At 34.2% G+C, this 230,686-nt stretch carries 212 protein-coding genes, 9 pseudogenes, 1 riboswitch and 5 other annotated features (1 of these 227 running past the window's edge); of the genes and pseudogenes, 172 read left to right on the forward strand and 49 right to left on the reverse strand.

What is annotated here, in order from left to right:
* Positions 1-556: 556 nt before the first annotated feature.
* Together PSR14_RS11415 and PSR14_RS11420 are read left to right on the forward strand one after the other, a co-directional pair.
* Entirely contained in the window at positions 557-1,474 is a 918-nt protein-coding gene (locus PSR14_RS11415) for an AEC family transporter (RefSeq protein ID WP_098487114.1), read from the forward strand.
* A 297-nt stretch (positions 1,475-1,771) separates the two neighbouring features.
* Complete coding sequence (locus PSR14_RS11420) at positions 1,772-2,194, forward strand: STAS/SEC14 domain-containing protein (protein WP_073535995.1); 423 nt, start codon at positions 1,772-1,774, stop codon at positions 2,192-2,194.
* 190 nt (positions 2,195-2,384) lie between these two features.
* Here PSR14_RS11420 and PSR14_RS11425 read toward each other — a convergent pair whose 3' ends face one another.
* The 6 genes from PSR14_RS11425 to ric form a co-directional block, all read right to left on the reverse strand.
* Positions 2,385-2,858: a precorrin-2 dehydrogenase gene (locus PSR14_RS11425; RefSeq protein ID WP_098487115.1), complete on the reverse strand. Its 474-nt coding sequence runs from the start codon at positions 2,856-2,858 to the stop codon at positions 2,385-2,387.
* Positions 2,851-3,561 carry a sirohydrochlorin chelatase gene (locus tag PSR14_RS11430; protein WP_098487116.1) on the reverse strand — a complete coding sequence of 237 codons (711 nt, stop codon included), beginning with the start codon at positions 3,559-3,561 and terminating at the stop codon, positions 2,851-2,853. The genes PSR14_RS11425 and PSR14_RS11430 overlap by 8 nt, the downstream gene beginning before the upstream one ends.
* A complete protein-coding gene (locus PSR14_RS11435) occupies positions 3,558-4,982 on the reverse strand; it encodes a uroporphyrin-III C-methyltransferase (RefSeq protein WP_074533075.1) in 1,425 nt (474 codons plus the stop codon). The genes PSR14_RS11430 and PSR14_RS11435 overlap by 4 nt, the downstream gene beginning before the upstream one ends.
* Positions 4,983-5,045: 63 nt before the next feature.
* Positions 5,046-5,363, reverse strand: coding sequence for a nitrite reductase small subunit NirD (nirD, locus tag PSR14_RS11440; protein WP_000616691.1), 318 nt, complete (start codon positions 5,361-5,363; stop codon positions 5,046-5,048).
* A gap of 15 nt (positions 5,364-5,378) precedes the next feature.
* Complete coding sequence (gene nirB / locus PSR14_RS11445) at positions 5,379-7,784, reverse strand: NADPH-nitrite reductase large subunit (RefSeq protein WP_074533074.1); 2,406 nt, start codon at positions 7,782-7,784, stop codon at positions 5,379-5,381.
* Positions 7,785-7,992: 208 nt separating this feature from the next.
* Positions 7,993-8,700, reverse strand: a complete 708-nt coding sequence (gene ric / locus PSR14_RS11450; RefSeq protein ID WP_000401354.1) for an iron-sulfur cluster repair di-iron protein — start codon at positions 8,698-8,700, stop codon at positions 7,993-7,995.
* A gap of 256 nt (positions 8,701-8,956) precedes the next feature.
* Between ric and exsG the strand changes: the two genes are divergently transcribed.
* Entirely contained in the window at positions 8,957-9,109 is a 153-nt protein-coding gene (exsG, locus tag PSR14_RS11455; protein WP_000395678.1) for an exosporium protein ExsG, read from the forward strand.
* A 214-nt stretch (positions 9,110-9,323) separates the two neighbouring features.
* Positions 9,324-9,533 (forward strand): hypothetical protein, encoded by a 210-nt coding sequence (locus PSR14_RS11460; RefSeq protein WP_000830253.1) that lies wholly within the window; start codon positions 9,324-9,326, stop codon positions 9,531-9,533.
* A gap of 95 nt (positions 9,534-9,628) precedes the next feature.
* Here PSR14_RS11460 and PSR14_RS11465 read toward each other — a convergent pair whose 3' ends face one another.
* On the reverse strand, positions 9,629-10,468 hold the full coding sequence (locus PSR14_RS11465; RefSeq protein ID WP_000988051.1) for an arylamine N-acetyltransferase: 840 nt from the start codon (positions 10,466-10,468) through the stop codon (positions 9,629-9,631).
* Between the two features lie 549 nt (positions 10,469-11,017).
* On the opposite strand from PSR14_RS11465, the gene PSR14_RS11470 reads away from it, so the two are divergent.
* Complete coding sequence (locus tag PSR14_RS11470) at positions 11,018-12,619, forward strand: hypothetical protein (protein WP_001238724.1); 1,602 nt, start codon at positions 11,018-11,020, stop codon at positions 12,617-12,619.
* 429 nt (positions 12,620-13,048) lie between these two features.
* Complete coding sequence (gene spoVS, locus PSR14_RS11475) at positions 13,049-13,324, forward strand: stage V sporulation protein SpoVS (protein ID WP_000427804.1); 276 nt, start codon at positions 13,049-13,051, stop codon at positions 13,322-13,324.
* Between the two features lie 95 nt (positions 13,325-13,419).
* On the opposite strand, the gene PSR14_RS11480 is transcribed toward spoVS, so the two are convergent.
* Positions 13,420-13,920, reverse strand: a complete 501-nt coding sequence (locus tag PSR14_RS11480) for a hypothetical protein (RefSeq protein ID WP_000069081.1) — start codon at positions 13,918-13,920, stop codon at positions 13,420-13,422.
* A gap of 84 nt (positions 13,921-14,004) precedes the next feature.
* On the opposite strand from PSR14_RS11480, the gene PSR14_RS11485 reads away from it, so the two are divergent.
* On the forward strand, positions 14,005-14,196 hold the full coding sequence (locus tag PSR14_RS11485) for a DUF3954 domain-containing protein (protein ID WP_000512846.1): 192 nt from the start codon (positions 14,005-14,007) through the stop codon (positions 14,194-14,196).
* Positions 14,197-14,295: 99 nt separating this feature from the next.
* Here the strand turns inward: PSR14_RS11485 and PSR14_RS11490 are convergent, their stop codons facing one another.
* The gene (locus PSR14_RS11490) at positions 14,296-15,042 is read right to left on the reverse strand and encodes a hypothetical protein (protein WP_000499681.1); all 747 of its coding nucleotides are present in this window, start codon (positions 15,040-15,042) and stop codon (positions 14,296-14,298) included.
* Between the two features lie 109 nt (positions 15,043-15,151).
* Here PSR14_RS11490 and PSR14_RS11495 point away from each other — a divergent pair, with 109 nt between their 5' ends.
* From PSR14_RS11495 to PSR14_RS11515, 5 genes are all read left to right on the forward strand, one after another.
* Positions 15,152-15,799 carry an HD domain-containing protein gene (locus tag PSR14_RS11495; RefSeq protein ID WP_000165943.1) on the forward strand — a complete coding sequence of 216 codons (648 nt, stop codon included), beginning with the start codon at positions 15,152-15,154 and terminating at the stop codon, positions 15,797-15,799.
* On the forward strand, positions 15,796-17,691 hold the full coding sequence (locus PSR14_RS11500) for an ABC-F family ATP-binding cassette domain-containing protein (protein ID WP_000783206.1): 1,896 nt from the start codon (positions 15,796-15,798) through the stop codon (positions 17,689-17,691). Before PSR14_RS11495 ends, PSR14_RS11500 begins: the two co-directional genes overlap by 4 nt.
* Positions 17,692-17,766: 75 nt before the next feature.
* A complete protein-coding gene (locus PSR14_RS11505) occupies positions 17,767-18,498 on the forward strand; it encodes a Bax inhibitor-1/YccA family protein (protein ID WP_001260642.1) in 732 nt (243 codons plus the stop codon).
* 105 nt (positions 18,499-18,603) lie between these two features.
* The gene (locus PSR14_RS11510; RefSeq protein ID WP_000975123.1) at positions 18,604-18,858 is read left to right on the forward strand and encodes a DUF4318 domain-containing protein; all 255 of its coding nucleotides are present in this window, start codon (positions 18,604-18,606) and stop codon (positions 18,856-18,858) included.
* 158 nt (positions 18,859-19,016) lie between these two features.
* On the forward strand, positions 19,017-19,352 hold the full coding sequence (locus tag PSR14_RS11515; RefSeq protein ID WP_098487119.1) for a single-stranded DNA-binding protein: 336 nt from the start codon (positions 19,017-19,019) through the stop codon (positions 19,350-19,352).
* 28 nt (positions 19,353-19,380) lie between these two features.
* Here the strand turns inward: PSR14_RS11515 and PSR14_RS11520 are convergent, their stop codons facing one another.
* Positions 19,381-19,971 carry a TetR/AcrR family transcriptional regulator gene (locus PSR14_RS11520; protein ID WP_000943173.1) on the reverse strand — a complete coding sequence of 197 codons (591 nt, stop codon included), beginning with the start codon at positions 19,969-19,971 and terminating at the stop codon, positions 19,381-19,383.
* 101 nt (positions 19,972-20,072) lie between these two features.
* Positions 20,073-21,206 (reverse strand): FAD-dependent monooxygenase, encoded by a 1,134-nt coding sequence (locus PSR14_RS11525; protein ID WP_001066845.1) that lies wholly within the window; start codon positions 21,204-21,206, stop codon positions 20,073-20,075.
* A gap of 258 nt (positions 21,207-21,464) precedes the next feature.
* Here PSR14_RS11525 and PSR14_RS11530 point away from each other — a divergent pair, with 258 nt between their 5' ends.
* From PSR14_RS11530 to PSR14_RS11580, 11 genes are all read left to right on the forward strand, one after another.
* Positions 21,465-22,592, forward strand: a complete 1,128-nt coding sequence (locus PSR14_RS11530; RefSeq protein WP_000692572.1) for a conserved virulence factor C family protein — start codon at positions 21,465-21,467, stop codon at positions 22,590-22,592.
* A gap of 3 nt (positions 22,593-22,595) precedes the next feature.
* A complete protein-coding gene (locus tag PSR14_RS11535; protein WP_000634897.1) occupies positions 22,596-22,979 on the forward strand; it encodes a thiol-disulfide oxidoreductase DCC family protein in 384 nt (127 codons plus the stop codon).
* A gap of 83 nt (positions 22,980-23,062) precedes the next feature.
* Complete coding sequence (locus PSR14_RS11540; protein ID WP_000063713.1) at positions 23,063-23,497, forward strand: BrxA/BrxB family bacilliredoxin; 435 nt, start codon at positions 23,063-23,065, stop codon at positions 23,495-23,497.
* 49 nt (positions 23,498-23,546) lie between these two features.
* Positions 23,547-24,323: a class I SAM-dependent methyltransferase gene (locus PSR14_RS11545; RefSeq protein WP_406644211.1), complete on the forward strand. Its 777-nt coding sequence runs from the start codon at positions 23,547-23,549 to the stop codon at positions 24,321-24,323.
* Between the two features lie 40 nt (positions 24,324-24,363).
* Positions 24,364-24,578 (forward strand) — a binding site (T-box leader).
* 45 nt (positions 24,579-24,623) lie between these two features.
* Entirely contained in the window at positions 24,624-26,312 is a 1,689-nt protein-coding gene (argS, locus tag PSR14_RS11550; RefSeq protein ID WP_000384853.1) for an arginine--tRNA ligase, read from the forward strand.
* A gap of 114 nt (positions 26,313-26,426) precedes the next feature.
* The gene (locus tag PSR14_RS11555; protein ID WP_000620803.1) at positions 26,427-26,756 is read left to right on the forward strand and encodes a DUF2085 domain-containing protein; all 330 of its coding nucleotides are present in this window, start codon (positions 26,427-26,429) and stop codon (positions 26,754-26,756) included.
* 29 nt (positions 26,757-26,785) lie between these two features.
* Positions 26,786-27,004: a hypothetical protein gene (locus tag PSR14_RS11560; RefSeq protein ID WP_000498599.1), complete on the forward strand. Its 219-nt coding sequence runs from the start codon at positions 26,786-26,788 to the stop codon at positions 27,002-27,004.
* A gap of 136 nt (positions 27,005-27,140) precedes the next feature.
* Positions 27,141-28,019 carry a class I SAM-dependent methyltransferase gene (locus tag PSR14_RS11565; protein WP_061184805.1) on the forward strand — a complete coding sequence of 293 codons (879 nt, stop codon included), beginning with the start codon at positions 27,141-27,143 and terminating at the stop codon, positions 28,017-28,019.
* A gap of 318 nt (positions 28,020-28,337) precedes the next feature.
* On the forward strand, positions 28,338-32,540 hold the full coding sequence (locus PSR14_RS11570) for a bacteriocin-processing peptidase family protein (protein ID WP_061184804.1): 4,203 nt from the start codon (positions 28,338-28,340) through the stop codon (positions 32,538-32,540).
* Between the two features lie 99 nt (positions 32,541-32,639).
* Positions 32,640-32,879 (forward strand) — a binding site (T-box leader).
* A gap of 54 nt (positions 32,880-32,933) precedes the next feature.
* On the forward strand, positions 32,934-36,035 hold the full coding sequence (ileS, locus tag PSR14_RS11575) for an isoleucine--tRNA ligase (RefSeq protein ID WP_000754931.1): 3,102 nt from the start codon (positions 32,934-32,936) through the stop codon (positions 36,033-36,035).
* A gap of 331 nt (positions 36,036-36,366) precedes the next feature.
* Entirely contained in the window at positions 36,367-37,878 is a 1,512-nt protein-coding gene (locus PSR14_RS11580) for a M36 family metallopeptidase (RefSeq protein WP_000482291.1), read from the forward strand.
* A gap of 107 nt (positions 37,879-37,985) precedes the next feature.
* Here the strand turns inward: PSR14_RS11580 and PSR14_RS11585 are convergent, their stop codons facing one another.
* The gene (locus PSR14_RS11585) at positions 37,986-38,465 is read right to left on the reverse strand and encodes a hypothetical protein (RefSeq protein WP_001167903.1); all 480 of its coding nucleotides are present in this window, start codon (positions 38,463-38,465) and stop codon (positions 37,986-37,988) included.
* Positions 38,466-38,528: 63 nt separating this feature from the next.
* Between PSR14_RS11585 and murF the strand changes: the two genes are divergently transcribed.
* From murF to PSR14_RS11695, 22 genes and pseudogenes are all read left to right on the forward strand, one after another.
* Positions 38,529-39,911, forward strand: coding sequence for a UDP-N-acetylmuramoyl-tripeptide--D-alanyl-D-alanine ligase (gene murF / locus PSR14_RS11590; RefSeq protein ID WP_142328641.1), 1,383 nt, complete (start codon positions 38,529-38,531; stop codon positions 39,909-39,911).
* Positions 39,912-39,977: 66 nt separating this feature from the next.
* Positions 39,978-40,189: a binding site (T-box leader), on the forward strand.
* Positions 40,190-40,294: 105 nt separating this feature from the next.
* Positions 40,295-41,593, forward strand: a complete 1,299-nt coding sequence (gene aspS, locus PSR14_RS11595) for an aspartate--tRNA(Asn) ligase (RefSeq protein ID WP_098487123.1) — start codon at positions 40,295-40,297, stop codon at positions 41,591-41,593.
* Positions 41,594-41,792: 199 nt separating this feature from the next.
* Positions 41,793-42,557, forward strand: coding sequence for a vWA domain-containing protein (locus PSR14_RS11600; RefSeq protein ID WP_000966842.1), 765 nt, complete (start codon positions 41,793-41,795; stop codon positions 42,555-42,557).
* An 11-nt stretch (positions 42,558-42,568) separates the two neighbouring features.
* A complete protein-coding gene (locus PSR14_RS11605) occupies positions 42,569-43,342 on the forward strand; it encodes a protein phosphatase 2C domain-containing protein (protein ID WP_000241759.1) in 774 nt (257 codons plus the stop codon).
* A 29-nt stretch (positions 43,343-43,371) separates the two neighbouring features.
* Entirely contained in the window at positions 43,372-43,734 is a 363-nt protein-coding gene (locus PSR14_RS11610) for an EsaB/YukD family protein (RefSeq protein WP_000391141.1), read from the forward strand.
* 31 nt (positions 43,735-43,765) lie between these two features.
* Positions 43,766-47,743: a type VII secretion protein EssC gene (gene essC, locus PSR14_RS11615; RefSeq protein WP_113732755.1), complete on the forward strand. Its 3,978-nt coding sequence runs from the start codon at positions 43,766-43,768 to the stop codon at positions 47,741-47,743.
* A 127-nt stretch (positions 47,744-47,870) separates the two neighbouring features.
* Complete coding sequence (locus PSR14_RS11620) at positions 47,871-48,143, forward strand: WXG100 family type VII secretion target (RefSeq protein WP_000807831.1); 273 nt, start codon at positions 47,871-47,873, stop codon at positions 48,141-48,143.
* 82 nt (positions 48,144-48,225) lie between these two features.
* A pseudogene (locus PSR14_RS11625) lies at positions 48,226-50,896 on the forward strand (tetratricopeptide repeat protein).
* Between the two features lie 23 nt (positions 50,897-50,919).
* Positions 50,920-53,670: a hypothetical protein gene (locus tag PSR14_RS11630; RefSeq protein ID WP_169509267.1), complete on the forward strand. Its 2,751-nt coding sequence runs from the start codon at positions 50,920-50,922 to the stop codon at positions 53,668-53,670.
* A gap of 70 nt (positions 53,671-53,740) precedes the next feature.
* Positions 53,741-54,178, forward strand: a complete 438-nt coding sequence (locus PSR14_RS11635) for an SseB family protein (protein WP_000054422.1) — start codon at positions 53,741-53,743, stop codon at positions 54,176-54,178.
* Positions 54,179-54,234: 56 nt separating this feature from the next.
* Complete coding sequence (locus PSR14_RS11640; protein ID WP_130777023.1) at positions 54,235-55,563, forward strand: WXG100 family type VII secretion target; 1,329 nt, start codon at positions 54,235-54,237, stop codon at positions 55,561-55,563.
* Between the two features lie 15 nt (positions 55,564-55,578).
* The gene (locus tag PSR14_RS11645; RefSeq protein WP_001030889.1) at positions 55,579-56,028 is read left to right on the forward strand and encodes an SMI1/KNR4 family protein; all 450 of its coding nucleotides are present in this window, start codon (positions 55,579-55,581) and stop codon (positions 56,026-56,028) included.
* A gap of 342 nt (positions 56,029-56,370) precedes the next feature.
* Positions 56,371-56,588: pseudogene (locus PSR14_RS11650) on the forward strand (hypothetical protein).
* 22 nt (positions 56,589-56,610) lie between these two features.
* A pseudogene (locus PSR14_RS11655) lies at positions 56,611-56,934 on the forward strand (hypothetical protein); the annotation flags it as partial.
* 275 nt (positions 56,935-57,209) lie between these two features.
* Positions 57,210-57,329: a GH-E family nuclease gene (locus PSR14_RS11660; RefSeq protein WP_001998786.1), complete on the forward strand. Its 120-nt coding sequence runs from the start codon at positions 57,210-57,212 to the stop codon at positions 57,327-57,329.
* A 16-nt stretch (positions 57,330-57,345) separates the two neighbouring features.
* Complete coding sequence (locus tag PSR14_RS11665) at positions 57,346-57,885, forward strand: ankyrin repeat domain-containing protein (protein ID WP_000698516.1); 540 nt, start codon at positions 57,346-57,348, stop codon at positions 57,883-57,885.
* Positions 57,875-58,219 carry a DUF2185 domain-containing protein gene (locus tag PSR14_RS11670; protein ID WP_113732860.1) on the forward strand — a complete coding sequence of 115 codons (345 nt, stop codon included), beginning with the start codon at positions 57,875-57,877 and terminating at the stop codon, positions 58,217-58,219. Before PSR14_RS11665 ends, PSR14_RS11670 begins: the two co-directional genes overlap by 11 nt.
* Before the next feature lie 814 nt (positions 58,220-59,033).
* Positions 59,034-59,498 (forward strand): hypothetical protein, encoded by a 465-nt coding sequence (locus PSR14_RS11675; protein WP_000708805.1) that lies wholly within the window; start codon positions 59,034-59,036, stop codon positions 59,496-59,498.
* 515 nt (positions 59,499-60,013) lie between these two features.
* A pseudogene (locus tag PSR14_RS11680) lies at positions 60,014-61,092 on the forward strand (DNA/RNA non-specific endonuclease); the annotation flags it as partial.
* Positions 61,093-61,578, forward strand: coding sequence for an immunity protein YezG family protein (locus PSR14_RS11685; RefSeq protein WP_001091052.1), 486 nt, complete (start codon positions 61,093-61,095; stop codon positions 61,576-61,578). It begins immediately after the preceding pseudogene.
* 743 nt (positions 61,579-62,321) lie between these two features.
* Positions 62,322-62,570 (forward strand) — a binding site (T-box leader).
* 116 nt (positions 62,571-62,686) lie between these two features.
* Positions 62,687-64,027 carry a sodium-dependent transporter gene (locus PSR14_RS11690; RefSeq protein ID WP_000814557.1) on the forward strand — a complete coding sequence of 447 codons (1,341 nt, stop codon included), beginning with the start codon at positions 62,687-62,689 and terminating at the stop codon, positions 64,025-64,027.
* 37 nt (positions 64,028-64,064) lie between these two features.
* Complete coding sequence (locus tag PSR14_RS11695; RefSeq protein ID WP_000584222.1) at positions 64,065-64,979, forward strand: alpha/beta fold hydrolase; 915 nt, start codon at positions 64,065-64,067, stop codon at positions 64,977-64,979.
* Positions 64,980-65,015: 36 nt separating this feature from the next.
* On the opposite strand, the gene PSR14_RS11700 is transcribed toward PSR14_RS11695, so the two are convergent.
* Positions 65,016-65,591 (reverse strand): nucleotidyltransferase family protein, encoded by a 576-nt coding sequence (locus PSR14_RS11700; RefSeq protein WP_001025800.1) that lies wholly within the window; start codon positions 65,589-65,591, stop codon positions 65,016-65,018.
* Positions 65,592-65,615: 24 nt separating this feature from the next.
* Positions 65,616-66,413, reverse strand: a complete 798-nt coding sequence (locus PSR14_RS11705; RefSeq protein ID WP_000237160.1) for a lipid II flippase Amj family protein — start codon at positions 66,411-66,413, stop codon at positions 65,616-65,618.
* 197 nt (positions 66,414-66,610) lie between these two features.
* Here PSR14_RS11705 and PSR14_RS11710 point away from each other — a divergent pair, with 197 nt between their 5' ends.
* The 6 genes from PSR14_RS11710 to PSR14_RS11735 all read left to right on the forward strand — a co-directional run bounded on the left by PSR14_RS11710 (position 66,611) and on the right by PSR14_RS11735 (position 72,024).
* Positions 66,611-67,276 carry an HAD family hydrolase gene (locus tag PSR14_RS11710; protein WP_000288833.1) on the forward strand — a complete coding sequence of 222 codons (666 nt, stop codon included), beginning with the start codon at positions 66,611-66,613 and terminating at the stop codon, positions 67,274-67,276.
* A gap of 208 nt (positions 67,277-67,484) precedes the next feature.
* Positions 67,485-68,924 carry a GntP family permease gene (locus tag PSR14_RS11715; RefSeq protein WP_000424306.1) on the forward strand — a complete coding sequence of 480 codons (1,440 nt, stop codon included), beginning with the start codon at positions 67,485-67,487 and terminating at the stop codon, positions 68,922-68,924.
* 52 nt (positions 68,925-68,976) lie between these two features.
* Positions 68,977-70,179 (forward strand): alcohol dehydrogenase EutG, encoded by a 1,203-nt coding sequence (gene eutG / locus PSR14_RS11720; RefSeq protein WP_001158502.1) that lies wholly within the window; start codon positions 68,977-68,979, stop codon positions 70,177-70,179.
* Between the two features lie 148 nt (positions 70,180-70,327).
* The gene (locus PSR14_RS11725; RefSeq protein ID WP_000848548.1) at positions 70,328-71,026 is read left to right on the forward strand and encodes an aspartate/glutamate racemase family protein; all 699 of its coding nucleotides are present in this window, start codon (positions 70,328-70,330) and stop codon (positions 71,024-71,026) included.
* 87 nt (positions 71,027-71,113) lie between these two features.
* On the forward strand, positions 71,114-71,587 hold the full coding sequence (gene tsaA / locus PSR14_RS11730) for a tRNA (N6-threonylcarbamoyladenosine(37)-N6)-methyltransferase TrmO (RefSeq protein WP_000493235.1): 474 nt from the start codon (positions 71,114-71,116) through the stop codon (positions 71,585-71,587).
* Positions 71,584-72,024, forward strand: a complete 441-nt coding sequence (locus tag PSR14_RS11735; protein WP_001223863.1) for a GNAT family N-acetyltransferase — start codon at positions 71,584-71,586, stop codon at positions 72,022-72,024. Before tsaA ends, PSR14_RS11735 begins: the two co-directional genes overlap by 4 nt.
* A gap of 56 nt (positions 72,025-72,080) precedes the next feature.
* Here the strand turns inward: PSR14_RS11735 and PSR14_RS11740 are convergent, their stop codons facing one another.
* Positions 72,081-72,608, reverse strand: a complete 528-nt coding sequence (locus PSR14_RS11740; RefSeq protein WP_000181094.1) for an HAD-IIIA family hydrolase — start codon at positions 72,606-72,608, stop codon at positions 72,081-72,083.
* Between the two features lie 29 nt (positions 72,609-72,637).
* Positions 72,638-73,069, reverse strand: a complete 432-nt coding sequence (locus PSR14_RS11745; RefSeq protein WP_000009783.1) for a GNAT family N-acetyltransferase — start codon at positions 73,067-73,069, stop codon at positions 72,638-72,640.
* Positions 73,070-73,222: 153 nt separating this feature from the next.
* On the opposite strand from PSR14_RS11745, the gene PSR14_RS11750 reads away from it, so the two are divergent.
* The 6 genes from PSR14_RS11750 to PSR14_RS11775 all read left to right on the forward strand — a co-directional run bounded on the left by PSR14_RS11750 (position 73,223) and on the right by PSR14_RS11775 (position 78,070).
* A complete protein-coding gene (locus tag PSR14_RS11750; RefSeq protein ID WP_000895233.1) occupies positions 73,223-73,933 on the forward strand; it encodes an ABC transporter ATP-binding protein in 711 nt (236 codons plus the stop codon).
* Positions 73,926-75,125: an ABC transporter permease gene (locus PSR14_RS11755; RefSeq protein ID WP_000592557.1), complete on the forward strand. Its 1,200-nt coding sequence runs from the start codon at positions 73,926-73,928 to the stop codon at positions 75,123-75,125. The genes PSR14_RS11750 and PSR14_RS11755 overlap by 8 nt, the downstream gene beginning before the upstream one ends.
* A 283-nt stretch (positions 75,126-75,408) precedes the next feature.
* A complete protein-coding gene (locus PSR14_RS11760) occupies positions 75,409-75,996 on the forward strand; it encodes a YpjP family protein (RefSeq protein ID WP_001134413.1) in 588 nt (195 codons plus the stop codon).
* Positions 75,997-76,101: 105 nt separating this feature from the next.
* The gene (locus PSR14_RS11765) at positions 76,102-76,737 is read left to right on the forward strand and encodes an HAD family hydrolase (RefSeq protein WP_001174997.1); all 636 of its coding nucleotides are present in this window, start codon (positions 76,102-76,104) and stop codon (positions 76,735-76,737) included.
* A 1-nt stretch (position 76,738) separates the two neighbouring features.
* A complete protein-coding gene (locus tag PSR14_RS11770; protein ID WP_001094657.1) occupies positions 76,739-77,125 on the forward strand; it encodes a VOC family protein in 387 nt (128 codons plus the stop codon).
* A gap of 12 nt (positions 77,126-77,137) precedes the next feature.
* Entirely contained in the window at positions 77,138-78,070 is a 933-nt protein-coding gene (locus PSR14_RS11775) for an aminoglycoside phosphotransferase family protein (RefSeq protein ID WP_000849688.1), read from the forward strand.
* Positions 78,071-78,120: 50 nt separating this feature from the next.
* Here PSR14_RS11775 and PSR14_RS11780 read toward each other — a convergent pair whose 3' ends face one another.
* Positions 78,121-79,578 carry a serine hydrolase gene (locus tag PSR14_RS11780; RefSeq protein ID WP_000034339.1) on the reverse strand — a complete coding sequence of 486 codons (1,458 nt, stop codon included), beginning with the start codon at positions 79,576-79,578 and terminating at the stop codon, positions 78,121-78,123.
* Positions 79,579-79,762: 184 nt separating this feature from the next.
* Here PSR14_RS11780 and PSR14_RS11785 point away from each other — a divergent pair, with 184 nt between their 5' ends.
* From PSR14_RS11785 to PSR14_RS11810, 6 genes are all read left to right on the forward strand, one after another.
* Positions 79,763-82,342 carry an alpha-L-rhamnosidase gene (locus tag PSR14_RS11785; protein WP_073540585.1) on the forward strand — a complete coding sequence of 860 codons (2,580 nt, stop codon included), beginning with the start codon at positions 79,763-79,765 and terminating at the stop codon, positions 82,340-82,342.
* 115 nt (positions 82,343-82,457) lie between these two features.
* The gene (locus PSR14_RS11790; protein ID WP_000679613.1) at positions 82,458-83,414 is read left to right on the forward strand and encodes a thymidylate synthase; all 957 of its coding nucleotides are present in this window, start codon (positions 82,458-82,460) and stop codon (positions 83,412-83,414) included.
* A 19-nt stretch (positions 83,415-83,433) separates the two neighbouring features.
* Complete coding sequence (locus PSR14_RS11795) at positions 83,434-83,922, forward strand: dihydrofolate reductase (protein WP_000637198.1); 489 nt, start codon at positions 83,434-83,436, stop codon at positions 83,920-83,922.
* Positions 83,923-84,077: 155 nt separating this feature from the next.
* Entirely contained in the window at positions 84,078-86,063 is a 1,986-nt protein-coding gene (pbpC, locus tag PSR14_RS11800; protein WP_001227208.1) for a penicillin-binding protein 3, read from the forward strand.
* A gap of 242 nt (positions 86,064-86,305) precedes the next feature.
* On the forward strand, positions 86,306-86,941 hold the full coding sequence (locus tag PSR14_RS11805; RefSeq protein ID WP_000170021.1) for an FMN-dependent NADH-azoreductase: 636 nt from the start codon (positions 86,306-86,308) through the stop codon (positions 86,939-86,941).
* Between the two features lie 111 nt (positions 86,942-87,052).
* Complete coding sequence (locus tag PSR14_RS11810) at positions 87,053-87,772, forward strand: 1-acyl-sn-glycerol-3-phosphate acyltransferase (RefSeq protein WP_000616583.1); 720 nt, start codon at positions 87,053-87,055, stop codon at positions 87,770-87,772.
* A 41-nt stretch (positions 87,773-87,813) separates the two neighbouring features.
* Here PSR14_RS11810 and PSR14_RS11815 read toward each other — a convergent pair whose 3' ends face one another.
* Positions 87,814-88,470 (reverse strand): hemolysin III family protein, encoded by a 657-nt coding sequence (locus PSR14_RS11815; RefSeq protein ID WP_000136887.1) that lies wholly within the window; start codon positions 88,468-88,470, stop codon positions 87,814-87,816.
* Positions 88,471-88,831: 361 nt separating this feature from the next.
* Between PSR14_RS11815 and PSR14_RS11820 the strand changes: the two genes are divergently transcribed.
* The 4 genes from PSR14_RS11820 to PSR14_RS11835 all read left to right on the forward strand — a co-directional run bounded on the left by PSR14_RS11820 (position 88,832) and on the right by PSR14_RS11835 (position 91,392).
* Positions 88,832-89,017, forward strand: coding sequence for a twin-arginine translocase TatA/TatE family subunit (locus PSR14_RS11820; RefSeq protein WP_000492443.1), 186 nt, complete (start codon positions 88,832-88,834; stop codon positions 89,015-89,017).
* Between the two features lie 42 nt (positions 89,018-89,059).
* Complete coding sequence (tatC, locus tag PSR14_RS11825) at positions 89,060-89,803, forward strand: twin-arginine translocase subunit TatC (protein ID WP_000390137.1); 744 nt, start codon at positions 89,060-89,062, stop codon at positions 89,801-89,803.
* Between the two features lie 342 nt (positions 89,804-90,145).
* Positions 90,146-90,397, forward strand: coding sequence for a DUF2535 family protein (locus tag PSR14_RS11830; protein ID WP_000629015.1), 252 nt, complete (start codon positions 90,146-90,148; stop codon positions 90,395-90,397).
* Between the two features lie 152 nt (positions 90,398-90,549).
* Positions 90,550-91,392, forward strand: coding sequence for a DegV family protein (locus PSR14_RS11835; RefSeq protein WP_073540731.1), 843 nt, complete (start codon positions 90,550-90,552; stop codon positions 91,390-91,392).
* Positions 91,393-91,573: 181 nt separating this feature from the next.
* On the opposite strand, the gene PSR14_RS11840 is transcribed toward PSR14_RS11835, so the two are convergent.
* Entirely contained in the window at positions 91,574-92,548 is a 975-nt protein-coding gene (locus PSR14_RS11840) for an MBL fold metallo-hydrolase (protein ID WP_073540587.1), read from the reverse strand.
* A gap of 334 nt (positions 92,549-92,882) precedes the next feature.
* Between PSR14_RS11840 and PSR14_RS11845 the strand changes: the two genes are divergently transcribed.
* Positions 92,883-93,470, forward strand: coding sequence for an SCO family protein (locus PSR14_RS11845; RefSeq protein WP_000833352.1), 588 nt, complete (start codon positions 92,883-92,885; stop codon positions 93,468-93,470).
* A gap of 39 nt (positions 93,471-93,509) precedes the next feature.
* On the opposite strand, the gene PSR14_RS11850 is transcribed toward PSR14_RS11845, so the two are convergent.
* Positions 93,510-93,971, reverse strand: coding sequence for an Hsp20/alpha crystallin family protein (locus PSR14_RS11850; RefSeq protein WP_073540589.1), 462 nt, complete (start codon positions 93,969-93,971; stop codon positions 93,510-93,512).
* A gap of 217 nt (positions 93,972-94,188) precedes the next feature.
* Between PSR14_RS11850 and asnB the strand changes: the two genes are divergently transcribed.
* The 9 genes from asnB (at position 94,189) to PSR14_RS11895 (ending at position 102,692) form a co-directional block, all read left to right on the forward strand.
* Positions 94,189-96,090 (forward strand): asparagine synthase (glutamine-hydrolyzing), encoded by a 1,902-nt coding sequence (gene asnB / locus PSR14_RS11855; RefSeq protein ID WP_000333816.1) that lies wholly within the window; start codon positions 94,189-94,191, stop codon positions 96,088-96,090.
* A 93-nt stretch (positions 96,091-96,183) separates the two neighbouring features.
* The gene (locus tag PSR14_RS11860) at positions 96,184-96,543 is read left to right on the forward strand and encodes a GNAT family N-acetyltransferase (RefSeq protein WP_000627528.1); all 360 of its coding nucleotides are present in this window, start codon (positions 96,184-96,186) and stop codon (positions 96,541-96,543) included.
* Between the two features lie 48 nt (positions 96,544-96,591).
* Positions 96,592-96,921: a hypothetical protein gene (locus PSR14_RS11865; RefSeq protein ID WP_000200475.1), complete on the forward strand. Its 330-nt coding sequence runs from the start codon at positions 96,592-96,594 to the stop codon at positions 96,919-96,921.
* 351 nt (positions 96,922-97,272) lie between these two features.
* Positions 97,273-98,127, forward strand: coding sequence for a phosphatase PAP2 family protein (locus tag PSR14_RS11870; RefSeq protein ID WP_000481801.1), 855 nt, complete (start codon positions 97,273-97,275; stop codon positions 98,125-98,127).
* Between the two features lie 138 nt (positions 98,128-98,265).
* Positions 98,266-99,228, forward strand: a complete 963-nt coding sequence (locus PSR14_RS11875) for an ABC transporter substrate-binding protein (RefSeq protein ID WP_000198726.1) — start codon at positions 98,266-98,268, stop codon at positions 99,226-99,228.
* Between the two features lie 126 nt (positions 99,229-99,354).
* Positions 99,355-100,230, forward strand: a complete 876-nt coding sequence (gene dat / locus PSR14_RS11880; RefSeq protein ID WP_073540591.1) for a D-amino-acid transaminase — start codon at positions 99,355-99,357, stop codon at positions 100,228-100,230.
* 98 nt (positions 100,231-100,328) lie between these two features.
* Positions 100,329-100,976 (forward strand): nitroreductase family protein, encoded by a 648-nt coding sequence (locus tag PSR14_RS11885; protein WP_001105307.1) that lies wholly within the window; start codon positions 100,329-100,331, stop codon positions 100,974-100,976.
* Between the two features lie 259 nt (positions 100,977-101,235).
* A complete protein-coding gene (locus PSR14_RS11890) occupies positions 101,236-101,724 on the forward strand; it encodes a hypothetical protein (RefSeq protein ID WP_000713485.1) in 489 nt (162 codons plus the stop codon).
* Positions 101,725-102,143: 419 nt separating this feature from the next.
* Entirely contained in the window at positions 102,144-102,692 is a 549-nt protein-coding gene (locus tag PSR14_RS11895; protein ID WP_000816786.1) for a cysteine hydrolase family protein, read from the forward strand.
* 35 nt (positions 102,693-102,727) lie between these two features.
* Here PSR14_RS11895 and PSR14_RS11900 read toward each other — a convergent pair whose 3' ends face one another.
* Positions 102,728-103,177 (reverse strand): NUDIX hydrolase, encoded by a 450-nt coding sequence (locus PSR14_RS11900; RefSeq protein ID WP_098487101.1) that lies wholly within the window; start codon positions 103,175-103,177, stop codon positions 102,728-102,730.
* 226 nt (positions 103,178-103,403) lie between these two features.
* Between PSR14_RS11900 and PSR14_RS11905 the strand changes: the two genes are divergently transcribed.
* From PSR14_RS11905 to adhP, 6 genes and pseudogenes are all read left to right on the forward strand, one after another.
* On the forward strand, positions 103,404-103,841 hold the full coding sequence (locus PSR14_RS11905) for an Hsp20/alpha crystallin family protein (protein WP_001245061.1): 438 nt from the start codon (positions 103,404-103,406) through the stop codon (positions 103,839-103,841).
* 296 nt (positions 103,842-104,137) lie between these two features.
* The gene (locus PSR14_RS11910) at positions 104,138-105,031 is read left to right on the forward strand and encodes a mechanosensitive ion channel family protein (protein ID WP_000055418.1); all 894 of its coding nucleotides are present in this window, start codon (positions 104,138-104,140) and stop codon (positions 105,029-105,031) included.
* A gap of 177 nt (positions 105,032-105,208) precedes the next feature.
* On the forward strand, positions 105,209-106,306 hold the full coding sequence (locus PSR14_RS11915; protein WP_130777026.1) for a sensor histidine kinase: 1,098 nt from the start codon (positions 105,209-105,211) through the stop codon (positions 106,304-106,306).
* A gap of 14 nt (positions 106,307-106,320) precedes the next feature.
* The gene (locus PSR14_RS11920; RefSeq protein WP_000694640.1) at positions 106,321-106,965 is read left to right on the forward strand and encodes a response regulator transcription factor; all 645 of its coding nucleotides are present in this window, start codon (positions 106,321-106,323) and stop codon (positions 106,963-106,965) included.
* Positions 106,966-107,162: 197 nt separating this feature from the next.
* A pseudogene (locus PSR14_RS11925) lies at positions 107,163-108,016 on the forward strand (MurR/RpiR family transcriptional regulator).
* 417 nt (positions 108,017-108,433) lie between these two features.
* On the forward strand, positions 108,434-109,471 hold the full coding sequence (gene adhP, locus PSR14_RS11930) for an alcohol dehydrogenase AdhP (RefSeq protein WP_000649106.1): 1,038 nt from the start codon (positions 108,434-108,436) through the stop codon (positions 109,469-109,471).
* Between the two features lie 150 nt (positions 109,472-109,621).
* On the opposite strand, the gene PSR14_RS11935 is transcribed toward adhP, so the two are convergent.
* A complete protein-coding gene (locus tag PSR14_RS11935) occupies positions 109,622-110,641 on the reverse strand; it encodes an ABC transporter permease (protein WP_000836563.1) in 1,020 nt (339 codons plus the stop codon).
* Positions 110,638-111,540, reverse strand: coding sequence for an ABC transporter permease subunit (locus tag PSR14_RS11940; RefSeq protein ID WP_000902499.1), 903 nt, complete (start codon positions 111,538-111,540; stop codon positions 110,638-110,640). The genes PSR14_RS11935 and PSR14_RS11940 overlap by 4 nt, the downstream gene beginning before the upstream one ends.
* Before the next feature lie 641 nt (positions 111,541-112,181).
* Here PSR14_RS11940 and PSR14_RS11945 point away from each other — a divergent pair.
* The 3 genes and pseudogenes from PSR14_RS11945 to PSR14_RS11955 all read left to right on the forward strand — a co-directional run.
* Positions 112,182-113,339 carry a serine hydrolase gene (locus PSR14_RS11945; protein ID WP_000857777.1) on the forward strand — a complete coding sequence of 386 codons (1,158 nt, stop codon included), beginning with the start codon at positions 112,182-112,184 and terminating at the stop codon, positions 113,337-113,339.
* 153 nt (positions 113,340-113,492) lie between these two features.
* Positions 113,493-114,824: an erythromycin esterase family protein gene (locus PSR14_RS11950; protein ID WP_000728410.1), complete on the forward strand. Its 1,332-nt coding sequence runs from the start codon at positions 113,493-113,495 to the stop codon at positions 114,822-114,824.
* A 414-nt stretch (positions 114,825-115,238) separates the two neighbouring features.
* Positions 115,239-115,508 (forward strand): annotated as a pseudogene (locus PSR14_RS11955) (hypothetical protein); the annotation flags it as partial.
* 70 nt (positions 115,509-115,578) lie between these two features.
* On the opposite strand, the pseudogene PSR14_RS11960 reads toward PSR14_RS11955, so the two are convergent.
* A pseudogene (locus tag PSR14_RS11960) lies at positions 115,579-116,342 on the reverse strand (DUF2711 family protein).
* Positions 116,343-116,481: 139 nt separating this feature from the next.
* Between PSR14_RS11960 and PSR14_RS11965 the strand changes: the two are divergent.
* The 12 genes from PSR14_RS11965 (at position 116,482) to PSR14_RS12020 (ending at position 130,606) form a co-directional block, all read left to right on the forward strand.
* A complete protein-coding gene (locus PSR14_RS11965; RefSeq protein WP_000526212.1) occupies positions 116,482-117,702 on the forward strand; it encodes a glycosyltransferase family 2 protein in 1,221 nt (406 codons plus the stop codon).
* A gap of 34 nt (positions 117,703-117,736) precedes the next feature.
* Entirely contained in the window at positions 117,737-118,891 is a 1,155-nt protein-coding gene (locus PSR14_RS11970; protein WP_000420435.1) for a hypothetical protein, read from the forward strand.
* Positions 118,892-119,035: 144 nt separating this feature from the next.
* Positions 119,036-119,572: an NADPH-dependent FMN reductase gene (locus PSR14_RS11975; protein ID WP_000780354.1), complete on the forward strand. Its 537-nt coding sequence runs from the start codon at positions 119,036-119,038 to the stop codon at positions 119,570-119,572.
* Between the two features lies 1 nt (position 119,573).
* A complete protein-coding gene (locus PSR14_RS11980; protein WP_113732799.1) occupies positions 119,574-120,803 on the forward strand; it encodes an MFS transporter in 1,230 nt (409 codons plus the stop codon).
* Positions 120,804-120,866: 63 nt separating this feature from the next.
* Entirely contained in the window at positions 120,867-121,424 is a 558-nt protein-coding gene (locus tag PSR14_RS11985) for a YdcF family protein (protein ID WP_076856748.1), read from the forward strand.
* A 102-nt stretch (positions 121,425-121,526) separates the two neighbouring features.
* Positions 121,527-122,474 (forward strand): ABC transporter ATP-binding protein, encoded by a 948-nt coding sequence (locus PSR14_RS11990; RefSeq protein ID WP_000614093.1) that lies wholly within the window; start codon positions 121,527-121,529, stop codon positions 122,472-122,474.
* A 3-nt stretch (positions 122,475-122,477) separates the two neighbouring features.
* Positions 122,478-123,989 carry an ABC transporter permease/substrate-binding protein gene (locus PSR14_RS11995; protein WP_000129131.1) on the forward strand — a complete coding sequence of 504 codons (1,512 nt, stop codon included), beginning with the start codon at positions 122,478-122,480 and terminating at the stop codon, positions 123,987-123,989.
* Between the two features lie 213 nt (positions 123,990-124,202).
* The gene (gene arcD / locus PSR14_RS12000; protein ID WP_000129462.1) at positions 124,203-125,630 is read left to right on the forward strand and encodes an arginine-ornithine antiporter; all 1,428 of its coding nucleotides are present in this window, start codon (positions 124,203-124,205) and stop codon (positions 125,628-125,630) included.
* 76 nt (positions 125,631-125,706) lie between these two features.
* Positions 125,707-125,967 (forward strand): hypothetical protein, encoded by a 261-nt coding sequence (locus PSR14_RS12005; protein ID WP_000398576.1) that lies wholly within the window; start codon positions 125,707-125,709, stop codon positions 125,965-125,967.
* A gap of 106 nt (positions 125,968-126,073) precedes the next feature.
* Positions 126,074-127,894, forward strand: a complete 1,821-nt coding sequence (locus tag PSR14_RS12010) for an AAA family ATPase (RefSeq protein ID WP_000766181.1) — start codon at positions 126,074-126,076, stop codon at positions 127,892-127,894.
* On the forward strand, positions 127,884-129,734 hold the full coding sequence (locus tag PSR14_RS12015) for a hypothetical protein (protein ID WP_001178634.1): 1,851 nt from the start codon (positions 127,884-127,886) through the stop codon (positions 129,732-129,734). Before PSR14_RS12010 ends, PSR14_RS12015 begins: the two co-directional genes overlap by 11 nt.
* A 275-nt stretch (positions 129,735-130,009) precedes the next feature.
* Positions 130,010-130,606 (forward strand): hypothetical protein, encoded by a 597-nt coding sequence (locus PSR14_RS12020; RefSeq protein ID WP_000487805.1) that lies wholly within the window; start codon positions 130,010-130,012, stop codon positions 130,604-130,606.
* 95 nt (positions 130,607-130,701) lie between these two features.
* Here the strand turns inward: PSR14_RS12020 and racA are convergent, their stop codons facing one another.
* Positions 130,702-131,244, reverse strand: coding sequence for a chromosome-anchoring protein RacA (racA, locus tag PSR14_RS12025; protein WP_000456007.1), 543 nt, complete (start codon positions 131,242-131,244; stop codon positions 130,702-130,704).
* Between the two features lie 353 nt (positions 131,245-131,597).
* On the opposite strand from racA, the gene PSR14_RS12030 reads away from it, so the two are divergent.
* Together PSR14_RS12030 and PSR14_RS12035 are read left to right on the forward strand one after the other, a co-directional pair.
* The gene (locus tag PSR14_RS12030) at positions 131,598-132,953 is read left to right on the forward strand and encodes a hemolysin family protein (RefSeq protein WP_002163665.1); all 1,356 of its coding nucleotides are present in this window, start codon (positions 131,598-131,600) and stop codon (positions 132,951-132,953) included.
* 133 nt (positions 132,954-133,086) lie between these two features.
* Complete coding sequence (locus PSR14_RS12035) at positions 133,087-134,511, forward strand: aldehyde dehydrogenase family protein (RefSeq protein ID WP_000716452.1); 1,425 nt, start codon at positions 133,087-133,089, stop codon at positions 134,509-134,511.
* Between the two features lie 117 nt (positions 134,512-134,628).
* Here PSR14_RS12035 and PSR14_RS12040 read toward each other — a convergent pair whose 3' ends face one another.
* On the reverse strand, positions 134,629-135,021 hold the full coding sequence (locus tag PSR14_RS12040; protein WP_000247572.1) for a YueI family protein: 393 nt from the start codon (positions 135,019-135,021) through the stop codon (positions 134,629-134,631).
* A gap of 245 nt (positions 135,022-135,266) precedes the next feature.
* Here PSR14_RS12040 and PSR14_RS12045 point away from each other — a divergent pair, with 245 nt between their 5' ends.
* The gene (locus PSR14_RS12045) at positions 135,267-136,385 is read left to right on the forward strand and encodes a BA2291 family sporulation histidine kinase (RefSeq protein ID WP_000451748.1); all 1,119 of its coding nucleotides are present in this window, start codon (positions 135,267-135,269) and stop codon (positions 136,383-136,385) included.
* A gap of 33 nt (positions 136,386-136,418) precedes the next feature.
* Here PSR14_RS12045 and PSR14_RS12050 read toward each other — a convergent pair whose 3' ends face one another.
* Complete coding sequence (locus tag PSR14_RS12050; RefSeq protein ID WP_098487099.1) at positions 136,419-137,168, reverse strand: DUF4397 domain-containing protein; 750 nt, start codon at positions 137,166-137,168, stop codon at positions 136,419-136,421.
* Positions 137,169-138,156: 988 nt separating this feature from the next.
* Here PSR14_RS12050 and PSR14_RS12055 point away from each other — a divergent pair.
* The 10 genes from PSR14_RS12055 to PSR14_RS12100 all read left to right on the forward strand — a co-directional run bounded on the left by PSR14_RS12055 (position 138,157) and on the right by PSR14_RS12100 (position 147,463).
* A complete protein-coding gene (locus PSR14_RS12055) occupies positions 138,157-139,467 on the forward strand; it encodes an aspartate aminotransferase family protein (protein ID WP_001205894.1) in 1,311 nt (436 codons plus the stop codon).
* Positions 139,464-140,162, forward strand: coding sequence for an acetate CoA-transferase subunit alpha (gene atoD / locus PSR14_RS12060; RefSeq protein WP_000208119.1), 699 nt, complete (start codon positions 139,464-139,466; stop codon positions 140,160-140,162). Before PSR14_RS12055 ends, atoD begins: the two co-directional genes overlap by 4 nt.
* Positions 140,147-140,809 carry a CoA transferase subunit B gene (locus tag PSR14_RS12065; RefSeq protein ID WP_000525280.1) on the forward strand — a complete coding sequence of 221 codons (663 nt, stop codon included), beginning with the start codon at positions 140,147-140,149 and terminating at the stop codon, positions 140,807-140,809. Before atoD ends, PSR14_RS12065 begins: the two co-directional genes overlap by 16 nt.
* Before the next feature lie 15 nt (positions 140,810-140,824).
* Complete coding sequence (locus tag PSR14_RS12070) at positions 140,825-142,093, forward strand: peptidase (protein ID WP_048556977.1); 1,269 nt, start codon at positions 140,825-140,827, stop codon at positions 142,091-142,093.
* Positions 142,090-142,935, forward strand: coding sequence for a putative beta-lysine N-acetyltransferase (gene ablB, locus PSR14_RS12075; protein WP_048556978.1), 846 nt, complete (start codon positions 142,090-142,092; stop codon positions 142,933-142,935). Before PSR14_RS12070 ends, ablB begins: the two co-directional genes overlap by 4 nt.
* 99 nt (positions 142,936-143,034) lie before the next feature.
* Positions 143,035-144,420 (forward strand): arginine utilization transcriptional regulator RocR, encoded by a 1,386-nt coding sequence (rocR, locus tag PSR14_RS12080; RefSeq protein WP_001997445.1) that lies wholly within the window; start codon positions 143,035-143,037, stop codon positions 144,418-144,420.
* Between the two features lie 211 nt (positions 144,421-144,631).
* A complete protein-coding gene (gene ablA / locus PSR14_RS12085) occupies positions 144,632-146,053 on the forward strand; it encodes a lysine 2,3-aminomutase (RefSeq protein WP_000902136.1) in 1,422 nt (473 codons plus the stop codon).
* Complete coding sequence (locus PSR14_RS12090; RefSeq protein WP_000995764.1) at positions 146,050-146,322, forward strand: YokU family protein; 273 nt, start codon at positions 146,050-146,052, stop codon at positions 146,320-146,322. The genes ablA and PSR14_RS12090 overlap by 4 nt, the downstream gene beginning before the upstream one ends.
* A gap of 72 nt (positions 146,323-146,394) precedes the next feature.
* Positions 146,395-146,610, forward strand: coding sequence for a YozE family protein (locus tag PSR14_RS12095; RefSeq protein ID WP_000750724.1), 216 nt, complete (start codon positions 146,395-146,397; stop codon positions 146,608-146,610).
* A gap of 190 nt (positions 146,611-146,800) precedes the next feature.
* Positions 146,801-147,463 carry a hypothetical protein gene (locus tag PSR14_RS12100; RefSeq protein WP_000101501.1) on the forward strand — a complete coding sequence of 221 codons (663 nt, stop codon included), beginning with the start codon at positions 146,801-146,803 and terminating at the stop codon, positions 147,461-147,463.
* Positions 147,464-147,467: 4 nt separating this feature from the next.
* On the opposite strand, the gene PSR14_RS12105 is transcribed toward PSR14_RS12100, so the two are convergent.
* Positions 147,468-147,635, reverse strand: coding sequence for a DUF3930 family protein (locus PSR14_RS12105; RefSeq protein ID WP_000456537.1), 168 nt, complete (start codon positions 147,633-147,635; stop codon positions 147,468-147,470).
* Positions 147,636-147,784: 149 nt separating this feature from the next.
* Here PSR14_RS12105 and PSR14_RS12110 point away from each other — a divergent pair, with 149 nt between their 5' ends.
* The 5 genes from PSR14_RS12110 (at position 147,785) to PSR14_RS12130 (ending at position 150,528) form a co-directional block, all read left to right on the forward strand.
* A complete protein-coding gene (locus PSR14_RS12110; RefSeq protein ID WP_000658451.1) occupies positions 147,785-147,964 on the forward strand; it encodes a YozD family protein in 180 nt (59 codons plus the stop codon).
* A gap of 110 nt (positions 147,965-148,074) precedes the next feature.
* Positions 148,075-148,257 carry a hypothetical protein gene (locus tag PSR14_RS12115; RefSeq protein ID WP_000473370.1) on the forward strand — a complete coding sequence of 61 codons (183 nt, stop codon included), beginning with the start codon at positions 148,075-148,077 and terminating at the stop codon, positions 148,255-148,257.
* Entirely contained in the window at positions 148,257-149,078 is an 822-nt protein-coding gene (locus PSR14_RS12120) for a serine/threonine-protein kinase (RefSeq protein WP_000872046.1), read from the forward strand. Before PSR14_RS12115 ends, PSR14_RS12120 begins: the two co-directional genes overlap by 1 nt.
* The gene (locus PSR14_RS12125) at positions 149,060-149,815 is read left to right on the forward strand and encodes a sporulation protein (RefSeq protein ID WP_000486605.1); all 756 of its coding nucleotides are present in this window, start codon (positions 149,060-149,062) and stop codon (positions 149,813-149,815) included. Before PSR14_RS12120 ends, PSR14_RS12125 begins: the two co-directional genes overlap by 19 nt.
* 77 nt (positions 149,816-149,892) lie before the next feature.
* On the forward strand, positions 149,893-150,528 hold the full coding sequence (locus PSR14_RS12130) for a phosphatase PAP2 family protein (protein ID WP_002163663.1): 636 nt from the start codon (positions 149,893-149,895) through the stop codon (positions 150,526-150,528).
* Here PSR14_RS12130 and PSR14_RS12135 read toward each other — a convergent pair.
* From PSR14_RS12135 to PSR14_RS12150, 4 genes and pseudogenes are all read right to left on the reverse strand, one after another.
* On the reverse strand, positions 150,518-151,399 hold the full coding sequence (locus PSR14_RS12135) for a cation diffusion facilitator family transporter (protein ID WP_000380376.1): 882 nt from the start codon (positions 151,397-151,399) through the stop codon (positions 150,518-150,520). The genes PSR14_RS12130 and PSR14_RS12135 overlap by 11 nt on opposite strands.
* 289 nt (positions 151,400-151,688) lie before the next feature.
* Complete coding sequence (locus PSR14_RS12140) at positions 151,689-152,030, reverse strand: thioredoxin family protein (RefSeq protein WP_257147359.1); 342 nt, start codon at positions 152,028-152,030, stop codon at positions 151,689-151,691.
* 12 nt (positions 152,031-152,042) lie between these two features.
* A pseudogene (locus PSR14_RS12145) lies at positions 152,043-152,278 on the reverse strand (hypothetical protein); the annotation flags it as partial.
* A gap of 505 nt (positions 152,279-152,783) precedes the next feature.
* Entirely contained in the window at positions 152,784-153,392 is a 609-nt protein-coding gene (locus tag PSR14_RS12150) for a hypothetical protein (RefSeq protein WP_061536146.1), read from the reverse strand.
* A 75-nt stretch (positions 153,393-153,467) separates the two neighbouring features.
* Between PSR14_RS12150 and PSR14_RS12155 the strand changes: the two genes are divergently transcribed.
* The 3 genes from PSR14_RS12155 to PSR14_RS12165 all read left to right on the forward strand — a co-directional run bounded on the left by PSR14_RS12155 (position 153,468) and on the right by PSR14_RS12165 (position 155,162).
* Entirely contained in the window at positions 153,468-153,698 is a 231-nt protein-coding gene (locus PSR14_RS12155; protein WP_000883188.1) for a terminase small subunit, read from the forward strand.
* A gap of 444 nt (positions 153,699-154,142) precedes the next feature.
* A complete protein-coding gene (locus tag PSR14_RS12160; RefSeq protein WP_033670822.1) occupies positions 154,143-154,496 on the forward strand; it encodes a hypothetical protein in 354 nt (117 codons plus the stop codon).
* A 390-nt stretch (positions 154,497-154,886) separates the two neighbouring features.
* Entirely contained in the window at positions 154,887-155,162 is a 276-nt protein-coding gene (locus PSR14_RS12165) for a hypothetical protein (protein WP_000525900.1), read from the forward strand.
* Positions 155,163-155,285: 123 nt separating this feature from the next.
* Here the strand turns inward: PSR14_RS12165 and PSR14_RS12170 are convergent, their stop codons facing one another.
* A complete protein-coding gene (locus PSR14_RS12170; RefSeq protein ID WP_000443219.1) occupies positions 155,286-155,423 on the reverse strand; it encodes a DUF3956 family protein in 138 nt (45 codons plus the stop codon).
* Positions 155,424-155,793: 370 nt separating this feature from the next.
* Between PSR14_RS12170 and PSR14_RS12175 the strand changes: the two genes are divergently transcribed.
* From PSR14_RS12175 to PSR14_RS12205, 7 genes are all read left to right on the forward strand, one after another.
* Positions 155,794-157,023, forward strand: coding sequence for an IS110 family transposase (locus PSR14_RS12175; protein ID WP_098487274.1), 1,230 nt, complete (start codon positions 155,794-155,796; stop codon positions 157,021-157,023).
* A 337-nt stretch (positions 157,024-157,360) separates the two neighbouring features.
* On the forward strand, positions 157,361-157,759 hold the full coding sequence (locus tag PSR14_RS12180; protein ID WP_000464534.1) for a CHRD domain-containing protein: 399 nt from the start codon (positions 157,361-157,363) through the stop codon (positions 157,757-157,759).
* A 376-nt stretch (positions 157,760-158,135) separates the two neighbouring features.
* The gene (locus tag PSR14_RS12185) at positions 158,136-158,387 is read left to right on the forward strand and encodes a DUF3947 family protein (RefSeq protein WP_000500111.1); all 252 of its coding nucleotides are present in this window, start codon (positions 158,136-158,138) and stop codon (positions 158,385-158,387) included.
* 616 nt (positions 158,388-159,003) lie between these two features.
* Positions 159,004-159,504, forward strand: a complete 501-nt coding sequence (locus tag PSR14_RS12190; protein ID WP_000401919.1) for a sigma-70 family RNA polymerase sigma factor — start codon at positions 159,004-159,006, stop codon at positions 159,502-159,504.
* Positions 159,494-160,516: an anti-sigma factor gene (locus PSR14_RS12195; protein WP_406644216.1), complete on the forward strand. Its 1,023-nt coding sequence runs from the start codon at positions 159,494-159,496 to the stop codon at positions 160,514-160,516. The genes PSR14_RS12190 and PSR14_RS12195 overlap by 11 nt, the downstream gene beginning before the upstream one ends.
* Positions 160,498-160,809: a hypothetical protein gene (locus tag PSR14_RS12200; protein ID WP_000417668.1), complete on the forward strand. Its 312-nt coding sequence runs from the start codon at positions 160,498-160,500 to the stop codon at positions 160,807-160,809. The genes PSR14_RS12195 and PSR14_RS12200 overlap by 19 nt, the downstream gene beginning before the upstream one ends.
* 244 nt (positions 160,810-161,053) lie before the next feature.
* On the forward strand, positions 161,054-161,590 hold the full coding sequence (locus PSR14_RS12205) for a C1q-like domain-containing protein (protein WP_025991667.1): 537 nt from the start codon (positions 161,054-161,056) through the stop codon (positions 161,588-161,590).
* Between the two features lie 927 nt (positions 161,591-162,517).
* Here PSR14_RS12205 and PSR14_RS12210 read toward each other — a convergent pair.
* On the reverse strand, positions 162,518-162,712 hold the full coding sequence (locus tag PSR14_RS12210) for a hypothetical protein (RefSeq protein ID WP_000412567.1): 195 nt from the start codon (positions 162,710-162,712) through the stop codon (positions 162,518-162,520).
* A 393-nt stretch (positions 162,713-163,105) separates the two neighbouring features.
* Here PSR14_RS12210 and PSR14_RS12215 point away from each other — a divergent pair, with 393 nt between their 5' ends.
* The 4 genes from PSR14_RS12215 (at position 163,106) to PSR14_RS12230 (ending at position 166,043) form a co-directional block, all read left to right on the forward strand.
* Positions 163,106-163,957 (forward strand): peptidylprolyl isomerase PrsA, encoded by an 852-nt coding sequence (locus tag PSR14_RS12215; protein ID WP_000727481.1) that lies wholly within the window; start codon positions 163,106-163,108, stop codon positions 163,955-163,957.
* Positions 163,958-164,443: 486 nt separating this feature from the next.
* Positions 164,444-164,662 (forward strand): hypothetical protein, encoded by a 219-nt coding sequence (locus tag PSR14_RS12220; protein WP_000864286.1) that lies wholly within the window; start codon positions 164,444-164,446, stop codon positions 164,660-164,662.
* A gap of 208 nt (positions 164,663-164,870) precedes the next feature.
* Positions 164,871-165,038: a hypothetical protein gene (locus PSR14_RS12225; protein WP_000050509.1), complete on the forward strand. Its 168-nt coding sequence runs from the start codon at positions 164,871-164,873 to the stop codon at positions 165,036-165,038.
* A 669-nt stretch (positions 165,039-165,707) separates the two neighbouring features.
* Complete coding sequence (locus tag PSR14_RS12230) at positions 165,708-166,043, forward strand: YolD-like family protein (RefSeq protein WP_001000611.1); 336 nt, start codon at positions 165,708-165,710, stop codon at positions 166,041-166,043.
* Positions 166,044-166,231: 188 nt separating this feature from the next.
* On the opposite strand, the gene gerPF is transcribed toward PSR14_RS12230, so the two are convergent.
* Complete coding sequence (gene gerPF, locus PSR14_RS12235) at positions 166,232-166,447, reverse strand: spore germination protein GerPF (protein ID WP_001141565.1); 216 nt, start codon at positions 166,445-166,447, stop codon at positions 166,232-166,234.
* A gap of 209 nt (positions 166,448-166,656) precedes the next feature.
* On the opposite strand from gerPF, the gene PSR14_RS12240 reads away from it, so the two are divergent.
* Both PSR14_RS12240 and PSR14_RS12245 read left to right on the forward strand, forming a co-directional pair.
* Positions 166,657-166,992 (forward strand): hypothetical protein, encoded by a 336-nt coding sequence (locus tag PSR14_RS12240; RefSeq protein WP_001066866.1) that lies wholly within the window; start codon positions 166,657-166,659, stop codon positions 166,990-166,992.
* A gap of 226 nt (positions 166,993-167,218) precedes the next feature.
* Positions 167,219-167,431: a YqaE/Pmp3 family membrane protein gene (locus PSR14_RS12245; protein ID WP_000990231.1), complete on the forward strand. Its 213-nt coding sequence runs from the start codon at positions 167,219-167,221 to the stop codon at positions 167,429-167,431.
* A 68-nt stretch (positions 167,432-167,499) separates the two neighbouring features.
* On the opposite strand, the gene PSR14_RS12250 is transcribed toward PSR14_RS12245, so the two are convergent.
* Positions 167,500-167,709, reverse strand: coding sequence for a KTSC domain-containing protein (locus PSR14_RS12250; protein ID WP_002163658.1), 210 nt, complete (start codon positions 167,707-167,709; stop codon positions 167,500-167,502).
* 465 nt (positions 167,710-168,174) lie between these two features.
* On the opposite strand from PSR14_RS12250, the gene PSR14_RS12255 reads away from it, so the two are divergent.
* Positions 168,175-170,685, forward strand: coding sequence for a PBP1A family penicillin-binding protein (locus PSR14_RS12255; RefSeq protein ID WP_074532975.1), 2,511 nt, complete (start codon positions 168,175-168,177; stop codon positions 170,683-170,685).
* Between the two features lie 101 nt (positions 170,686-170,786).
* Here the strand turns inward: PSR14_RS12255 and PSR14_RS12260 are convergent, their stop codons facing one another.
* Positions 170,787-171,068 (reverse strand): hypothetical protein, encoded by a 282-nt coding sequence (locus tag PSR14_RS12260; protein ID WP_000270175.1) that lies wholly within the window; start codon positions 171,066-171,068, stop codon positions 170,787-170,789.
* 238 nt (positions 171,069-171,306) lie between these two features.
* On the opposite strand from PSR14_RS12260, the gene PSR14_RS12265 reads away from it, so the two are divergent.
* The 8 genes from PSR14_RS12265 to PSR14_RS12300 all read left to right on the forward strand — a co-directional run bounded on the left by PSR14_RS12265 (position 171,307) and on the right by PSR14_RS12300 (position 181,007).
* Positions 171,307-172,452: an MFS transporter gene (locus tag PSR14_RS12265; protein ID WP_000440647.1), complete on the forward strand. Its 1,146-nt coding sequence runs from the start codon at positions 171,307-171,309 to the stop codon at positions 172,450-172,452.
* 17 nt (positions 172,453-172,469) lie between these two features.
* On the forward strand, positions 172,470-172,760 hold the full coding sequence (locus tag PSR14_RS12270) for a HesB/YadR/YfhF family protein (RefSeq protein ID WP_001222846.1): 291 nt from the start codon (positions 172,470-172,472) through the stop codon (positions 172,758-172,760).
* Between the two features lie 395 nt (positions 172,761-173,155).
* The gene (gene mmgD / locus PSR14_RS12275) at positions 173,156-174,277 is read left to right on the forward strand and encodes a citrate synthase (RefSeq protein WP_002170253.1); all 1,122 of its coding nucleotides are present in this window, start codon (positions 173,156-173,158) and stop codon (positions 174,275-174,277) included.
* 98 nt (positions 174,278-174,375) lie between these two features.
* Positions 174,376-175,812: a 2-methylcitrate dehydratase gene (gene prpD / locus PSR14_RS12280; protein WP_000598131.1), complete on the forward strand. Its 1,437-nt coding sequence runs from the start codon at positions 174,376-174,378 to the stop codon at positions 175,810-175,812.
* Positions 175,813-175,830: 18 nt separating this feature from the next.
* The gene (prpB, locus tag PSR14_RS12285; RefSeq protein ID WP_000312650.1) at positions 175,831-176,739 is read left to right on the forward strand and encodes a methylisocitrate lyase; all 909 of its coding nucleotides are present in this window, start codon (positions 175,831-175,833) and stop codon (positions 176,737-176,739) included.
* Positions 176,740-176,893: 154 nt separating this feature from the next.
* A complete protein-coding gene (locus PSR14_RS12290; RefSeq protein ID WP_074532976.1) occupies positions 176,894-178,603 on the forward strand; it encodes an acyl-CoA dehydrogenase family protein in 1,710 nt (569 codons plus the stop codon).
* A gap of 16 nt (positions 178,604-178,619) precedes the next feature.
* The gene (locus PSR14_RS12295; RefSeq protein WP_000719437.1) at positions 178,620-179,510 is read left to right on the forward strand and encodes an NAD(P)-dependent oxidoreductase; all 891 of its coding nucleotides are present in this window, start codon (positions 178,620-178,622) and stop codon (positions 179,508-179,510) included.
* A 36-nt stretch (positions 179,511-179,546) separates the two neighbouring features.
* A complete protein-coding gene (locus tag PSR14_RS12300; RefSeq protein ID WP_000633359.1) occupies positions 179,547-181,007 on the forward strand; it encodes a CoA-acylating methylmalonate-semialdehyde dehydrogenase in 1,461 nt (486 codons plus the stop codon).
* A gap of 70 nt (positions 181,008-181,077) precedes the next feature.
* Here PSR14_RS12300 and PSR14_RS12305 read toward each other — a convergent pair whose 3' ends face one another.
* Positions 181,078-181,710 carry a LysE family translocator gene (locus PSR14_RS12305; RefSeq protein WP_000572339.1) on the reverse strand — a complete coding sequence of 211 codons (633 nt, stop codon included), beginning with the start codon at positions 181,708-181,710 and terminating at the stop codon, positions 181,078-181,080.
* Between the two features lie 223 nt (positions 181,711-181,933).
* Entirely contained in the window at positions 181,934-182,989 is a 1,056-nt protein-coding gene (locus tag PSR14_RS12310) for an enoyl-CoA hydratase/isomerase family protein (RefSeq protein ID WP_000134898.1), read from the reverse strand.
* 316 nt (positions 182,990-183,305) lie between these two features.
* Here PSR14_RS12310 and PSR14_RS12315 point away from each other — a divergent pair, with 316 nt between their 5' ends.
* From PSR14_RS12315 to PSR14_RS12330, 4 genes are all read left to right on the forward strand, one after another.
* Positions 183,306-183,563: a hypothetical protein gene (locus PSR14_RS12315; protein WP_001145041.1), complete on the forward strand. Its 258-nt coding sequence runs from the start codon at positions 183,306-183,308 to the stop codon at positions 183,561-183,563.
* A 184-nt stretch (positions 183,564-183,747) separates the two neighbouring features.
* Complete coding sequence (locus tag PSR14_RS12320) at positions 183,748-183,987, forward strand: DUF2584 domain-containing protein (protein ID WP_000667348.1); 240 nt, start codon at positions 183,748-183,750, stop codon at positions 183,985-183,987.
* A gap of 15 nt (positions 183,988-184,002) precedes the next feature.
* The gene (locus PSR14_RS12325; RefSeq protein ID WP_000765138.1) at positions 184,003-185,160 is read left to right on the forward strand and encodes an exonuclease SbcCD subunit D; all 1,158 of its coding nucleotides are present in this window, start codon (positions 184,003-184,005) and stop codon (positions 185,158-185,160) included.
* Positions 185,157-188,246, forward strand: coding sequence for an AAA family ATPase (locus PSR14_RS12330; protein ID WP_001247429.1), 3,090 nt, complete (start codon positions 185,157-185,159; stop codon positions 188,244-188,246). Before PSR14_RS12325 ends, PSR14_RS12330 begins: the two co-directional genes overlap by 4 nt.
* A 222-nt stretch (positions 188,247-188,468) precedes the next feature.
* Here the strand turns inward: PSR14_RS12330 and PSR14_RS12335 are convergent, their stop codons facing one another.
* A complete protein-coding gene (locus tag PSR14_RS12335) occupies positions 188,469-188,642 on the reverse strand; it encodes a hypothetical protein (protein ID WP_001142747.1) in 174 nt (57 codons plus the stop codon).
* A 327-nt stretch (positions 188,643-188,969) separates the two neighbouring features.
* On the opposite strand from PSR14_RS12335, the gene PSR14_RS12340 reads away from it, so the two are divergent.
* Positions 188,970-189,269: a helix-turn-helix transcriptional regulator gene (locus tag PSR14_RS12340; RefSeq protein ID WP_000214794.1), complete on the forward strand. Its 300-nt coding sequence runs from the start codon at positions 188,970-188,972 to the stop codon at positions 189,267-189,269.
* 58 nt (positions 189,270-189,327) lie between these two features.
* Here PSR14_RS12340 and PSR14_RS12345 read toward each other — a convergent pair whose 3' ends face one another.
* Positions 189,328-189,513, reverse strand: a complete 186-nt coding sequence (locus PSR14_RS12345) for a YkvS family protein (protein ID WP_000646792.1) — start codon at positions 189,511-189,513, stop codon at positions 189,328-189,330.
* Positions 189,514-190,059: 546 nt separating this feature from the next.
* On the opposite strand from PSR14_RS12345, the gene PSR14_RS12350 reads away from it, so the two are divergent.
* The 11 genes from PSR14_RS12350 (at position 190,060) to PSR14_RS12400 (ending at position 207,325) form a co-directional block, all read left to right on the forward strand.
* Complete coding sequence (locus tag PSR14_RS12350) at positions 190,060-190,377, forward strand: hypothetical protein (RefSeq protein ID WP_000627294.1); 318 nt, start codon at positions 190,060-190,062, stop codon at positions 190,375-190,377.
* A 347-nt stretch (positions 190,378-190,724) separates the two neighbouring features.
* Positions 190,725-191,927, forward strand: coding sequence for an OFA family MFS transporter (locus tag PSR14_RS12355; protein WP_000748916.1), 1,203 nt, complete (start codon positions 190,725-190,727; stop codon positions 191,925-191,927).
* Positions 191,928-192,549: 622 nt separating this feature from the next.
* On the forward strand, positions 192,550-193,320 hold the full coding sequence (dhbA, locus tag PSR14_RS12360) for a 2,3-dihydro-2,3-dihydroxybenzoate dehydrogenase (protein WP_001048422.1): 771 nt from the start codon (positions 192,550-192,552) through the stop codon (positions 193,318-193,320).
* A 26-nt stretch (positions 193,321-193,346) separates the two neighbouring features.
* Positions 193,347-194,546 (forward strand): isochorismate synthase DhbC, encoded by a 1,200-nt coding sequence (dhbC, locus tag PSR14_RS12365; protein ID WP_000657802.1) that lies wholly within the window; start codon positions 193,347-193,349, stop codon positions 194,544-194,546.
* A 12-nt stretch (positions 194,547-194,558) separates the two neighbouring features.
* On the forward strand, positions 194,559-196,175 hold the full coding sequence (locus tag PSR14_RS12370) for a (2,3-dihydroxybenzoyl)adenylate synthase (RefSeq protein WP_000955343.1): 1,617 nt from the start codon (positions 194,559-194,561) through the stop codon (positions 196,173-196,175).
* Between the two features lie 24 nt (positions 196,176-196,199).
* Complete coding sequence (dhbB, locus tag PSR14_RS12375) at positions 196,200-197,087, forward strand: isochorismatase (protein ID WP_001007245.1); 888 nt, start codon at positions 196,200-196,202, stop codon at positions 197,085-197,087.
* Positions 197,088-197,118: 31 nt separating this feature from the next.
* Positions 197,119-204,276 (forward strand): non-ribosomal peptide synthetase, encoded by a 7,158-nt coding sequence (locus PSR14_RS12380; protein ID WP_001133894.1) that lies wholly within the window; start codon positions 197,119-197,121, stop codon positions 204,274-204,276.
* Positions 204,273-204,497, forward strand: coding sequence for an MbtH family protein (locus PSR14_RS12385; protein WP_000184064.1), 225 nt, complete (start codon positions 204,273-204,275; stop codon positions 204,495-204,497). The genes PSR14_RS12380 and PSR14_RS12385 overlap by 4 nt, the downstream gene beginning before the upstream one ends.
* Positions 204,497-205,939 carry an MDR family MFS transporter gene (locus PSR14_RS12390; RefSeq protein WP_098487542.1) on the forward strand — a complete coding sequence of 481 codons (1,443 nt, stop codon included), beginning with the start codon at positions 204,497-204,499 and terminating at the stop codon, positions 205,937-205,939. Before PSR14_RS12385 ends, PSR14_RS12390 begins: the two co-directional genes overlap by 1 nt.
* A gap of 58 nt (positions 205,940-205,997) precedes the next feature.
* Complete coding sequence (gene sfp / locus PSR14_RS12395) at positions 205,998-206,747, forward strand: 4'-phosphopantetheinyl transferase Sfp (protein ID WP_000572990.1); 750 nt, start codon at positions 205,998-206,000, stop codon at positions 206,745-206,747.
* 35 nt (positions 206,748-206,782) lie between these two features.
* Entirely contained in the window at positions 206,783-207,325 is a 543-nt protein-coding gene (locus PSR14_RS12400; RefSeq protein ID WP_000959145.1) for a hypothetical protein, read from the forward strand.
* A gap of 37 nt (positions 207,326-207,362) precedes the next feature.
* Here the strand turns inward: PSR14_RS12400 and PSR14_RS12405 are convergent, their stop codons facing one another.
* Positions 207,363-207,635: an HU family DNA-binding protein gene (locus PSR14_RS12405; RefSeq protein ID WP_001043907.1), complete on the reverse strand. Its 273-nt coding sequence runs from the start codon at positions 207,633-207,635 to the stop codon at positions 207,363-207,365.
* 205 nt (positions 207,636-207,840) lie between these two features.
* Between PSR14_RS12405 and PSR14_RS12410 the strand changes: the two genes are divergently transcribed.
* A complete protein-coding gene (locus PSR14_RS12410) occupies positions 207,841-208,608 on the forward strand; it encodes a DUF3891 family protein (RefSeq protein ID WP_000577265.1) in 768 nt (255 codons plus the stop codon).
* Positions 208,609-208,622: 14 nt separating this feature from the next.
* The gene (locus PSR14_RS12415) at positions 208,623-209,147 is read left to right on the forward strand and encodes a DinB family protein (RefSeq protein WP_000666447.1); all 525 of its coding nucleotides are present in this window, start codon (positions 208,623-208,625) and stop codon (positions 209,145-209,147) included.
* A gap of 100 nt (positions 209,148-209,247) precedes the next feature.
* Here the strand turns inward: PSR14_RS12415 and PSR14_RS12420 are convergent.
* From PSR14_RS12420 to PSR14_RS12430, 3 genes and pseudogenes are all read right to left on the reverse strand, one after another.
* Positions 209,248-210,428: pseudogene (locus PSR14_RS12420) on the reverse strand (S8 family peptidase).
* A gap of 232 nt (positions 210,429-210,660) precedes the next feature.
* Entirely contained in the window at positions 210,661-212,028 is a 1,368-nt protein-coding gene (locus tag PSR14_RS12425; RefSeq protein WP_000451019.1) for a sodium:alanine symporter family protein, read from the reverse strand.
* A gap of 107 nt (positions 212,029-212,135) precedes the next feature.
* Positions 212,136-212,255: riboswitch (glycine riboswitch) on the reverse strand.
* Between the two features lie 217 nt (positions 212,256-212,472).
* Complete coding sequence (locus tag PSR14_RS12430) at positions 212,473-213,048, reverse strand: hypothetical protein (RefSeq protein WP_095842958.1); 576 nt, start codon at positions 213,046-213,048, stop codon at positions 212,473-212,475.
* Between the two features lie 133 nt (positions 213,049-213,181).
* On the opposite strand from PSR14_RS12430, the gene PSR14_RS12435 reads away from it, so the two are divergent.
* The 12 genes from PSR14_RS12435 to PSR14_RS12490 all read left to right on the forward strand — a co-directional run bounded on the left by PSR14_RS12435 (position 213,182) and on the right by PSR14_RS12490 (position 225,678).
* Complete coding sequence (locus PSR14_RS12435) at positions 213,182-213,526, forward strand: hypothetical protein (RefSeq protein WP_113733087.1); 345 nt, start codon at positions 213,182-213,184, stop codon at positions 213,524-213,526.
* Positions 213,527-213,674: 148 nt separating this feature from the next.
* Complete coding sequence (locus PSR14_RS12440) at positions 213,675-214,061, forward strand: DUF4440 domain-containing protein (protein WP_000409890.1); 387 nt, start codon at positions 213,675-213,677, stop codon at positions 214,059-214,061.
* A 151-nt stretch (positions 214,062-214,212) separates the two neighbouring features.
* Positions 214,213-215,031, forward strand: coding sequence for a hypothetical protein (locus PSR14_RS12445; protein WP_001142116.1), 819 nt, complete (start codon positions 214,213-214,215; stop codon positions 215,029-215,031).
* 12 nt (positions 215,032-215,043) lie between these two features.
* Entirely contained in the window at positions 215,044-215,187 is a 144-nt protein-coding gene (locus tag PSR14_RS12450) for a PhzF family phenazine biosynthesis protein (protein ID WP_002080500.1), read from the forward strand.
* 152 nt (positions 215,188-215,339) lie between these two features.
* Entirely contained in the window at positions 215,340-215,960 is a 621-nt protein-coding gene (locus tag PSR14_RS12455; protein ID WP_000925148.1) for a YdbC family protein, read from the forward strand.
* A 185-nt stretch (positions 215,961-216,145) separates the two neighbouring features.
* Entirely contained in the window at positions 216,146-216,853 is a 708-nt protein-coding gene (gene rluF / locus PSR14_RS12460; protein ID WP_001222168.1) for a 23S rRNA pseudouridine(2604) synthase RluF, read from the forward strand.
* A gap of 124 nt (positions 216,854-216,977) precedes the next feature.
* Positions 216,978-217,201, forward strand: a binding site (T-box leader).
* A gap of 303 nt (positions 217,202-217,504) precedes the next feature.
* On the forward strand, positions 217,505-219,424 hold the full coding sequence (gene thrS, locus PSR14_RS12465) for a threonine--tRNA ligase (protein WP_000663052.1): 1,920 nt from the start codon (positions 217,505-217,507) through the stop codon (positions 219,422-219,424).
* 252 nt (positions 219,425-219,676) lie between these two features.
* Positions 219,677-220,444 (forward strand): ABC transporter ATP-binding protein, encoded by a 768-nt coding sequence (locus tag PSR14_RS12470; RefSeq protein ID WP_000106430.1) that lies wholly within the window; start codon positions 219,677-219,679, stop codon positions 220,442-220,444.
* An 11-nt stretch (positions 220,445-220,455) separates the two neighbouring features.
* Positions 220,456-222,336 carry an FtsX-like permease family protein gene (locus tag PSR14_RS12475; RefSeq protein WP_074532978.1) on the forward strand — a complete coding sequence of 627 codons (1,881 nt, stop codon included), beginning with the start codon at positions 220,456-220,458 and terminating at the stop codon, positions 222,334-222,336.
* A 143-nt stretch (positions 222,337-222,479) separates the two neighbouring features.
* Complete coding sequence (locus PSR14_RS12480) at positions 222,480-223,751, forward strand: MFS transporter (RefSeq protein ID WP_255254330.1); 1,272 nt, start codon at positions 222,480-222,482, stop codon at positions 223,749-223,751.
* 54 nt (positions 223,752-223,805) lie between these two features.
* Positions 223,806-224,672 carry an ABC transporter permease subunit gene (locus PSR14_RS12485; RefSeq protein ID WP_069297230.1) on the forward strand — a complete coding sequence of 289 codons (867 nt, stop codon included), beginning with the start codon at positions 223,806-223,808 and terminating at the stop codon, positions 224,670-224,672.
* 1 nt (position 224,673) lies between these two features.
* On the forward strand, positions 224,674-225,678 hold the full coding sequence (locus PSR14_RS12490; RefSeq protein ID WP_000267884.1) for an ABC transporter permease subunit: 1,005 nt from the start codon (positions 224,674-224,676) through the stop codon (positions 225,676-225,678).
* 43 nt (positions 225,679-225,721) lie between these two features.
* Here PSR14_RS12490 and PSR14_RS12495 read toward each other — a convergent pair whose 3' ends face one another.
* Together PSR14_RS12495 and PSR14_RS12500 are read right to left on the reverse strand one after the other, a co-directional pair.
* Entirely contained in the window at positions 225,722-227,422 is a 1,701-nt protein-coding gene (locus PSR14_RS12495) for a pyruvate oxidase (protein WP_061184673.1), read from the reverse strand.
* An 82-nt stretch (positions 227,423-227,504) separates the two neighbouring features.
* A complete protein-coding gene (locus PSR14_RS12500) occupies positions 227,505-228,242 on the reverse strand; it encodes a ZIP family metal transporter (protein ID WP_061536745.1) in 738 nt (245 codons plus the stop codon).
* Positions 228,243-228,397: 155 nt separating this feature from the next.
* Between PSR14_RS12500 and PSR14_RS12505 the strand changes: the two genes are divergently transcribed.
* Positions 228,398-229,264, forward strand: coding sequence for an MBL fold metallo-hydrolase (locus PSR14_RS12505; RefSeq protein ID WP_001184077.1), 867 nt, complete (start codon positions 228,398-228,400; stop codon positions 229,262-229,264).
* A gap of 162 nt (positions 229,265-229,426) precedes the next feature.
* Here PSR14_RS12505 and PSR14_RS12510 read toward each other — a convergent pair whose 3' ends face one another.
* Both PSR14_RS12510 and PSR14_RS12515 read right to left on the reverse strand, forming a co-directional pair.
* Positions 229,427-230,368: a nucleoside hydrolase gene (locus PSR14_RS12510; protein WP_061130756.1), complete on the reverse strand. Its 942-nt coding sequence runs from the start codon at positions 230,366-230,368 to the stop codon at positions 229,427-229,429.
* Between the two features lie 33 nt (positions 230,369-230,401).
* A protein-coding gene (locus tag PSR14_RS12515) for a DUF2441 domain-containing protein (protein ID WP_001005240.1) crosses the window boundary here: on the reverse strand, positions 230,402-230,686 show its final stretch. The gene runs 318 nt beyond the window's last position; the window shows 285 of its 603 coding nt (coding positions 319-603); the start codon falls outside the window, past its right edge; its stop codon occupies positions 230,402-230,404.

The raw sequence follows: 230,686 nt of genomic DNA on the forward strand, positions 1-230,686 counted from the left end.
AAAGTTTACAAAGTAAAAGAAACAGTACGATTGTTATAAGACTGAAATGAATAAACGAAACATCCTCATAAAACATTCGGAATATATCGAGAATGAAAACAATAACTTTTGAATTAAACGATATGACTATTGATCGCTAATGAATCGATTAATAGTCACTCCTTTCTAAAAAATATCTATCAATCTATATCAAGAAATATAAAAATTGAAATTCCTCGGAATTTTAAAAAACATATGACGGTATCTATAACAAGAAAAAACTTCATATTTTATTAGAACCAGCTTTTTGATAAGGCTAATGAGTATTGTGAAAAAGTATACTTAAACTAAAGAATACAGTTCAGTTCGATAAGATAAAATTATAAATTTCTATAAATAATCCATAATTTTCTTTATGGATCATATTTGTTATGTTAAAGAAAAGAAAGGGGAGGGAAATGAAATGAGTGTTTTTTCTGATTATTGAGAACTAATGGTGTTTTCCGATGAATTAAATGTGATCCATATGTAGTAAAGTGTTTAATCCAACTAAAATATATGTAGAATGAGGTTGTAAATGTTTGTTTTTATTATATTAGACGTAATATTACCGATATTAATATTGATGTTAATTGGTGCAATCTTACAAAGAAAATTTCAATTTAACCTAAAGCAGCTATCTACACTTATTACGTATTGCTTGATGCCTGCGGCTGTATTTGTGAATATATATGATATTCGTATAGAAACAGGTTTGTTGCTCCAGATAATATATTATTTAATGCTTTATAGTCTGAGTCTAATGCTAGTAAGTCATTTCATTTCAAAAACGTTAAAGTTAGAAAAAGGAGAAAGTGCAGCTCTAAAAAATAGTATTTCGTTAATGAATTCCGGTAATTATGGATTACCAGTAAGTCAATTGATTTTTAGTCACAATCCAGTGGGGGTTTCCATTCAGATTTTCATTGTTATTTTCCAGAATCTTTTAACCTATTCATATGGAATATATAACTTACTATCAGCAACAAAAACAATCGGAGGTATTATTCAATCATTTCTAAGACTGCCTGTATTTCATGCGCTCGTATTAGGGATTCTCTTTCAATCTTTTACAATTCAATTACCTAATTCTATCTTGCTACCTCTTAATCAGCTTGCGAATGGTTTTGTTGCAATAGCACTCATATTGCTAGGGGCGCAATTATCCAACATTAAGCTTAAATTTTTCCATCGAGTCATAACATGGGCTTTAATTGGAAGGTTACTGATGGGACCATTAGTAGCACTTACCATGATCTACCTACTAAAGATTGATGGTATTGTTGCACAATCATTATTTATTGCAAGTTCTTTTCCTACTTCAAGAAATACAGCAACCATTGCTATGGAGTATCAAATAGAGCCTGAACTACATGCGCAAATCGTTTTATTTTCAACACTTTTTAGTATTGTTACAGTAACTGTCGTTATTTATTTGTCATATATTTTGTTTTGAATTTACATGCAAAAACGAATAGATTTGAGGTGGCGAGTGATGGAAGGGAATCGATATGAGAAAAAGCAGTCTTTCATATATTAGGTGTCTTTTACAATTGTATCGTGTCTGATAATTAAGCGGCTTAATTCAAAAAAGGAAACTCATTAAGGTTTATTTCGTATACAAATCTTTAAAGCATTTACATATAGACTTGCGAAAAAAGACGCAATCTCGCTTATAATTAAGATTACATGAGCTTAGGATGATAGCGATGGGGCGGGAGTGTCAAGTAAGAATTTTATCTTTATTGATTTTATGAGGTTTTTCCTCATAATTGTATTTAAGGGAGATGATTCTAAAATGAGTAAACAGAATATTAGTACAACTATTTCAGGAGATTTGATTGTTACCCATCTAATTGGCCAGATTAAAACAGAGGATGTGTATGAATGGTTTAATGGCTTTGAGCAGGTTTGTCAGCAATTTATTTCTGAGGGGCGGAAATACAAATTGTTGGTGGATAGAAAAGGATACACGCCAAATCATTTTTCTGTTCAAAAAGTATGGAAAGAGAAGTTCTTCAATGAAACTATTTTGAATCATAGCAAGGCAATTGCATTTCTTCTTGAAGAAGGAGAGATACTGAAGTATTTGCAACAATCCAATACAAAAGAATCCGTAGAGTTTTTTGACGATTATGAACAAGCGCTAAATTGGTTGAATGAATATCCAATATAAAAACTGAATAGAAAGAGTTGCTCGTAATGTTGCACTTGTCATGAAATTTACTTGCTTACAAGTTGCAAACACCATTCATTTTCTTCGTAGATTGCTTATGGAATAAAAGAACGGAACTACAACAAAAAGAACAAACGTCCCCTAACAAACGTTTGTCCAAAGGTAATTACGATTTTAACTAAGAAATAGACTACAATTTATGTGTACGAGAAATCTTTTTTATAAGTTTAGGCAATATAGATGTTAGTTCTTGCTTCAAACGCTTCGTAAACGATGGATCTTTACCTGAAGTTGAAATCGTTACAACATATTCACCATTTCGGATGACACCCGGTGTGTGAAACGATGATTCTGTACCGTCACTTACAACGTTAACCCATTGAAAATCATGGGCGGCCTGTTTGACCATCATATTTACAGCATGTTGATTTGTAGCTGCATAAATAAGATGAGCATCTTTAATATCATCATTACTAAAAGTTTTTTGCTTCCAAGTAATAAAAGGAAGTTCCTTCATCTCCTCGCAAATTTCTGGGCTGATAACGGTGACAAAAGCGCCTGTATTTTTTAATCCAGACGCTTTTCGATATGCAATTTTACCTCCACCAATGATAACGACCACTTTATTTTGCAGATTAAACATAAGGGGGTACATGTTATACATATATGCATTCCTCCATTCGTTCTAACAATGTTAATTTCATATATGTATCAAACTGTAGGCAATTACAAGTCGTCACGTGATCGTATTTTTTTGTATACAACTTAATTTTTTGAAGCAATAATCCGGTAAAGAGAAGGTAGGGCATGACATATACATGGGATGCAGTTGATGTTATTGTCTTTAGCTCAGCAGTAAAAGAGGGTGTTCCTTTCGTTAAAAAGGAGCACGATACTGGTATACTGAGTTTTTGTTCGACAGCTACTCCAATTTGCTGTAACTCATGTATGGGCTGGGGGTCACTACTACCTCTTCCTACGAGTAAAATACTACTATTTTGCATTGGCATAGCTTCACGTATTCTTTTCACTACAAGTTCAACCATATGCGGATGCGTACTAAAAGGTGGTACAACTGAAAATGTTATATGTGGATATTGCTTTTGCATTTGTTCTATCTCAAAAGGAATATCACATTTATAGTGAGCTGCTGCAAATAATAAAACAGGTACAATCATTATTTCAGTTGCTCCCTCTAGTATCGTTTCTGTAACTGCATCCGAAATGGTAGGTGTCGTTAGTTCTAGAAAAGCTATTTTTTGAGTGCTTTCGTTACGTTCTTTCATAACAGATTGAATAAAGTGAATGAATTGTTCGTTCCCTTCTTGCAAGCGACTACCGTGTCCAACATATACAATTCCTTTCATTGTCTTACCATGTCTTTCTGCATAAGAGTTTCTTGTAATTGATGATCAATGTTATGAAACCCGACTTTATTTGCATAGTGTAAAGTTGGAACGTCGGTATATGAGAATGGGAGAGTAACAATATCGATAAAGCCAAGACGTTTTACTTCTGCTAGAAACGTATCAATAGAAGCGCGTCCTTCAAATACAATGCTATCCCATAAGAATTCTGAAAGCATACGAGAATGGACTTCATCGAAACGATGATCAATTGTATACTTATGAGTCATCATATAGGAGCCGGCACCAATTTTCTCTTGAATAAATGCAATCCGATTAATATTTCTGCCTAAATAAACAGTTGTATCGGAAGAGAACTTTGCTTCTTTACTTAGTAGGCCATATTGCATAAGTTTTTCTTGAGTGGCAACGTTCATGTGTTGCAGCTCTGCCTGTAAGGAACGAATATCTTTCTGGTATTTACTACATGATTGCATCAAAATTTCTACACTTTCAGCTGAACAAAAAACAAGACGATCAACGTTAAAAATTTCATTGATTTGTTCAAGGGTTAATGTATATTCTTCCTTTTTGAAAGTTGGAATTTGATATATTTCTGCACCAGCTTCTTGTAACCTTTGCTTCATTACACTTGTTTTATTTGTTGCGGATGTAAATAAAACTTTTTTACCATGTAATGGTTTACGTTCTTTCCAAGCGATTTGATTACGTAAGGAAACGACATCACCAACAATTGTCATAGAAGGGTTAGAAATATTTTCATTTTTGACGATAGAAACAATGGTAGATAGTGTCCCTGTGACAACGCGCTGTTTACCAGTTGTACCCCATTCAATGACTGCTACTGGCGTATCTTCTTTCTTTCCTGCTTGTCGTAAGTTTTCGCAAATTGTAGGTAAGCTTTTTATACCCATGTAGTAGGCAATCGTATCGCTATTGTGAGATGAATTATATTTTCCATGATCGGTTAAAGGACCTTTTGCATGTCCGGTTAGTAAAGTAACGCTATTACTGTAGTTACGGTGGGTAAGGGGGATACCTGCATAGCTACTAGCGGCGATGCTAGATGTAATGCCTGGTACAATTTCATATGGAATATTTGCTGCTGCTAAAGTTTCTGCTTCTTCACCAACACGGCCAAAAATAGATGGATCTCCGCCTTTTAATCGGACAACAATTTTTCCCTCTTTTGCAAATTGAAGAAGGTGTGCGTTAATCATTTCTTGTCGCATAATATGATTCTTTGGCATTTTTCCGCAATACATAAGTTCACATGTTTGTTTTGTATAGCTAAGAAAGAAAGGGTTTAGTAAACGGTCATATAAAACAATATCTGCACGTTTTAAACACTCTATCGCTTTCTTTGTAATAAGCCCTTCATCACCTGGTCCTGCACCAACTAAATATACATATCCGTTCATATAATTGCACCTCATCTAGTTTTATTTAAAAGGAAGCCAGGGGGGGAGGCTTCCTTTTGTAAATTACATATATATATAAATGTCATCATCAATGACTTCTACTTCGTACGTTTGAATACAACCGTCATCAGGTTTTTGAACTTCACCTGTTAGTAATGAAATCTTCCAATCATGCAGTGGACAAAAGACGAATTCACCAGATACAATTCCTTCTGCTAACGGTCCGTTTTTATGAGGACAACGATTTTCTACAGCTCGAATATCACCATTTGAAAGGCGGAATAGGGCGATAGACATACCTTTCATTTGTACCTCTTTACCGATTTGAATAGGAAGATCTTCTGCACGCATAACTTTTATTTTTTCTTTCGTTTGTATCATATAGATCACAGCTCCTTATTTCACAGTTTCTACTTCATACATCGCTTTTAATGATTTCGTTTCTAGTGCTTGTCCCCAAGCTTCTTTATATGTGCCACGGGCCGTTTGGAAACGTTCATTTAACTTAGTGACCATATTTGCATCTTGCAGTATTTCTTTTATGTGATCGAAGCCTAATCGTTCTGTCCAGTAGGCAGTACGCTCTCCGTAAATACCAGTTTCACGATAATATTGCATGTAAGCTGTAGCGATGCGAAGAACATCATCTTCAGTAGGTACAATCATTACAAAATCAGCTTCACGTACTTCTGTACCACCATTTCCACCAATATAAAGTTGGTATCCATTTTCGACACAAACAACGCCAAAATCTTTCGTAAGTACTTCCGCACAGTTACGCGGACAACCCGTTACACCCATCTTCATTTTATGAGGTGTATCTACCATTTCTAATGATTGTTCAAGGAGCATACCAAGTCCTAATGAATCTTTTGTACCGAAACGGCAGAAACGAGAGCCAACACATGATTTTACATTACGAAGAGATTTTGAATACGCATATCCAGAAGTCATATTTAAGTCAGCCCATACGTTAGGTAAATCTTGTTTCTTAACACCGTATAAGCCAATTCGACTTGCACCGGTAATTTTCACAAGTGGAACATCATACTTTTTCGCAACTTCAGCAATTTTCATTAAATCATCTGCTGTTGTAACGCCTCCGTACATACGTGGAATAACAGAGAATGTACCATCGTGCTGGATGTTACCATTCATTCTTTCATTAACGAAACGGGAGGCTTTATCATCTTCATATTCTTCTGGAATCGCCATACGTAAATAGTAGTTCAAAGCAGGACGACATTTTGAACAGCCATCTTCATGTACAAAACCAAGAACATTTCGTACTTCTTTTGGTGATTTTAAGCCTTTTTCATGAATTGCCGCTACGACTTCATCACGTGATAAAGGTGTACATCCGCACATACCAGCAGACTGGGCTGAGGCATCAAAAGCGTCTCCGAGTGTATGAGATAAAACTTGTTCTACAAGCGGACGACATTTACCACAAGACCCTGCGGCTTTCGTACAGCCTTTAACTTCTTCAAAAGTCGTTAACTCTTGTTCTAAAATGGCATGAACGATTGTTCCTTTCGTAACACCATTACATCCACAAATCGTGTCATCTGCACTCATTGTAGCAACATCAAATTCACTTTCTTCACCAGCTTTGTGAAGAATGGACGCTGGTGTATATTCTTGTATATCTTCTTCTTTCTTTAACATGCTAAAGAGGCGTGTACCATCAGCTGTGTCACCATATAAAACGATACCGACGACTTTATTGTCACGAATTAATACTTTTTTATAGGAACGTTTGCATTCATTAAAGATGGATATTGCTTTCGTTTGATCATCTTCATAAATTTGGCCTGCAGAGAATAAATCACAACCAGCAACTTTTAATTGCGTACCGACGATACTGCCCGAATATCCATCAGTTTGTAAATTTGTTATATGTTTTGCTAATATTGCACCTTGTTCATAAAGAGGGGCAACAAGTCCATATGCGATACCGTCATGTTCTGCACATTCGCCAACTGCATAAATGGACTCATCATTTGTTAGCATATAGTCATTGACTACAATGCCGCGATTGACAATTAAACCAGCATCTCTTGCTATTTGCGTATTTGGTCGGATTCCGACAGCCATTACGATTAAATCACAATCTACAACTTCACCATCTTCAAATTGAATGCCCTCAACATGGTTTGTACCAAGAATTTTTACAGTTTTCTTTTCCATTAAAAACTTCATGCCTTGTGCTTCTAAATCTTCACGCAGTAGAGAAGCTGCTTTCGTATCTAGTTGTTGCTCCATTAAGCTAGGCATTAAATGAACAACATGTACGTCCATTCCTAAGTCAATAAGACCTCTTGCTGCTTCTAAACCAAGTAATCCACCACCAATGACAACGGCCTTTTTCTTTTCTTTAGCAGTATCCATCATAAACTGTGTATCTTCAATAGTTCGAAAACCTGTTACACCAGGAAGAGTGGAACCTTCAACCGGTAAAATAAAAGCACTAGAACCTGTTGCAATAATAAGCTTGTCATATGTAAGAGTACGATTCTTTTCTGTAATAATAACTTTTTCTTCTCGGTCAATACTTTGAACTCTTTCATTTGTATACAAAGTTATTTCGTTTTCTTCATACCAACTGTATTCATTCATAATGATATCTTGTATATTTGTTTTACCTTGTAAAACATGAGAGAGCATAATGCGATTATAGTTTGGGTGTGGTTCATCTCCAAAAATAGTAATCTCATATGAATCACAATCATGTTTTAATATTTCTTCCATACAACGTATGCCAGCCATACCATTTCCGATCATAACTAAACGTTTTTTCATTTTCGTTTCCCCTTTTTATGTGAAATGTTGAACAAAGGATTATATTTTTATTATAGAAAATCAAGAAAGGGGGAGATGTGATATTTATCACATTTTTATAATGATTCACAAATTGTTAAAATTCTGATTTATGTGAGGGTGATGTGGATAGGTTTCGCAAAATGAAAAAGCAGGACATCAGTATGTATACTCATGTCCTGCACTTTATTTACGCTCTCGTAATGGCACGTGGAAATAAAATATTATTTTCTACATGAATGTGCTCAAATAAATCAGACTCTAACGCTTCAAGGCGATTGTAAACAAGTCGATAAGTGCCGCAAGCTCCTTCTGGAGGAGTAAAGTCATGTGTAACTTTACGAAGCTCTTTAATAATGTTGCCAGCGTGGTTATGTTCATTTTCTAGTTCATCTACTACTTTACGTAACTTTGCATAGTTTTCATCAGTTGGATTTTTTTCAAATTCTAAAATTAATGGGAAATCTTCTGTTTCTTCTTTAATTAAATGCTGTTCTAATTCCATTTTAAGTTCATGAAATAGCTTATGAATTTTAGCTAAATGCGGCTGATTTGCTCCATGAACACGTAATACTTTCGTCACATAAGGACTTAACTGTGGTAACTCTTCATTTAAATAACGATGATGCTTATGAATTACATAATCAATCAATTCACGATAAGAAGCATTTTTCCAATCAATTTCAGATTCATTTAATCGTTTCGTATTATGATAAAGCGTATTTAACTCTGTAATTACTTCAGTAGCTGATAAATTTCTTTCATGAATTGCATCAATAAGTGGCTTATTACCGCCACAACAAAAATCTATTCTATAGGATTTAAAAAGATCACTAGCTTTCGGAAACTGTGTAACAATCTCACCGACAATAGAAGTTTCAGTAAATGTATGTTCCATATGAATGCCTCCATAAAGTTTAAATGTAATATCTAAATTAAGAATAGCGATAAATGAAAAACAACGTGGTGATTGAAATCACTTATTATGTGTCAGTTTTGAGAATAATAGGAGTGGTATTTAACAGCGGACATTAATATTTTTAATAGACTGATGAACATTTATTTGTATATAGAAGAAAATGGATATATTTCCTATTACATTTTTAAATAAAATCCATAAAGTATAATATATAGATTGAAAGGAGGGGATTTGAATGGAATTCCAATTGTTGGTGACTTGTATATTACAAGAAGGTAATGCTTTCTTTTTAGTAACGAAAGTAGACGATGTTATTACGTTAAAAGTACCGATTACTGCGGGAGTAGCAGGTTTATTCTTAGCTTTAGGTGTACCAAGATGTTCTTAATTTAAATCTCTAGAGTAGAAAGAGGAGGACAAGCCTCTTTCTACTAATACATAATTATTTTATGTAAACTGAAGTATTCTTTTTTTAATAGCACGTTTAAAATGGACATGCATATACTATAATGTTTCATTGGCTGTTAGTGATGAAAAGTAGTTTTCATACGTGCATGCAGTGATATTTTTAAGTTATGAAAATTAAAGAGGTGCTATTATATATGAAAAGAAGGACATTTGATATTCCAGTTACATTGCGAAGAGAGTGGTTTTTAATAGAATTAGCCCATTTAACGAAGAAATATGGAATTGAAATTGCAACTAGCAAGATGGAAGCTGCACCGTTTTTAAGAGATCAAGTTACGGAATCAAAAATAGGGTCAGGGCTCCAATACGATAAATATGATGATGAGTATATCATTGAAAATTAAAGGATAAGAGCAAAACAAATTTCTTTATAACAAAATATAAAATAAAGCAGATTCTAAATATGGAATCTGCTTTATTATGAAATACTTTTAGTCAACTAACCTCTTTCTAGTGTTTTTCCTACATATTTCACTTGCGTTATTCCAAAAGATTCACGAAGAATGCGAGCATAATCTTTTAATTCTATTGGACGTTTATTTTTGGTGCCTTTAAAGGTTTCTGTATAATTTTTATTTGTTAATGATATGTGACCATAATTAGTTAATTTACAAGTGATAGCTCCTTTATTAAAAGGAGATTCTTTATGTTCTACAATGATTTTCTGGATATTATTAACCTTTTTCTCATCTATTGGATTTAAAGTGAAGGCATAGCCTATTTTCCATTCATCTGAAGGTTCAGATTGCAAGAAATTTGTAGATTCCCCGTTAGCTCCTTTTCTCATTTCTAAAATGTGTGTACCTTTTCGGGTAATTCGTTTGCGAATTCGATATTCACCCGTTTGAGAAGAGATGACTTTTCCGTTAAAAGGGACTGGATGTAAAGGTAGATGAGAGGCAAAACCGGCGTCTATAACATAATCTTTATTATTATGATGTAATATGATAATGACATGACCATCATCGGGTTTCCATTTATTATCATAAAGGTCATAAACAGTACCAGCTACTTTATATACTTGAAATCCACAATCCATTAAAAAGTAATACAATAAGGAGTTTAATTCATAACAAAGACCGCCTCGTTTTTGAATAAGTAACTTTTCTATTAAGTTATTTTTTGAGATGTTTTTAATAGTACCAGCCATAATATCGAGATTTTCATAGGGGAGAATCAATCCCATTTTTAAGAGAATTGCATCTAAATCATCAAATGTTATTTCTTTTGCAGGAATTTTTAATCGTTTAAAAAACTCCTTTTGTAAATCGGTCATCATAAAGCATTCTCCTTTCTTTTTACAGAATTTTCTTCTGCTCACCAATAGGTTAGTACTTCTAAAAGTTTAATTCAAGTCTGCGAAAATTATCATAATATATGTTTCTGGAAATATTAGTATCTATTCATAAAATTCAGTTTAATATTTAATGATAGGAAAGTCTTACAATATTAGCTTCTATTTTGTTTAGTTTGTATTTAATTAAATAAAAGCACATATATTCATTAACTTTTTTTATAACTAGCTGGTAATAAAGTGTTTTTTTACTAAAGTTTTTTCAAGATTTGTATGCTTTATATAAACAATAATAATTGGGGGATATTAGATTCAGTAAAGTTAACAATTGTTGAGAAACTTTTTTGTAGCATTCACTCAAAAGGAAGAGATAGAAACAAAGAGAATAACGTGTGTTAAGGAAGAAGGGGGACTAGTAATCTCTTAAGAATAGGGACAGGGTCTTGTTTAAGTACAAAGATTATCTAGTATTAAGAGAGAAGATAAAAAATATTACAACGAGCGCCTTCTTTCAAAAAATGTGGGGGGAGTAACATGCGATTGATGAGAAGATGTGTTGCCTTACTAATTGTATTTTTTATCATGGTTCCAATGATTAGCACAAATGTGCGAGCAGAAGTTGTAAAAGAGCTTAAAACAGGCTTTCCAGATCAAGAAGTCTTTACACCTGGAGAATGGTTTTTAGGTCAAAAACCTGCTAATTATGATGAAAGTAAGCCTCCAATTCTCTTTGTGCAAGGAAGGAATGGGAATGCTGATAGTTGGTATGGAAAGACAGTATATCACGATATGAATGATATGTATGACTATGCTTTGAAAGCAGGCTATCAAACAGTATTTATACAATTATATGATGCTGCTGGGAAAGGGTCAGCTAGTCAGTGGGATAACGGAAAATTGTTAGCACAAAAATTAGAAGAAATATATAATCATTTCGGTAAAAAAGTTAATATTGTAGCACATAGTAAAGGTGGTATCGATACACAAGCTGCATTAGTAGAATATGGGGCAAATCGATTTGTCGGAAATGTTATTACACTTGCGACGCCACATCATGGATCAAACTTAGCGGATTTATCATATAGTTGGTGGGCAGGATGGCTTGCTTCTATATTAGGTCAAAAAGATGATGGTACGTATTCATTACAAATGGGCGAAATGGCAAAATTTCGTTCAACGATTGATAATAATCCAGCAGCTAAATTAAACCGTTATTATACAGTTACTGGGACTAGCTGGGGCCCTGTATTTTCGGCGTTATCAATGGGTGGATTATATTTGTCATCATACGGTTCAAATGATGGACTAGTAAATGAGTGGAGTGCTAAGCTGCCGTATGGAACGCATTTATTTACAGATTCTAGATTTGATCATGATAATATACGAAAAGGATCTGCTGTGTTCTCACGAATTGAACCGTATTTACGTACAGCAAATGTACCGGTTCCAGCTTTAGTAGCATCCAGCACTAGTTCAAATGAAAATATAGAACAATTAAATACAACTTCAAATCAAAGCATTTTAGGAGGGGAATTGCCACAAAATCAGTGGATAGAGCAAACTGTTGCGGTTGATAAAAAGGCAGAAGGAATTGTTTCTATATTAACTGCTTCGTCGGATGTAGAAGTACAAATGATATCACCAAAAGGAAAAGTGTATACAAATAAGGATAGTGTTATAACTACTGGTGAAGATGAATCTTTCTTTGGTGGCGCGACAATTAAAACATTTAAATTTGATAAAATGGATGTAGGAGAATGGAAAGTTAAAATGATGGCGAAGCAGTCGAAAGATGCATATTTAGTTGTAAGCGATTACAAGAATAGCGCACCATTTGTTCTTCAAATGCCTACAAAAGTAAAAGCAAATAAATCTGAGTATAAACTGAAAAAATCACCTGTGGCACCTGAAATGAAAGGAAATCTTTCCATAACAGTAAGAGTCGTGAATAAAGAAGGGAAACTAGTCTCTGAATATAATGAATTACAAAATGTGAATAACAATACATTTACTGGTGCTTTGAAGGACATAAAGCAACCAGGAGTATATAACGTTACGATGGATATAAAAGGGATGAATAAAGAAGGACAACCATATAATCGTACAATCGTTAAGTCGGTTTATGTGGAGAAATAAGAAAGAATGAGAAAAAAGTACCGAACTTTTGTAGTAGTAAAGTTCGGTGCTTTTTCATGTTTATTAGATTAACAAAAAGGTACAAAGGGAATTTTTGAAGGCACAAAGGTTAAGTATTTGGTAGCGAATTCTTGAAATGTAGCAGGAATGCTTTTTAAATTGTAATTGCACCTGCAAAAGTAAAACGAGTATCTTCAGTTACAATGATGTGATTGTTTAAGTGAATTTATATCTTTTAAATATTTGTATATATAAGGTTTGGAGTCGTTGACCTTTATTTACGTAGCACGGCAGGAAGAAGAGAAAAAGTATCGAATGAATGTACATATGTAGTATTGTTTGCTTTTGGTGTGAATAGTAGTTAAAGATACGTTGAAATATTTTATACGGTAACAAAAGAGTAATTAAATAATAGAGGGAGCAACTTACATGGAAAATATATTAAAAGTATCTTCAAAATCAAGCCCCAATTCAGTCGCAGGTGCAATAGCAGGTGTACTAAGAACAAGTGGAAATGTAGAAATTCAAGCGATTGGAGCGGGTTCATTAAACCAAGCGATTAAAGCAATTGCAATCGCAAGAGGATTTGTTGCTCCAGGTGGTATTGACTTAGCCTTTGTTCCAGCATTTCAAGAGGTTACTATTAATGATCAAGAAAGAACGGCGATTAAATTGATTATAGGTCCTAGGAAGAAAAGGTCTTAAAAGAAAGTGTTGATATGAATCATTTGAAAAGGTTGATAGATAAAGTAATAAAAAGACCACTCTCATTTTGAAGTGGTCTTTTGTATTTTCGTATTTCATATTGTGGATACGCCCCACATACTGAATTCGTAGTGATATTCAGTGCGCTCAATAACGATCCCGAATTCTAAATCATCCCCAACTAATACAAAATCTGCATATCCAGTTAGAAATTTTGATATGGTTGATAACTCTTCTAAATTCTCAAATACTTCACCAATGTTCAGTTTAACTGCTTCAATTTTACCACCCTTAGAGAAAAAGAGCCTCCCTTGATCAACTGGAAATTTAATGGTTTTAGCTGTTTCTTTTAACAGTACTATTGATAGTCTTCTGTTTTCTTCATAATTAGTGCTACCAAAGTTTTTTATGTTTGAAGTTTGTGTTAGCGTGTTAAATAAGTCTTTACAAAATAAATCATTAGATTTTGGATCCATAAATGAGTCCATAGAAACTGTAACAATATTAGAAAGTTCGTCTACGAGTTCTTTTCTACTACCAGTTCTTTTTGCTTTCATTTTTAGAATTTCAATTCGGCTTTTATTCATATTACTCAAAAATTTTCACACCTTTACTCACGTAGTGGATGAATAAAACCACTTACTTCGACAAAGTAATAATAACATATGGGAGTAATCTTGGTGGGAATTAGAAAAGAAAATCTTGTTGAAATGACAGCTGAAATTGATTTAGAAATAAACGGAATATATATTGTTGAAAATGGTCAGGTTCAGCTAATAGAACCACCCAAAAGTGGATTTGGTGAACAATCATTTGTATATCAAAGTGGAAAAGTAATTCGGATAGAAGAGCGGAAGACAAGATTAATTTAATACTATTTTAGAAAAGATATAACGTGAAAAATAAAAAGTGCCACAAATGTTTGTACAGCAGACATTTGTGGCACTTTTATCTTTTTATATAGCATAAAACTAAAACTGCTCATTCTTCTCCCAAGATTCCACAATATAATGTGCAATCGTTGGATTAAAGCCTTTCCCAACTAAAAACATAATGGCAGCAACTTCTGTTAAAGCGTGTTTATGTGATGTATGTTTTGCTTCATTTAAACCGTAATCTACCCAAGGTTTTACGAAATCTAGTACAGGTTTCTTTAAAGGTAAGAACTGTGTACCGACAACTTGTTGAATCTGTTGTTGCGTTGGTTCTGTAATTGGTCCAGGTGGTAAAATTTGAGGCTGTGTAATATCCAGTGTTGGTCCAGGCGGTAAAATTTGTGGTTGTGTAATATCTAATGTTGGCGGTTTAGGTGGTGAGACACGTGCATCGTAGTTTGGTTGATACATTTGTTGTTGTACTTGAGTTTGTTGTGGCTGAGTTGGGTATGGGTTTTGTTGAAACTGTTGTTCTTGAGTTTGTGCTGCTACATATGGATTTTGTTGAAATTGTTGTTCTTGAGTTTGCGGTGCTACATATGGATTTTGTTGAAATTGTTGCTCTTGAGTTTGTGGTACTGCATATGGATTTTGAGGATATTCGTAACTTGGACGTGTGTCATATGGATTTTGTTGAAATTGTTGTTCTTGAGTTTGTGGCGCTGCATATGGATTTTGTTCATATTGTTGCTCTTGTTCTTCATATTGTTCTGTATATCTTTGTTCTTGTTGCTGAGGGTAAAATGGTTGTTGTGGGTAAGGCGGTTGATTATTATAGAACATATTTATTCCTCCTTCATGATGATGCCTACCACCTAGTGTATGGGCGGACAAGAAAATATGTGATGAAAAAATGCGGGCGTGTTACAATAAGTAACTGGGTGAAGATAAAATGACAAAACAAGAAAAGATAGAAAAAACAATTACTTTTGTAAAACATATTTTAGAAAAAGATGCGAGTGGGCATGATTGGTATCATATTGAGCGTGTACATAAACTGGCGATTTCTTTATCCGAGCAAGAAGGAGGAAATCGTTTTATAATTGAAATGGCAGCATTACTTCACGATGTGGCAGATGAGAAGTTAAATGAAAGTGAAGAAGCAGGAATGAAAAAAGTTTCTGATTGGTTAGAAGAGTTACATGTTGAAGAAGAGGAAAGTAAGCATGTTCTTCATATTATCGCCAATATGTCTTATAAAGGTGGTCATGGCGGTAAAGTGGAGTCAATTGAAGGGAAGATTGTTCAAGATGCAGATCGCTTAGACGCTCTTGGTGCAATTGGAATAGCTCGCACATTTGCGTATGGCGGAGCGAAAGGGAGACTAATGTATGATCCAACTATTCCTCCTCGTGAAGTGATGACGAAAGAAGAATATAGAAAAAATAATGACCCATCTTTAAATCATTTTTATGAAAAACTTTTAAAACTAAAAGACTTAATGAATACGAATGCAGCAAAACAAGAGGCTGAAGTTCGTCATCGTTATATGGAACAGTTTATTGAACAATTTATGAAAGAGTGGAATGCACAAATATGAAAATGTTAACTGTGGAAAACTTATCAAAATCATATGGAGAGAAACCGTTATTTGATGGATTATCATTTAGTATTGCAGAAGGACAACGTGCCGGAATTATTGGTGTAAATGGTACTGGTAAATCAACGTTGTTAAAAATTATTGCAGGGGCAGAAATTCCTGACACAGGTGATATGACTCATTCACGTGGGTATACAATTAGTTATTTATCACAGCAACCAGAGTTTGATGAACAATTAACAGTATTAGAACAAGTCTTCCATGGTGATACACCTTTAATTCGTCTTCTTCGTGATTATGAAAAGGCGCTATTACATATCGAAAAAGATCCAAGTAATGAAAAGGTACAGGAACAATTATTTGCAGTGCAACAACGTATGGACGCAATGAGTGCGTGGGAAGCAAATGCGAATGCAAAATCGTTATTAACGAAACTAGGAATTACGGATTTCACAGCAACTGTTGGAAATTTATCTGGTGGGCAGAAAAAACGTATTGCGATGGCGCAGTGTTTTATTGAAACACCGGATCTATTAATTTTAGATGAGCCTACGAACCATCTTGACCATGAGACAGTTGAGTGGTTAGAGGAATATTTAGCAAGGTACACAGGTGCAGTATTACTTGTAACTCATGATCGTTATTTCTTAGATCGTGTGACGAATCGTATTTTCGAATTAGACAATGGAAAACTGTATAGTTATGAAGGGAATTACAGTACGTTTTTAGAAGCGAAAGCACTTCGTGAAGAACAAGAACTTGCGCAGGAATCAAAACGTCAAAACTTATATCGCCGCGAATTAGCATGGATTCGCCGTGGTGCAAAAGCTCGTTCGACTAAGCAAAAGGCACGTATTCAACGATTTGAAGAGTTAAAAGGTCAAGAAGGGCCAGCTGCAAAACAGTCAGTTGATATTGCGCTTAGCGGTAGTCGCCTTGGGAAAAAAGTACTTGAGTTAAAAGATGTAACGAAAAAATTTGGCGATAAAACAGTATTAAACAACTTCAATCATATCGTGAAACCAGGCGATCGTATCGGAATTATTGGAGCGAATGGAAGCGGGAAATCTTCGCTATTAAATATGCTTGCAGGTAAAATATCTCCTGATAGTGGTGAAATTGAAGTTGGGCAAACAGTAAAAATCGCTTACTATACGCAAGAAAATGAAGAGATGAATTTAAATCAACGTATGATTGAATACATTAAAGAAATCGCTGAAGTCATTCATACGACAGACGGAAAAGTAATTGGTGCGTCTCAAATGTTAGAACGTTTCTTATTCCCGCCGCATTCACATGGTACACCGCTTGGCAAATTATCTGGCGGTGAAAGAAGACGTTTATATTTATTACGTATATTAATGGGAGAACCGAACGTACTATTACTCGATGAGCCTACGAATGATCTAGATACACAAACATTAACTGTATTAGAAGATTATTTAGAAGATTTCCCCGGTGTCGTTTTAACTGTATCACATGACCGTTACTTCTTAGATAAAGTAGTAGATGAATTATTCATTTTTAAGGGAGAAGGAGAAGTGCGTGAATTTCTAGGTAGTTATACGGATTATTTAGAAATGGAAAAAACGAGAGAACTTATTGAGAAAGCGGAAGTACAGAAAGAGAAAAAAGTAGTGGAAGAAGCACCGAAACAACAACGTAAGCGTAAACTTTCATATAACGAGCAGCGCGAATGGGAAACTATTGAAGATACAATTGCGGAACTTGAAGAAAAGCTAGAATCAATTGGAGAAGAGCTTGCGAATGTTGGTTCTGATTTTACGAAAGCGCAAGAATTGTCTGAAGCACAGCAGAAAACAGAAGAAGAGCTAGAAAAAACGATGGAAAGATGGAGTGAACTATCGGACATTGTTGAAGGATTAAAATAAAAACAAGCTGCATATATTGAAAAGTAAAGAGAAAAACTTTACACTATTGGTAGAACCTATTTTAGGAGGGAAAAAATGAGAACATCTAATCCAATGTTGAAAAAAGAGGCATTCCGTAAAGAAGGAGCAAGTGCTTCTGCGATGACTATTGGCGGAACAGTAGGCAAAACGTTTATTATGCTTATCTTGCTACTTGCAACGTCTGTCTATTCATACATACAGATGATAGAGGGTACGATGAAGATGCCAGTATTAATTGGCGCTTTAATCGTTGCGGCAATCATCGCATTTGCATCTATGTTCTTCCCACGTATTTCACCTTTTGGTGCACCAATCTATGCAGCAGTAGAAGGGGTTGTGTTAGGTAGTATTTCAGCGGTTTATACAATGAAATTTGGCGATTCTATCGTTTTAAATGCTGTTTTACTAACAATCTCAATTCTATTTGCAATGTTAGTGTTATATGCAACACGTGTAGTAAAAGTAACGGATAAATTCCGTACAGGCGTGATGGCAGCAACACTTGGAATTATGGTTATGTACTTAGTCGTATTTCTACTAAACATGTTTGGTGTAACGGTTCCGTACATTCACCAAGGCGGTACAATCGGTATTATTATTAGTGCAGTTGTTATCGTAGTTGCTGCACTAAACTTATTACTAGATTTCGATTTAATCGAAAATGGTGTACGTAGTCAAGCTCCGAAATATATGGAGTGGTACACTGCAATGGGACTAATGCTTACATTAGTTTGGTTATACTTAGAAATTCTTCGTTTCGTTTCTTACTTTACGAAAAATGACTAATAAAAAATCCTGCATGAAAAATGCAGGATTTTTTTATTTTCAAAGATAAATTGATGATGTGGTATAATATGGATGTTGGTAACTTTAAATTGAAGTGGATGGAATATGATGAAAGAGAAGAAAGGGATTATGAAAAAATTATTTTCTAAAAGTTTTTTCATAGAACTAGATGATGCTTTAACGTATCCATCGGGAGAAGTTATTACTTCAGCTATTGAAAGTTATGCAGCTGAATGTAATGAACAACTTAAATTTGAGAGTAAAGTAAAACCGATAACTTTTTACTTAGAAGAAGTATTGTATCGTGCGGAAATAAAGATGGCTCGTGGAGGATATTACATTTCATGCAGTGAAGTATAATTTTTGAAACCTTACATGTTTAAAATATGTAAGGTTTCTTTTTTTCTTTTATAGCATAAAAAATAATCTTTTTTACTTTAAAATATATTATTTTACGCTTTTTACCCTTCATACATTTTTATTTACAATGAAGAAAAATATGTGAGGTGGTATAACTTATGATGAATCGAGTTGTATTAATCGGTAGATTGACAAAGGAGCCAGAATTATACTACACAAAGCAAGGCGTCGCGTATGCACGAGTATGTGTTGCGGTGAATAGAGGATTTCGAAATAGTTTAGGTGAACAACAAGTAGATTTTATTAATTGTGTCGTATGGCGAAAATCGGCTGAGAATGTAACTGAATATTGTAAGAAAGGCTCACTTGTTGGGATTACAGGGCGTATTCAGACGAGTAATTACGATGATGAACAAGGCAAGAGAATATATAGAACTGAAGTTGTGATTGAGAGTATAACCTTTTTGGAGAGAAGGCCGGAGGGGGCATCGTAATAAGAGGGTCTAGTAACATAGCCCTCTATCACTTTTGATTAATACCTTCCCAAACAACATCTAATTGTTGATTGAGAATATTTTTCGCAATGATTTCATTTCCATGTAGTAGCGAATGCGACATTAGTGTATAAAAATAAGTGCTCATAACAGTAGAAGTGATAATATTTATATCCCATTGACTGTTTAATTTTCCTGCCTCTTTCGCTTCTGTAATAATTGAAGACAAACCTTCTTGTAGCTGTTGTATACTTTTTAATTCATTTTCTACTAAGTAGTTTGACTTTATAATCTCAAAGACGGCATGCTTCATTAAATCACCATGTCCAGTAAATCGATCCAGTAAATCGCCTAAAACAAGTTTGATTCTTTCTTTTGGATGTTCCACATTTTCGTAAGTTTTTAAACTTTCATTCCATAGCTCAATTTGAGAATCACCTAAAAATAATAATATGTTTTCCTTTTTCGGAAAGTAGTTGAAGAAAGTGCCCTTCGCTATCCCACATGCAGTAGTAATATCTTGAACCGTTACATTTTCGTACCCGCGTTCTTGAAAGAGCTGTACTGCTTTTAGGAATATAAGTTCCTTTAACTCTTTTTTTCTCGTTTCTCTAAGCATTTTATCTACTCCTAACAAAAACAATTATATCTGTTTAAGAGATAATCTCAAATAGAATCTTACGTCATAATTCTGTTTATAGTTTTCATTATAGTTATATGTTATAAATGAAAACTATATAGTTCATGTGTTTGCTTTTCAGAAACCCATTTTGGCATACGTTTCATTACTTCGTTTCTTACTATAGTTAAAGGTTTACTTTCTATTTGTGCCATTTTTCCAACTTTCCATGCAGTATTTGAGATTTTTTCAATTCTATCTCGTCGTTTTTGTTCGTATTCTAAAAATGCTTGACGATAATGAGCATTATTTTTAATGCATTCAGCCAGAATAATCGCATCTTCAATTGCTTGGCAAGCACCTTGGCCTAAATTCGGAGTAAGTGCATGGGCAGCATCCCCAATGAATACGATGCGTTTGTCAAAAAACTGTTTCATTGGAGTGATGTCTATAATATCACGATGAATCATATCAATGTCCGATGCGTTCTTTAAAATAGATGGGATTGGATTATGGTAAGTTTTGAAATGATTATATAAATCTGTTGTTGTGTAAGCTTTGTATTTTTGATCTCTAGCTTTCGCGTTTATGAGCGCATACCAGTATACTTCGTTGTTAGGAAGAGGGACGATACCAAATCTACCGTTTGTTCCCCAAGTTTCAATAAAATCATTTGTTAAAGAAAGATTATTAGCAGGAGTTACGCCGCGCCAACACGTATATCCTGCATAACGATAATTATCGCCTTGTGTTACTTGCTTTCGAATGACAGAATGAATACCATCAGCCGCAATGAGTATATTACCGAGTGCTTCACTACCATCTTGAAATACTATCTTTAAGGCGCTTGCTTCATTCTGTTCTATTTTTACGCATTCTTTTCCCCACTTGACAGTATCTTCTTTTAGTTCAGAAAGTAGTAATTGGTGTAAATCTTTTCTATGAATGGAGTACATTTTTGGATAGCAAGTTGGAATAATTAACTTATTGAAAGTAGTACCTTTTTCGGATACAAGGTTAAAACCGTCACTTTCGTTGCCGAATTTTTTGATTTTCTTAGAAATGCCGTATAGTTCAAGTGCTTGCATTGCGTTTGGGGCAATGATAATACCTGCACCAGCAACAGTAGGCTCATTGTTTTTATCATATACTTTTACTTCTATTCCTATTTTTTGTAAGGAAATTGCTGCGCAAAGTCCAGCAATACCGCCACCAATAATTATGACATTGTTCATTTGTTATCACTCCACCTTTGAATGACTTTGTTCATAAAATGACCGCGGTCATTTTATGAGTTAAGGTTAATCCCTTTTTATGTAATTGTCAATTATACTTTTAACTATAGTTATGGAATGATTAGGTGAAAATAGAATGAATGAAACTTTCCGGCGATGTAGAAAGGTAAATAGTAAAATTAAGCATCCGAGTAGGAGTATAGCGTGATAACATGTTACAATACAGCTAAGAACATGCAATAAAGGAGAGTTATTTACGTGAAGATTAAAGCAATTGAACCGACGCCAAGTCCAAATACAATGAAAGTTATTTTGAATGAAGTATTACCATCAGGAGCACGTAATAATTATACAAATGAAAATAAAGAACAAGCGCCAATGCAAGTGCAAGAAATTTTGAAAATTGAAGGCATTAAAGGTGTATATCATGTAGCTGACTTTTTAGCAGTGGAGCGAAATGCAAAGTATGACTGGAAAGTGTTATTACAACAAGTTCGTGCTGTTTTTGGCGAAGAAGTAGTGGAAGAAAGTGAAGAACAACAACTTGCTCATTTTGGGGAAGTGAAAGTGTTTGTTCAAATGTTCTTTACAATTCCAATGCAAGTAAAGTTAACAGATGGAACGACGGAAGAACGTGTTGGTTTACCTGACCGTTTTAAAGAATCAATTATGAAAGTGCAAATGTCTGCACCAAACGTTGTAAAAGAACGTAAATGGGTGGAACAAAGTACACGTTACGGTAATTTTGAAGAAATCGGGAAAGAAGTAGTAGAAGAGATTGTTGCTGCTTATCCGGAAGAACGTGTAAATGAAACGGTTAAAGAATTATTAAATCAGGCAGGTGCTGTTGAAGTAACGATTCAAAAGCGTGAGCCATATAAAGTAACAGAAGAGATGATGAAAGATGCTGACTGGAAAAAACGTTTTGCAGCTTTAGAACAAATGGATCCTACTGAAGAAGATATTCCAGTGTTGAAGATGGCGTTAGATGATGAAAAAGTTTCGATTCGCCGTTTAGCAACAGCATATTTAGGTATGGTAAAAGGTGATGAAGTATTACCGTTATTATATAAAGCCTTATTAGATCGCTCTGTAAGCGTTCGTCGTACAGCAGGTGATTGCTTATCAGACGTAGGTGACCCAGCAGCGATGTTCGTTATGATTAAATCTCTGAAAGATCCAAGTAAATTAGTACGATGGCGTGCAGCGATGTTCTTATTTGAACTAGGAGACGAAAGTGCGATTCCAGCATTAAAAGCAGCGCAAGATGATCCAGAGTTTGAAGTAGCAATGCAAGCACGTCTAGCGTTAGAGCGTATTGAAGGCGGAGAAGAAGCAAAAGGTTCTGTATGGAAACAAATGACGGAGTCTCGTAAAGGGGAATAATGTATGATTGTTTTCTATGATAGTTGGTGTCCGATGTGTACGGCGGTTGCAGAACGTACGAAAAAATTAGATAAAAAGGGTAAGGTGAAATTTTTTTCATTTAGAGATGAAGATGTAGTTGAGAAGTATGAACTTTCTCAAGAACTACAAAGTAAGATGGAACAAAGATTGTATATTTTAAAAAATAATAAGTGGTATGACGGCATTCATAGCATATATGTATTAGCAAAGGTCGTTCCATCTTATTGGTTTGCCGTACCTTTTATAAAGCTATCTATCGTACTTGGTTTTGGAAGTAAAGTATACGATTATATCGCTAACAATAGAAAACTTGTCCCAGTTGGACATTGCCGCGAAGGGATTTGTGAAATCCCTACAAAAAAATGAAATCATCGTTATCTTTCTTTTGCACCTATTAATAGAGCGTGATATGATGAATTTGGAATGAAAGTTGAAGGAGAGATTACAAGATGTCAAATGCTTATGAAGAATACATGCGCCAAATGGTAATCCCAATGCGCCAAGAGTTAGTGCGTTCTGGGTTTGAAGAGTTAACTACAGAAGAAGCTGTAACAGAATTTATGGAAAACGTAACAGGTACAACTTTAGTAGTTGTAAACTCTGTTTGTGGTTGTGCAGCTGGTTTAGCACGTCCATCAGCAGGTCAAGCGGTTGTTCGTGCTGAAAAACAACCTGATCATCTTGTAACTGTATTCGCAGGTCAAGATAAAGATGCTACTGCAAAAATGCGTGAATACTTCGGAGAAATTCCTCCGTCTTCACCATCTATGGCATTGTTAAAAGGAAAAGAAGTTGTTCACTTCATTCACCGTCATGAAATTGAAGGTGCAACTATGGACGAAATTATTACGAATTTAGAACAAGCTTTCGAAAAGAATTGCTAAAGAAGGGGGAGAGTAAATCTCCCTCTTTTCTTTATATAGAGGTGAAAAAATGATAGTAACAACAGCAGGAAGAACGAACAAAGAAATGACAGCTTATGCAAACAGGGTAGCAGCAGAATTAAATGCTTCTTTCGTTAAACGTAATGACATACCAGTACATAAGCTGCATGAACAGTATGAACAAGATGTACTTGTCGTAGGGAAGAACCGATTAGCTATTTATCCAAAAGGTACGGAAGAATCGTTTTTCTTTCATCCGAACTCAGCGATGTTTCGTGTGAAAAGGTTAATGCGCGGAGAACATGATCCGTTTGTACAAGCCACGCAATTAGAGAGAGGAATGACAGTGTTAGATTGTACGCTCGGGATGGCATCAGATAGTATTGTAGCTAGTTATATTGCTGGTGAAAGCGGAAAAGTAACAGGACTTGAAGGCAATGAGTATATGGCTTATATTATGGAAAATGGTTTGAAAACATGGTCTTCATCTGTTTCTGAAATTGATGAAGCAATGCAACGAATTGATGTAAAGCAAACGGAGCACTTCGCATTTTTAAAACAATGTGATGATAATAGCTATGACATCGTTTATCTCGATCCGATGTTTGAAGAAACTGTCATAGAATCTGACGGAATTAAAGGATTAAAACATTTCGCTTTGTATCATGATATTACTGATGAAACAATTGCGGAGGCGAAGCGAGTGGCGAGAAAGCGTGTCGTATTAAAAGATCATTTCCGTAGTTCTAGATTTGAAAAACACAATTTTCACGTATACAAAAGAAAAAGTGCTAAGTTTCACTTTGGTGTAATTGACCCTTGCTAATTGTTTGAAAAGATGTATAATAAGCAATAATTAATTAAATATACTGTCTGTGATGAAGAGAGTAGTCTTTTTTAGAAGGAAAGCGAGCTAGGGATGGTGTGAGCCTAGTGCGGAAGAAAAAGATGAAGCGCACTTCGGAGATGCTTCTTGAACGAATAGTAGAGTAAGCCGAGGCCCCCTGTCCTCGTTATAAACGGGAAAGTGGTTCGTAATGAACAACAAGGGTGGTACCACGGGTTCAAACTCGTCTCTTTTTTAGAGACGAGTTTTTTGTATTTTAAAAATGAAGGAGGTTGTAGCATGGATTATAAAAAGCAGTTTGCAGAAAGTTTATCTAATATTTTTACGAATGAATTAACGCAACAGCAAATTTTAGATTTAATTGAAACACCGAAACAAGATGAATTCGGAGATGCAGCGTTCCCATGCTTTTCATTAGCGAAGCAATATAAAAAAGCACCGGCTATTATTGCAAAGGAAGTTGCACAGAAATTAAGTGATCCGTTTTTTGCGAAAGTAGAGGCTGTTGGTCCTTACGTAAATGTCTTTTTTAATCGTGAAACGGTAAGTGATACAGTATTAAAAACGATTTTAGCAGAGAAAGAAGAGTACGGTCACAATCATTTTGGATATGAAAAAACGGTCGTTATCGATTATTCCTCTCCTAATATCGCAAAGCCATTTTCAATGGGGCATTTACGCTCTACAATGATAGGAAATTCATTGAAACATATCGCTGAAAAATGTGGCTATGAAGTTGTAGGAATTAATTATATTGGAGACTGGGGAACACAGTTTGGAAAGTTAATTACAGCTTATAAAAAATGGGGAAATGAAGCAGTAGTGAAAGAGGATCCAATACGTGAATTATTTAAGTTATATGTTCAATTTCATGAAGAGGTAAAAGACGACGAAGAATTAGAAGAAGAAGGACGCGCTTGGTTTAAGAAATTAGAAGAAGGTGATGAAGAAGCTGTTGAGCTTTGGAATTGGTTCCGCCACGAATCCTTAAAAGAATTTTCTCGTATTTATGAACTTCTCGGTGTGGAATTTACTAATTTTCAAGGAGAAGCTTTTTATAATAATTTAATGGAAGACTTTATTGGGATTTTAGAGGAACATGATTTACTTGAAGAGTCAGAAGGCGCATTAGTCGTTAATTTAGAAGAAGAGGGAATGCCACCTTGCTTAATTAGAAAATCAGATGGTGCGACGATTTATGCAACGCGTGACTTAACAGCAGCACTATATCGTCAAAACACATTTGGTTTTGATAAAGCGTTATACGTAGTTGGCCCGGAACAAAGTTTACACTTCAATCAATTTTTCACTGTATTAAAAAAGTTGGGCTACACTTGGGTTGACGGCATGGAACATGTACCGTTTGGGTTCATTTTAAAAGATGGTAAGAAAATGTCGACACGTAAAGGAAGAGTTATTTTACTAGAAGAAGTACTTGAGGAAGCAATCGAACTTGCAAAACAAAATATTGAAGAGAAAAATCCGAATTTAAAACAGAAAGAAGAAGTAGCAAAGCAAGTCGGTGTAGGCGCAGTTATCTTCCACGATTTAAAAAATGAGCGTATGCATAATATTGAATTCTCATTAGAAAATATGCTGAAATTTGAAGGGGAAACAGGCCCATATGTACAATACACACATGCACGTGCTTGCTCTATTTTAAGAAAAGAAAGCGTAGAATTTGAAACGTGTACGTTTGCATTAAAAGATGATCATAGCTGGAGCGTTGTAAAATTACTTAATAAATTCCCACAAGTAATTGAAATAGCCTTCAACAAAAATGAACCATCGGTTATTTCGAAATACGTATTAGATGTAGCGCAATCGTTTAATAAATATTACGGGAATGTGCGTATATTAGAAGAGAGTGAAGAGAAAGACAGTAGACTGGCATTAGTGTATGCTGTGACGGTTGTATTAAAAGAGGGATTACGTTTACTTGGGGTGGAGGCACCTGAGGAGATGTAACATAGTAATAAACTGACAAACTGGGTTTAGTATATAAACCTGGTTTGTTTTTTATTTGGATATATAATTAATTTTCAAAATCAATTAAAATCTTTTTAGAGAGGAGGATTTATATTGATTCGAAATATGATTTTACAAATTCCTTGTCATAGAAGATCAGATAGAAGTTTTCTTAAACTACAAAAATACATACCTTTATGTGCGCGTTGTACAGGCATGCTTATCGGTATATTAATGTTTCCAATTTATTTTTATATAACACTTTCATTTCTTTTTGCAATTATACTATCATTTTCTGCTCAAATTCCGTTACTTATTGATGGATTTACCCAAAAGTGGAAATGGAGAAGTAGCACAAATTTACTAAGAGTAACTACTGGTGTATTAAGCGGTAATGGTATGGGGTTATTTATTTCATCAAGTGTTATTTGGATATTATCTTAAGGTATATAGTAACGGAGGTATTTACATAGATGTTCTGGATTTACTTAATTCTAATTTTTATTTCAGGTGGAAGTGGAATTGGTTTTATGATTCAAAATAAGTATACAGAAGCAATAATAGCTTTTACTATTTGTATACTATTGTTTGGGCTACTGTATTATTATCTTAAGAGAAACAAAAGAAAGAGAAAAGCAGATTGTGGCGATTTAGATTGTACGGATTGTTTTGATTGTGATTGTACTTGTTAAATTTTTCTTCCAAATAAAAAGCTAGTGTATTTTTAATAACACACTAGCTTTTTGCTTTGAAATTTTAAGAAAAGTGTAGGAATACGACTATTATATAGAGAACTTTAGTTTTGTATATAAAAGGAGGCGTTAGACGTTGGAAACGTATGATTGGAACAGTAAACTAACTTATTTAAAAAATACAAGAGATTTATATTACAATGACGATTATGTAAGCTTTTTAGTAAATACAGTTTGGAGAATCACTAAGCCAGTACATATCGTTGATTACGGTTGTGGATATGGTTATTTAGGCTTAATATTAATGCCATTACTTCCAAAAGGATCAAAGTATACAGGCATTGATAGCGGGGGAACATTAATAGCGGAAGCGAGAGAGTTGTTTCGTTTACTTCCGTATGATTCAGAATTTCTTGAAGGAGATGCTACAGAAATGGAACTGAACGATAAATACGATATAGCAATCTGTCATGCTTTCTTATTACATATGACTACTCCAGAAACAATGCTACAAAAAATGATACATTCAGTTAAAAAGGGCGGAAAAATAATCTGTTTTGAACCACATTGGATATCAAATATGTCTTCATACTTTTTAGATGGGGAGAATCAATCGGAATTTATTAGGTTAGGCACTTTGCAGAAGGTATTTGAAAGTGACACACAGAGAAGCGGAAAAGATGGAAATATTGGTATGAAAATACCGATATATTTAAGTGAATTAGGCGTGGAAAATATTGAATGTAGAGTAAGTGATAAAGTGAACTTTTTAGATTCTAATATGCACCATCATGGTAAAGCGAAGTTGTATCATTCATTAAAGGAAGAGGGGATTGCGGGGAATCCAGGTGATAAACAGCAATTTATAGGACGTTTAATAGACAGAGGATTAACATATGATGATGCGCTAGCTCAATATGAAGCTGAACTACGATTTTTTAAAGCATTTCATATACATTCTTCATTAGTGTACGCTCCGAATATGAAAATTACATTTGGTGAAATAGTATGTTAATAGGTAGTAATACGATGAAACATGTCGCTGAATGTCGATAAGTCGATATTCGACATATAATCGCTGATATATTTGAATTATCGCCGATATAATTTCATGTACTGATTTCAGCTATATAAAAATAAGATCCACATGTTACGTTATTCCATATAATCAAACAAAATACAGAGAAAAACAATCATTTTTACTATATTTTGTTATAAATTCGAATAATATTAAATAATACTATCCATTATAGGAGATTTTAGTTGAATACCTACAATATGATGTGTAAAATCTAAGCAAGTAGCAGTATAAATAAATATTCGAGGTGAATACATGCTAGATTTTAAGCAGTTAGATGCTTGTTTGAAAGACAAGAGATTTATAGATGGATTACAGGAAATAAATAATGAAATTTCATATATAAAAGAAAAGAATACTTTATCTTATGTAAAGAATTGGCTTGCTAATATTCCTTCACATAAGGAGTTTGATATATTAATACGTCTTACTGATGAAGGGCTTATGCACCAATACAGTTCATTCCTCATTCGCTACGCCTATAAAAAATTCCCAAATATGAGAACGCTCTCTTTATATTGTGATGAGTTAATTGATGAGCGGAAAATCCTTGAAGCAGAACAGTTGTTAAAAGACTCATTAGAAGAGGTAAATAAAGAAGAAATTGAAGTTGATCTTTTAGCGAAAACATATTTTACTTTAGTACGATGTTTGTTGGAAATGAAACGAAATGAAGAAGCGCTAATCTATATGCAAAAAGCAGAGGAGTACAGTGAACGTGCCGTGTTTGATAAATGGGGATACGTCTATATGCATACAGGTGAATGGGAGAAAGCAGAAGAACAATTTATAGCTGGTATGCAGCATAAAGATTGTGAAGAGTTATCTACCTATTTATTATCACAGTTATATGCGAATAAAGGAGAACAAAAACGTGCATTGCAGCTAATTGATGATGCAATTGTAAAGTTCCCACAAGTACCATATTTTCATTTTGAAAAGATAAAATATGTATTAGATTTAGGGAAGTACGAAGATATGTTATCAGTAATAGATAACATAAATAAACAGCTTCCTTATCATGCGTATAAAGCTTATTTCGTACATTTACGAGCAGAAGCACTGTACAAAATGAATAAACTTGTAGATTTACAACAGTTATTAAAAGAAGAAAAAAGTTTAAAAGGGTCTTTATATCATAATTTAGAAAAAAATCCAGATGGAAAAAAGGTTCACCTGCCGATCGTTCCCATTGTACAAAAGGATAATTATTGTGTGCCGACAAGTTTAGAAATGATGTTGCAGTTATGGGGAGAAAAACGTACACAAGATGAAATAGCAGAGTTTATTTTTGATATGACAGGATCGAAGTTTTCAGATACTGTTTCTTATTTAGAAGAATTAGGTTATGAATATCGTTATTTTAAAGGTAATGAAGAGAATTATAAGAGACTGATTGATGAAGGAATTCCTGTTTTATTAAGTATAGATATTGAGCATGCTTCACATGTACAAGTACTAGCTGGATATGATGATACATTGCAGGCCTTTTATGTTCAAGATCCGAACTTTATAGAGCCAGTTATTGTGGAATATAGTAAGTTACAAGAAAAATATCGTTATACAGGTTGTTTAGCAATTACGTTTGTTCCGCAAGAAAAGAAGGAACTACTATCATTTTTAAATGAAGAAGAACATCATTATTTTAAATCTATTTTTTCTTTAACAGATCATTTGGATGAACAAGATAAAGAGGGGATTCATGACTTAGTACAGTTTTTAAAAGGGACGAGTGATAATCCGAATACGTGGTTATATACGGTTAAGCATTTAGATGTTGAAGTAGATAAAGAATTTATTTTATATTGTATAGAAAAGTTAATGGAGAAATTTCCTAACTCAGATTTTGTTAAATTACATGGTGCACAGTGCTTTATTCGCCTGGAAGAGTTAGAAAAATCTGGGCACATGCTTGCGAGTGTTGAGAAGAAAAATAGTCGTGCCTTATATCATTTCATAAACGGAAGGTATGCTTTTGAGCAGGAAAGTTATTTAGAAGCGATTTCAAGTTTTCGTTCCTCATTACAATTAGACGCAGATCAGCCGATTGCTTGGAGTTTCCTTGCGTTATCCTATATGTATATCGATCAATCTGATAAGGCATTGCAGTTTTCTCAAGTTGCTTTAGAACGTAGTCCAGAAAGATTTACTTTAACGAATCACGGGTTAATATTAATAGATTTAGAAAGATATGAAGAAGCGTATGAAATCTTTAACGACCTGTTAAGAGAGTATAAAAATGAGGCACATGTATGGTATGAGCGAGCGAGATGTGCGCATCATTTAGGGAAATTACATTTAGCGATAAAAGGGCTTAAAGTAGCGATTCATTTGGATAGTAATGCACCTTACATTTATACGAAACTTGCAGAAATATACGAATCTGATCTGAAGGATGAAGAAAGTACGAAAGAAATTTTATTAAAAGGTATTGAGAATTGTGATGATAAGGCACCTCTATATGTAAAACTGGGTGACTATCATTTTCAAAATGATAGCCTGGAAGAAGCAGAATCGTTGTATACTCGTGCTTTAGAAGAAAATCATGATGATGTTTATTCTCACTTCGGACTTACGCAAGTTTATATGGCAAGAGAACAATATAAGGAAGCAAAAGAATATATTCTCGGTATTGAAAAACAAATTGAAAAGAGCCAAGATTTTCTTATGAATGCGGGAATGGTTTTATGGGATGCTGAAGTTGAACTTGGTGGAAGTGAAGAAGGGTTTAAAGTAGCATTGTCTAAGTTAGAGAGTGGTATAAAGCAGAGCGAATATAATGTAGCAAGCGCGTTAGATGAATATGTGAATCGAATTAAAGGAACGGTATTTGTGCAGCGAGGTATAGCATTCTTAAGAACGTTACAAAAAGAAAGAAATGAAGTAAGTGAATATGGTTGTTATACAGGTATTTTATATGAATCTATCGGACAGTATGGCCAAGCGATGAAAAGATATAAAAGGGCGATAGAACAAAAGGAAACGGCATTACCGTATTACCGAATTGGTGAAACACTTATGGCATTAGGACAATTGACGGAAGCAAAACAGGCATATGAAACATGTTTAGAGCTTGATGGGAATTTCGTCGGTGTACATTTACAGCTTGCGGAAATATATGAAAAAGAAGAAAATCGTTCTAAAGAACAAAGTCATATGGTTCAGGCGATGAAAGAAGAGCCGCTGCATATTAATATGGGATATTTGGCGCAGCTTTCAGTAGAAATGAATCTTCAGAAAGAGTTGCTGACTGAACTAGAACAATTAGTGGACGAAGTGCCTGAAATATGGCGATTAGATGCGATTGCATATGTGTATGGAGCGATGGATGAAATAGATAAAGAACAAGCACAGATTGAAGAGGCACTACGATTAGATAGTGAGCATACAGAAGTTTTATATCATTATGCAAAAGTATTAGTGAAAAATAGAAATGCAAAAGCAATTGAAATTGCAATGAAGGTTATACAAAAAGATGTAAATAATGAACGTATATTTGATGTATATGTAAAAGCGATAGAACAACATAAGAAATGGTCTAACATACGAGATTTTCTTCACATATTAAAAGTCAAAAAGGCAGAAAGAAGTATGGCGTTTATGTACGCTGCATCTGCAGTTACAGAAAGATGGATTGAACGTCAACAAAATGAACAGCCGAAGAAATCCATATTTACGAGAGCTCTTTATCGTATGAAAAACCGTGCGAAAGAAATTTCGATTATTACTACAATCATTGATTTATATGAAATTTCGTTACAGTTAAATCCGAAAAATAGTATGGCAGCGCAGCGATTTGCGCTATTTTATGAGAATGTAGAGATGAATAGAGAAGCAATAGAGATTCTGCACACGTCACTAGAAAATAAATGGGATTATGAAGTAGCGAAGCAACTTGTAAATCTTTTCGTTGAGTGCGAGGAAGAAGGTATGTTAAGAGATGCTATGGAATTAACGAAGCAAATGGTTCGAGAGTTACCAGATGATTACGATACTCTTCTTCTTCAGGCACAAGTATTCTTTAAAGCAGGAGAAGAAAGAAAAGCAGAAAAGATTACTTTACAATTAACGGAGCAAACACCATTTGTAAGTAGAGCATTTCTTGCTTTAGGAGAAATATATCAAAGTCAAGAGAGGTTTGAAGAGGCAATTCACGTATTAGAAAATGCTTCTATCCATCATCCGAATGAAACAGCAATTCTTCTTTCTTTAGCATCTTCATATCATGGTGCTGGCCAAACGATAAAGGCAGAAAAAATAACAAATGAAGTAGTAACAATGGATGCGAGTGATTTGTTAGCAAGATATGATCGTGCTTGTTATTTAGCACAGTTAAACAGGAATGAAGAGGCGAAGGAAGAGCTTGAAATTGTACTTCGTGAGGATGAGTCGGGATTTTTCGCTGAACTTATCGAGGATGATGAAAATTTAGCAGCACTGCGAGAATTTGAAAAGTAATTGTATAAGAATAGTGAAAAAAGGGCATAATTAAATATATATTTCGAATTAGTTGACAATTGATTACCAAATGGCATAAAATAGCTTTTAACAAAGTATACAAATCTGAAGACGAGAAAGAGTAAAATAGTGTACTGTTCCCCAGAGAGCCGGTATGTTGCTGAAAGCCGGTGTGCAGACGTTATTTGAAAATCATCTCCGAGGAGCCGAGGCTGAAAATGAGTAAGCTCGGACGGATGTCTACCGTTACAAAGAACACGTATGATAGTACGTTGCTAAGTGCTATTAGTGAAGAGCTAATAGAATTAGGGTGGTATCGCGGGTAAACCCGTCCCTATTTTATAGGGACGGGTTTTTTGTGTGCTTTAAAACATTCAAAAGGAGTGATTGTAGATGAAGAAAGTAGATGTAAAAGAGTCAGCTGTAGGGAGAGAAACACGTATTCGTAAACAGTGGAACGAGCAGAGCATTTTCGAACAATCAATTCAGAATCGAGAAGGCGCACAATCTTTTGTGTTTTATGAAGGACCACCAACGGCGAACGGACTACCACATGTAGGTCATGCACTTGGACGAACAATTAAAGATGTAGTAGCAAGATATAAAACGATGTCTGGTTATAAAGTATTAAGAAAAGCGGGATGGGATACACACGGTTTACCTGTAGAATTAGGTGTTGAGAAACAACTTGGTATTTCTGGTAAACATGAAATCGAAGAGTATGGAATTGAACCATTTATTAAGAAGTGTAAAGAGAGTGTATTCACATATGAGAAGCAGTGGCGTGAATTCACTGAAAGTATCGGTTATTGGGTAGATATGGATGATCCATACGTTACGTTAGAGAATCCATATATCGAAAGTGTATGGCATATTTTAGGGACGATTCATGAAAAAGGATTATTGTATAAAGGGCATAGAGTTTCACCATATTGCCCAAGTTGTCAAACTTCACTAAGTTCACATGAGGTTGCCCAAGGGTATAAAACAGTAAAAGATTTAAGTGCAACAGTTAAGTTTAAAGTGAAAGATAGTGACAATGAATACTTCCTAGGTTGGACGACAACACCTTGGACACTTCCAGCAAATGTTGCACTCGCTGTACATCCAAATATGGAATACGTGAAAGCGAAACAAGAAGGTCATGTATACATTGTTGCGAAAGAACGTGTACGAGATGTATTAAAAGAAAACTATGAAGTATTATCTGTTCATAAAGGAGAAGAATTATTAAATACTTCTTATACAGCACCGTTTCCGATGAAAGAAGTTACAAATGGGTACCGCGTTATCGGAGCAGATTTTGTAACGGCAGATAGTGGTACAGGACTCGTTCATATTGCTCCAGCATATGGAGAGGACGATTATAGAGTCGTTCAAAGTGAAGGGTTGTCATTCTTACATGTTGTAGATGAGAAAGGTGAATATACAGAAGCAGTACCATTTTTGAAAGGTAAATTTGTAAAAGATTGTGACGTAGATATCGTTCGTTATTTAGCGAAGGAAGGTTTACTTTATCATAAAGAAAAGTATGAGCATAGTTACCCACATTGTTGGCGCTGTGATTCACCACTTCTTTATTATGCAGGTGAAAGTTGGTTAATCCGAACGACTGCAATTAAAGATACATTTTTACAAAACAACGATACTGTTACTTGGTATCCAGATCATATGAAACATGGACGATTTGGTAAGTTTTTAGAAAACATGGTGGACTGGAATATTAGCCGAAATAGATATTGGGGAACACCATTAAACGTATGGGAATGTGAAAGTTGCGATCATCAATTCGCACCGAAAAGCATTGCTGATTTAAGAAAGCATAGTATGAAAGAGACACCTGAAGACTTAGAATTGCATAAGCCATATGTAGATGAAGTGCAAGTTTGCTGCGAAAAATGCGGAAGTACAATGAATCGCACACCAGAAGTAATTGATGTTTGGTTTGATAGTGGTTCGATGCCATTTGCGCAATATCATTATCCGTTTGAAAATAAAGAGTTATTTGAAGAACAGTTTCCAGCAGATGTAATTGCAGAAGGAATCGATCAAACACGCGGCTGGTTTTATAGTTTATTAGCTGTATCAGCACTATATACTGGAAAAGTACCGTATAAACGAGTGCTATCACTAGGGCATGTTCTAGACGAGGAAGGACAGAAAATGTCTAAAAGTAAAGGGAATGCACTAGATCCAGTTGATTTAGTAGAGAAGTTTGGTGCTGATGCTTTAAGATGGGCTTTACTCGTTGACAGTGCTCCGTGGAATGCGAAGCGTTTTTCTGAAAGAACAGTATTAGAAGCAAAATCTAAATTTGTAGATACATTAGTCAATGTGTATAGCTTCTACGTTTTATATGCAAATTTAGATGAGTATAATCCGAACGAAACGTATGACGTAAAGCGGACGAAATTGGATGAATGGGTATTATCAAGATTGCATAGCACAACGAAAAAAGTGAGAACTGCACTTGATGATTATCAATTTACGAATGCAGCTCGTGAAATCGCGACGCTTGTAGATGAAGTAAGTAACTGGTACGTAAGACGATCACGTAATCGTTTCTGGGAATCTGGTATGAATGCTGAAAAAGCAGCTGCGTATGAGACACTTCATGAAGTGCTTGTAACAATTAGTAAACTAATTGCACCATTTACACCGTTTGTCGCTGAAGATATTCATTTGAATTTAACTGGAAGTAGCGTTCATTTAGAGGATTATCCAGTTGTAAATGAATCACTACTTCAGCCGAAATTAGAAGCGGAAATGGATGCAGTTTTACAAGTTGTTGAACTTGGAAGAAGTAATCGTAATCAACATTCTTTAAAAGTAAAACAGCCGTTAGCGGAACTTGTATTACTTGAGCATAATGAAAATGATATGGATTGGGAATCTTACCGTGATATCGTTATGGATGAGTTAAATGTGAAGGCGTTCCATGTTGAACTCGATGAAACGAAATACACATCTTATCAATTAAAGCTGAATTTTAAAACGGCTGGGCCGAAGTTCGGTAAAAATGTGAATGCAGTAAATGGCTGGCTAAAACAATTATCACAAGACGAGGTACAAAACTTTGTCTCTACAGAAAGAGCAGTTTACGAAGTAGCATCAGGAGAAGAAATAGTTGTAACGACTGAAGATGTATTAGTAGAGAAAGTTGCGAAATCTGGATTCTCTAATACAACTAACGGACAATATACAGTAATGTTAGATACGAATGTAACGGAAGAATTGCTACAAGAAGGGGTAGCACGTGAATTCATTCGCGCCGTTCAAGAATATCGTAAGCAGTTGAATTTACCTGTTAATTTACGGGTAGATGTAATTCTTGATACAGAGGAAGAACTACAGCAAACGTTAACGAATCATAAAGAGTTGTTGGAAGAAAACTTACTCGTTAAACAATTTACATTTGGTCACTTAACGAATAAAGACGATGAAATTTCTTTAGGTGAGACAAAAGTCCGCATTAAATTAAGCTCAGCTAATTAAAGAAAAGGAAGTTGGAATGATTCCAACTTCCTTTTTGTATGATGGAAATTTATCCGGCTATTTTCTGCATAATACATTCGATAGGACCTCTAGAAAAATTCTTTCTCCATAACACGCTAATTAAAATGCTGTTAAAATTTATTTCTACAGTATTGTTTTCGCTTTACAAATAAATATTGAGAAAATTTCACTCCCCCTAAATGGAAAGGTAATAGAATTGTTCATAGAGAATTACTCGTAGATTCAATTTTTATTCCCCCCATTTTATGGGGAATGATTGCCTAGTGGTAATGGGATAAGGTTGAGCTACTTTATTAGGGGGAGTGGTTCTATGTTTAATAAAAAAATGGTGGCAATGGCAATGACTGTGCCGTTAGTAATGGGGACGATTACTACAGTTTCGGCATTGGAAAAACAACAGCAAGTAAAGCTAGAAGCTTATTCGCCTCAGAAAAAAGCAACAGAATATTTAAAAGAAAATGCTGCGCAGTATGGATTAAAAGCAGACCTTTCAGACTTGCAATATATTTCTACAACAGAAACGTCAGTAGCTTCATATGTTAGGTTCCAACAAGTTGTGAATGGTGCGCCTGTATTTTCAAAACAAATTACAGTTACTCTTAACGGTGAGGGAAAAGGAGTACTTGCTGTTTCTGATTATCAATCTGTTAAAGGTGTGAAGGAAGTTACAACAAAAATTAGTGAAAAAGATGCAATACAAAAATCAATGGCGTATGTTGGAGAAGTAAGTGAACAAAACTTATGGGCTCCTACAGAGAAAGAATTTGGATATATTGTTGAAGAAGGAATTGCTCGTCCAGTATATAAAGTTGTAGTCCATTCTAATAATCCATTTGGTGCATGGGAAACATTTGTTGATGCAGAAAATGGAAAGTTAATTAAAAAGGTTGATATAAACCGTAAAGCAGAAGGATCAGGAAAAGTATTTTTACCTAACCCAGTCGTATCTAGCGGTAGTAAAGTAGGTTTAAAAGATAACAATGATGCAGATTCAACAGCATTAACGAACCAATTAAAGACTGTTACGTTAAAAGGTTTAGATGGGACAGGATTTTTAATTGGAGAGTATGTAACGATTTCCTCAAAAGCAAAAACGAAATCTACAAACTTACAATTTAACTATACACGTGCAAATGATAGCTTTGAAGATGTGATGTCGTATTATCATATTGATACTTTACAACGTTACATTCAAAGTCTAGGTTTTAAAAATATTAATAATCGCTCTATTAAAGTGAATGTGAATGGAACAACGGCGGACAACTCATTTTATTCTCCGACAACGAAAGCTTTAACCTTTGGTACTGGCGGAGTAGATGATGCAGAAGATGCAGGTATTATCGCACATGAATATGGACATTCAATTCAAGATAACCAAGTTCCTGGCTTCGGTAGTTCTGCAGAAGGTGGAGCGATGGGAGAAGGATTTGGTGATTTCTTAGGTGCTACGTATGAAGATGCAGTATCGACAACAGGCTACGGAAAAGCATGTGTTGGAGAATGGGATGCGACTGCTTATTCTAGTTCAGATCCAACGTGCTTACGCCGATTAGATAATAATAAAGTGTATCCGAAAGATATTACGAATGAAGTACATGATGATGGAGAAATTTGGGCTCAAGGACAATATGAGATGGCGCAAGCATTTGGTCGTGATGTTGCAACGAAAATTATTTTACAATCGCACTGGTCGTTAACACCAAACTCTAAATTCAGTGATGGAGCGAAAGCGATTAAGCAAGCGGATGCTCTTTTATATGGCGGACAACATGCTGCGGATATCGATCGTATTTGGGCAGCGAGAGGAATTAGTACGAATTAATATAAAAAGTCGTGGCATGTATAAGCCACGACTTTTTAATTTGCTTAAGAACTGGTACTAGTAAAGTAAGCTATATGAATGATAGTGTGAATATATCCGTATCCCATTTACCTTTTAGCTTCTTTAAAAACAAAATGCTCTTTAAATTTTCTAGATTCAACTTTTTGACCATTTCGCATCGATCGGAATGGGTGTTCTTGCCATGTAATAATAACATCAACTTCATCTGCTTTTGTAGCAACAGGTAAATTAGCGTGTTCAAATCCAGTTTTTCCACTTGCTAAACGACTTTCCTTGAGAGAAAAGAGTTCATATTTCGTTTTTGTTTTTGGTTCGTTGCGGAATACTTCGACTTGTACGTTATATACTTCACTGTTTCCAACATTTTTTACTGAAAATTGATAAGTTTGGAATTCATCTTTTTTAGCTTGAATCTTTTTTTTGTTTACTTTTTTCGGTTCAGCAATATTCACTTGCCATTGATCAGAGTTTTGAGAGATAGGTAAAGATTTTGGTGAATAGGCGTACGTTTCGTTTACTACAATTAGGCAAAACAATAGGAGAAAGAAACTAATCGCTTTTTGCATATACACACCTCGCTATAAAATTTTTATTAATATGTGTAAATAAAACAGTAAATATGTAATTTAATGGAAAAAGGTGATACTTTGATTCAAATGAATTTGAAAAAACTTGAAGAAGTAATAGATGGAGAAGGGTTATACGAATCATTTCATCATTTAGAAATACATGGTGTCTGTATAGATTCCAAAAACATGAAAGAAGGAAATTTATTTGTTCCAATCATTAGGGTGAAAGATGGGCATGAGTATGTGAAAGAAGCAATGGATAATGGAGCTGTCGCTTCCTTGTGGAAAAAGTCTTACGGTACTCCGCCAAAAGGGATTCCAATTATATTTGTGGATGACACTTTGTTTGCTTTGCAACAATTGGCACAATTTTATCGAAGAGAGATAAATGTAAAAGTAATAGGAATTACAGGTAGTAATGGCAAGACTACGGTAAAAGATATAATAGGAAGCATTTTAAGTTCAACTTATAGAGTGCATAAAACAAAAGGTAATTTTAATAGTCAAATCGGTTTGCCGTTAACAATTTTAGAAATGGAACGAAATACTGAGTTCTTAATACTTGAAATGGGAATGAGTGAAAAAGGACAAATTCGAAATTTATCACGAATCGCACAGCCAGATGTAGCGATTATTACAATGATTGGACAGTCACATCTAAAGACGCTTGGATCAAGAGAAGAGATTGCGAAGGCTAAATTTGAAATTATAGACGGATTACATGACGATGGACTGTTCCTATATAATGGCGACGAGCCATTACTTTCTCAAAATATTAATATGCTAGGTATAGAAAGTAAGTCATTTGGTCGAAAGTATACAAATGATTTGTTTCCAACGAACGTACAATTAGATGGATATGGTGTTCATTTTAAATTAAATCATACAAAAATACAGTACGATGTTCCCTTACATGGAAAACATAATATTTTAAATGCGATCGTTGGAATCGCTGTAGGGCAATTTTACAAAGTCTCTACAGAAAAAATACAAGAAGCATTGCAACAAATAAATATTACACAAATGCGCTTTCAGTTTTTAACCGCTAAAACAGGTTTTACAATTATTAACGATGCATGGAATGCCAGTCCTTCCTCCATGAAGGCTGCAATTGAAACGTTACAGAAGTTAAATGCCTATAAGAAAAAAATGATAGTGATTGGGGATATGTTGGAGTTAGGGAAGAAAGGTGAAACATATCATAGAGAAATTGGTAAAATGTTAAATGAGGAGAGCATTCAATATGTATTTACGTATGGAGAGTTAGCCAAAATTGTAGCGGAAGAAGCAAGAAAGAACTATCATGCAGGAAAAGTACAATCATTTGATAATAAAGCCGAGATAGCAGAGGAAGTATTAAAAGTAATAACGAAAAAGGATGTTGTTTTACTGAAAGGTTCACGTGGAATGGCTTTAGAGGAAATTGTACAAAACTGGATGTGAAAAATTAAAATATATTTAAAAGTGCTTGCATTTTATAGTGTGAAGAGATAGAATACTCTGTAAATATAAAAAGTGATGATTAGGAAAAGTACATGATGCAAAGGTCTACAGAGAGCAATCGGTTGCTGAGAAGATTGCGATACCGCATGATGGAAAGACACCTGTGAGTGTTGCTTTGAACGTGATAATTAGTAAAAGCAAACGGTACCTACCGTTATCAGGACTAAGATGGTCATTATGACAATTTGGGTGGTACCGCGGAAAAATCCGTCCCTATTTATAGGGGCGGATTTTTGTATTCTTTTAAGGGAGGTGAGTGACCGTGGATGATGACGATGACAACAATAACGTAAATAAATATAAAATTACCGGAGGGAAAAATAATGGAGTCAATAATGAAGCGTTCACTCACAAAAGAATGTACGAAGCAAAGCGGAAAGGTTGTATTACTTCAAGGATGGGTAAAAAAGATTCGTCATCTAGGTAATGTTAGTTTTTTATTAATAAGGGATCGATCAGGGGTTATGCAATGCGTATTAGAAAACGAGCTAGCTGGATTTAAAGTAGATGTGGAGAGTGTTGTTCAAGTCGTAGGCCAAATAGTAGAGACTTCGAAAACAGAATTAGGGATTGAAGTGCTTGCTCACGAAGCGAAAATATTAAATGGCGCAGAACCACTTCCATTTGAAATAAATAAAAAGAAGTTACAAGTTGGCTTAGATCAACTACTGAATGAACGGGTATTATCATTAAGACATGAGCGAACCGCTGCTATATTTAAAGTGAAATCTACGCTCGTCCAGAGCTTTAGTGAATTCCTTATAGAGAACGATTTCACACGTATATTTACTCCAAAAATTGTTTCGCAAGGGGCAGAAGGAGGAGCAAATGTTTTTAAGCTTCCATACTTCCAAAAAGAAGCGTATTTAGCTCAATCACCACAGTTTTACAAGCAAATGATGGTAGCGGGAGGATTAGAACGTGTTTTTGAAATTGCACCTGTATATAGAGCGGAACATCACAATTCTTCCCGTCATTTAAATGAATATATATCGTTAGACGTAGAGATTGGCTTTATAAATGATTTTCATGAAGTGATGCAATTAGAAACGGATGTATTACGATATATGTTTCAACAAGTAGCAAAAAACTGTGAGAAAGAACTACAACTATTACAAATAGAAGTACCTGTCATTACAGAAATACCGAAAATCACATTGTTAGAAGCGCAAGAAATTTTGAAAAGTAAGTATCGGAAAGAATCGCCAATTGGGGATTTAGATACAGAAGGTGAGAAGTTACTAGGGAAATATGTGAGGGAAACATATAAGAGTGAGTTTGTTTTCATTACACATTATCCGAAAGAAGCGAGACCGATGTATACGATGCCGAATAAAGAGAATCCAGCTATAACTGATTCGTTCGACTTACTATATAAAGGATTAGAAATAACATCAGGAGCACAACGAATTCATAATTATGAAATGTTACTCGCTTCGTTTCACGAAAAAGGATTACATCCCGATAAATTTCAAGCGTATTTAAATACATTTCGATACGGTTGTCCTCCGCACGGTGGTTTTGGAATTGGGTTAGAGAGAGTTGTATATAAACTATTAGAATTAACAAATGTACGAGAAGCGAGTGCTTTTCCGAGAGATTGTACTCGTCTTATACCATAATTTTAAACCCCTTCTATATTACAGAAGGGGTTTATGTATTTCAACATATGTTAAAAGGAATAATAGTTTTTTTGTGTGAAAATATGTAAATTATATTAAGAACATTTTATAATGAATTGAGAAAAAGAAAATTCATAAGTTATAATGAAATATGAATATAAAAAAAGTTCATATAATAATGTATGGAAGGGTATGAAACATGTTATATCAAACTCAAGCAACACAACAAACACCAGCTTATATAATTTATCTTCTTGATGTAAGCGCATCAATGAACCAAATGATGGATGCAGGCGGAGAAGAAAAAAGAAGAATTGATATTGTAACGGATGCTCTTTCTTTAGCGATTCGCCAAATGGTATTTCGTTCAACAAAAGGTAGTCGCTTGCTCCCGAGATATAAGTTATCTATTTTAGCCTATAGCGATCATGTTTTTGATTTATTGGGTGGGGTGAAAACAATAGACGAGGTAGCAAGACTTCGCCCTCTAGAAAAAATACAAACGCATCGTTTAACTGATACAGCAAAAGCTTTCTCTGTAGTAGAGAAGTTATTGCAAAAGGAATTACCAAATTTACAAGACGGGCCAGCTCCTGTTGTTTGTCATATGACAGATGGTGCTTCTACTGGTGAAGATCCAGAATTAATTGTGCGAAGAATTATGAATATGTCTGTACCTGATGGAAATGTACTAATTGAAAATATTTTTATTTCAGATGAAATCATGCAAGAACACATTACTAATATAAAGAAGTGGGAAGGCATTATGCCAAATACAGAGATTACAGATGAATATGGTGCAAAGTTGCAAAGACTTTCATCGCCTATCCCTCAAAGCTATCGTGAGATGATGACAGAACATGGATTTCATATTGCAGATGGTGCGGTGATGATGTTTCCTGGGACAAATGCGGATTTAGTATCACTTGGATTTCAAATGTCGGCTGCAACGCCGGTTCGATAGGAGGGGGAAGTATGGTGAAATATATCCTATCGCAAAAGAAAGAAACGGTATTGCAAGATAAGAAAACCAATCATTTTTCTTATCGATATAGCTATGTAAGAGCAAAGGAAACGCAGGATTTAAATGAGTGTGGACAGGACTTCCTAGCATTTCAAGATAATGGAACTAGTTTCATATTTGCGTTATGTGACGGTGTAGGGCTGTCTTTTCATGGTGAAATTGCTGCGGAATTTCTTGGTATGAAGTTAGTAAACTTGTTTGAAACATGTCAAGAAAGTGAAATGGATATTGCTACATTATTAAATGAACAGTTAAATAATTGGATAGAAGAAGCTTCAGAGGAAGTGAGTGCATTTCGGTTGCCAGAAAAAACACCGTGGTTACTTCGCGATGTCTTGGAGGAAAAGCGAAAACAAGGTAGTGAAACGATGTTTATTGGCGGGAAAATAGAACTCATTCCAAATGAAGATAAAGTACAAATAACGATAGTTACACATGGCGATTCATTTGTACAATTGTTTCAAGATAAGGAGAATTGTTCGAATGTAATGAAGTTTAAGAGAAATATAGAGAAAAGATGGTCTACACAGCGAGGTATTATTGGTGGGGAATTGGCGGTTTTTTCAAAGGCATTATCTAGGCAAGAAGCGAATCGGATAGTTATTCACTCAGACGGACTTGTGCCGCTTAAGCAGTATAACTTTGAGGAAGTGTTAAAAGAAATTGAGAGGGCACAGAACTCTCCGACAAGCGATGATATTTCATTTTTAGATGTTTCTTGGTAATAAACACGATGGAAAAAAGGTGAATTAACGTGGAAGAGATTATTGTGACATACATAAAACAGTCAAATGAAGAAATTGATATTGCAATTCCAAATGACGTAAAAGTGGTACAAATTATTGAAGCGATTTTACATCATGAAAAAATAGATGAAGCATTGAGCGGGATCTATGAAATTAGAGTGGCGAAAGATAAAGAAGAGTGGCATTCTATTCGAAATGATGAAACGTTGCGCGATAATGATGTGTGGGATGGACAATATGTAATGCTACATAAAAAAGGAGCAATTATCCCTTCTTTTGAAATGATGCCAGCAGAAGAAGTTTATAATGAACCTGTTAAACAAGATATGTCTTCTAGTGAAGAAGATTATGTATGGAAAATCATTGAGTAATAGTTTTTGGATGGGGAAGGAGAAATGTTTTGTGCAAAAATCACCGTATTTTCAACGCTCTCCGCGTGTGAAAGTAGAGATACCAACAGGGGATGTTATTATTCATGATCCACCGAATATACCGGAGGAGCCGAAGTTTTCAATTGAAACAATGTTACTGCCTGCAATGATGACAGTTTTAACATTGGTATTATATTTTGTAATGATGAAATTTATGAAGATGAATTCAAGTTATATGCCATTAATGATGGTTTCAAGTATTCCGATGTTGGGATCATATATAATTACAACGATGGGGCATTTCCGTAAAAAGAAAGAACATCGTCAAATGGTTGAACAATTACAAACAAGATATTTAGAGCAAATTCAAAAGCATCGAGTGGAATTAGATACGTTAAAGGTTGAACAAGCAAAATATTTAATTACACAAAATCCAAGCCCATTAAAAAGTGTACAAAGAATTGAAAACAGGGAAAGTAATTTGTGGGAGAGAACACCTGAAAGTCCAGACTTTTTAGATATTCGTATTGGTACAGGAGAAAGACCATTCCTTGTAGAATTGAAGGTGCCTGAACAGAAAGGTTACGAAGAAAATCCATTAGTTACAGAAGCACAAAATGTGAAAAGAGATTTCAATACGATACCGAATGGACATATTTCAATTTCTTTGAAAAAAAATGATGTAATTGGTGTAGTCGGAAATAAAGAAGATAGACTAAACTTTATTCGAATTGTAACGACACAAATTATGACGCATCATGCACCAAATGAAGTGAAAATGCAGTGGGATTGGATGAGGTGGCTTCCTCATGTATGGGATGAACAGAGAAGTATGCGCTTTTTATCTGAAAATCAACAAGATGCACAGAAATTAGCTGAAGTACTATTTACCCCACTTAATATGCGTAGAATCTATAATTCCTCTGCGCAAGCAGATGCAAAAGTTCCTTTAATTCCGATGTATGTATTTTTCTTATCAGCGAGAGAGTTTTTAGAAGATGATCCTTTAACTCCAATGTTACTTAGAGAAGGTGAAAGTGTAGGAGCTTCTACATTTATTTTTGCGGAACAAAAGGAACGCTTACCGATGGAATGTGATCTTGTAATAAGCTTAAATGGAGAAAATGGTGAGTTAGTAGAAACGTTTTCAAGTTCAGCTGAAAATAGTGGAACAACGCGTGCTAGTTTTAAAGTAGATCGACTTTCATTCGAGCGATGTGAACTAGGAGCGCGAAGCATTGCTCCAATTCGAATGAAAAGTTCTACAGCAGCCAACATTCCGAAAGTATTAACATTTTTAGACTTGTTTCAAGCTAAAAATATGGAAGAGCTACAAGTGCTAGAGAGATGGAAAGAAAATCGATATCCGACTTCATTACCGGTTCCAATTGGTGTAAGAGAAGGAAGTAAACCTGTTTTTCTAAATATTCACGATAAAATAGAGAAAAAAGGGCATGGTCCACACGGCCTAATGGCTGGCACAACAGGATCAGGAAAAAGTGAAGTAATTCAGTCTATAATAGCAGCGTTAGCAGCAACCTATCACCCTCATGAGATGGCATTTATGCTTATTGATTATAAAGGTGGTGGGATGTCAAACACATTTGCGGGATTACCGCATATTATTGCATCTATTACGAACTTAGAGGACCCGAACTTAATTGAGCGTGCCAGAATTTCATTAAAGGCAGAACTAGAACGGAGACAAAAATTATTCATTCAAGCTGGAAATGTTCAGCATCTAGATGAATATTATGAAACAAGCTGGCGTGAAAAAGAACCTTTACCACATTTATTTATTGTTATTGATGAGTTTGCTCAAATGAAAAAGGAACAACCAGAATTTATGGACGAGCTAATTAGTGTCGCTGCAATAGGAAGGACATTAGGAGTTCACTTATTATTAGCAACTCAAAAACCTTCAGGGGTTGTAAATGACAAGATTTGGAGTAACTCACGTTTTCGAATTTGTTTACGTGTACAAGATGACGCGGATAGTCGTGAAATGTTAAAGATTCCAGATGCATCTAAAATCAATGTACCAGGGCGAGGATATCTTCAAGTTGGTAGCAATGAAGTATTGGAATTATTCCAATCTGCATGGAGTGGAGCACCTTATAATCCAGATGAAGAGAAAGTTCTTGATATTGTTGACTTTACAGAAGTGAAGCTTTCCGGTGAAAGAATAAAAGTGAAAAAGCGTCCAAAACCAATGACAAATAGTCCAAAGCAATTACAAGCTTTTATTCAATATGTACAGAGCGTATCAGAAAAAGAAAATATTAAAGCATTACCAGGACCTTGGCTGGATCCATTACCGGAAAAATTATTGTTAAAAGAATTTTATGCTATGGAAAATTGGACAATTGCTGAGTGGAATAAACCGAAAGAATATTTACAAGTAACAGTAGGATTAATTGATGATGTTGCAAATCAAGCACAATTTCCTCTGAAGTTAGATTTACAAGAAGGGCATTTAAATATTTATGGTATGCCAGGTACAGGGAAAACGACGATGTTGCAAACAATTATTATGTCCTTAGCTGTATCGCACACACCAGAAGAAGTGAATTTCTATGTTATTGATTTTGGTCGAATGTTCTTAGATTTTAGAGACTTACCTCATATAGGCGGGATTATACAAGAAGGCGAAAATGAGAAAATGAAACGTCTATTTGGATTTTTAAAGAAGGAAATCACGCATAGAAAAGAGAGTTTTTCTAATATCGGTGCAAAGTCATTCTCTATGTATAACCGAATGGTGGAAAAGAAAATACCAGCTATAGTAGTAATGGTAGATGGTTATATAAGATTCAAAAATGAATTCGAGAAAGAAAATGAAGTATTAGAATTATTATTGCGTGAATCAAGTACATACGGAGTTTATTTCTATTTCTCTCTGAATCAAACAATTGATATGTTCGATCGTGTTCGTAATAATATACCGATGGCACTTACATTTGAATTGCAAGATGGAACAGAATACCATAACTTAGTAGGCAGACCTAAATTCCCATTAATTGAAGTTCCTGTTGGCCGTGGATTAATGAAAGGGCAACCGCCGGAACTATTCCAAGCAGCATTGCCGTTTATTGGGGAAAGTGAACTTGAGTACTCTCAACAATTAAAAACAATTATTCAAAAAATGAATGGAGAATGGGATGGTGAAAAAGCAAAAGCTATTCCAATGGTACCTAAAGAAATATTTGTAGAACATATGGTTGAAAAATTAGAAACAGCCCAAATTTCAGCAGGTATAGAAACAGAGGATATTCGCTTACAAAGCTTTTCTTTAGATGAAATGAGTCATATATTTATTGGGGGAAGAATAGAAGGTGGAAAAACATCGTTATTACAAACACTTCTATTCACTACTACATACCAATACTCTCCTGAAAAGGTTGAGCTATACTTAGTAGACCTTGGTGAAAGACCTACAGGCTTATTAGCTCTTGGAGATTTACCTCATGTGAAGAAGAAAGTTACAGAGGGTATGCAATTAAAAGAAATGTTAGATGAATTGTTAGAGCTAATAAATAATAGAGAACCAATAATGCCTTCTATAGATCCAAACGTAACAGTAGAGTTTCCATATAAGAGAATAATCATTGCAATTGATGATATTGATCAAATGTTAACTGTATTATCTACTGATTATGAGGCGAAAAATAAAATGGAACTAATAGTCCAAAACTGTAAAAATAAAGGGATTCACTTTATGACAGCGGCTACAACGTCTAGTTTAAATAGCTATTCTCATGAAAAATGGTTTGCGGAAATTAGAAAGAGAAGTATTGGTTATTTATTGGGAACGACACAAAATAACGATGTGTATTTCTTTAATATGAAACTTCCACATACTGAAATGGATCAAGAATTATTAAGTGGGGATGGATATTGTATACGTAGAAAGCCAATAAAAATAAAATGTGCATATACACCATTACATTTACTTCGCACGATGATAGATAAAATTAGTGTGAAATGGGCTGAATTAAAAGTGAAATAATATTAAAATAGGGTTAAATTACTAGAAAATAGAATTTTTTTGTAATTTAGCTCTTTAAAAATTGTATGAATATAGTTTATAATCTAATTGTTGTATCATTTATGATTTGAAAGGGGAAATTATTACAATGGCAGAAATTAAAATCACACCAGAAGAACTTGAAAGAATCGCAGGAAACTTTAAAAACGCAGCAGGAGAAGCACAAAGTCAAATTAATAGACTTGAAGGCGATATTAATAGTTTAGAAGGACAATGGGCTGGGGCAACACAAGCGAAGTTCCGTGGAGAATTTATCCAATCTAAACAAGCAATGCAACAATACATTCCAATTTTAGAAGGTATTTCAACAGATTTAAAACGTATCGCTGATAAATTCCGTAACACAGATAACGCATACTAAGAATAGAACAATTGCAAAAGACCAGGAGCTATTGTTCCTGGTCTTTTTTTGAAAAATTGTTATACGAGAGTAAGGGGATAAAATGGGATTCCGACCAGAAGTAGGAGAAAAAATTAATCTTAATAAAGATGTTTATCGTTTTGAGAAACACCCAGCTGTAATTGGTATTGAAATGCCCTATGGCCAAGAGGGAAGGCAAGGAACCGTTTATCAATTACAACAGGAAAATGGTGTAGAACGAATTGCATTAAAAGTTTTTAAGGAACGCTATCGTGAGGAAAAACATCAACTAGCATTTCTGAAACCACTTTCTTCCTTAGCAGGTCTGAAAGTATGTTCACGTCGTTACTAAAGAAGAACATACATCTGCTATCGAAAAATCAGAAGATCTTGCTAATAGTATTGTAATGCCTTGGATTGAAGGTCCAACTTGGGCTGATATTTTACAAGAACAACGAATGTTATCAAAAGAACAATGTTTCTTTATTGCAGAAGCATTTCTTACAACACTTAAAATGATGGAAGAAAATGAAGTTGCTCATAATGATTTATCGTCTAGCAACGTACTTGTACCTTTCTTAAGTGAAAATGCAATTGAAGGCCAACACAATATCGAACTTGTTGATGTTGAGCAAATGTATGGCCCAAAAACGAAAAGACCGTCATTATTGCCAGCAGGTTCAGCGGGTTACGCACCAAAGTATTTGACAAGTGGAGTATGGCAAAAAGAAGCCGATCGATTTGCAGGTGCTATTTTAATAGGAGAAATATTAAGTTGGTGTAGTGAAGAAGTTCGAAATAAAAAATGGACGGATGCAAGTTACTTTAAAACGGAAGAAATGCAGACAGAATGTGAAAGATATACGTTACTTCAGCAAGTATTACATAATCAATGGAACGGGGAAATTGCAAAATTATTTAAGCAGGCATGGAGTAGTAATTCTTTCGCAGAATGCCCAAGCTTTGCACAGTGGTACGATGTATTTAATAGCGCGAGAGAAATAATAAAAATTGATGCGGAAAGGCAGTCAGCAGAAGAACACTCTCTTTTTGTATCAAAATGTTTGGAAATTGCAAGATTATTAGAAGAGAGAGGATTTAAACAAGCGGCATTATATGAATATAAAATAATTTTCAATTCACTCAATTCATCAACAGCTCTGCAAAAAGAACTCGCATATATCATTCAAACTATGGAGAGTCAAGAGCCTGAAATAAATAATAAAATGGTCCTACAACATTATTTGGAATTAGCTACTGAATTGGAACGAGAAAACAATGCAGCATTTGCTTGTTTCGTCTATTCACGAATCGTACAATTTCCAAACATTGATCAGGCGTTAAAACAGGAAATTGAAAGCATTATTAAAGAGATAGAAGAAGAGCAAGGAACAGAGTCGCAGCAAGAAGTAGCAGCTACAATTACAGTGCCAAATAGCATTCTACAGAGCCGAAAACAAACAAAAAAACAAGTGGAATATGATATAGATGATGAGATTTTAAATGCAAAAGCATCCAATCAACCACTTACAGTAGCACATGAACAAAGTGAACCGTCACCTTTTTCTAAATGGTGGAAAAAGAATAAAAAATGGATTTTGATTATTGGTTCAACTGTAGTGGTTGTAATAGGTGGTTCGACGTTGTTTTATTTCTACACAACAAATGCTAAATATCAAAAGTTTATGGAACAAGCACGACAAGCTTATGATGATAAAAAATATACAAAAGCTGAAGAAGCTGTTGGACAGGCAATTGCTGTGAAGGGTAAAGACGAGGCTTATCTCCAATTAGCAACGATTTACGTTGCTGAAGGAAAAAATAAAATTGCAATCGATTATATTACAAAACTAATAAAAGATAGAGAAATAGATAAAGAAAATAATGAAGCTGCTTATTTATTAGCTTCAGCGAATTTCCGCATTGGGAAATATCAAGAAGCAGTGCAAAATTTTGAACAAGCGCTAGCGAATAATGCAAAAGGAATTGAACCATACAAAAAAGATGCAATGCGAGATTTAGCTGTAAGTCATATGAAAATGAAGGAATTTGAAAAGGCAGAAGATGTTATTGTCAAAATGAGTACGAAAACAAATGAAGATAAAGCAATTGTTTCGTATTTAAAAGGTCAACTATCAACCGCAACTGTACAGTTAGACAAAGCAGAATCTTTCTTTAAAGAAGCTATTATGCAAGATTCAAAGAATGCCATATATACAATTGAACTTTCAAATTTATATGTGCTTTGGAATAAAACAAACCTAATTGATAGTGCGAAGAAAGAAATGAATTATCAACAAGCATCTCACATCTTACAAGTTGCAATTCAAAAAGATATGAAAAATATTGAGTTGTTAAATCAACTAGGAATTGTGTATTACGAAGCGGGCCAATTTTATGAAACGCGAGATGGCGCAAAGAGTACGGCTGCATACCAACAAGCGTTAGAAGCTTACAATAGAGTTGTCGGCAGTGGAACACGCGATATAAATACGCTTGTAAATATAGGGATTTTATACGATAAAGTGGGACAAGGAAATGAAGCAGAGAAGCTTTTCACAGAAGCATACTCACAAAACGATGAAAATCCGCATGTGAATTTTGCATTCGGGATGTTTAAAATTAAACAGAAAAAATATGAGGAAGCAAGTCGCTTCTTAAGAAAAACAGTGCAAGCAAATGAAAATGAATCTGAAGTAAGAGCTGCGCAAGAAAAACTAACAGAAATGAAAACAAACGGTTGGATTCAATAAAGATAGGAAAAGGGGAAAAGGACATGGAGGAAAACAATAATAACTTAGGGAAAAAAGTCGCTATATCAGTAATGTCGGTAGCATTACTAGGAACATCAGGATATCTTGTGTATGACAAAGGCTTTAAGACAGCAGGAAAAGAACAAGTAAAACTAGCAAGTAATACAGAAGAGAAAAAAGATGATCGTATTACAGGGGGCGATTTACAGTCTATGTTCCCGAATTTAGTCGCTGATCCTGCAAAAAAAGATGAAAAACCCGGCGAAAAACCAACTATTAATTTAGCAGACTTAATTGGGAATAATAAATCACCAATTACACCAGTGACGTATAAACCAGATGAAGTATCGGTGGAAAAGAAAGATCCACAAATCAAATTATCGGATGCACCAACTCCACAAAAGTTAGATTTGCCATCTAATATGGGGGGACCTGTGGCGGAGCCAAATAAAAATAATGATAATGCTCAATTACCTACATCCACTGTAGAACCGCCAAAAACTAATACTGGAACAGGAGGAACTGAAACAGAAAAACCAAAACTAGACCCAGAACCAAAACCGGAACCAAAACCAAATCCAGAACCAAAACCAGATCCAGAACCAAAACCAAATCCAGAACCAAAACCAGATCCAGAACCAAAACCAGATCCAGAACCAAAACCAGATCCAAAACCAAAACCAGATCCAGAACCAAAACCAGATCCAGAACCAACACACCCAACAATTACAGTATCACCAAAAACGGGAGATATTTTAGTTGAGTGGTACGCTGGCAATGGAAAATACTACTCATCTGTTTTCTTTAATGATTTTTATACGAGTCAAAAAGAACTGGATGAAAATGCATTAAATAATTTAACGAACTACTATAGCAAAAAAGAAGACTGGACGCTCGTTAGCCAATTGAATACACCATCAAAATCAAAATCAATAGCTGAACATAAGCTAGCATTAGATAATGTAGAACAAATTCTTACAAGTGGTGAATATTCAAATGAGAGAGCACTATTCTATTTACGTAATCAAATGAATGTACTAAATGAATCGGTTACCACTCAAGAAGAGCTACAAAGATATTTAAGTGAAAATAAGAAGGATTATATTAAATCTGTAGCAGAAAAAGTTTATCAAACAGCAACAAAAGAAAAAAGAGAGTGGTCAAATACAGGGGATGTAGCATCTTTAGAACAAGCATTAAGTAAATTTTATTTAGTTACATCAGTATTTGAAAGCGTAGATCCTACATTAGTAGAAAAAGCGAATCAAGATGTAGAAGATATTTTCAACAAGCTATTACAAGAAGAATTACAGAACCTTAATATCCAAACATCAGTAGTGATGTCTGCAACTGAGACAAAAGAAAAAGCAAGCCCTGTAAAAGAAAAGACTAGCAGTAATGAAGGAAAAGCAGTGAAAGATGTTCCTAGCAGTAATGAAGGAAAAGTAGTTAAAGAAGAAAATGTAAGTGAAAATGAGGAAACAGCTACATCAAGTGAGAAAAATCTAAAAGAATCAATAACTGAAGGTGCCACAAATAACAATAAAACAAATAATGTAGATTCAAGTAATCAAAAAGAAAAAGTGAAATCTGATCCGGCTGAAGAAGCAATTGCTCAAATTGATGTATATTTAAATCCAGCGAATCCACAATATGAAAATGCTTTACTATTAGCAAATCAGTATATTGACGGTGCAACAGGAGAACAAAAAGAAAAATTAGAACAGCAATTTAGTGCGGCTGTAGAGGGACTTCGTGGACAAATTAAAGATTCTAATTTCAAAGTCGAAGATGCTATAAATAAAGCGAATTTATTAGCAAATACGGCAAGAGTAGAAAAATCTGTTCAAGATGAATCTCATAAATTATTAATGCCGCTAATGTTTGAAAGAAAAGCAAACGATGCTGCAAATAAGGGAGAATATTATACAGCGGTATTAAATATTGCAAATGCAATTCGTACAAAGCACCCATTGGAACGCTCAAGAGAAGAAATGGTTAATTATGCGAATAAATTATGGATAGATACAGAAAATGAATGGAATAAAATAAATGGAACGACAGGATGGCAAAGTGAAGTAAGTAAAAACTTATTACCATCATACACATTACTTGCACAGTTAAAAGATATTGATAAAACGATTGGCCAAATTAGTGGTATGAATATGATTGATAATGCATCCAAAAAAATGGAGGGAATTCAACTTATTCAGTTAGCAGGTGATGAAGCAAATAAAAAAGGTCAAACGAGCCTTTATAATGCTTTACATTATTATGGTCAAGCAGCTTCCCGAGGTGTTGTTGACAAAACAGGATTTTCTAATGTAGCTGGTCTTGTAATTAAAGAAGCAAAACAGTTAGAGAATAAGGATGCTTTAAACAACTATCAAATTTTATATAAAACACCAGGAATTGAAGAGCTAGGAATTAAAGATGAAGTAAAAGTGACAATTGAGTATTTGAGTACATTTGAAGCTGCAAAGGTAAGTGGAAATAAAGATACAATTGAAGATTTAGCTTCAGCAATTGAATTAACTTATCGTTCTATGGAATTAGGATATCCAGAAGCAGATGCTAAAGAATGGATGAATACGGTAGCTCTAAAAATGTTGAATAAAGGTGCAGGTTATATGTCCGCAACTGATACGAATAATGCATATAAATGTTTTGAATTTTTAACTCGTGATAAATATGCAAATGCTATTAATGGAGAAATAACGAAACAAGCAAAAAAGAATGTAGAAACAATTAAATCTATGAACGTTAAAAAATAATTAGATTTAATATTCGCCATCTTACTTTGAGTAAGATGGCGAAATTATTTCGCATAAGGAGTGAAGTTCAATGAGTTTACTAGAAATTTGTCCATTAGATGAGGCGTTAGTGGAGGCTTTACAGAATGAAGAAAAAAGAGTTCGTTTTTATGAGATATTACAGAAATCAAATTTGTACGTTGTTGCTTCGGTAGAGGGCGATACAACTGTAGATGAAGAAGGAAATTTGATTTCAACTGAAAATACACAATTGCAAATTCATTATTTTGAAATGGAAGAAGGATTAATGTTACCACTGTATTCTGATTTGAAACATTTAGAAATGGTTATTCCAGAAGAATGTCCGTATGTCTCTATGAATGCAGTTGAATTATTAAAGACGATAGATTTAGAGGCAAATGTAATATTAAATCCAGGAACAAAATTTCAAAAATTATTTGTAAAGGAAGAAATTGAAGCGATTTGTGATAATAGTATTTTTGATGTTTTTTCTAAAGGGGATAAGTAAAATTTGATGCAGTTCTATTCATTTTTGGTATAAAATAGAGGAAGGTGGGAGAAGGTTTGGAAATTAAGGTCAAACCTGAACAACTCGAACAAATTGCCAAAAACATATCAGAGATGCAAACACACAGCCAGACCATACAACAAAATCTCAATCAATCTATGTTTAGTATTCAAATGCAATGGCAAGGAGCAACGAGTCAACATTTTTATGGGGAATATATGAGATCAATGAGACTCATGGAATCTTACATACGTAACTTACAAGTTACAGAAAAAGAATTACGGCGTATCGCTCAAAAGTTTCGTCAAGCTGATGAAGAATATCAAAAGAAACAAAATGAAAAATTGAAAGAAGCCCATAAAAAAGAAAAGAAACATGAAAAATCATGGTGGGAAAAGGGAATAGAAGGAGCAGCTGAATTCATCGGAGTAAATGATGCAATTCGTGCAGTTACCGGTAAAGACCCTATTACAGGAAAAGAATTATCATCAAAAGAAAGACTCATCGCCGCAGGATGGACGCTCCTAAACTTTGTTCCTGTTGGAAAAGTGGCAAGTCTTGCTGGAAAAGGAATAAAGTATGTCGCTTCTAGCTTTGGGAAGACGATTGTAAAAGCAGGAAAAAAACTAGGCGAAGGCGTAACAATGGTAGCTGGAAAAGCTGGAAAAGCAGCTGTCGATGGCATAAAAACAGCCAGCCACAAAGTAAAAGAGGGTGTAAACTTTGTAGCCTCCACAGCAAAAGGATTTGCCGACAAAATCGGAAGTCTATGGAACAAAGGTGCCACAACCGTAAAAACAACTTTCTTGCAAGGGAATGAAAAGATCCAGCACGCAGTAAAAACATTAATGGAGTACAAATGGATCCCAGGCGAGGGAAAAGGCTTCGCCATAGCTGGAGTAGGAAAGGTCTCAGGAGGAGGACAGTATTCCCTGAAAGAGGCTTATCAGTATATGGAGAGTAAGGTTGTTAAGGGTACGGGTAAAGAATATAAAAACTATAAGGATGTAGAATATACTGGAACAACTAAAGTTAATGGAGAAGTAAGGGATATTAGCAGACGGGTTTTTCAAAGGTTAGATATTGATTATATGAGAATTGACCCTAAAACTGGTATGACAAATCTCCAATTGATGAAAAAAGGAAGAGCACCAATTTGGCAAGATGGGACTGCTATAGAACTTCATCATTTAATTCAAAGAGAGCCCGGATCAATGGTGGAGCTTCCGGGTAGCATGCATAAGGAATATTATAAAATATTGCATGGCTTAGTGGAGAATGGTGGAAGCTTTAGAAACGACCCTGTGTTAAAAAAGCAATATGAAAATTTTAGGTCGAAATATTGGAGATGGAGAGCTAAACAAATAGATAAAGCTGAATTATAAAAGGAGGAATTTTGAATGAATAAAGAGGAATTAACCAATTTTATTAAGGTAAATATGGAATCAGATGACTTTACTGGTGGAGTAGATAAAAAACAAGTTGATTATGTTCAAGATACCCTACAGTTAAAATTGCCAGAAAGTTATAAGTGGTTTTTAACAAATTATGGCTCTGGTGGGTTATTTGGTGTTGATATTTTAGGGGTGGCTAAGTCTAATATAGCTTCTGTTGTTATTGAAACAGAGAGTTATAGGGATTTAGGAATGAGTGAGAATTTAGTAGTTATTGAAAATATTGGGGAATATGCTTATTGTCTAGACACTAGTAATATGGAAAACAATGAGTGCCCAGTAATAGCATGGGATAGACAAGGTGGACTTGATGACTACAATACAGCAAAGAATTTTTATGAGTTTTTATCACAAAGGTTATTAGATGCAAAAGAAGCATGGGAAGAAGAGTTTTAATATAGATAAATGACCTTGTTTAGCTTAAAGCTGAATAAGGTCATTTTTATTATAAGAAGATTAATTGTTCATGATGAATAGAAGTTATAAGTATTATTGATATATTTTTTGTTTTATATATAATTATATTTAAAGTTTTGTGCGTAGGTAGACAAGAAAAGAGAATGAAAACGAATTTGTTTTTGATGTGGATAGAAAAAATATATGGTGTTTGAAAGTAAGTACTCCATGATGGTTGTACCATCATGGAGTACTGTGTGCAATGATAGAATAGAAAACGAAGTACGAGCTTAGGCGATATGACATTTTACTAGGCGATGAATATAATCACATGGAATATATATTAAACTAAAGAACTCGTACAAGCTCGTAAGTTTTAGCGTAGTAGTTGTCACGACATATAAAAGATGTCATACTGTTACTACAAAATATACAAATTTATACTACTTAAAAATAGATGAACTTAAAGCACTTGATTGTCTATGATAGGCAACAAGTGCTTTTTTCGTCTTAGTATAGAAATAAGTTATAATAAAAAAGCTAATATTTTGTTAGATTGAGAAAATAAAGAGTATCTACTAAAAAGCAGCTGTCGATGGTATAAAAACAACCAGCCACAAAGTAAAAGAGGGTGTAAACTTTGTAGCCTCCACAGCAAAAGGATTTGCCGACAAAATCGGAAGCCTATGGAACAAAGGTGCCACAACCGTAAAAACAACCTTCTTGCAAGGGAATGAAAAGATCCAGCACGCAGTAAAAACATTAATGGAGTACAAATGGATCCCAGGCGAGGGAAAAGGCTTCGCCATAGCTGGAGTAGGAAAGGTCTCAGGAGGAGGACAGTATTCTCTGAAAGAGGCTTATCAGTATATGGAAAGTAAGGTTGTTAAGGGTACGGGTGATGTTGGTGATAAAGCCAGTGGAGCTAATATAAAGAAATTAGATGATTTTTCAGGCCCTTTAGAAAATGGTCCATATATTAAAAACGGAAAGCCTAGGGGTAGACCACAATTATCTGGGGAAAAGAAACTTGGATTTGAAAAAGATGTTTTCAATAAACAGATAGACCCAGATGGAATTTTACGAGACCCTAACACTAGTGAGACAATTGACTGGAACCTGGACGACCACGAAAAGGTAAAGTAGATTTTGGGCATACAGAAGGAAATTCGTATAAGAAAATGTTTGAGAAGTATAAACATGGTGAGATTACTCTTGAAGAATTAAAGGAATTTCAGTTTAACCCAGATAATTTCAGATTAGAAACGCCTTCTGCAAATAGGAGTCATAAATATGAGTAGTTAGGAAGATGATGCAATGAAAATATTAAATATTTTTGATGCGGTTAGAGAAGGAACTTATGAAGATTTTAAACGATTTTATGATGGTGATATTAATCAAATTGATAGTGAGTTAGATATCAATTTATTGTGTATGGCAATGATTAATGATAAAAATTCTAGTGAAAAACTTAAGATTATAAAATTTTTGCTAGAAGAGGATATTGATATTAATTATACTACAGCTAAAAATAAAAGGAATGCATTGCATATGTTTTATTTTTGTGTTTTACGTCCAACAATAGAATATGAATTAGAGATAACAAGGTTACTTATTGATAATGAGATTAATATCAATGCTTTAGATAAATATAATGCTATCCCCTTGAAATATGCTATTACGATAAATAAATTGTCTACAAAAGATAATAAAGAGATGTATAAACTACTTATTAGTAGTGGCTCAAAGTATAATTTGAAAGATGAATTTGGAAAATCATGTGTGGATTATGCCAAAGAGTATTCTTGGAGAAATGATTTATTAACTATTATTGAGGAGTGTGAATATGAAAGTTAATAATTCTGACTTTGTAGGTTTTATTGTTTCTAAGAATGTTGTAGCCGGAAAACCAATACGTTATACATTTAGAGAAAAATCAGAAGTTCCTCAATTAAATGGGTGGACTATTTACTCTTTAGAAGATGATGATGAATATGTAAATGATTCTAGTAATTTTCAAGTTTTAGGAGCAAGCTCTATATTAGAAATAGCACCAGTTATGTTAGAAATTTTTGATGCTCCCTATGGAACAGACCTATGTTGGTTGTATAAAGAAGGGGTTCATGTAGGATTTTATGATTTAATAAGTGAAGATGAGAAAGATATTGGTCAAATTGTAAAAGGAAATTGATGCTATTTTGTGAGTTCCATGGGCACTGACAAAAATGCATTTCCAATAAGAAAAGTCAACAGCGACGTTAGGAGAACGTAGTGGTCTGTTGACTTTTTTTATAGTGTTATTTCATGACAAGAGTTATTTATCATCTTCGTTTAAGTTAATGTTTTTATTATTTTTACCAACAATTCGTAGATTATTTAATTTGTTTTTACGAACTTCAAGGATAGCTTTTCCCATGTCTCGTTCGATTCGTTGCTTGTAAAGAAATTCTGTAAATGCTCTAAAGCATTCATTCCCGTTTTCAACATGTGTTCGAATCAATCAATCTAAATAAAAAAGCTCGTCTTTTCCATCCCTATTTTCTCAACAAAAACTGACATTCGCTTGCAAATCCTCAATAATATTAATATCATCGGTCATACCATTGATATTATAGTTTGTCCGCTTGATATTTTAGGATTCCCAATGTTTAAAGGGAATGATGTTAAGCTTACGTTGGAAACAAAAGAAGTAGGGGTAAAAAATACGTAGTTGACTCATATGCACAAAATAAGGGAATAGTATCGAGAAAATTCACTCAGCTTAGTGAAGTACAAGAAAAAACAGCTAAGAGTTATTTAAATGAAATTACAAAAAAATATCCTTCAGTTTCTAAAATATCAAATGGTCCTTTTAATCCTAACGCTCTCAAAGGGGGGCGACTTAAAGGTGAGTTAATATTAGAAGTGCCAGTTCAAAATAAACCAATTTCGCAAACGATTCTTGATGAAGCAACAAAAAATAGGATTATTATTAGGGATATTAAAGGGAAGGTGTATAATTGACTATGAAAATTTATTATTGTGACGAATGGTCGGAAATTAAAAAGAAGCCTTGGAATATTCTAGATGATCGTGATGCATACACATACCATCAAAAACATGAACCATATACGGCGGTATTAACTGAAGATGAAAACCTTAAGTATATTGTAAATGTTACAAATGAATGGGTTTCGGTGGGATTTTATGATGACTTTATTTGTAAGTATTTAAATTATGATTTTGAAGTTATGAGTGAGAGTAAGATATTTTTAAGAACAGCTACGTATTGGGAATATGATGATGAAACTGATACAGAAGTAAGTAGCTTAATTTGGGGATTCCGAGAAAATGGCTATATAGCAATGGAAAAAAGGGATTTAAAGACCGGCTTAGTCGAGGAGCGTGAGATTAGCGATACCCTTGAAAGAAACTGGGACGTATTTCCTGAATTTGGTCATTATATTCATTTGTGTAGAGAGGAAAGATAATGTTTTTAGGAGCACTCTATAGTGCCAAAGCTATCTATAAGAAAGGTGTTATATATCACTAACACATAAGGCAAGCGAACTAAAGATAATTAAAATATTGAATTAGAAAAAAGAAAAATGATATATTTGAAAATAGAGACTCCATGAAGGTAATACCATCATGGAGTACTATTACTATGTGCAATGATAGAATAAAAAAGAAGTACGAGCTTAGGTGAGATGACATTTTACTAGGCGATGAATATAAACACATGGATTGTATATGAAACTAATGAACTCGTATAAACTCGTGAGTTTTAAAATAGTAGTTTTTATGATATACAAAAGGTATCACATTTTTTACTGCAAGATTTACAAATTTATAGTACTTAAAAACATATGAACATAAAGCACTTGATTGTCTATGAGAGGCAACAAGTGTTTTTTTCATTTTAGGATAGAAAAGAGGAGAGTATAATAAATGATAAGTACATATATTGTTTCAGCAAATAGTATAAGAAAATAGATTCTAAAGAGCAGCTGAATTCATCGGAGTAAATGATGCAATTCGTGCAGTTACCGGTAAAGACCCTATTACAGGAAAAGAATTATCACCAAAAGAAAGACTCATTGCCGCAGGATGGACGCTCCTAAACTTTGTTCCTGTTGGAAAAGTGGCAAGTCTTGCTGGAAAAGGAATAAAGTATGTCGCTTCTAGCTTTGGGAAGACAATTGTAAAAGCAGGAAAAAAACTAGGCGAAGGCGTAACAATGGTAGCCGGAAAAGCTGGAAAAGCAGCTGTCGATGGCATAAAAACAGCCAGCCACAAAGTAAAAGAGGGTGTAAACTTTGTAGCCTCCACAGCAAAAGGATTTGCCGACAAAATCGGAAGCCTATGGAACAAAGGTGCCACAACCGTAAAAACAACTTTCTTGCAGGGGAATGAAAAGATCCAGCACGCAGTAAAAACATTAATGGAGTACAAATGGATCCCAGGTGTAGGGAAAGCCTATGTCATGCCTGGAGTAGGAAGGGTCTCAGAGGGGGGACAGTATTCTCTGAAAGAGGCTTATCACAGTATATGGAGAGTAAGGTTGTTAAGGGTACGGGTAAAGGTAGTAAGGCTGTTGATGATGTAGTTAAAGATGGTAGTCACTTTTTAGATGAATTTAAATTGAAACCTAATGTAAAATATGAAACGAATGGATATCTATATCAAACAGATGAACTAGGAAGAATTGAGAGAGCTTCTGGAGAATTAACGTTAGAGATGGGAGAACGTAATAGTAAGCATCAGCTAGCTGCTGGAGGAGAAGACCGAGTCAAAGCTCCTAGTACTCAAGGCGATCATGGTGGACATTTAATCGGTACGCAATTTAATGGATCTCCGCTAATTGATAACATAGTTGCAATGAATGGTAATGTTAATGTAAGTGCTTATAAAAAATTGGAATCTGCTTGGGCAAAAGCTTTAAGAGATAAGCGGGAAGTTATAGTTGATATTAGACCTGTATATGAAGGGAATTCTGTGAGGCCTGTAAGCTTTAACATAAAATATAGAATTGATGGAGAAAAATTTAAAGCTAGTTTGAAAAATGTATATGGAGGAAAGTAAATGAATACAGAGAACTTGGAAAGTATTTATCAAAAAGTAGCTATACAGTTAAACAATATTATTCCAGAACCATGGGAAAAAGTAATGGTATATTCAGAAGTTGAGGAATATAGTGATTCGACGGTATTTTTCTACTATCCAAAAAATAAGCAGGAACCAATATACAGTTTAGATATTGAAGATATGGAAGGGATTGATGAAGACGAGACTGATCGTCAATTAAATCTTCTTGACAGCCTCTTTAGAGAGTTATGGGAAGAATTTAAAAGAAATAAGCAGGAACCTTGGACTAATTTAACATTTGAGTTATATTCTACTGGTAAGTTTGATATTGAATTTGATTATACTTTATTAGACGAAGAAAATAATTATAATCATTATGAGAGATTAATTATATGGAAGTATAAAAAATTAGGAATTTCCCCTGATGAAAAGAGAGAAAGTGATGTGAAACTAATTAGAGAATATATTAATACACAAAAATGATCTCTACTAGAGTTATAGATATAAGGTGTTTGAAAATACATACTCCATGATGGTTATACCATCATGGAGTACGGTGTGCAATGATAGAATAGAAAACGAGGTACGAGCTTAGACGATATGACATTTTACATGGCGGTGAATATAAACACATGGAGTGAGCATGAAACTAACGAACTCGTACAAACTCGTAAGTTTTAACGTAGTAGTTATCATGACATGTAAAGGGTGTCATACTGTTACTACAAAACTTATAAATTTCCGCTACTTAAAAACATATGAACTTAAAGCACTTGATTGTCAATTATGGCAACAAGTGCTTTTTTGCATTTTAGTGTAGAAATAAGTTGGTAAACGTATAATTTTATAAGTGTATTAAGTGTTAAAATTTATAGATTGTAGTGGCTTTGTACAGTGTACGACATTACTAGAGAAAAAATTATTGTAAAAATTAAGGGGTGTATTATGTTTTGAAGTCATCGTAAAGTACGATTTAACGGTTGATGTAAGAGTACATCCAATAACAGGTGGAGTCGCCTACTACAGCGGTAACTAACGTTATTCAACAAAAAGAGTCATCGTAACAACAAGATAAAGATGATCCAGAAGAAGGTACTGCTGATAGTGATGATGATGACGGAGGATCATAAAAAGGTTTCTCAACAAATTTTAATATATCCCTTGACAGTTACAAATATAACCGATATACTTCATATTAATTTCAAAAGAAAATATATTCTAAATATTTAAATGTGTTGAATAGGAGTAGTAAGGTCGTATATTTGTACAGAGAGCTATGGGTTGGTGTGACATAGTCAAATGACATCCTGAACTCGCCTAGGAGCAGTAAGGTGGAACGGAATCACATTCTTAGTAAATCTTAACGGTTAACCTTCGATATTAGGTTTGTAATCAAACGATTACTACTAAGGTGGATTCATAATGGAATCAATAAGGGTGGTACCGCGTTAAGTAAATGGCTTAGCGTCTCTTTATATAGAGACGTTGAGCCATTTTTTTATTTTATGGAAATAGAAATGGAGGGTTTATTCGGATTGGTCTATAAAATTTAATTATTTATATAAAATGATTTTATTAGGAGGAAAATGAGATGAAACAGACGGAGCAATGGACTTCGAAATTAGGTTTTATAATGGCAGCAGCAGGATCGGCAATTGGACTTGGCGCAATATGGAAGTTTCCTTATATCGCTGGGAAAAGCGGGGGAGGAGCATTCTTTTTAATCTTTATATTATTTACTGTATTAATTGGATTACCACTACTTATAGCTGAATTTATGATTGGACGTAGTACGCAGAAACAAGCAGTTGGCGCATTTAAAAGTATTGCACCAAATACAGGGTGGCACTGGATTGGACGCCTTGGCGTCGGAACGTGTTTTATACTACTTTCGTTTTATAGTGTTGTAGGTGGATGGGTGTTAATTTATTTATTCAGAGGAGTAACGGGACAACTTATTACTCCAGGACAAAATTACGGTTCATTATTTACTGAAACAATTGGAAATCCTGTTTGGGCAATTATGGGACATTTCGCTTTTATGTTCATTACGATTTGGGTCGTATCAAAAGGTGTACAAAACGGAATTGAAAAAGCAAGTAAATATATGTTGCCAGCGTTGTTCGTTTTATTTGTCGCTCTTATTGTTCGCTCATTAACACTTGATAATGCAATGGAAGGTGTGAAGTTTTTCTTACAACCAGACTTCTCAAAGATTACTTCAGAAAGTATTTTGTTCGCAATGGGACAATCTTTCTTTGCGATTAGTATCGGGATATCGATTATGGTCACGTATAGTTCCTATTTAAATAAAAAAGAAAGTTTACCAAAATCAGCAATAACAATTGTTGGATTGAATTTATTTGTTTCATTATTTGCAGGACTTGCAATTTTTCCGGCCGTATTTTCATTAGGAATGGAGCCAACAGAAGGGCCTGGATTACTATTTATCGTATTACCATCAGTATTTAGTCAAATTCCATTTGGTGGGTTTTTCTTAACAGTATTCCTTGCACTATTTACATTTGCGACATTAACATCGGCATTTTCACTATTAGAGACAGTTGTTTCAGCAGTAGCAAATGGCGAACAAGAAAGAAGAACAAAGTTATCATGGATGATCGGTTTCTGCATTTTCTTAGTAGGTATACCATCAGCGTTATCATTTGGAGTATGGAGTGATATTACGATTTTCGGAAAAAATATTTTTGATGCAGTAGACTTCTTATCTAGTAATATATTAATGCCACTTGGTGCACTATTCATTAGTATTTTCGTTTCATTTAAAATGGAAAAAAAGGTATTAGAAGCAGAGTTTTTTGTAGGTGGAAATTATGGAAAGAAAGTATTTACTTGTTGGGCGTTTTTACTTCGATTTGTAGCACCACTCGCAATCATTATCGTCTTTTTAAATGTAATAGGGATTATTTAACAGTTGATGTTATAATATTCAGTAAAAAAAGAAGGTGATGATCATAAAGGCGAATTTGATAGAAGCAGGGAAATACATGCATATTAGAGGAAAAAAGCTATACGTTGAAACGCATGGAAACCCTAAAAATAAACCAGTTCTATACTTGCATGGTGGACCAGGAGAAAGTTGTTACGATTTTTCATTTCATCAAGCGGAACGTTTAAAAGATTCTTTATATGTAATTATGATAGATCAAAGAGGTGTTTGTCGCTCAGAAGAAATTACTGAGGACGAAGATTTTGGATTAAAAGATTTAATTGAAGACTGTGAGGAATTAAAAAAAGTATTACAAATTGAGAAGTGGTCTGTAATTGGACATTCTTTCGGTGGATATGTAGCATTGTTATATGCGTCGATATATCCAAGTTCAATAGAGAAAATAATATTTGAAGGGCCAACTTTTGATTTTGCATTAACAAGTAGAGCTTTATTACAAAAGACAGCGGACTTATTAAAAAAATATGGAAAAGAAGAAGTAGCAAAAGCGTGTTTATTTTATTCATCTAGCAATGCTTGTTCAGAAGAGTTGTTAGAAGCTTATATAAGATTAAGTGATGAATTAGAAGAAAAAAGAATGGAGATTTACAATAATAAGGAAGATGAGACAGATGAGAGTTTATATAGTGATGAAGAGTGGGAAGAATTTTCAAATCGCTCCAAAATTCACTTTGATAGATTAAAATTAGAGGGAGCATGTCATACGTCATTATTATCTAAAATAAAAGATGTACAGAATCCAATGTTATTAATAGTAGGAAAACATGATGTTGTAACGTGTGAAAAACAAATTGAAATATTTAATAAAGATGCCCGAAACGGCAAGTATATCGTATTTGAAGAAAGTGGTCATTCACCTCATTATGAGGAAGCAAATAGGTTTGCAGAAACAGTCATACATTTTTTGAAATGAAGAAAAGGGTGCTTCTCTAAATAAGAAGCATCCTTTCTAAATTTCTGGATATGTGATTGTAATGCTAGGCCACTTACTTTGCCAGTTCTTTTTAATAACTCTGTTTTTGTACATATGTATACGCTCTTTCGATTCCAGAAAATGAGCTGTTGGTCTCACTTGTAAGGAAAGAACATCTTCAATGCCGCACGGAGCTGTTAATATAACATTGTTTTTTTCATCTAATGTAACCCCTAAAGACGTTGCTGTTTCAGGGAATTTAGAAATAGCATCAACAGAAGAAGAATACGGTGGCATATTATTTACTACGTGCATACGAGCTTGATTCTTTACAGACCAAGGGATAGAGGCATCCAAATTTATCAGTTTCTTTTCTAATAATTGTTCGTATATCTCATCTTTACGAAAAGGATCAAAATAAATGACATCAACGTCTGGTATAGTTGTTCTTATTTCGTAGTTATGTAAAGTATCCCAAATTTTAGAACGAACAAACCCGGCACAAATCCACCAATCAGGTAATTCTAGTGATTTTGCTAATTGTAATACGTCCATCATCCATTCGTCGTTTTCTATTAAGCGAATGATATGTTGCTCTGTTTGGATATTCATTGATATATTCACCTTTCTAGTAAATTAATGTATTAGTTCAATAATCCATAAAATCCAGTAAGCACCTGGTACAAATAGTAGTTGTGCTAATAATGTACCAAAAAGTCTAGAAATCATTAGCCAACCGTACATTTTACTCATAGACTCAGCACCATTCTCTGATTGTAAAGCACGTTCTGTTAAAAGAGCGATGCGTGGATCGAGTAGTACGGTTAATAAAATTGTAGCAAAACCATTTACAAGACCAGAAGCTGTACTTGCGTTTGTTGCATAATCTGGATTTAGAAATGAAGCGTAAAGGGCAGAAAGAACACCTGCTGTATAAATAGCAGTAGCAAACATATTAATAAGCATAATACGTTTTGGAATACCACCAATGCGTAGTCTATGAATCATTTCGAACTTTGGAAACCGTACATATTTTTTTGTGTACTTTAATTTTTGAATGTTATTCGTCTTCATCATTCGAATGAATGAACCATCTGTTTCAAAATTTTGAATGACGTATCCAAATAGTTTTGTCAAAGTTGGATATAGTATAATCGCAAGCAACGTACCAACAGAAGCCGATAATAGAACGAGTCGCATAATATTCTCTAAATCAATAGAAGAATCTAGTTTTGCTTCATCGACAATCCCGCCAAGTAAAAAGGCTTGTAGTAAGTTTGACGTTCTTGAAATGAGCAATACGATTCCTACGACAGATAATGCAACAGCGATCTTCTTTAAACGAACGCCTGCTAATCGAATACTATAAGAGCTTGTTTCAACTGCGTGGATTATAATCGTGAAAGCCATTATAAAAATTAACGTAATTACCATTTGTTTCACCAGTTTCTATTAAAATAATTGTAACTTTTTTACTTTATCATATCTATTACATTTTGTAAGTGAAAGTATGTGACATAGGAAAAGTAATTTTTCAGAAAAAAAGATAATGATAGTATTATAATAGAAGGGAAAGAGGGGGAAATCTGTTATAGGTTACTTATAAAGTAAAACGAGTGGGGGATTGAAACGTGTACACAACATATTTATTTGATTTAGATGGAACATTAACGGATCCGAAAGAAGGGATTGTAAATTCAGTATTGTATGCATTAAAAAAGGTTGGCATTGAAGAATTACATATAAGCGAGTTAGATTCATTTATCGGTCCACCCATCCAGCAATCATTTGTAGAGAGATATAATATGAATGAAGGAGAAGTTGAACGAGCTGTTTTTTATTTCAGAGAATATTTAAAGCAACGTGGATTGTTGGAGAATAATGTTTACGAGGGTATTCCAAATCTTTTAAAACAATTAAAAGATACTGGAAATCGTTTATTTATAGCAACTTCAAAGCCTACTATATTTGCTGAACAAGTTGTAGAGCATTTTCAACTAACAAATTATTTCGAAGGTATCATTGGAAGTAATTTAGATGGTACAAGAATAAAAAAAGAAGAAATCATTGCTCATATTTTACAAACAAATGAAGAACTTAATAAAGAAGAAATTGTTATGATTGGAGATAGAAAGCACGATATAATCGGCGCGAATCATAATGAAATTGCATCGATCGGCGTTTTATATGGCTATGGTAGTGAAATGGAATTGACTGAAGTTGGTGCGACTCATATCGTAAATGATGTAAAAGAACTACATCATTTTTGTTTAGAAAATAGTTTGATAAAGAAGTAAATATAGAGACTAATAATCCCTTTATAACGTATGATGATGAAATCGTTTTTTGTTTAAAGGGATTTTTCATATGTAATCGAATACTTATAATTAGACATTTTTAGCATGAAAAATTTGTATGAATAAGAGGAGGGATGTCAGAATCAAAAGATTAGTAGTAGAAGTTTATCAATAAAAGTTTGAATCTTCTGTTAAAGGAGGGGTATAATTGGAGCTAGTTATTATATTATTAGCACTTAGTTTACTTATGTTTGTAGCTTATAGAGGCTTTTCTGTTATTTTATTTGCACCGATTTTTGCTTTATTTGCAGTGTTTTTGACAGAGCCTAGTTTTGTATTACCTTTCTTTTCGAATATTTTTATGGAGAAAATGGTAGGTTTTATTAAACTATATTTTCCTGTATTTTTACTTGGAGCAATATTTGGGAAAGTAGTAGAAATGTCAGGAATTGCGGACTCAATTGCAAAGACAATTATAGAGTTAGTTGGTGAAAAACGTACGATATTAGCAATTGTATTAATGGGGGCTATTTTAACATATAGCGGTGTTAGTGTGTATGTAGTAGTGTTTGCTGTATATCCATTCGCAGCAAAGCTGTTTCGACAAGCGAATATTCCAAAACGTTTAATCCCTGGAACGATTGTTCTTGGAGCGGTCACGTTTACGATGGATGCGCTACCTGGATCACCACAAATTCAAAACGTAATACCTACAACGTTTTTTAAAACAGACATTTATGCTGCGCCGATACTTGGTATTGTAGGGGCAATTTTTGTACTTACGTTAGGTTTACTATATTTAGAGAGTAGACGTAAGAAGGCGAAAGCAGCTGGAGAAGGATATTTTGGTTTTAACGATGGGAATACGGAAATGGCAGCTTCTTTACAAGTAGAACAAAAAGATATGCCGTTACTGAAAAGTCTTGAAATTACAAGAGCACAGCAAGTAATTGCTTTTATACCACTTGTTTTAGTAGGTGTAATGAATAAAGTTTTTACTATTATGATACCGAAGTGGTATCCGAATGGTTTTGATTTTTCTACAATTGGTATGAAAGCATTTGGAAAAGTAGAATTAAGTGCAGTAGTTGGAATTTGGTCGGTAGAATTGGCACTTATAATAGGTATTGTAACAACGTTATTATTATATTGGAAACGAGTCGTAACAGGATTTCAAGCTGGATTGAATACAAGTATTGGCGGAGCGTTACTTGCGACAATGAATACAGGAGCTGAGTTTGGTTTTGGTGGTGTCATCGCCGCACTTCCAGGTTTTGCAATCATGAGAGATGGCATTTCTGCCACATTCACAAACCCTCTCGTGAATGGAGCAGTCACGACGAATATTTTAGCCGGTATTACAGGCTCTGCATCAGGAGGAATGGGAATCGTTTTAAGTGCAATGGGAGATAAGTTTATTGCAGCGGCTCATCAATTTGATATTCCGTTAGAAGTAATGCATCGTATCGTATCAATGGCATCAGGTGGAATGGATACACTACCACATAACGGGGCTATTATTACTATTCTTACAGTAACAGGATTAACTCATAAACAGTCATATAAAGATATATTTGCAATTACAGTTTTGAAAACGCTTGCTGTATTTTTAGTTATCGCGTTCTATACTTTAACAGGGATTTATTAAATAGATATTTTATAGACGAAAACATGAATTAGGGAAAGAAGGGGTGGAGTAGTTGCAAGAAGTTGCTGAATTTCGTATGCCGAAGTCTGTATTATATGGAAGAAATTCGCTTGAAAAACTGGGGGAACAATCCAAGAAATTCGGGAAAAGAGCGTTTATAGTTACGGATACAATTATGGAGAATTTAGGATATGTTGAGAGTTGTATACAACAATTAAATACAAAAGGTATTACCGTTATTACATATAATAAGGTAAATGCTGAGCCTACAAATATACACGTGTTAGAGGCGTTAACTATTTGTAAAGAAGAAAAGTGTGATTTTATTATCGGTCTTGGTGGTGGAAGTTGTATTGATGCAGCAAAAGCAGTTGCGGTGTTATATACAAATGGCGGAGAAGTAGAAGATTATGTCCAAAAGGATATGGAAATAGACAATGATCCGCTACCGCTCATTGCAATTCCAACAACTTCGGGTACTGGGTCAGAAGTAACAAGTGTAGCAGTAATTACGAATAAACGAACAGATGTAAAAATGATGATGAAGCATCCGAGTTTTACCCCGCAAGTAGCGATTATTGATCCGATTTTAACACGTTCTGTACCACCTCATATTACAGCAGCAACAGGGATCGATGCATTATGTCATGCAGTCGAAGCATATATTTCTAAAGTTTCACAATCACTTACAGATGTACTCGCTCTTTCAGCAATTGAAAGTATTATGAAATATTTACGTATTGCTTATGAAGATGGGGAGAATATGGAGGCAAGAGAAGCGATGATGATTGCTTCCTTACAAGCTGGAATTGCATTTTCAAACGCATCTGTTACGTTAGTTCATGGAATGTCGAGGCCAGTTGGGGCATTATTTCATGTACCACACGGTATATCAAATGCAATACTATTACCTACAGTTTTAGAATATACAAAAGGTAGTGCGGTAAAAAGATTAGCGGAAATCGGCCGCTGTTTAAATAAAGATTTGTATTCCTATTGTGATGAAGAAGTAGCCGACTACACGCTGGGGGAAATAAAAAAACTTTGTTTTGATCTTCGTATTCCAAATTTAAAAGAATACGGAATTGGTGAAGTTGAATTTGAAAAAGCTATTTCTAAAATGGCGTCAGATGCAATTGAAAGTGGAAGTCCAGCAAATAACCCACGTGTGCCATCATATGATGAAATTAAACAGTTGTATCGAGAATGTTTTCATTATCGATATGAAGATTCTATAAAAACATTAGGTGATTAATTTCAGAATATTCTTATAAAATTTCCTTGGAAATAGTTAAAGCAAGACTTTATATATCAAACGTAAAGTCTTGTTTTATTATGTATAATATACATAATAAAATTTCGAAATTATCTTGAATAAATAGTATAAGGTGGGTGTGGGTTTAATGAAAACGATAGGTCTTATTGGTGGTATGAGTTGGGAATCAACTGCTGAATATTATCGAATCATAAATGAAGAAATAAAAAGTAGATTAGGTGGGTTACATTCAGCTAAATGTTTAATTAATAGTGTAGACTTTGAAGAGATTGAAGGATTCCAGTCTAGCGGTGATTGGGATAGTGCAGGAGAAATTCTAGGGAATGCAGCATATTCATTACAAATGGGAGGCGCAGACTTTATTATTATTTGCACAAATACAATGCATAAAGTAATTGAGAAAATAAAGGAGAATATTCATATTCCAGTTTTACATATCGCAGATGCAACTGCGAAAGAAATGAAAAGAAAAGGTATTCAAACTGTTGGTTTACTTGGAACAAAATATACAATGGAGCAAGATTTCTATAAATCACGTATTAAAGAGAATGATATAAAAGTCATAGTGCCATTAGAAAAAAATAGAGAAAAAATAAACGAAGTCATATATACAGAATTATGTTTAGGAAAAATCGTATCTCAATCCAGAGAGTATTATAAAACAGTTATAGAAGATTTAGTGCAAAAAGGCGCACAGGGTATCATTTTAGGATGTACAGAAATAGGATTATTAATAAAGCAGGAAGACGTATCCATTCCAATATTCGATACGACTTATATACATGCAGTTGAAGCAGTTAATTTCGCTGCAGGAAATAGATTATAATTATATTATGTAACCTAATTTGTATATGTGGAAAACATTCAGAAAATATTTTATAATGTAAGTGGTTACATGTAAGGGGGAATGCGTATGTTTTCAGTTCAACCAATCGCATTTGTACATAATGAAAGAAAGGAAATAAAAGACGATGAGTGGGGAGAAGTAAAATCCTATATTACTTTAACGGAAATGTATACAGAAGAAAGTATACAAGGGATTGAAGATTTTTCTCATATTGAAGTAGTTTTTTATTTTCACAAAGTAACTGATGAACAAATTCAATATGTTGCTAGACATCCTAGAAATAATCATGATTATCCTAAAGTAGGGATTTTTGCACAGCGCGGGAAAAATCGTCCGAATCGTATAGGAGCAACCATTGTAAAGGTAATGAAAAGAGAAGGTAAATCAATTATTGTTGAGGGGTTAGATGCTATTGATGGTACCCCTATATTGGATATAAAGCCGATAATGAAAGAGTTTATGCCGAAAGAAGAAATCGTACAGCCTAAATGGGCCACGGATATAATGAGACAGTATTGGAAGGGGAATGGAGTAAAATGAGAATATATGAGGCAACAATTGCAGATTTAGATGGACTAGCATCAGTTTTTAATAACTATCGTATGTTTTATAGACAAGATTCCGATTTAGAAGGAGCAAAAGTATTTTTACGAAATCGAATCGAGAAAAAAGAATCAGTTATTTTCGTGGCAGTTGAAGACGGGGAATATATTGGATTCACGCAATTATATCCATCATTTTCTTCTATTTCGATGAAAGAATTATGGATTTTAAATGATTTATTTGTGCAAGCTGCTAAGCGCGGAGCAGGAACAGGAAAAAAATTATTAGAAGCTGCGAAAGAATTTGCCTTAGAAAATGGTGCAAAAGGTGTAAAATTACAAACGGAGATTGATAATTTATCAGCGCAGCGATTATACGCTGAAAATGGTTATTTGAGAGATAATCGTTATTTCCATTATGAATTGACGTTTTAAAAAATATTAGATGAAAAGAGGCGCTTTCATTTTGAAGGCGTCTCTTTTCATTTGCATTATAGTTGACTTAAAAGCCAATTTGTCGCATCTTCAAAGTTTTCTGCAATGTAGTTTGGTTCAATATGTGCCCACTTGTCTCGGTACGTATGTAAAGCGTCGTATCCAGCGCCTGTTCGTACTAAAATCGTTGACGCATTCACTTTTGCTCCTGCAACGATATCAGTCCAGCGATCACCAATTACAGCACATTGTGTTAAATCAAGCCCGTGTCTTTCAGCTGCTTGTAGCAGCATGCCTGTATTTGGTTTACGACATTCGCAACCATCACCGTGTTTATGAGGACATACATAAATATCATCAAAACCGAAGCCTTCTAATTCTTGTACAAAATCGGTTACAGTTGCTATCCCGTCAGCGATACCTGGCTGGTTTGTAAAAGAGAAAATTTTTATATGATTAGCTTTTAGTTTTTGCAAGGATGTTTTTGTAAAAGGAAATAATGTAAATGATCCTGGGTAATGTATTGTAGTATCGCCACCAATTGTACCGTCACGGTCAATGAAAATTGCTTGAAAGTTTGTCATAGTTATAGTCCTTTCCGTTAAAAAGTAGTTTAAAAATATTTTACAAATCGGTAACCATTTACTTCATATCCTAATTTTTTGTAAAAAGGATGAGCCTCTACTCTTTTTGTTCCACTAACTAGCCATGTGCCAATGCAATTATGCTTCTTTGCTAATTGCTCTGCATAATCCATTAATACTTGCCCAATGCCTTTTCGTCGTATTGTAGAATCAACGCTAATAATTGAAATTTCCCCATAACGAGTTACATCTTCTAAATTTTCACGTATACGAAACCCAAGTAATCCAAATATAGTTTCTTCTTCCTCATAAACATATAAAAAATCAAAAGGACTCATTTGTACGAATTGCAATCGGTTGTTCATATCTTCATAGGAAATAGAGGAACCTTTTAATTCTTTCGTCAAAGAGCAAAGCGCATCTATATCGTCTATCGTCGCTTCACGAATTTGAAAAGACATATTATCCACTCCAATAAAATGTAATCAAACATTTATTATTCTGTTAAAAAATATTTTTTCCTGCTAGGAAAGTAAATATTTTATAATGATATATAAATAGTTATATATTATTCTTTTCCTTGTTTGTATTGGAAATGGAAAGAAGGGGAATGTATGTTAGAAGTAAATATCCGTTCTGCTGGATATGAAATAGGTGAAAAAACAATTCATGATATCGCTTTTTCTATTGAAAAAGGTGAATTAGTTGCTCTTATTGGTGCAAATGGTGCCGGGAAAAGTACGACGATTAAAACGATACTCGGGTTACTTGTAAATGTGGATGGTGAAATATCATTTGGCGAGAAGAAAAATCCGTATGCATATGTGCCAGAACACCCGACATATTATGATTATTTGACGCTTTGGGAACATATTGAATTATTAATGGCAGCTCGCGAGAACGAAGCCGGAAGCTGGGAACGGAAAGCTGAAGAGTTATTACATATGTTTCGAATGGATAAGCATAAACATGAGTATTTATCAAAGTTTTCTAAAGGTATGAAACAAAAATCGATGCTTATATTAGCGTTTTTAACAGAACCAGATTTTTATATCATTGACGAACCTTTTATCGGACTAGATCCAGTAGCTACGAAAGAGTTTTTAAGTTATTTATATAAAGAAAAAGAACGCGGGGCAGGAATTTTACTTTGTACGCACGTATTAGATACAGCTGAAAGAATTTGCGAAAGATTTTTACTCATCTCTCAAGGTACATTAGTCGCAGATGGCCATTTAGAGGCAATTCAAACGTTAGCAGAAATGCCAGGAAGTTCATTATTAGATTGTTTTGATGTAATCGTAAGGCGTGAACAGCATGATTAAAAAACAATTTTATAAAAGATTACGCCATGAACTGGGGCGCAAATGGAAGTCCATACGTTCTATAACTGATTGGACGGTTGCGCTATATATTATTATTCCGGCACTTATATTTATGGGAATTTATTATCGTTCACTATGGATGGAAGAACTAGCGATAGGAGAGACGGTTTTTTTCGGATTAGGCCTACTCGCATTTTATGTGATTACATATGCAAGAGGAGTTCGCTCATTTTTTGAGCAAGCGGATAGTTTATTTTTAATTTCGTATCCCGCTCACATGCAAAAATTAATCCAGTATGGCATGACATATACGTTTATTCGAATAGCGATAACGAATGTAGTAGTTGTTGTTGCGATGTTACCAGTGTTGATGAAAAGTATTGGAGTGACGAAGATACAAGTCGTATTATTTTGGTTATTCTTTACTCTATTTCGATGTATGTTGTCGTTATTAACGAGATATATTCATGTACGTGTGGGGAAACGATGGCTACTATGGATTATAAAAAATGTAATATTTTCTATAAGTCTATCCTTTTTGGGAATGAGCCTGTTTCTTATTTATAAAAATCCATTTTATTCTATACTATGTATCGGTCTAGTAGTTTTTCTAATTATCGCATTGATAAAAGAAAAACTAAATTATAGAAATTCCTTTTTTAAAGAAGTTGAAAAAGAAAAAGAAGAAAGTATGCGCTGGACGAGTGGGATTATGCAAGTTGGTGGTCATGCAGCTAAACCGAGTAGTTCGAATAAAAAGCCGTGGATGTTTCCACGTTCTAAAAAGTTTTTAGGGAAGAAAACTGATGATCGTATTGTTGAATCCTTTTTGAAAGAATTTTTCCGTACAAGTAGTGCAGGAATATTTTATATTCAAATTGTATGTATAAGCGCGATAAGTATTGTTATGAGTCCTAGGTGGATTGCAGCTATTATTCTTGCATTTGCTTTATTTGCAATTTCCCGCTATGCACGCGATTATTGGGCTGAATTTGCGAAAAAAATGTTTCTTCATTTATATTGTGATGAAGGAAAATTACTATTGTTAAGATGGAAGGCAGATCGCTATTTATTACTTCCAGTAATCCTTTTATATGGAATAATTATCCTTTCTTATTTTTATTTATTAGCAGCTGTAATTGCCGGGATTATTTTTATAGTATGGATTGGTTGGATTGTATTTTTACCATAGAAAAAGAGCCGAAAAATGGCTCTTTTTCTAATCTGTCACACATTGATAAATAAAATATACTAAAACGAGTATGCTTGCGGCGGAATACATGACATCTAAAGTCATCGGATCTCCTCCTCATCATTGTTGTATTTTTATTGTATGAAATCTTACAATTTCATATTCAAGTGAAAAATATGTGAACGTTAACAAAATTGTAAAGTGCAAAAATTACAATCATTTTGTATAATAGAGGAAACAACCGTTATATAAAATATAATGAGTGAAAGGGGAGGAAACATACATGCCAAATTGGTTTAGAAAAACCTTAGTCGCATTAATTACCGTATTTACATTTGGTTTAGTGACGCCTCCTTCCATATTGCTTGATAATGCCAAAGCTGCGGACAAGCCTACAAGCACAGCTGGGCAACAAAATTTGGAGAGTACGTCCTATACATATGAAGAAACGAATGACAGGTTAACCACCGATACTTTTATTACTTACGCAATGCAAGAAGCAGAGAAACAGTCGATGCAAAAGTTTGGTACTAAAATTGGTCCAGTAATTGAAGATGAGTTTAAAGATGTAATATTACCGAAGATTGAAGAGGCAATTGCTGAACTAGCAAATGATGTACCGGAAGATTCGTTACAATCATTAGCGATTTCTCAAAAACCAGCTGGTGGAAATAATGAAAAGATTTTTCACGTTTACGATACGAAAACAGGAAATGACTTATTGCGTTTCCACGTAAGAAGAGATCATCCACCGCAAGATGGGTATTATTTTAATTTCCACTATCACCGTTTTGATGATGGGTACTCCGGACATCATGAGTTGGGAAATATTTATTGGAATACGAATGTGCCGCCAAAATGGCTTTCTTAAAAAGAACAAGAGAAATCTTGTTCTTTTTTTATGTTTATAGAAGGGTAAGACGACTATGTTGTTGAATAAAATAGGTTTAGAAAAAGAAGTAAAGGGAGTAGGACAATGCAAAAATATATTGTTTTTGACTTTGATGGCACATTAGTAGATTCACAAAATATATTTGTACCAATTTATAATCAACTTGCTGAAAAGCACGGATATAAAACGGTAAGGGAAGAAGAAATTGAGTATTTACGTAAATTAACGATGCCAGAAAGATGTAAACAACTTGATGTACCGCTGTATAAACTACCAATATTAGCGCTGGAGTTTTATAAATTGTATCAACCTGCCATAAAAGATCTTATTTTGTTCCATGGGATGAAAGATGTATTAGACGAACTACATAAAGAAGGCTACGGAATTGCAGTCATATCATCGAACTCAGAGGAGCATATTCGTGCGTTTTTACACAATAATGGTATAGAAAATATACAAGAAGTGTATTGTTCTAAAAATTTGTTCGGTAAAGATAAAATGATTAAAAGGTTTTTAAAATCGAAAAAGATAACGGAGAAAGATATGTTATACGTTGGTGATGAACAGAGAGATGTAGCGGCTTGTAAAAAGGCAGGGGTGAATGTAATTTGGGTATCTTGGGGATATGATGTCATTGAAACAGTGAAAAAAGATGCACCAGATTATATGGTCAATACACCTATGGAAATTGTACAAGTAGTACAAGGGGCGTATTCTTAATATGAATACACTTCGAGCAGGTATTCATCATATTGAATTTTGGGTAGCGAATTTAGAGGAGTCCATTTCTTTTTATGATATGTTATTTTCTATAATTGGCTGGAGAAAGTTAAATGAAGTAGCATATAGCACAGGAGAAAGTGAAATATATTTTAAAGAAGTAGATGAAGAAATCGTAAGAACTTTAGGACCAAGACATATTTGTTACCAAGCTATTAATAGAAAAGTAGTTGATGAGGTAGCAGAATTTCTTTCTAGCACGAAAATAAAGATAATACGTGGTCCGATGGAAATGAATCATTATTCGGGAGGGTACTATACGATTGATTTTTATGATCCGAATGGGTTTATTATAGAAGTGGCTTACACACCAAATGTAGAAATGTAAGGAGGAATATACATGAAAACAATTACAACATGGCAAAACAATATACAAATAGTAAAAGATGCAACGAATATTGCAGAAATTTCTAAAGGTTTTTCACCGGATAAGAAATATATAGTTACGACAATTGATGAGGAAAAATATTTGTTACGGATTGGCGATATACAAGAGTATGAAAGAAGAAAAATAGAGTTTCAAATTTTAAATGAAATGGAAAAACGTAACATACAGGCACAAAAGCCGATTGAAATAGGTATATTGGAAGATGAAAGTGTATGCTATAGTATTTTTTCGTATTTAGAAGGGGAAGATGCAAAGAAGCTATTGCCTACGTATTCACCAAAAGAACAATATGAAATTGGTATAGAGGCAGGAAAAGATTTAGCAAAAATGCATACATATGAAGCTCCTAATGATATACTTCCATGGTATGAAAGAGCAATGAAAAAACATAGTAAATATTTAGAGGCATATAAAACATGTGGAATAAACATAAAAAATGATGATAAAATCATAAAGTTTATTGAAGAAAATGAAATATCTTTAAAGAACCGCCCCAATCGATTTCAACACGATGATTTTCATTTAGAAAATATAATTGTACGGGATGGAAAATATGTAGGTGTTGTTGATTTTAATGGCTACGACTGGGGCGATCCACTTCATGATTTTGTGAAAATTGCACTGTTTGCAAGGGACATTAGTATTCCGTATTCAATCGGACAAATAGAAGGATACTTTAATAGAAAAATACCAGAGGAATTCTGGAAATTATACACGGTGTACGTTGGTATGACAGTTTTCTCCTCAGTTGTCTGGACATTACGAGCAGCGCCGCATATGTTAGATGATATGTTAGAGCGCCTTACTATAGTTTTAGAGGATCATAATAACTTTGAGTTATCGAAGCCAATTTGGTTTCAACCAAATAAGATTGATATGAAATAGAAAAGGTAGGTGTGATTCGCACCTACCTTTATTTTTTACCATCAAAATACTTATTTAATTTTCTTAAATGCAAGCGGCTGAGTACTTAGCGTAGCTGGTACATGTAACTGAAGGGAAGGGAATTCACCGTTCACACTCATTTCATATGCAAATAATAGATTCATCTTCATTTGGAATAAATCAACTTTTGCAGAAAAGATGTCGTAATGATGATGTGTTAATTGAATGTCCATCTCCATAAATTGTACAAATAACGAATCATCTCGCTTGTATACTTGTAATGTTCCGTATGCCGGATGTTCGAAAGTACCAGTATAATCCTCTAATTTATGAGAAGGTGTAGTTCCTTTAATTTGTTCTGGAATGGATTCAGTTGCTTCTTTTATCATTTCCTTCATTTTTTCAGTATCTTCTACAGCACGTTTATGCCAATCAATGGATTCTAATTCAAGTAGTTCGTCATAAATTTGATTAGCGAGATAAGTAGGAAGTAATGTTCCTCCAGCATTCGTTAAAATGACAAGGCCTATGTTTTCTGTTGGTATGAATGAAACAAGCGCTGAAAATCCATCGATATTACCGCCATGATGAATTACTTTTTTACCACGATAAGCGCTAATAAACCAACCAAGACCGTAACTATTTAATGGAGATTCAGGGAGTGATAAAACCGGTTGGTCTGGAATGGAATTGTGTGGTGTATACATTTGTTGTAATAATTCAGAGGAGATTAATTCATGATCTCCAAATTTTCCTTCATTTAAGTGGAGAAGTACCCAATTTGCCATATCTTTAATTGTAGAATTGATACAACCAGCAGCGCCAACGGTATCAATGTTGCGGAATGGAACTTCTTTTATTTCACCGTCATTTTCAATGTAAGGTAAAGCGTATTCATCTGTCGTTTGTGAATTGGTAACAGAGAAGTTTGTATGTCTCATATTTAAAGGTTCTAAAATATGTTCTGTAGTGTATTGCTCCCACGTTTGATTTGTTATGTTTTCTACAATATAGCTAATTGTCGCATACATTAAGTTGTTATATAGAAATGATGTGCGGAACGGTGCATCAAGTGGTAAATGTTTTATTTTTTCAACGAGATCTTTTCGAGATAAGGAAGAGCTGTACCAAAGGGCATCATGACGACTTACCCCGGTACGATGAGAAGCTAAATCTCTTCCTGTAACTTGTGAACTAGCAAGTAGTTCAGATAAAGAGAAGTTAGGTATATAAGACTGGACAGGAGTATCCCAATTAAACCTTTTTTGCTGTGCTAACAAACTTAATGAAAGTGTGCCAAAAGCTTTCGTTGAGGAACCAATTGCGAACAAAGTACGCGGTGTAACTAGTTCTTTTGTCTCTAGATTTCGATAGCCAAATCCTTCTGAAATAATAACTTCACCGTCTTTTATAATAGCTACAGCAGCTCCCGGAACGTTTAAATCCTTCATCATTTTTTCAACCGTTGTTTGTAAAGAAGTCATAACAGGCGTTTCAATTTTAGACATACTTCTAACCTCCAAATATAATTTTTGTTCTACCGCACTATACTTTCGGTAATAGAAAATGAAAACCTTTTTAAATATGGAAAGTTAATAATTTTGTAAGGATGAATAAAATTATTATTTATTTAGAATTTTATTTTTATTATAATTAATTTAAATTAAGATTTAGAAAAGATGGTGAAGAAGTGTGCTAACAATAAAAAAATTGCTCTGTGATAATAAAAATAATCCGATAGGTATAGATTCGAAAGTTGTTAAAATTAGTTGGCAAATCGAGTCGAGTAAACGAAATGTAAAACAACTTGCGTATCAATTGCAGGTTGCGAAGGATAAAGAGTTTCAAACTATAGTATTCGATTCACAGAAGGTAGAAACAGATCAAAGTTTATATATACCAATTAATTCGTTTTCATATAGTACGGAAACACGCTATTTTTACCGAGTGAAGGTATGGGATAATTACGGAGAAGAATCACCTTGGTCAGAAGTAGCATTTTGGGAGACTGGATTACAAGGGCAAAACTGGAGCGGAAAATGGATTGCTGCGAAAAAAGAACGCACGCAAGTTATGTCTTTTCATAAAAGCTTTTCTATTAAAAAATTAGTTAAAAAAGCACGTTTATATATGACTAGTTTAGGATTATACGAGGCTTCTATAAATGGAGAGCGTATTGGAGATTGTTATTTTACCCCTGGATGGACAAGTTATGATAAAAGGATATTGTATCAAGCATATGATATAACGCATGTATTAAAGATTGGGTATAATGATATTTCTACTCTGGTAGGTAACGGCTGGTATAAAGGGCCGATTACTATGCAGCATGTACGTAATTATTACGGGAAAAGACGTGCGATAATTGCTCAAATACATATCACGTATGAAGATGGAACGAAAGAAAAAATTGTAACAGATGAAACATGGAAAGTAACTCCAAGCCCTATTTTGTATTCGGAAATTTATGAAGGAGAAGTTTATGACGCTAGGCTAGAAGAAAGTGAACAAGTGCTAGAAGATGGTGAAGTAATTGAGCATTCCAAACAAATAATTGTTGCACAGGAAAATGAAGCGATTCGTAAAGTGAAAATTATAAAACCAATCGCTATTTCAAAACTACCCAATCATGAATGGCTTATTGATATGGGGCAAAATATGGTAGGTTGGGTTCGGTTTAAAGTCCGTCATGTTTATACTGGACAAAAGATAGAATTGCATCATGCTGAAATATTAAATAAAGACGGTTGCTTTTATACTGGGAATCTCCGAAAGGCAAAACAAAAAATAGTGTATATAGCAAAAGGAGAAGAGGAGGAAACGTTTGAACCTCATTTTACTTATCAAGGCTTTAGATATGTGAAAATAAGTGGATTAACCCAGCCCCCTCAAATAGCAGATTTTGAAGGGTGTGTATTACATACAGATATGGAAAAAGCAACAGCATTTGAAACGTCTAATCCATTAATCAATCAACTTCATCATAATGTGGAGTGGTCTCAAAGAGGGAACTTCTTTGATGTGCCAACAGATTGTCCGCAGCGGGATGATCGACTTGGATGGACAGGAGATGCACAAATGTTTATTGGGACAGCTACGCAAATTATGAATGTGCAATTGTTCTTTAAAAAATGGCTCCAAGATTTATCATTAGATCAAAATGTGAATGGAGCTGTGCCATTAGTTATTCCAGATGCATTTGGGAAAAGAGCGGATTTTGATTTACATACTTCTGGCGGTTGGGGCGATGCAGCAATTATTTGTCCATGGGTTCACTATTTACATTACGGAGATGTATCCATTTTAAAAGAGCAATATAACAGTATGAAGAAGTATATAGATTACATACGTTCACAAGGTGAAAATGAGTATTTATGGGATACAGGCTATCATTTAGGGGATTGGCTCGCATTAGATACGAAACCTGATGTATATGAAGGCGGAACAGACAAGCATTTTATTGCGACAGCTTATTACGCGTATTCTACATCGCTTTTACGAAAGGTTGCTGAGATTTTAGGTGAAAATACAGATGCTAAGTTTTATGCTGAGCTACATGGAAATATTGTTCAAGCGTTTCAAAATGAATTTGTTACACCGAATGGTAGGTTAATTTCAAATACCCAAACAGCCCACATATTAGTACTTCTTTTTGAACTAGTGAAAGATAATGTGAAGGAGAAAGTATTTAATCGATTAATTGAGCTTTTAAAAGCAAATAAAAATCATTTAACAACAGGTTTTATAGGAACACCGTATTTAAATTTAATATTAAGCAAGTTTAACCGTCATGACCTTGCTTGTAAGCTTCTATTTCATGAAGATTATCCATCATGGTTATACCAAGTGAAACGAGGTGCCACAACGATTTGGGAACATTGGGATGGTGTGAAAGAGGATGGAACCCTTTGGAATGATAGTATGAATTCGTACAATCATTACGCATATGGTTCTATCGTTGAATGGATATACCGATATATTATTGGATTAGAAGTGGATGAAACAAAACCAGCATATAAACATTTTTATATTCAGCCTCATTTTAATTCTAATCTAGATTGGGTTTGTATTAAGCGTGAAACAGCATATGGGGAAATTAAAATTGATTGGCGTGTAGAACATGGACAAGCAGTATTGAACGTTGATGTGCCAACAAATACATCTGCTACATTACGAATAGTGGAAGATGATTGGAGGTCAAGTGATATGCCTGAAATGAAATTAGGTTCAGGCGCATATGAATTTAGATTTTGTAAGAACATACAGAAGTAGAATTTTGTTAAGTATAGAAATGTTTTTTTATAAATTTAGTTTGTTCAATCTGTTAGCATTAAATTTATGATAAAATCCATATAGACTAGAGATTTGAAAGAAGGTTTTTCTACATATGAAACATGCTGAAAATGAATACTTAAATTTATGCCGCCATGTAATGGAGCATGGTACGAAGAAAGAAGACCGTACAGGGACAGGCACTGTATCTGTATTTGGATATCAAATGCGTTTTGATCTAAGTAAAGGTTTTCCTTTATTAACAACAAAGAGAGTGCCGTTTCGACTTGTAGCAAGTGAGCTACTTTGGTTTATGAAAGGTGATACAAATATTCGTTATTTATTGCAGCATAATAACAACATTTGGAATGAATGGGCATTTAAGAGTTGGGTAGAAAGTGAAGAGTATACTGGTCCTGACATGACTGATTTCGGTCTTCGCTCACAACAAGATGAGGAATTTAAAGTTCAGTACGATGAGCAAATGGAATTGTTTAAAAAGAACGTTTTAGAAGATGATGATTTCTCAAATAAATATGGTTATTTAGGAGACGTATATGGTAAGCAGTGGCGTGCTTGGAAAACGACAGCTGGTGAGACACTCGATCAATTAAAAGATGTAATTGAAATGATTAAGAAAACACCAGATTCGCGTCGCCTAATTGTTTCTGCGTGGAATCCTGAAGATGTACCAAGTATGGCATTACCGCCTTGTCATACGTTATTCCAATTTTATGTAGCAGATGGCAAACTTTCTTGTCAGCTATATCAAAGAAGTGGTGACATATTCCTTGGAATTCCATTTAACATTGCAAGTTACTCGTTACTAACACATTTAATTGCACATGAATGTGGACTTGAAGTAGGAGAATTCGTTCATACAATTGGAGATGCACACATTTATACGAATCATTTTGAACAAGTAGAAAAGCAATTGGCACGTGAACCACGTCCATTCCCGAAACTTATATTAAATCCAGATGTGAAATCTGTGTTCGATTTTGAAATGGAAGATTTAACAATTGAAGGATATGATCCACACCCAGCAATTAAAGCACCGGTTGCAGTGTAATTGTAGAGGAGATGAAAAGATGATAGTTTCATTTATGGTCGCAATGGACGAGAATAGAGTAATTGGTAAAGATAATAATTTACCTTGGCGCTTACCGAGTGAATTACAATATGTAAAGAAAACAACGATGGGTCATCCGCTTATTATGGGAAGAAAGAACTATGAAGCGATTGGTAGACCACTGCCTGGAAGACGTAATATTATTGTAACTCGCAATGAAGGGTATCATGTTGAAGGATGTGAAGTAGCACATTCTGTAGAAGAAGTGTTTGAGCTATGCAAAAATGAAGAAGAGATCTTTATTTTTGGCGGAGCACAAATTTATGATCTCTTTTTACCTTATGTAGACAAGTTATATATAACAAAAATCCATCATGCATTTGAAGGAGATACATTCTTCCCAGAAATGGATATGACAAATTGGAAAGAAGTTTTTGTTGAAAAAGGTTTAACGGATGAAAAAAATCCGTATACGTACTATTATCATGTATATGAAAAGCAACAATAATAATAAGGATTGATGTGAATATTCGCATCAATCTTTTTATTTATATCCATCAATATAGGTTTATAGATGAGATTCGATAGTGCTATAATGAAAGGTAGCATGTGAAAATGCTAAAATTTTCAAGAGTATTAAGAGAGAAAGAGGAGGAGAATCGATTGAGAAAGATATGGGGGATTCTTTTTCTTTGCTTAACATTCATGTTAGTCGGATGTGGTAAAGAAGAAAAACCACAAGAAGCATTTGATACATATGCAAAAGCATGGAATAAACAAAAATTTGCAGAAATGTATGATCAATTATCAGAAAAGGCAAAAAAAGATATTTCAAAGAAAGAGTTCACTGAGAAATATGAAAAAATTTATTCTGGCATTGAAGTGAAAGACTTAAAAGTAGAAGCAGGAGAAGTAAAAGAAGATAAAAAAGATGAAGGTCCTGTTCCTTTTAAAGTAAGCATGGATACTGTTGGTGGTAAAATCAATTTTGCCCATGAAGCAAAAATGGTGAAAGAAAAGGATGGAGATAAAGAATCTTGGAAAATAGATTGGACTCCTGATTTTATATTCCCAGGTATGACGAAAGATAGTAAAGTGCGTATGCAAACGACAGAGCCGAAGCGCGGAGAAATATATGACCGTAACGGTAAATATCTTGCGGTAAATGGTAAAGCTTCTGAAATCGGATTGATTCCTGAAAAATTAGGGGATACAGCTCCGCAAACGAAAGAAACGGTAGCGAAGTTACTAAATATGTCTGTCGAAGAAATTGATCAAAAACTAGCAGCTAAATGGGTAAAACCAAATTACCTTGTACCAATTGGAATATTGCCTGAAGGAGCAACACAAAATACGTACATAGATTTACCTGGTGTTGCAACAAAACCAGTAAATGTTCGCTCATATCCATTAGGAGAAGAAGCCGCACATCTTACTGGCTATATTGGAAAAGTGAATGCTGAAGATTTAAAAACGTTACAAAAGAAAGGTTATCAAGCAGATGATCCAGTAGGTAAAGCCGGTTTAGAGCAAGTACTGGAAGAAAAGCTACGCGGTAAAAAAGGTGGTCGTGTCTTCGTAGAAGATGCACAAGGAAAAGAAATTAAAAATTTAGCAAAAACAGATGCTGTTGATGGAGAAAATGTAACTTTAACGATTGACAGTGCAGTTCAAAGCGAAATTTATAATGAAATGAAAAATGAGGTAGGATCAAGTGCAGCAATTAATCCAAAGACTGGAGAAACACTTGCACTTGTGAGCACACCAGCTTATAACCCAAATACCCTTACAAGAGGGGCGTCAAAAGCGCAACGTGATGCGGTAAATAATGATCCGAAAAAACCGATGACGAATCGATTTACACAATTATCAGTTCCAGGTTCTGTATTTAAGCCTATTACAGCAGCAATTGGTCTTGAAACGAAAACGATTGATCCAAAAGAAGAGTTAAAAATTGAAGGATTGAAATGGACAAAAGATTCTTCTTGGGGTAATTATTATGTAACGCGTGTAAAAGATGCAAATCCGATTGATTTTGATAAGGCGATGAAATACTCGGATAATATTTATTTCGCACAAGAAGCTTTGAAGATCGGGAAAGACAAATTTATGAGTGAAGCGAAAAAATTCGGATTCGATGAGAAATTACCAATTGAATATGGATTCCCAGCTTCTAAAATCGCAAATGATAGTATTAAAAATGATATTCAAATGGCAGACACAGGTTATGGACAAGGACAAGTATTAATGACGCCACTCCATCTAGCATTAACGTACGCACCAATTGTTAATGATGGAAACATACCTTCTCCATATATTATTAAAACAGATAAGCAACCAAAAGTTTGGAAAGAGAATGTAATTTCAAAAGGCAATCAGGATATATTAAAAACTGCTATGACGAAAGTAATTAATGATCCAGATGGTACTGGGAAAATTGCTAAAATTGATGGCATGACTCTTGCTGGAAAAACAGGTACAGCGGAATTAAAAGTATCAAAAGAGGCTGAAGGAAAAGAACTAGGCTGGTTCGCTGCATTTGATTTAAATTCACCAGATATGGTTATTACTATGATGATTGAAGATGTAAAAGGTAGAGGCGGAAGTAATATTCCAGCTGAAAAAGTAAAACATGTATTTCAAAAATAATATGTAATAAAAGGTTAGCTCTATAATTTGTAGAGCTAGCCTTTTTCTATGAAAGAATTCCTAATATCTATATACTGAATTTTAAGGAAACAAAATAAATCATTAACTTACGAAAAAAAAGTAGCTATTTTTTATTGACATCGAATGAAACTTTTTGTATTATACTTACATAAGGTAAGTTATTTACTTTCAAATTATAAATCTCAAATTAAAGATAAAATGTAGAAAAGGGAGAGAATACAATGACAAAAGTACTATTTATTACAGCAAATCCAAATTCAGCAGAAGGTTCTTTCGGAATGGCAGTAGGGGAAGCATTCATCGAAGCTTATAAAAACGAACATCCACAAGATGAAGTTGTAACAATTGATTTATTCAATACTACAGTACCAGCAATCGATGCAGATGTATTCGCTGCTTGGGGTAAATTTGCAGCAGGTGAAGGATTTGAAGCTTTAACTGAAGCTCAACAACAAAAAGTTGCAGCAATGAACACAAACTTAGAAACATTTATGAATGCAGATCGTTATGTATTTGTAACTCCAATGTGGAACTTTAGCTACCCACCAGTAGTAAAAGCATACTTAGACAACGTAGCAATCGCAGGTAAAACATTCAAATATACTGAAAATGGTCCAGTTGGCTTATTAGAAGGTAAAAAAGCACTTCACATTCAAGCAACAGGTGGCGTATATTCTGAAGGAGCATACGCAGCTGTAGACTTCGGACGCAATCACTTAAAAACTGTATTAGGATTTGTCGGTGTAAATGATACTGAATATATTGCAGTTGAAGGTATGAATGCAAACCCTGAAAAAGCACAAGAAATTAAAGAAGCAGCAATTGCTAATGCTCGTGAATTAGCAAAACGTTTCTAATCTATCATACTTAAAAATGTCCAAACACTTGTTGTTTGGACATTTTTTCTTCTTTTTCCTTCGTTTGTCTAGTATAATGAAGGTCGGAATGATAATAGGTGGGGGTTCTGTATGATTCAAACGTTTTTTAAAATCTTTTATTTAATTTTAATCGTAATTGCGATTACACCGAGAATGTGGCGTCTTAAAAGACAAGTAAATACGATGTCGCCACAAGAAAAAGATAATGCTGTGTACAAAACGACAAATTGGTTTGGTAAGAAAATGGTACATGTAGCTGGAGGAACAGTAGAAGTTAAAGGACTTGAAAATGTTCCGAAAGACAAGCCGGTACTAGTTGTAAGTAATCACCAGAGTAATATGGATATCCCTGTTTTACTAGGTTATTTAAATAAACCAATTGGCTTCGTTTCAAAGGCAGAGATTAAAAAGTTCCCAGTTGTACCAACTTGGATGGAACTTATGAATTGTGTATTTATGGATCGTAGCGATCGCCGCCAGTCACTTCAAGCGATTAAAGATGGGATTGAACTATTGAAGAATGGACATTCTATCGTAATTTTCCCTGAAGGAACGAGAAGTAAGGGTGGGGAAGTTGGAGAGTTTAAGGCTGGTAGTTTTCATCTTGCTGTAAAATCTGGTGTAGCAATCTTACCTGTAACATTAGATGGGACATATAAAATGTTTGAAGCAAATGGAAATCGTATGAAGCGAGCTCGTGCAACAGTAACAATTTCTAAGCCGATTACACCTGAAGAGTATGCGACTATGGATATTAAAGAGTTAACGAAGTATACACAGGATGTTATCGCATCACAATTACATAAGTAATAAAAAAGGTTTCAGCTTACATTAAGCTGAAACCTTTTTTATTATGCTGTAGGTAAGACGTAAAAGAGTACGCAGAAGAACATCATCGCACTACCACCTAATACGAAAAGATGCCAAATGGCATGGTTGAAAGGTAACTTTTCCCAAAGGAAGAATATAGCTCCTACAGAATATAAAATTCCACCTGCTAAAAGTAGTGAAAAACCATGTCCAGTTAGATTTTCATAAAGTGGTTTAATAGCAACGATTATGAGCCATCCCATTATGATATAACATAGCGTCGATGCCTTAATAAAGCGACGTACAAAGAAAATTTTGAAGATGATACCTCCGATTGCAAGGGTCCATATAATAGCAAGTAATGTCCATCCTAATGGGCCGCGGAGTGTAATAAGTAGAAAAGGAGTATACGTGCCAGCAATCAATAAGTAAATGGCTGAATGATCTAAAATAGTAAATATTTTTTCTACTTTAGGATGATGAATGCTATGTAACAATGTCGAAAACAAGTACAGTAAGAACATGCTTACACCGTAAACCGTAAATGCAACAACAGCAGATGCGGTACCGTGCTTAGAAGCATGAATAATCAATATGATTAAGGCAGGGATGCTTAAAATGGCACCGATACCATGTGTTATTGCATTTGCAATTTCTTCTTTTACAAATTGGGTCATTCGTGTCATTTTTTCAGTCATAATGGTAATCCTTTCTACTATTATAAAGTGAAACTTTAATCAGTGGGGGGGCATCCCCCCACTGATTTTCAGCCCTCACCAATCGGGCTTTTACGGGCAGCCCACCCCCACGTAACTTCTTTGCTTGCACTGAATTTTAAGGTGTGGTTCTTACTGCCCGTTAAAGCGGGATAAAATAATATGTCATTTCCCTTACCATATCATACACAAGAGCAATAGAAAATGAAATTTGTATAATTGATTATATTTTTGAATTTTTTTGACAAAAGGTAATGGTTTTGTTGACGTTTTCAAACTTTTTTGACAAAATAAAATTATGCAATAGTAGGACAAGGAATCTACTAATAAAGGGGATGGAGAAATGTTTTCAAATATTGGCTTTCCAGGATTAATTTTAATTTTAGTAGCTGTACTTATTTTATTTGGGCCGAAAAAATTGCCGGAAATCGGAAAGGCTTTAGGGGAAACGTTAAAAGAATTTAAAAAATCAACGAAAGAATTGACTGATGATGCATTTCAAGAGAAGGAAAAGAAAGAAAAAATGTAATGAATTTTCTTCGAAATGGATAAATAAAGTGTGGTGAACGAGATGGAAGATCGGGAAATGAGTGTAGTAGAACATATAGTTGAGCTTCGCAAACGAGTAATATATACCGTGTTATCCTTTGTACTATTTTTAATTGTTGGGTTTACTTTTACGAAGGATATTTATTTTTGGCTTGTAAAAGACTTACCAATGAAATTAACTGTTCTCGGTCCAAGTGATGTATTGTGGATTTTTTTCTCGATTGCTACAGTATTTGCTATCGTTTGTACAATTCCTTTTGCTGCTATACAAATTTGGTTATTTGTAAAACCGGGTTTACATGCAAATGAACAAAAGATGACGTTAATGTATATACCGGTATTGTCTATATTATTTATTGCAGGTTTATGCTTTGGATATTTTGTTGTAATGCCGTTTTTATTTCATTTTTTAACTACGATAGGTAATGAAATGTTTAATACGATGTTTACGACAGAAAAGTATTTTCATTTTGTTCTTAATTTAACAGTTCCATTTGCTGTAATTTTTGAATTGCCAGTAGTAGTAATGTTTTTAACGAGTATTGGACTATTGACGGCGGAATTTCTAATAAAAATAAGAAGATATGCTTACGTAGCATTGATTATCATTGCATCGTGTATATCACCGCCAGATTTTTTATCACATAGTTTAGTTGCGGTACCGCTTATTTGTATTTATGAAATTAGTATCGCTTTATCAAAGATTGTGAGTAAGCGAAAAAAGAAAAGAGAAGAAGAAATTCAGTCGAAAAGTGCCTCGTTATAAAGGCACTTTTTTTATTTATTTGTTATACTCTAGTTATAAACGTATACAATATAGAGAAGAAAAAAATTATAGAATCTCCAAAATTTAGACAAACTTTGCGCTTTTATAAGTTTATACTGAATATATTAAGCAATATACGGATAACGAGTCCTTATCTTATTAGGAATTTAGGGTGGGGGATGGATTAGGTGAAGATGAATAGAGTATAAATCTTCTAACCAAAAGGACTACAGAGATTGTCTAAGGATACTTTTGTATTCATGGGAGTCGCCACTTTAAACAACGTGTTACAGCGTAAAGTAGAAGAAGTTCAAAAATCCAATGAAAAAGAGGATTGATATTGTGATTACGAAAAGTTTTTATTTCACTCATTCAACAGGGGAGTGTATTAAAATATTTGAAATCCCTGTCCTACAAGCGCAGCATCCATTATCGTTTCTAATACAGTCTCGTCTTCAATTATTTATTGCAAAAATTCAAAAACAAAAACACCCAAGATTTTCGTATTCTTTCCGTGAATATTTACAAAATTGTTTGAAGTGGAATGATTATTTAAATGTATATAAAACAAATACTCTTGAAAAAAATGCATGATATAGAGTGGGGACAGGGTTAAGAGCTCTGTCTTTTTCATTTTAGATATAAAAATATAATTAATTTAATGAAATTTCGTTTCAAATTGTTGAAAGCAATGGGAATACTAGTATAATAACAAGGAGAGCGTATTGGAAAGGGAAGAATATAATATGCAAAAAATTAAAATTGTAACAGATTCAACGGCAGATTTATCACAAGAGGTAATTGAGAAGTATGACATCCATGTTCTACCATTATCAATCTCTGTAAATGGACAAACATATTTAGATCGCGTTGATCTACAACCAGATGAATTTATTGAAGAAATGATTAAATCAGAGGAACTACCAAAAACATCACAACCAGCAATGGGTACATTTGTAGAAATGTATGACAAGTTAGGGGAAGATGGAAGTGAAGTACTTTCCATTCATATGACAAGTGGAATGAGTGGTACTGTGGCAACTGCAAATAGTGCTGCATCAATGACCGACACAAAAGTAACAGTTGTTGATTCGCAATTTATTACACATGCTTTAGCATATCAAGTAGTTGAAGCTGCGAAAATGGTAAATGAAGGACGCTCACTAGAAGAAATTTTAAAACGTGTAGATGAAGTAAGGAAGAATACTCGATTATATGTAGTAGTAGATACATTAGAAAACTTAGTGAAGGGTGGGCGTATCGGTAAAGGAAAAGCGTTTATCGGTTCGCTACTTAATATAAAGCCAATTGCTAGCCTTGAAGATGGTGTTTATAACCCTGTAACGAAAGTGCGTAGCCAAGGTCAAATTGTAAAAACGTTAGCTAAGTTATTTGAGGAAGATACAGCTGGAAAAGTTGTAAAAGCTGTGGCAATTCCGCATGCGAAAGCAATTCCTTTAGCTGAAAATGTAAAAGCGGCTGTTGAAAAAGTAAGTGGATTTGCTAAATCAGAAATTTTCTTTACAACGCCTATTATTAGTACTCATACAGGTCCGGGTGCAATCGGATTTATGTATTTAGCAGAGTAATAAAAAAGCTACTTGAAATTTATTTCAAGTAGCTTTTTTATGTGAATAGAAAGTAAGAAATAAGAAGGGCTATACAGGCACTACCGCTAATGATATAGCGAGTCTGTAAATATTCATTCATAAAAAACACCCTTTATGATTTTCTATATTATATGTTGAATATAGAAAATCAGTAGTTACGTTATACATGTAATGTTTCAATTTTTTCATTCACTTTCTTATAATGTGTTTCACTATTATAAATGAAAGTTTGACCTAAAAAGAGTACATGCAGTTGTTCCCACGGTAACATACGTAAATTCCAATTATTTCGAAGCCTTGTTATTGCCTCGCGAGGTGTTTCATCAGCGAGTGCAAAAGCTCCGTAATGCATTGGTATAAAGTGTGTAGCATTTAAATCTAAATAAGCTTGCACTGCTTCTTCAGGTGAAACGTGAGATATTTTCATAAACCATTCTGGTTCATAAGCTCCAATTGGCATAAGGGCAACATCAATTGAAAAGCGTTTGCCAATTTCTTTGAAACCTTGGAAATAGCCACTGTCTCCACAAAAATAAATGGTTTCTTCCATATTGTCATTTTTAATAATCCATCCACCCCAGTGAGATGTGTTCATATCAAATAATGATCTTCTCGTCCAGTGCTGAGCAGGTACGAAGTGAAAGGAAACATCATCAATAGTCGTACTTTCCCACCATTTATACTCTTCTACATTATTGAATTTTTTACGAGTAAATAATTTTTTTAGCCCAATGGGTACTAAGTATAATACGTCATCATTAAGTTGGCGAAGTGTTGAAAAATCTAAATGATCATAATGACCATGTGAAATGAGGACAATATCAATTTTAGGTAGTTCTTGTATAGAAAGACCAGGTTCAGTAAGTCTTGAGATTAGCTTCAATTTATTGGCCCATACTGGATCCGTTAGTATATTAAGTCCATTCGTTTGGATAAGAAAAGTAGAATGCCCAATCCATGTGACAGTCGTTTTTTCAATATTACTTTGCAAAAATGCACTTTGTTTAACGGGTGATTGTTCTACTAAGAAAGAAAAATCTTTTTTGTTTTGCTTTCGTTCTTTACGCCAGCGTATAAAAGAGCGAATTGATTTTTTTGTACTCACATTATCCATATTTTCATAGCGCTTTGCCATGAACATCACCTCATTTAAAATCGTTGTAATTGTATTGTACCGAAATGTTGTTAAGGAATACAGTGTATAACATGGATGAATGTTTAAATAATTGTAAAAAAACAGGAAGGTGCATTTACAAAAATAACAATAGAATTAGTTTTGCGACGATTATTTAGAGAAATAATAGTAAAAAAATTATTTTGTCTAGTAATTCGCTTGAAATAAAGAAGTAACATACGTAAATTCGTACGATTTCGTGAACAAATGTAGTAAACAATTTTCTCGTAGTGTTAACTTTTGTTATGATAAACATAACCTATTTAAATTTAGGATAGAGAAAAGAGGTTTATAAATGAAGCGTTATCAAAAAGTAATTGGTCTTATGGTTGTATTTTGTCTCTTTGTACTTGCTGGATGTAGTGGATCAGGTTCAAAGCTTCGTAAACCATTGAATTGGGATTTAGAAACTTTCCAATTTACAAATCAAGATGGAAAGCCATTTGGTACAAAAGATTTAAAAGGGAAAGTTTGGGTTGCAGATTTTATGTTCACAAACTGTCAAACAGTTTGTCCGCCAATGACTGCTAATATGGCGAAATTGCAGAAAATGGCAAAGGAAGAGAAATTAGATGTTCAGTTTGTATCATTTAGCGTAGATCCTGACCTTGATAAGCCAGAAAACTTGAAAGCTTTTATTCAAAAGTTTACAGAAGATACTAGTAACTGGAACCTGTTAACAGGTTATTCGTTAGAAGATATTACAAAGTTTGCAAAAGATAATTTCCAAACACTTGTAGATAAACCTGAGAATGGTCAAGTTATGCATGGTACATCATTTTATTTAATTGATCAAAACGGAAAAGTAATGAAAAAGTATAATGGTATTAGTAATACGCCGTATGAGGACATTATACGTGATATGAAGCGATTAGCAGAATAAAAAGAAGGGTGCAGATTAAAGCACCCTTCTTTTTTTACATTAGTCTATGGATAAAATATCATGTTGCTGTGGAAGTTTTGGAGCCCGAATTTCTAACACGCCATTTTGATACGAAGCTTTTGCTGCTTTTTTATTAATGGAGTACGGTAATTTAATTAATCTGGATGCTTCTGAAATAGAACGTTCTCGGCGATAATAGTTATGGGATGTTTGCTCTTCTTCTTCCAGTATCTCTTCTTTTACAGAGACTTTTAAGTATTCATTTTGTATTTCAATTTGAATTTGTTCTTTTTGTATACCTGGTAGTTCAGCTGTAACAACGAGTTCTTCACCAGCTTCATATAAATCTACAGGGAATGTTAATAAACGATTTCCTTTTTGGAAAAAATGATTTAAATCAGCAATTACATTGCGAAGTGGTGTTTGCTCGAAGAAATCATCAATTTGCTTTAAATAATTGCGAACCGGTGGGCGAGAAGAGTCTTTTTTTTCTTCACTCATGGTATTCCCTCCTAGAAATCAATTTGCAATATCATATGACAAAAGCGGAGAAAGGTGATTGCCTAATTTTCATGTTTTCATAAAAAATTGTTAAAAATGTGAAATGGAGTGATTTTTTTATAGTTTTTGGTCGCCATATTCAGTTGATTATGCTAGTATAAATAGGGTTGATATAGTAGTATAGAGACAGAATGAAAACTGAAAGAGGGTAAGAAGTATGTGTGGTTTTGTAGGATGTTTATGTGAAAACCCTAGAGAGTTTTCAGAAACAGAAAAACATCAATTTGAAAATATGAACACGATGATTTTCCACCGTGGTCCAGATGACGAAGGATATTTTCGTGATGAGCATGTACAATTTGGCTTCCGCCGTTTAAGTATCATTGACTTAGAGGCAGGACATCAGCCGCTAACTTATGAAAATGATCGATATGTAATTATTTTTAATGGTGAAATTTACAACTATGTAGAATTACGTGAAATGTTACTTGAAAAAGGTGCAACGTTTGCAACGCAATCTGATACAGAAGTTATCATTGCATTGTATGCACATATGAAAGAAAAATGTGTAGACTACCTTCGTGGTATGTTTGCATTTATGATTTGGGATCGTGAAGAAAAGAAACTTTTCGGTGCACGTGACCACTTCGGTATTAAACCTTTATACATCGCACAACAAGGTGATACTACATTCTTCGCATCTGAGAAGAAAAGTATTATGCATGTGATGGAAGATAAAGGCGTTAACCCAACGTCTCTACAACATTACTTTACGTACCAATATGGTCCAGAGCCAGAAACATTAACAATTGATGTTAATAAAATCGAACCTGGTCATTATTTCGTAAAAGAAATCGGTAAAGAGATGGAAATCCATCGCTACTGGAAACCTTATTTCAATGCTTCAAGTGCAACGAAAGAGGAGCATATCCAAGCAATTCGTGATGTGTTATATGATTCAGTAAAAGTGCATATGCGCAGTGATGTACCAGTAGGTTCATTCTTATCTGGTGGTATCGATTCATCTATCATCGCTTCTATCGCAAGAGAAATGAATCCAAATCTTTTAACATTCTCTGTTGGTTTTGAGCAACGTGGTTTCAGTGAAGTTGATGTTGCGAAAGAAACTGCTGAGAAATTAGGTGTTAAAAACCATAACGTATTCATTTCAGCGAAAGAGTTTATGGATGAGTTCCCAAAAATCATTTGGCATATGGATGATCCTTTAGCAGATCCAGCAGCTGTACCGTTGTACTTCGTTGCAAAAGAAGCACGTAAGCATGTAACAGTTGTTCTTTCAGGCGAAGGTGCAGACGAGCTATTTGGTGGTTATAACATTTATCGTGAGCCAAACTCACTGAAAATGTTCTCTTACATTCCTAGCCCAGGTAAGAGCGTTCTAAAAGCACTAAGTGGTGCTCTTAAAGAAGGCTTTAAAGGAAAGAGCTTCCTAGAGCGTGGATGTACGCCAATTGAAGAGCGTTACTATGGAAACGCGAAAATCTTCCGTGAAGAAGAGAAAGCTGAATTAATGAAGTATTACAATGAAAGTGTTAACTATATGGATATCACGAAACCATTGTATAACGAAATTAAAGATTATGATGATGTAAGCAAAATGCAATACATTGACATGTTCACTTGGTTACGCGGTGACATTTTATTAAAAGCTGATAAAATGACAATGGCGAACTCATTAGAACTTCGCGTACCGTTCTTAGATAAAGAAGTATTCGATGTTGCATCTAAAATTCCAACTGAATTTAAGATTGCTAACGGAACTACGAAAGCTATTTTACGTGAAGCAGCACGCGGAATCGTTCCAGATCACGTATTAGATCGTAAAAAACTTGGATTCCCAGTACCAATTCGTCACTGGTTAAAAGACGAAATGCATGATTGGGCTATCAATATTATAAACGAGAGTAAAACAGAGCATTTAATCGACAAACAGTATGTATTAAACTTACTGGAAGCACATTGTGCAGATAAAGGCGATTATAGCCGTAAAATTTGGACTGTACTTGCGTTTATGGTATGGCATCAAATTTATGTTGAGCATAAATACGATACGAATAAGTTCCACGAAGAAACGAAACGTGCGTATAGCTTAGTTTAATTAGAAAAACCTTAAGATCGCATATGGTCTTAAGGTTTTTTTCATAAATAGGACGTATTATTGATACAATAATAGTAAAAGGATGGACAACATATGATTACGTTTGAAAAAGTAACTGTAGAAAATGAAAGCGTTGTTAAAGAAATGTTTTACTCACATAGTTTAAGTGAGAAACAGGTACAGTATTGTGTGAAAGTCGATGATACATATATTGGTGTAATAGATTATCGTGTTCAAGGGGAGACTGCGGTTTTATCTCAGTTAATTATTCACTCTGATTATCAAAGTTACGGTTATGGGACAAATACGTATTTTACATTTGAAATGATGATGAAAGAAAGAAATGTGAAAGAGATAAAGGTATTACAAACGGAATTAACAGAACAAGCGAAATCTTTCATAGAGAGCTTTGGATTTAATGGGGAAGACGGAATATATGTGAAGAAAATATAACGATGAGTAGTTATGCGGGATAAATATAAGGCAGGTGGGTGTATGACGATGACTTCTGGTCTTGTATTAATTGGAGGATGTTTTTTAGTAGCGGAGCTAAGCCATATGCTTATTCGAAAAAGAATGAATAAGAAGAGAAAGCCATATGAATTACAATATGCCCCAGTGTTTTTCCTTTTGTTTTGTATGCTACTTACATTACAAAACATAACGAACTTTCCACCGCTGTTAAATATTTTTTTGAAGTTTGGTTTGCTGTATAGTACCACTGGAATAGCCTTTTTATTTCTTTTATTTTGCATACGTTATATTCACTATCAATCGTATATATTTATTTTAAATTGGTTAAAACAAAATGATAGAAACCGCCTTACATAAGGCGGTTTTTTAATTTGTAATTGTAATGGCTTTGTATATAAAACTCAAAATTCCATTGAAATTTATAAAAATGATTAGAGGATTTAACATATTATCTGTTTTTAGTATGTGGTACTATATATTCTTAATCTGTAACGTAAGTGGGTGTATAAATTGGAAATGTTAATCAACTAGTTTGTCTCGCTTTAATCGGCAGTAAGACCCACACCTCAAAATTCAACGAAAGCAAAGAAGTTAGATGGGGATTGGGCTGCCCATAAAAGTCCGATTGGTTAGGGCTGATTAAAGTTTCACTTTATATGAAGTGCTAAAAAATAGCAGAATTAAATTTTAGGGAGGTATCGTGTTTGTATGTTTAATATTGATATGTTATTTCTTGAATGGATGATCAGTCTGGAGGGAAGTGTACTTACAGCATTTTTTAAACTTGTATCTATTATTGCAAATGAAACATTATATTTAATTGTTATTTCAATTTCGTATTGGTGCGTTTCTAAAAGAAAAGCATTTCATATGATTGTTATGCTTTGTTTCTCTGGATATATAGGGATAGTGATAAAAGAATTTATGAAAATTCCGCGACCGTATACATACGATGGAATTCAATCTTTATATGAAAAATCAGCTGCAAGTTATTCTTTCCCAAGTACACACGTGCAGTTAGCAACAACGTTTTGGGGTTCATTTATGATTTTATGTAAAAAGAGAATCATTTGGATGATTGGTATTGTTTTTATTATATTAGTTTCTATTTCTCGTCTATATTTACGTGTACATTGGCTCAGTGATATAATAGGTGCCGTTTTATTTAGTGTCATAGTTGTTTATTTATATACGAAGGTAACAATGGGATTAAGTGATAGGAAATTTATATTGTTACAACGAATTATATTGGCTGTTTCACTCATTATGTATGTTATGACAAGCCAAGTAGATAATCTTAAATTACTAGGAGTTTTGACAGGTTCTACGATTGGTATCATGTTAGAGAATCATTTTATTAATATGAATGAAAGTAATGATTTTAAAATGCAAGTGGTAAAAACAGTATTGGGTCTTAGTATTTTGTTAGTGGTACAGCTCCTATTAAAAAAAGTCATACCTGATATGTATTATTTACGTTATGTATTGACTGGATTTACAATTACTTTCTTATGTCCATTTATGTTTCACATGTTACGAATAAAAAATGTGAGTAGCAAATAAATATAAAAATAGTTTGAATAAAAATGAGGTCTAAATTATATATATTGAAAAAGTTTTCTGATATATCTATTGACAATGTATGAGATATACATTAATCTTTAAGATGTAAATGATAATCAATTTCAACTAGGAGGACTTATGACACGCACTAAAAATATGCTTATATTTTGCATTATGCTACTAACAATCATAATCGCAGGGTGTAGTAAAGAAGAGAAGAAAGAAAATGATACATCAGCTAAAGCGAAAGATTCGTATACGATAAAACATGCAATGGGCGAAACGACAGTAAATGGTACGCCAAAAAGAGTTGTGGTTTTAACAAATGAGGGCGCTGAGGCACTTTTATCTGTTGGAGTAACGCCGGTTGGAACGACGAAACCACGAGCTGGTGATGAATGGTATCCTCATTTAGCGAAAGAGTTAAAAAATACGAAAGTAGTAGGAACTGAGCGTGACATTAATTTAGAAGCAGTAATGAAGCTTCAGCCGGATTTAATTATCGGAAATAAAATGCGTCACGAAAAAATATACGAACAATTAAAAGAAATCGCGCCAACAGTATATGCTGAAACATTACGCGGTGATTGGAAAGAAAACTTTACACTTTATACGAAAGCTGTAAATAAAGAAAGAGAAGGGCAAAATGCTCTTAATGATTATAAAAAGCGTATTGCAGGAATAAAAGAAAAATTAGGTGATAAAGTTAACTCTAAAGTTTCTATTATTCGTTTCGTCCCTGGTGACGTTCGTATTTATCAAAAAAATTCATTCTCAGGTGTTGTATTAAATGATATTGGATTTAAACGACCACCATTACAAGATAAAGATGAATTTGCAATTAAAGGAATTACAAAAGAGCAAATTCCAAATATGGACGGGGATTATTTATTCTATTTCACATCTGATAAAGACGCGGATAAGAATAATGAAGGAAATACATTAGCAAAAGAATGGACAGAAGATCCACTCTTTAAACAACTGCAGGCTTCTAAAGAGAATAAAGTATTCCAAGTAGATGAAGTGATTTGGAATACAGCAGGTGGTATTGTAGCTGCAAATCTTATGTTAGATGATATTGAAAAATATTTTCTGAAGTAAATAAAAATTGCATCACTTTAAATAGGTGATGCAATTTTTATTTTGTTAAAATACAGAAAATTCCTTCTTTTGATCGTGCATAAGTTGTACAATTAAAACAATCATGAAATAAAGGAGTGGGAATAAATGAAAGCTACTCATAAAGATTGGATTTTATTTAACGGAAGAATTGTAAATACGAAGGAAGAACAGCCGATGATTCCATTAGAGGAGAGAGGCTTTCAATTTGGTGATGGTATATACGAGGTATTCAGACTATATGATGGGAAGCCACATTTATTAGATTTACATTTAGAACGATTCTTTCATTCTATGGAAGAAATAAAATTAATTCCACCGTTTACTAAGGAAGAGTTAATGGAAGAGTTATATCAAATGATTGAAAAAAATAAATTTCAAGAAGATGGGAATGTATATTTGCAAATATCAAGAGGGGCTCAAGCACGTAATCATGTATATGAGTCAAATATGCAACCAACATATTTTGCAAACATTGTTTCTTTTCCACGACCAATTGCTTCTATGGAACGAGGAATAAAAGTTACTGTAGAAGAGGATATACGCTGGAAGTTCTGTCATATAAAATCCTTAAACCTGCTACCTAATATTATGATTAAAAATAAAATAAACGAACAAGGCTATCAAGAAGCGATATTAGTACGAGATGGAATTGTAACGGAAGGGTGTCATTCAAATTTCTTTATGGTGAAAAATAATAAATTGATTACACATCCGGCTGACAATTTCATTCTACACGGCATTACACGTCACTATGTTATTACATTAGCGAAAGAGTTACATATTGAAGTAGAAGAAAGAGAATTTCCACTTCAAGAAGTGTATGAGGCCGACGAATGCTTCTTCACAGCGACGCCACTTGAAATATTCCCAGTCGTTCAAATTGGTGACGAGCAGTTCGGGAACGGCGAAAGAGGACCGATTACAAAGAAACTCCAAGTTGCATATGAAGAAAGTATTCGTTTGTTTAAAGTTACGAACTAATATTGAAGAAAAAAGCTGGTATTACTCCAGCTTTTTTTCATGATATAATTCAAGGATAGGACAAGATTTGAAAACGCTGTAAAAAGGGGATTTAATGTATGAATTATGAAGATTTTAAAGAAGTAATTCACGGTAGACGAAGTGTTAGAAAGTTCACAGAACAAGAAGTATCCACTAGTGATATAAAAGAAATTATTGATTGTGCTCGTTATGCACCGAGTGATACGAACTCACAAACTTGGGAGTTCTTGGTCATTATGAACCGAGAGAAAATTAAAGAAATTGAACAAATGACATGGGATGCATTACATAAACTTGCGGCAAAAGCGGCAGAAACCGGAGAAGAGAAAGCAGGGAAATTACTTACACGTTCTTTTGGACCATATGCAACAGCTTTCTCGGAGGCACCAGTATTAATCGTATGTTTGGCAACGCCATATGAATCAAAGTTTCGTGAAAAGATATTTGATCCGATTGCTTTTGTTCCAGATTCAGTTTGGGAAGAAGAAGGAATTAAGAGCAGCTGTTTAGCGGCACAAAACTTAATGTTAGCTGCACATGCGAAGGGGCTTGGTACATGCCCAATGACAGGACCGGTATTGTTAGCTCAAGATGAACTACGACAATATTTACAAATTGAGCCTGAAAAGCAAATAAATATGGTTATATCACTCGGTTTTCCGAAAGATAAGCCGAAGAAACTTCCAAGAAAAGAAGTAGATGAGATTACAACATTTGTTTTTTAAAGCTCAAAATAAAAGGACATTGAATAAACAATGTCTTTTTATTTTGGATAGGTATGTAATTAATCTGTTAGGCTAAAATGATAGATAAGAGGGAATTACTATTTATTTCATAAAAAAAATTAATGTTCTATTAGGGAAAGTATGATACATTAATCGTGAGCAAGATTCTATTTGTTCATGAAAGTGTTGGAAATAGTCTTAAAATTTAAAAGTTATTTTTGTATAATAAATTATAATGAAATGACAGGGGGGATGAATTTTGAAAAAATTCATAATCACTGGATTGTCTGTATTGTTATTAGCCGGTTGCGGCGCTCCACAAGAAAAAGAAGGTGCGCAATCAAAGCAGGAAGAAAGAGTTGTAAACGCAAGTAATGAGAATATAGTAGTATTTCCTGAAGGAGCAGTGCCAGTCGGAGAAGGAAAAGTAAAAGTTATTACACCAGACGGTACTTCTGAGAATGGTAATATACCAGCTGTATTCATTAAAAAGGATACTTTAATTCAACACGTTGAATTAGAGCTCTCTAATTTTCAAAATGATAAAGAAACATTCGTATTTGTAGATCGAGTGTTTGCAGATAAATATCAAGTAACTAGTACAACACAGACAACAGTACAATTAAAAGAAAAGACGCTTGAAACAGGTAGTCATACGATTACGGCAGTTCAGTATGAAAACAATGATCCGAAAGGAAAGGTTATTAGTTTTAATCAAGCAACATTCGAAACAAAACCAGCGTCATAAGAAGAATAAAAAGTACATTACTCAAAAAGTAGTGTACTTTTTATTTATACTAGAGGTTGTAATAGTGAATCACTTGTTTCGTTTTCTAATATGATTAAATTAGGAAGAGACCACTTGTTACTACTATGACAGAAAAAGCGGTTGAAGAGGTGAACTGGTGTATTTGTATCTTCTTGATTAATATGATGATGTCAGTAATTTGGTTTATGATGCAAGTTACGTTCCATTATCAAATTTATGACTTATCGATAGGGTCTATTTGTTTTACCATTGTTTAGCTATTATATGATAAACTCGGAATAAGGTAAGTTTCAGAAGAAAAATGTAGGTATTTCATTTGAAATGTCGAATAGTACATACGATGTCGTAATAACAAATTTTCTATTGTTTACTGTGAAACAGGAGAAGGAGAGATAGTAATGAAACGAGCTCTTATAAATATTGATTATACATATGATTTTGTAGCGGAAAAAGGTGCTTTAACTTGCGGAAAACCCGGTCAAGAAATTGAGAAAGAACTTGTACATATAACGAAGCGATATATCGAAAATGGAGATTACGTTGTCTTTGCTATTGATAAACATGAAGAGAATGATGTATATCATCCTGAATCAAAATTATTCCCGCCTCATAACATAACGGGTACAAATGGAAGAGATTTGTTTGGTGAATTACAAGATGTGTACGAAACATATAAAAATGCAGAGAATGTATATTACATGGATAAAACGCGATATAGTGCATTTGCAGGAACAGACTTAGAGATGAAGTTAAGAGAAAGAGGAATTGAAGAGGTTCACCTTGTAGGGGTATGTACTGATATTTGTGTTCTTCATACAGCAGTAGATGCTTATAATAAAGGGTTTAAAATTGTAGTTTATGAAAAGGCGGTTGCATCTTTTAATGCGCAAGGGCATGAATTTGCACTTGGGCATTTTAAATCTTGTTTAAACGCAGAAGTGAAGTAAAAAAAGAGGCCTTTAAAAAAGGTCTCTTTTTACGTTTAAATTGAGACGAGGTTTTGCTCAATTAATTTTTTTATAAATGGGCTAATATTTTCTGGTAGCTTATCAAAATCAAAAAATTGGACACTTAATGATTCGATCCCATCAGCTTTTAGCAAGCCGCCTTTAATGTCTTTGCAAAGATATGCGATTGTTATAGGATAAAACTCATCCCTGTTTGGTAATTTTACAAAAAATTCTTTTCCAGAAAATACGCTTATTAACTGTAAGGTTCCTATTTCAATCCCTGTTTCTTCGAACACTTCTCGTCTCCCAGCTTCTTCTGTTGATTCACCAAGTTCAACGAATCCACCAGGAACACCCCAAATACCATTTCGCCTTTGTTGAAGTAATATTTGTCCTTGTTCATTGAAAACAGCTACAGCAACTCCTGCTAGATTGAGTGGTCTTGATCCGACAACTTTTCTAAGTTCTTCAATATACCCCATTGTATGTAACCTCCGTAAGAAAAAATAAGAGCAAATATACTATTCGTTGTTATGTGAATATTTTCCTCTTTATAAGAGGGAGAGAAGTCATATAACTTATTTGTTTTATTTGGTAAAATATACATCAAAAAAGGTCAAACAAAATCTTTGACCTTTTTTGACCAAATGTTATAATAAAGGCAGAAAGAGATAATCTTTCATTCATAAATAATAAGGAGGAAAAAATATGCGTAATTTATTTCCAGAGATAACAAAACGTCAAAATGGTATTTTTGATTTTGGGCCTTCTTTATTAGAAGGGATGACAGATGCTTTCTTTAAACCGATGAACATGGATACTTTTAAAGTAGATGTTCATGAACAGTCTGATAAATATACAGTAAAAGCAGATTTACCGGGTTTTCAAAAAGAAAACATTCAAGTTGAATTTGAACAAGATGTATTAACGATTCAAGCAACTAATCATAATGAAGTAGAAGAAAAAAATGAGAATGGCATATATATTCGTAAAGAACGTTCTATAGGTTCTGTAACTCGACGCTTTAATTTTCAACGAGTTGAGGAAGAAAATGTTAAAGCAAATTATAAAGATGGCGTACTGACAATTGAATTGCCAAAATTGAAAGAAGAAAAAAACAGTAAAACAACAATTAATATCGAATAAAAGAGCTGATAAATTCAGCTCTTTTTTTATCTAGTTAATGAATAAATTAGTTGAAATCGTAATGAGTAGAATAAAGTTTTAACGCTTAAAAAATTTCACGATTAGCTCCCTTTAGGTTATTAAAAAGGGTATATTTAAAGGGAAAGGAAAAGAACATCTAGACATACTGTTTAAAGTGAATTAGTAATAAAGTCAAAATACATAGTAAGGGTAGCGACGTTTTAGAGAAGATAATAGATTTTCCTAGAATAAACTGAGACGATTATGAATTTTTTAATTAGTAAGGAAGTGGTTAGATGAGTTTATTAACGTATACTGAAGAATTTTTTAATTATGTAAGAGAGTTTTTACTTTTAAGATTTTTACTATTTGCTTTCGTCCTAATCATTATTTCATTTGTCATAAACCGCATTATTGATTGGTTTTTTAGGAAATCAAGCTTTTTTGATGAAGAGGTAGAGCAAACGATTCAAAGTGTGATTCGATCTATTTTTAGATATATCATTATCATTAGTCTAATCATATATTTAATTAGCCAATTTGTAGATATAAAAAGTATCATTGCAGGTGCAGGGATAGCGGGGGTTGTTATCGGTTTTGCTGCACAACAGATGCTGAAAGATGTTATATTAGGCTTTGCGAGATTAGCGGACAAAGAGTTTCGTGTTGGCGATTTTGTTACTTTTAACGGAACAAACTCAGGAACGATTGAGGAAATTAGTATTCGTTTTATGCAAATTCGTGAATGGTCAGGAAAACTGCTTACCATACCACACGGAGAGATTAGAACGATACAAAATTTTAATAAAGGCTGGATGCGCGTAATTGAACGAATTACGGTAAGTTATCAGGAAGATCCGACAAGAGTTAAGGAATTGTTAGAGGAAGTTTGTGTGAATTGTAATGAAAAGTTGGCCCCAAGTCTTTATAAAGTAGAGGATGAAGCTGTTGAACCTTTTAAATATGTAGGTGTTACAGATTTAAACCCGAATCTGAAATACGTTGGATATGAATTTTGTATTACAGGTTTAATAAAGCCAGAAGATTATTTTGAAACTTCTAGACAAGTAAGATTTGAATTAATGTCTATGTTCCATAAGAATCAAGTGCAAATGCCAGCAGCAAATATGCTTGTTACTACTGAAAGTTTACAGCATAGACAAGGTGGACAATCTTTATCGGACAGCTAAAGTAGAATAGTTTGGTAACGGAAGTGCTGCTTTCGACATTGGATAGAAAAATAATAATAAAATGATTGATATAAAAACGAGCTGAAGGAATTCAGTTCTTTTTAATTTGTAGAATTTAGAAATTTCTTAATGTTATAATGATAGATGGTGATGAAAATGAACTTTGAAGAAAAAGAGATGCATCGTTTAGAGGCATTAAAAGAAATTGCTGAATTATTAAATGAAGCAACAAATTTACAAGACATGTTAGAAAAAGTGTTACATACTTTGTTACAAGTTATGAATTTACAAACAGGCTGGATCTTTTTTATTGATGAAAGTGGAAAACACCGTATGCTTGTAGATCAAAACTTACCGCCAGCTCTTACGTGGCAAGAGAAGAAGCCGATGTGTGAAGGAGATTGCTGGTGTGTAGAGCGTTTTGTAAATGGCAGATTGGAAAAAGCGACAAATATTATTGAATGTAAGCGAATAGAGGATGCGATTGAGTGTAATTGGGGAGATACTGAAGATGTTACGCACCATGCGACAATTCCATTAAGGTCCGGGTCGGAGAAGTTTGGTCTCTTAAATGTGGCCGCGCCTCAAAAAACACATTTTTCAGAGGAAGAATTAGCATTATTAGAATCAATTGCATTTCAAATAGGGACGACAATCCAACGTATTCAGCTAGTGGAAAAAGAACGTAAATATGTAGTAGTAGCTGAACGAAATCGACTTGCACGTGATTTACACGATTCAGTAAAACAATTGTTATTTTCTATCATGTTAACCGCAAAAGGTACTCTAAATATGACGCAAGATAGAGACTTGCAAGAGATGTTGAGCTATATTGGAGAATTATCACAGGAAGCATTACAAGAGATGACACTTTTGATTTGGCAATTAAGACCGGAAGGATTAGAGAAAGGGTTAGCTGAAGCAATTAAAAATTACGGAAAGTTGTTAGGGATTCACGTGGAAGTTCGAATTGATGGAATGGTTTCAATTGGTGATGAAATAGAAGAAGTTTTATGGCGTATTAGTCAAGAAGCGATACATAATTGTAAAAAACATGCTTCATGTGAAAAGGTACATGTTCTTTTAAAAATAGAAGATAACCAGTTGTATTTTTACATAGAGGATAACGGAATAGGATTTATACAAGAGCAAGTAAGAGAGTCAGCACTCGGTTTAAAAAGTATGAAGGAACGTATTCAGTTAATGAGGGGATCATTTCAAATAAAAACGGAGCTGAAAAAGGGTACGAAAATTGAAATTCAATTGCCAGTTTGAAGGGGAGAAGAAGGTTGAAAATTAAATTACTACTAGTTGAGGATCATCATATCGTTCGAAGAGGACTTGTATTCTTTTTGAAAACGAGAGAAGAATTTGAAATTGTTGGGGAAGCAGAAAATGGAGAAGATGCGTTAACATTCGTCCAAACAAAAAGGCCAGATGTAGTATTAATGGATCTATCAATGCCGAAGATGGATGGCATCGAAGCAACAAAACAAATAAAACAATATGATGAAACGATAAAGATACTAATATTAAGCAGTTTTTCAGAGCAAGATTATGTTTTACCAGCACTTGAAGCCGGAGCAGATGGTTATCAATTAAAAGAAGTACAACCTGAGCAACTTGTAGCTTCTATTATTGCAGTACATGAAGGAAATACGAATTTCCATCCGAAAGTAACACCAGCACTATTAGGACGATCAGTAGTCAAGAAAGAAAACCCTTTTTCTATGTTAACGAAAAGAGAACAAGAAGTACTTCGTGAAATTGCGAAAGGGCGAAGTAATAAAGAAATTGCAGCAGTGCTTCATATTACAGAACAAACTGTAAAAACACATGTTTCAAATGTTTTAGCTAAATTAGAAGTAGATGATCGTACGCAAGCTGCATTGTATGCAGTGAAACATGGGGAAAATAATAATAAGTATGAATAAATGTTTCGTATAGTATGACAGAATACATAGGAGCAATTAAAATGTTATAGTTAAGTTTAATAAAGGTTTTTCTTCTTGCAATAATTAGGTACAATAAAATGAAATTTTAATCCGTGGAGGGTCTATCCCCACTGATTATTAGCCCACACCAATTGTTTTTTACGGGATAAAGCTACGATGGAAGGTGAAGATATGCTATGCCTGGTACAAGAAGTGGGATTGGAAAGATTCAAGCTTCGTTAAACGGTTTATCACCGGAATTGCGAAGTATTGCTGAACATATTTTAAAACATCCACAAGATGTTGTACATAGATCTATTACTGAGTTAGCAGAAGTTACGAATAGTTCTGAGGCTACGATATTTCGCTTATGTAAACACCTCGGTTGGCAAGGATTCCAAGATTTAAAGATTACATTAGCTCGTGAAATTGTCCATACACCGATGCAAAATATTCATGAAGAAGTATCAGCAGAAGATAGTATGGTAACTGTTGCTAAAAAGTTTTTCATTCACATATTACAGGACTACAAGATACATTGCATTTGTTAAATGATACGGCATTAGAGCAAGCTGTAAAAGCTTTGTAAGAAGCAAATCGAATCGAGTTTTACAGAAATGGTGGTTCTGGTATTATTGCGATGGATGCATATCATAAATTTATGAGAACGGGTATTTCATGTATCGCTCATACTGATTCGCATTTTCAAATTATAGGAGCTGGTTTGCTCTCGAAAAATTCAGTTGTTATCGGCATTTCTCATTCTGGTAGCAATAAAGGGTTACTGGAAGCGTTAGAAGTAGCGAAAGCAAGAGGAGCTAAAATTATTGCGATTACGAGTTATCAGAAATCGGCATTAATTCAACTGGCTGATATTACATTATACACTTCAACACGTGAAACGGAATTCCGCACAGAAGCAAGTTCATCAAGATTAGCGCAGTTAAGTTTATTAGATACTTTGTACGTTGGGTTATCGTTACAACGCCAAGAAGAAACGTTGCAAAATCTACAAAGTATTCGTGAAACAATTTCGATGAAACGAATATAAAAAAGAGGCTGTCTCAAAAGGTGCTTTTTAGCCAAAATCGTATAAAAAGTGAAAGGCAGAAATGTTGATTTTATAACGTTTCTGCCTTTTCAATTTCATGTGATCTTACTTCGAAAGAGACTTATGAGACAGTCCCTTTTTTATTAGTGAATAGTTTGTTTATTTATTTTCTTGTAGAAATATGAGACTTACTTATAGCCAGTGGTGACTCTCATTTAAAAAAATATAAAACGATTTATACAACAATTCAAACATTGTTCATAATTTCACAATTTGTTTTTGAAGTGTCATGTTATGATGAACATGTAATGATGATTGAACATTTAAACTTGGCACAATGATTAGCCAAACTAGTGAAGACAGAAGTTGTGAGATGAACTCATGAAAAATTCTAAAACACTAAAGGGGAGATCACATATGAAAGCAGTAGTAGTTAATAAAAATAGTAAAGCAAACATTGAAATTATTGAAAAAGAATTACGTCCGTTACACTCAGGTGAAGCGCTAGTAGATGTAGAGTATTGTGGAGTTTGTCATACTGATTTACACGTTGCAAATCATGATTTTGGAAACACAGATGGCCGTATTCTTGGTCATGAGGGTATAGGTATTGTGACGAAAATCGCTGATGATGTTACTTCACTAAAGGTGGGAGACCGTGTAAGTATTGCATGGATGTTCCAATCTTGTGGACGTTGTGAATATTGCGTAACAGGTAGGGAAACATTTTGCCGTGAAGTTAAGAATGCTGGTTATTCAGTAGATGGTGGTATGGCTGAACAATGTATTGTGACAGCTGATTATGCGGTGAAAGTACCAGAAGGATTAGATCCAGCTCAAGCATCATCAATCACATGTGCGGGTGTAACTACATATAAAGCTATAAAAGTATCCAATATTAAACCTGGCCAACCTATCGTCATCTATGGTTGTGGTGGATTAGGTAACCTAGCTATTCAATATGCTAAAAACGTATTTGGTGCAAAGGTAATTGCAGTAGATATTAATGACGATAAATTAGCCTTAGCAAAAGAGGTTGGAGCTGATATGACAATCAATCCAATTTCTCAAGGTCCTGCTGATAACATTGTTCAAGATGAGTTTGGTGGTGCTTATGCTGCTGTAGTAACAGCTGTTTCAAAAGTAGCATTCAACTCTGCAGTTGATGCAGTACGTGCTTGTGGTAAAGTCGTTGCAGTAGGTTTACCAGTAGAAACGATGGATTTAAACATTCCGCGACTTGTACTAGATGGAATTGAAGTGGTTGGCTCTCTAGTCGGTACTCGTAAGGATCTAGAAGAGGCATTTATATTCGGTGCAGAAGGAAAAGTAGTGCCTGTTGTTCAAACTTGTTCTCTAGATAAAGTACAAAGTGTATTCGAAGAAATGGAACAAGGTCGAATTCAAGGACGTATGGTAATCGATTTTAAACAGCATAATTGTGATTGCAAATAATTCACATTAAATATAAAAAATATGAGTCTAACAAAGTACATGTAAAAAAGTTAGACTGCATAAAAAGATGATCCCTGTATGCAATAGGGATCATCTTTTTTATATTCTACTAATATCAATGCCAATCCATACTTGATTAATGAGACAGGATTAAAGGTTCACTTTATTTGCAAAAGAAAAAGAATCTTTATGTTTAACAAATTTTTTATGATCAGGAACGGTTTGAATTGCTACAGTTTGCGAATCTCTTGCTTTCAGTGCATCTTGAATCCCGAGTGTCATAAGCTTAATAAATAGAATCGTAATAAAGAATGAAGCGAGAGTATAAAAAATGATCCACCATGAAAGATTCATTTCATTACGATTTAAGCCAATAAGGCCTGCCCAATCATTAGATAGAGAAACAGGTTTGAGCACTCCGTCATACAGTTCACGCATTTGTATCCCACCAATTACAATGTTAAGCAACGCTAAATGGATAACGAGTATGAGTGTTTGGACGATATGTTCCATAAATAATACAAATAAGCGGTCAAGTAATAAGACTCGTAAGTGTTTTTTCATAATATGAAAACGGCTAGCACCTAATAATTGTGCACTTAAAATGTAATCTCGTTTCATAAATTCATCAACCTCTGAGGATATATATAAAGAAAGTGTAGGCAGAGCAACGAAAATAAGTACGAGTACTTGATAAAACGTAAATGAAATATTTGGATCTAACCCATCAGCATTTGATGTGATTACAATATTAACGGGCGTGATGAGTATGAATGCGATAAATAGAGTTGGAATATAATAAAAAACTTCTGAGCATGCTTGGAAAAATCTCTTGAATTTTGGAGCATATAAACTTAAGAGAATTCCTATACATGTTCCGCATAAAATTCGAAAGAAGCTAATTGCCACGGCTAATAAAATAGTAAATTTTGCTCCTTCTATAATTTGTAAGAAAACAGACTCTCCAAAACGATCAGATCCAAAAGGCGGAATTAACGATGGCGGAAAGGGGGCCTTTCCAAGTAATTCGTTATTGTCATTGTAAAGTAACTGAGGAGGTTTTGGGATGTTATCTTTAAAGAACCAACTATAAATAAAACTGGCTGAAATAAGTATAAATAAATAAGTAAAGCCGATTAAAAAGCGTTTTGATTTCCAAATAGATTTCATAATGCTACTCCTTTCAAGTGCTTTTGCCATCTATTCATCATGAATGAGATTATTTGAAAAATAGTATAAAACGGTAAGATAATCATAACCAGTATGATAAATGCAGCTGGAGGTGAAATAAACGCCTTATTAAATAAGAATTGAATAATGCCTTCCATATTAAAAACAAATTCTAAAATGAATAAATTAGAAAGTAAGAAAACAAAAATCGTTTTTAAATGGTGGAAGAAGTGGATAGATATATTTTTGAATAAATGAATGCATAGTATGTAACTTGATGAAAGGCCTTTTCCATAGGCAACCTCTACATAATCTTTTCCATGTTCTTCTTTTATGTATAACACCATCATTCGAAACATTTGTAATGTAGGTAAGACTGCTAAAGATACAATTGGGAGTAAATAAGCTCGATTTTCATTAAAAGAAATAATGGTGAAAGGAGCTTCCCCGAATTTTCTAAGTACCCATATGAAAAATATTTGCAAACAAATCATCATCATCATATCAGGGACAGCTTCTAATATGAACACAATTCGGTTTATCCATTTTTTTATATAATCTTTTGCTAAAAAATAAAAAAATGCCATGCTAGATGAAAAAAAGAGCGCAAGCAAAAAGGCTAAAAATAAAATAGTAAATGAATATAGATAAGGCTCTAAAACAGTTGGAAATAATGGTGTTGTTTTTAAATGACCATACTTGGGGTCTGATCCTATAACCAACAATGATTCAGGGGAGAAAACCTGTTTTAACATAGTAACGATCTGGTCAAAAAAATAAATTGGTTGAAAGGTAAATCCATTTTGAGTGATAAATAAATAAGGTAAATTTAATAATAATAAGAGTGATAAAAGAATTGATGAAAGCTTCATTGTGAATTGAGATATTTTATGTAACATTAAATCCCTCCGACATCTTTTTACAACATTATACAATAAATTCTGGGATGTTTTTATATTTTTCTGAAAAATAAGAAATTAATTAAGTTTTATAATTGTAATGCGGAATATACTTACATAAGGAAATCTCTATATTGAGGACCGGATTTCTATGTCCATCAAGAGAAATTCCTAATATTCCTATTTTTGAAGCATTTACTTTACTTCAATTGATTGGCATTTGGTGTTATTCCAATGTTACCAAGTTAATAGAACTAAGTTTTCTTAAAACAAAAACCACCGAAATATAGAAGTGGTTTGGAACGTAAGGAATTTGTAAGGAAGGAGTAAGAAAAAAGAGATTTTCAATGTGTATGATCAAAATATAGAGAAGAACGGGAGGGGGAGTAGTTACTATCTATTTATATAAAAACAAATTAATTAATAAAACGCTATGGAAGAAAAGAAGAAATTATAGAAGTTAACAGATATCTGAAGAAGAGGGATTAATCATTTATTAGGTCAGAGAGTTGTTTGAAGAAATAATTGGTCTATAGATGATTGCAAATTCAGTGTTGACCCTTATCATGGGGAGAGTTGATAGCTGTGTGGTTAGACCTATCAATCATTAATACAATTTAAATAGAGGAGAGGAATGCTTTATGAAAACACGCAGTAAAATTATATGTGGAAGTCTAGCATTATTAATAGCTGGGAATTCCCTGTTATACATAACACCAGCCTCAATTGTAAAAGCAGAATCGTCGCAAAATGTATCTAGTTCTTTACAAACAAGTACGCAAAGCGATCGTACTTCCGTTAAGAAAGCAATGCGAGATGCACTACAACTTGGATACCCAGGAATACTCGCTCAAATTTCTAAGGGTGGTAAAACTTGGAGTTATACCGCTGGGGTAGCAGATGTGAGAACTAAGAAACCAATGAAAGCAGATTTTCGCTTTCGTATTGGCAGTGTGACGAAAACGTTCATTGCAACAGTGCTACTGCAATTATCTGGAGAGAACCGTTTGAATCTAGATGACTCCATTGAAAAATGGTTGCCTGGTGTCATTCAAGGAAACGGATATGATGGTAACCAGATTACAATCCGGCAAATATTGAATCATACAAGTGGTATTGCTGACTATATAAATTCAAAAGACTTCGATATTACGGATATAAAAAAATCGTATACGGCTGAAGAATTTGTAAAGATGGGGATTTCTCTTCCCCCAGACTTTGCCCCGGGAAAGGGTTGGTCTTATTCAAACACAGGATACGTATTACTGGGGATCCTTATTGAAAAAGTAACTGGCAACAGCTATGCGGAAGAGGTTGAAAATCGGATTATTGAACCGCTTGATTTGTCAAATACATTCCTACCTGGTAATTCAAGCGTGATTCCAGGCACTAAGCATGCCCGTGGCTATTTCCAACTAGACGGAGCAAGTGAGCTAAAAGACGTTACATATATGAACCCAGGTAGCTCGGATGGAGATATAATTTCTACTGCTGACGATTTAAATAAATTCTTCTCTTACTTACTTAGTGGTAAATTACTGAAGGAACAGCAACTAAAACAAATGCTTACTACAGTTCCTACAGATAGAGAAGGAGCGGGATATGGTCTTGGAATCGTTGAATTTAAGCTTCCGAACGGTGTCTCGGTATGGGGACACAGAGGTAGCGTTCTAGGGTTTTCCACTTTTGTTGGTGGAACACTTGGAGGCAAGCATACATTGGCCGTCAATTTGAACAGCTTTAACTTTAGTAATCCTGATCCTTTTAAAAGTATTTTACTTGCTGAATTTAGGAAGTAGGCAAAAAGGCGAAATGGATAAGTTTTGTCATAGGTTTATAGTTTAAAATATATCATTTTGGTGCAAAAAACAACTTGCTCTAAAAAAATTTAATAATCGTAATTAAGTATAAAAGAACGCTATCGTTTTAAGTAAATATTTCAGGAGGGTTTTATGAAAAAGAAAATGATTACTGCACTTGGTGTTTCTGCTATAATACTGACTAATTTTGTAGGAAGTACTTATGCAGACTCTAAAACAGGAGTTTCTGTTACAGCTCCCTACAATAAAAATCAAATAGCGGAATGGTTAGAAATGCACGCGAAGCCTTTAAAAACAACAAATCCAAATACACCTTTTAATGATTTAAAACCATTTAAGAATATGGTGGGTTCAGCTTCAATTGTAGGTTTAGGTGAAGCTACACATGGGGCTCATGAAGTTTTTACGATGAAAAACCGTATTGTAAATTATTTAGTATCTGAAAAGGGTTTTACCAACCTAGTTTTAGAAGAGGGGTGGGACAGAGCTTTAGAACTTGATCGATATGTTCTTACTGGTAAGGGAAATCCAAGCCAGCATCTATCACCTGTATTTAAGACGAAAGAAATGTTAGATTTACTTGATTGGATTCGGCAATATAATGCTAATCCAAAACATAAATCTAAAGTGCGTATCATCGGGATGGACATTCAATCAGTAAACGAGAATGTTTATAATAATATAATAGAATATGTTAAAAGAACCAATTCAAAACTTGTGCCGAGGATAGAAGAGAAGATAAAAGGTCTTATTCCTGTAACAAAGGATATGAATACTTTTGAAAGCCTTACGAAAGAAGAAAAAGAAAAGTATATTTCAGATGCTAAACAAATTAGTGCTTTATTAGAGGAAAATAAAAGTTATTTAAATGGGAAATCTAAAGAGTTCGCATGGATAAAACAAAATGCTCGTATTATTGAACAGTTTACTACAATGTTAACGTCACCTCCTGATAAACCATCTGATTTATATTTGAAACATGATATCGCAATGTATGAAAATGCAAAGTGGACTGAAGAACATTTAGGAAAAACTATTGTATGGGGGCATAATGGCCACGTTTCGAAAACAAATATGCTTCCTTTTGTATACCCTAAAGTAGCTGGGCAGTATTTAGCAGAGTATTACGGAAAACGGTACGTATCTATTGGAACATCAGTTTATGAAGGACAATACAATGTCAAGAATAGCAATGGTGAATTTGGCCCAAATGGAATATTAAAATCGGATGATCCAAACAGTTATAACTACATCTTTGGACAAGTTAAAAAAGATCAATTTTTTATTGATTTACGTAAGGCAAACGGTGTGACAAAAACTTGGTTGAACGAACAACATCCAATTTTCGCTGGAGTAACTACCGAAGGGCCTGATATACCAAAAACAGTTGATATATCATTAGGTAAAGCGTTTGATATACTTGTTCAAATTCAAAAAGTGAGTCCATCTCAACTACATCAATAAATTTAGAATAATGTACCTTAATGAAGTGTAGTGTTAAGTGTCAATAGAGTTGTTTGAATATGTCAGTTAGGTTATTTTCATTAAAGGATTATTAAATGGAATAAATGTTTTCAAATTAGAGACGATGTGGGATAGAAGCACAGTATCATCAAGTTAACAAAATAAAATTCTACCTAAAATGAAAAAACGCTATTCTTTCTATAGAATCATAGGAAAGGATGGCGTTTTTTGATCTAATCTATTACTACAATTTGCTCATGAAATTTAAAACTTTTTGTCCCCTAACACCTTACGAAATCTTACTAAAAATGTTGAGTTTGTACAACAAACCACATACCTATTAAGCTAAATAACAAGTTACTCAAAAACTAGAAAAAGAATTTGTTTCGAAACGGATATTATGTAACTTTACCGAACGGATCCGTTATCCGTGGTTGGTTAATGGACTTAACTGAAAAATCATTTGCAGAAGGTCCGAAACTAGATGGCATTAAAGGTGTAATGAACTCTTCAGGAGAAGGAAAATGGACTGTTGAAACGGAACTTGAACTGCAAGCTGCAGCACCAGTTATCGCTATGTCATTATTTATGCGCTATCGTTCTCAGGAAGATGATACATTCCATGGAAAAGTAGTTTCAGCATTACGTAATCAGTTCGGTGGGCATGAAGTTGTGAAAAAATAGAGGATGATTTTTGAAAAGAAACTTGTGCATAAGCGCAAGTTTCTTTTTTATAGTTTAAGAAATTACTAATTTAAAAATACCAATCAATCATCGTTTTTTTGTCACAAATGACAGCTTCAACGTTCATTGATTGAATAATATATTCTATATTTTCTTCTTTAGCTAATAATAAGGTTGTAAAGGAATCGAATATACTCATAAACGCATACTCATTGTCTTCGCTAGTAATAATTAACTCATTATTGCTAATGTCCCAAATATCTAATGGAGTAGTATTATCTACTTCTAATAATCCGTTTGTATCAAGAATTGGTTCAGAGAAATATAAATTTTTTGCACCTTTAGAACCGAGGAGTTTAAGTAATTTATGTAATAAAAATATAGACGTATAATCTTCTGTTGGATAATAAAGATCTTCTTTTAAGTTTGAATGTAGTTTTTCAGCTAAATCCTCTCTTTTATATTCTTCTGTAAAAGCACCAATGGAAGTCAACATGGCCATTGCTAATTCTGCGTATGAATGTAATCCACTATAAGACATCATTTCCTTCCAAGAAACGGATTTCCCATTATGAATGATTTCTTCAGCGCTAGGATAGATGTGCTCATATAGTTTTTTTCTCACAGACTTTTCCCATTCTAAAGGCATTTGGACAAAAGGGTGTAGCAATATAGCTGCAGATTTAAAGGTGCTTGGTAGTTGTTCTAAAATTGGTGATTTGTCATCTAGCCAAATGTAATCCAACAAAATATAACCTCCTCTTAGACTTTGAAATGTACGGATTCCCGCATTATGTTTTTTGTATTGGTTGTATTAAGTATAAAGCGCTGCATGAAATATGTCCCAACATAAAAATAAGAATAAATAAAATGAAGTTTTCATAAATAGTAAAAGAATGATTATGTCATCAGTGTAGCTAAGAAATGATGTTACATATGGAGAGAGCGTGTTAAAAAAATATGAGGTGGTTAAATGGGAAATGAGCAAGTGAAGAATGTAGGGGAAGAAAAAAAGTTATGTCTTTGTATGATTGTTAAAAACGAGTCTAGAATTATGGAAAGATGTTTAAATGCTACGAAATCAATTGTAGATTTTGTTTCTATTTGTGATACTGGATCAACTGATCATACGCCTGAAATTATTGAAAATTGGTGTAAGGAAAATGAGATACCTGGGACGGTTCATCATGAGCCGTTTAAAAACTTTGGTTATAACAGAAGCTTAGCTGTTTCGTTAGCGCAAAAAACATACCCAGAAGCAGATTATTTATTAATATTAGATGCGGATATGATTTTAGAGGTTGATCCGAATTTCGATAAAACGAGCTTAACGGAAGACCATTATCTTACATTACAATATGATATTCATATTAAGTATTGGCTTACACGGCTTTTAAAAGCGTCTTTACCATGGAAATCAGTCGGTGTTACTCATGAGTATTGGGATATAGATCGTTCCAAAGTTGGAGAGGATTACAATACGAGAGTAGCTAGACTGGAGACGCTTGTCGTTAATGACCCTGGTGATGGTGGGAGTAAAGCGGATAAATTTGAAAGAGATGAGAGGCTGTTGTTACAAGGGCTGAGTGATCCAGAAACTACGCCAGATTTGCATATAAGATATTTATTTTATTTAGCCCAAACGTATTTTCATTTAAGTCAATTTGAAGATTCGATTAAATGGTATAAAAAACGAGTGGAAGCAGGGGGATGGGTTGAAGAGGTATTTTATTCGTTATTGCGAATAGGATTTTGTTATGAACAATTAGCAACTCGTTCAGCAAATAAACAACTTGAAGTAACAGAAGTGGATGAAAAAGAAAATGCTAAGAAACAAGAAGAGCAATATACAGCATTAGCTGTTCTTTATTTTCAAAAAGCATGGGAATATAGACCAACTAGGGCTGAGCCATTATATCAACTTGCAAGAATGTATCGATTAAAATCTCAAAATAATATTGCTTTGATGTATGCCCTGCAAGGGAAGGAAATTCCTTTTCCGAAAAATGATCTTCTATTTGTAGATTATCATGTGTATGATTACTTATTTGACTATGAGATTTCTATAAATGCTTTTTATATACCACATAAAAAGCATTTAGGTGCAGTGTCACAAAAATTTTTGGAATCGAAAAAAGATGAGTTACCGTTGCATATAGCAAATATGGTAGAAAGTAATGCGAAATTTTATTAAATACAATTTCGGTTAAAGGAGTAGTGGAGTAATAATGGAATTAATACGATGGGCGCTAGAACTAGGAGAATCTGTGCATGGAAATACGTATGAAGAATTGTTGCCACTACTAGATTATTATTATGATCGTGATCATTTAAAAGCGTATTGTATCGCAAATCTTCTGTTAAACATGGACGTATCAGATGAACATCAGCAAAGAATTGAATTAAGAAGGTGCATTGCTGCTTATTATGCTGGACTATATAAAGTAGCAAAAAAACATGCAAAGGATCTTTTACTGAAATATCCGGATGTAGATTTATATAAGAATAATTTAAGGCTAATGGAAGCTTATTTGAATAAAGAATATGATTATTGTTTGTTTATATGCCCAAAGACGTATGGTAGTTTTATAGATGTTGCGCGAGCTTTGAAATGGCGATTGGAGCAAGAGGGAAATACAGCAATCATATCAGAAACAATACTCGAAAATGTGGGGAATACAATTGTTTTTGGAGCGCATACATATGCACATAGCCCACATCTCCTTCCGAAAAATGCAATTATTTATAATTTAGAACAGCTATATGAAGGAAGCCCTTATGCGCATCCTCTTTATTTAATGTTATTAAAAGATAAGGAAATTTGGGATTATAGTAAACAAAATATAGAATGGTTAAAACAAAGAGGAGTAGGAAAAGAAATAAAACATGTAGGCATGAACTATGCACCAACTTTAGAAATAAAAAAAGATGCATTTGATGAAGAATTAATTGAAGACATTGATATACTGTTTATAGGTGCTCTTAACCCAAGGCGGCAAGCTATATTGGATCAATTAAAAGTCGTTGCCCCGAATTTAAATATTGTTTTTAAAAATAATGCATGGGGAATTGTTAGAAATGAGTTAATTGCCAGGTCTAAAATTATATTAAATATCCACTTTTACTTATCTGGTATTCTTGAAACTCCTCGAGTTTCTTATGCAGTGGCAAATAAGAAATTTATTATTTCGGAAAATAGCAACCCAGAGGACGAAATAGATTGGCCGGGTATTGTATTTACTCCGTATGAAAAAATAATTGAAAACGTAATGAAATATATAGAATTATCAGAAGAACGGAAAAGATTAGCGGAAAAAGCATATAACCATTTTAAAGCAAATGAAAGTTTAGGTACATTGAGCATGAGAGATGAAACAAAGTAATTGTACGAAACTCATACGAAAGTATGAGTTCTTTTTTGTTTATCATACTATTTTATGAAACAAGTTAACTCTTTATATTGTGTTTTGTGTAGAAATTTCTGATAATATATAAGTAGAAATTGAAAACAAAGGGGAGAAATAATCATGAAACTAGTTGTTATTAACGGTACACCAAGAAAATTTGGTAGAACTCGCGTGGTGGCAAAATATATTGCGGATCAATTTGAAGGGGAATTATATGATTTAGCAATTGAGGAGTTACCTTTATACAATGGAGAAGAGTCACAACGTGATTTAGAGGCAGTGAAAAAATTAAAAACGTTAGTGAAAGCTGCGGATGGGGTTGTATTATGTACACCAGAATATCATAATGCGATGAGCGGTGCGCTGAAAAACTCTTTAGATTACTTAAGTAGTAATGAATTTATTCATAAACCAGTTGCGTTGTTAGCGGTTGCTGGTGGCGGTAAAGGTGGAATAAATGCATTAAACAGCATGCGAACGGTCGCTAGAGGTGTTTATGCAAATGCAATTCCAAAACAAGTTGTTCTTGATGGATTACATGTGCAAGATGGTGAACTTGGGGAAGATGCAAAACCATTAATTCATGATGTAGTTAAAGAATTGAAAGCATATATGAGCGTATATAAAGAGGTGAAAAAGCAACTAGGAGTTGAGTGATATGTCATCTCTTTATAAAGATTCACGCTTGTATTTCATTCTAGGGGCCAATAGTCTATCAGCTATTGGTTCCGGTATTGTAATGATAACGATTCCATGGTTGTTAATTAAAGAGAGTGGAGGAGAGACAACGTTTGGTTATGTTTCCAGCATCTCAACACTGATTATGTTTTTGTTAACTCCGTTTATCGGGCAAAGTATTGATCGTTTTTCAAGAAAATCTTTATTATTATGTAATGAAGGTATTGGGATAGCCGTAATCGGAATAATGGTTATATGGGGATTTGCTGGGCAATCCTATCATTCTATTCATTATATTCTTATTTATATAGCGGGCTCTTTTTACTATCTATTATTTTATCCTACAATTTTTGCGTTCAACCAAGAAATTTTTCAAGCAGAACATTATAAAAGTTTAAGTGGAACGATGGAAATACAAGGACAGTTAACACAAGTTATTTCAGGAGCAGCCGCGAGCTTTCTAATTGAAGTTGTGTCTTTGAAGTGGATATTGTTAGTAGATATGTTAACTTTTGTAGGAGCATTTTTGCTGTTTTTATGTATACCGTATGTCAAGAAAAAAGAGATTAAAAAGAAAATAACATTTAAGAAGCAATTGTTCGAAGGAATTCACTTTATGAAAAAACGTCCTAAGCTCTTTTGGTTCTTACTTGCTACTTATATGCCGTTTATAGGTGTCATGATGGCAAATTATTTAATACCAGTTTATATTTCGGATATACTTAAAGCTAATGCCTCTGTATACGCGATAGAGGGAATGATGTACGGTGTTGGAGCTGTTGTTGCAGGAATCTGTATTCCACTCATAATGAAATATGTCAAAACAGAAGTTTCAATCGTTATGACGATGTGCATTTATGTAATTTCAATTACCGCAATGATTATTGAACCTTCCGTAATGTTGTTATATGGACTAGCGATTTTTCATGCGATTGGAAATGCGGGGACAAGAGTGGCGAGAAATGTATTGATGATGGAGGAAATCCCAAACGAAGTAATGGGACGTGTTGACAGCTTATTTCGATTAATTGGTACAGGAATAAGAATTGTATTATTAATGCTGTTTACAGCTGGTGTATCTAAAGCTGGGGTAATGCTCCCGTTTTACGTACTTAGCTGTATATTGATTCTATCATTAGGAATTGCTCTTTATTATGTATATTCACAACGTAAAGTAGGGACGAAAGTTTTTAATAAATCAATCGTTTAAAAAACACTTCTGCCTTCCAATCTTTTTTTATATAATAAAAAGAAAGGGAGTGCAAACATATATATGAACAAATGGATATTACTTATAATCTTATTATTACCACCACTATACATTCTTTATATGACCTTTCGAATGAAGAAAGTTGCTCGTGAAAAGCTGAGCCATCACTCTCCGTACGTTCTTATATTAGGTGCAAAGTTATTTGGAGATAGACCGTCTTTATCTCTTCAAAACCGTTTGGATGTAGCATTGGAATATTTAGTTTCTCATCCTGAAGCGAAAGTAATTGTTTCAGGTGGTCAAGGAGAAGATGAAGATATACCGGAAGCTCATAGTATGAGGAACTATTTAATGGTACATGGTATAGATGAGAGTCGTATTTTAATAGAAGATCAATCTACAAATACGTATGAGAATGTAAAGTTTAGTATAGATTTATATGATGTGAAACATGCGGTAGTTGTAAGCAATACGTATCATTTATATAGAACGAAAATAATTGCAAAGCGTTTAGGCATGAGGATGGAGGCACTAGCTGCTGAAACGCCAATGCGCTCTAAGAGAAAAATGTATGTGCGTGAATACGCCGCTATAATGAAAACAATATTGTTAGACCGTTAGAGCTCAAATGTGAGCTCTTTTTTTGTTGAATAATGCGTATCATTTGAAATGAATTCCATATTCCATCAAAATAAAGGAAACAACGATAAAGGAGTTGTATTTGTGATTCAGTTTAATCAAGTGTCAAAATCATATGAAGATGGCACAAAAGCAGTGGATTCATTGCATTTAGAAATTAAAAAGGGAGAATTTTTTGTTCTCATTGGTCCGAGTGGTTGCGGGAAAACAACGACAATGAAAATGATTAATCGTTTAATTGAAACGACAGAAGGCTCAATTTTAATCGATGGAAAAGATATTCAAGAATACAATATTAATGAATTACGATGGGATATAGGGTACGTGTTGCAGCAAATCGCTTTGTTCCCTCATATGACAATTGCTGAAAATGTTGCAGTTGTTCCTGAAATGAGAAAGTGGAGCAAAGAAAAAATAAAAGCTCGTGTCGATGAGTTGCTCCAGATGGTCGGGCTAGATCCAGACGTATATCGCGATCGCATGCCTGATGAATTATCAGGAGGACAAAAACAACGTGTAGGTGTCGTGCGGGCATTAGCCGCAAACCCGAAAATCGTTCTTATGGATGAACCATTTAGTGCGCTAGATCCATTAAGTAGAGAACAGCTTCAGAAGGATATCGTACAATTGCAAAAGAAGATTCAAAAAACAATTGTATTCGTAACACATGATATGCAAGAAGCATTATCACTTGGAGATCGCATTTGTGTTATGAAAGAAGGAAAAGTTGTTCAATTAGATACGCCAGAAGGAATTATACATAACCCGAAAAATGAATTTGTAGAAGAATTCATTGGAAATCGTGGAAGACCTTGGTATGAGGGGAAAAGTATTGAAGATGTATTGCCACATGATGAAAGTATGCGGATAGAAGGGGAGGCACTATCATTACATTCTTCTTTACAAGAAGCATTAGTTCGCCTGCGAGCTGATGAAGTCGTTCCAGTTGAAGAAAATGGTCGATATGTTGGAGCTTTAACAAGTCGTCATATTGTCAATTATATCGTTGAACAAATGAAGGAAAGAGGCTAAACAGTGACTGATTTTATACAGACGTTCCAAGAACGAAAAATAGAATTACTAACTGCATTAAGTGAGCATTTACAAATATCGCTTATTTCATTATTTTTTGCAGTAATTATTGCGGTACCGCTTGGCATTTTATTAACGAGAAAAGAGCGAATGGCTGAATTTATAATAGGAACTTCTGCAGTAATGCAGACAGTGCCATCACTTGCATTGCTCGGACTATTAATTCCGTTAGTAGGAATCGGAAAACTTCCAGCGATTATCGCATTAGTTGTGTATGCACTATTACCTATTTTACGCAATACATATACAGGAATACGGGAGTTAGATGAATCTTTAATTGAAGCAGCGAAAGCTATGGGGATGAATAGCTGGAGAAGACTGTGGAAGGTAGAGCTTCCTCTTGCGTTACCAATTATTATGGCCGGTATTCGTACGGCAATGGTATTAATTGTTGGAACGGCTACATTAGCAGCTCTTATAGGTGCTGGTGGGCTTGGTAAACTCATATTGCTTGGTATCGATCGGAATGATCATGCGCTTATCATTTTAGGGGCCGTACCAGCCGCGTTACTTGCTTTATTCTTTGATGTAGTACTTCGGGTGCTTGAGAGTCCAAAACGTTCGTCTAAGCGTGTTATATTGACGATATGTATTGTTTGTATAATGGTTGCTTCTCCATTTCTTTGGAATACCGAAAAGAAAGATATTGTTATTGCGGGCAAACTTGGATCAGAACCTGAAATTTTAATTCAAATGTATAAGCAGCTTATTGAACAAGATACCGATTTACATGTACAATTAAAACCAGGTCTTGGAAAAACATCATTTGTATTCGAAGCGTTGAAATCAGGGGAAGTAGATATATACCCTGAGTTTTCGGGAACAGCTTTATCTACATTCGTGAAAGAAGAGCCAAAAAGTACAAATCGGGATGAAGTATATGAGCAGGCTCGCGTTGGAATGGAAAAGAAATATAGTATGGTTATGTTGAAACCAATGGAGTATAACAATACATATGCACTAGCTATGCCGAAAAAAATAGCAGATCAAAAGAATATAAGTACAATTTCTGATTTAGGAAATATTGCACAGGATGCTAAAGTAGGGTTCACATTAGAATTTGCTGATCGTGAAGATGGTTATAAAGGAATGCAAAAATTATATAACTATAAGTTCTCGAATGTTAAAACGATGGAGCCGAAGCTGCGTTATAGCGCAATTGAATCTGGAGATGTTAACGTAATCGATGCATATTCAACAGATAGTGAATTGGAACAGTACGGACTTAAAGTGTTAAAAGATGATAAAGGGTTATTCCCACCATATCAAGGTGCACCGTTATTAAGAAAAGAGACATTACAAAAATATCCTGAACTTGAAAAAGTATTAAATAAATTATCTGGAAAAATTACAGATGAAGAAATGCGAAAAATGAATTATGAAGTAAATGTGAATGGTAAAAGTAGTGAAGAAGTCGCAAAACAATTTTTACAAAAAGAGAATTTACTTCGTTAAATTTACAAAAAATATACAAATTCATATGTATGAAATGACCGTTTATTATAAAATGAACGGTTTTTTTGTGCATACTTATACATTTTTTCAAAAAAGTATTCCATTTTTCTTCATTTTCTTTTAGAATAAGTAATGTTTTCCTGAAAAAATATAAGAGAAGCGTCTATTAGAGAAAAAGGTGACTTTAATAGTTGAACGAACATAACACCTAGAATGACAGATGGGGTGGTACAAATAGAAAAGAAGTTAGGATTTTTTCCATTAATTGCATTAGTAGTCGGAACAATGGTTGGTGGCGGTGTTTTTAGTTTACCGCATGATTTAGCAGTAGGAGCAAATAGCGGCTCTATCATAATTGGCTGGTGTATTACAGCGATGGGAATGATTCCACTCGCGCTCGTATATCAAACGTTAGCAAGAAAGAAACCAGAGCTTGAGGGCGGGATTTATAGTTATGCACGTGCTGGTTTCGGTGAATATATCGGATTTAACAGTGCTTGGGGATACTGGTTAGCAGGAATTTTAGGAAACGTTGCAACAATCATGTTACTGTTTAGTACATTAGGTTATTTCTTCCCCATTTTTAAAGGTGGAAATAGTGTTGCGTCTATCGTAGGAGCATCACTTTTATTATGGACACTTCATTTTCTAATTTTATTTGGCATTCGTGAAGCATCTATTATGAATGTGATTGCAACAATAGGGAAATTGGTACCAATCGTATTATTTATTGTTGTAATGGTAACAGCGTTTCGCTGGGATACATTTACACATGATTTTTGGGGAGAAGGAACTATTTCAGTTTCCTCTATACTTGGTCAAGTGAAGAATACAATGCTTGTAACTCTTTGGGTTTTCATCGGGGTTGAAGGAGCGGTAGTATTATCTGGAAGAGCGAAAAATAGTCGAGACGTCGGTAAAGCGACAGTATTAGGACTTATTTTAGTAATGTCTATTTATATTTTAATTTCTGTCTTGTCAATGGGAGCGATGACAAGAGGAGAACTTTCTGTTTTAGAAACGCCGTCAATGGGACATGTATTAGAACATGTTGTTGGGACGTGGGGCGCAGTAGCGATTAACATCGGGTTAGTTGCTTCACTTGTAGGTACATTAATAGGTTGGTTTTTACTTGTTTCTGAAATTTCCCATGTAGCAGGAAAAGATGGCGTGTTTCCGAAAGTCTTTACGAAAACAAATAAAAAACAAACGCCGCATATGGCATTATGGATCTCAAATGGCGTTGCCCAAGTTATATTTATAATCGTTCTGTTTTCAGAGTCAACATATCAAATTATGTATTTCATAGCGTCAACATCAATTTTAGTACCATATTTATTATCAGCGTTATTCCAATTCAAATTAGTGATTACAAATGAACTAAAAGATGCAAAAGTGAAAAATGGTTCGCTAGCTTTAATTGCTTCACTTTACTCTATATGGCTTATTTATGCAGCTGGTTTGAAGAATTTATTGCTCGTTTCAATCGTATACGGAATTGGGATCATTGTTTATGTGTACGCAAGAAAAGAAAAAGGAAATCGTTGTTTTACTCGTATAGAGAGATATGTAATGTGGGCAATTGTCGTAGCAGCTGTTACATCTCTTTATATGTTATTGACTGGAAATATAAAAATGTAAAAGTCCTTTTCATTTAAAGGGCTTTTTTCTTTGTCTATAGAATATTTAATACATAAGATATTCAGGAGGGATGAAAATGGAAGGAAAAGAACAGTTGAACAGAATTGTTGATTTAGCGAGTGAAGTAAGGAAAGTGTTAGTGCAAGAATCTTTTTTTAATCATCATCCTGAACTGCGAGGAGTGATTGAAAATTTAGCGAGTGCGGTAGAGAATTTGGCGGAATTACAGCAACATAAAGATGAAAACGCTGAAGATCGTTTACGATATGTACTTGCTAAAATGAAAATTGCTCATAATGCCATCTTACAAGAGAAAAACGCATTTCCATCTCATTAATATACGATTTCATTTTGAACCTGGCGGATAACGTCAGGTTTTTTGTTTCTAGTTTTGCGTTTCTTTCATACACTAAGAATAGTATGAAAAAAAGAAGGTGACGAAGGTGAAATTACATAAAGCTCTTCAGCCAAGTTTTATAAAACGAATGTACTATATGAGGTTTATTGGGAAGTTTACAAAAGCAGAGAGTGAGAAGAGTGGAGAGAATTTCTTTGTACAATGCCTATCGCCAATACCATTCACATTGCAAGAGCAATTGAAAAATGAACCATATGTATTTGAAGGTTTATGTAGCAATAAAAAGAATGAAAAAGTCTTTTCGGAATTAAAGAAAAGAAAACTAGAAAAGCAATTGATTATGTTTCGTCTCTATTATGAAAGAGGACATATATACGTGGAGTTAATTTGTACAGAAGAAGCGCGAGAAATAGCAAACGGTTATAAAATGATTCCAGTACCTAAAGTTTCCGATTATAAAAAGGGAGAGTCTTTAGAAAGAAAACTTAGTAACGGTTATTTGTCATTTCTAATGCCAAAATATCCGAAAGACTTTGAGCCCCCTGAGTTATTGTGGCATGAGGGAAGGTTATATGGAAATATATCTTTAAAGTCATCGTCAATTAGTTCAATCGCATATTTTGAACAGCAGCGGGAATGTAAGTATATAGAACTTAATGACTGGATGAAGTATGTAGAAATAGCGGTAGAAGATCAATTATATTTTGTAAGCAATCATGTGTATGAGCAATTAAAAAAACGAATAACTGAAGAAGGTAAGCTTGTAGAGGTAGAGGAAATAAAAGTGCAAAAGGATGAATGGGAATGGGATGAGCGTGAATCCGTCTTTTTACAGTATGTGAAAAGTTTTATACGTAATAAAGGGCTATATTTGGATGAAACAGATATTTATAACTTTCATATAAGTACAAAAACAAATATGTTGACGATTCTGGGGGGGATACCAGGTGCTGGAAAATCCCGTTTTGTGCAAGCTTATGCAGAAGCACTTGGATTACAATACGGGGAAGAATTGGTTTGGATCCCGATTTCACCATCATATCAAGAACCACATGATTTACTTGGTTACCTTCATCCAAATGGTACTTTTATTGAAAGTGAAACAAAATTAGTTAGGGCATTAATGAAGGCAAAAGAAAATCAAAATCAGCTGTATATAATCGTTTTTGATGAAATGAATATGTCACATATTGAGCATTGGTTTACTCCATTTCTATCTGTTCTTCAACTTGAAAAACAAAATCGTATTTTAAATTTATATGAAGGTGTGCAAGAAAAAGAAAATTCAATTCCGCCAACAATTGAAATTGGAGAAAATATTATATTTGTTGGTACTGTGAATTTTGATGAAACAACGAAGGAGCTCTCAGATCGATTATTAGATCGGACGAATGTAATAACTTTACGAAAGATTCCGTTTTGTGAGATGTGTATGGAGCAAGAGAAAGTTGTATTACAACCACCTCTGAAAGTAACTGCAGGAGAATTTCGCATAAATTGGGTCAGGAATAAAACGATGATTGAGGTGTTTTCTGAAGAAGAGTTAGAGCTATTAGATAAGTTACATGGTGTATTGTCATCACACGATACGTCAAAGGGAATTTCTTTTCGATGTGCAAATGCAATTGCTACTTATTTGCAAAATATACCGTTCCAAAATAATCATTCTTATATGATTAGTAGAGAGGAAGGATTTGATTTACAAATAAAGCAACGTGTATTGACGAAAATAAGAGGGACTGAAATGATGGTTGGGTCTTTACTTTCAGAGGAAGTAAAAAGGGGGGCAACATTAGTACCTCTTTTGCAATCTCCACTTGCAAACAGAGTATCTACATTTGAACACTCTTTAGCATATATAAGAGAAAAGCGTAGAGAACTGGAGTTGTATGGTTATGCAAAATGATGGGCGATACGAAACAGAAATCGTTGATACGAAAGAAACGCTTCCTTTTGTATTAAAGTTAATTATTGGAACGGAGTCAAAAGGAGAATATATTTTATTAAATCGTCTTTGTACCTCTGCAACAGCATTAGTTCAATGTATTTATAAAGTGCAAGAATTAAAACCAATTAGATTGCAATACCATTATGAAAATCCAATGAATATTACTTTTATATGGAATAAAGTCTATGAGGGACAGAAAAATATAAAAGAGACAAAATATGAAATAAATGAAAAAAAACAAAAGGTATTAATATATGAACATGGAAAAACGGAATTCTTTTATCCATGGCGTTGTGGTTTATATCATTTTGAGGTGAATATAGAAGATCGAACGTATTATGGCGCTTTTCAAGTCGTTCCAAAAAATTTTTTTGATGATCAATTTGAAATGATTCAAAACTATGTGAAGTCAATTTTAAATGAGTTGATTTTAGATAGAGGTTATTATAAAAAGACTTTCTCTGCACTTAGCGATATTGAAGATTCTTCTTATCTAGTGTTACTTAGAAAGTTGCCGCAAAAAATGAAAAAGATAAAGCAAATTTTTAAGAAAATAGAATCGAGTTCAAAATTTATACATGAATATAAATGGGAAGAAAAGGAGCGGAAAGTAACGAGGAAAGGAGCGGTAGTGGCGGAAAGAAAACCGTACGCAAAATATTATAATCGTAAGTTTATCGAACAAAAAAATAGTATAGAAAATGCATTTCTTAAATTTAAAGCGATGCAATTTTATCTTTATTTACTTGAAGCCGAAAGTTTTTTGCGTCAAACAATTGAAATATTAGAAAGAGAAAAAAAGAAGAAATCAGAAGAATTTCAAGCTGTAAAAACGATTATACAAACAATTGAGCGTAATGGATCAGTGACCGATAGAGAGAAACAAAAATATAAAAATATACATTTACTAAAAGAGGCGGATTTACGAAAAAGTTCTATGAAGATACAAGAATATAAAATTTTAGCGCATTTCGTACATGATAGTGTACAATACTTTCAAACTTTAATGCATTCTCCATTTTGGAGAGAAGTTTCTGAAACGGGTAGAATGAACGCACATAATTTACCGATACCACATCAACAATTACTACAGCATTTAGATTTACTCCCACAATATACAGATCAATCTCCATCTTTATTATTTGTTTATAAACCAACTTTTTTAGTGTATGAATATTACGCTTTTTTTATCGTTATTTCCATGTTAGAGCAAATTGGTTTTGAAGCTAGAAATTCCATTCGTGAACAAATACAAGAACATTTTTATGTAGATGGATTACAAGATGGAACGACAGTAGTTTTACATCGAGATGATATGAAAGTCCATGTCGCATTTAATGATTTAATTGAAACACATCCTCTTATTGCATTAAGTAAAGGGAGTAATTTTTATAATGGAGAAGATACGAAGAAGCCAGATATTCGCTTAGACTGTTATGTAAAGGGGGAAGAGAAATACGTCTATCAATCTTCTATTATTATTGAAGTGAAGTATAGCCCAATGTACAATATTTTTCAGCACGTTGGGAATACGAAAGCAACTGAGCAAATGTATAAGTACTGGTCTATAAAATTTGTAGAAGAACAGGATGGAAAGCGAGTCTATCATCGAAGGGCCATTTATGAAGTCATTTGTGTATATCCAGGAAGTCATATGCATAGTAAAAAAATTGAGTCTGGTTGTGGTATTTTCTTACAATTATATCCATATAAAACAAAGCAAGGGGAAGAGAAATTAGCTGGAAAACATGGAATGGTACAAATTTTTGAGAAGTGGTTAAAAAGCATGAAGAAGTAAAAGAAATCCTTTTTTATAAAGGATTTCTTTAGATTAAGAAGAATTATATGCAGTAGGGGAGACGGCTTCATACGATATGAATTTGCAAGTAATATAAATATATTGTGAGAAGGATGGTACATGAGGGATAAGAGATGATTATGATGGAATTTAATTCGTTTTGCAGAATATAATAAGTCATAAATATTTTTAGTTGCATACGAAGATTTGTTCTTATATGATAGATAGTGAAAGCGTTATCAAAAACAGAGCGGCGATGGGAAAGGCGGGGAAATATGTTCCAGCGTGTTCAAACAAAGGAAGAACATTTTTGGTTCGAGCAACTATGGGGAGATTTTTGTGAAGAAAGAAACTTAATGTTCGTAGAACGTAATTTAAATCCATCACGATTTTTATTAATAGAAGATGAACATCATATCGGTACAGTAGAATGTATGAAGTATACGGTACCAGAACAATCAAATTCTGAGTTTTTCTATCCGTTTTCTAAAAATGATTTAGTGAAAGATTTGCAAAATGTATATGAAATAGGCAAGTTAAGTATTGCGAAAACGTCTCGTGGGAGAGGACACTTCAAAAGACTAACAGCTATTTTATTTATGCATGCATTAGAAACAAAAGCAGAATGGTATATCGCAGCGGTTACAAAAAGAATGTATATGTATTTATTAACACTCGGTTTCCCAATTGAACCGATAGATAAGCCATTTCAATTTCATGATACTTTACAAGGTGTACCAGTACGAATTCATGCCCGAAAAGGGGCTACGCATTTGTATTCTTTAAAAGAATTTCGAGATGTAATTCAAGGAAATGCCCATGCACAGGCATTAATCGCAGAATACAGTAAGAATATTATGTTAACCAAATAAAACGAAATGAATATGTATAATAAAGAGAATGCGATTTTAAAATGAAATTATTCTTCATGAAAAAGACCCTTATTATTTTAATAAGGGTCTAAAAATTATAATCCAAATATACTAAAAATCATTTTACGGCGCTTCGGTTTCTTTTCACGTTCATATATTGGCTTTGTATCGGGAGTAATATAGATTGGTTCTTCTTTCTTGAGGGTAGCTTCTAGTTTTTGAATTCGCTCTAACATTTCCTCCATTTCACGGCGATGTTGTAAAAGTTGGTACGTAACAACATCATTTGCCTTATCTTGCATTTGTTCTTCCATTCGATCTAGTCTTCTCGTAATTGTGTTTAATTGAGCGGTTAATTGCTCAAAATCATGTGATGATATGTTTTGAACAATTGTATTTACTTGAGTTTTCAATTCTTCAACATCATTTGATGATGTTTTTTGAGTAGGGTGAGTGTTTTGGGACTTCTCTATTTGTGAAAGATGGTATTCTAACATTTGGTCTAAATCATCTTGTGTAAAAATAAAGTGACCATATTTATTTTTTTCTATAGTAAGATTTAATTGTTGTGCAATCCGGACAACAGCCTTTGGGCTAACACCTAATTTTTTTGCGATAAATGGTGTTTTATATTCCAAAATAATCCCTCCTATATATATCCTGTTGAATGATTTCGATCTATGAAGTAAGTTCCCTTCCAGTGTGACAAAAGAAGTGTGGAATCGGCAAAGAAAGTGTTTTTTCACGAAATGAAGCTAGGAAGAATATATCGTGAATATAAAAGTTTTTATCTTGAAATTTAGAATCATTTGACTGAGGGAAATGAATTAGATTATCATAATGATAAATATCTTTTTTATGTATGCATATAATATATAAAAAGGTGGTTGCTAATGTAGAATTTTGTTAGAGTATTAGAATGCTTACTTCACTTGAATAAAATTAAGTAGGAGGTGGCTTCCTTGCTTACAATGTAAGTAAGGAAAAGTATTTGGACATATATAGTATAAGTATAGTGATTGTTTTAATTGCCTTAACGGCATTTTTCGTTGCAGCAGAATTTGCAATTGTTAAAGTGCGAAGTTCAAGAATTGACTATTTAATTGCAGAAGGAAATAATCGCGCAACATCTGTCAAAACAGTCATTACAAACTTAGACGAATATTTATCTGCTTGTCAGCTAGGAATAACAGTTACAGCACTGGGAATTGGGTGGTTCGGTAAACCTGCGTTAAAGCAAATGTTTGACACATTTTTTGTGAATTTGAACATTTCTACTCAACTAGCAGATATTTTTGCTGTAATTTTAGTGTTTTTGTTTATTACATTTTTGCATGTTGTAATAGGGGAATTGGCTCCAAAAACATTTGCGATTCAAAAAGCTGAACAGGTGAGTTTATTTGTTGCTAAACCGTTAACTTTCTTTTATCGTATGGCGTTTCCATTTATTTGGCTATTAAATGGATCAGCCCGAATAATTACGAAGTTGCTAGGGCTGAAACCACCGAAAGGGCACGATGAAGTTCATTCAGAAGAAGAATTACGGTTATTAGTTTCAGAAAGTTACAAAAATGGAGAGATTAATCAGTCTGAATATAAATATGTAAATAAAATCTTTGAATTTGATGATCGTATAGCAAAAGAGATAATGGTACCCCGAACTGAGATGCATATTATAAGTAAAGAAATGCCTGCTGAAGAAGCGTTGCAAAAAATGTCTCGGGAAAAATATACGAGATATCCAGTTGTTGATGGCGACAAAGATCACGTAATAGGCTTTGTGAATTTTAAAGATATTTTCACAGATTTTGTGCAGCATAATGCGGTTAGTAATAAGAAAGTAGAGCAATATATTAGGCCGATTATTTTAGTTATCGACTCTATCCCAATACACGACTTATTTTTAAAAATGCAAAAAGAAAGAACACATATTGCTATATTGATAGATGAATATGGTGGTACGTCTGGACTTGTTACTGTTGAAGACATTTTAGAAGAAATAGTTGGAGATATTCAAGATGAGTTTGATACAGATGAACAGCCAGAAATTCAACAAGTTAGTGAAACGAAAACAATACTAGAGGGAAAAGTACTTGTTAGTGAAGTAAATACGTTATTAGGTTTAACGATTGATGATAATGGTGTTGACACAATAGGTGGATGGATTTTAACGAAGAATATAGAAATTGCCGAAGAGGATTTCATTGAAATCGAAAATTATAAGTTTTGCGTAAAAGAATTAGATGGACACTATATAAAGAGACTAGAAGTTACAAAAACTGTAGAATCAATTGTTATTTTAGAAGATGAAAAACAAATTTCATTACAAGAACAAATTAGTTCGTAGACTCTGCTAGATGGCAGAGTTTTTTTTGAGCATAATGTTTTTGGCAGAATAAGGGCTATGTTACAATGAAATAAGTCAGACCTTTCACTAGGTGAAGTATTGTTGTATACATATATTTGAAAGGGGAAGAATTATGAAAAAGCATTTATATATAAATGGAGATTGGAAGTCTGTAAACACGTATAAACCATTATACGCACCATACTCTGAAGAAACATTAGCGGAAATTGCGCAAGGAACGGAAGAAGATGTAAAAGAGGCTGTTACTGCCGCAAAAAATGCAATGAAAGAAATGAATACATTATCTGCATATGATCGAGCGACTATTTTAGAGAAAGTCGCACAAAAAATGGATGAAAGAAGAGAAGAATTTGCAGAAATTATTGCAAAAGAGGCTGCAAAACCAATACGTGCTGCAAGGGGGGAAGTAGATCGTACCGTTCAGACATACAAATTTGCAGCTGAAGAAGCGAAGCGTATATACGGTGAGACACTGCCACTTGATGCGGCACCTGGTGCAGATGGGCGTATTGCATACACAATACGAAAACCGATTGGGGTTATAGGAGCTATTACACCATTTAATTTTCCATTAAATTTAGTGGCACATAAAGTGGGCCCCGCAATTGCTGCTGGAAATACAGTTGTATTAAAACCAGCTGATCAAACGCCTCTATCATCTTATGCATTAGTTGAACTATTTGAAGAAGCAGGATTGCCAAAAGGGGCTTTAAATATTGTTTCTGGTCCTGGTTCAACTGTAGGCGAAGCAATAGTTACAAATGATGATGTTGCTTCCATTACTTTTACGGGAAGTCCGAAAGTTGGACTTGGAATTAAGGCAAAGGCTGGGTTAAAGCGAGTTACGTTAGAACTAGGATCGAATGCCGCTGTTATTATTGATGAAGATGTTGAATTAACAGATGAATTAATTGAACGAGTAAAATGGGGAGCATTTGTTAATAATGGACAAGTTTGTATTTCGGTACAACGCGTTTTTGTACATGAAGAGAGACTGGATGAATTTTTATCTAAGTTACAGAAAGCGATGGAAACAGTTGTTGTTGGTGATCCGTTGCTTGAGGAAACGGATGTATCAGCTTTAATTTCGAAAAAAGATGTCGAGCGTATCGATAACTGGGTGCAAGAAGCAGTTAAAGAAGGAGCGAACGTTTTGTATGGTGGTAACAAACGTGATGAAAGGATTTTTGAACCAACTGTATTAACGAATGTTCCAGAGCATGTATCTGTACAGTGCCAAGAAGTGTTCGGTCCACTTATGACAGTAAATACATTTAAAGAATTTGATGAGGCTATAGAGCAAGTAAATCATTCACGTTACGGTCTACAGGCAGGTGTATTTACAAATAATTTGTTTAAAGCTATGCGTGCAATTGATGAGCTTGAAGTTGGTGGTGTCATGATAAATGATATTCCAACGTTCAGAGTAGACCATATGCCTTACGGGGGTGTGAAAGAAAGTGGTACGGGGCGTGAAGGAATTAAATATGCAATCGAAGAAATGACAGAAATGAAATTAGTGTGTATTAAAAAATAAAGGAACTAGAACTTAAACATCGAAAAAAACGAGTAGGAAATGTTTACGATTCCATACTCGTTTTTTTTTGTTTATTTGACGTTTCTTAGAATGATTTCATTTAATCAAGTGTACCTTTTACTTCATTTCTTGTTTGAAAATAGCATCTTCTACATAAATTTGTTCTTTGTCGACAGCAGTGCTATGAGATAATACTAAACCGATTGGTGTTTCTGTACCTTTATTTTGAACAATTGTAAAAGGAACATTTTTTTCGTTCGCTAATTTAATGTATTTTGATAAATGTGGGTAAGCAATGCCACCATTTAGGAATATTTGTAATGATTGAGAAGAGCGCATGCTACTAGCTACTTCAGAATATACATTACTTTGCATTACTTGACCGATAGTTAAAGCGATTTCTACACGCTCACGTAATGTAGTTAAATACATATTACGTTCTTCTGGTTTGTTTTGCTTTTGGCCGTAAATGCCTTCTTGGAGATAATCTTCCACATTTTTATTTACCATATTTTTCACACCTTTCCTTTTCTATTGTACGAAAGAATGAAGCAGGATGCAAAAAAAGTCGCATCGAATATAAAAAATTTGAATGAAAGGAAGGAAAATGGAATGTAACAATCTAAACAATTAATAAAGTTATAAAAATTTTATCAACACATATTAACAAAATGTGACAATAATCTATTAACGAATCATGTTTTTTGTGTTAATATTCAAAATATAAAGGGTGTTCGTCGCATGGAAATGGAGGAATGGAGGTTTTTCCAATCGATAAGGATATTAAAGAAGTATTTTGTTCGCACTTGAAAAACAACAGGCACCAATTCGTTGAGAACTGGAAAAACAAAATGATAATTTCCGATAAAGATCCATTTAGACTAGAAGCAGTTCAAAATGGAGAGGATTTATTAGAGTTTATTATTGAACTTACTATGGAAGAAAAAGATATAAATTATCTTCAGCCATTATGCGAGAAAATTGCTATTGAACGTGCAGGAGCAGATGCGAATATAGGTGATTTTGTTTATAATGCAAATGTAGGAAGAAATGAGCTTTTCGAAGCGATGTGTGAATTAGATGTTAGTGCACGTGAATTGAAACCAATTATGGCCCAAATACATACTTGTTTTGACAAATTAATTTATTACACTGTTTTAAAATACTCGGAAATTATATCAAGAAATTTAGAGGAAAAACAGCAATATATTAACGAAACACATAAAGAAAGGCTGACAATTTTAGGGCAAATGTCAGCTAGTTTTGTACATGAATTTCGTAATCCGCTTACTTCCATTATGGGGTTTGTCAAATTATTAAAGGCAGACCATCCTAGTTTATCGTATTTAGATATTATTTCTCATGAATTAGACCAATTAAATTTTCGCATTTCGCAATTTTTACTCGTATCGAAAAAAGAAATGTGGACTGAATCTGAACGGTTTTGGCTAAATGATTTGTTTCAAGACATTATACAGTTCTTATATCCAAGTTTGGTCAATGCAAATGTTTCTATTGAAAAGAATTTGCCATACCCAATTCCGCTTACTGGTTATCGGAGTGAAGTGAGACAAGTATTTTTAAATATATTAATGAACTCAATTGACGCTCTTGAATCAATGAAAGAAGAACGAAAAATTATCATTGATGTATTTGAAGAAGATCAATCGATTCGGATTGTAATAAAAAATAACGGGCCAATGATTCCAGCTGAAAATGTAGAAACGATTTTTGAACCATTTGTAACTACTAAAAAGTTAGGAACTGGTATTGGGTTATTTGTATGTAAACAAATTGTAGAAAAGCATAATGGGTCCATCATGTGTCGTTCAGATAATGATTGGACAGAATTTCAAATTGCATTTCAAAAATAAACAGTCTACACCAAATGAATGGTGTAGACTGTTTTAATTCGTAAGTATAACGGCTTCTAATTTAGGATCTTTCGTTGAATAACCTAAAATTGAAATTGTATAAATAATGTTCGGTTCGACTTTGAAATCCGGTATAGTTAGTAAGACACTTTGATGATCTGCGAGTGAAACTTCTATATCCGCTGTACCAGGGCTAACTTCTAAAAAATCTGTTATTTGTTTAAAGAGTACATTTTCAAATAAATGATCGCCAGCTTTTAAACTTACATTTACAACAGGGGTATCAGGAGAAAAGTGTGCAAAGCGTATTTTTGCCTGGCCTGCTGGTAAATGAGTATTATCAAGCATAGGTTGTAATTGTAGATGATTATCACTATTTATTGCGGCAAGAGTATAAGTGTGATTTCCCATTATTGGTACTAAAGCTGAAAAGATGGGCGTTTCATTTCCAACAGGAACGATATCTATTCGGTACTTACCTTGTACTAATGTTAAATAAGGACTAAATTGTTTAAATGAAATATTTTTAATTACCTTTTGCCCGTTTACTAAAATGTCAACGGCAGGTGTATTTGAAGCAGAGTGAAAAAATCTTATGTGCGATGGTAAAGCAGCTTCTTGTGAATTTCTTTTTTCGTATGCCTGTACAAGATTCGTAAGCGCATCATAATATTTCATATATAGTTCTACATATTTTTTTGGATTATGAAATTGATAGTAACGAGCGAGCTGTTCGTAACGTGCAGCTTCTTGTCCATATTTTTCGATTTCAGGTTGAGACATAAACATTCCTCCTTTGTCATCATTAAAACTATATGCTTAGCAAGAATGAGGTTATGCGAAAAAATTGTTTTTTAAAGGAGAAAGGTTGAAAATTAATAATAAGTATTTTTTAAGGATAAGATAAGTTTAGGTGAACGAGAGTTATAATTTTCTAGAGGATACAAAAATATATTATCTATATTGGCAGAGGAAGTGTGTATTTCGAAATGAAAAATTTGAGAGCATAACACGTGACATGTCGAAACCATGTACTGAAACCCTTAGGAAACTAGGGATTTTTTTAATTATGGGCAAATACACATACAAAGTAATAATTGTCCTACATAAATTATAAAGGAAAGGTAGTTTGAAATTAAGGAAAGGAATGAAACCTTGGGATGGGGATATCCCGCAAGGAATTGTAAATGGAGTTATGGACGGTTTTGTGCTTTATACTGTAGGATGAATTGTGATTTTGTAATACTATTGTTTCTATTTATGTTAGCAAGTGACGGTATTAACTGATAAAAGAGCGTCGTGCCGAACTGATTAATGTGGTTAATCGGTTCTTTTTTTATTGTATAAAACGGATGGAGTTGTATGTGAAATATTGATTTCTTTAAAATAATTGCTATGCATTTAGTAGGATTAATTGTCGAGATTTGTTTAAAAATATGCAATATAAAGTAGGAGAACAGGAAGGAGTTTAAAGGGAGTTTCGTCGAAGTTTACACAATGTCGGCATTTGAGGGAAGCTGACATTATGTTAGAAAAACATTTAGTGAAGCGTTAATTTTATATAAGGGAGGGTTATTTGAGCGTATAGATAAGGGTTGGTCTTTAATTTAAGTTCTGAATTTTCTGTTTTTAAAATGATATTTAGCACTCATTTGTATATTTTATAATAGTTTTTTGATAAATTCACTGCTTTCGCAGAGGGTTCTTTTTTATGAAAGAAACGTCAATTTTCTTCATATATATATACAAATTGGAGAAATGGGGGAGCGCTATGCGCGATTACTTAATTAAACCACTTGTTGGTCAGCCGTATCCAATGATTTCACATGGAAAAGGTGTGTATTTGTATGATCAAAACGGAAATAAATATTTTGATGGCTCGTCAGGGGCAATTACGGCAGGTATTGGGCATGGCGTAAAGGAGATTGCGGACGTTATCAAAAAGCAAGCAGAGGAGATTGCTTTCGTTTATAGATCACAGTTTACGAGTGAACCAGCTGAAAAATTAGCGAAGAAATTAAGCGATTTAAGTGTAGGAGATTTGAACTGGAGCTTTTTTGTGAATAGTGGTACGGAAGCAAATGAAACAGCTATGAAAATTGCAATTCAACATTTTCAAGAGCGAGGTATTCAAGGGAAACATAAAATTTTGTCACGATGGATGAGTTATCACGGTATTACGATGGGAGCCTTATCAATGTCTGGGCATCCACTGCGTAGACAACGTTTCGTGTCAATTTTAGAAGATTATCCAACTATTCCAGCTCCATATTGTTTTAGATGTCCGGTACAAAAGGTATATCCAACTTGTCAGCTTGCTTGTGCGACTGAACTAGAAAGATCAATTGAAAGGATTGGGGCAGAACATATTGCGGCTTTTATTGCTGAACCGATTATTGGAGCAGCTGGAGGTGCAGTCGTTCCGCCGAAAGAATATTATAAAGTTATTAAAGACATTTGTAGTCATTACGATATTTTATTTATTGCTGATGAAGTAATGACTGGGCTTGGGCGTACTGGTGCATGGTTTGCGATGGAGCATTGGGGTGTAGAACCGGATATTATGACCCTTGGTAAAGGTTTAGGAGCTGGATACACACCGATGGCAGCGACGGTTGTAAGTGACCGTGTTATGGAGCCAATTTTACGAGGATCGCGTTCTGTTATGAGTGGACATACGTTAAGTGCAAATCCATTATCTGCAGCAACAGCTCTAGCTGTTATTGAATATATGGAGAAACATAATCTACCTGAAAAAACAGCGGAAAAGGGAGAGTATTTAATAAAAGGATTACAGAAAGTTCAGCAACAATCGACAATCATTGCTGATGTGCGTGGAAAAGGATTGCTGATTGGAGTAGAATTGCAACCGTTTACAAAAGCGTCGGAACTTATTTCGGTTGCAGCTAAAAATGGTCTTCTTTTATACCAAGCTGTTTCAGGGCAAGCAGGAAAAGAAGATAGCGCACTGCTTGTAGCACCGCCAATGACAACTACATATTCCGAGTTAGATGAATTACTTTCAATTTTTGCAAAAAGTGTTGAAGAAATGATGCAAAAAGGAGGGCATAGTATCGCATGACAACTATTACGAATACATTCAGTAAATTAAAAGAGATAGAGGAGGTAATTTCTTTATTCCACGATGATATGACATTAATGTTTGGGGGATTTGGGGGGATTGGCTCCCCTCCATCTTTAATACAGGCCATTTTAGAAAAAGGAGTTACAAATTTAAATTTAATTGGAAATGATACAGGATTTCCTGATGTAGGAATCGGTCGTCTCGTTACGAATGAAAGAGTAAAATCATTAATTACTTCTCATATTGGATCAAATCCAAATGCAGGAAGACAGCTAAACGAAGGAAGGTTACAAATTGAGTTTTCTCCTCAAGGAACATTAGCAGAGCGTATTCGTGCTGGTGGTGTAGGACTTGGTGGCGTATTAGTTGATGTAGGTGTTGATACGATTGTAGAAGAGGGAAAACGTACTGTTGAAATGAATGGTAAAACATATTTAGTTGAAACAGCATTAACTGCTGAGGTTGCGATTGTATATGCGAAAAAGGCGGATCCGTTCGGCAACCTTGTGTTTGATAAGAGCGCTCGTAACATGAATCCTCACGTTGCTATGGCCGGGGATATAACGATTGTAGAAGCAGAAGAAATTGTTCCACTTGGAAGTTTAGATCCAGAAGAAATTGTTGTCCCAGGAGTATTTGTAAATTATATCGTACCGTCGGAAGGAGTGAATTGGAAATGGGTATGGGCGTAGAAGTGAGAGATAAGATTGCTAGACGTGCGGCGAAAGAAATACAAAATGGCATGATTGTAAATTTAGGTATTGGTATACCATCGCTTGTACCGAATCATTTGCCTGACGATATAAACGTTATGTTTCATGCGGAAAATGGAATTGTAGGTATGGGACCTACGCCAAGCAAAGGAAATGAAGACGAAAATTTATGTAACGCAGCAGGTTTGCCAACTTCTCTTATTACAGGAGCAAGTTATTTTGATAGTTGCACAGCGTTTGGGATGATTCGAAAAGGTTTACTAGATATAACGATTCTTGGTTCATTACAAGTAAGCGAGAATGGTGATTTAGCAAACTGGATTGTTCCAGGAAAACGTGTTCCAGGTATTGGAGGAGCAATGGATTTAGCTCAAAAAGCGAAGCGGGTCGTTGTTGTGATGAATCATGTCGATAAATACGGAAATGCAAAAATTGTTTCGGAGTGTACATTACCATTAACTTCAAAAAAATGCGTAGATTTAATTATTACGGATATGGCAGTAATGGAAGTAACGCAGGATGGACTTATTTTACAAGAATTGATGAGCCCATACACAGTGGAAGATATAAAACAACATACAGAAGCGGATTTTAAAATTGGCTCTAACTTACTAGTAATTGAATGAGGGGAGATATAATATATGGAGCAATTAAAAAAACAAGTTTGTGATTATATTGAGAGTCATGAAGAAGAAAGCGTAAAATTTTTAAAACGATTAATTCAAGAAAAGAGCGTATCTGGTGATGAAAGTGGTGCGCAGGCAATTGTGATTGAAAAATTACGTGAGCTAGGTTTAGATCTTGATATATGGGAGCCATCATTTTCTAAAATGAAAGATCATCCTTATTTTGTATCACCGCGTACAAGTTTTTCAGATAGCCCGAACATTGTGGCAACCCTTAAAGGAAGCGGCGACGGGAAATCTATGATATTAAATGGGCATATTGATGTCGTACCAGAAGGAGATGTGAATCAGTGGGACTATCATCCTTATAGTGGTGAGAAAATAGGAAATCGTATATATGGTCGTGGAACGACAGATATGAAGGGCGGCAATGTCGCATTAATGCTTGCGATGGAAGCAATTATTGAATCTCGTATTGAATTAAAAGGAGATATTTATTTTCAAAGTGTAATAGAAGAAGAAAGCGGCGGAGCAGGAACATTAGCAACTATATTACGAGGATATAAAGCAGATGGTGTTATTATTCCGGAGCCAACAAATATGAAGTTTTTCCCGAAACAACAAGGATCCATGTGGTTTCGTCTACATGTGAAAGGGAAAGCAGCACACGGTGGGACGCGTTATGAAGGAGTAAGTGCAATTGAAAAAAGTATGTTTGTTATAGATCATTTGAGAAAGTTGGAAGAGAAGAGAAATGACCGAATTACAGATCCATTATTTAAAGGAATCCCGATCCCAATTCCAATTAATATTGGGAAAATTGAAGGCGGTAGCTGGCCAAGTTCTGTTCCTGATTCGTTAATTTTAGAAGGAAGATGCGGTATTGCGCCGAATGAGACTATAGAGGCAGCAAAAGAAGAGTTCGAGAATTGGATCGCTGAATTAAATGATGTGGACAATTGGTTTGTTGAAAATCCTGTAGAAGTGGAATGGTTTGGAGCAAGATGGGTTCCAGGTGAACTAGAAGAAAATCATGAGTTAATTACAACGCTTGAACATAACTTTGTTGAAATCGAAGGGAACAAACCGATTATTGAAGCATCACCGTGGGGGACTGATGGAGGTTTATTTACACAAATCGCAGGTGTACCAACGATAGTATTTGGCCCAGGAGAGACGAAAGTAGCGCATTATCCAAACGAATATATAGAAGTTGATAAAATGATAGCTGCCGCAAAAATTATTGCATGTACATTACTAGATTGGTGTGAGGTGAAAAAATGAAATACTATGAATCTTTTAGAGAACAGACGAATGGCTATACAGTAGAAGGCGTTTTGGACTATTTTAATAAACGTATTCGAGTAGACCACTACACAGGAAATGTTGAGAGAATCATCCAAACAATTGACGAATTAGCAGAGAAACATTCTTTCACTAAATGTATTGTTAAAGGAAAGGGAGAGCATGTTTCAACATGGCTCTCTTTCGGTTTTTTATTAGAAGCAACAATACCACATTATTTTCAAGGTCACGATGCATACTTCTTCGTGAAATTTAATAATGATGAAAGACGAAATAGTATTCATTGGGCTGAGGAAGATACCATTTTAAGCGGAGTAAAAGCAAAAGAAGTAAAGGAAAAAATAGTTCCGGAAAAATTCCTATTAAGAAAAGCGACAGAAGAGGACGCAGAAGAATTAGCAGCTGTCTTTGGAGAAGTATTTGAAGTGTATCCAACTCCTTTAAACGAAGCGAGTTATGTAAAACAAACGATGAAAGAAGACGATACAATTTACTATGTGTATGAATTCGAGGGGAAAATAATTAGTACAGCGTCTGCAGAAATGAATATAAAAGAAGGAAATGCAGAATTAACGAATTGTGCGACCTTACCCGAATATCGTAAACATGGGTTTATGAAAAGTTTATTAATTAAGTTAGAAGAAGAACTTCAAGAAAAATCGATTTTCTGTTCTTATACAATTGCTCGATCGCTTTCTTTCGGAATGAATGCAGCCTTTCATCAGTTAGGCTATACGTATACAGGAAGATTGGCGAACAATTGCTACATTTTTGATAAGCTAGAAGATATGAATATATGGGTAAAAGATTTGTCTAAATAGTACGTTATAAAAATAGAACGGAATCGTCATGCTTATAATCGCACATAGGTATGCCGGAAATTCGGCATAGTATTTGCTGGATTTTCGGCAAGAGGGGGGATGACATTGCTAGCAGTTTCGACACAAGAAGTCATTGAGGCGATTTTGGGCAGTATTGATGAGGCTATACACGCAGTAGATGAAAATGGTATTACAATTTTCTATAATACTGTAGCTGCAAAACACGATGGATCAAAAATTGAAAAAGTGTTAGGTAAACATTTGTTAGAAGCGTTTCCTTCTTTATCTAGGGAAACAAGTACGTTGATGAAAGTATTAGATACAAAAAAGCCAATCGTTCATCAAGTGCAGCATTATCAAAACTTAAATGGGGAAGACATTTGTACAGTAAATACGACGTTACCTATTTTCATAGATGGAAATATTGCTGGAGCTGTTGAAATTGCAAAAGATTATTCCACAGTACAAAAACTTACCGATACAATAGTCGATTTGCAGTCGAAAATAAAGCGGTCATCTAGAAAAAAAGCGGTCAAAAAGGATGTTGCATTTGAGACGATCGTGACGAATGATGCTCGGTTTAAACAGACGAAAGAATTAGCACAAAAAGTAGCCCCAACTGATGCGAATGTTTTAATATATGGGGAAACAGGAACAGGGAAAGAATTATTTGTACAAGCGATTCATGAAGCCTCTAAGCGGAAGAACAAGCCGTTTATTGCACAAAACTGTGCAGCTTTGCCAGAGTCTCTATTAGAAAGTTTATTGTTTGGAACGACGAAAGGTAGTTATACGGGGGCAATTGAACGAGCGGGATTATTTGAACTTGTAGATGGAGGGACATTGTTTTTAGATGAACTGAATTCAATGCCACTCGATTTACAAGCGAAAATGCTACGTGTATTAGAAGATGGTGTTATTCGTCGTATTGGTGATAATAAGACGAGAAAAGTAGATGTTCGCGTTATTACCGCAATGAATCAGCCACCAGAAATATGTTTAAAAGAGAATAAAATTCGCACTGATTTATACTATCGATTAAATGTCTTTTCATTATATATTCCGCCGCTCCGTGAAAGAACGGAGGATGTATTATTGTTAGCGTCTTATTTTTTGAAAGAATATAATAAAAGTTATAAAAAAGGTGTACTTCAAATGGATAAGGAAGCGAAAGAAAGACTACAAGCTTACCAATGGCCTGGAAATGTTCGAGAGTTAAAACATACGATTGAACATGCTGTCATTATTGCAGAAGGGAATACATTAACAGCCAATTGTTTACCGCGTACATTTCGGAAAGAGAGTTTTCCAAAGAAGAAGGGCATATTGCCTCTTAGAGAAGCACTTCATCAAACGGAAAAAAAATTAATAGATCAAGCGTTAATTGAAACAGAAGGGAATATATTACAGGCTGCAAAAATGTTAGGTATCCCTCGTCAGACGCTTCAATATAAACTGAGTAAGTACGACAAAACCGCCGAATAATTGGCGGTTTTTGTGTGTTTGCACCAATAAAAGAGCGTTTACATATATAAAAAGTAATGAATATGATAGTATGTATGGATTTCATACAGTGCTTAAAAATATTTTTTTCGCTTATATAATAGGGTTATCCGTACGTTTACTTATCAATAAAGTAAAGTTGGCATAACTATTGCTTATATAAAGGATGAGCGTATAAAAAGGGGGAATAGCAATGTTACATGATGTATACAAACCAAATCGTCACTGGAAGGATATCGAATTATGGAAAGATGTTACTGAAGAGCAATGGAATGATTGGGTTTGGCAATTAACGAATACGATCAAAACGTTAGATGACTTAAAGAAAGTGATTAACTTAACACCTGATGAAGAAGAGGGCGTTAAAATTTCAACGAAAACGATCCCGTTAAATATTACACCGTACTATGCTTGGTTAATGAATCCTGATGACCCACGCTGTCCGATTCGGATGCAATCTGTACCGATCTCGGAAGAGTTATATAAAACAAAATATGATTTAGAAGATCCGCTTCATGAAGATGAAGATTCACCAGTTCCAGGGTTAACACATCGTTATCCTGACCGCGTACTATTCTTAGTAACGAATCAATGTTCTATGTATTGTCGTTACTGTACACGCCGTCGTTTTAGTGGACAAATTGGAATGGGTGTGCCGAAGAAACAATTAGATGATGCAATTGCTTACATTCGTGAAACACCACAAGTACGAGATGTATTAATCTCTGGTGGTGATGGTCTTCTTATTAACGATAAAATTTTAGAATATGTATTAAAAAATTTACGAGAGATTCCGCATGTTGAGATTATTCGTATCGGAACGAGAGCGCCGGTAGTATTCCCGCAGCGTATTACAGAAAACTTATGTAACATTATTAAAAAATATCATCCAGTATGGTTAAATACACATTTCAATACATCTATTGAAATTACTGAAGAATCGAAAAAAGCATGTGAAATGTTAGCGAATGCTGGTGTTCCAGTCGGAAACCAAGCAGTAATTTTAGCTGGTATTAATGACAGTGTTCCAATTATGAAAAAACTAATGCATGACTTAGTAAAAATCCGTGTACGTCCATATTATATTTATCAATGTGACTTATCTGAAGGTATTGGTCATTTCCGTGCACCAGTTTCTAAAGGTCTTGAAATTATTGAAGGTTTACGCGGACATACGTCTGGTTATGCAGTACCAACATTCGTTGTTGATGCACCAGGAGGAGGCGGTAAAATTGCGCTTCAACCAAACTATTTAATTTCGCAAAGTGCAGATAAAGTTGTACTTCGTAACTTTGAAGGTGTTATTACAACGTATCCAGAGCCAGAAAGCTACATTCCAGGAAGAGCAGAAGGGTACTTTAAAGAAATTTATCCAAACTACGAAGAAAAACGTTCAGATGTTGGTATCGCAGGCCTTATGAGTGATAAGAAATTTAATCTTGTTCCAGACGATTTACAGCGTATGAACCGTCGTAAAGACTATGAGGATAATGAAACGCATGCAACATTAAAAGATAAACGTGATAAGCGCGACCAATTGAAAGATAAAAAATATCAAGCACAAATGGCTAAATTAGAAGAAAACGACAAAAAAACTGAGGGTGATGCAGTATGAATTGTATGTGGTGTGACAGTACAGAAGCAAAAGAAAGCTTAAATACTGTATATTGGGAATTACCAGATGGTACGAAAGCCATTGAAATCCAAGAGACACCATGCATTTCTTGTTCCTCATGTGGTATGGACTATCAATCAGATCAAACAGTGAAAGAAATAGAAGATCAATTGTTTCTAATTTATACGAAAGACTTACCAAAACAACTAACATATGAAGAATTAATGGGAAGACCACGTCTATTAAAAAGAAATTATTTCGACTTTTAACCAGCTTTTATGCTGGTTTTTTTCTTTTTTGCCTTGTATAATGTACCCAAGCTAGAAAGGTAGGGAATATTTTTGAAAAAGACATTTTACCACTATATGATGAAGCATCGTGCAGCTTTATTTAGTAATGAAATATCGAATTTAGCAGAAGCAATGTATGATGATTTAAGTTTTCCGAAGCAATCTGAAGATTACGATGAAATTAGTTCATACTTAGAGCTAAGTGGAATGCTAGAAAGTATGTCTATATTTGATGAAGCGTGGGATTTATACATACAAGATAGATAAAAACTATATGAACTTTTTTCGACATGAAGCTAGTCTATTTGCTAGCTTTTTTTACGTTGTAAATAAATTTTCATATGGTGATATTTTTTATTGAAAAAATTTATGAATATACGCTTCTGTGATAAGCGTTTTTATGTAGGTTGCATATACTGTTATCAAAATCACGACGTCAAAAAAAGGAGAGATATAGATGGCAAGGAAAAAGCAACCTAAATATAACGTAGGGGACATAGTCGTGATTACGCTATATGGAACCGTTGGTAAAATCACAAATATGAAGGTTTTAGATGGAGTTTACGTATACGAAGTCAATAATCACGATGGATTTTACGTAGAGCAAACATTGCAGCACGTTACAGAGCAAGATATGAAAAAAGGTGAAACTGAGTGGATTGAATTAAACTATAATTTCACATTTGGTGATCTCGTGCAAGTAACAGGATACGATAAAGATGTGTTTCGAATTGTTGGTTTTCGTACAGAAGTATGGAGATATAAAAATGACGCATGGGAAGATACAATATATGAACTGTCACGAATTACGGATGGTGAATGGTTAGAAGCGGATGAGTCAGATTTAACGTTACTTGCCAATGCTCAAACGGCAAATGCAATTTTGAAGAAAATGAAACAAGATAAAGCAGGTATGAATAAATTAGATTTAGGAAAATTAAAGTCAATTAACAACTCGAAAAAAGTGAGTGTTAAGACAAATCGTCAAGAAATCATTGATGGATTACTTGATATTTATAACGATTATCAATTGTTATTTGATACATTTAAAGATGAAGAATACAAAATTGTTATGGATGTTGTTCATAATTATTTAGTTAAATTGACAGAGAAAAAATAGTTAACTAGAAAGAGAGAATGAATTGAACAACAACATATGCAGTATAAGGTATGCCTACAATTATTAAAAAAATAAAAAGCCATTTAATAAGAGAGTCTGCCCATTGATCTTCATGCATGAACTCTTCTTTTGTTTGTCCTACTTCTTGCTTTACCTCGTATTGATATTCCATAATTATATCCCCCTTTTTGATAGCTTGTACTACCATCGTATGCACCTTGTCCAAAGGATATGACCTATAAAAAAGAAAAACTATTTTTCTAATCTCATATACATATTTTTGAGATTTTTTCATAAAACAGAAATAAAGGAGTGATGCTCATGAAGGAAATTGAAGTCGTAATTGATACGGAAGAGATTGCGGAGTTTTTTTATGAGCAACTAATTGAAAGAGGATACGTCCCAAAACGAGAAGAAATTGAAGATCTCGCAGATATTACATTCGAGTATTTATTAGAGAAATGTATGATTGATGAAGTGTTTGATGAAGAGGATGAGTGAAAGTAACGACGGGCTTAACTCGTCGTTTTTTACTCTTTACAAACTTGTCACAAATGTAGCCAGCAATACTTGGTATAATTAAAAGAAAATTTTACTCAAGAGGTGAAGGGATGTTCAAAAAAATTATTGATTCTTTATTAGGAAAGAAAAAATATCGTTCGTATTCTAGTAGTGATTATCGCCATAGAGGTCGCTCTTATTCAAGTAGCGATTATAAACGACGTTCATCTGGTTATGGGCATCATCATTATAAAAGAAAACGTAAAAGCCGTAGCTTCTTTTCAAGTAGTTGATGAAATGGCGTCGTATACTAGCTTTATTTGATAGACCACTGCGAAAAAATACAATTGTTGTAGAACGTTATAAAATTGAATCAGTAATTGGAATGGGTAGTTATGGGGTTACATATGTCGTTAATGATTTACAAATAAATAGATATAAAGTCTTAAAACAATTAAGACAAAGTAAACAAAGATATGAGTCTGGTAGAAAATCATTTGAACAAGAGAAAATGATTTTACAAACATTAAATCATCATGCAATTCCTAGTTTATATGATCATTTCGTATGGGAGAAAAAAAGCTTTTTTGTGATGGAATATATGCCTGGTAAAAATTTTGAAGATTATATTTTCTTAGATGGACATGTATATACAGAACGTGAAGTTTTAAAAATTTTATATAAAATATTAGAAATTGTATCAGTGTTTCATAGTAAAGGTATTATTCACCGAGATTTACGCATTCCAAACATATTAATGAAAGAAAACCAAATTAGTATTATTGATTTTGGGTTGGCGAAATTGAAAGGTGAGGGTGATGAACGAGCTACAACGTATGAAGGTGAACAAGCTTTGATGCGAGAAGTTCACTTTCGTAGCGATTTTTATGCGCTTGGTCATTTCTCATTATTTTTATTATATGCAGGCTATGAATCTAATGAAAAATATGAAAAACCATGGTATGACGAATTAACTTTGGAAAATTATAACCGTGAAATGCTGATGCGTATGTTACAAATAAAAACGCCGTACTATGAGAATGTACGAGATTTAAAAAAAGATGTAGCTTTTGCTTTAGAAAGGATGGAGGATCCATGTTTCAAAAGTTTTTAGCAAGCGTTGGTATCGGTAATGCAAAAGTAGATACAGTTCTTGAAAAAGATGAGTATATTGTTGGTGAAGAGATATACGGAAAGGTTCATATAACTGGAGGTTCCGTTAGCCAACAAATTGAAAGCATTTACTTAACGCTATCAACATCGTATGTACGAGAAGTAGATGATAAAAAAGTAACAACAACATATGATTTAGAGCGAGTTCGTTTAACAGAACCTTTTTCTGTTGAGCCGAATGAAAAAAGAGAAATTCCATTTTCATTTAAAATGCCGCTTGAAACACCGCTTACTCTTGGAATGAAAACAGTTTGGGTTCACACAGGCCTTGATATTAAACGTAGTATAGATCCAAGTGATCGTGATTACATTCAAGTGTTGCCAAATGCACTATTAAATAGTGTGTTAGAAAGTGTGAATCAATTAGGTTTTAAAGCGCGTCATATAGAATGTGAAGAATTACCGTATCGATTACGTAAGCAAGTTCCATTTGCACAAGAATTTGAGTTTGTTCCTGTTTCCGGACAGTATTATGGGAAATTAGATGAACTAGAATTATTAATTTTACCAAGTGCTTACGATCGCCTAGAGATTATTATGGAAGTAGACAGAAAATCTCGTGGATTAGCAGGTTTATTTGCAGAAGCACTTGATCTTGATGAGAAAGTGATGCGCTTTACAGTAACGAATGAAGATATTCCAATGATGAAAGAAACAATTAACAATTATATTTTTTAATAAACTATGCATAAAAAAGAAATGGAGAGGAAAACTAAAACAACCGCTCCATTTTTTTGCATAGTGAGGTTATGTATGTGAAACGATATCGACATTTATACTTGTTAAGTTCAACGCTACTCATTTGTTTTGTCGTATTATCACTTTCGTATCATACCGCTTGTATTGAGAAATTTGACAATATAGTCGCACATTTTATTCGAAGTTTTCGAAACGATTATTTGACAGCCTACTTTACTTGGGTGTCGTTTATCGGTTCCAAAAGAATATATTTTCCGTTACTCATTATTCTTGTAATGTATTTTCTCGTTAGAAAAAAGTTGCTTAGTGCATTACTTCTAACAATTAATTATTATGGATCTCGTTATTTAAACAGTATGCTTAAACTATGGTACGAGCGAGCAAGACCTGATGTGTCGCAGCTTGTTACTGCAACTGGATATAGTTTTCCGAGCGGTCATACGATGAATGCTACTGCTTTTTTAGGATTTATTGCATACGTCACGATTACAGAAGAACGTATTACATTGCATAAAAAATTGTTGATTATTTTTATAGCGAGCTTTGTTGTATTATCTATTTCAGTTAGCCGAATATATCTTGGCGTTCACTATCCATCTGACATATTAGCAGGATGGGCAGCTGGCGGTAGCTGGCTCGTTTTATGCGTAATATTTCATAAAACGTTCATTAAAAAAGAACCTATGTCATAATAGGTTCTTTTTCCATTGGTTCAACATGAATGTGCGCATGATAAATGCCAAACTTTTTGCGAAGCATTGCCTCGATGTTGTCAGTAATACAGTGACTTTCTCCAACATCCATACGAGCATCTACCTCAATTGTAATATCGACGTACGTTTGATTCCCGTACATACGAGCGCGAATATCTACGATGTTTTCCACGCCACCAATATGTTCAATCGCATCAGCGTACTCTTCCATCTTATCTGGATCGATTCCATCCGTTAACATATGAGAAGCTTCTACGAAAATCTCCCATGCAGTTTTACAAATAATAAGACCGACAATTAAAGCGGCAATAGGATCTAAAATAGGCATTTGGAACTGCGAACCGACAATACCTACTACTGTACCAATACTTACGAGAGCATCTGATAAATTATCCTTTGCAGCTGCTTCTAATGATTTACTTCTTGTTCGTGCTGCAATCTTTTTCGTATACAAATACACACAGTACATAACGACAGCAGAAAATAAAGCTACCCATGCAGCAAGTACATTAGGTGCTGCTTGTTTCGGATTTAAAAAAGATTGAATGGCACTAATAACAACTTCTAATCCGACCGTTGCCATAATAAAAGAAGCAACAAGTGATGCAATTTGTTCTGCACGCGAATGCCCATATGGATGATCTGGATCACGAGGTTTCCGAGAGATTTTTAGACCAATTAATATCGCTAAAGAAGCACCGATATCGGTTAAGTTATTTAAACCGTCAGCACGTAATGCGCTAGAGAGGGTAATATAACTGATGATGATTTTCATAGAGGATAAAAATATGTAGGCCAAAATGCTGACAATAGCACCTTTATCAGCTTCTTTATGAGAAAGAGTATCCATTTTAATCACTCACCTTTCTACAAGGAATTTCTTTCTATAAATAGAGTATCAAACGAAAGTCGTGTGGGTCTATACAAACATTGTTGACGTTTTATAGCTTTTTAAGAAGTGGATAACAAAGTTTCGTGAAGGAAAAATATGTTGTAAAGTGCAAAGTTAGGGTATGCAAGCGATTTAGATCTATGTATAACCCGGGAAGGAGAAGGGAGTACAAATATGTACACTTCTGACAGCTGATTTGGAAAAAATAAAAAACCCTCTAGAAAATATTTTTCAGAGGGTTTTTATCTTAGTATGCTTCTAAAAACTCAGTAACTTGCTCTTCAGTTTTTGCGTTAGCACTATGTAAGTGGCCTAGCTTCTCACCATTTTGATATACAAGTAAACTTGGAATACCCATTACTTGATACTCTTCAGCGATATTTGGGAACTCATCTTTATTAATAGAATACCATTCAAACTTATTGAACTCTTCCATTACATCTCCGATAAAGTTGTCCATACGTACGCAATCTGGACACCATGTAGTAAAGAACTTAACAACTACTGGCTCCTCGTTTGCGATGATGTCTTTAAATTCCTGTTCAGATTTGATTTCTTCCATGTTAGTTTCTCCTTTTTCACTATCAATATTTTTGGTTATTTAGTTGGTGTATTTGCTGTGAAAGGAAAACTTATAACGAGAACCTTTCTTTTCGGAAAATTCGTTAGCAAATTGATCCACCGCAGTTTCTTGAAGTCCTGGTACATATGAGTAGATATCCAGTGTGATTCTACTTTTTATGTCCTAGTCTTATATGCATCTTAAATCTAGAAATGAATATTAGGAACCTCACTTTTCTTTATAAGCTTTTTCGTGAGCTGTGTCAAACTTCTGAAATTGTAAGGCTACTATTTATTAGTAAGGTAAATTGTATTCATGATAGCCATTGCTATAAAGTTCTTTTCCCCATATATTTTTATGAGGTATTGTGAGAGAAGAGATTAAGTGGCGTTAGCGGAGTTCCAGCAACAATTACAGCTAAATAAAGTAATGCAGGTAAAAGAGCAAGGCTAACTAGAAGGGGAAATTGCGGCACTGTATAGAGTGAAAGAAAAACATGATATGGAGCGAGAAAGGAATCGTAAGAACATGTTAGGAAGTATTTAGCGGTAGAAGTCAGGGGGAATGTAGATGTGATAGAAAGACAGTATTACATTATTCTTTCAAAGGGGTAACTAGGATGGTGAAATGGGTAAAGAAACTATTTTTTTTAAAATGCCCACCCTGCATTGTTTGTGAGAAACAAGAAGGTGAGCTTCAATTAAACGAAATGAATGTAGTTTGTGAAAAATGTTCCTAAATTACGCATGAACAAGACATATAAAGAGATTCCTACACCCTTTATATCTTATTCCATAAATAACAAAGCTGGTGAGCTTCTGATTCAAGAGCTATTACATGATCATTATTAATAGAGTTATTCGTATACATTTTGTTCTTTTGGATATTAAGGACCGTATAATTCACATTGTTATGTTCATTCGAAAATGTTGATTCGTTTAATAATGTTAGTGTGGAGTTGATGTTATATTTATCAATTCGCTCTTTTTTTCCTTTGAAAAACAGTTTAATAAGATGCGGCTCATCATTAATGAGCAAACCGAGTTCAGGCGATGAGCGGACGATTAAATTATGTGATAACCAATGCGATTTACCTGGATCAAACCAAGAGACGTTTTTGTTTTTAATAAATTTTTTGTACTGCTTTATAACATCAATGTAGTTTTGCTTTTTCTTCTGGTCAACAGTCTGTACTAATGTTTCAAAACAGTCAAAAGCTAGTTTGTTTTTATGAAATTTAATAACAGTTTCTCGTAATTGTTTCCAGTAATCAAAAACCGGGTGATATTCAGGTTGAGATTTTAAATTCTTTACAAAATTTGTTTTAGCAGCACTACTTTTCAGTGTGAAGTCTAAAAATTGTGTAAGTCCCACTTTAATTTCCGCCATGTTACACCCCCTTTCCGAACATTACTAATTCGATAGTGAAAAGGGAAATCCTGCATTTTTAAGGAGGTGAACGAGATGCTAGATGATGAAGAGTTGACGGAACAAGAACGGCTCTTTTGTTTGTATTATGTGAAATACTTTAAAGGGAAACAAGCTGTACGGAAAGTTAGGTATGTAAAGAGAAGCACGCATAGTACGAGTAGTCGATTACTTAGAAGAGAACATATAGCATTTCAGGTCAGAGAGCTTAAAGCAAAAATGGTTGAAACTATATTTGGGGAAGTAATGAGTGGGTTAAATGAGTAAATCAAGATTGCTTTTACTAATACGAAAAAGGTCCTGTTGTTTCCAACAGGACCTTTCCTAAAATGGCAAAGAGTAACTCTTACCTTACTCTTCTCGTATATAATACATGAAAAAGATAGATGTGTATACAACAAGAAATTCCAATATAATTATTTGAATATAGTGTTTAAAAATAAAAGAGTGGAATTTCAAATAAGGAATTAAATTACAAACGCTGATTTATCAGGTGATACAAATGAATTTCTATCAAATTGTAGTTAATAAAGTGATATTGAGATAATAAGATATGTAATTTTGCATACCGGATTGTAAAAGCGAACAAGGGTATAAATAATCTAAATAATACGGAAGTTGAGGGAGAGTAATACTAAAATTTCATTTATTTTTTACTGTAATAAATTCATTTGAATAGAAGTGAAAAATAGAGATTTGCCTTAGTCATTTATGAAAGTCAAGAATATTTATAACCATAGGAGTAAATACACAGGTCCGATTTTTGTAATGATGGAGGGAATTGATGTGGACATAACTCAAAGCATGGCAAGAATAGTAGTTAATGGGAAAGATCTTCCGTTTCGTTTAGTTAGTACTTCTGTATGGAATCAAGGGCCTGTAAATGATTTAATTGTTTCAACAAACGAAAGAGTCGAGGATTTTTATCAATTTATGTGGTCGCAAGTACCAGTAATGCTTGCGATGTATTTTCTTCAAGGGGCAGACTTAATGAGGTTTGCTAGAATTACTGGGATTAATCAAAATGTAACGGGAGAATATATTTATCATTTCTCTTGGGGATAAAATGAATGTAAAGTAGCGTAACAGCTGCTTTTTTAATTTGTAAAGGAATTTAATGAGGTTAAGAAAATAAGATTAGAGCGTGATATAGATAATTTGTGACTGTTTTTAAACTCATAAATATAATTAGTTGCTTCTTTTAACACAAGGGAGCGATTGATAGACTAGCTTAAAAAATAAGATTGTAACTATCTTTTAAAATAATAAATGGTAATTTTTACTTTTTTGGATGAACTATTTTTATATAAAAATCATATAATATGTTGCGGGACAAGCAAACAGCTTATAAACTATTGAATACTCAATGAGATTACCTTTTGTATATCTTCGTATTTACTGATCCAGATGTTCTTTTTTATCGAACAAAACGCCCATTATGATAGGAGGTTAATAATGGGGATGACATTAGAGGAATTAGAAAAGTGTTATATTAAAGCCTTAATTGAGGGAGCAGAGTACGTAGCTGTTCAGATTGAAATAGATGGATTTCATAGTGAGGAAGTAATTATTAACGACAAATATAATATAGATTCTGAATTAAAGTATTATAAGAAAACATACAATGAAAATTTAGAACATAGATGGACCCCAGGGATTCGTATTATAGGTTTTGCATATGGCTATTCGTTCTCAGAAATTCTACATGAATTAGGGTTGCTAGTGAAGTAATGATAAAACAAATCGCAATTATTGTACGTGATGCCGTGATTTTAATGGCGTCTTTTTTTGTTGTGAAGGAAAGGTGAAAATAAAAAAGAGGGCTTAAGCCCTCTTTTTATAAATGCCTAACTTTTATGCACAGATTGGAATTCCTAATGCTATTAAAGTCAATGCTACTTGAAGAGAAAGTTCTAATCTAGCAATTTCGATTCCAGCAACTGATACCACTAAAAGAGGTTGTCCATTAACGAACAAAACACAACTTTCCATATTTACACCTCCCTCGTATATTAATATTTAAGCCCTATTACAGGCTTAGATTTTCTTCTTAATAAGAGCCCTATAAATAAAAATACTTGGACGTCCCAAGATATTTCTAGATAATGATTTTAGGATCATTTGGGACAATTCTTTCACCTCCTGTGGATTTACCACATTTGAAGAGTGTTTCTCAGTGAACGTGCGGGACTCCCTACTCGCAGGCTGAGCAGCCTGACCCTCGAACCTAGATGATAGTAGCTCTAGGGCGGCTTTCGATTCAGGACTAGCTCTCATACACGAGGTTGTTGGTCGGCGTACACACTAGAGATATCTCGAGACGTCCAAGAAATGATTCTAATATAGAAGGGAGGTCTCTTACATGAGATTATTTGTTGGTTTAGATGTAAGTTCGTTTGATATGAAAGTTTGCTTTTTAAATGGTGATGGAGAAAAACTGGATTCTTTTTCGGTCAGTAATGACCTACCGGGAGCTACTACACTCAAAGAAAAATTATTACAGTGTGTTGCAGGTAAAGAGGTCGACATCCTTAAGATTGGTCTAGAATCCACCTCTGTTTACAGCTTTCATCCTTCTATGTTTCTTCACCATGATATAGATTTACAGCGTTTTGGAGCAAAAGTATTTCTCCTAAACCCAAAGCAAGTCGCAAATTTTAAGAAAAGTTATTCTGACATGAATAAAACCGATGAGATTGATGCCTTTGTCATTGCTGATTACTTACGATTTGGCCGTAATCAAATGTCTATCGTAAAAGAAAGCCAGTACGTGGCACTGCAGCAATTAACTCGATCACGATACCAACTTGTCAAAATGTTAACGAAAGAAAAACAACACTTTCTTCAACACCTAAGTTTTAAATGTAATACATTTTCACAAGAGGTGGATACTTCCGTATTCGGTAGCGCCATGACAGAACTATTTCTTGAAAAATTCAGCTTAGAGGAACTCGCTAATATGCCTTTAGAAGAACTCGCTGAGTTCCTACAGAAAAAAAGTCGAAACCGTTTTGGTGATCCAAAATGCGTAGCAGCATCCATTCACAAAGCTGTGAAAGTTTCTTATCGCTTGGATAAGGTTGTAGAAGATTCAATAGATGTCATCTTAGGTACATCCATCGCAGTCATTCGTACGTTTCAACAGCAAATCAAGGAATTAGAAAAGTCTATTAAAAAAATCATGGCTGGTTTGACCCAAACACTTGAATCTATTCCTGGAGTAGGCCCTGTTTTCGCTGCCGGTATCATTGCTGAAATTGGCCAAATCGAAAGATTTGACGATGAAACAAAAATAGCCAAATACGCTGGATTATACTGGCGAAAGCACCAATCCGGTCGTTTTACAGCCGAAGATACTTCATTATCCCGTACAGGTAATCATTACTTGCGTTATTACTTAGTTGAAGCCGCCAATTCAGTAAGAAAGCATGTATCAGATTATCAAGAGTATTACGTGAAAAAATATAATGAAGTACCAAAACATCAACACAAACGTGCACTCGTTCTAACCGCAAGAAAATTTGTGCGATTGGTGGATGCGCTACTACGTAGCCACCAACTTTTTACGCCTGGAAGGTGTGTGAAAGAATGACATAAAATTTTGTCATCGCTACCTTTCATTATTTTCCAGTAAATTACATTCGTTACTGGTTTAGTTTTGTGATGCCTTTTTTAAACAAATTGACCTTTGACAACTTTAAACTTTGTTATTTCTAAGTTGACATACTACCGCAGGTCTTCTAGTAATCTACTACAATATATGAATCAAATTTAAAAAACGTTATAGTTAAATTAATGGATTTTATAAAATTGATAAATTAATCTATCATATAAAATGAATTTTTATTGGTCTAACAACTGCTTCTTTATCACTTTATATAAAGGGTATGAATATATTAGTAGTATATAAAAGCATAGGAGTGATAGATATGTTTTTTGCAAAGCTACGTGGTAGAAATGAAGTTCCACCAGTAGAAACAGACGCTCGAGGGGAGGCTTTCTTTAAATTAAGCCAGGACGAGCTTAGCCTAAAATTTAAGTTGGATTTATTTGATATAGAGGATGTAGTAGTTGCCCATCTGCATATTGGAGCAAAAGGAACTAATGGTCCTGTTGTAGCTTTTTTATTTGGACCTATAACAAATCCGGTTTCAATAGAGTGTGCAACGCTTACGGGAATAATTACTCAAGAAGATTTGGTTGGGCCGTTAGCGGGTCAAACATTAGCTACTCTTGTAAATGAAATCATATCTGGAAACATTTATATTAATGTTCATACAGTACAACATCCTAATGGTGAAATTCGTGGACAATTGAATTATTGCTAAGAAATTATAGTAGTGAAAAATAAAGCATCCGTTTAGGGTGCTTTTATTTTGTGGAGGATGTATAGATAGATAATTTACCTTTAATAATCTTAAAAATTCATTTGTATAGTTTTGAAGGTAATCGAATGGAATTAGAAATAGTGAATTTTTTACCTTTTTAGTTTGTAAAGTAATTATCGAAAACTTGTAAATGAAATGCCCCTCCGAAAATTAAATTAGTATTAGGAGATAAACTTTGTAACTGAAATATGAAAGTGTAAGAGAGAATAGAAATTTTTAAACCTAATCAAAGCTAATAGACTAACTTTCAGCACCCACTGAAATAAAGAATCATAACATAATTTGTAATAACTTATATGAAAGTGAGCTGAAAAAAATGTTTTATTCGTATTTTTATTCTCAAGCGGGTATGCGACCAGCATATGGTACATCAATAACGTTTAGCGGAGCACAAAGTACAGTTCAAGCTGTTCAACAAGCGTTACAAATGCAACAACAAATGCAAATGCAACAACAAGGTATCCAGCCGTATTATTCATCTATGGAGTATTTTTATCCAGTGCATCAAATCACACCGTATGGAAGTTCTTTTCTTACGATTCCATATGGAACTGTCTTCAATCTATAAGCTGAAAATTTTATGAATAGGAGCAGGTATCCCAAACCGATTATTAACCTAACCATTACCAATTGGATATATACGGGAAACCCAGCTCCCACCTACCTTTATCACAGATGCCGAATTTTGAGGTATCCGCAAATAGCGGAAATAATTGAGGGGGATGAGTGTATATGTAAGCGTCAAATAGTTCCATCTACAATTTGTAAATAGCTGATGAGATAATCTTTGTACATACTCTACAAGTTGTTTTTTGATAAGAAAATATCGTCGATCGAAGAAAGAATGAGAATTATCTTATCATGACAAATGATGGATAGTGGCACTATATGAAAAGATACATGAACATTTACTAACGCGAACCAGGACGAGAGGTAGCAACGAAATCCTATCTGTGGTTATATCGTACAGGAAGATTGTCCTATGACTATCAATTTACAAGAGCAGGAGAACATCCGAACCGTTTTTCCCCATTTTGAAGTATATTTATAGCCATAACATCTTATGTTTTGTTTATAATTGTAAATAGTTATTGAAACGTATAAATATTTTTTATGAATAAAAAGGAAAAATAATGCAACTTTTTAATTTGTTTATTCGTGTTATATATGAAAGGAGGAGGGGGATGGAGATTGAAGAAATATATAAAGTTTATATAAACGATGTGTACCGGTATTTATTTTCCCTTTCTCGTAGCCATCATGTAGCGGAGGACTTGATGCAGGAGACTTTTTATCGGGCGTTTCTTTATCTAGAAGACTATGAAAACCAAAAGGTGAAATCATGGCTTTTTAAAGTGGCATATCATACCTTTATTGATTTTGTTAGGAAAGAGAAAAAAGTAGCTTTTGTAGGAACGGAGGAATTAGAAACAATTCAAGCAGGTGAATCTACAGAAGAGTATGTAGTCGCAAAAAATAGTTATGAAAAATTAATTCAGATTATTCATACTTTACCGGTGGTAGAGGCGCAAGCTATTTTATTATGTGACGTACATCAATTAACGTACGAAGAGGGTGCTTCTGTATTAGATTTAAAGTTAAACACGTATAAAAGTCACATATTTCGCGGGAGAAAGAGATTAAAAGAATTGTTAAAGGAGGAAAAGAGTCAAAATGACAAATGATAAACCTCATTCTGAACAAGATGATTATAAAGAATTGTTACAAGAAGCTCTTCATCAAAGGCCGGATGCACTTTCTAATGGAAAACAGGAGCAAGTGATGAAAATAGGGAAAAAAAGAGCGCGTATTACGAATGTTTTAATTGTATTTACTTTTTTATTACTTATTCAACCTATATTATATATATCTACTCTCGCATACTATGTATTTGCACCTACAAACGCAATGGAGATACGGAATGTAGTAAATCAAACATTAAGTGTAACAGAACCAAATGTATTTTTGAAAGATAGGGACATGGAGCAAACATTGTTACCGCTTAGTTTACAATTGCATTTTGATTTGTATAAAAGGGTAGGGAAGAAAGATATTCGAATAGGAGAAGAGAAAACAGATTATATATTTAGTAGAGCAACGAAAGTTAGCCGTGAATATACAACAGATGAAAAAATTCCGGAAGTCCCATATATAGATAACGAGGTATTGTCTCATCCTAATAATTATAATTCATCCTATAATAGTAATGAAGAAGCGCAAGTATTAAAGGGTCTTCCGCAAGAATCTGTTGTAGAAGCATTTATATCTTTTAGAGAATTGTTGAGTGTACAAGAGGTAACGAATATGTTTCCCACTATTGATATCGTCTGGTATGCCGTTAATACAGGGTTAGAGGAGAAGCAAACGAATGACGAGGGTATGTATGTTGCTCCGATTGGCTTTCCAGCAGATATGATTTCAAGACCAAGTGGTGCTTTTGTGAGTGATTCACCTCATGAGGAACAATTTATTGATGTGTTAAAGTCATTACAAAAGCATGAAAATTTAGCAGTGAAGCTATCTAGAGCGAAAGTATTAGAGTTGTCAAAGCGTATTTCTTTCCTTGAAAAAAATGGGGTAAAAACATATGGGGCAGTTGTAACAGGACCTAAAGCAGAAGTTGAAAAATTAATGAGCCACGAAAAAGTTAGAAAATTGAAAGTAGGTGAAGTGAGGTTATGGAATTGGCATTCTTAAAAAAAAGAAAGAATCATATTTATAAACAGGAAACGTGGATGGGGACTATTTCATTAATTATTGCCTTTCTGGCGTTATTATATTTGAACATTATATTGCTTATACAAGAAACATTTATAGGTAAAGGTTTTCTGCAAATAGTTGGTATTGGATTGGTATGCTCAGTCATAGGAATGATCACAAAAAGAAAAAGTCGGAAATATGCATTGTGGGCATGTAGTTTATATCTTTTTATGCTATTGTTTTCTATATTTGGATTTATGTTAGGTTGGATGATAAGCTTTGGACCATAAAAATGTGTGAAAGGACGAATGTAAGTTCGTTCTTTTTTATGCATAAAAAGTAAAATAGAAAGGAAAGGGATTTATCAAATTTGAATAGAGATTACTATACTACTAGGTTGTTGTGTTATTGAAATGTCTTCCGCTTACGTGTATATAAATAGGCGACAAGTATAGGGGGAAAACAATAGTTCGTCCAAACATTGTGAATCTCCTTTACATAATATGGAGTAATAAGCATGAAAGGGGAACGAGTATGTCTTGCTATTACTACTGTAAGTATTGTAAAGAATATAAAAAGAAACAGCATAACTGTTGTAAGAACAATAGTAAGTGTAATGACAACAAGGATAGTCTTGTTAGGGCATCAGCATTTAGAGCTAGAAATACGGTGAATCAACCTGTTCCTGCTAATACTTTTGTAAAAGTATTGTTCCAAAATGAACAATTTGATTTAGCGAATGAGTATAATCCAGAAACATCTATTTTTATACCGAAGACTAAAGGAGTATATTCTTTTATTGGAACGATTGGTTTCTTTCCTAACGATCCAAGTTTAAATTATAGAGCACGGGTAGAAATTCGTGTGAATGGCAATGCAGCAATAGCTATAGATAATGACTTTTTTGGTCCAATAGGTTTTGGAAATGTAGTAAGTGTTTCGACGATTATTCAATTGCATGAAGGAGATCAAGTTGAGGTTTATGCACAAAGTAGCATAGACGGAGTTTTAAGTACTTCGGAAGACGGCTCACATTTTGAAGCAGCAAGATTCCCTTCTCCAATTAAATAACGAAGAGAATAAAATACTTTTCAGTAGGTCTAGTTAATCCCCTGTACCGAATGGTGGGGGATTATTATTGTTTATTTAAAATATACAAGTGAATCGATTAAATATAGTTTGTTTCATGAAAATTTCACATGCTAAAGATGTAATGATGAAAGGTAAATTTTAAAAATTATTTTTTACAGTTTTGATGTTGAAAGGGCTATCTTATTTTAAGTATTAGATCTTCTGCAGGTAATAAAAAGAGTAAGTAACTAGGTTGTAAAAGTTCTTTGGCGTTACATTTGCTAGTTGCCTAATGGTATAAAAAGACATCTTAATTTATGTCCGTATAATTAAAGGCTTTTTCATTACTATATAGAAATTACATATTTAACATCGGTTTGTGCAGGTATTACTATTGTATGGAAAGGAATAACATGAAGGCAAGTACACTATATAAAAATAAAATAAATCCTAAGATGAGTAGTATGGGATGCAACTTGAACATATTTGACCTCCTTGAGTATATAAAGAATTTTAATACATCTTTGGTGAATTTAGAAGGAAAATATATTAGATAAATGGTGCTTGAATGGATACACGAATTTAATAGAGTAGTGAATGTCTAATAAATAAAGAAGTATTATGGGGGACACCTTGACTAGATTATTTATAAAGGGCAGGTCGATTTACCCGACGTGAAATATAAAAGTGATCAGATTTATATGTACAGAATAAGGGATAAATAAAAAAAGAGCATACATAAAAAGTACGCTCTAAAGAAAGATAGGTTTTATGAGTGGATAATCTCCATACGATAATATATGTTCGGTTGATGTAAATGTGTGAAAAATCAATAAATTATCAATGAAATATCATGAAATGAGTAATCTTAGTCTATTAATAAGGTTTTGTAGTTAACCAAATTGTAAGGATTTTGTATAGAATGGATTAACAACTCGATAATAATCGTACTTCAGTTTCATATTTCGTATAGTTTGGATATTGTGTAATAGTTTGACATTTAGGTGTGGAAAGTTGATTAATTATAGAAACATTTGTAATTACTTCGTTACAAGGACCGAAAAATGTAACTTTTAATTTTGAATTTGGTGGGACTTTGAAAACAATAGGTTTTTTCTCCATGAAATCAGCTCCTATGATGCAGTATTATTGTATACTGCGTTTTTTGTTTAGATTATAAAGGCATATTAGTATAATATGAATCTTTAGTTGATAATGATATAAAGTTCACTACTATGCAGAGCCTGAATGTATAAATTATTAAGGGAATATTAATGAATCAAAATTTTTACATGTGTGGGCAGAGCGAAAAATGCGGTACATATTGGATAAAATAATTGGATACTAGAAGAGCATGTAACTATAGGTAGTTACATGTGTTATGAATACGTAAAGAGTCCCTTTACTGATACATAGTTTATTCAAATGAAATGAATTACATCTAGAAAACACATTGTATACACAACAACACTGTATAGTTATTCTTATATAATAATAAAAGTGAGGTATTTTGAATTGAAAAAGAAAAAGCTATTTTTAGGAACAATTATTTCATGCGTAGTACTGGCATTATCCGCATGTGGCTCCTCAGACAACGTAGTAACATCAAAAGTAGGAAATGTTACAGAGAAAGAGTTAAGTAAAGAATTAAGACAAAAATATGGGGAAAGTACTTTATACCAAATGGTGTTAAGTAAGGCGTTGCTCGATAAATATAAAGTTTCAGATGAGGAAGCAAAAAAGAAAGTAGAAGAAGCAAAAGATAAAATGGGTGAGAACTTTAAAGCGACTTTAGAACAACTTGGATTGAAAAATGAAGATGAATTAAAAGAAAAAATGAAGCCAGAAATTGCATTTGAGAAAGCGATTAAAGCGACTGTTACAGAAAAAGATGTAAAAGATAACTATAAACCAGAAATGAAGGTAAGTCACATTTTAGTAAAAGATGAAAAGACTGCTAAAGAAGTGAAAGAGAAAGTAAATAACGGAGAAGATTTTGCGGCTTTAGCGAAGCAATACTCAGAGGATACTGGTTCAAAAGAACAGGGCGGGGAAATCACTGGTTTTGCTCCAGGGCAAACGGTAAAAGAATTTGAGGAAGCTGCATATAAATTAGATGCAGGACAAGTAAGTGAACCAGTAAAAACAACTTACGGTTACCATATTATTAAAGTGACAGATAAAAAAGAATTAAAGCCATTTGATGAAGTAAAAGATTCAATTCGTAAAGATATAGAACAGCAAAGACTACAAGACACGACAGGTAAATGGAAACAACAAGTAGTCAATGAATTATTGAAAGATGCTGATATTAAGGTGAATGATAAAGAGTTTAAAAATACATTTGAATTTCTAGAAAAGAAATAATGACTGTAATTAGAAAAGGGAACCTTTAAAGGTTCCCTTTTCTAGTTAGTGTGTGAGTTATAAATAGATAGTAAGACAATACAATATTACATATAAATATTAAGAATTACAATGGGAATTTATGTAATTATTTTGAAGTAGGTTAATCATCACTTCATAGAATGTTGATATTATAATGTTTTGTTTCATCTCATTAAATATAAAATGAATTAATTAATTTTAGCCCATTATTTGTAGGCAGTAAGATTTGCGTAGGCTAATTATTAGTCAGGAATGAACAAAGATTGAGTGGATTAAAGTTTCACTTTATAGAAGTGGATAAACATAATTTGCAGAATGAAACATACAATAAGATTGAAATATATTGACGTTAAATGAAGTGAAAAGCAGAGCATTCTATTAAGATGGATGTTCTTTTTCGTATGAAATTTTAAGGTGAAGAATGAATTATTGGATAGATAAATAAATGATGTAGGGGGAGAAAATGTGAAAGTAATTTTTCAAAGAGAAGACGGAGGGAAAATTTTTGAATCGTATGATGAAGATATAAATAACCTATTAGCTATTTTAAAAGAAACGAAAGGGATTAAGATCGGGATGGTTGAATATGAGGTATTAAAATACGAATTAGAGTATTTTCGAAACCCGAAAAAAGCAGTAACAGAGAGGGAGTTACATATAATAGTACAACCAAAATATATTTAGTAATTAGAGTGAATTATAAATAAATAGTTTGACGCAGTATGTACGAACAGAGAGTGTTTAAATTGCTCTCTTTTCATAGAAATTTATAAGGAACGAGTTTTGATTCTTTATAAATCTCATAGATTTTTTGAATTTAGGCAGGGATTTTATATTTGGGTAGATAAATGTTCATATAAGTTATTTTTATGTGAATATTGGAGGAGTAAAAATGAGTTTAGCAAGTTATATAGGATGCAATGTAGAAATTCCGTTAACGGATCCAGATTCTAATGATGTAATTGTTTTTGGACCATGTTTTTCAGATGAAAGTATGCTTGAAATTGTACAAGAGTTTCAATTTCAAACAAGTTACACGTATGAAATTTCAACAATGTGAGGTATTGAACTTGATGAGTGGCAAACAGAAAGGGAGAAGAAGGAAGCTAAAAAAAAGCTAATAGCTTTATGCACGATTATGGAAGGTTATTTAAATGATGGGGACTATTTTGAATTATTCAGTTGTTGGGTTGGTAATGAAGATAAGGAACGATTGGGAGAATTAAAATTAAAAATAAATCATTTTCATATAGATGAGATTCGTATTCCAGAAAGAACACTTGTCAGGATAGAAAAATAAATATAGAAATATAGGTGATTAGAAAAAACGACTTCTCTTTAAGTGAAGTCGTTTTTTAGTTGATACGTGAACTTCCTATTAAATGGGAAAAAGGCTCATTTGATGAAGAAAAAATAAATTCCTTCTCAAAAGAACGTAGGTTCGTGTATAATTAGAACGAATGTTCTTGTATGTGTAGATAGTATACGATTTAGAAATAAAGTGAAAATGTAATTAGTGGGTGTTCATCATCCACTAATTACATTTTCACCAATCGGCTGTTTACGAGGAGTTGATTTTCGACTTACTTTCCTTGTATGTTGTGAATTTTGAGGTGGGAGATTTCCTATCTGTTCATGCGGTGGAAATATGAGCCGAGCAATTATTAAAGAATAATCGAAGCGCAATATGTTTGAAATAGAATGGATAAATAATCGAGGAGATAGAGAAATGAATGATGTAAAGATACAAAGAGCAAAAAGAGAATGGGTTCCATTTACAGTAATGTCGGAACAGTTATTAAGTATGCGAAAGGTTATTGGGGAGAAATTTAAAGTACAAAAACCATTTTTAACAAAAGAAGCAAAAGAGGGAATTTCTGATAAATTATTAATGTCATTATTGTCTGAGAAAGAAATATTGGTGACATATTTTGAAGATGGATACATACTTACAAGCTACATGACAGTTGTACATATAAATCCGCTAAAGCGCATTGTAATGTGTACTGACGCGTTTTATAAAACTTACGTATTTAATACCACGGATATTATTGAAATAGCGTAAAGTAAGCTATGTTAGATGTGAAACAGAAAAAATGAAACGGAAAAGCAGCTAGCTTCATACTAGCTGCTAAGCCCCAGGGAAAGGGAGAAAAAGATAGGGTACTCCAAAAATCAACAATAGCTGTATAACAGCCTGATTATAGTATGGACAAATTAAAAATTCTTAAACAGAACGATGAAAAAATAGGGTTAAGCTGTACCGACTTGGTTTTGATCCGCAAGGTCAGAATCAAACGTATTAGTCGCACTCACACCATTAAAAGTATTAACAACAAAACCAACGTTGGAAGCACCAGATCCATTATAAGCCTTCGTGTTTTCTTTTGGAGAAACGTTATAGAAATCACCTAAATTAAATGAACCGTTACTATTTTGTACAACTAAATTCCCTACAACTGAGGGCATAGTTCTCACCCACTTTACAATCATTTGTTAACACTACTATATGGTCTTATAGTCCAAAGGGTTCATCTAACGAAAATTGCGGAATAATAAAACGTTTGAAGTGTAGCTTAATCCCATAATAAAAGTGTGTTAAACTGAATGTAAGGTTACGTAATTAAAAATGAAAATTGTATAATTATCATATATGAAAACAAAGGAGGCAAAATGTAATGAATAATGTTATAAAAAAAGTAGATTTAACAGATGCAAAGTCAAGTAATCTTGTTGCACTTATTTATAGCAATGAAGTTATATTGGTGGAAGAAGCATTTTGTCCAAAGGAAATAAAATTAAAGTTTAATGAAATTGCAATTTTATCGGCTATTAAAACAGCGCATATAATGAAAGTATCCATTAGAAAAGAGCTTGACGCGTTTTTTCATGACACGGGTGTTTTATTGGTGAAGCATAGTGCTGAGTATGGAAACAGTCAATCTATCACTATGCATTTTGAACAATTTAAAAAGTTACAACATGAGATTGAGTATTTAAGTAAAAGTATGTAATAAGGCAAGATGAAGATTCTTTCATAGAGGTGAACAGTTCTATGTTGAAAAAATGGTTTGAAAATTTTTTAGACGAATCTCACTGTAAACATAAATATAGTTTTATTAAGATGTAGGATATGGTAGAACAGTTATTAGTGGGTAATAAAAATATCGGAAATGTAAAAGTTACTGGTTTTTATAGTGTATGGAGAGAGAAAAATACAAAACAAGGAGTTTTCAAGAGATGATGTATTTGTTGGCAATTCTTCTTCCACCTGTAGCCGTATTATTTTGCGGAAAACCATTTCAAGCAGTAATTAATTTCATATTAACATTAATATTTTGGGTTCCAGGTGTTATTCATGCGATATTAGTTGTACATGATAAAAAAGCAGATCGGCGTTTAAAAAAACAAATTCAAGCATATGATGAAATAAATAAAAAGAACAGAAGATAGCTGAGTTGTGAAATGATTTAAAAAAGAAAGGGGGGACTACCTCCTTTCTTTTTTCATTCTAGTTAAGTTTAAATTTTAGTGTAGCGGTAAGAATTTTTAATATAAGTATTGTGATAATTCGTTTTAGAGTGTGCGTTTAATAAACCGGTGTAAATGTTTTCAGGAACGTTAAAGAAATCATACAGTCCATGCTTTAATTGAATGCGTAAAATCATAGAAAAAGGATTATAGCCAACAGCAACTATAGTTTTGGAAATCACGGGAGATAACTCCATCATTACGCAACTCCTCACTTTTCATTTTTAATAATATCTTATAGATGTTGAGGTTGTGGTGTTGAAATCTTTATAATTAAAGAGGTATTATACTTATATGCAATATATTAAATGTTCGTTATACGTAATTATAAGGAAGTTCACACGAAGTACATATCGTTGTGCTATTTTTATTTCACCTTTGATTTATAAATAAGAAAATATTGACCATTTGAAAAAAAGGTATATTATTTATACGAGGTATTAAAAATTCACTTTTTACATTCTATGCTTAAAGGGGCAGCATTATTAGAAAAATAGAAGTGAAAATACTTTGTGTAACAAGCATTCTAAAATTTATAATCTGTGAATTAGGAAAATATTGAATGCTCCAGGTCAATATACTTTCTTAATTAAATTTATTTTAGAAAGTGACCTCAATATTTTTAAGTAAATCAACGGGAGAATTGAAAGGCAGGAGAAAGTAACATGTCAGAAAATTATCGTTCTCGAGAGGAGCGACGACAAGTTAAAAAGAAAAAACAGCCAGCTTCTAAAACACAAAAACCAAAAGGTAAAACATCATTTTTTCGCAAGTTTTTAATTACTTGTTTATTACTTGGTATTGTTGGTTTAGTGGGGGGAGTTGCTACCTTCTTCGTAATGATTAAGGATGCACCAAAACTTGAGAAAGCAAAACTTGTTAATCCGTTATCCTCAAAAATTTATGATAAAAATGGCGATTTGGTATATGAATACGGGAAAGAAAAGCGGACGAATGTTACGTATAATCAAATTCCTAAATTAGTAGAAAATGCATTTTTAGCAACAGAGGATGCACGTTTTTACGAGCATAGCGGAGTAGACTTTAAAGGTACTGCCCGTGCTGTTTTGGTGAGTCTTAAAGGAGATTACGGTTCACAAGGTGGAAGTACAATAACGCAACAGGTTATTAAAAATTACTTCTTATCGATGGAAAAAACATCAAAACGTAAAGTTCAGGAAATATATTTAGCGTATAAACTAGAACAACAATATTCAAAACATGAAATTTTAGAAATGTATTTAAATAAAATTAACTTAGGAAACCGTTCGTATGGTATCGCAACAGCAGCACAAAACTACTATGGTAAAGAATTGAAAGATTTAACATTACCAGAAGTTGCGATGCTTGCAGGTTTACCAAAAGCACCGAATAACTATGATCCGACGAAAACAGAAAATATTGAAAGAGCAACAGAAAGAAGAAATGTTGTACTAAAATTAATGAATCGACATGGTTATATTACGAAGGCAGAAATGGAAGAAGCTTCGAAAGTTAAAGTAACAGATGGACTTAGGACTGCAACTGTACAAGCAATGCCATATCCTGCATTTATGGATGCGGTTGTGAAAGAAGTTGAAAAAGAATTGCCAGATGCTAATATTGGTTCTGACGGTTTAGAAATTTATACAACATTAGACACGAAAGCACAGGATTTTGCTGATAAGATTTTAAATGAAAATATTATTAATTATCCAAATGATAAGTTCCAAGGTGCTTTCACATTTATGGATACGAAAACCGGAGAGGTTCGTGCTATAGGTAGTGGGCGCGGTGAAAATAAAGCCGTATTTAAAGGGCATAATATGGCCATTGAATTAGATCGTGCAGCTGGTTCGACGATGAAGCCAATCTTTGATTACGGTCCTGCAATTGAATACTTAAAATGGGCTACGTATCATCAAATTGATGATTCTCCATTTAAATATTCAACTGGACAAGAACTTCGAAATGCAGACAGAAGTCATTTAGGTCCAATTACTATGCGTGAGGCGTTAAAAATGTCACGTAACGTTCCAGCAGTTAAAACTGCAAAAGAAGTAGGACTTAATAAATCAAAGGAATTCTCTGAGAAATTAGGTATTACATTTAAAAAAGCGCCAACAGAATCTACAGCTATTGGTACAAACGAAGTATCACCAACTGAAATAGCGGGTGCTTATGCGACATTTGGTAATGGTGGTAAGTATGCAAAACCGCATTTTGTTAAGAAAGTAGTTTATCCAGACGGAAAGTCACAAAGTTTTGGACAAAAACCAAAACAAGTTATAGCTGACTCTACAGCATATATGATTACTGATATGCTTCGTTCAGTAGTGACATCAGGTACTGGTACAGCAGCAAATATAAGTTCTTTAGATGTAGCTGGAAAAACAGGTACAACAAACTATGATTCAAAACAATTAGCGAAATTTAACATTCCGGAAAGTGCAACTCGTGATAGTTGGTTTGCAGGTTATACACCGCAGTATACGATGGCAGTATGGACTGGATATATGAAAGATGGTAAAGACGAGTATATTAGTAGTAAAAATACGAAAATTGCACAGTTGATCTTTAAAGCAATGATGAGTCAGTTTGCTACTGACAAATCAAGATTTAAAATGCCAAGTAGTGTAATTCAAGAAGGTAGTGAGCTGCGTATAAAAGGTGAAAAACGTGATTCTTCTCCAAATACGAGCGTACCGGATACAACAGAAAAACCAAAACAAGATCAGCAGCAAAAAACTGAAGAAGAGAAAAAGCAAGAAGAATTAAAGAAACAGGAAGAACTGAAAAAACAAGAAGAAGAAAAGAAACAAGAGGAACTTAAGAAGCAAGAAGAACAAAAGAAACTAGAAGAGCAAAAGAAACAAGAAGAAGAAAAGAAACAAAATGAACAAAATAATGGAGGGGGCCAAGGAGATACGACACCTCCAGCAAATAACGGAGGAGGCCAAGGGAATACGACACCTCCAGCAAATAACGGTGGAGGCCAAGGGAATACGACACCTCCAGCAAATAATGGAGGAGGCCAAGGAGATACGACACCTCCAGCAAATAACGGTGGAGGTCAAGGGAATACGACACCTCCAGCAAATAATGGAGGAGGCCAAGGAAATACAACTCCACCAGCGACCACACAACCAGAAACTGGCGGTAATGCAGGAGAGGCCCCTGCTAATAATGGACAATAAGAAAATTTTATAAAAAATATTAAAAAGCACTTAAGATTTGTAAAAATTATAATCTTAAGTGCTTTTTTCTTTTAAATGCAGTAGCTATGAGACAATGTATTTTAAATATTAAAAGTACCATAGAAGTTTTGAAAATAAATTGAAGGAAAATGATAAAAAATTTGAGATTGAGGTAACGGAGGATAAGCGTGGCTTTGAAAGGGGGTACTACTTGGATGTGCACCATGATGCCAAAATGAGGGGGTAATTTGACCGGGAATTTGATAGTGTTGCCAAGTTGCGGGAAGTTCAATACCGACATCAGAACTAGCTGTATGAACGGCGGGAACGTGTATCCCAGGAGCCGAAGGAACTACGGCAGTTACTCTTGATGATACCCACATAAAAATATTCACTCCTAAGTTGCGATAATAAAGTAGTATATTCTTTTCACACATATAAAGGTACAGTTAGATAGGACTTTAGGCTAAAACATACGTATAAAGTTGTAAGACCAATTTAAATTGAAGGTAGACTATTTATTATAAAAAGATACGTCTATTTACGGAGGGAAAAGGAACAAGGAAACAGTAAAATAGAGGTGTTAATTGTAAGATTTTACGTTTTTATGGAGGAATATTTATGGAACGATTATGGACGAAATCATTTATTCAAATGACTTTCGCAATGTTATTCTTATTTACAGCATTTTATTTACTTGTTCCAACGCTCCCACTTTTTATTAAAGAGATAGGTGGCAATGAATCACAAGTCGGACTTATGATGGGAATGTTTACAATAGCGGCAGTTGTAATACGACCGATTATTGGAGGGATGTTGGATCAATATGGTAGAAGATCCTTTATTATTTTGGGACTCATCTTTTTTGGGTTAACGATGTACTCTTATCATTTAGCGACGACTATTGTCCTTTTAGCTGTTTTACGTGTTATTCACGGAGTAACATGGGCTGTTTCTACAACAGCTGTTGGAACAGCGATAACTGATATTATTCCAGATTCACGCCGTGGTGAAGGTATGGGTTGGTATGGAATGGCTATGACGATTGCAATGGCAATCGGCCCAATGATTGGATTATCGGTTGTACAAAATTATTCATTTCACGGCCTTTTCTTATTAGCAACTCTTTTATCCTTTATGGCAGTCTTACTATCGTTAATGACGAAAATGCCATTCACACCACAAAAAGAAAAAGGGAAAATACAACTGTTTGAAAAATCGGTTCTATCCATTACGATAGTTGTATTCTTTTTATCATTTGCATATGGAGGCATTACGACGTTTTTACCGCTATTTGCATCGTCAATTGATGTGAATCCTGGGACATTCTTTCTTGTATATGCAATTGCTTTAACGATTGTAAGGCCAATTTCAGGAAAACTATTAGATAAGTATGGAGAAGTATTTATCATACTTCCGGCACTATGCATTACTATTATTGCAATAGTTGTATTAACGATTTCAAATGATTTAATAGGTGTAGTTATCGCAGCTACATTATATGGTGTTGGATTCGGTTCAGCACAGCCAGCATTGCAAGCGGCAATGCTTACAATTGTCGATCCGAGTAAAAGAGGAGTTGCGAACGCTTCATTTTTTACAGCGTTTGATTTAGGAATCGGGTTAGGTGCTATTTTACTTGGAGTTGTTTCACAAATGTTTGGTTATCGTATTTTATTTTCAGGGAGTGCAATTTCAGCATTAATAGCCTTAATTATTTTCGTCTTCTTTGTAAAACAACGATTAGGAAAAAAAGAGTTTGCATAAACTGGGGGGGAATAAAGATGAGAATTTCAATTGATCGTAAAGCTCTACAATGGTTCCAGGAAGAATTACGTATAAAGCACGGTGAATCTGTACGTTTTACTGTAAGGTACGGAGGGAATAGTTCAATTCAGCCTGGATATTCTTTAGGGATTGTTGCAGAGAAACCAGATGGGGAAATCGTGTCAGTTGAGAAGGAAGGTATTATATTTTTTGTAGATGTTGATGATCTTTGGTATTTTCAAAACTATGATTTATTTGTAAGTTATCATGAGGAAATGGAAGAAATTCAATTTAATTATGTAAAATAATAACTTTATTAAAAATGAATAAGTTTTATATAAAAATTATATTTAAGACATAGTGAAATAAATATCATATAGTAACGAGCTGTATTTATGTACAGCTCGTTTTTTCTATTTCGTAAATAAAATTAGAATAATTGTATATTTGGCGGTGTTATATGGAAAATCTTTATATCTTGTTTTTAAAAATATGCAAAGAAGTCTATTCTTTCTTTATAAAATATAAGAATTATTTTCAAAAAATTGTATTGTTACAGTAAGAAAAGTATAGGAAACTTATCATTATAAAATAAATTGAAATCTTCTAAAAACTCTGATACATTGAAATAGAAATGTAGTTTCACAATATTGTAAAGGCTTACAGTTATGTGCACGAAGATCTATTAGGATTGGAGGAAATAATGATGAAAGCTGAAGAAAAATTTTCCCCGGGATTAGATGGTGTAGTGGCAGCGGAGACGAAGATTTCGTTTCTTGACACAGTGAAAGGTGAAATTGTAATTCAAGGGTATGATTTAATCGAACTCTCAAAAACAAAAGAGTACTTAGACATTGTGCACCTTTTATTGGAAGAACATCTACCGAATGAAGATGAAAAAGCAACACTTGAAAAGAAATTAAAAGAAGAATACGCGGTACCAGAAGGTGTATTCAACGTACTGAAGGCATTACCGAAAGAAACACACCCTATGGATGGATTGCGTACAGGTGTGTCCGCATTAGCTGGTTACGATAATGATATTGAAAACCGCTCGTTAGAAGTAAACAAAAGTCGCGGATACAAATTATTGAGTAAAGTACCAAACATTGTAGCGAATAGCTATCATATTTTAAATAATGAAGAGCCAATCGAACCACTTAAGGAATTATCATATAGCGCGAATTTCTTCTATATGTTAACAGGTAAAAAACCAACTGAACTTGAGGAGAAGATTTTTGATCGTTCCCTTGTTTTATATAGTGAACATGAAATGCCAAACTCTACATTTACAGCGCGCGTTATTGCATCTACGCAATCCGACTTATATGGTGCTTTAACAGGTGCGGTTGCATCTTTAAAAGGTAGCTTACATGGCGGTGCAAACGAAGCGGTTATGTACATGCTTTTAGAAGCTGGTAATGTTGAAAAGTTTGAAGAGTTATTACAGAAGAAACTATATAACAAAGAAAAAATTATGGGCTTTGGACACCGTGTATATATGAAGAAGATGGACCCAAGAGCACTGATGATGAAGGAAGCTTTAAAACAGTTATGTGATGTGAAAGGTGACTATACACTATATGAAATGTGTGAAGCTGGAGAAAAGATTATGGAGAAGGAAAAAGGAATTTATCCGAACCTTGATTATTACGCAGCTCCAGTATATTGGATGCTTGGTATTCCAATTCAACTGTACACACCAATCTTCTTTAGCTCTAGAACAGTAGGACTATGTGCGCACGTTATTGAGCAACATGCGAACAATCGTTTGTTCCGTCCACGTGTAAATTATATTGGCGAGCGACATGTGCTTAGTAAATAAGAACAACTGGGGAGTTGTTAGCACCGCCCGCCAGATGGGTGTTTGACCGACACCCATCATTAATAATAACGAATTTTCGACAGAAAGGGAAGGATAGCATGATTAAAACAAATGAAATTAAACAAAAAGATGCATTATTAGAAGAGATTACGGATTATGTATTAAATAAAGAGGTAACAAGTGCAGAAGCATTCAGTACTGCTCGTTACGTATTACTTGATACACTTGGATGCGGAATTTTAGCATTACAATATCCAGAATGTACGAAATTATTAGGACCAGTTGTACCAGGAACAATCGTGCCAAATGGTACACGTGTACCAGGTACGTCATATGTACTTGATCCAGTGAAAGGTGCATTTAATATCGGATGTATGATCCGTTGGTTAGACTATAACGATACTTGGCTTGCAGCAGAGTGGGGACATCCATCTGATAACTTAGGCGGAATTTTAGCTGTGGCAGATTATATTAGCCGTGTTCGTATTTCAGAAGGAAAAGAACCGTTAAAAGTACGTGAAGTATTAGAAATGATGATTAAAGCACATGAAATTCAAGGTGTACTTGCTTTAGAAAACAGCTTAAACAGAGTTGGTCTTGACCACGTATTATATGTAAAAGTAGCAACAACTGCTGTAGTTGCGAAAATGCTTGGTGGAACACGTGAAGAAATCTTTAATGCATTATCACATGCGTGGATTGATAATTCTAGTCTTCGTACATATCGTCATGCTCCAAATACTGGATCACGTAAATCATGGGCAGCAGGTGACGCGACGAGCCGCGGTGTTCATCTTGCAATGACTGCTCTAAAAGGTGAAATGGGTTACCCTACAGCATTATCTGCACCAGGATGGGGATTCCAAGATGTATTATTCAATAAACAAGAATTAAAATTAGCAAGACCATTAGATTCTTATGTAATGGAAAATGTATTATTTAAAGTTTCATATCCAGCAGAATTCCATGCACAAACAGCTGCAGAATGTGCTGTGAAATTACATCCAGAAATTAAAGGGAAATTAGATGAGATTGACCGTATTACAATTACAACGCACGAATCAGCAATTCGTATTATTGATAAAGAAGGTCCATTAAATAACCCAGCGGATCGTGATCATTGCTTACAATACATTACGGCAATTGGTTTATTAAAAGGGGATATCGTTGCGGATGATTATGAGGATGCAGTAGCAAATGATCCACGTGTAGATGAATTACGTAATAAGATGGTTGTTGTTGAAAATAAACAGTACAGTTTAGATTACCTTGACCCGAACAAGCGCTCAATCGCCAACGCTGTTCAAGTTCATTTCAAAGATGGAACTGTAACAGAAAATGTGGAATGTGAATATCCACTTGGTCACCGTTTCCGTAGAGACGAAGCGATTCCAAAAGTTGTTCAAAAATTCACTGCAAATATGGCAGGTCATTATTCTAGTAAGCAACAAGAACAAATTCATGAAGCTTGTTTAAATGAAGAGAAACTAGAAAATATGAATGTAAATGAATTTGTAGATCTATTCTTAATTTAATAATAGGGGGAATTTAGAATGGCTTGGGTTGTGAATAAACAGTCAACACAAGAAGAGCTTGCGAATCGCTTCCGAGCTTTAGTAGAAGCAAATGAAATTTTGCAAATTCCAGGTGCTCATGACGCAATGGCAGCTCTTGTTGCGAAAAATACAGGTTTTTCAGCTCTTTATTTATCAGGAGCTGCTTATACTGCAAGTAAAGGGCTACCTGATTTAGGAATCGTGACGTCTACTGAAGTAGCAGAGAGAGCAAGGGATCTAGTAAGAGCTACAGACTTACCAGTTCTTGTTGATATTGATACTGGATTCGGTGGCGTCCTAAATGTAGCGAGAACAGCAGTAGAAATGGTGGAAGCGAAAGTAGCAGCTGTCCAAATTGAAGATCAGCAATTACCAAAGAAATGTGGCCATTTAAATGGTAAGAAACTCGTTACGACAGAAGAATTAGTTCAAAAGATTAAAGCGATTAAAGAAGTTGCACCGAGCTTATATATTGTAGCGCGCACAGATGCTCGTGGTGTAGAAGGATTAGATGAAGCAATTGAAAGAGCGAATGCATATGTAAAAGCAGGTGCAGACGCAATTTTCCCAGAAGCGCTACAATCAGAAGAGGAATTCCGTCTATTTAATAGTAAAGTAAATGCACCTTTACTTGCCAATATGACTGAGTTCGGGAAAACGCCGTATTATAGTGCAGAGGAATTTGCGAATATGGGCTTCCAAATGGTTATTTATCCTGTAACTTCACTTCGCGTAGCAGCGAAAGCGTATGAGAATGTGTTTACTTTAATTAAGGAAACTGGTTCTCAAAAAGATGCACTTTCTAATATGCAAACGAGAAGTGAGTTATATGAAACAATTTCATATCATGACTTTGAAGAACTAGATACTGGAATTGCAAAAACAGTATTATCAGAGGATCAATAGATAAAACAACTAAGGCGATGAGAATACATCTTTAGCAAGACAAACTGCTTGATGTGAAAATTCATCGCCTTCTGTTTTCAAAAATAAGATATTCCACTCATCGTAGACGAGCATATGTAGTAGCAAGTAAGGCCGAAATGATAGGGGGATTCAGATGGAGAAAACGAAGTTACCGTGGGATGAATTTTTTTCACTTAATAAAGATGTGAATCATGCTTTCTTTACGCCAGAAGATTTTTCAGGAGACGAAGATTTAATCGCAAAAACGACTGAACAATTCGTTAAACAAGAAATTGTTCCACAAATGGAGAATATTGAACAACATAACTATAAAGTTTCTCGTCAATTGTTTGAGAAAGCTGGAGAACTTGGATTATTAAGTATCGAGGTTCCAGAAGAATATGGCGGATTTGAATTAGGAAAGGCAGTTTCAGGGCTTGTAGCAGAAAAAATGGGATACGCTGGTGCATTTAGCGTTTCATTTAATATACACGCAGGTGTAGGTACATTGCCTTACATATATTACGGAACGAAAGAACAAAAAGAAAAATATTTGCCGAAAATTGCATCAGGAGAATGGATTGGGGCTTATGCTTTAACTGAACCAAATGCTGGTTCTGATGCTTTAAGTGCAAAAACGAGTGCAGTATTAAATGAAGATGGTACTGCTTGGAAGTTAAATGGTGAGAAGCAATGGATTACAAATGCTCATATGGCAGATGTATACGTTGTTTTTGCGAAGACAAATAAAGGAATGACAGCGTTTATTGTCGAAAGAACATGTGAAGGGGTATCTATTGGGCTAGAAGAAAAGAAAATGGGGATTAAAGGTTCTTCAACGGCTACCCTTATTTTAGAAGATGTTGTCATACCTGCTGAAAATGTTTTAGGGGAAGTTGGGAAAGGGCATCACGTAGCTCTTAATATTCTTAACTTTGCTAGATTAAAACTTGCCTTTGGAAATATTGGAACAGCAAAGCAAGCAATTGGATTGTCCGTTCAATACGGAAAAGAACGTAAACAGTTTCAAACGGAATTAGTAGACTTTACGATGATTCAAGAGAAAATTGCAAATATGATCATTGCTACATATGGAGCAGAAAGTGCAGCGTATCGTACAGCAGGTGTAATTGATGAAGCAATTCATGAGAGCGATGAAGATCTTATGAAGAAAATGTCTCAATTTGCAATTGAATGTGCACTGAATAAAGTAAATGCTTCTGAAACACTTGGTCATATCGTAGATGAAGCTGTACAAATTCATGGTGGTTACGGTTATATGCAAGAGTATGAAGTAGAACGATTATACCGTGATGCTAGAATTAGTCGTATTTTTGAAGGGACGAACGAAATTAATAGATTAACAGTTGCCAAAATGTTAATGAAGCAAATGGAACAAATTGAAGATACTGAAATAGAGATTGATGTAGAAAATGTCGAAAGAAACCATCGTTACATTTTATTAGCGAAAAAATTGTTGAAACAATCTTTGAAAACGCTCTCTAAAACTCCAGGTTTAAAAATTGATCAAGAGCAAGAATATTCACGTGTATTATCAAATATGTTAACGGACGTGTACGTCATGGAATCAGCATTTTTACGTACGAGTAAAGCAATTAGTAAAAATGGTGCAGAAAAAGAGCGTACGAAACAAATGATAACTGACGTTATTTGTGAAGAAGGCTATCGCAAAGTAGAAGAATCAGCGATTTCTATACTTTCCGCGGCTATTACAGAAGAACAAGATAGACACGTGATTTTAACTGAAATTCGTCAATTATTAGTGCCTTTATACACGAACGTATTTACAAAAAAGAGAGAAATTGCGAAAGCTAGTATAAATCGCGGAAAGTATATTGTGTAAATAGGAGGAAAGCGATATGAAAAAGATTGGTTTTATCGGTTTAGGTAACATGGGTCTTCCGATGTCTAAAAATTTAGTTAAATCAAGTTACACAGTATATGGTGTGGATTTAAATAAAAATGCTGAAGCTTCTTTTGAAAAAGAAGGCGGAATTATCGGCTTATCAATTTCAAAACTAGCAGAAACATGCGATGTAATTTTTACAAGTTTACCTTCACCTCGCGCTGTTGAAGCGGTATATTTTGGCGAAGAAGGATTATTTGAAAATAGTCACTCGAATGTAGTTTTAATTGATACAAGTACTGTATCTCCACAGTTAAACAAACAGTTAGAGGAAGCTGCAAAGGAAAAGAAAGTAGACTTTTTAGCAGCACCTGTTAGTGGTGGGGTAATTGGAGCTGAAAACCGTACATTAACATTTATGGTTGGTGGATCAAAAAAGGTATATGAAAAGACGGAATCTATCATGGGTGTATTAGGTGCGAACATTTTCCATGTTAGTGAGCAAATTGATAGTGGGACAACAGTTAAATTAATTAATAACCTATTAATTGGTTTTTATACAGCTGGTGTGAGTGAAGCTTTAACATTAGCGAAAAAGAACAATATGGATTTAGATAAAATGTTTGATATTTTAAATGTAAGCTATGGTCAAAGTAGAATTTATGAGCGCAATTATAAAAGTTTTATTGCATCAGAAAACTACGAGCCAGGTTTTACTGTAAATTTATTAAAGAAAGATTTAGGGTTTGCAGTAGATTTAGCGAAAGAAAGTGAGCTTCACTTACCAGTAAGCGAAATGCTATTAAACGTATATGAAGAAGCAAGTGAAGCTGGGTATGGTGAAAACGATATGGCTGCTTTATATAAGAAAGTTAGTGAACAATTAATTTCTAATCAAAAATAATAGACTTATAAACATCATAAAAAAGGAGAGAATATAATGATTACAACTGAAATTAAACGAGTAAAAAATCATATTAATGGTGAGTGGGTAGAATCTACTGGTACAGAAGTAGAAGCAGTTCCAAATCCGGCGACTGGAAAAATTATCGCTTACGTTCCGCTATCTCCGAAAGAAGATGTTGAAAAAGCTGTTGAAGCGGCAAAAGCAGCATACGAAACATGGTCTAAAGTACCAGTTCCGAATCGTTCAAGACAATTGTATAAATATTTACAGCTTTTACAAGAAAACAAAGAAGAACTTGCAAAAATCATTACGCTAGAAAATGGTAAAACATTAACGGATGCAACTGGTGAAGTACAACGTGGTATTGAAGCAGTAGAACTTGCAACATCTACTCCAAATTTAATGATGGGACAAGCACTTCCGAATATTGCAAGCGGCATTGATGGATCAATTTGGCGCTACCCAATTGGAGTTGTTGCTGGAATTACGCCGTTTAACTTCCCGATGATGATTCCATTATGGATGTTCCCGCTTGCAATTGCTTGTGGTAATACATTCGTATTAAAAACATCTGAAAGAACGCCACTTTTAGCAGAGCGACTTGTAGAGTTATTCTATGAAGCTGGTTTTCCAAAAGGCGTATTAAATTTAGTGCAAGGCGGAAAAGATGTTGTAAATAGCATTTTAGAAAATAAAGATATTCAAGCTGTTTCGTTCGTTGGATCTGAGCCGGTAGCTCGTTACGTATATGAAACAGGTACGAAACATGGGAAACGTGTACAAGCGTTAGCTGGTGCGAAAAACCATGCGATTGTTATGCCAGATTGCAATCTTGAGAAAACGGTACAAGGTGTAATTGGATCTGCATTTGCAAGTAGTGGAGAGCGCTGCATGGCATGTTCAGTAGTAGCAGTAGTTGATGAAATTGCAGATGAGTTCATCGACGTACTAGTAGCAGAGACGAAGAAGTTAAAAGTAGGTGACGGTTTCCACGAAGATAATTATGTTGGACCATTAATTCGTGAGTCTCATAAAGAACGCGTATTGGGCTATATTAACAGCGGTGTAGCAGATGGAGCTACTTTATTAGTAGATGGCCGTAAAATTAAGGAAGAAGTTGGAGAAGGTTACTTTGTAGGTGCGACAATCTTTGACGGTGTAAATCAAGAAATGAAAATTTGGCAAGATGAGATTTTTGCTCCAGTATTAAGCATTGTACGTGTTAAAGATTTAGAAGAAGGTATTAATCTAACAAATCAATCTAAATTTGCAAATGGTGCGGTTATTTATACATCAAGCGGTAAACATGCACAAACGTTCCGTGATAACATCGATGCGGGCATGATCGGTGTAAACGTAAACGTTCCAGCACCAATGGCATTCTTCGCATTCGCAGGAAATAAAGCTTCATTCTTTGGTGATTTAGGTACAAATGGTACAGATGGCGTTCAATTCTATACACGTAAAAAAGTTGTAACTGAGCGCTGGTTTTAATATAAAGTAGACAGCCAAATCAGTTGTTAAAAGAAAACCACCACTATGAATAGTGGTGGTTTTCTTCTTGTTAATTGCTTTTTTCAAAAGCGAGTTTAATACCAAAACCAATTAAGACAATTCCCGTTAACCCTTGAATATAACGTTGTGTCTTCGGTTTTTTCATAAAAGCACTAATTTTATCAATTAAAAATATATAAAAAGCGAACCAAATAACTGTTAAAACTAAGTAAGTAAGGCCCATTATAAGAAGTTGGATAAACGTATTATGATTTGGATTTAAAAATTGCGGTAAAAATGTTAAAAAGAAGACTGCGATTTTAGGGTTTAATAAATTTGTAAGAAACCCTTGGCGAAAGCAAGAAGTATTCTCGTTTGCGTTATTCAAAGATATATCGTTCGTATTGACGCCTTCTTTATTTCTTACTGCTAAAAGGGCTTTAATACCAATATAAATTAAATATAGAGCTCCAACGTACTTGAAAATAGAAAATAAAAGAGCTGACTTTACAATAAGTGCGGAAAGTCCGATTACTGCTGCTAAAGTATGAATTAATAGTGCAACACATGTACCGAACACTGTTTTCACCCCGCCTACCTTACCAGCAACTAATGTGTTTTTCGTAGCCATTGCAGTATCAGGACCAGGTAAAATAATAAGACAAATAGACATAATGATGAAAAGAAAATAATTTTCAATCATAGTCGCTCCTCCTTCTTTTATTTTTAGAATATTTAATTAAAAATAGTGTAGCACATAATTCGATTTAATAAAATTAAATTTTATTAAAATTTATTAAATAGGAAAAAGGCTATATAGGCGTGTAATTATACGACTATATAGCCTCAATTTAATCCCGTATGAAAGGGCGATTGCTTCTACTAATAATAAGAGGGAGATAAACCCTACTTATTAAATTCTCACTTTACGCATTAAGTAAGTTAAAGAACCGGTTTACATCTTCTTCTGAAACATCACTTAACTGCTTATATTTATAATTTGGATTTTGGTCTTTATCAACGACAACAGATCGTACTCCTTCAAAGAAATCTTCATGTCTCATGAAGTTTTTAGCAAGTACAAGGTCAGTAGCGAAACATTCTTCAACGGACTTATTTTGTCCATCAATAAACTGTTTTAATGTTACTTTTAGTGAAATAGGAGATTTTGATAATAACGTTTCTTTCGCTTTTAAAGAAAAGGAACTTTGATCTTTCTCTAATGAATGAATAATTTCTTCAATTGTATCGAATGCAAAATGTGAATTAATTTCTTCTAATGAAGGAGCAAGCTCGCTTTCTAATGTTGGAGCAGTTGCAAATGTACGAATGACTTCTTTTAAATGAGTATGTACATCATCTTCTTTAGACCAATTTACACTTTCCAGTTCAGTAAGGAAATTTGGTAATGAATCAGATGCAATAAAATAATCAGCAGCGTTTATAAATAATACGTCAGAAGCTTTTAAAATAGATGCTGTTAAAGCGACATAGCGGCCGGCATACCCTGGAGCTTTATTTAAGAAATAAGCAGCACCGACGTCTGGGAAGAAGCCAATATTCATCTCTGGCATTGCCCATTTCGTACGCTCAGTTACAATTCTGTATTTCGCACCATTTGTAAGACCGACACCACCACCCATTACAATTCCATCTAAACAAGCGATAATCGGTTTTTTATATTGATAAATATATGTATCAATTTCATACTCTTCTTCAAAGAAACGTTCCGCATGCTGCAATGCAGCTTCATTTGAACGTGCTTCATAAAGAGTTTTAATGTCGCCACCTGCACAAAAACCTTTTGTGCCAGCTCCTTTTAATACGATAAGCGCAATTCGCTCATCATGTTCCCACTCTTTCAGTTTTGCCCCAATTGGTTGCAACATGTCATAAGATAAAGAATTAAGTGCTTTTGGGCGGTTTAAAGTAATTGATGCAACGCCGTTTTCGCTAACAGAAAATAAAACGTGTTCAGTCATAATTCATCCTCCCTTACATATCTTCTTATTCTTAATTCTTTATACGTACTGAAATGTCCTTTATAAATTTTGTCTAAAGTTGGCGGTATATGTTAATTTATCCACTGCATATTTTGACGAGTTATATTTGCAGGATTTTGGAGGTTGAAAATGAATATTACAACATTACTGTAATTGTAATTATTTGAAGTTACCATGATAAACACGCTATTATATATGTGTAAATTGTACATAATCACTTCGAAAAGAGTATTTGAAGTGATTATAATGAAAGAAAAATTGCTTTTCATTAGAAATAGAGAAAGGAGAAATCGGAATGCCAGTACCTTTACTATTGTCGGTGATTATTTTGTCTTCTTTAATGATAGGGATAACGCAATATTTTCATCATACAGATACGACAGAGGAAGTGAAGGATAAAGTACGACTTGTATTTCCGATTTTTATCATATCTATTTCTTTTTGCATTTTATTAAATAAAGATGGGTACATTGTTGCAGTATTTTCATTTTTTGTAGCGATTGTTTTCATTACAGTTTTATATTATGTAATGAAAGAATTTATCCAAAAATAAAGATGTCATATGAGACATTTTTATTTTTGGAAAGAATAAAATTTCACATACCGTATTATATGTGAAATTAAAAAAACATATCGCAATAGAAAAGTATGTACTTTACCGTGTATTTACTTGTCAATCTTGCATAGCCAATATACTATTAATAGTGTAGAGATTAGAAAAAGGGGTTGTATCTATCATGAAATTTGAGATGCACACAAAAATTATTTCAAATGAAAAAGAAGTAAGATTACATATAGAAGAAAACATATTTCAATTAAAATTGGATGGTTATCACTTATTTACAGTTCAAGAAATATTACCTTTATATAAATCAAATGAAGAAAGAATCGGTAGTGCAATGATACAAAAGTTAGAATGGGAGAACGGAAAAACTACAATAAACTATCAACTTGTATCACTAAATTCAGTAAATTAAAAGGAGCAGGAAACCATGAAGTTATTTCATACAGCCGATTGGCATTTAGGAAAGCTTGTTCATGGCGTGTATATGACTGAAGATCAAAAGATTGTATTAGATCAGTTTGTACAAGCTGTTGAAGAAGAAAAACCAGATGCCGTAATTATTGCAGGGGATTTATATGACCGAGCAATTCCACCTACGGAAGCAGTAGACTTATTAAATGATGTGCTGCAAAAAATAGTGATTGATTTACAAACACCAGTTATTGCAGTCGCAGGAAACCATGATAGTCCAGATCGTATTCATTTTGGAAGTAGTTTAATGAAGAAACAAGGATTATTTATTGTGGGGCAATTTCAATTTCCATATGAGCCAATTATATTAAATGATGAATATGGGGAGGTTCACTTCCATCTCATTCCTTATGCGGATCCAAGCATAGTGAGACATGTATTGAAAAACGAAGACGTACGTTCTCATGATGATGCGATGCGTATTTTTATGAATGAGCTTTCTGAAACGATGGATAAAGAAGCTAGACATGTATTTGTTGGTCATGCATTTGTAACTTCTGCGGGCGAAGCGGAAGAGAATACAAGTGATGCTGAACGACCGCTTTCAATTGGTGGTGCTGAATACGTGAATAGTCATTATTTTGATAAGTTTCATTACACAGCGCTTGGACATTTACATCAAGCGCATTTTGTACGTAATGAGACAATTCGATATTCAGGTTCTCCACTTGCATATTCTATTTCTGAAGAAAAACATAAAAAAGGATATTATATTGTGGAATTGGACGAGCAAGGTGAAGTAACAATTGAAAAAAGGTTACTTACACCACGCCGTAAAATGCGAACAGTAGAAGCGAAAATAGATGAATTGTTACAACATCCAGTAAGTGAAGATTACGTGTTTGTAAAATTATTAGATGAAAATCCTGTCTTGCAGCCAATGGAAAAAATACGCTCTGTTTATCCAAATGCAATGCATGTTGAAAGAGCCATTCAAAGACGAGAGTTCACTGAGTCAAATGAAGTAACTGTTTCAAGACATAAAATGGATGATTTATCATTATTAAAGGCTTTTTATAAAGAAATGAAAGGCTTAGATTTATCAGAAGAGAAAGAACGTCTATTTGTAGAAGTATTACAAACAGTGCAAGAACGGGAAGGTGAACGAGGATGAGACCGATTCAGCTTATTATGACGGCATTTGGCCCATATAAACAGAAAGAAGTAATTGATTTTGACGATTTGGGAGAGCATCGTATTTTCGCCATTTCTGGAAACACGGGCGCCGGAAAGACAACGATTTTTGATGCGATTTGTTATGTTTTATATGGTGAGGCAAGCGGAGAAGAACGAAGTGATACGAGCATGCTCCGCAGTCAATTTGCTGATGATAATGTGTATACAAGCGTAGAATTAACCTTTCAGTTAAAAGGGAAACGTTATGAAATAAAACGACAACTGGGACATAAAAAACAAGGGAACAAGACGATTACGGGACATGCAGTAGAATTATATGAAGTAATTGATGAAGAGAAGATTCCGGCTGTTGATCGTTTCCATGTAACGGATGTAAATAAAAAAGTAGAAGATTTAATTGGTTTAAGTAAACATCAATTTAGCCAAATTGTTATGTTACCGCAAGGGGAATTCCGAAAACTATTAACATCTGAGACAGAAAACAAAGAAGAGATTTTGCGTCGTATTTTTAAAACAGATCGTTATAAGTTAATGCGTGAGTTACTTGACCAAAAACGAAAACAATGGAAAGACGTCTTACAAGAAAAACAGAAAGAGCGAGAGTTATATTTCCGTAATGTTTTTAAATTACCAATTCGTGATGGAGCATTATTAGAGACATTAGTGGAACAAGACCATGTAAATACGCATCAAGTAGTAGAGGCATTAGAACAAGAGACAGCTGCGTATAAGGCAGAGGTGGAGCAATTACAAGTAGAACAAGATATTCAAACGAAGCAATTAAAGGATGCTGAAACACGTTTTCATGCAGCGAAGTCTGTAAATGAGAAATTTATAGATTTACAACAAAAGAATGAGAAATATAATACTTTACAAGAAAAACGTTCAGTAATTGAAATGAAAGAAATATCTTTTAAGCGTGCGGAACAAGCGAAGCGCTTATTACCATTTGAACAGTGGTACGAAGAAGCAATGCAAAATGAGCAGAAAGCTGAAAGTTTGTTAAAACAAATTATCGCTAAAAAAGAAAATATAATGAATAATTTTGAACTTGCTCAGGAGAAATATGAAGCAGTAAAGAATAAAGAACCTGAGAGAGAAAATGCAAAAAAACTTGTTCAAAGATTAGAAGAGTTACAACCGATTATTGCATCATTAGCTGAGAAACAGTTGAATTTACAAAATGCAGAAATTCAACTAGGAAAATTAAAAGAAAGTATGCAAAACTTAGATCGACAATTAGAAGAGCATACAAATCAAAAACAGCTAATGTCTGGTGAATTACAGCAATTAGAGCGAGCGCTTGAACGATATGTAGATAAAGTAGAAGAACTAACGAATATGCGAGAAGATGCAAAAGTTTTAAAGCAAGCATATGACGTATGGCAAGAAAAACAAAAATTCGAGCAAGAAAAAGAAACTGCATTTATTAAGATGCAAGAGAAAGTTCGTGCATATGAGAATGTGGAACGTCGCTGGTTAAGTGAACAAGCTGGTATATTAGCTCTTCATCTACATGATGGTGAATCTTGTCCAGTATGTGGCAGCACGAACCATCCGAAAAAAGCTTCAGAGCAAAGTGATGCCATCAATGAAAAAGAGTTAAATGATTTAAGAGACAAGAAGAACATTGCTGAAAAATTACATGTGCAAGTAGAGGAGAAATGGAATTTCTATCATCTTCAATATGAACAAGTAATAGAAGAGGTTAAGAAGCGAGGTTATCGCTCAGAAGAATTAGCTGAAACATATAGTGCGCTTGTTCAAAAAGGAAAACAATTAGCAACTGAAGTGAATACGTTAAAAGCAAGTGAAGAAACGCGTAAGCAAACAGCTGTGAAAATAAAAAGCATAGAAGAAAAAGTAGATGCACTTCAGAAACAAAAACATGAGGTAGAAACAGAACAGCACCGTATAGAAATGGATTGTATGCAGCTTCGTACGTCATATGAACATGATAAGAAAAACATTCCTGAAAACTTACAAACAGTCCAAGCTTGGAAAGTCCAGTTTGACCAAGCTATGCATGAGCTCAAATTAATGGAGGACGAATGGAAGAAAGTGCAGGAGGCGTATCAACATTGGCAAAATGAAAATATACGTATTCAAGCAGAACAGGAAGGTGCTTCTAATCAATTTGAAAGTGCAAAATCGAAGAAAGAAGAGACTTTCACGCGCTTTATGAAAGAGCTTGAACAGAGTGGATTTACAGATCAAATTACGTATAAAGAAGCGAAATTAAGTGATGCCGAGATGGATATGTTACAAAAAGAAATTCAAAGCTATTATTCATCTCTTGAAGTACTTGCAAAACAAATTGAAGAGTTACAGGGTGAATTAAAAGATAAAGAGTATATGGATATTACAGCGTTAGGTGAACATATAAAAGATCTAGAAATTAACCTTGATATCATTAAAGAAAAACGTCAACGTGCGCAAAATGCGGTAACATATATTTCTGATTTACATGAAAATATTAGACGTATTGATGAGCAAATTCATGAGGAAGAAAAAGCTTTCCAAGAACTTGTTGACTTATATGAAGTAATGAAAGGTGATAACGAAAGCCGTATATCATTTGAACGTTACATCTTAATTGAGTATTTAGAACAAATTGTTCAAATTGCAAACGAACGATTACGTAAATTATCAAATGGACAATTTTATTTAAAACGAAGTGAACGAGTTGAAAAGAGAAATCGTCAAAGTGGATTAGGTCTAGATGTATACGACGCGTACACAGGCCAAACACGCGATGTAAAAACTCTATCTGGCGGCGAGAAATTTAATGCATCGCTTTGCTTAGCGCTCGGAATGGCAGACGTCATTCAAGCATATGAAGGTGGTATATCCATCGAAACGATGTTTATCGACGAAGGATTCGGTTCATTAGATGAGGAGTCATTAACAAAAGCTGTAGACGCATTAATTGACTTACAAAAATCAGGCCGATTTATCGGTGTCATTTCACACGTTCAAGAGCTGAAAAACGCAATGCCAGCTGTATTAGAAGTAACGAAGCAGAAGGATGGGTGTAGTCAGACACGGTTTGTGGTGAAGTAAGTTCAATTGTAATTCATATTATTTGCGATTCTTTAGTATAGAACTTTTGATAAAATAAAGGGGCTGTCTCATAAGTCTCTTTCGAAGTAAGATCACATGAAATCGAAAAGGCAGAAATGTTATAAAATCAACATTTCTGCCTTTCACTTTTTATACGATTTTGGCTAAAAAGCATCTTTTGGGACAGCCTCTTTATTTGTTATTCAAAATTAGATAATTCACCTATGAGTTATCTGTAGAAGACGGCGTATTTTCCAAACGATTATAAGCTTTAAAAGCCGAAATTGCCGAGATAACACCACCTACTAAAAATAAAGCCGATCCACCGACCAAAATGATACGACTGACATATGTTTCGCGCGCTTCTTCAACTTCTTCTTGTAACATTGTAGGCATTTGAATTCCCCCTAAATAACATTTATTTTGTAGATAGTATATACAAACGCCTAAAATATGTTAAAATCACTGGATAGTGTTAGGAGGAAATATGTAGTTAGATGTGAATTATTTGAAAAATCTTCATTACAAATTTATGCGAACTTCACATAGAGCACATATTAACATTGTATTATGTATATGTACCAAATAAATAAAGTGAATGTAAGTTCTGTTTTCAAAAATTTAAAATCCTTTTATTTCTATATGAAAGTTTTAATCGAGGGTTTTAAAAATTTTGGAAATAGATCTTATAAAAATGGAATTCATATAAAAGGGGAATGTCTTATGACAACATATACGAGTGAAATGAAAAAAACTTTAGTTTCAGAAGAAGATGTAGATATTTTAAAAATTATGGCGCATCCAATCCGACTGCAAATTGTAAATGAATTAAGTACAAGAAAAACTTGTAATGTAACACAATTAACAGAGTTACTGAACATCCCGCAATCTACTGTTTCACAACATTTATCAAAAATGAAGGGTAAAGTGTTACGAGCAGAGAGAAGAGGTTTAGAAATTTATTATCATATTAACAATTTAAAAGCGAGTAAGATTGTTAATGTTTTAGGGTATATAAACTAGTGAAATATTTTTATATAAAATAGCCCCTGCTGTTTAGCAGGAGCTATTTTGTGTTGTTTTATGTATTTGCATTTAAAACTTTATAGTTTTTATGATTTACAATTGTTCGATCAAATTCAAAAGTACCACCGCTTACATTTGTAATTTCAACTAAGACCGATTCAGTATAAAGTTTTAATACAGATCCTGTAATCTTTAAATTGTTTCGTTGAAAAAGTATAGTATCCCCTACGTTTGCTTTCATAGTACCTCCTCATTAAAGACAGAAATATTTTTTATTATATATATTAAACCACGTATAAGTATATTAGTGAATATTTAGTTTTATTTATCAAAAAAATATTTGTAGTCTAATAGAAGAGTATAAAGTACTCCTATGCTAAAAGTTATATTTTATTATAAGCAAAGTAAATTGTTTTCAGCATCAGTGAAACAATATTTCTATGTAATATATACTGCAGCTAAACAAATTATTTAAAAGACAAATACTATGTAGCCCAAAACGTAAAGTAAATAAGTAAGGGTTTTTTAGGAGTACAAAAAAATATATGTTTAGGAATAAGATCCCTTTTGGTGAAATTCCAATTAAAAACATAGAAAAACTTCAATATAAAAAGGTAATCAATTACAAATGGAGAAGTAATATATACGAAAGGAGAGATTTATATGAATAAAGGGAAAAAACAAGTTAGTCAACTTAGTTTTCTGGTGAATTTTTTGAACGACAAGGGGAGTTGTGTAAAGATTTAATAGTATCCCCTTGTGAAAAAATGGTTGGGGGAATATATAAATGATAACAGAAATGAATATTAAAGTAGTTTGTGAAGAAGCATTTTCAAAAAGAGAAATAAAAATTTTAGAGACATTTCTTTCAACTTTAGCGGGGCATTCTAACGCTCTCGTTACAAAAGAGGGGATGTTTTTAAATCCTTTAAGTAAAGAGAAGAGTGTGATGTATTATCACAACTTTGTATTTGTAAAATCACTTACAGAAGAAATGTGTGCAGAATTAAAAGAAGTTTTAACAAGACGTATTAAAAATGCTTTCATTATGATGGAATTTGTAGAGCCAATTATTACATTTGAAGAAACAATTATAAATGTATAAAGAAAGTCAGGCTTATGAATTAATTTAATAAAACCGTCTCTTTAATGTTTATTAAAGAGACGGTTTTATTGTTTTACTATTGAAAAAAGGATTCAAAAACATATGTAAATTTAACTTATACAAAACAATATGAACAACTATTACGTATTTAAAAAACATTTTTTTGTATTTCATCCTTCGTTTTCTGTAACTGATTCCATGTTTTTGACGCCTTGTCTTGTAAGTGCTTACATAACTGAAAACATCTTATACAATGAGGGTGTTAAATCAAAAGAGATGACCAAAATGAACATAAAAAAACAAGACTTAGCGAAAAGCATTGAAATAGAAAGAGGAGGCGGAAAGGTATGAAAAAATCAAAGGTTAATCCATGGCTTGTTGTCCTTGGTACAGTAATAGTTCAAATGGGACTTGGAACGATATATACATGGAGTTTATTCAATCAGCCTTTAGTTAGTAAATACGGTTGGAGTCTTAACGCGGTTGCGATAACTTTCTCAATTACTAGTCTTTCCTTAGCATTTTCAACTTTATTTGCAAGTAAATTGCAAGAAAAATGGGGACTTCGTAAACTTATTATGATAGCTGGACTAGCATTAGGACTAGGATTAGTACTTAGTTCACAAGCTTCTTCGTTAATATTGCTTTATATACTAGCAGGAGTTGTTGTAGGTTACGCAGATGGTACAGCTTATATTACTTCACTATCTAATTTAATTAAGTGGTTCCCTGAACGTAAAGGTTTAATCTCTGGTATATCTGTAGCTGCATATGGTACAGGTAGCTTAATTTTCAAATATATAAATGCAAAGTTAATCGATTCCGTTGGTGTATCGCAAGCGTTTATATATTGGGGTTTAATTGTTACAGCTATGATTGTCCTTGGAGCTTGTTTAATCCATCAAGCTGCTGATCAAGGTGCAGTTCAGGAAACAAACACTCATGAATATACAATGAAAGAAATGTTAGGCACAAAACAAGTATACTTATTATTCATCATGTTATTTACATCATGTATGAGTGGCTTATACTTAATTGGTATGGTAAAAGACATTGGTGTTCAACTTGTAGGGCTTAGTGCAGCGACAGCAGCTAATGCGGTGGCTATGGTTGCAATATTTAACACATTAGGTCGTATTATTCTAGGACCGTTATCAGATAAAATTGGTCGTTTAAAAATCGTTACGGGTACTTTTGTGGTTATGGCGAGTTCGGTATTAGTTCTAAGTTTCGTAGATTTGAATTACGGTATCTACTTCGTATGTGTAGCAAGTGTAGCGTTTTGTTTTGGTGGAAATATTACTATTTTCCCAGCTATTGTTGGTGATTTCTTCGGTATGAAAAACCATAGTAAGAATTACGGAATTGTGTATCAAGGATTTGGATTTGGAGCGCTTGCAGGTTCCTTTATCGGTGCACTTCTAGGTGGATTCAAACCAACCTTTATGGTGATTGGCGTACTATGTGTCGTGTCATTCATTATCGCAATTTTAATTCGAGCACCTAAACAGAAAAAAGAACAAGAAGAAGCGTATCGCAGCGTAGCATAAGTATATAAATCTTCTATAACACTATAGTTACGAAAAAGCATCCTGTTAAATAGGGTGCTTTTTTGAGTTATTTTAACAAGGTTAAATTACTTTTTATTTTTTTTGATATAAAAGTGAGTGAAATATCCGTTTGGATTATATTGGAATATAATAAATCGATACATCGTATTCGAAATATGTATTAAATCTTAAATAATAAAGAAAATATGAATTGATGTTTGCAAGATATATTTTCAGACAAATATTGAGAAAATAAATGTTCGACTTTTTGTTAAGGCTTTGTAACTGAAGAGACCTTCAGTTTATCATCTTCAATTTTTACAAAGAGGAGTAAGAATTAAAGTATTAATGTAAGTGTTTATTAATACTTTTAGATGTAATTGTATTGAAAAGCACTAAAGTTTTTATCTGAAAAATAAAAATAGGTTGACAAGTTTATTGAGAAAGATTATCATTTCGGTGTAAGAACATTAAATGAAAAACATTATCAATGAATAATATTTTAATGAAAAGTACACTTGACCAATTAGTTTAGTAAGTGTATTATTTTTTACATCGATAATGATAATCATTATCATTATTTGTTTAATTAGATTGATTTTTAAATGAAAGGATAGAGGAAATGAACTTAGGGGAATTTGATGGGAAAACTGTTTTAGTAACAGGTGCAGCTCAAGGTATAGGTAGTGTTGTTGCTAAAATGTTTTTAGAAAGAGGAGCTACAGTTATTGCGGTTGATCAAAATGAAGAGGGATTAAACGAACTCTTAAATGAAATACATTTGAAAACGTTTTGCTTAGATGTGAGTGATAGTACCGCAGTTGAACAGATGGTAAATGATATTGAAAATGAAATAGCGCCAATAGATATATTAGTAAATGTTGCAGGGGTTTTACGTATGGGAGCGATTCACTCGTTAAGTGATGAAGATTGGAATAAAACGTTTTCTGTAAATTCTACAGGAGTTTTCTATATGTCCCGAGCAGTAAGTAAACATATGATGCAAAGAAAGTCAGGGGCAATTGTTACAGTTGGTTCAAATGCAGCAAATACGCCGAGAATGGAGATGGCTGCATATGCTGCATCAAAAGCTGCTACGACGATGTTTATGAAATGTTTAGGATTAGAACTTGCAGCGTATAACATTCGCTGTAACGTAGTTTCTCCAGGTTCTACTGAAACTGAAATGCAAAGGTTACTATGGGCTGATGAGAATGGAGAAAAAAATATAATTGCTGGTTCTCAAAGTACATATAGACTCGGTATACCGTTACAAAAAATTGCACAGCCTTCAGAAATTGCTGAAGCAGTATTGTTTTTAGCTTCAGATAAAGCTAGTCATATTACAATGCATAATTTATGTGTTGATGGCGGAGCTACATTAGGCGTTTAATAAAAAATTCAGGGGGTTACTATACAATGAAGGAATTTACGGCTGTAAAGGAACTGTCAGAAAAATTACTAGAAGATTATAAGACTGAATCTTCATTCTTTTTCGCTTCACCAACTCGAACGATATTAGCAGAAGGAGAGTTTACTACAGTAAAGCATCATGAAATTGAAAGTTTTCCAGAGCTTGTACAAGCAGTGTTACGTAATGCAAAACAAGCAGGAAATCCGAATCCTATCGTCGTCGGTGCCTTGCCATTTGATCGTAGAAAAGAAGTTCAACTTATCGTACCAGAATATAGCAGAATTTCTGAGCGTTTACAATTGAATACAACAAATCAGTTTGAAACAAATGAGAACGTAACATTCGAAATGACGTCAATGCCAGCGCCTGAAGTGTATATGAATGGTGTGAAGCAAGGAATTGCAAAAATAAAGGGCGGGGATTTAAAAAAAATCGTTCTATCCAGATCGTTAGATGTTAATTCTTCCGAAAAGATTGATAAGCAAAAACTTCTTCGAGAATTAGCAGCGCATAATAAGCATGGATATACATTTGCTGTGAATGTATCGAAAGATGAAAATGAGAGTAGTAAGACGTTAATTGGAGCGAGCCCTGAATTACTCGTCTCACGTAATGGTATGCAAGTTATTTCTAATCCGTTAGCTGGTTCAAGGCCACGTAGTGAGGATTCAGCTGAAGATAAGAGAAGAGCAGAGGAATTACTTTCTTCTCCAAAAGATTTACATGAACATGCGGTAGTAGTAGAAGCAGTTGCTGCAGCGCTTCGTCCGTACTGTCATACATTACATGTTCCGGAAAAGCCATCCGTTATTCATAGTGAAGCGATGTGGCATTTATCTACTGAAGTGAAAGGTGAACTAAAGGATCCGAATACTACTTCTTTGGAATTAGCAATTGCTCTTCATCCGACGCCAGCAGTTTGCGGCACACCGATGGAAGAAGCGAGAGAGGCGATTCAAAAAATTGAGCCATTTGACCGTGAATTCTTTACAGGAATGCTAGGGTGGAGTGATTTAAATGGAGACGGTGAATGGATTGTTACAATTCGTTGTGCTGAAGTACAAGAAAATACACTCCGTTTATATGCAGGAGCGGGCGTTGTTGCTGAGTCAAAACCAGAAGATGAATTAGCAGAAACATCAGCTAAGTTCCAAACAATGTTGAAAGCATTAGGATTAAATGATAGTTCACTTAATGAAAAGTAGGGGGCAGAAAGAATGCTAACAGGTTATACAAAATGGCCAAAAGAATTTGCTGATCGTTATCGAGAGGAAGGGTGTTGGCTTGGGGAAACATTTGGCGGGATGTTAAGAGAGCGAGCTGAAAAATATGGCGATCAAATTGCAGTTGTAAGTGGTAATACGCATATTACGTATAGTGAGTTTGATAAAAAAGTAGATCGATTAGCTTCAGGGCTACTGAATTTAGGAATAAAGCAAGAGGATCGAGTTGTAATCCAGCTACCTAACGTTATTGAGTTTTTCGAAGTATGTTTTGCACTATTTCGAATTGGGGCACTTCCTGTTTTTGCATTACCTTCACATCGAAGCAGTGAAATTAGTTATTTTTGTGAGTTTGGTGAGGCGAGTGCTTACGTTATTTCAGATAAAGCTCTCGGTTTTGATTATCGAAAACTAGCAAGAGAAGTGAAAGAGAAAGTGCCAACTTTACAACATGTAATTGTAGTGGGAGAAGAAGAAGAATTTGTGAACATAAGTGATTTATATATAGATCCCGTTCCATTACCAGAAGTTCAGCCAAGTGATGTTGCGTTTCTCCAATTATCAGGAGGGACAACAGGACTTTCTAAATTAATTCCTCGAACGCATGATGATTATATTTATAGTTTACGTGTTAGCGCTGAAATTTGTAATTTAAGTGCAAAGAGTGTCTATATGGCCGTTCTTCCAGTAGCACATAATTACCCGATGAGCTCTCCTGGAACATTTGGAACTTTCTATGCGGGTGGAAAAGTAGTGCTGGCAACTGGAGGTAGTCCAGATGAGGCATTTGCACTTATTGAAAAAGAAAAAGTTACGATTACTGCTCTCGTACCACCATTAGCAATGATATGGCTTGATGCTGCATCTTCACGTAATAACGATTTATCGAGTCTAGAAGTGATTCAAGTAGGTGGCGCGAAATTTAGTGCTGAAGTTGCAAAACGTATACGCCCTACATTTGGATGTACATTACAGCAAGTATTCGGTATGGCGGAAGGATTAGTGAACTATACAAGATTAGATGATCCGGAAGAAATTATTATTTATACACAAGGTAGACCAATGTCTGCACTCGATGAAGTACGAGTTGTTGATGAAAATGACAACGATGTAAAACCTGGCGAAGTAGGTAGTTTATTAACAAGAGGGCCATATACAATTCGTGGTTATTATAAAGCAGAAGAGCATAATGCACAATCGTTTACAAAGGATGGATTTTATCGCACAGGAGATCTTGTGAAAGTAAATGAACAAGGTTACATCATTGTAGAAGGAAGAGATAAAGATCAAATTAATCGTGGTGGTGAGAAAGTTGCCGCGGAAGAAGTTGAAAATCATCTATTAGCACATGTTGCAGTACATGATGTAGCGATTGTATCTATGCCTGACGATTATTTAGGAGAACGTACTTGTGCATTTGTTATAGCTCGCGGACAAGCTCCGGCAGTAAGTGAATTAAAAAAATTTTTAAGAGAGCGTGGTATAGCAGCTTATAAGATTCCAGATCGAATTGAATTTATTGAATCATTCCCGCAAACAGGCGTTGGAAAGGTAAGCAAAAAAGAACTACGTAAAGTCATTGCTGAAAAACTTATTACAGTAAAACAATAATAAAAACCGGAAGGAAGTGATTAGATGGCTATCCCATCTATTTCAGTATATAAAATGCCAATTGAATCAGAACTACCAAAAAATAAAGTGGATTGGAAACCAGATCCGAAACGTGCGGTTCTTCTAATCCATGACATGCAAGAATATTTTCTTGATGCATATAGCGATAAAGAGTCACCGAAAGTAGAACTCATTTCAAATATTAAGGTGATAAGAGAAAAATGTAAGGAACTTGGTATACCAGTTGTTTATACAGCGCAACCGGGTGGACAAACACTAGAACAACGAGGGTTATTACAAGATTTTTGGGGGGACGGTATTCCTGCTGGACCAGATAAAAAGAAAATTGTCGATGAACTTACTCCTGATGAGGATGATATATTCTTAACAAAATGGAGATATAGTGCATTTAAAAAGACAAATCTATTAGAAATTTTAAATGAACAAGGAAGAGATCAACTCATTATTTGCGGTATTTATGCGCATATTGGCTGCCTTTTAACAGCTTGTGAAGCATTTATGGATGGAATTCAGCCGTTCTTTGTAGCGGATGCAGTTGCTGATTTTTCACTAGAACATCATAAACAAGCGTTGGAGTATGCGTCAAATAGATGTGCAGTAACGACATCAACTAATAGTTTGTTAACAGAGTTACAAGGTTTAAAAGATGATGATGAAATCACTTTACAAAAAGTACATGAACTAGTTGCACAATTACTTCGTGAACCAGTAGAGAGTGTTGGGACTGATGAAGATTTATTAAATAGAGGACTTGATTCGGTCAGAATTATGAGTTTAGTAGAGAAGTGGCGTCGCGAAGGAAAGGAGATTACTTTTGCGGATTTAGCAGAGAACCCAACAGTTGTTGATTGGCATCGCTTATTATCTCTGCAAACAGAACGTGTACTTTAATATAGACTACATAATAAAGGGGTAGTGAAGAATGCCTAATAGTCAAAAGATTCGTCATTCGTTATCATCTGCGCAGTCTGGTATGTGGTTTGCGCAACAATTAGATCCGCTTAATCCAATTTATAATACTGGGGAATATGTAGAAATAAACGGAAATATTCATCAAGACATTTTTGAATTAGCTGTACGTAAAGTTGTAATGGAAGCAGAAGCACTTCATGTTCGCTTCGAAGAGGATGAAATTGGCCCATGGCAAGTTATTGAAGAATCACAGTTTCATATGCATTTTATTGACGTTCGTAAAGAAGAAAATCCTGAAGAGGCTGCTAAAGCATGGATGAAAAATGATTTATCTATGCCAGTCGATTTGAAAAAAGATACTTTATTTATTGAAGCACTTATTCAAGTTGAAAATAATCGTTTCTTTTGGTATCAGCGCATCCATCACATTGTGATGGATGGCTATGGATTTTCACTTCTTAGCCAAAAGGTAGCGAATGAGTATACATCACTTATAGAAGAAACAAACAAGAATGAAAAGACATTTGGTTCTCTTGCAAAAGTTGTGCAAGAAGATATGGAGTATCGTGAGTCTAAACAATTTCAGGAAGATCGTGCTTTTTGGTTAGAAAAATTTGCGGATGAACCAGACGTTGTAAGTTTGGCAGAACGAGCACCGAGAACATCCAATGGATTTTTACGTGAAACAGCTTATTTATGTAGTTCTAGTACGAAAGCTTTACTAGAAAATATCAATATTTCGTTAACAAGTTGGCCGGAATTCATTGTCGCTGTAACAAGTATTTATATGCATAAATTAACAGGTGAAAATGATATTGTTTTAGGTTTACCGATGATGGGGCGTCTAGGTTCTGCATCTATTCATACACCGAGTATGGTAATGAATTTAGTACCACTTCGTCTTACTGTAACCCCAAATATAACTCTCGTAGAATTATTACAGCAAGTTTCTAAAGAAATCCGAGACGTACGTCGCCATCATAAATACCGTCATGAGGAATTAAGAAGAGACTTAAAGTTATTAGGTGAAAATCAAAGGTTATTTGGACCGTTAGTGAATGTTATGCCTTTTGATTACGGGCTTAACTTTGGTGGGAATCGTGGTATTACACATAATTTATCAGCAGGACCTGTCGATGATTTATCAATAAATGTATATAAACGTTTTGATCAAAATGAGCTAATGATTCATTTTGATGCGAATCCGGAAGTATATAATGGTGTGGAGCTAGCATTGCATAAAGAAAGATTTATGCAATTATTAGAATTAATGATAAATGCTTATCAAAAAGACGAGTCGATTGGAAAAATAAATATTACTCTTCCTGAAGAAAATCATAAAGTTTTATTGGAATGGAATGAAACTAAGGAAGCTGATAATTTAATCGCCCTACCTATACTATTTGAAAAACAAGTACAAAAAACTCCAAATAAAGTAGCAGTTACTTGTAACGGTGTAGATCTTACGTATAAAGAGTTAAATGAACGAGCGAATGAACTGGCGCACTATTTGGTAAAAGAAGGAATACGAGCAAATCAGTTTGTAGCTTTAGTATTTCCAAGATCAATAGAAATGGTAACTAGTATGCTAGCAGTTTTAAAGGCTGGTGCAGCGTATTTACCAATAGATCCAGAATACCCAGCTGAGCGAATAAATTATATAGTAAATGATGCAAAACCAGTTTGTATCATAACACATTCATCTGTTTCATCTAAGTTAGTTATAGAAAATGATATGAAAAAAATTGTATTAGATGACGAAGAAACGAAACTAGAATTACATACATATTCTCGTATGAATATAGAATGTAAGAATGATGTATCACTTTTAAACCCAGCCTATACAATATATACTTCAGGCTCAACGGGTAACCCAAAAGGTGTAATTGTTCCTATGAGAGGTTTAAGTAACTTTTTAATGGCTATGCAACAAAAGTTTTCGTTACATGAACATGATCATTTATTAGCAGTGACAACATTTGCGTTTGATATTTCTGCTCTAGAAATTTATTTACCTCTTATTAGTGGTGCAAGTTTAACAATTGCGCAAAAGGAAGACATTCAAGAGCCTTCTGCATTAACGACACTTTTACAGGAAGAAAGAGTGACCATTATGCAGGCTACACCGACGCTTTGGCAGGCGTTAGTAACTGATTATCCAGAGAAGCTACAAGGGCTAAACATACTAGTTGGTGGTGAAGCTCTTCCAACGCATTTAGCAAATAAATTAAAAGAATTAGGTTGTTCATTAACTAATTTATATGGACCAACTGAAACGACTATTTGGTCTACTGTCATGAACATCGATGAAAGGGAAAGTGGTATACCTCCTATTGGAAAGCCAATTTGGAATACAGACGTGTATGTATTAGATGCAGGTTTACAACCAGTTCCACCTGGAGTTATTGGTGAATTGTATATTGCAGGGGAAGGACTTGCAAGCGGATATTTAGGAAAACCGGAGTTAACAGCTGAACGGTTTGTTGCAAATCCTTATGGAAAACCAGGGCAGCGCATGTACCGTACAGGTGATTTAGTAAAATGGCGCAGTGATGGTGTTTTAGAGTACATGAACCGCGCAGATCATCAAATTAAAATTCGTGGTTTCCGAATTGAATTAGCTGAAATTGAAATGGTATTACAACGCCATGAAAATATTAAGCAAGCAGTGGTTATAGTACGAGAAGATCGTCCAAATGATAAACGAATCATTGCGTATATTGTTGCCGAAGAGAAGGAAACGATTCATCTTTCAGAAATTCGTTCTTATGTTTCAGAAAGTTTAGCGAATTATATGGTGCCATCAGCATTTGTATTGCTAGAAGAATTACCACTAACGCCAAATGGAAAGATTGATAGAAAGAAATTACCTGCTCCTGATTTTAATGGCATGAACAATGAGAGAGTTGCTAGAAATCCGAAAGAAGAAATATTATGTCATTTATTTGCAGAAGTACTTGGTGTTTCTCGCATTAGCATTGATGATAATTTCTTTGAAATGGGTGGACATTCGCTTCTTGCATCGCGTTTAATGGCAAGAATTCGTGAAACGTTAAGTGTCGAATTAGGAATTGGAAAACTATTTGAATCGCCAACTGTTGCTGAATTAGTGAAACAATTGGATCGAGCAAAAACTGCAAGACCAGCGATTAAGAAAGTAAGTAGGCCAAATGAAGTTCCACTTTCATTTGCACAGCGTAGACTATGGTTCTTACATTGTTTAGAAGGTCCAAGTCCTACTTATAATATTCCGTTAGTCATTCGTTTGTCTGGAAAGTTGAACGAGGGAGCATTACAAGGTGCCTTTTATGATGTAGTCGAGAAACATGAAACACTTAGAACAATTTTCCCTAACGTATTAGGTAGTTCCTACCAGGAAATTTTACATATGGAAAACTTAAATCTTGAAATGATTATAACAAATACATGTAAAAATGAATTAGAAAGTGTACTTGCGGAGGCTGTAAGATATAGCTTTAACCTCGATGTTGAACCAGCAGTTCGTTTGCAACTATTTACAGTGAATGAAAACGAACATGTATTACTAATTCTATTGCATCATATTGTAGGGGATGGCTGGTCGTTACAACCGTTGACGAGAGATTTTACAGCGGCGTATAAAGCGCGATGTCAAGGGAACAAAGTACAGCTGGAGACACTTCCAGTTCAATACGCAGATTATGCACTTTGGCAACAGCAATTGTTAGGGGATGAAACTACACAAGAAAGTCTCATTTCAACACAATTAGATTTTTGGAAGAAAGAGTTAAAGGGATTACCAGATCAATTGGAGTTACCTACAGATTATCAGCGTCCAATGGAAACGAGTTACAGAGGAGAAACAATTCATTTTCATATAGATGCAGGTATGCATAGTAGGTTAGTAGAGCTCGCACGGAAAAACGGAGTTAGTTTGTTTATGGTATTGCAAGCAGGACTAAGTGCGCTATTTACAAGATTAGGTGCAGGCACTGATATACCAATTGGAAGTCCGATTGCTGGAAGAAATGATGATGTACTTTCAGATATTGTTGGTTTATTTGTAAATACATTAGTGTTACGTACAAATACTTCAGGAGATCCAAGTTTTAAAGAATTATTAAATAGAGTGAAGCAGGCAAATCTTGCAGCTTATGAAAATCAAGATGTTCCATTTGAACGACTCGTTGAAGTGTTAAACCCGGTGCGTACTCGAAATAGTCATCCGCTATTTCAAGTTATGTTAGCTTTCCAAAATACGCCAGAAGCAATCTTTGATGTCCCGGATATAGAAACGAGCCTTGAAATTCAAAGTGTTGGCTCTGCGAAGTTTGATTTAACATTTGAAATTAGTGAGAGTCACGGGGTTGATGGTACTCCGAACGGTTTACATGGTTTACTAGAGTTTAGTACCGATTTATATAAACATGAAACGGTTCAAAAACTAATAGAACGATTCATTTTGTTATTAGATGATGCGGCGACAAATCCAGATCAATCCATTGGCAGATTAGAAATATTAACTTTAGCAGAGAAAAATACAGTGTTAGAAAAGTGGAATGGTGGTTTTCAAATTGCACCAGAAATGACATTGCCACAATTATTTGAAAAGCAGGTTCATATTAATCCAAATGCTATTGCTGTCGTCTTTGAAAATAAGAAATTAACTTATGAAGAGTTAAATAGAAAAGCAAATAAAATAGCTCGATTCCTAATAGCAAAAGGAATTGGTCCTGATCAACTCGTTGCTTTAGCGATGCCAAGATCATTAAACATGGTTGTAAGCTTATTAGCTGTTCTTAAAGCTGGTGCTGGATACCTTCCGTTAGATCCAGATTACCCAGCAGACCGTATTTCTTTTATGCTACACGATGCGAAACCATCATGTGTTTTAACGAATTCAGAAGTGGAAATTGAATGTAATGAGGCACTAAAAGTTTTAGTTGATAATGTAAAAGTAATAGAAGAAATTGAGAAACATAGTGAAGACAATATTGATGAAATGGAGCGCGTGAAGCCATTAACTCCATCACATATTGCTTACGTTATTTATACATCAGGTTCAACAGGTAGACCGAAAGGCGTTATGATACCTCATCAAAATGTAGTAAGACTTTTAGGAGCAACTGATCATTGGTTCCAGTTTGATGGAAACGATGTGTGGACGATGTTCCATTCATATGCTTTTGATTTCTCGGTTTGGGAAATTTGGGGACCTTTATTATACGGAGGGCGCTTAGTTGTAGTTCCACATACTGTAAGTCGCTCGCCGAAAGAATTTTTACAGCTTCTTGTTAAAGAAAAGGTAACTGTTTTAAACCAAACTCCATCAGCGTTCTATCAATTGATGCAAGCAGATCGTGAAAATAAAGAGATTGGCCAACAATTATCTTTACGATATGTTGTTTTTGGAGGTGAAGCACTTGAGCTAAGTCGATTAGAAGATTGGTATAGTCGACATCCTCATAACGCACCGAAGCTTATTAATATGTACGGTATTACTGAGACGACAGTACATGTTAGTTATATTGAGCTAGATGAGAGTACCGTTTCTTTACGAGCAAATAGTTTAATTGGGTGCAGTATACCTGATCTTAAAGTATACGTATTAGATCATTATTTACAACCAGTGCCACCTGGAGTAGTTGGAGAAATGTATGTTGCAGGTGCAGGGCTTGCTCGTGGATATTTAGGAAGGGCAGGTTTAACTGCAGAACGTTTTATTGCAGATCCATTTGGCAAGCCAGGTACAAGAATGTATCGTACTGGAGACTTAGCACGCTGGCGTCAAGATGGGACGCTAGATTATATAGGACGTGCAGATCATCAAATAAAAATTCGTGGATTCCGAATTGAATTAGGAGAAATAGAAGCGGTCATAATGAAACACCCTACAGTTGAGCAAGTAGCAGTTATTGTACGGGAAGATCAACCAGGGGATAAACGATTAGTTTCTTATATCGTCGCATCAAATAATGAAGCGATTGATACGAATGAAATGCGTCAGTTTGCTAGTGGTAGTTTACCAGATTATATGGTTCCATACGCTTTTGTAGTAGTAAATGAGTTCCCTTTAACTCCGAACGGTAAGTTAGATAGAAAGGCATTGCCAGCTCCAGAATTTATCGTATCATCTTCTAGTCGTGGACCAAGAACACCGCAAGAAGAAATGTTATGTGACTTGTTTACAGAAGTACTAAGTGTACCTCAAATTGGAATTGATGACGGATTCTTTGATTTAGGTGGTCATTCACTCCTTGCAGTGCAGCTTATGAGCCGTATTAAAGAAGCACTTGGGATCGAATTAAATATCGGAACTTTATTTGCAGCACCTACTGTTGCAGGCCTTGCTGAAAGACTTGAAGTGGGAAATGGACAAAGTGCACTCGATGTGTTGCTTCCGTTACGAGCAAGCGGAAACCAATTGCCACTATTTTGTGTACACCCAGCAGGTGGATTAAGTTGGTGCTATGCAGGACTTATGAAATCTTTAGGAACAGATTATCCAATCTACGGCGTGCAAGCACGTGGTATCGCTAAAAATGAAGAACTTCCAAGAAGTTTAGAGGAAATGGCAGCGGATTATTTAAAACACGTTCGTGAAGTACAGCCTCACGGACCATATCGTTTACTCGGTTGGTCGCTCGGAGGAAATGTTGTGCATGCAATGGCAGCGCAACTACAAAATGAAGGGGAAGAAGTAGAATTACTCGTTATGCTAGATTCTTATCCTGGTCACTTCCTACCGAATACGGAAGCGCCTACTGAAGAGGAAGCGTTAATCGCATTACTTGCTTTAGGCGGATATGACCCAGATAACATGGATGGTAAACCACTTACGATGGAGAGTGCAGTTGAAATCCTTCGTACAGATGGAAGTGCATTAGCAAGTCTTGAAGAAGAGACTATATTGAACTTGAAAGAAACATATGTAAATTCGGTAGGATTATTAGGGAGATACGTACCGAAAGTTTATAATGGAGATATTTTATTCTTTAGATCTACTGTTATACCAGACTGGTTTGATCCTATTTCTCCAAATACATGGCTAAATTATTTAGATGGGAAAATTGTGCAGCATGATATTGACTGTAGACATAAAGATCTATGTCAGCCAGGTCCACTTACGGAAATTGGACAAGTATTAGCGAAATATTTGCAGAATAAGAAAGGGGTAAGGAGAGTATGACGAATCCATTTGAAAATGATAATTACACATATAAAGTATTAATAAATGAGGAGGGCCAGTATTCTCTCTGGCCTGTCTTTCTTGATGTACCTATTGGGTGGAATGTCGTACATGAAGAAGCTAGCAGGCACGATTGCTTACAATATGTTGAAAATACCTGGACAGATTTGAATCCAAAAAGTAATCAAGCTGGTGAAAAAATAGTAGTAGGAAAACGATAATGAAAGCAAAAATAAATCCAAAAGTAGTTGTAAGCATCGTATATATAACAGCGATGTTTATGGCTGCCATGGACGCAACGATTGTAAATGTAGCACTGCAAACGATAAGTAAGGAACTGCAAGTGCCACCATCTGCTATGGGGACAGTTAATGTTGGATATTTAGTTAGCTTAGCTGTTTTCCTTCCGATTTCTGGTTGGTTAGGAGATCGATTCGGTACGAAAAGAGTATTTCTAGCTGCTCTTTTCGTATTTACAACCGCATCTGCGTTATGTGGGATAGCGAACGATATTACATCCTTGAATATTTTTCGTATTATTCAAGGTGCTGGTGGGGGGCTTTTAACACCAGTTGGGATGGCGATGTTATTCCGAACATTTTCACCAGAGGAAAGGCCGAAAATTTCTCGGTTTATTGTGTTGCCAATTGCTGTCGCACCGGCAGTAGGACCAATTATTGGTGGCTTTTTTGTAGATCAAATGTCTTGGCGCTGGGCATTTTATATTAATCTACCATTTGGAATTGTTGCATTGCTATTTGGACTTCTATTTTTAGCAGAGCATGTTGAAAAATCAGCTGGTCGCTTTGATTCTCTCGGCTTTATTTTATCAGCACCAGGATTTGCGATGCTCATATATGCACTCAGCCAGGGACCGTCAAAAGGGTGGATTTCTCCAGAAATTATGAGTACTGGGATAGCTGGGGTTGTATTCATTACATTGTTTATAATCGTAGAACTGAAAGTAAAGCAACCGATGTTAGATTTACGCTTATTAAAAGAACCAGTCTTTAGAAAGATGAGCCTTATTTCATTATTTTCATCAGCTGGTTTACTAGGAATGTTATTTGTTTTTCCGCTTATGTATCAAAATGTAATAGGAGCATCCGCACTGGAATCAGGTCTTACTACATTCCCAGAGGCCATTGGATTAATGATATCGTCACAGATTGTGCCATGGTCATATAAGAAATTAGGAGCTCGTAAGGTAATTTCTATAGGGTTAATTTGTACGGCGATTATCTTTATTTTATTAAGTTTTGTAAATCACGATACGAACCCTTGGCAAATACGGGTATTATTGTTTGGCATAGGTATTTTCTTAGGCCAATCAGTTGGAGCAGTTCAATTTTCTGCATTTAACAATATAACGCCGCCTTCTATGGGGAGAGCAACTACTATATTTAATGTGCAAAATCGATTAGGTTCAGCGATAGGAGTTGCTGTTTTAGCTAGTATACTAGCCGGTTTTGGAAATAGCAGTGTGCAACATAATACTCATTCAGATTTATTGCCATATCAAGCAGCATTAATTGAATCAGCAATATTTTTACTCGTAGCATTACTATTTTCTTTACGTATTTCTGATAAAGAGGTAATGTCAAAAAAGAAGAAAAAACCGTTACCTGTATTACAAAAAGAGAAAGAAGTTGTAAATGAATAAGTTTGAAAATGGTCTTTTGAAATAAAATGATATTGGTATTTAGAAGGAGAGAGTTTACATGATAGAAAGTAAAGTTGTAGATTCTATACCGATTTTGAATGAGAATGATTGTCAAATATGGTGGGGAAGAATTTCGGATTTACAATCATGGCATTACAATTTACTAAATGATGTTGAACGAGAGAAAGCAAATTCATATCATCATTCGGCAGATCGTGCTCGTTTTATAATCGGTTGTGTAATTAGTAGATTAGTTCTAGGTAAAATACTTTCTATGTCACCAGTTCAAGTGCCAATTGATAGGCTGTGCCCAGTATGTAAGTTACAACATGGTAGACCACAATTACCAGAGGGGATGCCGCAGTTATCGGTTTCACATTCGGGTGAGTGGGTTGTAGTTGCATTTACAAAGTCTGCACCTGTAGGCGTTGATGTTGAACAAATGAATCCAGATGTTGATGTTATGAAAATGGTAGAAGGCGTATTAACCGACATTGAAATAGCGCAAGTTATGAAGTTGCCAAATGAACAAAAAATAGAAGGTTTTTTAACATATTGGACTAGAAAGGAAGCTGTGCTCAAAGCGACAGGTGAAGGTCTAATGATTCCACCAGTGGATATTACTATATCAGCTCCAAATGATCCTCCAAACTTGTTAGTTTTTCAGGATAGACAAGAGTTAGTAGAAAATACAGTGATGAGAGATTTAAGGCCAAGTATAGATTATATAGCTTCAATTGCAATATGTAGTAAAGAAGTCACCGAAATCATACAGCTGGATGCAGTAGCGCTTTTAAATGATAAATAAGTTTAATTAAATATTTTATAGAAGAGGTGTTCCTCATGCTAGTAGCGGAAAATAGAACAAATGAATCCACTTATAATGTACAAGCAATTAAAAATATTTTATTTTCTGGAGATACATCATCTATTCATGCTTTAGAAAAGTTATTGAATGATACAGTTCAGTTTGATGTTCTAGAACAAGAGGTGCTGGATAGACAGTATATCCCGAAAGAAGCAAAGAGTTTCTTTGATAAAAACGGAACATTTCTTTACCGTGTATCCAATATTAGTTATAAAGGGAAAGTATTATCTGAAAATCTCATTTTTGCGGATACCTCGTTTTTACCAAATACAATAAAGAGGGAGCTAGAGAGTGGAAACATTCCAGTTGAAAAACTTATAGAAAAGATGGAAGTAAGAAGGAACGTATTATATGAAGGATATCAGCCTTCTGGGAATATTATTGAATTATTTGATGGATGCTCTGTTTCGGCGCATGTGTATCCAACAAGAAAATATCAAATTGTAAGTAACTGCAGATGCATATTTTATATTTGCGAGGTGTATCATGCAGAAAATATAAAGCAATTACTAAATTAAAACAAGAAACCAGCCTATAAAATGGCTGGTTTCTTGTTTATTTCACAGCTTCTTTTAACTCTTTACCTGCTTTAAATGCAGGAACTTTACCAGCAGCGATTTGAATTTCTTCGCCGGTTTGTGGATTACGTCCTGTACGAGCAGATCTTTCACGCACTTCAAAAGTTCCAAAGCCGATTAATTGAACTTTATCGCCAGACTGTAATGCAGTAGCAATTGTGTCAAATACAGATTGTACAGCTGCAGAAGCATCCTTTTGAGAAATATCAGCTGATTGTGCGACATTTTTAATTAATTCTGTTTTGTTCATGTTTTCACCTCATAAAAAAATTTTTTGGAATGAATGATTTAGTATAATAGATAGTAAAGATAAAGCTATTTATATTGTTAGAAAGAATGCTATATAGTTATGTTAATTTCGTTGCAAGAAACTGAATCCCTGCTAATATTTAGGGATTAATTAAGAATTGATGCATAGAAAACGCTGTAATATGAGGATGAGGGGGAGTATACAGATGATTTTTCGTGAAAAGGATGAGAAAGAAAGTATATTAATTCGTCAACATGATCATGGTTTTTTAGCTGGAGAGATTGCGAAGCATATAAAAGAAGATTTTTTTGAAGATGAAACATATTTAAAAGAGACAATTGATGCAATATATGAGCATGATAGAGGATGGATAGAACTTGATAAAGTACCAATTTTAAATGATGCTAAAAATATTCCATATACTTTTATGGATTGTCCAAGTTCATTACGCTTTGTCTTTTATACGATTGGTTTGAATGAAATTGAAGATGCCAATCCATACGGAGCATTACTTTGTAGTAAGCATTTTTTATCATTTCCATTAAATGAGGAAGATGAAGAAATGATGTCATTTTATACAGGGGAATTGGAACGACAAAAAAGAATATTGACGACGCTAACAAAAGAGCAATTTGTGATGTTCGATAAGCATTATAGATTATTAAAGTTTTGCGATGAACTTTCTTTATATGTCTGTATGAATAAACCGGGTGTAGAAAAGGAAGAGGAAATTGATTTGTTTAAAGATGGTTTTGAAGGAACAGAAATGTTTAATAGTAAGGAGGAGAAACCTATACAAGCTGAATGGGTGGACAAGGAAACAATTCGGATTACACCGTTTCCATTTCAAACGGAATTTCATACGTATGTAAAATATAAAACTATAAATAAACAAGAAATTGAAGAAAAAGGAATTGCAAAAGCTGATAGAGAATCAGAAATAAAGAAACAAACTATTCGTTTCATACAATAAGGAGGCGATTTCGATTGAAAGAGTACATGTTAAAACAAGTGGATTACCATGCTTGGGCTAATCTACGATTATTCAATCGACTAAAAGAATTACCAAACTATGAGACGATTTTTACTGAACAGATGCAGAGTGTATTTCCATCAATCAAGGATACGTTTGCCCATATTTATATTACAGATCAAGTGTGGTTACACATATTGCATGGTAAAAGTATGAATGAAGCAATACAAGGCCGAGAAGATTTACGAAAACAAATGGAAAACAAATCGTTACATGAATTAGAAAAAATGTTTGAAAACATGGCAGATCAATATAAAGACTTTTTAAGTACAATACAAGATGTGAATGCTGTATTTGTTATCGAGAATCCATATGTAGGAAAATTAGAAACTTCAATTTTAGAGTTAGTACAACATGTCGTAAATCATGGTACATATCATAGAGGAAATATAACAGCGATGATTCGTCAACTTGGTCATTCGTCGACAATGATGGATTTTGTTCTGTATTTACATATGGTTAAAAAGCAGGGAGAGTAATATAGTTTATAAGAAGGAGAGGCTTTAGTTGTAGAAGTCTCTCCTTCTATTTTATTCCGCATGAATGGTAGATCAACTGATTAAAGTTTTACTTTATTTCTTAAGAAGCTTTATTTTCTTGTAATTGCTTCGCATATTGTACAGCTTTATATGCATTGACTCTACCGTTTTTCCAGTACGTACCTGTACCAGTAATTTTATCAGAAGTTGACTCAATAATTTGGCGAATTTGTGTATTGCTATATCCTTGATTTGCTAAAAGAGCAGCAACTCCTGCGACATGAGGTGTTGCCATAGATGTACCACTTAATGATTGATACGTGCTTCCTTTATAAGTAGAATATATATTTGAACCTGGTGCTGCAACATCAACCCAGCTACCATAAGTAGAAAATGAAGATTTCTTATCTAATTGGTCTGTAGAAGCAACTGCAATTACTTCGCTGTAATAAGCAGGGTAATTAGCTTTTGTATTTCCAGCATTTCCAGCAGCTGCAACTATAACAGAGCCTTTATTCCATGCATATTGAACGGCCTGTTGTAATGCAGTACCACCATTTGGAGCTCCTAAACTTAAACTAATTACTTTTGCACCCGAATCAGCAGCTTCTCGAATACCTTGCGCTACAGCATCGAGAGTACCTCTAATACGCGAACAGCATAAATGGAAGTTTGTGGGGCAACACCAGCAATTCCGACGCTGTTATTCGTAAGTGCTCCAGTAATTCCAGCGCAATGTGTACCATGACCATTCCCATCATCAGATGTATTGTCGTTATCAACATAATCATGCCCGTAAATTACTTTCGAAGCCAAATCAGGGTGTGAGCCTTGAACTCCTGTATCAATAATGGCTACTTTTACACCAGGATCACTTCGTTGGCTATCCCAAGCTTGTGGAGCTTGAATTTTTTGTAATCCATATTGATTTTTAAAATATGGGTCGTTTGGAGTCCAAAAGGCGTGAACGTAATAATTCGGTTCTGCATATTCCACATCTGGATTATTTTTATAACTCTTTATTTTTTCTTTTACAGTACCTTTTGAAAATTGAACGACTTCAAAACCTAACTTATCATCTTTAGATAAGACATTAGCTCCGACAGATTTATGAAAAGATTGCACATTACTTAAAGATGCATTTTGCTTGAACTTAACGATTAATTGGTTAGGAACGTAATCAGTAGATGATGTTTCAGCGCTTGAAGTATTCGTGTTAAAGAAGAAACCACCAATAATAAAAGACAAAACAGATAGGAAAACAATGATTTTGTTTTTCAAAAGATTTTTCCTCCCTTTTCTTGGATGAGTTTTTCAGCGACACTTTAATGTCGCATTCCTTTTCAACTATATAGTTAGACCATACGATTTATGACATTTATGTGAAAAACTTTTGGAGGAATAAAAAGGAGTAAACATTGATATAAATATATTTTTAATGATAGTAATAAAGTAAAAGAGGGGATGAAAAAAGGAATGCTCATCATGTATGAGTCATTCCTTTTTTCATAGATTAACTTGCCTGTTTTTTATTATTTTCTTTCAATTTCTCTGCTTGTAAAAAGCGATTCGTTTCAGCAACAACAATACCACTTAACCCAATAAGACCAATTAAGTTTGGAATCGCCATAAGTCCATTTGCAATATCCGCAAATGTCCATACGATGCCTAATTTTAAATTCGCACCAATAGCAATCATGACAATAAAGATTGCTTTATAATATTTAACAGCACTTTCTCCAAATAAATAAGCCACGCATTTCTCACCGTAATACGACCAGCCTAAAATAGTAGAGTAGGCGAATAAAATAATTGCGATACCAAGAATCATACTACCAGCAGTACCGAATACAGATTGAAACGCAAGTGTTGTAGCTTCAACCCCAGTTTTACCAGACTTCCATGCACCTGTAGTAATTAATACTAGCCCTGTAATTGTACATACAATAAACGTATCTAGAAAAGTACCAGTCATTGAAACTAAAGCTTGCTTTGCAGGGGAATCAGTTTTTGCAGCCGCCGCGGCAATAGGGGCACTCCCTAAACCAGCTTCGTTCGCAAATACGCCGCGCGCCATTCCAATTTGAATAGCTGATGCAACTGTTGCACCGATAAAACCACCAGCAGCTGCAGTACCATTAAACGCACCAGAAAAAATAAGTGAAAATGCTTCAGGAATTTGATCGTAGTGATAGAAAATAATGATAAGACCAGCAATGATATAAAAGAAAGCTTTAATAGGAACAACATATCCTGTTACTTTCCCAATTTTTTTTACACCGCCTAAAATAACGATAGCGATTAAAAATGACATTACTATACCAGTTAAAGCAGGAGGGAAAGAGAAATTAATTCGCATTGCCTCTGCAACTGAATTAGATTGCACCATATTCCCGATACCGAAAGAAGCAGTTGTACCGAATATAGCAAATAAAACTGCAAGCCACTTCTTACCTAAACCACGTTCTAAATAGTACATTGGTCCACCTGAATATTCACCATTTTCATTACTAACACGGTATTTCACCGCAAGAATTGCTTCGGCATATTTTGTTGCCATACCAAACAAAGCAGTAATCCACATCCAAAAGATGGCACCAGGTCCACCAATCGTCACAGCAGTTGCAACACCAGCTATATTTCCCATACCAATCGTTGCCGCCATAGCTGTCATAAGTGCTTGGAAGTGGCTAATATCTCCAGAGGAAGATGTATCTTCTGATTTTTTAAAAGCTAGTTTGTGAGCGTATAATAGTTTACTAAACTGTAAACCTTTTAAACGCACTGTGAGAATAATACCAGTACCAACGAGTAACAACAACGTTGGTAATCCCCACACATAGTGATTGATTTGTTCTAATACTTTACTTACTGTCTCCATCTTTATTCTCCTTTTTTAGAAAAAATAAAAACCACTTCAAGTAAATGAAATGGCCTCTGGAGAAACAAGGGATAGAAAAATAAACCGATACAAATCGGCATTTTCTTTCGCTTGTCTCTGTCCTTTTACCTGAGAGATTATCCGCTATAGTAGCGGATTTGCTCCTTCGGTGCTCGTTTTCCTCCGCGCTATTTAAAGCGGGAGGGAGTCTCTCCAGAGATTCGTCCCCATGCAGTTCTACTTGTAAACAAGACCTGAGAGTTTCAAAGTCGGTTAACAACTTTTTGCCCCGTCGGTAGATCAATAGACCTTCTCCTGAATGGTTCATCCGAATTATAAAATTAATAACCTATACGAATTGAATGTGTATAGAATCAATAAAAACATTATAGATATACAATTAATGAAATGCAATCATTTTTTATTTTAAAATAGTAAAGAATTCTATTTTTTCGAAAGTCCTAATTTCTCTTCAACTTCAGTTAAAGTAGATAAAGCGATGACAATATGTTGATCTGCAAGCCCTAAAGCATGTTTCGTATTTTCAATTGTTGCACTGTTTGGAGTAGAGTTAGTGGCTCCGTCTATAATTAAATCTGCCGCGTTTTTCATAAATTTAGAAGCAGCCTTAAATTCAGTTGTGAAATAAAGAAGTTGTTCTTGTATTTGTACTTCTGATATATCTTCTTTAATTTTCAAAATGTCTATTTCATTCATAATGTTTTCATATTGTTTTGAAACAGCATTCATTGTAACTAATAGTTTATCTCTGTCTACTGAATCACCGTTCGTGTTAATCTCTTCCCAAGCAGGCAACCAATCTTTTTCGATGATATCATTATAATTAGTAGTCAATTCATCGATTTTAGGTTGTAATTTAGTTTTGAAAATTTTTGTATCCACTGTTTCTACAGTTGCTTTTTCATTGTTATTTTTCACATTAGTAACATAGAAAATCATACCGAAAATGATGAAAATAGAAATAATAACTGACAATTTAGTAAAAAGTAATTTCTGCAATATGTAACGCCTCCAAAATTTAAAAACTTATAATTATAATATATAACAATGATGTTGTTTAAAGTAGAGAAAATTAAGTTGGAAAGTATATAAATTATTTATTTTATATACGTAAATAATTAAAGTTGGTAAAATAATGAAAGTTATATACGAGAAAAGAGGGTTTTTAGTGAAAATGAATAGAAGAAAACTAGTTTCAAGTATTTCAATGGCTATGTTATTAGTTGGTTTAATTACATTCATATTTATGAATAAAGAATCTAAAATTAAAGGTTTTCCAGTACCAATGTCAGCAATTCATATTAACGATGATAATGAAGAGGACTATCAATATATAAGTGTAGTGCCTATTACAAAGGCAAATGGATGGGAGAACTTAGGAGAAAACGGGCATACTGTTAGTTTTAAAAAAGGTGAGCGGAAAGTAACAGTATTACATTATCCGGGAGAACTTACGTATTATTTATTTGAAAAGTAAATGGAATGCCCCATAAACAATGAGGTTTCCCTAAGTTGTTTATGGTTATTTGTATTTTTAAAAAGAGGTTCAATCTATAAATAAGAAGGTGTTTTGTTTTATAAAAGAGAATAAAAATCGTATAGGAAAATAAAAGGAGATATATTCAATGGAGAAAGAAGCAATACGTGCGGTTGAGGAATATCGTAAAGATTTAAATGCTGGTAACATTGAGAAAATAAATAGTTGGGTATCAGATGATTTTATAGGTTACTTTGGGTATTACAGTGATAGAGACTATGAAGTATACCGAGGCGCTACATATAAAGAAGATAATATTGAAACATTAAAAAGTTATGAAGGACAAAAACCTTATTGGAAATATAAAGATCTAACACATATTTTAAGAACAGAGAATGAACTGATTTTATCTGCAATTGTAGATTTTTATTTGCAAGATAAAAAAGTAGCATCAGTTTTAGCGATGGAAGTTTTTAAGAAAGAAATGGCTGGGTGGAAGTTATGTAGACAGCATATGGAAAGATATGCGTTATAATTTGAAAAATAAATGATGATAAAAGTGAAAGGATGTAAACGCCCTTATAAGAGTGTTTACATCCTATTTTTTTGTTTTTAATTCTGAATTATTAGAATTATAATATACGTATGGAATAAAATAATTTTTTGTATGGAAGTGAGTTGATTATTTGCCAACTATAAAGAAAATAGGGCGCTTTTGTTTTACTGATGATGAAGGATATATTATAAATGATGCACATATTGAAAAAGTTCAACCTATATTTATGGAGGTAATACAAGAAATAAAAAATACTTGTTGTGAATTGCTACAGGATGATTTACACAGTGTTTATATAAGAGGCTCAATTCCAAGAGGGATTGGAATTGAAGGAATTGCAGATATAGATGTGATTATAGTAGTACGAAAGGATCCTAAATTAATAGACTTAAGCTGGCGAAAGAAACTAGAAGTTCAAAGTTTGCAAAAGTTTAGTTGTATAACAGGAGTGGAATTGAGTTTTCACAGTGAAAAAGAAGTGATAAATTCCAAGAGTTTTTCTTTTATAAGCTTTATGATACAGACACATGGAGTATGTATATTTGGTCAAGATGTAACATTGTCTTTACCTAAATATAAAGTAAGTGAGGAGTTAGCCTATGAACACCTTATTCAATTGCGGAAACAAATTGGACAAGCACGCGAAGAATTAATTCATAATAAAGGCGTGGATGATATTGTGGATTGTTGCCGTTGGATTATGAAAATAATAATCAGGTCAGGTCTAGCATTGACAATTGAGAGAGAAGGACTTTACTCCAGAGACTTATATCCTGCCTATGAATTATTTAGTAAGCATTTTCCCGAACAAGAAAAAAATATGAGAAAGGCATTACAATATGTAATTGAACCGATAAATGATATAAATGAAATTTTATTATTTTTAAGTACGTTTGGTGAATGGCTGATAGAAAGAGCGGATGCTTTTTTGAATACTATAGATAACTAGAAGGATATAATTATGTTATGTAAACAAATAGGTGATCTAAGTGTTCGTGATTTTGCAGACTATTATGGGATTCCGAAAGACGTGGCAACAGGAAGTTCAAATGGATGTTTAACAGCGTATCTTTTAAAGTATCGTTGTTTGGAACAGAAAAGATAAATATGCGTGTTGAACAAGGATACGAGATGAAATGGTCCTCTTTAATACATATAAGAGCTGAAGAAATAGAGAGTAAAAATAATGTTCGTTTAGGGGAAAAGTAGAAAGTATTGCAGATGAGAAATGGAATGTAAGATAAGGGGGAATTAGATATGCTACTAAAAACAATCTATTGTAAGGTAGAAGAAGAGAAAAAGGAATTGTTTTCAAAAGCACAAGAAAAATGGCGTGATATACAGCATCTAGATGGTTTTTATGGACAATTTGGTGGATGGAATGAAAATGAGGCATGTGTATTTACTTTATGGGAAGATAGAAATGCATATCAATCATTTATGAATGGTGCTCACGATACAATTTATTTAAATAGTAATCAAGTGGATACGTTTCTTTCATGTGAAATCGAATTATTTCAAACATTGTATGATATAGCAGAAGTGCCTTTGAAAGACGTTGTTACAGAAGGATCCTTCGTAAGGGCGGCTGTATGTGATGTAAAGGAAGAAAAAGAAAAGCAATTTTTACATAAACAAGAAACAATTTGGAATAAAGGAATGAAAAATATAAAAGGGATGCTAGGTGGGGTAGTTGGGAAGTCTTTAAAAAATGAAAATCGTTACATCGTGTTAACTTATTGGAAAGATGGAATGGCGCATCAAAATTATGTAGAAGAGATTTTCCCTGAGTTGTATAAACTAGCTAATATTCATGAAGATATAGAAGATATAAGAGGTAAAGAAGCTGTATGTAAGGAAGAATGGTTTGTATATTAAGCACGGAAAAAGTGCATAAATGAATGTATAATAAAGATATTTTCTTATAAATAAGTAATTAATAGAAGACGTTATATACCCTTTCATGTTAATATATTTAAGTTATAATAGGAGGCTTACCCTTTTGTATTGTACGGTAGAAGCAGTGTGAGCTTGAAATTTTTTTAGAAAAGGATGTGCCTAATTTGCGTATCAATAAATTTATTAGTGAAGCTGGAAAAGCGTCTCGACGCGGAGCAGATAAATTAATTAATGAGAGAAGAGTAATTATTAACGGTAAGGTTGCAAAAATTGGTGACCAAGTGAATCCAGGTGATGATGTACGCGTAAATGGAGAGCAACTTCGCATTGCTCGAGATCACGTATATATCGCTTTAAATAAACCAGTAGGTATTACATGTACAAGTGAAAAATCAGTAAAAGGTAATATTATCGATCTAGTGAATCATCCATTACGAATTAGTCACATTGGACGTCTTGATAAAGACTCAGACGGTTTAATTTTGTTAACGAATGATGGTGATATCGTTAATGAAATTTTACGTGCTGAAAACAAACATGAGAAAGAATATATCGTTTCAGTAGATAAGCCAATTACACCTGATTTCTTAGAAAAAATGGCAGCTGGTGTGAAAATTTTAGGAACGAAAACACTTCCTTGTGAGATCACACAGTTATCAAAATATGAGTTCAAAATTATTTTAACACAAGGACTAAATCGCCAAATTCGTCGTATGTGTGAAGCTTTAGGGTATCAAGTATATACGTTAAAACGTACGAGAATTATGAATATTGAATTGAATAATTTACCAGTTGGACAGTGGAGAGATTTAACGAAGAAAGAGAAACGCCGTCTATTTGCAGACTTAAATTACGAACCACAAGAGTGGTAAAATTGAGAAGGAGAAACCAAAAATTTATTTTTGGTTTCTTTTTTTATTAAATAAAAATTTATTTTTAACACTTGCAAAAATAAAATGAATAAGATATAGTAAATAACAATTAATGGATGTAATTATAAAAGCAAAGAAAAGGACACGAGTTATTTTCCCCGGTTATACAGAGAAGGAAGGAAAGCTGAGAACTTCCTAACGCAGAAAAATAACTTACCACCTTAGAGCTGCACTAGGGAAACGAAGTATCTAGTGCCGTGTAAGCGACGTTATCGCAAAAGAAGCCATTATGTTTTTTGTGATGGGAATCTGGGTGGAACCACGGATATAAGCATATTCGTCCCTATTTTAGGGATGAATATGCTTTTTTGCATTCAATTTCATAATAAGCGAAGAAAAGGACACGAGTTATTTTCCCCGGTTATACAGAGAAGGAAGGAAAGCTGAGAACTTCCTAACGCAGAAAAATAACTTACCACCTTAGAGCTGCACTGGGGAAATGAAGTATCTAGTGCCGTGTAAACGACGTTACCGTAAATGAAGCCATTATGTTTTTTATGATGGGAATCTGGGTGGAACCACGGGTATAAGCACGCTCGTCCCTATTTTAGGGATGAGTGTGCTTTTTATTATGAAATGGAGAGATGAAAAATGAAAGAACAAATGATTGAAATTAAATTTCCAGATGGTAGTGTGAAAGAATTTGTAAAAGGAATTACTTTAGAAGAAATTGCGGGATCCATTAGCAATAGTTTAAAAAAGAAAGCAGTCGCGGGGAAAGTAAATGATGGGTTATATGATTTGCGCCGTAATATTGAGGGAAATGCGGAAGTAGAAATCATTACTTTAGATTCAAATGAAGGTGTAGAAATTGCAAGGCACTCTGCGGCACATATTTTAGCACAAGCTATAAAAAGAATTTATGGTAATGTAAACCTTGGTGTAGGACCGGTTATTGAAAATGGATTTTATTATGATATGGACCTTCCAAGTAGTGTAAACGTAGAAGATTTACGGGAAATTGAAAAAGAAATGAAAAAGATCATAAATGAAAATATAAAGATAGAACGAGTTGAGGTTTCTCGAGAAGAAGCAGCTAAACTGTTTCAAGAAATGAACGATCGCTTGAAATTAGAACTTTTAGAAGCAATTCCTAGTGAGGAAAGTGTAACACTATATAAGCAAGGTGAATTTGTAGATTTATGTAGAGGACCACATTTACCATCTACAGGTTATTTGAAAGCCTTTCAATTAACTCACGTTTCCGGTGCATATTGGCGAGGAGATAGTAACAATCAAGTGCTTCAGCGCATATATGGTGTTGCATTCTCTTCCCAGAAAGAATTAGAAGAGTATTTACATTTCGTTGAAGAAGCAGCAAAAAGAAATCATCGTAAATTAGGGAGTGAGCTTGAGTTATTTATGTTTTCTGAAGAGGCTCCGGGAATGCCGTTTTATTTACCGAAAGGTCAAATTATTCGTAATGAATTAGAAGCTTTTTTAAGAGAAATTCAAAAAGAATATAATTATCAAGAAGTACGCACTCCATTCATGATGAACCAAGAAGTATGGGAAAGATCAGGGCACTGGGGACATTATAAAGATAATATGTATTTCTCAGAAGTGGATAATAAAAGTTTTGCATTAAAACCAATGAACTGCCCAGGTCATATGTTAATGTTCAAAAATAAATTGCATTCTTATCGCGAATTACCGATTCGTATGTGTGAGTTTGGTCAAGTACATCGCCATGAATTTAGTGGGGCGTTAAACGGATTATTAAGAGTACGTACTTTCTGCCAAGATGATGCACATTTATTTGTAACTCCAGAACAAATTGAAGATGAAATCAAATCTGTAATGGCGCAAATCGATTATGTATATAAAACTTTTGGATTTGAATATGAAGTAGAACTTTCTACTCGTCCAGAAGATTCAATGGGTGATGATAAGTTGTGGGAACAAGCAGAAGCGGCGTTAGCAAATGTATTACATTCATTGAATTGTAAATATAGACTAAATGAAGGTGACGGTGCATTTTACGGACCGAAAATTGACTTCCATATTAAAGATGCTTTAAATAGAAGTCATCAGTGCGGAACAATCCAGCTAGATTTCCAAATGCCCGAAAAGTTTGACTTAAATTATATAGATGAGAAGAATGAAAAGAGAAGACCAGTTGTCATTCATAGAGCAGTATTAGGATCTTTAGACCGATTTTTAGCAATATTAATTGAGCACTTTGGTGGTGCATTCCCGGCATGGGTGGCACCAGTTCAAGTGAAAGTCATTCCAGTTTCGAATGCAGTCCATGTACAATACGCAGATGAGATTGTGGATAAATTAGCACAAGCTGGTGTTCGTGTCGAACGAGATGTACGAGATGAAAAATTAGGATATAAAATTAGAGAAGCACAAATGCAAAAAATTCCTTATGTACTTGTTATTGGGGATAAGGAAATGGAGAACGGAGCTGTAAATGTACGTAAATATGGGGAAGAAAAATCAGAAGTTGTTGAACTAAATGGATTTGTGGAAAGTATGAAAGAGGAAATAAATAATCGGAAATAGAGTTTAAAGAGAAAACACACCAATTCATAATGGTGTGTTTTCTTTTTTACCTTACAAAAATGTAAGGTAAATGTAAGCGAAATCGAAGGAACGAGTTGTAGAAAGATGAGAATATGAAGTAGGAAATAGGTTCATGTTATCTGTATAACCTTTTTAGTTTGAAGAATTAAAAAATTCTTAAGAATTTACATGAGAAAAAGATAAGAAATGTGTGAGAAATTAAATTTATACAAAAGGGATGGAGTGAAAGAGATGTCAACAAATGTAGTTACTGTAGAAAGTGTAGAAAAAACGTATGGGAAAAGAAATGAGAATCAGTCAAAAGCATTAAGGGGTGTGTCATTAAGTATTAAAGAAGGGGAATTTGTAGGGATTATGGGTCCTTCTGGATCTGGAAAGACGACTTTACTGAATGTGATTAGTACATTGGATCAAGCGACAGGTGGCAGTGTGACGATAGCTGGTACAAATATTACTTCTATGAAGGGGAATGCATTATCAGATTTTCGATCTCAAAAATTAGGGTTCATCTTTCAAGATTTTAACTTACTAGAAAACTTATCAATTTATGAAAATATTGCTTTACCACTTTCTCTGCAAGGTGTACCTTCAAGTGAGATTACGGGAAAGGTAAATGAGGTGGCGAAGAAATTAGGAATTACTGAAATTTTAACAAAATATCCAACTGCTGTTTCGGGTGGACAAAAGCAAAGAACAGCGGCAGCACGAGCTTTAGTACATAATCCAGCAATCGTATTAGCAGATGAACCGACAGGAGCGCTTGATAGTAAAAATGCAAAAAGCTTATTAGAAGCGATGCAAGATTTACATGAAAATCACAATGTAAGTATTTTGATGGTGACACACGATGCATTTAGTGCCAGTTATTGTGAACGTATTTTATTTATTCAAGATGGTCTTTTATATAAAGAATTAAAGCGTCAAGGAACGCGAGAAAGTTTCTATCAAGACATTTTAGGTGTGCTCGCTCATATGGGCTCAGCTGCTGAGTCTAAGTAGGGGGCGAGACTATGTTATTCAAATTATCACGTCATAGTATGAAAAAGATGTTAAAAGATTATATGGTTTTACTTATCGGTCTCGTTATTAGTATTAGTATTTTTTACATGTTCCAAACGATGGCGATGAATAGTGAATTTACGAAGGATAATAGTCTTATTAGTAGTATTAGACTCGTATTCTGGGTAGGTGCAATACTATTATCTTTCATCACTGTATTTTATATTATATATGCCAATTCTTTCTTACTCACGTTAAGAAGAAAAGAACTCGGTATGTACATGATGCTTGGTGCGAAAAAGAAAAAAGTAGCACAATTATTATTTATTGAAACATTCGGTATGGGTATTGTTAGTATTATTATCGGGATTTTAGTAGGGATGTTACTAGCAAGTGTAGCAGGAAACTTTTTAATGAATGGTATGGAAATTTCAGCAAAGGGTAGTTATTCATCTGTATATACACCAGCAATCATAGTTACAGCTATTTTCTTTTTAGTACTATTTTTTATTACTGGTTTAATGAATAGCATCCGTTTATTACGTAAAACAGAATTAGAATTAATACGTGAAGATGAAACACTAGATGAAGTGAAGAAAAGTAAAACTCGCATTATTATAATGACTGTACTTGGTGTATTACTAGTAAGTACAGGGTACTATTTTATGATTAACGTAAAAATATATGCTGAATTTGGTTTTATAATAGCGACAATCGTTACAACGCTTGGAACATATTTTATCTTTAGTTCATTGCTCCCATTTTTTGTGATGAAAATTAAAGGGAATAAAAAGCGAAATGAAACGGGCTTAAATAGTTTTACATATGCACAGCTACGCTTTCGAGTAAATAGTTTATCGAGAGTATTAGGTACTGTAGCAATGTTAATTGCATTAGGAGCAGGTGCGATGACAGCAGGTATGGCGTTCCAAAAAAATGTAGGTATTATGACAGACTTCTCACGTGTGTATGATGTCGTAATTCATGATCCGAATGAACAAGATACAGCTGCATTAAAAGAAATGGAAATTGTGGAAGAAAGCAAGTACAAGTATAAAGTAGATGGAGAAGCGGTTTATTATTTACGTAACGATTTAACTGCGAAACCGCCACTTGTTTCAGACCACTTTGATACAAAAACTTTAAAAGAGCCTGTTCGTAAACGTGTGACTGAACCTTTAACTGAACCTGTATATTCTGCTTTAGAGGCTCCTGAATTAGCAAAATTCCCTCGTATGCCAAGAGATTGGGAAGATGCAATTGTAAGAGAAATACAAATTACACATAATCAATTTAACGGAAAACCTGTAAGAATTGCAGATGAAGCACATTATAAAGGAATTCAAGGAACAGAACACACTGTAACATTAGCAAAAGTAGATGATATGAAAAAGTATAAACCGTTGTTGATCGAAATAGATAAGAGACAAAAAGAACAAATTGAAAAAACAACAGGTGCAAAAGTAGACTTATTTACGAAAATGACAATTTATCAATTTATGAACAGTTTCATGAGCGGAACAATGTTTATGGGATTTTTCCTCGGAATTGCCTTTTTAGCAATGATGGCAAGTTCCCTTATGTTCAAAATATTAACAGGTGCTTCTCGTGATGTACGCCGTTATGAAATGTTACGAAAAATCGGTGTGAGACGTAGTATGTTAACGAAAAGTATATATAAAGAAATTTCATATTTATTTATCTTCCCAGCAATCATTGGTATTTCTCACGTGTTAGTAGGGCTTAACTTATTTAGCTTCATATTAGTTGACCCGTTTGTAAAAGTGTGGGTGCCAATTGGGATTTTCTTAGTCATTTATTTCATCTATTACTGGATAACTGTTCAACTTTATAAAGGTATGGTAATGCCGAAAGAAGAAGTAGCTAAATAGTTTATGAAAAGAGTCCTTGTTTGAAAACAAGGGCTTTTTTCATAATGTTCTCTATACAGAAGGAAAAGATTGGATAATGGTCGAAAAATATAATATAACTTCCGAGAAATGACTAAAATAATACTATTTTGTCGAGAGAAAGGATACGAAATATGAAAGAAATGCTACAGTTATTTCGCAACAAAGTGTATGCACGATTTTTTCTAGCGAATATTTTAGAACGACTCGGTTCTATGATTGCTGGAATTTCTTTAATGTTTTACTTGTTAGATCAATACGGAAAACAACCAGTTTACGCAACAATGACGCAAATTATGATTGCGTTACCTGCATTAATCTTTTTTCTATTAGTAGGGACAGTAGTGGATCGTTTTGATAGACAACGTATTTGTACGATAAGTAATATATGTTGTTCGCTCTGTAATATTGGAATCCTAATTTCGCTTTATTACGGGATGATTATACTTGTCTTTATATTTTTGTTTTTGGAAAATGCATGTATACAATTTTTCTCTCCATCAGAACAGTCGATGATACAGGGAGTGGTTGAATCAGACCAATACGGTGCAGCAGCGGGTATGAATCAAATGGTAAATAGTTTGTATGCTTTGTTTGGTGTAGGAATTGCAACGATGGTGTACTGGACTTTTGGAATTTACGGGAGCATTTTAGTAAATACGCTCACTTTTATTATGAGTGGTATTTTGATTCAAACGATCTCCATTCCAGAAAAAGTTCGTTTACCAAATGGGAGAACAAAATGGAAAGAAGTTAATTTGAAGATGTTAATAACAGAGTTTAAAGAAGGGATCAAGTATATATACCAAAATGAAACTTTAAAAAAATTACTTTTAGGATTTATCGTGTTTGGTTTATTAAATGGTATTTTAAGCGTATCTACTACTTACATATTAAAATACAAATTGGCACCAGCAACGTATGAAAGTTTAGCAATGGTGGGCGGTGTAGTTGGAGGGATTTCATTATTAATTGGAAGTATAGTAGCAACGAGTATAGGTAAGAAATATGCTCCTAAACCTATTATTGTATTTGGTATGGCAGGTTCAGGGATCTTCTTCGGTATGTGTTACTTTGTAAATCACGTATGGTCTTTTTATGTATGTATCGCTTTTGCGACTTTCTTTTTACCGTTTATTAATGTTGCAATATCGGGCTGGATGTATGAAATTGTAGAAGAGTCATTCATGGGGCGTGTACAAAGCTTGCTTAGTCCATTAACGACAGGATTCCAGCTTTTATCTCTCGGTGCGATAGCGATGTTATTCCCAAAATGGATTCTTGCAGATACATTGTATATTATTTTATTTGGTTTATTATTGTTTGTTACATGTTTATATCAAGCTATTCTACCAAGTGGGCAAAAGCAAGTACATACAGTAGCTAAAGAGATGTGATATATTTAGCTTTTTATTTCTGAATATTCTATCGTATGGTAAGGGGAAATTGTTATGTTGATGCGAATGGTTAAGTGGTGTGGGATTACTTGTTTACAACTAGTAGCTGCAATTTTATGTATAATCTGCCTAGGAGCGCTACCACGTTTATTTAAGGGATTACAAATTGATTTAATCGGTTTTTGGAATACGATTGTATTTCTTGGAGGAAAGTTACTTCAACCGGGTGAAATTACATATGGATTTCGGGACTCAAGAAAATTATTTCCGCAAATATGGATTCATTATATTGAAACGATGATTGTATTTCTTTCAGCTTTTTTATTCTCGTTGCTTATAGCGTATATACTTGTCGTTTGGGTATTACAGCGTTCTCATATGAAACAGAAAATGTGGAACGGGATTTTTCTTACGCTTGAGAGTATACCAGATATATTACTTATTTTATTATCGCAACTTCTTGTCGTAATTATGTTTCAAAAAACAGGAGTTATGCCGATCAAACTGGCTGGATTAGGGGAAGAAAGGATACGTTTGTTACCAATTATATGTCTTACAATACCAACAACATTATTGTTTATTAAACTGTTGTTATTACGGTTTAAAGAAGAATTAGAGAAAGATTATAGTTTATTTGCTAAAAGTAAAGGGCTTAGTTTAAGACATATTTTAACACATCATATTTCAAGAAATGTTTTGTTAACAACGATCTATTATGCAAAAACAAATATTTTATTTATGTTATCAAATTTATATATTATTGAATGGATATTTAATACGTACGGTATGTTTGTTTTTGTAAAAGAAAATTCGAAATTAGAAATATTTACAGTGAGTCTAGTAATATTATACGTACCGCTTTTTATACTGTTTCGTTTATTACATACGTTCTTACAAAATGTTATAAAGGAGCGTGTGTAACATGTGGCAAGTTGTAAAAAGAGATGTGAGATTTTGGATAGGTATTACTTTTTTGAGTGTACTAATGATTGTTAGTATTGGATATACGTTGTTTTTTGATGGGAATATTCGTGAACTTACGATGATGTATAACGAAAAAGGGGAACTAGAGGCAGCTCCATTTGCACCATCAAGTAAATTTTGGTTTGGAAGTGATGTGAAAGGTCGTGACCTTGTTCAATTAATAATAGAAGGTGCAAAATGGACAGTTGGTGCAAGTATAATTATAGCGATTTTACGAGTTATAGTTGGAGGGGGAATTGGTTTACTTCTTGGTATGTATGGTAAACGCTCTTTTCCAGTTATTTCATCCTTTTTTGATCCTTTTAGTATTGTACCGATGGTTATGATTTCTTATTTTATGTTAAATGAAGTATTAACGTTTGATAGTGGAGCAGAAGTTGTGCCGTTATATTTGCGTGTGGCATTTCAAATTATAGTTCTTGTATGTCTCGCTGTACCAACAGTGATGTTGTATGTAGCGCAAGAAGTAAAACGTATTAAGAAAGAAGAATTTATGTTGGCAGCCACTGTGCTCGGCGGTAGTAAGTGGCAGAGGTTGAAGCGCCATATATGGCCTCATATGTTACCGCCATTTCTTTTATTAGTAGCTCAACAATTTGTAAGTACGTTATTACTTCTTTTACATCTTGGTTTGTTACAATTATTTTTTGGCGGAACAATAACCTTCAGTGGAATGGATCCAGATAGTGTAACAAAAGAATGGACTGGCCTAATTGGTCAAAACTTCCGCCATTTAACTACACATACATGGATTGTACTTATACCGATTGCTTTTTATAGTATGACAATTCTCGCAGGAAATCTAGTTAGTAATAGTATGCAAGATGCGATTAAGTTAGGAAATACGAGAAGGCCAGAGCGGAAAGGTAGAGAAGTGCAAGCAGAGAAACAAGTACAACCAACTACGAATGACTTTTCTTTTTATAGAGAGATACAAAAATAAAAAGATAGCTGAAAGCAACTTGTTTTCAGCTATCTTTTTCTGTTTATAGTGGTGGTAAATCAATCTTACCTTCTTCAAATAATTCTTTTATCATATGCTTCGTATAACCAGCAGCTTGACCAAATGTGATTTTTGCTGGCATTGGTGCTTCGTTAGCATCTACAACTACATCGATAATACATGGTTTGTTTTGTTTTACTGCGTTTTCAAAAGCTGGGAGTAATTCATCTATATGTTCAACGCGGTATCCGATACCTCCACACGCCTCTGCATATTTTGCAAAATCAGGGTTCGTTAAGTCTGTTTCGAATTCGATATTACCCATGACTTCTTGCTCGAATTTAATCATCGCAATTTTATTATTGTTTAATACGACGAAAACAATTGGTAGTTTATATTTAACAGCTGTTACGAAGTCGTTCATTGTCATTCCAAAACCACCGTCACCACAAACTGCAAATACTTGTTTATCCGGGAATGCAATTTTTCCAGCAAGAGCACCAGGTAAACCGCAACCAAGTGTTGCGAGCCAGCTAGAAATGATAAATTGTTGATTTGTCATACGGAAGTGCCTTGCTGTCCATACTGTTACATTTCCGACATCGACTGATAGAATTGCGTCATCATGTGCTACTTGCTGCAGAGCATGCATAACGCGTTGTGGTTTAATTGGAATGGAAGAGTCTTCTTCTTGATCGTGTAATTTTTCTTCCCACTTTTTCATCATGTCTTGGTAATGTTCTAAGAAGGAATGGTCTGTGTGTTCTTCAACATTTTCAATTAACCATCGTAAAGTTTTTTCAGCATCACCAGCTAAACCAATATCTGTCGCATAACGTTTCCCAATTTGGGCAGGATCTGTATCGATATGAATTGTCTTAGCTTTTTCAGGTAAGAAACCGGTGAACGGATAAGAAGTACCAACCATAATTAAAGTATCTGCATGCTTCATTGCTTCATAAGAAGGTTTCGTTCCGATTAATCCTAATCCACCAATACAAAGAGGGTGTTCATCCGGAATAACGCCTTTAGCTGGTAATGTAAGTACGATTGGAGCACCAATATGTTCTGCAAATGCAAGTAAAGATTCTCTCGCATGTTTTGCTCCTTTACCAGCTAAAATAACAGGTTTTGTCGCTGCATTTATTGCGAGTTTTGCTGCATCTAAATCTTCTTTTTGTGGAAACAACTCAGGCAAAGTAAAAGAAGTATTTGTAATACGAGCACCATTTTTTACTTCGAATTTCGGGACATCATCTGGAATTGTAAGAACGGATACACCTTTTTTCGTATAAGCCATTCGAATTGCTTGATTCACTACGGCAGGTAGTTGCTCTGCTGACATAATACGCTGGTTATAAACCGCGACATCATCAAACATTCTTTCTAAATTTACTTCTTGGAAAAAATCCGTTCCGAGTAAATCGGTTTCTACTTGACCTGAAATTGCTAGAACAGGGGCTTTATCGAGTTTCGCATCATATAAACCATTTAATAAATGAATAGCACCAGGTCCTGCAATTGCCATACAAACGCCAAGTTTTCCTGTTAATTTCGCATAGGCAGCCGCTGCTAATGCACCAGCTTCTTCGTGGCGAACTTGAATGAATTTAATTTTATCTTGTTTTTTTCTTAAAGCTTCAATGATAGAATTGATGGAATCTCCAGGCATACCGTATATGTGTTCTACGCCCCAGTCAATTAATAAATCAACTAATGCTTCACCGGCTGTTTTTCCAAACATAATTGTTCCTCCTTATAATCAGGTAGATACTATTATGTTTTGGAGAAAAAGGAAAAATATACAAATGATAATATTATTATCTTTAATGATGACCAGCGAATAGTGTAAATACTGTTATTAGTAAAAATCCACTAGATGCCCATGTTAAAAATGAAAGGAAAGAGAGCTGCTTCTTTGCTTTCCAAAGCATTTCATGAATTGTGACATAGCCAAGTGAACCGATAGCACTTCCCATAATGAGTCCTTGTAAATGAAGCGCTTTTCCTTCCATTAAAATTCCAAAAACTGTACCGGTACCGAGAATAAGAGATAGTAATAAAGTTGTTAATAAAAAGGAAATATATTTATGTTTTGTAAATAGAAAGGGGATAATTAATGCTAAGCCTTCAGGAATATGGTGAACGACGATTGCTATTAAAAAAGGTATGGCAGAGTCAGCATGATTAATAAAAGCAGTACCCAAAGCAAATCCACTCGGCAAATTATGAATAAATATAGCGAAAGAGAGAAAAAGGAAAGTTTGCCATGCTTGTTGATCTTTTGTATGTATCATTGGATGGTGACAATAGTTATCTAATAAGCTCATAATTAAAATACCGATAGTCATACCAAGTATAGGTCCAATCATTTCATAACTTGAAAATGTTTCAGGAATAATTTCAAGTAGTAAGAGTCCAAGTAAAATTCCGCCACATAATGCATATAAACGATGCATTTTTTCTTCAATTAGCTGGCGCGTAGCAATGCCAACAGCACCGCCTAATAATAAGCCACCAAATGAAAAAAATGTAACTATCATAGGAATCCATAATCGTTCCATCGTATCACACTCCGATTCTTCCACCTTATTTTTAGCTTACGAAAAGGAAAGTTAGATTAGTCCAAGTAATTGTGTTTGATTATAGAGAAAAAAGTAGTGATTCGTTATAATTTATATATTAAATTTAAGTGAGAAAATGAAAAGGGGAATTGGTTATGCAACAAATTAAAAAAATAGGAAACTCATTTTGGTATATGACACCAGTTTCTGAAACAGATAGACCTATATTAGGAATGGTCATTGGAAAAGAAAAAACATTAATGATCGATGCAGGGAATTCAGAGGAACATGCACAATTATTTTTAGAAATGTTAAAAGAAAAAAATGTATCGAATCCTGATTTTGTAGCACTAACGCATTGGCATTGGGATCATATTTTTGGATTATCTGTATTACAGAATGCATTAACTATTTCACACGCTGAAACGAAAAAAGAAATGCAGGCAATAGTATCTTATGAATGGACAGATGAAGCGTTGGACGCACGCGTAAAAGAGGGTACGGAAATTGCATTTTGTGCGGATTGCATCAAAAAAGAGTTTGAAGAAAAAGCGAGAAATATTAAAATTATTCTTCCAACCTTAACGTTCCAGGATCAAATTGAATTAGACCTTGGTGAGGTGACCTGCGTGTTAAAACATGTGGGCGGAGATCATGCACATGATTCAGTTGTTATGTACATAAAAGAAGAAAAGATATTGTTTTTAGGAGACTGTATATATGCAGATATTTTTTCTTCGAAGTGGAACTATACGACGAAAAGAACGTTTGCATTAATAGATGAATTAGAAAAATTTGATGCTGAGACATATATTCTCTCTCATGGGGAAGCGATAAATCGAGAGGAGTTTTTACAAGAGATTCGTATGTTAAAAACAGTAGGAACTTATACTGAAATACATAAAGGCGATGAAGGGAAGATAAAGGAAGCGTATAAACGAGACATAGATAGAGAATTAAATGAAGATGAATTAGAAACAATAACGTTTTTTGTAAATGGTTATGAAATGAATAATCAATAAGACACGACATGAATCCAATATAATTAAATTGCACAAAAAGAGTATTGAAATTTAATTCAATACTCTTTTCAATACTTAAATATGTAGTTTCAACCAAATTCTAAATGGGGAATCATTGTCTGGAGGGGTGTCATTCTATGTGTTTTTCGTATAGATAGTGGTTCAAGTAGAAGCCTTCCTTGCTAATTCAGTTATATATTTGAAAAATCCATTGTGGTTTACATCATATACTACATTTACAGGTCGCCCACCATCAAATTCCACTGTACGCCCCTGGCTTGGTCCGTATGTATGAACGATACTATTAATCGTTTGAGTTTTTGCGAGGTTAGTGTTTCCGACAAGCGCAGTTGTTAGTACATCCCACAAGTAGTAAGTAGAGTTCGTTGAAAAGTGAACGAGGGGAGGAACCATCGCATAGCATTGGCCAAGGAAATCTACACCAATATAATTTCGTTCTTTTGCCCAACGTTCACGTATGTCTATAGTTAATGGAACTTGGTTTGTACTTTCTAGTGTCACTAAGTCGATTTCAATTTTTGATTCCCATACACGAGCCACTGCTTCAGGGTCCCAAAATGAATTCCACTCAGCTGTTCCGTCATGCTCTGGTTCATGTACATTGCCTGCGGTAAGAAATGTACCACCCATCCAAACGAGACGTTCAATTTTATCTTCGACTATGGGAGCTTCATATAATGCACGAGCAAGGTCAGTTAGGGGTCCCGTAAATAATAAAGTTGTTTTTCCTTCCGTTTGTAGAAGCGTTTCTATTAAGTGATGATGTGCAGACTTTGCTGCTACAGGTGTTATAACTTTTCCAGCCTCATTTAAAATTGGTAAAGCATCTACATAAAATGCATGCATCCGCCAGTCTTTTGGAAATGGATTTTTCGCACGGGAATTTGATGCGGCTACTTCAATATATTCTTTGCTGAAGCGATCAATAATTTTGCGACTTGCAGATATTGCTGGTTCCAAATAGCAATCAGCAGGGATAACTGAAACACCTGTAAGTTTGACATTATCCATCTGAAGTAATAAAAATAGTGAAATTAAATCATCTACACCACCATCATGATTGAAGTACACTTTTTTCATCATTGTAATCTCCATCCTATTTGATTTAGTTAGAAATTAAACATGCATTGAGGAAAAGTCATCAATAATTTCGACTACTTCAATTTCGCCATTAATGAGTAGCTCAGGGAGTTCGTTATTCACATTTCCTTTCCAATATTCTCTAGCTTGTTCCATTTTTTGAGAAAAAGGAATAGCATCTTCTTTCGGTAAAAGATTCCCGTCACCTTCAAAAGAACTTCCGATTACTCGTAGTTTAACAATCTGCAAAACTTCTCGATTGTAAGAATCAAATAATGCTTTCCATTTTAAAGCATCTTCATAGCTTTTAGCAGCATATAA

The organism is Bacillus sp. A01H (assembly GCF_045277205.1).
Lineage (GTDB): Bacteria > Bacillota > Bacilli > Bacillales > Bacillaceae_G > Bacillus_A > Bacillus_A paranthracis.

Coding starts and splice junctions, on each gene's coding strand:
- PSR14_RS11415 (WP_098487114.1), top strand. CDS start 557: ATGTTTGTTTTTATTATATTAGACGTAATATTACCGATATTAATATTG.
- PSR14_RS11420 (WP_073535995.1), top strand. CDS start 1,772: ATGAGGTTTTTCCTCATAATTGTATTTAAGGGAGATGATTCTAAAATG.
- PSR14_RS11425 (WP_098487115.1), bottom strand. CDS start 2,858: ATGTATAACATGTACCCCCTTATGTTTAATCTGCAAAATAAAGTGGTC.
- PSR14_RS11430 (WP_098487116.1), bottom strand. CDS start 3,561: ATGAAAGGAATTGTATATGTTGGACACGGTAGTCGCTTGCAAGAAGGG.
- PSR14_RS11435 (WP_074533075.1), bottom strand. CDS start 4,982: ATGAACGGATATGTATATTTAGTTGGTGCAGGACCAGGTGATGAAGGG.
- nirD (WP_000616691.1), bottom strand. CDS start 5,363: ATGATACAAACGAAAGAAAAAATAAAAGTTATGCGTGCAGAAGATCTT.
- nirB (WP_074533074.1), bottom strand. CDS start 7,784: ATGAAAAAACGTTTAGTTATGATCGGAAATGGTATGGCTGGCATACGT.
- ric (WP_000401354.1), bottom strand. CDS start 8,700: ATGGAACATACATTTACTGAAACTTCTATTGTCGGTGAGATTGTTACA.
- exsG (WP_000395678.1), top strand. CDS start 8,957: ATGGAATTCCAATTGTTGGTGACTTGTATATTACAAGAAGGTAATGCT.
- PSR14_RS11460 (WP_000830253.1), top strand. CDS start 9,324: ATGAAAAGAAGGACATTTGATATTCCAGTTACATTGCGAAGAGAGTGG.
- PSR14_RS11465 (WP_000988051.1), bottom strand. CDS start 10,468: ATGATGACCGATTTACAAAAGGAGTTTTTTAAACGATTAAAAATTCCT.
- PSR14_RS11470 (WP_001238724.1), top strand. CDS start 11,018: ATGCGATTGATGAGAAGATGTGTTGCCTTACTAATTGTATTTTTTATC.
- spoVS (WP_000427804.1), top strand. CDS start 13,049: ATGGAAAATATATTAAAAGTATCTTCAAAATCAAGCCCCAATTCAGTC.
- PSR14_RS11490 (WP_000499681.1), bottom strand. CDS start 15,042: ATGTTCTATAATAATCAACCGCCTTACCCACAACAACCATTTTACCCT.
- PSR14_RS11495 (WP_000165943.1), top strand. CDS start 15,152: ATGACAAAACAAGAAAAGATAGAAAAAACAATTACTTTTGTAAAACAT.
- PSR14_RS11500 (WP_000783206.1), top strand. CDS start 15,796: ATGAAAATGTTAACTGTGGAAAACTTATCAAAATCATATGGAGAGAAA.
- PSR14_RS11505 (WP_001260642.1), top strand. CDS start 17,767: ATGAGAACATCTAATCCAATGTTGAAAAAAGAGGCATTCCGTAAAGAA.
- PSR14_RS11510 (WP_000975123.1), top strand. CDS start 18,604: ATGATGAAAGAGAAGAAAGGGATTATGAAAAAATTATTTTCTAAAAGT.
- PSR14_RS11515 (WP_098487119.1), top strand. CDS start 19,017: ATGATGAATCGAGTTGTATTAATCGGTAGATTGACAAAGGAGCCAGAA.
- PSR14_RS11520 (WP_000943173.1), bottom strand. CDS start 19,971: ATGCTTAGAGAAACGAGAAAAAAAGAGTTAAAGGAACTTATATTCCTA.
- PSR14_RS11525 (WP_001066845.1), bottom strand. CDS start 21,206: ATGAACAATGTCATAATTATTGGTGGCGGTATTGCTGGACTTTGCGCA.
- PSR14_RS11535 (WP_000634897.1), top strand. CDS start 22,596: ATGATTGTTTTCTATGATAGTTGGTGTCCGATGTGTACGGCGGTTGCA.
- PSR14_RS11540 (WP_000063713.1), top strand. CDS start 23,063: ATGTCAAATGCTTATGAAGAATACATGCGCCAAATGGTAATCCCAATG.
- PSR14_RS11545 (WP_406644211.1), top strand. CDS start 23,547: ATGATAGTAACAACAGCAGGAAGAACGAACAAAGAAATGACAGCTTAT.
- argS (WP_000384853.1), top strand. CDS start 24,624: ATGGATTATAAAAAGCAGTTTGCAGAAAGTTTATCTAATATTTTTACG.
- PSR14_RS11560 (WP_000498599.1), top strand. CDS start 26,786: ATGTTCTGGATTTACTTAATTCTAATTTTTATTTCAGGTGGAAGTGGA.
- PSR14_RS11570 (WP_061184804.1), top strand. CDS start 28,338: ATGCTAGATTTTAAGCAGTTAGATGCTTGTTTGAAAGACAAGAGATTT.
- ileS (WP_000754931.1), top strand. CDS start 32,934: ATGAAGAAAGTAGATGTAAAAGAGTCAGCTGTAGGGAGAGAAACACGT.
- PSR14_RS11580 (WP_000482291.1), top strand. CDS start 36,367: ATGTTTAATAAAAAAATGGTGGCAATGGCAATGACTGTGCCGTTAGTA.
- PSR14_RS11585 (WP_001167903.1), bottom strand. CDS start 38,465: ATGCAAAAAGCGATTAGTTTCTTTCTCCTATTGTTTTGCCTAATTGTA.
- murF (WP_142328641.1), top strand. CDS start 38,529: ATGGAAAAAGGTGATACTTTGATTCAAATGAATTTGAAAAAACTTGAA.
- aspS (WP_098487123.1), top strand. CDS start 40,295: ATGGAGTCAATAATGAAGCGTTCACTCACAAAAGAATGTACGAAGCAA.
- PSR14_RS11600 (WP_000966842.1), top strand. CDS start 41,793: ATGTTATATCAAACTCAAGCAACACAACAAACACCAGCTTATATAATT.
- PSR14_RS11605 (WP_000241759.1), top strand. CDS start 42,569: ATGGTGAAATATATCCTATCGCAAAAGAAAGAAACGGTATTGCAAGAT.
- PSR14_RS11620 (WP_000807831.1), top strand. CDS start 47,871: ATGGCAGAAATTAAAATCACACCAGAAGAACTTGAAAGAATCGCAGGA.
- PSR14_RS11630 (WP_169509267.1), top strand. CDS start 50,920: ATGGAGGAAAACAATAATAACTTAGGGAAAAAAGTCGCTATATCAGTA.
- PSR14_RS11635 (WP_000054422.1), top strand. CDS start 53,741: ATGAGTTTACTAGAAATTTGTCCATTAGATGAGGCGTTAGTGGAGGCT.
- PSR14_RS11645 (WP_001030889.1), top strand. CDS start 55,579: ATGAATAAAGAGGAATTAACCAATTTTATTAAGGTAAATATGGAATCA.
- PSR14_RS11660 (WP_001998786.1), top strand. CDS start 57,210: ATGTTTGAGAAGTATAAACATGGTGAGATTACTCTTGAAGAATTAAAG.
- PSR14_RS11665 (WP_000698516.1), top strand. CDS start 57,346: ATGAAAATATTAAATATTTTTGATGCGGTTAGAGAAGGAACTTATGAA.
- PSR14_RS11670 (WP_113732860.1), top strand. CDS start 57,875: ATGAAAGTTAATAATTCTGACTTTGTAGGTTTTATTGTTTCTAAGAAT.
- PSR14_RS11675 (WP_000708805.1), top strand. CDS start 59,034: ATGAAAATTTATTATTGTGACGAATGGTCGGAAATTAAAAAGAAGCCT.
- PSR14_RS11685 (WP_001091052.1), top strand. CDS start 61,093: ATGAATACAGAGAACTTGGAAAGTATTTATCAAAAAGTAGCTATACAG.
- PSR14_RS11690 (WP_000814557.1), top strand. CDS start 62,687: ATGAAACAGACGGAGCAATGGACTTCGAAATTAGGTTTTATAATGGCA.
- PSR14_RS11695 (WP_000584222.1), top strand. CDS start 64,065: ATGATCATAAAGGCGAATTTGATAGAAGCAGGGAAATACATGCATATT.
- PSR14_RS11700 (WP_001025800.1), bottom strand. CDS start 65,591: ATGAATATCCAAACAGAGCAACATATCATTCGCTTAATAGAAAACGAC.
- PSR14_RS11705 (WP_000237160.1), bottom strand. CDS start 66,413: ATGGTAATTACGTTAATTTTTATAATGGCTTTCACGATTATAATCCAC.
- PSR14_RS11725 (WP_000848548.1), top strand. CDS start 70,328: ATGAAAACGATAGGTCTTATTGGTGGTATGAGTTGGGAATCAACTGCT.
- tsaA (WP_000493235.1), top strand. CDS start 71,114: ATGTTTTCAGTTCAACCAATCGCATTTGTACATAATGAAAGAAAGGAA.
- PSR14_RS11735 (WP_001223863.1), top strand. CDS start 71,584: ATGAGAATATATGAGGCAACAATTGCAGATTTAGATGGACTAGCATCA.
- PSR14_RS11740 (WP_000181094.1), bottom strand. CDS start 72,608: ATGACAAACTTTCAAGCAATTTTCATTGACCGTGACGGTACAATTGGT.
- PSR14_RS11745 (WP_000009783.1), bottom strand. CDS start 73,069: ATGTCTTTTCAAATTCGTGAAGCGACGATAGACGATATAGATGCGCTT.
- PSR14_RS11750 (WP_000895233.1), top strand. CDS start 73,223: ATGTTAGAAGTAAATATCCGTTCTGCTGGATATGAAATAGGTGAAAAA.
- PSR14_RS11755 (WP_000592557.1), top strand. CDS start 73,926: ATGATTAAAAAACAATTTTATAAAAGATTACGCCATGAACTGGGGCGC.
- PSR14_RS11760 (WP_001134413.1), top strand. CDS start 75,409: ATGCCAAATTGGTTTAGAAAAACCTTAGTCGCATTAATTACCGTATTT.
- PSR14_RS11765 (WP_001174997.1), top strand. CDS start 76,102: ATGCAAAAATATATTGTTTTTGACTTTGATGGCACATTAGTAGATTCA.
- PSR14_RS11770 (WP_001094657.1), top strand. CDS start 76,739: ATGAATACACTTCGAGCAGGTATTCATCATATTGAATTTTGGGTAGCG.
- PSR14_RS11775 (WP_000849688.1), top strand. CDS start 77,138: ATGAAAACAATTACAACATGGCAAAACAATATACAAATAGTAAAAGAT.
- PSR14_RS11780 (WP_000034339.1), bottom strand. CDS start 79,578: ATGTCTAAAATTGAAACGCCTGTTATGACTTCTTTACAAACAACGGTT.
- PSR14_RS11790 (WP_000679613.1), top strand. CDS start 82,458: ATGAAACATGCTGAAAATGAATACTTAAATTTATGCCGCCATGTAATG.
- PSR14_RS11795 (WP_000637198.1), top strand. CDS start 83,434: ATGATAGTTTCATTTATGGTCGCAATGGACGAGAATAGAGTAATTGGT.
- PSR14_RS11805 (WP_000170021.1), top strand. CDS start 86,306: ATGACAAAAGTACTATTTATTACAGCAAATCCAAATTCAGCAGAAGGT.
- PSR14_RS11810 (WP_000616583.1), top strand. CDS start 87,053: ATGATTCAAACGTTTTTTAAAATCTTTTATTTAATTTTAATCGTAATT.
- PSR14_RS11815 (WP_000136887.1), bottom strand. CDS start 88,470: ATGACTGAAAAAATGACACGAATGACCCAATTTGTAAAAGAAGAAATT.
- PSR14_RS11820 (WP_000492443.1), top strand. CDS start 88,832: ATGTTTTCAAATATTGGCTTTCCAGGATTAATTTTAATTTTAGTAGCT.
- tatC (WP_000390137.1), top strand. CDS start 89,060: ATGGAAGATCGGGAAATGAGTGTAGTAGAACATATAGTTGAGCTTCGC.
- PSR14_RS11835 (WP_073540731.1), top strand. CDS start 90,550: ATGCAAAAAATTAAAATTGTAACAGATTCAACGGCAGATTTATCACAA.
- PSR14_RS11840 (WP_073540587.1), bottom strand. CDS start 92,548: ATGGCAAAGCGCTATGAAAATATGGATAATGTGAGTACAAAAAAATCA.
- PSR14_RS11845 (WP_000833352.1), top strand. CDS start 92,883: ATGAAGCGTTATCAAAAAGTAATTGGTCTTATGGTTGTATTTTGTCTC.
- PSR14_RS11850 (WP_073540589.1), bottom strand. CDS start 93,971: ATGAGTGAAGAAAAAAAAGACTCTTCTCGCCCACCGGTTCGCAATTAT.
- asnB (WP_000333816.1), top strand. CDS start 94,189: ATGTGTGGTTTTGTAGGATGTTTATGTGAAAACCCTAGAGAGTTTTCA.
- PSR14_RS11860 (WP_000627528.1), top strand. CDS start 96,184: ATGATTACGTTTGAAAAAGTAACTGTAGAAAATGAAAGCGTTGTTAAA.
- PSR14_RS11865 (WP_000200475.1), top strand. CDS start 96,592: ATGACTTCTGGTCTTGTATTAATTGGAGGATGTTTTTTAGTAGCGGAG.
- PSR14_RS11870 (WP_000481801.1), top strand. CDS start 97,273: ATGTTTAATATTGATATGTTATTTCTTGAATGGATGATCAGTCTGGAG.
- PSR14_RS11875 (WP_000198726.1), top strand. CDS start 98,266: ATGACACGCACTAAAAATATGCTTATATTTTGCATTATGCTACTAACA.
- dat (WP_073540591.1), top strand. CDS start 99,355: ATGAAAGCTACTCATAAAGATTGGATTTTATTTAACGGAAGAATTGTA.
- PSR14_RS11885 (WP_001105307.1), top strand. CDS start 100,329: ATGAATTATGAAGATTTTAAAGAAGTAATTCACGGTAGACGAAGTGTT.
- PSR14_RS11895 (WP_000816786.1), top strand. CDS start 102,144: ATGAAACGAGCTCTTATAAATATTGATTATACATATGATTTTGTAGCG.
- PSR14_RS11900 (WP_098487101.1), bottom strand. CDS start 103,177: ATGGGGTATATTGAAGAACTTAGAAAAGTTGTCGGATCAAGACCACTC.
- PSR14_RS11905 (WP_001245061.1), top strand. CDS start 103,404: ATGCGTAATTTATTTCCAGAGATAACAAAACGTCAAAATGGTATTTTT.
- PSR14_RS11910 (WP_000055418.1), top strand. CDS start 104,138: ATGAGTTTATTAACGTATACTGAAGAATTTTTTAATTATGTAAGAGAG.
- PSR14_RS11915 (WP_130777026.1), top strand. CDS start 105,209: ATGCATCGTTTAGAGGCATTAAAAGAAATTGCTGAATTATTAAATGAA.
- adhP (WP_000649106.1), top strand. CDS start 108,434: ATGAAAGCAGTAGTAGTTAATAAAAATAGTAAAGCAAACATTGAAATT.
- PSR14_RS11935 (WP_000836563.1), bottom strand. CDS start 110,641: ATGAAATCTATTTGGAAATCAAAACGCTTTTTAATCGGCTTTACTTAT.
- PSR14_RS11940 (WP_000902499.1), bottom strand. CDS start 111,540: ATGTTACATAAAATATCTCAATTCACAATGAAGCTTTCATCAATTCTT.
- PSR14_RS11945 (WP_000857777.1), top strand. CDS start 112,182: ATGAAAACACGCAGTAAAATTATATGTGGAAGTCTAGCATTATTAATA.
- PSR14_RS11950 (WP_000728410.1), top strand. CDS start 113,493: ATGAAAAAGAAAATGATTACTGCACTTGGTGTTTCTGCTATAATACTG.
- PSR14_RS11965 (WP_000526212.1), top strand. CDS start 116,482: ATGGGAAATGAGCAAGTGAAGAATGTAGGGGAAGAAAAAAAGTTATGT.
- PSR14_RS11970 (WP_000420435.1), top strand. CDS start 117,737: ATGGAATTAATACGATGGGCGCTAGAACTAGGAGAATCTGTGCATGGA.
- PSR14_RS11975 (WP_000780354.1), top strand. CDS start 119,036: ATGAAACTAGTTGTTATTAACGGTACACCAAGAAAATTTGGTAGAACT.
- PSR14_RS11980 (WP_113732799.1), top strand. CDS start 119,574: ATGTCATCTCTTTATAAAGATTCACGCTTGTATTTCATTCTAGGGGCC.
- PSR14_RS11985 (WP_076856748.1), top strand. CDS start 120,867: ATGAACAAATGGATATTACTTATAATCTTATTATTACCACCACTATAC.
- arcD (WP_000129462.1), top strand. CDS start 124,203: ATGACAGATGGGGTGGTACAAATAGAAAAGAAGTTAGGATTTTTTCCA.
- PSR14_RS12005 (WP_000398576.1), top strand. CDS start 125,707: ATGGAAGGAAAAGAACAGTTGAACAGAATTGTTGATTTAGCGAGTGAA.
- PSR14_RS12015 (WP_001178634.1), top strand. CDS start 127,884: ATGCAAAATGATGGGCGATACGAAACAGAAATCGTTGATACGAAAGAA.
- PSR14_RS12020 (WP_000487805.1), top strand. CDS start 130,010: ATGTTCCAGCGTGTTCAAACAAAGGAAGAACATTTTTGGTTCGAGCAA.
- PSR14_RS12035 (WP_000716452.1), top strand. CDS start 133,087: ATGAAAAAGCATTTATATATAAATGGAGATTGGAAGTCTGTAAACACG.
- PSR14_RS12040 (WP_000247572.1), bottom strand. CDS start 135,021: ATGGTAAATAAAAATGTGGAAGATTATCTCCAAGAAGGCATTTACGGC.
- PSR14_RS12045 (WP_000451748.1), top strand. CDS start 135,267: ATGGAGGTTTTTCCAATCGATAAGGATATTAAAGAAGTATTTTGTTCG.
- PSR14_RS12050 (WP_098487099.1), bottom strand. CDS start 137,168: ATGTCTCAACCTGAAATCGAAAAATATGGACAAGAAGCTGCACGTTAC.
- PSR14_RS12055 (WP_001205894.1), top strand. CDS start 138,157: ATGCGCGATTACTTAATTAAACCACTTGTTGGTCAGCCGTATCCAATG.
- atoD (WP_000208119.1), top strand. CDS start 139,464: ATGACAACTATTACGAATACATTCAGTAAATTAAAAGAGATAGAGGAG.
- PSR14_RS12065 (WP_000525280.1), top strand. CDS start 140,147: ATGGGTATGGGCGTAGAAGTGAGAGATAAGATTGCTAGACGTGCGGCG.
- PSR14_RS12070 (WP_048556977.1), top strand. CDS start 140,825: ATGGAGCAATTAAAAAAACAAGTTTGTGATTATATTGAGAGTCATGAA.
- ablB (WP_048556978.1), top strand. CDS start 142,090: ATGAAATACTATGAATCTTTTAGAGAACAGACGAATGGCTATACAGTA.
- rocR (WP_001997445.1), top strand. CDS start 143,035: ATGACATTGCTAGCAGTTTCGACACAAGAAGTCATTGAGGCGATTTTG.
- ablA (WP_000902136.1), top strand. CDS start 144,632: ATGTTACATGATGTATACAAACCAAATCGTCACTGGAAGGATATCGAA.
- PSR14_RS12090 (WP_000995764.1), top strand. CDS start 146,050: ATGAATTGTATGTGGTGTGACAGTACAGAAGCAAAAGAAAGCTTAAAT.
- PSR14_RS12100 (WP_000101501.1), top strand. CDS start 146,801: ATGGCAAGGAAAAAGCAACCTAAATATAACGTAGGGGACATAGTCGTG.
- PSR14_RS12105 (WP_000456537.1), bottom strand. CDS start 147,635: ATGGAATATCAATACGAGGTAAAGCAAGAAGTAGGACAAACAAAAGAA.
- PSR14_RS12110 (WP_000658451.1), top strand. CDS start 147,785: ATGAAGGAAATTGAAGTCGTAATTGATACGGAAGAGATTGCGGAGTTT.
- PSR14_RS12115 (WP_000473370.1), top strand. CDS start 148,075: ATGTTCAAAAAAATTATTGATTCTTTATTAGGAAAGAAAAAATATCGT.
- PSR14_RS12120 (WP_000872046.1), top strand. CDS start 148,257: ATGAAATGGCGTCGTATACTAGCTTTATTTGATAGACCACTGCGAAAA.
- PSR14_RS12125 (WP_000486605.1), top strand. CDS start 149,060: ATGTTTCAAAAGTTTTTAGCAAGCGTTGGTATCGGTAATGCAAAAGTA.
- PSR14_RS12135 (WP_000380376.1), bottom strand. CDS start 151,399: ATGGATACTCTTTCTCATAAAGAAGCTGATAAAGGTGCTATTGTCAGC.
- PSR14_RS12150 (WP_061536146.1), bottom strand. CDS start 153,392: ATGGCGGAAATTAAAGTGGGACTTACACAATTTTTAGACTTCACACTG.
- PSR14_RS12155 (WP_000883188.1), top strand. CDS start 153,468: ATGCTAGATGATGAAGAGTTGACGGAACAAGAACGGCTCTTTTGTTTG.
- PSR14_RS12160 (WP_033670822.1), top strand. CDS start 154,143: ATGAAAGTCAAGAATATTTATAACCATAGGAGTAAATACACAGGTCCG.
- PSR14_RS12165 (WP_000525900.1), top strand. CDS start 154,887: ATGGGGATGACATTAGAGGAATTAGAAAAGTGTTATATTAAAGCCTTA.
- PSR14_RS12170 (WP_000443219.1), bottom strand. CDS start 155,423: ATGGAAAGTTGTGTTTTGTTCGTTAATGGACAACCTCTTTTAGTGGTA.
- PSR14_RS12175 (WP_098487274.1), top strand. CDS start 155,794: ATGAGATTATTTGTTGGTTTAGATGTAAGTTCGTTTGATATGAAAGTT.
- PSR14_RS12180 (WP_000464534.1), top strand. CDS start 157,361: ATGTTTTTTGCAAAGCTACGTGGTAGAAATGAAGTTCCACCAGTAGAA.
- PSR14_RS12185 (WP_000500111.1), top strand. CDS start 158,136: ATGTTTTATTCGTATTTTTATTCTCAAGCGGGTATGCGACCAGCATAT.
- PSR14_RS12190 (WP_000401919.1), top strand. CDS start 159,004: ATGGAGATTGAAGAAATATATAAAGTTTATATAAACGATGTGTACCGG.
- PSR14_RS12195 (WP_406644216.1), top strand. CDS start 159,494: ATGACAAATGATAAACCTCATTCTGAACAAGATGATTATAAAGAATTG.
- PSR14_RS12200 (WP_000417668.1), top strand. CDS start 160,498: ATGGAATTGGCATTCTTAAAAAAAAGAAAGAATCATATTTATAAACAG.
- PSR14_RS12205 (WP_025991667.1), top strand. CDS start 161,054: ATGTCTTGCTATTACTACTGTAAGTATTGTAAAGAATATAAAAAGAAA.
- PSR14_RS12210 (WP_000412567.1), bottom strand. CDS start 162,712: ATGGAGAAAAAACCTATTGTTTTCAAAGTCCCACCAAATTCAAAATTA.
- PSR14_RS12225 (WP_000050509.1), top strand. CDS start 164,871: ATGAGTTTAGCAAGTTATATAGGATGCAATGTAGAAATTCCGTTAACG.
- PSR14_RS12230 (WP_001000611.1), top strand. CDS start 165,708: ATGAATGATGTAAAGATACAAAGAGCAAAAAGAGAATGGGTTCCATTT.
- gerPF (WP_001141565.1), bottom strand. CDS start 166,447: ATGCCCTCAGTTGTAGGGAATTTAGTTGTACAAAATAGTAACGGTTCA.
- PSR14_RS12240 (WP_001066866.1), top strand. CDS start 166,657: ATGAATAATGTTATAAAAAAAGTAGATTTAACAGATGCAAAGTCAAGT.
- PSR14_RS12245 (WP_000990231.1), top strand. CDS start 167,219: ATGATGTATTTGTTGGCAATTCTTCTTCCACCTGTAGCCGTATTATTT.
- PSR14_RS12250 (WP_002163658.1), bottom strand. CDS start 167,709: ATGATGGAGTTATCTCCCGTGATTTCCAAAACTATAGTTGCTGTTGGC.
- PSR14_RS12255 (WP_074532975.1), top strand. CDS start 168,175: ATGTCAGAAAATTATCGTTCTCGAGAGGAGCGACGACAAGTTAAAAAG.
- PSR14_RS12260 (WP_000270175.1), bottom strand. CDS start 171,068: ATGTGGGTATCATCAAGAGTAACTGCCGTAGTTCCTTCGGCTCCTGGG.
- PSR14_RS12265 (WP_000440647.1), top strand. CDS start 171,307: ATGGAACGATTATGGACGAAATCATTTATTCAAATGACTTTCGCAATG.
- PSR14_RS12270 (WP_001222846.1), top strand. CDS start 172,470: ATGAGAATTTCAATTGATCGTAAAGCTCTACAATGGTTCCAGGAAGAA.
- mmgD (WP_002170253.1), top strand. CDS start 173,156: ATGATGAAAGCTGAAGAAAAATTTTCCCCGGGATTAGATGGTGTAGTG.
- prpD (WP_000598131.1), top strand. CDS start 174,376: ATGATTAAAACAAATGAAATTAAACAAAAAGATGCATTATTAGAAGAG.
- prpB (WP_000312650.1), top strand. CDS start 175,831: ATGGCTTGGGTTGTGAATAAACAGTCAACACAAGAAGAGCTTGCGAAT.
- PSR14_RS12290 (WP_074532976.1), top strand. CDS start 176,894: ATGGAGAAAACGAAGTTACCGTGGGATGAATTTTTTTCACTTAATAAA.
- PSR14_RS12295 (WP_000719437.1), top strand. CDS start 178,620: ATGAAAAAGATTGGTTTTATCGGTTTAGGTAACATGGGTCTTCCGATG.
- PSR14_RS12300 (WP_000633359.1), top strand. CDS start 179,547: ATGATTACAACTGAAATTAAACGAGTAAAAAATCATATTAATGGTGAG.
- PSR14_RS12305 (WP_000572339.1), bottom strand. CDS start 181,710: ATGATTGAAAATTATTTTCTTTTCATCATTATGTCTATTTGTCTTATT.
- PSR14_RS12310 (WP_000134898.1), bottom strand. CDS start 182,989: ATGACTGAACACGTTTTATTTTCTGTTAGCGAAAACGGCGTTGCATCA.
- PSR14_RS12315 (WP_001145041.1), top strand. CDS start 183,306: ATGCCAGTACCTTTACTATTGTCGGTGATTATTTTGTCTTCTTTAATG.
- PSR14_RS12320 (WP_000667348.1), top strand. CDS start 183,748: ATGAAATTTGAGATGCACACAAAAATTATTTCAAATGAAAAAGAAGTA.
- PSR14_RS12325 (WP_000765138.1), top strand. CDS start 184,003: ATGAAGTTATTTCATACAGCCGATTGGCATTTAGGAAAGCTTGTTCAT.
- PSR14_RS12330 (WP_001247429.1), top strand. CDS start 185,157: ATGAGACCGATTCAGCTTATTATGACGGCATTTGGCCCATATAAACAG.
- PSR14_RS12335 (WP_001142747.1), bottom strand. CDS start 188,642: ATGCCTACAATGTTACAAGAAGAAGTTGAAGAAGCGCGCGAAACATAT.
- PSR14_RS12340 (WP_000214794.1), top strand. CDS start 188,970: ATGACAACATATACGAGTGAAATGAAAAAAACTTTAGTTTCAGAAGAA.
- PSR14_RS12345 (WP_000646792.1), bottom strand. CDS start 189,513: ATGAAAGCAAACGTAGGGGATACTATACTTTTTCAACGAAACAATTTA.
- PSR14_RS12350 (WP_000627294.1), top strand. CDS start 190,060: ATGATAACAGAAATGAATATTAAAGTAGTTTGTGAAGAAGCATTTTCA.
- PSR14_RS12355 (WP_000748916.1), top strand. CDS start 190,725: ATGAAAAAATCAAAGGTTAATCCATGGCTTGTTGTCCTTGGTACAGTA.
- dhbA (WP_001048422.1), top strand. CDS start 192,550: ATGAACTTAGGGGAATTTGATGGGAAAACTGTTTTAGTAACAGGTGCA.
- dhbC (WP_000657802.1), top strand. CDS start 193,347: ATGAAGGAATTTACGGCTGTAAAGGAACTGTCAGAAAAATTACTAGAA.
- PSR14_RS12370 (WP_000955343.1), top strand. CDS start 194,559: ATGCTAACAGGTTATACAAAATGGCCAAAAGAATTTGCTGATCGTTAT.
- dhbB (WP_001007245.1), top strand. CDS start 196,200: ATGGCTATCCCATCTATTTCAGTATATAAAATGCCAATTGAATCAGAA.
- PSR14_RS12380 (WP_001133894.1), top strand. CDS start 197,119: ATGCCTAATAGTCAAAAGATTCGTCATTCGTTATCATCTGCGCAGTCT.
- PSR14_RS12385 (WP_000184064.1), top strand. CDS start 204,273: ATGACGAATCCATTTGAAAATGATAATTACACATATAAAGTATTAATA.
- PSR14_RS12390 (WP_098487542.1), top strand. CDS start 204,497: ATGAAAGCAAAAATAAATCCAAAAGTAGTTGTAAGCATCGTATATATA.
- sfp (WP_000572990.1), top strand. CDS start 205,998: ATGATAGAAAGTAAAGTTGTAGATTCTATACCGATTTTGAATGAGAAT.
- PSR14_RS12400 (WP_000959145.1), top strand. CDS start 206,783: ATGCTAGTAGCGGAAAATAGAACAAATGAATCCACTTATAATGTACAA.
- PSR14_RS12405 (WP_001043907.1), bottom strand. CDS start 207,635: ATGAACAAAACAGAATTAATTAAAAATGTCGCACAATCAGCTGATATT.
- PSR14_RS12410 (WP_000577265.1), top strand. CDS start 207,841: ATGATTTTTCGTGAAAAGGATGAGAAAGAAAGTATATTAATTCGTCAA.
- PSR14_RS12425 (WP_000451019.1), bottom strand. CDS start 212,028: ATGGAGACAGTAAGTAAAGTATTAGAACAAATCAATCACTATGTGTGG.
- PSR14_RS12440 (WP_000409890.1), top strand. CDS start 213,675: ATGGAGAAAGAAGCAATACGTGCGGTTGAGGAATATCGTAAAGATTTA.
- PSR14_RS12450 (WP_002080500.1), top strand. CDS start 215,044: ATGTTATGTAAACAAATAGGTGATCTAAGTGTTCGTGATTTTGCAGAC.
- PSR14_RS12455 (WP_000925148.1), top strand. CDS start 215,340: ATGCTACTAAAAACAATCTATTGTAAGGTAGAAGAAGAGAAAAAGGAA.
- thrS (WP_000663052.1), top strand. CDS start 217,505: ATGAAAGAACAAATGATTGAAATTAAATTTCCAGATGGTAGTGTGAAA.
- PSR14_RS12470 (WP_000106430.1), top strand. CDS start 219,677: ATGTCAACAAATGTAGTTACTGTAGAAAGTGTAGAAAAAACGTATGGG.
- PSR14_RS12475 (WP_074532978.1), top strand. CDS start 220,456: ATGTTATTCAAATTATCACGTCATAGTATGAAAAAGATGTTAAAAGAT.
- PSR14_RS12485 (WP_069297230.1), top strand. CDS start 223,806: ATGTTGATGCGAATGGTTAAGTGGTGTGGGATTACTTGTTTACAACTA.
- PSR14_RS12490 (WP_000267884.1), top strand. CDS start 224,674: ATGTGGCAAGTTGTAAAAAGAGATGTGAGATTTTGGATAGGTATTACT.
- PSR14_RS12495 (WP_061184673.1), bottom strand. CDS start 227,422: ATGTTTGGAAAAACAGCCGGTGAAGCATTAGTTGATTTATTAATTGAC.
- PSR14_RS12500 (WP_061536745.1), bottom strand. CDS start 228,242: ATGGAACGATTATGGATTCCTATGATAGTTACATTTTTTTCATTTGGT.
- PSR14_RS12505 (WP_001184077.1), top strand. CDS start 228,398: ATGCAACAAATTAAAAAAATAGGAAACTCATTTTGGTATATGACACCA.
- PSR14_RS12510 (WP_061130756.1), bottom strand. CDS start 230,368: ATGATGAAAAAAGTGTACTTCAATCATGATGGTGGTGTAGATGATTTA.